The sequence below is a fragment of the Croceitalea sp. MTPC6 genome (genome assembly GCF_036985525.1).
In the GTDB taxonomy this organism is placed as follows: domain Bacteria; phylum Bacteroidota; class Bacteroidia; order Flavobacteriales; family Flavobacteriaceae; genus Croceitalea.
The window spans coordinates 287,649-480,255 of sequence record NZ_BTGR01000003.1 but is presented as its reverse complement, the minus strand read 5'-3'; the positions used below and the strand labels follow the sequence as shown (position 1 = coordinate 480,255).

Genomic DNA, 192,607 nt, shown 5'->3' with positions numbered 1-192,607 from the left:
GGATAGTTCCATTGCACGAATTCTGGATATGGTGCAAAATGCAACTGCCAGAAAATCAAAGACCGAATTGTTCATTAGAAAATTTGCACGAATTTATACGCCTATTGTTGTATTCCTCGCCATCGGACTTACGTTCCTACCTTTCTTTTTTGTAGATGACTACGTGTTTAGGGATTGGCTATATAGAGCATTGATATTCCTCGTGATTTCGTGTCCTTGTGCGTTGGTCATCTCTATTCCTCTCGGCTATTTTGGCGGTTTGGGTGCGGCATCGCGCAATGGTATTCTTTTTAAAGGTGCATCCTTTTTAGATGCAATGACCCAAGTAAACACGGTCGTAATGGACAAAACAGGAACCGTTACCAAAGGGGTTTTTAAAATCAAAGAAATCAATTCCATCACATTTGAGGAAGCCGAATTTATGAAGTACTTGATGGCAATGGAAGAGCAATCTACCCATCCTATTGCAAAAGCGATTCTCGAATACAAAGCAGACGGTTCGGATTATGAAGCGACTGATGTTTCAGAGGTTGCTGGAAAGGGATTGAAGGGAACAGTTAATGGGAAAACGGTGTTGGTAGGCAACAAAGCTTTGATGACTTCAAACAACATAGAAGTTCCTTCAGAAACAGATGGTATTGTAGAATCCATCGTAATGGTATCCATTGATGGAAATTTTGCAGGTTATGTAACCATTGCAGATGAATTGAAGGATGATGCGCACCAAGCCATTAAACAAATTAGAGATGCAGGGATTTCAAAAATCATAATGCTATCAGGCGACAAAGATTCAATTACACAACAGGTTGCAAAAGAGCTGAACATCGATTGGGCAAAAGGTGGGTTGTTACCCGAAGATAAACTGAATGAGGTGGAAGAGCTCAAAAAGCAACCCGAAACCAAAGTTGCATTTATTGGTGATGGTATTAATGATGCACCCGTTTTGGCAGCAAGTGGTGTAGGTATTGCAATGGGTGGTTTGGGTAGCGACGTTGCTATAGAAACAGCCGATGTTATCATACAGACCGACCAACCCAGTAAGATTGCAAGAGCGATTAAAATTGGTCGTTCAACGCGAAGAATTGTCTGGCAGAATATTGGGCTTGCCTTTGGTGTAAAGGTTATAGTCCTCATTCTCGGGGCAGGTGGTCTCGCAACAATGTGGGAAGCCGTTTTTGCAGATGTAGGTGTTGCGCTGCTTGCTATCCTCAATGCCGTCAGATTGCAGAAAATGAAGTGGCAGGATTCTTAGAACGCTTATTACGGCCGAGCAAATGAAAGTAGTTTCAAATAAATTAAAGCTATCTTTATAAGTCAGAATAAGTCTTAATCAATGATTCACATTTTCACAACAGGTGGCACAATCGAGGGGCTGGACTATATTGATGATAGTGGTATAATGTCATCCGACGTAGGGATTGAAGATTTTTTGGATAAAGCAAATATAAATTTTGAATATACCATAGAAGGTGTTTTCAAAAAAGACAGTCGTGCCATAACAGATGATGACAGAAAGTTGTTGGCGAGCAAGATAAAGGAAACTAATGCGACTAAGATACTGATTACCCACGGTACTTTCACAATGGAAGATACTGCAAAATATATAGGAAAACTCAATTTGAACAAAACAATCGTTTTGGTTGGGGCTTTCATATTAGGTTCATCTGCAGAGACAGATGCACCATTTAATTTAGGGTATGCAATTAGCTCTTTACAGCTTCTAAAACCGGATGTTTATATTGCTATGAACGGACAAATTTTTAATTGGAACAATGTTTCCAAGAATTTAGAAACCAACAAATTTGAGCGCAATGAGTAGTAAAATAGATGTTTGGTACTTCGATACATTGGACGACTTTTTTCTATCTATTAATAGATACGTTCATAGTATTGCTTACACTCTACTTTTCCAGAAAGAAAACGCGTAGTAGTCTAAGGCGTTTCCTCTACCTCGGAATCTTGTTTGTTGCTTATAATGCTACTGGTGGTTTTTTACCAATTGACAACTTCCCAGGTCCTTTTATTTTGCAGTATATTATTACCTATGGTGTTGCCATCGCCTTGTGTGTTTATATCGTTTATTATCTCTACAAAGAGTACGATATTGTCGTTTTAAAATTCAACTCATCCATAAGAAACCTTGCTATACTCGCAAGCGTGAGTTTTGTAGTGCTGTTTCTTATCCCTTATTTCCTGACAGATTCACTTAATTCTGCACGTTTTCTATTTACCATTCCTATATCTGCTGTCGCTTTTGTTTTTCTGTTTATTTTCTATCGTCGCATATCGAATCCCAGCAATCCAAATCCTTTCATAGTAAGACGAAACAAACTCTCAATGGTAAGTGTAGCAAGTATTGCCCTGTTACCTATCTGCACAGTCATCGGCGACTATCAATGGATAACATTTACCGTAATGAACTTGGCTTTCTTTGCCATAACCGCCATTGAAGCAGATAGGTATTTGTACTTCATAGAAAACAATAACCGAATGTATGAGGTCTTTGCGTTGAAGAAAAAACAACGTGACGAATCGGTCGAGCGCAAAATCATCTATGAAGATTTGACCCGTAGAGAAGTCGAAGTGGCTTTGTCAATTTTAAGTAATTTAAGCTACAGAAACATCGCCAAAGATTTATTCATTGCAGAAAGTACCGTATCAAAACACGCATCAAATATCTTCAAAAAAACGGGCGTAAAGAATAGGCGTGAATTTTTGAAGCGATTTCGGAAGAAAAAGTAAGTAAATTGAGTTTATATAAAAACCACTATTTGCAGTACCTAACAAATAATCCGTAGAAAAATACGGACTATTCCGTAATTATATACGGCACGTTTTCCTTGTACAATTACAAAGTAAAGCTACTTTACACATAGTTCCCTAAAATACAACAATGAGCCACAAATTTTATGTTCCGTGACTTTCATTTACATCATTTTGTAGGACTATGACAACCACCAATAAATCGTATCAACTAAATCCCATTTCTATGGTTTACAACGTTAAAGTTCCTGCTTATGAATTCGCAATTACAATCAAAAAAATTATTAAAGGATCTGGATGAGTTTAAAATTCAGAATGGAAATATTTTAGAACAGGCATATCTTTCCATCAAAGCCTGTCGCAAACTATTGAGTTCTTACAAAAAGGAAATCATTGACACTAAATTTCAGACGATACAAGATGAAATAAATTTCTTTAAAAAGGTAAAGCAGGTTCCTCTTATAAGGCTCATCTACTTTTCAGAAATACATTCCTTTGAGATTCAACTTCCAAAGGGCGATAAGGATGCCCAACTAAAATCGATTAAAAAGAAAATCAGCAAAATAAATCGCTTTTTCCTGTACAATATCGATTTTGGACGTTATGTAAATTCCGGTGCTACCCATTTTGACAAGGAATACTACACCAGAGATTATCTCGAAACATTCCATATAACAACTTCCAAATTTTACTTTCAAGACCCAGAGTTTTGCACACCAAGGGATATGCTACTTGGCAAATACAAGGCGTATGATTTGTTAGTGATATATTTGGATGAAAAAAAGCATCGAATTCGGAAAGGATTGAACGGCAAATTAAATGGTGCTAAACCAATTGAAAAGATACATTGGCCATTTTCAAATACAGATTATGTTGAACTCGTTTATGCACTCTGCTCAAAGGGATTGGGCAAACAGGATAATCAAGCCATAATGCAGGTTTCCAAAAAAATGCAACAGCTTTTCGATATTGAGCCAAAGGACATCTACAAAACCTATCAGGACATCAAAAACCGCAAGAACAGTAGGACACTATTTCTCGATGAGCTTTCCACCTCGTTACTGATAGAAATGGACAAAAGCGAAGAATAACAAGCTATTTTACTGTTAACAAAAGACCGTACTACGGTTGACCTACGGTCTTTTTATTTTGGAAGGCGTCTTCATATAATTTGATATGATTTAGCACACCGTTTCCACTTTAGAAGCACCATAATACTACAAAACCCATCAAATTTCAAAATGTTAAATTTTGACCGTAGTACGGTCGTACTGGGGAATAAAATCCAATAAACCTATTCAAATTTGTAGAACGAAAGTCAAATCAGGTCAGGGACTATCATTTAAAATCATAAACCCAGATAGTCCCTTTCTTTTAAAACCGTTCTATTATGCCAACAAGTATTATTACCACAGACGACCTTCGGGAATTCAAAATGGAATTGCTCGATGACATTAAACAATTACTTACCAGACAAGCCAGCGGGAAACTCAAAAAATACCTCAAATCTTCTGAGGTTATGGACTTGCTACAAGTAAGTCCAGGCACTTTACAAAATCTTCGTATCAATGGCACATTACCATACACCAAGGTGGGTGGCATTATCTATTACGATACCGAGGAAATTCAAAAAGTTATGGATGCCAACCGTGTGCACCACGGTCTAAATTCTTAAGCGATGAACTATATAAAGCTACTTAATGCGGCTTTTGAAAAGTTCTATTTTGATGACCGCCTTAACCCATCCCATATCAGTTTGTATATGGCGCTATTCCAAGAATGGAACAGTTGCCGCTTTATGGATGAATTTTATGTAAACCGTCGCGATTTGATGCGATGTGCTAAAATAGGTTCTAAGTCTACATATCACAGATGCATCGTCGAGTTAGATTCTTGGCAATACTTAACCTATTTCCCTTCCAACAATCCCTACAAAGGCAGCAAAATAAAGATGGCCATTATTGGGACAAGCGATGAACCGGTTGTGGGACAGTACAATCCCATTTTAGAACAGCTTGCGGAACAGTACCATCCCAGAGGTGTACCGCTTGAGGGACACCACCATCCCAAAAATGGACAGGTTGCGAACCAGCACCGTCCCATAGATGGACAAGCATTGGTATCTAATACAAACAATATCAAACAAGAAAACTATATAAAACAACCAAAGGGCTGGCAGGCCGTTTTTATTTTTTTTGAAGAAAAAGGTTTTGATGCTGATGAAGCTAAAAAATTCTATGAGCATTACCAGACCAGAAATTGGCAAACTGGCGATGGCAAGGAAATCAGAGATTGGCGAGCCGTAGCCATCAACTGGATGGACAGAACCGAAATATTCGACGAGGAAAACAAACCAAACAAAAAACAAGCGTCCCAAATCAAGGACAACTTGCGAACCACTAAAAACAAAGATTATGGACAACCCCTCTAAAATAACCGAAGGTGGCGTGGAATATTCGCTCGGAAAATTTCATGGTAAAAGTGTGATCTATGATTTTCCAAAAATCTTGATTTACCTGAATGCCAAAGGCAAACTTTTGTTTGGCGAAAAGTTTAGGATATATGATGAAGACAAGGATATTTTGCTGAAGCTCTGTTCCTACTTCATCAAGGATAAAGACAACTGTGAGACTTATGGTATTGACATTGACAAAGGCATTCTACTTTCCGGACCCGTTGGCTGCGGCAAAACCAGTTTGATGAAATTGTTGCGCCATTTGGTTCCACTACAAAGACCTTACGAAATGATTCCCTGCCGGAATGTAACCTTCAGTTTCAACCATCTTGGGTTTAAAACGGTTGAAGAGTATGGTAATACCAAATTTTACTGTTTTGATGATTTAGGTGTGGAACCATCTGGTAGATTCTACGGAAAGGATTTGAACGTAATGGGCGAAGTGCTCTTATCCCGATACGAGCTTTACTTACAAACCAAACACAAAATCAAGACGCACGCCACAACCAATCTCAATGCTGAAGAACTGGAAGAACGCTATGGTAATCGTGTGCGTAGCCGAATGCGAGAACTTTTTAATTTGATTGCTTTTGATACTAAAGCTGGGGATAAACGGAAGTGAATTTAAGGTATGGCTTTTTAACAACAATTTTTATTTTCTTGAATCGGCGGACAAGCCACAGTACCATAAGAACAGAATACACAACAATCCCCTTCTTTTGGTTTCAGAACCGTTTTGCAATTCTCACATTCATAAAAGAATTGACAGGCGGTGGTTGGCATTTCTTCAGCCTTTTTGTGGCCGCATTCTGGACAGGTAATCGTAGATTTTAATTGAATCTTCATTATTCTATTATTTTGTACCCCGTGCTTTCTATAGCTTTTCGGATTGTGGGCAAATCGGTTTTGGTCTTGTCAAATTCCACTATGGTATTAGCATTTTCGTAGCTGGCTTTGATAGAAATAATTCCGTCCAATTTATTGACTTCGCTTTCTACGTGTGCCTCACAACCTGCACAGGTCATTCCAGCGACTTCAAAAGTCTGTTTTTTGATATTGGATTGAGAGACATAGACGATATCCTTGGCGGGCTGTGCATAAAATAGATTGGAATAGTACGGGAAGGCCAGCATCAATGCGGCGAATAGTGTTACTATCAATAAGAACCGTTTGGATTGCCAAAACGATGGTTTCGCATCATCTTCACAGGCGCAATCTATTTCTTCCTGTGTTTTCGGTCGTAGTTTCTGGTACCAGGCAAAGACCAAAACAATAATGGTCAAGCCGATAAGATAGGGTCTAAATGGCTCGACCCAAGAGAATGTAGATGCAATTCCGCTTGTTCCAGCAATTAATGCCAAGACAGGGGTTATACAACATATTGATGCTGCAACTGCGGTAAAAATGCCGGTATAGGCCGCGGTATTTGAAGTTTTATTCGGTGCCATAATGTAAACTTTCTAAGCTGTTTTCTTTCTTGCTGAAATTGAATTGAAAACTCCATTCAAAACATTGTCCTCACTCTTTACCAGCGAATAATACAATGTTTGCCCTTCACGTCTCGATGTAATAATTCCCGCATCCTTCATTTTACGGATATGTTGGGATACGGCAGGAACACTCATTTCAAGAATGTCAGCAATATCGCAAGGACACAGTTCATTCTCTATGTTCAATAGAAATAGAATTTTCAGTCGTACCTCGCTTCCCGCAAGAGACAAAATTTTGCTTATTGCTTCTAAGCTACCTGAAGAATTCTCTATGGTTTCCTTACATCTCGATATTTGCTTCTTGTCTGCTTCGTTCCGTGTACAGGTTATTTCCAAGCTCATCTTTTTTGATTTAAAGTGGCCACAAATATATCATTATTATATTATTTAAGCAAATACTTAAATACACTATTGAATAAATTGTTTTTTATAATGTGTAGATAATAAACTTAGGTAATCTAACTTCTAAAGGATTTGTACAGTAAAATAACTTCTGAAACACATTGTAAAACAATGTCCTTCAAGCTCTTCGTTAACTCTAAAAAAATATCTTTCATAATTCTATTGATTTTTGAATGGATAATAATATCGATAGTGCAATGCGTTCAATATTGTTATTATCCAAAATATAGCTGCCTTCATCTTTATTGCTCAAAAAACCCAATTCCAATAGTAATGAGGCGCAATACTCAACAGTTTCCCCAAGTACCTGAAAGTTGGCAAACTTCACACCTCGACTTTCATAAGCAATGGCTTCACAAAGGGCTCGTTCAATTTGATAACCTATAAGAACCGATGCTTTTGAGAATTCCTTTTGTTTTCTTGAAGCATAAACCTCTATACCTCTCGCATCTGGATTATCGGAATGATTGCAATGCAAAGACACAAACAAATCAGCATTCAAGGCTTCGGCCAGCTTTGTTCTGTCTGATAAAGAAATAAGCGTATCACTATACCTGGTCAAATAAATATCCAAAGGCTTATCCATTTCTTTATTCAGCTTTAAAATGGCATTTGCAATGGACAAAACCACATCCTTTTCTTGGATGCCATTTATACCAATTGCACCAGAATCTTTTCCGCCGTGTCCAACGTCAATAACAATTCGTTTTTGAGCATCCGTTTCTTGTCCAAAAATGACACACATTTTTAGAAACAAAATCACAAAACTGACGTTTTTGAGCACTTTTTTCATTTTCAATTTTCGGGTTATCAACAACTTCACTTCAAAAATCCATAGGATTTGATGTCAAATAACAGCAACAGAATTCAATCTATATCAAATAATATTTTATTCACAAATATTTGATTTTCAGTTATTTATATTCAAATATATGTAAATTTCCAATAACGAAAATGAACTAAAAATTTAAACTTTTCCGATATGAAAAAATCACACTATTTAGCATCAATTCTTTCGCTCTTATCCACTTCGCTTTTTGCTCAAATTGGTGGCATTGAAGATTCCGTTAACGATGTAGGCGATACCATCAGGACCATATTTCCAATTTTATTAGGTGTCATCTTCTTGGTAGGCTTCCTTTTTAATGCGGGACACTTCTTTGGCGAAAATGCTGACCTTAAAAAAGGGATTACCAGAGTACTTGTATTTGTTTTGATTGCTGGCGCAGTTGTGGGCATCTTCACATACTTAATAGGAATCGTAGTATAAATGAAACGGTTCGAGGTCTATAAAAACATCAGGAAAAGGGCAGTCATATTTGGGCTGCCAATTTCCCTGTTTGCCTTAATGATGGTTTCCGTTTTGGCTTCGTTGCTCATCATCATCTTCTCTTTCAGCTTTGGGATAATAATAGGTGTATTGGTCTTCAATGCTTCCCTATATGTGGCTTTGACAAGAATAACCCACAATCCGCAACTATTCCAAATGGCTAAGGCTTTTCCAAAAATTATCAGTAACAAAAGAAATTCAGGCTTCGATTATGAACAAGATTAACCTTTCGGCATATCAACCCATCGTAGATATTCAGGACAATATCGTATTTGCCAACAACGGCAATGTTATTCTGTGCTACAAAGGTAATCTACCAGAAATCTATTCCTTATCTGAAAGGGATTTTGAGGATATGCACGGTGCTTGGTTTCAAGCTTTGAAGTCATTGCCTGTCGGAACCGTTGTTCACAAACAAGATATCTACCTGAAGAAATCTTATACTTCAGAACAACTTCCGAATTCCACCTTTTTGGAAAAAGCTACCCACGAGCATTTTAAAGGTCGTGGACATATCGAGCACAGCTGCTATCTGTTCTTCATCTTGACTAAAAATAAGGCGCTCAACAATCCTAAATATGTCAACCCTTTCAGAAAGGTTTCAAAAGGTATCGTACAGGAACTGGATGATAACATAAAGAGCTTCGCAAACTCAGTAAGTGATTCGGTTTCCTTTATCAACAATAGCCGAAAGATGGATTTTGTTTCGCTTAAAGCGGAAGAAATACAACAACTGACTAATTCCTATTTCAACGGCTTTAATGAAGGCTATGATACTGATATTTTACTGGATAAGACAAACGTCAATATTGGCGAAAACCATTTTGATGCCCTTGCCATCAATAGTGAACTGTGCTTTGGCGAAAGTGTACAGAGTAGCAAAACCAATGAGAAATTCACTTCAGACGATTTTGTGTTTCATCAAGGGTTTATTGATGGCATAGGGCTTACGCTTAACGAAAATCATATTGTTAATCAAATTTTGTATTTAGATGACAAACAGAAGTGGCGCAAGCTATTGGATAAGAAAATTGAAGAACTGAACAAAAGTTCAAATTTTGGTTCGCAGAATAAAGTAGTGCTTGGCAAAATCCAGCACATTCTCGACCAAATCAATGCCGATGATAATGCCCGAATTATTCGTGGTCATCTCAATATTGTCTATTGGGCAAAGGAAGCTAAAGAGCTCGATAAAATAACCTCAAAAATCAAAACAGAATTTAAGGAATTGGATATCATCCCGTATTATCCAAGAGGCGAAGAACGTAAGAATTATATCCTAAATAGTTACTGCTGTTTCTCTTCCAATTTCTCAAACAACGATTTATATGTAACCGATTTAAAACACGCGCTCTGTCTGTTTATAAATAACACCAATTACAAAAGTGATAACACCGGAATCATCTTTAATGACCGTGAGCATAACATTCCTGTTTTAAAGGATGTTTGGGATGAAAAGAAGAGACGCATCAAGGCAAGAAACTTCGCCATTTTTGCGCCAACAGGCGAGGGCAAGTCTTTTTTGGCCAATAACATATTGCGCCAATATTTTGAGAACGGCGTTCGCTTGGTCATCATAGACCTCGGTGGATCCTACACCAAATTTGCCAAACTCTATCCTGAAAAATACACCGTGCTTCGCTACGAAAGTGGAAAAAACTTAGGTATCAATCCATTTTATATAAGTGATACTAATGACCTCACACCTGAACGACTGGAAGACCTATCCGTCTTTTTGTTTGAGTTATTTGCTTCGGATTTAAAAGTGACCAAAGCACAATCAGTATCGGTCAAAAAAATACTGCGCCATTATTACGATAGCACTTCAGAAAATCACTCGTTGGATGGTTTTTACAGTTTTATAGAAAGGAATCAGAAAGACCTTCTGGACACCCTAAAAATCCATCCCGACTACTTCAATGTCACGAGCTTTTTGCACGTAATGTCCGAATATGTCGGCGATGGTCTATATAGTTTTCTGTTTGAAGTAAGCGAGGACCAGACTTACAAAATCGAGGACAAACGTTTGATAGTTTTTGAACTGGATGAAGTAAAGGACAACAAGGAAATCCTGTCCGTGATGCTCAAGCTCATTAAGTCCGCAATCCAAAGAACGATTTGGAAAAACAGAGCTGAAAAGGGTATCATCCTATTTGATGAGTTTGCCAAACAACTAAAGTTTGAAAACGTACTGGAAAGTGTAGAATTCTACTATCAAGCCATCCGTAAACAAAATGGTGCGATTGGGATTATTCTGCAATCCATAAATCAGCTTCCGAACAATTCAACTTCTGCGAGTATTCTCGAAAACACGCAAGTCATTTATAGTCTGAACAATGAAAAAGGATATGATGAACTGGTCAAAAGGCTCAACTTATCCAGCCACGACCTTAACCAACTGAAATCAATCAAAAACAATCTTTCCGGTCCACGCAAGTACACCGAAATGTTTATTAAGATAGGTAGAGAAAGCAACATTTTCCGTCTCGAAGTTCCGAAGGAAGTATATGCAGCTTACTTGACCGATGGACAGGAAAATGAAGAAATAATGAAGCTCTACAACGAGCATCACGATATGCAAAAAGCAATAATTCAATTCACATCTAAAACATAATATTATGAAATCGAAGATTCACGAATACCAAAACAGTTTTTTTACAATGAGTAAAACAAAAATTAAAATTTTAGTAATGACTGTAGCCCTGACCTTGTTTATGTCAGGTAATGCTACCGCACAAGGAATGCCCACTTATGACAACACCAATTTTATCAGTTTGGTAAAACAACTTATAGAATCAGGTAAACAGACAGCTCAGATGATTAAGTCTGTAAAATTCCTAAAAGATGCAAAAGAGGCAATAGAGAAAGTATCAAGCGTTGTTGAGCAACTGAGAGCAGTTGAGGAAATTGGACAGAATAATCAGCGTCTTATCAACGTAATGCAAAATGATTTGCAGGATATTTTGAATTCGCCCTACATCAAACCCGATGAAGTTTCAAGGGTTGTGGAATCTTTCGATGCCATAGTTCAAAATTCATTGGACACGGTAGATTTTATCGATGAAGTCCTATCCAGCGATTACCTAAAAATGAGCGATGCCGAACGTGCTGAAATTCTTAAAGCAAAAGAGAAGGAATCCAAACAAATGGTTTCCAACATCACTACAAAAACAAAACGCTATCGTGATATTATTTCCTTCAGAAAAATGCAGGATAAAGTCAATAACCGAGAAACCGAATACTAAAAATGACGGCGACCATTCTCTTAGGAATTGGGCTGGAATATATAGATACCGTTTTCCAGACCATACAGGCCAGCGACTTTTCGCAATATACGATTGCGGGAATGAAAACGCTCGCTGTCCTGTTCTTTCTGGTCAACATTCTCAAAAAATACAATGAAGGCATTGCAGATAAGGATGGTTACACTTGGGGATTGAGTCCAGGCGAACTTGCCAAGAATTTTGCCATTGTCATTTTGGTCATATTCTCGACACAGGTGTTAGGCTTTTTCGATGGAATCTTGGTGGCTATTGAAGGACAATATCGTGGCACAGCACCTGCTTTATTGCCTTTACAGATGCAAGATATTCCCATTGAAGAGGACGTTAGCATAATAGAGGTTGCCCAAGCTGCTATGACACTATTGTATGAAGCCTTGGTCACACCGCTTTACGGATTCAAAATATTTGCATTCATCATTAGCCTGTTCCTCTGGATATTGGATTTGTTCATCTACCCCTTATTCTTGGCAGAACGGTTTTTTCTACTCGGAATAATGCAAACTTTTTTTCCCTTGGTCATTAGCCTTGCAGTCTTTGAAAAGTTCCGTTCGTTAGCTTATACGTTCTTCAAATTATATGCAGCCGTGTATATGCTCGTTCCAGCGTTCTTTTTGGTCAATGTATTTATCAATGCCATTTATACGGAAATCAACACCAATTTTTGGGTCAACCTTTTTGGAACCGATACAGGTCAAGGCTTTTTTGCGCCTGTTGTTCAGTTAGGTTCGGTTGGATTTATCGTTTTCTTGAAATTCAAACTGTATAAACGTGCCACGTCATTCACTCTCAGACTATTTACTGCCTAAGGCAGATTAAAAACAAAAATATGAAAACACCATACAAGAATATTTACAACGTCTTAAAGCTGAATCGATTTATCGTTTTGGCGGTTGTTGTGTGTGCGTTGCTGTCCAGTACATTTTCAGTTTGGATGGTATTCAACACCAATCAAAAAGCGCTCAATAGCGCCTTTGCCATCAATACCGATGGCAGTATCATTCCGCTGAAGCTCGTGACCCAAAAGGAAAATTTTAGGGTTGAAGCTTTAGCACATTTGGATCTGTTCCATAACTACTTCTATAACATCGATGCCAGCAATTACGAACGGAACTTGGAAAAGGCGTTGTGGTTGGGCAATAGTTCCGTGGACAATCTCTACCGCCAGAAAAAAGCCGATGGTGTCTATAACCGATTGTTGCAATATTCATTGGTTCAAAAAGTACTGAGCATCGATTCAAGAATATCTGAAAATGATGGTTCGTATGGTTTTACGACGACTACCATTTTTGAAATCAATAGAGGTTCAATAATCGACACCTACGAGCTGGTTTCTACCGGAAACTTGATTATGGTTGACCGAAACTTTCCCAACAATCCACACGGACTTTTGATTACCAACTATTTCGAAAACACCTTAAAGAAAATATCAGATGAAAACTGAGCCGACCTGCCTACCGTCAGGCAGGTAATCGGCACTTAAAAACTCACTCTTATGAAAGTAGAAAAAAACAAGATTGTATTTGCAGCGGTATTGGCCGTGATTTTCATATTCCTTATTTCCTATTCGGTAATGGTAATGGGCGATGATGAAAGTGAAACGGAAAACCTTAAACAGACATTAGTTCCCGATTTGGAAAAAGACCAAAAAGAGTATGATTCCAAACTGGATGCAATTAACGACTTGAAAAAAGTACGTGAAAACAATGCACCCAGCATCTATGATGAAAAGCTGATTGATTCCTTGGGATTTTACGACCCAGATTTACCAGAACGGGAAAAAGAACGTATCGTAGATAGTATCTATGAAGCTGGCAAAATTCAATATTCCGAAAAGCGATACCAAAATTTGGGACAGAAAAGAACTGCTCGCAAAGTGGTATCAACAATAGATTCTGCTGAAGTAAAGCGGGAACAAAAAATCCAAGCTAAAGAACTGGGCTTGGAACATCAGTTGTTCTTCGCTGCTGCACCGAAACCCAATGAAATTTCAATAATCGGAAATACAGATGAAACTATTTACGTAGTTGTGGATGGCGACCAAGTCGTAAAAGCGAATACCAGATTGCGAATGCGCCTGACCAAAGCTGCTACCATCAATGGTAAGCTGATGCTCAAGAATACACCTGTGTTTGGATTTATCAGCTTTCAGCCTAATCGGGCTTTAATTGAAATTGAAAACATAAAGCACCATCCCACAAAACTCAAAGCTTTTGATTTGTCTGATGGTAGTGAAGGCATCTACGTAGAGAACAATTTTCGGGCAGAAGCCACCACCGAAGTCTTGGACGATATTATTGGCGATATCAACATACCCACAGTACCGCAAGTAGGTGGTGTTACAAAAGTGTTAAGGCGAAGCAACCGAAACGTGAAAGTTACGGTATTGAACAATTACAGATTAATTCTAAAACCTAAATTATGAGAACATTTATCCTAATATTGGCGGTGTTGATTTCCGCTTCCGCGAAAGCACAACAGCAACCCATACCACTCGACACTATTTATGCAAACGATACCAAAAACGTTGCGCTATTTTTTCCTGAGCCAATCCGTCAAGGCATAACTGGTTCAGACAATTTTGTTTTTACATACAACCGTGAAAAAGAACAGTATTTTGGGCTTCTTCAAGCAACACCTGGGAAGGAAAGTAATTTGCTGGTAGTCAATAGAAATGGTTCAATTTTTTCGTATATTGTAAGGTATAAAAAACAGCTTTCTAAGCTCAATTATTTCATTCCGCTATCCAATAGTATCGGTAATGAAAAACCGTTTGTAAAGGATTCGGTTCTTGTTGAATCTTCTGAAGAACTTGTAGATAACAGCACCTATTATTACCAGAAATTCTGCTCATATCTTCTCAATAGAAAACAGCGCATAGCGCGAATCAAGAAACGAAACGAAGGTATTATCTTGACCGTAGAGAACATTGTTTTTGATAAGGATGAACTCTATTTCGTTATCGAGATTGAAAATAATTCTACGTTGGATTACGATTTGAATTTCTTGAACCTGTCTATTGAAACGAGACAAAAAGGGAAAAGAAAATCATTGCAACGACTGTATCAAGAACCGATATATAAACATAGTCTGCCGTCCAAGATTAAGGAAAATGAAATGGCTCGATTTGTTTATGTGTTGCCCAAATTTTCATTATCCGATGACCGTAGGGCAATTTTGGAATTGAATGAAAAAGATGGCGAACGGAACATAGAAATGAAACTATCGCATAGATATATCAATAACCCAAATTAATACTGTTATGAAAAGATTAGTCATTTGCTCGCTTGTATTGTTGTTCCTTTCTTGTTCAGAAAGCACAACAAAATCCCCTTCTGAAACTGCCAAAGTTGTTGCGTCAAGCTTTTTCTCAAAAGATGAATCAGCTTTAAAAAAGCATACCACTTCTGAAGGCTATGCCAGTTTGATTACCTTACAGAATATGATGCCAGATTCTGATAAAGATATCAAGGTAGAAATTTTAGACGAAGCTGTTGATGGCGAAATTGCCTGGGTAAAATACAGCACGACCTATGATGGAAAAACAGGCATTTTTAAACTGACTAAGGAAAACGGTCAATGGAAAGTGACCAGTAAAGGTCCGAGGGAAAAAGGGCCTTTTTAAAAGATTTTTCTTAATTTTTATCGAGATTGATTTCCCAATAACCTCGTGTATCGCCTTGACGCGTTAAAAAGCCTTTATTTTTGATAGCTGTAATATGCTTACCAACAGCAGATTCATTAATACCCAAAGCTTCAGCTATTTCATTATAGGTTATGGAAGGATTAGCCGCAATAAGTTTAAGAACTTCTTTTTGTCTTTTAGTTAGAGCTTCAGTCGCATCAATTACACCACCTATTACACCACCTATTACACCACCTTTTTGACCACCCATTAGACCACCTATTTGACCACCTATTTGACCACCTTCTTCAACAGCAGTTTCTTTAGCGTTAAAAGTCATTCTAAGGAAGTTATCTGAAAAGCCAAAACTCTCTTTGCCATAGTGTTCCAAAATACGAGGGATGCCAGAACCCAATTGTTCCACGAGTTCCAAATCCTTAAAAATCCGCATCAGTTCTTTGTTACGTGGAACTGAAAAGCCCTCGAAAAATTCCTGTTTGCTCAATCCTTCCGGAAGACCGCCTGCCGATGTGATTTCAATTCTATCAGCAAAGATTTCAAACTTTGGGGTAATCTCATTGGTATAATCATTATGTACAAAGGCATTGATGATGGCCTCGCGCAATGCGATGGGATTCCAAAGGCTGGCTTGTTGTCTTTCTTTGGCCGTTATTTTTGTGTTGGTTCGGTTCTCTACGGCAATTTTATCAATGACTTGTTTTGTCGCTTTTACTAAGCATTCGTGACCATATTCGTTGCTTTCTATCAAGTCTGTTCGGGTTTTGCCCGAATACTTGGCTACTTTAATTGAAGTGTTATTCTTATCTGCCAAGAGATAGCCGGCATAATTGAATGCGCCGTTTTCGGTCAATAGTTCCAAGTTCTTTGCAAAAGCTTTACCAAGGGTATGACCCGATTCCTCGTAGTAGATTTTCAACTGGCTAAAGCTTAAATCTTGACGACCCGCTTTAATTTTGCTGATGGAATTTCGGGTGCGCTTGGCAAAGAGCTCGTCAATCATTTTTTGTGGCATCGGTTCAGCTGCTGAACCTAAGCGAATAAAACAACCCTTTTCACTCATCCCATATTTTTTGAGATGATAGGGTTTTTCAGGACCGCTCGCCACAATAACTTTCAGGATGTTTTTACCATCTCGTTCCTCACTCACAATATCAAACAAACCCAAAGCTGAAGGACGGATATTGTTCTTCAATCTATCCTTAATCTTCAATTGGTCGCCATCCGCATCAGCCAGACCGTAAGTGTTCCCTTCCTTATCAATACCGATATAGATAATGCCGCCTTCACGATAGTTCAAAAAAGCAATGACCTCTTTTTCAAGTCCATCGGACAGTTCTCGTTTGTATTCTATGCGGTTTGTTTCGGTCATTATTTAATTAAAATCGGACAGTAAAGATAATGATATTAAATTGTGGGAATAGATATAAACGGTTACAATAAGATTACAGTTATACCGAATGCAGGAAAATGTTTGTTAAAACTAAACTGCTTTGAAATGTTAAAATCCTGAATATGTTAATTACCTTTGGTGGTTGTAAAAACTATATTTTATGGATAAAGGCGCAAAATTTTATAGATGTGATTTTCAAGTACACAGTCCAAGAGATATTAATTGGACAGGTGTTCGTTTTGGTGTAAACGCTGAACAAATAGCAAATTTATCAGAAGCTGAAAAGCAACAAATCGACGAGAATCGCGAACAATTTTGCAAGGAATACTTAGATAAAATCAGTAGTGCTGGAATCAATGCTATCGCAATGACTGACCATCACGATGTGGTCTTCGTCCAGCATTTGAGAAAAGTCGCCAAAGAGCAGAACGAAATACACGAATTAATGGGCGAACCAGAAAAAATTGTAACAGTATTTCCGGGTATTGAACTTAGTCTTTCCAATCCAGCCAGTCAGGTCATAATTATTTTTGATGCTGATTTCGAAGATGCACGTCTTAATTCTGTTCTCAATTTTCTCGGTATTCAGGCTACAGACAAATATGATAAACAGACAGTTCAAACTCAAAGAATTTCTCAAGAAGTCATCAGCAACCTTTCCCAGCTTCACAAAATCTTGGATGAAGTAAATTATTGTAAAGGTAGGTATATCGTTCTTCCAAATGTTGGTAAAGGTGGTCAGCATTCAATCATACGCCAAGGTTTCCAAGAGCATTATATTAAAATGCCCTGTGTTGGCGGTTATGTCGATAAAGAAATATCGTCTGAATCTGGATATCAAAATAAAATTAATGGTGGTGATGTAAATTATGGTAATAAAAGTATAGGTCTTGTATCCACATCTGATAATAGGTATGAAGATGGACGTGAGTTTGGAAAATATTCTACTTGGGTAAAATGGGCAGAACCTACTGCAGAGGCAATTAGACAGGCGTGTTTAGCCAAGGAATCCAGAATATCCCAAGCCGAACCAGAAATGCCACAAATATTTATTGAAGCAATCGATGTTACAAACTCAAAATTTTTGGGAAGTTTTAATATTAGATTCAATCGTCAATATAATGCATTTATAGGTGGAAGAGGAACGGGCAAGTCAACCATATTGGAATACATCAGATGGGGACTATGCGACCAAACCGTAAAAATTGGCAACTACCAAGAGCTGGATATCATTCAGAATCGTCGAGATACTCTGATAAAGAAAACCTTAACCGCTGTTAGCGGTGAGGTAAGAATAACAATGGTCAAAAATGATGTACGGCATATCGTTAAAAGAAATTCTTCAAGCAGGGAAATACTTTTGAAGATTGGGGATGGGGAATTTCAAAAAGTTAGTGAAGAGGATATCCGTAAGGTACTGCCCATCCAATCATACAGTCAGAAACAACTAAGTGATGTAGGTGTTAAGACTGAAGAACTTAAACGATTCATAGAGCAACCTATAAAAAGCAGCTTAGAGCGTATCTCATATAAGTTAGATGAAACAAATCTTAAATTAAAAAATGCTTATAACCAACTGGTGCGCAAGAAAAAGGTACAGAACGAGATTGCCAATTTTAATATTGAAGGTAGTTCTATTAAAGGACAGGTTAAGGGTATTCGTGAATCCTTAAAAGGTATTTCGGAAGACGACCAAAAAACGATTGATAAAAAATCAAAATTTGAGTTAGAAAAGACAATTATAGAAAATACTGAATCTGAACTGACCCTTTTTGATTCCAAAACAGATGAACTTCTTGAACTATTGAAGTTGTACCCAGAACCTATTGAGCCTTTCCTTGAAGATGTCGAAAACAAGGAATTAATAGCTAAACTTGATACCGAAATCAATTCAAAATTCAAGAACATCAACGATGCTGTTCAAAAATTAAAGGATGTCTTTAGTGAAAGTGGATTGAAGGCATACAATGAAATTATTGAAGAATGGGAAAAAAAGGAAGCCGCATTCAATTCTGAATATGAGGCAGCCAAGGGCAAATCTCAATCAAGTCAAGAGCAATTATCAAACATAAAAAAGCTGGAAGACCGTCTGGCTGAAATCAATAGTTTAGTTGCCGAAAGAAAATCTGTTATTAAAAAGCTTGGAAATCCTGAAGTTGATTATAACATCCATAATGAAGAATGGAAAAACTTACACATTGAAAAAGTCGGTGTCTTGAACGACCAAGCAACAAATTTTACGGATTTGTCAAACAACCTTATAAAAGCAATAGTCACTAAGAACATCAATCTTGCAAATTTCAAAGAAAAATTTCGTTCTATTCTTGAAGGAACAAGAATTAGGGAAGAACGAATAGATGCATTGTTGGAAAATATTCGCAGTAAAGCAGACCCTATTACCCAATTTATAGCTGTTTCAGAAGAACTACGACTATTGGCTGAATTCAAGCTGGATGAAGATAATCCAGAAGATTTACCTGCAACACCAATTTTGGATTCAGCAGGATTTTCTGAAGACCATAAGCTAAAAATTCAATCCAAAATTTCTACTGATGATTGGTTGCAATTAACAGCAACGGAATTGGAATTCAATCCAGAATTCTTTTATACAACAAATAATGAGCTTGGGGACGAAATTCCTTTTCGAGATGCATCTGCTGGACAACAAGCTACTGCACTTCTTACAGTTCTACTTAATCAACCAGGAATACCTTTATTGATAGACCAGCCAGAGGATGACATTGATAACCGAGCGATTGATGCAATAATCAAAAACATTTGGAATGCTAAAAAGAAAAGACAGTTGATTTTCACAAGCCATAACGCCAACTTAGTTGTAAATGGTGACGCTGAATTAGTAATATGCTGTGATTATAAAGATGCAAGCTCGCAAACCAGAGGTGTTATAAAAGCTGAAGGCGCAATTGATAGGAAAAAAATAAAAAACGAAATTACTTCAGTAATGGAAGGTGGTGAAAAGGCATTTAGACTTAGAAAGGATAAATACGGCTTTTAATTTAACTAAATATAGACTTCGCCTCATCATAAACCCGCTCAAAATTAGCCGCTAAATCCGCCTGAGAAAATTGCTTGGATTCTTCAGGAAGCTGCCGCTGAATTCTTGACAATTTAAACTGCACTTTCTTATCCTTACCATCAGCATAGGTTATAAATTCGCCCTGTTTTAATCGAAAGAAAACGTCTGCTCTAATTTTCGGGATTTCTTTTTCGCCCGTTGTGATTCGCGTATCAAAATCGAGATTATGGCCTCGGCTGATGCTTTTGGTTGGGTCTTTGATGATTTCAAAAAAGCGCTCATAGTATTTGGCGGTGTCTGGGTCGTTGACTTTGCCAAAGAACTGGTAGGATAGGTTGCTCAAAATCGCTTTGCTTGCCTTGTCGCCGTACATCATATCGTTCTGAATCTTATCCTGCATTACGTAAATGGTGGCAATATCATAACTTCTAAGTGTTGCCGGAATTCGGTGCATATTCAACAGGCGAATCGTTGGTGCTTCTTCCATCAACAGGAATGACGGTTTGGAATTTCTTACACTCATTTGTTTAGTAATGGTGTGAATGATTGTGGCAATTACTGGCGAATAGGATGTTTCATATTTAGGGTTGTTCACTACAGAAATGATTGCAGGATTTTCCTCGCTATTGATATTCAATGGCACTTCATCTGCGGATAGTGCCATAAAAATCCGCTGTGTACTAATTCGTTTTAGCGCATTTGCCAGAGTACTTTTAACACCAGCTGTCTGTCTATCTGAATCCTTACCGCTAATAAATGCATCTGCCATTGCTCTCGATGTGGTGTTGGTTTCCAGAAATTGGATAAGGCTATCGGTATCGAGTATTTGATAAATGGCTATCAAATGTGGAAGCGTACAGTAGTTGGGATAGTCGGTTTTCAGTTTCCAAATCAATCCACCTATCAAGCCTTCAGCGGCATCGTTAAAGAATTTTGTTGTTCCAGTAGTCCCGCTTTCCCTTTGTTCCAAAAGGTTTTCAATCAGCACCCTTGAAACCTCATTTACGCTTTCCTCATTCTCTAAATAGCGTGGCGCAATAGGATTTACCCTATGGATGATTTTATCAAAGGAAATGACCTTAAACGGAATATCGCTATCCTTGAAAAGCGGATACGCCATTTCGGTTAATTCAAAATCCTTGTAGTCGTGAATGATTCCACAAAAGCGCTCTTTCCAGAAATGTTTTAAAAATCCATATACTACACTTTCGGTCTTTCCACTTCCGGCAGAACCGATGATGGATGCGCCCCTTTTGATATTATCTAATTTGAAATTTCCTTTGGTTGTTACAAAATTGACTCGGTACTTGCTATCGCCATTCTGTACGGTTTCAGTTTTATGCAGAAAGACATACAACCCTATATTAATTAGCATTAGCGGGCAGACCAGATACAGCAATATCGATACTAATTCGTTCACTTGGGTTAAATAGATAACCAAGCAAGAAAGCATTGTGAAATTCAAGAATAGTGCGTACTTGCTCACTCGAAACATTGCATAGGAAATGATACTGGCCACAGCAATAATTGAAAGTATCGTTATGAGATTGTCTATTTCCATACCCTAAATTCCTATTGAACTTGATTTGATTGCCACTTCTGCACCACGTCTTAACCGCTTGAAAACCCGAAGTGCAATTTGTGCTTGACTAACTGGAATACTTGGCACTATCGGTAATCCTGATTTGGTAATCATTTTAAACGCTAATGCTTTTTCGTTCGCTGGTAATTTCATCAAGGCGGCGAAATACAAGTTGGGGTTTTTTATAAAATCCTTTCTTGCTTTGTAGGTCTCGGCAAAGTTGCGTTTGTAGCCAAAAGTTTTGTCGAACGTTTTTTCTGCTTTCGCGAAAAAGGCATCTCTATCAAAACCACGCTTTACCTTTTTGCCGTGCATTTCAACTTCGGAAGCTTTGTGTTTACTTCCTGGGGAAAGACTGACCGAATTGGAAGCATCCTTTCTGCTCACGATGATATGGATATGGCTTTGGTTTCCATCCTTTTTCATTCCCTGGACAATCCGTTTGTCATTTTGCTGGTGTGGTGCTTGGCGTTCCAATTTGGCAATTTCCTTTTCCATCCTTTTAATATTCCCTTCAGCTCGCCCTTCTTGAATGTTTCTGATTTCGGTTTTCAGCTGAAGAATTTTTGTAGCAAAAGGTTGGTTTTCTTTAATCTGAAAATCTGTTCCCTTGAATGTTCTTTGGTGTTCAATTTTCGCATAATATTTTATGTCATCGATGGTTATAGGTCGCCCGTTTATTTCCCGATTGAAACCGGCAACATAATCTTTCATCAGCTCACGGGTGTAGGTTTTTAAATCTTGACTATTGTTCTGAAGTTTTCGCAATTCATATTTTGAAGGACTAACCGTAATCGAATAAAACTTGGGTTCTTTCTTTTTTAATTTTGCGGTGTTTCCATCAATTTCTTTGACCACTTCTTCAGCGGAAATCTCATCGCCATAGTGGTTAAAAAAGTGTTCCATATCCCGCTGTTCCAAACCTTGATTTTCCTTTTCCAAATAGCCCACAAAATCAGCTGAACTTTGTGAATAATTGTTGCCTAATTTTTGAGGTGTGATTGTGATATACATAGCTCAAAAAATTAAAGTTGATTACTTGTGTTTTGCTTTTCTCGAAAACGGACTTCCTTCTTTTCTTCCGCATATTTCTTTTCTACAATCAGCGGTTTTTTGGTTGGCTCTTCGGTCTCAAAAAGGGACTGAATCATAGCCACCGTAGGTTTGGTTTGTGTCTTTTCTACATCTCGCATTATGGCAATAACCGCATTGATTCTTTTGAGTAATTTAGCTTCGATGGTTCGCCCTGTTGGTCCTAATTTTTCCTTTGGCGATATTTCGTTGTAGAAGAAAAAATCGAGCATCGTGGACATCGCCTCGGTGTGCGATTTGAAGTATGTGCGTGAGAAAGTTTGGAAACGTTTTGCGGTTTCCTTTTTAAATCTAATTCCAGTAAATGAGTCCATATTTCGCCGATTTGTCGCAAAATCTTCCCTAAAAATGGGCGTTTCCAGCCCGTTTGTCGCAAATCGTTGATTGTCAAGAATTTAAAACATATTCAAATCGCTGGTTATCAGCAATTTGAAAACGAAAAGGAATCCGAAACATCGCGCAGCGTGTTACCCTCTTGCTATTCCTTTTCGTCACGCGCAAGCGTGACAAAAATCCATACAATCCGGCTAAAAAGCCGATTGCCATTTTCAGGGAAAATGATTTTCCGATATGTTATTTTCCGATGTGTACGGTTATCGGCGAAAGTCGAAAAGTGGATAACCTTACGTAAAATTGAATGCTGAATTTCAGCGAAATAAAGATACGTTTTTTTCTTGACTATATATTAATTGCATAGAAAAACACCTCTAAAAATTCAGAGGTGTTCTGATTTAAAAATTGCCAAAATTATATATTGAAAACGTATGTATAGGAATATAAATTCCGAAGAGCTTCTTCCTCAATCATCGTTTCAAAACAACCATAATTTTCTTTTACGTATTTGCGAATGCTATCCCCAAATTTTCGTTTCACATCTTCTTTGGAAGTTTCCAAAAGTCGGTTTTGAGCTTCTTCGCTCAAGTCTGTAAAATTGAGATATACCATAGCTTTAGATTTTACAAAATTCCGTTATCAGAAAAACTATAATAATCCCCATCTGGTGCAAATATCAAATGGTCAAGAATGGTAATGTCGAATAGTTTGGATGCCTTTTTAATCTTGTTCGTTAACCTTTTATCTGCATCGCTTGGTTCTAATTTTCCACTTGGGTGGTTGTGCGTTAAAATTATAGCTACCGATAAGGATTTTAAAATGACGGCAAACAAAATTCGTAGGTCTATCAATGTACCTGTAATTCCACCTTGCGAAAGTTGATATACACCTTTCACTTTATTGCTGTTGTTCAACAGAACAACTTTGAAGGTTTCTTGTATGCCGATTGTATCTTTATCCCAATCCTCAAAGAGCAGTTCTGCCGCATCTTGTGAATTACTTATTTTCTGCCACATTGATGATTTTAACCCGCCTTTGTAGCTAATCTTTATTTCGTTAACTTGTGCTTTCATTGTGCATATATTTAAATGTGTGAATAATGAAAAGAGGGCGCAACTTTCGAGAGGAACGCCCTCTTTGTTTTTGAAGATTACTTGTCGTCTTTGCTTCCAAGTAACAGGATTTCATCGGCTACAACTTCTGTAACGTAGCGTTGGTTGCCATCATCGGTGGTGTAAGTTCGGGTCTTTAGTTTCCCTGTAATTCCAACCTCTTTGCCTTTTTCGACAAACTTTTCCACAATTTCGGCAGTCTTGCCCCAAGCCACTACGGTGTGCCAGTTGGTGTCCGTTTGCTTTTCGCCTTTGCTGTCTTTGTAATACTCGTTTGTAGCGAGTGAGAAGCGGGCTACTTTCTTACCGCTTTCAAGGTTCGTGATTGTTGGCTCTTGTCCAACGTTTCCAATTAACTGTACGTGATTTCTAATAGTACTCATAATAAAATATTTAAGTGATTTATATTTACCCTATTGATTTAAAACAGATTAAATTTTAAGGGGTGTTTGTTCTTTTCTTTCGTGCACCGCACAATGGATAGAGTGGGTTTTGTCAAGACTTTTTGGGAATAAATCAGGTGTGTTTGCGACGTAGTAAATTCCTTGGAATTTCAAGGAAGTAGAAACCTTATTTTTCACTAAAACTTGTACAGTCTTGACAAGTTCCATAAGGGCATTAGCAATTCTTTTAAACGCAGTTGCGTTTGAGCGTACCGACAGTTAAGCGAGATAAGTAGCTGTGGTTAAATTAGAATTGGTTATGTCGTGCCTGTTTTTCGACGCCCCGAAAAACAAGAAAGGCTTTATCCATTATAAACCCCTTAAAATGTGTAAGACAGCGGTTTGGTTTTTAAGGATTTTCGAGTGAGGGCTCAAGAAGACCGTGCCGAAAATCCTGTCAAGAAAATCAAGGCGATGGCTTTCCGATTAGAAAAGCGGACTTAATTCACGATTTTGGCTCAGGAATGTAGTGTTCCTTCCCAGTCCCGAAGTTTCGGGACGGGAAGGGTTAGCGGAATGGAAAGCTGAAATTGGGGATTGTGTCCAAGAGATATGTAGTGAAGCTCTTTCCCGAAGTGAAGTGGTTGCCTGCTTTTTCAGCAGGCGAGCGTGGAATGTAGGGGAATGTGCTGAGGGGTATTTTAGCTAAGATTTATTTATTCAGGGAATAGTGGTGCTGCTTTTTCTAATAATTCTTTTGGTGTTCTCGTGAGATTTAGCTTTTCAACTTTATTGTCCACAAAGAAGGAAAAAGGCTTATACGATGACTTTAACATTGCAATACCTTCCTCTTCAGAACGAGGTTGCGGTTTTGCCTTTGACAACTCAAATCTTAGGTAATCTTCCTGATACTCCAATAGGATATCCCATAAATTCATTTTTTTTGATTGAAGAGCTTCTTTATTGAACATTAGTGTATCAATATCTATGATAACCAAATCTTGGACTCTGGAAATATCTAAACCATTTTCTTCCAATTTGACAAGTTCATCCCGAAACCAACCGTTGAGAATGGCATTTGCTCCTGCTGTGTTAAACATTCGATAATGTACAACCAATATCGGCCTGATAATACCTTTTTTCGAAGGAAACTGTGAGTCATAATCTGCTTTACCTTTGAGTAAAATTTCAATATTTGTTGCCAATTGTCGAACTGCTTTAGGTTTTCCCTTCTCGTTCTCAAACAACTTTAGCCTGAGCTCGGCTTCAAGTACTGTATAATCAGGACTTGTTTTTGATTCTTTAGATATTAATATATCCTTAGACTCAAATAGCATTGCTCGTTTACCATTTCTGATATAATAGTCTGGCGCTCCATCCATCAATTCATCAAGTTCCTTTCCTGATTTTTGAAAATATCGTTTTCCGAATATTTCTCTTAATAATGTATCGAGTGCGTATTGCTCACTATATTCGTATGTTTTAAGGCCATATAAACCTTTAACTTTTTGGTCATTTGGCAACTCATCGTTGATTAGCTTCAACCTAAAATATAGTCCATTGTATATCATTTCTATTACAAATAATGGCGATATAATACGGTATTTTAATTCTTCAATCTTGTACAGAGGCCTACTTCTTAAAGTCACAAAATCCAGCTCTGCAGCTATATCATCTGGGGATAGAATATGCTTGTCTATAAAATCTTCGTGGACAGGGTCTTCGAGATGTATCTCTGTATGAGTTTCCTTATCCTTCATTAAAACTGAATAAGTGATACCTAAAAGGCGACGTAGGTATTCATTGTAATTCTCAACGCCATAATATTTGTAAAAGGCATTTAACAACGGCCCGCATTGCTCAATACCAGAAAGAAATTCAAAATACGACACCGCACGCAGAAACTGGCAGGTAAATACTTTATCGGTTCTAAAGTTTATTAATTCATAATTGTGAAATTGCAACATTAGGATTGCTTGAGCAGCAGTAAACTGTAAGCCTGATTCTTCATCGGCTTTTTTTTGTTCGATTCCCCTATCGGTAAATGAGACCTGATTAAGGTGCAGGTAAGCTCTAAATATGTCACGCTCCATTTCCTCGTTGGTCTTTTCTGTTTCAACATCCTCGGAAATATTGTCAAAGATATATTCAAAGAACAGAAGGCTACTACCTACATACGGAATTTCGTAATCAGATATATCATAGTCTGCTTCTGCTACGTAGCTCAAGAGATTCTGGTATGCTTCATTGGCAAAATTCTGATTACCTTGCGAGAAGAACATATTCATAAAGGCGATTACATCACTATATTTTGATTTTTCTGTATCAAATCCAAGAAAGTGAGAACCTGTTTTCAATAAGGTATCACGACTTATTCCACTCAAATATTCATCAATAGATTTTCGATTCTCTTTTGGAAAGCAAGCTTCAAATGTAACACCAAGTTTAATTTTCATATTTCGTATTTAATCAAACAGTCAATATACTATTTATTTACAGAATCAGATATTGAGAAAAAGAGCCAGCACGAATGCCGACCCTTCTTCAAACAACAAAAGCTAATCGTTGAGTTCCTCAATTTGCTTTTCAAGAACAGTAAGGCGCTCTTTCAAACGTGCTTCACGCTTGTTCCTTTTGTCGGCATATTCCTTTTCTATGCTAACAATCTTGGATTTGTAATATCCCTGCATTGCGTTGTAAAATGAAATGTTCGTCAGATTATTGACGTGATTGCTTTCGCCAAAATGCACTTGCTTTGTGAGCATATACCGTATCAACTTATGGAAGATTTCCTTTTTGAACTTCTTCTTGAAATTCTCTACCATTTCAACTTTGGTCATCTTTGAAGTTTCCCCTAAGAATTTTGAGAAATACTTTTGTTGACTCATATAGTCCACATTGTTCTCAAATAGCGATATTGAGAATGCGACCATTTCATCTTTTGAAAGTGTCTTCTTCGTATCAATGTATTTGGTCTCACGAATCATCTGCACAACTTCTTCAAACTGCTTGTTGTTCTCTATTTGCTTCTTACGGATTTCCCTTTCGTTGATTTTTACGATTTGTTCTTCAGGCGTACAATCTGCCATTTTTCTGTTGGTCAATGGTGCAGAATATTCCGTAGAATCATTTTTGGATTTTTCAACAATCTTAACAAAGATTTCCTTGTGCTGGAATGAATCTGGATGAAACATAATGCCATTCTTATATGCATCTTCTTTTGCTGAATTAAATTTTTCCAATGCTTCTTTATAATCCTGCATAGCTTCATCGAATTCTGCCTTTAATTCATCTTCAGAATAATCATAATGCTGATACTCTTTCTGAATAGCTTCGATTGTTGGCTCAATCGGATTCTCTAAAATTTCAACATCATCCAGTAAATAGACTTTCAATCCGTTCTTTTCCAATTGCGATATAATGAGCTGATTGTTTTCGTCATCTACCCAATACTGTCGTATTTCAGGAATTAATAAGATGTTCTCTTTCTTGGATTTCTCAATCAGGTTCAAGAACGATTTATTTTTCTTCGTTTCAAAACAGGCTGCTTTCGTGCAGACCATTTTACCATCGCCGAACAGATTGCCTTGATTTGCCGCGTTGAAAGGACATTCAACGCAAGACCCAGCTTTCGGAACCAATTTTTTGTCGGCCACATCAAAAGATGCTTTTTCCAAGTCATAGGTCTGGTCTTTAATCATCCTGTTTATCTGATGTGCACTAAAATCCTCGCCCATTGTTTCCAACATCATTAGCTGTTCTTCAGGTTCAAAGAGCGCAACACCGACACCCAATGATATGGTCATTTCGCCATTACGGACAAAGTTCTTAAAACCATCAATCAATCCAACCAGTTTAAGTCGTTGTCTGATAAAGTTATCCGTTCTACCCAACCGCTTTGCGATTTCAGATGCTGAATACTTTTCGCTTAGGTAAGCAATCGCCTCGGCTTCTTCGGTAGGCTCGACATCCTGTCTTTGCAAATTCTCGATAATCTGAACTTCCAGAATATCATTGTTCTCATAAGTCCTAACGATACTGGGTATAGTCTTTTTCCCTGCTAATTTACTTGCACGATATCGGCGTTCGCCCATCACGATGATGTAATGGCCATTTAGTTGCCTGACGGTAATCGGTTGCAACACACCGTGCTTTTCGATACTCTCAGAAAGCTGCTTTAACGCATCCTCGTTAAAGGTCTTTCTCGGCTGTTCAAGGTCAGGCTTGATTTTACCCAATGGTAAGTTCTGAATTTGAAGTGCGGATGATTTCTTTCCGTTTACTTCTTTCTTGACAGTAGATTTCGCTCTACTGCGCTTCTTTGTGGTACTCGCTTTTGTTGTCATAATACTCAAATTTTTGATTAAACAATATTTGAGCAGAAACCAAACGGAAGATAAAATCTTGGCTCAAAAGGAAACGGAATAAATGAGTAGGGGAAGAAGCGTTGGCTTTATGCCGTAGTCTTTTGATGGAAGTATTTTACGAGTTTACCTTGCGTGTATATTGTATGATAATAAACCCCTCTTACGAAGTACAGAGGTTGAGATAACCTAAAATTTATTAATCCTCAATACAGAAAATAGTATTTGGCATCAAATGAAAGGATATAGTATTAAAGCCAATTTGGTTCTGAAAAAAGACAAAATGTTGTACCTATGTTGTACCTGAGCATAAAAAAAGCCGAGATTTTCATCTCAGCTTTTTTCGTACCGAAGGCGGGAATCGAACCCGCACGCCTTGTGAGCAATGGATTTTGAATCCATCGTGTCTACCAATTCCACCACTTCGGCATATTTTATTGCGCCTTTCGAAATTTGGATTTTGAATCCAGCGCGTCTACCAGTTCCGCCACTCGAGCATTAAAATTTTAAACGGACTGCAAAGCTAAAAAATAATTTCATTTCAAAAACCAAAATTCACACAATTATCCTTTAGCAACCCAGATTAATTTTTAAATTTGCACCTCCTTAAAAGAAATAGGCTTTAAAAAGCTCAACATTAATTATTTATAATGTCCTATCAAGTTCCAGAACCAAAGATTTTTGCCTGTACGCAGAGTACCGCTTTAGGAGAAAAAATTGCTGCTTCTTATGGTGCCAAACTTGGTAAGGTGATTTTTTCAAGATATAGCGATGGGGAGTTTCAGCCTTCTTATGAGGAATCTATTCGTGGTGCTAGAATTTTCATTATTGGATCTACAAATCCCAGTTCTGAAAATTTAATGGAAATGCTGTTGATGATTGATGCTGCCAAACGTGCTTCAGCAAGACACATTACTGCTGTTATGCCATACTTTGGTTGGGCAAGACAAGATAGAAAAGACAAACCTAGAGTGCCTATTGCTGCCAAGTTGATTGCCAAAATGTTAGAGTCAGCTGGTGCAACAAGAATTATAACAATGGATTTACATGCAGATCAAATCCAAGGGTTTTTCGAAAAACCAGTTGATCATTTATTTGCATCCACACTCTTTCTTCCTTATCTAAAAAAATTAGGTTTGGACAACCTTTGTGTAGCTTCTCCAGATATGGGCGGTTCTAAAAGAGCATATGCTTACTCGAAAGCCTTGGAAAGCGATGTGGTTATCTGTTACAAACAACGTGCAAAGGCCAATGTTATATCACATATGGAACTGATTGGTGATGTAGAAGGGAAAAATGTAGTTCTAGTAGATGATATGGTCGATACTGCTGGCACATTAACAAAGGCAGCCGATCTTATGATGGAAAGAGGTGCTTTAAGTGTTAGGGCAATTACTACGCATGGCTTACTTTCGGGTAATGCGTATGAAAAAATAGAAAATTCGAAATTGAAGGAATTAATCATAACAGATTCAATTCCAATAGAAATAAAAAGTGATAAAGTAAAGGTATTGAGTTGTGCGGACCTCTTTGCAGATGTAATGCATAGGGTACACCATAATACCTCGATATCGTCAAAGTTTTTAATGTAGCTCCGGCTATGCTTTGCTACCATGGTTGTAAAATAAATTAGGTTGCAGGGTTAAAAAGAATTATTAATTTTTAATATTTATAATGAAGTCAATTACTATCAAAGGATCCCAAAGAGAAAGCGTGGGCAAGGTTTCTACCAAAGCCTTACGTAATGCTGGAAAGGTCCCTTGCGTACTGTACGGAGGGGAAAAACCATTACACTTTTCAGCTGATGAACTGTCGTTCAAAAAATTAGTGTACACCCCTAACGCATATACAGCTGTAATTGAGTTGGAAGGTGGCGAAACGTTTAAAGCCGTTTTACAAGATATTCAGTTTCACCCGGTAACGGACAAAATCTTGCATATTGATTTTTATCAATTGTTTGCAGATAAGGCCGTTACTATGAGAATCCCTGTTCGTTTAGAAGGTAATTCTCCAGGGGTAAGAAACGGTGGTCGTTTATTATTTAGAAAAAGAAAACTTTCTATTAAGGCCTTACCAGATTTATTACCTGATTTTATCACTATTGACATTTCCAAACTTAAAATTGGAGGCACAATAGCTGTTGAAACATTATTAAGCGACGATTACACTATTCTTCACCCAGACAGTACTGCTGTCGTTCAAGTTAAAGCATCTCGTAATGTTGTTGAAGACGAGGAGGATGAAGAAGAAGGAGAAGGAGAAGAGGGTGCAGAAGGTGCAGCTGAAGGTGGTGATGCCCCAGCTGAAGCTACTGCAGCTGAAGGTGGCGCTGAGTAATATAAATCTATAACATAAAAGCATCCCTAATTGAGTTCTAAAACTTGATTTTGGATGCTTTTGTATTTTTGGACAAATACCAAAAGAATGCTAAAGTGGTTAAAATCCATTTTTAAACCAGAAAATCTAATTCTGAGTGAAACTGATTTCATGAAAAAGTTTTTAGTTGTTGGATTAGGGAATATTGGCGATAAGTATAAAAATACACGTCATAATATTGGCTTCAAAATTTTAGATGCACTAGCAGAAAGTGAAAAATTTGTATTTAATGATGCCAAATTAGGTGCGATTTCAACCTTTAAATACAAAGGTAAAAGTGTACTTTGCCTTAAACCATCCACCTATATGAACTTGAGTGGCAAAGCGATCAAATATTGGATGGACAAAGAAAAAATCCCTTTAGAAAATATTCTTGTAATTACGGATGATATTAATCTACCTTTCGGCACTTTACGGCTAAAAACAAAAGGTAGTGATGGTGGCCACAACGGATTAAAAGACACCCAGAATACGCTGCAAACCACAAAATACAACCGTTTTAGGTTTGGAGTAGGTGCCGATTTTGGAAAAGGGAGACAAGTGGATTACGTTCTTGGCGAGTGGGATGATGAGGAAACAAAAAACTTGACAGAACGGCTTGATAAATCCTGTGAGCTAATTAAATCTTTTATCTTTAATGGGGTCCAGAATACCATGAACAAGTATAATGGTACTTAGCTTACAATACCTTAAAATCATATATCCCTGAATCTGAAGTATTTCCGTTACTATCTGTAGTGACAACTCTCCAGAAGTAAGTATTCCCAGATGTTACATCAACTGTCACTTCCATAGTTGCAGCATCATCAATAGTTTGGAGTAAGTTCGGCGGATTTTGTTCAGAAAAATATACCTCAAAGCTTGTTATATCATCTTCTACATCTGCTCCCATCCATCTAAGTACTATTTGATTAGCTTCATTGGCCTGTACCGTACTACCAGAAACGGGAGTGATAATCTGAGCAGGAAACGGAGCATAGTTAATTTGTGGTCCCGCATTGTAAAACAGCCAATTTTCACTGGTTGCGGTAACATCGGTATTTGAATTAAAGGAAGTTACCGTCCAAGAAAAAGGAGCACCTTTTTGTATTGACAAACTTGCTGATGTGCTACTCACCGTAATTGTTTGTGGTGTATTGGTATTCAGATTCACCACACTTAAAACATACGTCTCCGTATTAGCTGAAGGCTGCCATTCAAAAGTTACTTGGCTTAAAGTCTCATTCACACTTATACCTGTAGTACATTCAGAATTTTGTAATGGAAAAACCAATATAGCTCCCTCCGGATTTCTTGGCGGGTCATCTTTTTTGCAAGAAATTATAAACAGCAATAGCAGTATGGCAAAATTCTTCAACTTCATTTTTTCAACACTTTAAATTCTTCTTTAAAGTTCCTTCCTTCTATTTTTAGAAAATATATTCCTATTGGAAAAGTATCAAACTCTAACTCCAACATAGAGCCTTCTACTCTTTCACTTTTCAGGTATACTAAACGTCCATTGGCATCAAAAAGTCTTACAATAACATTATCGACTTCGTTGTTCAATAAGACATTTAAACGTTCTTGAACTGGGTTGGGATAAATCTCAGTGGACGAGGAAATAAAAAACGTTTCTTCAAAACTTCCTTGGCATGGAAGATTTGTAAAAACTTTAAGCTTATTTGTACCTGGCAAAAGATCTATTTTTATTTCAGAATCTTCAGTTTGAGTGACCACACCATTAACCTCAACATTATACAAAGTACCTCCTTGAAGGCTGATAATAGCTTCTGATGAATTCTCTAAAATGACCGAGTCTACCATAAGAATTTCAGGCTCATCTATCTGTATATCAAAACAACTTTCTTCAAACGTGATTGTTCCATTATACCCAGTAATACATAATTGATAAGTGCCTCCCAAAAGGTTTTCAAATTCAAACACATCCGTAAAATCTCCATTGAAACTGCCATTATCACCAACTAAAGTTGCGGAATACGAAATAGAGTCATCTACTGCATCAATTTCAATTAACCCGTCATTGTTATTTCTGCAAGATTCGCTTTGTGCTTTTATGCTGAAATTATCAGCCGCAAATCTATAAATAGGACATCCTGTAACATCTACCTCAACTCCTTTTGGAGTACCCAAACATAAATCATCCCCATCATCAAAAACCCCATCTTCATCTTCATCTGGGCGTAAAATACCTTCAACACAAAGTGCTAGAGAAAAAGAATCCAATGAGCCTCCGTCCCCATTGGCCGTATCTTGAATTTCCAAAACCCAATCCCCTAAAGAAGACTCTCCATTAAAGGAAGCTAAAGAACCCAAGGGCATTATTGTTCCGCTAATTGCCGGAGAAGTATTAGAACAGCTGATAGGAAGACCATCATCATCAAAAATTGCAGTAATATTATTTAGATTACCACAGTTTTTAGACAAAAGTGTAATAGTTGTGCCTGAGGGAGAAGTAAGCTTAATTATTAAATCTTCTAGAAAAGAATGCGAAATATCTAAATTCACATTTAAATCTGAAATGGGCAAATCTTGTAAAACACTTATTGTAGCCGTTATTGTGGATGCATTACCTGTTGAAATCTCAATAGGCAATCCTTGTCCATCTATATTAGTACACGTTATTGGGGAAGTGGTAAAACTAAATGGAGTTCCAAAACTTCCTATTCCACAATCATTTCTAGGCCTAACCCTCCAAAAATAAGTGGTTTCAGAAAGTAAGCTATTAGGCTGATAAAATTCAAAATCGACAGTAGCCGATTCTACTATGTTAGTGAAACCAACATCAGTAGCAATCTCAATATCATATTGTGTACTATTTGGTTCAAATTGCCATTCCAATCGGGGGTTAATACGAGTATTGGTTTCTAAATCGCTGGGAGAAAGCAGTGTAACATCGCCAAAGCTTGTGTTAAATATATTTAGGTCAATTGTATTTTCAACGGTAAGCCCTGTAGCCGCACCTCTAATAGTAATTGGATAACTCCCAATTGCAACACTTCCTGTATTGGAGAAAGTTAAAGTTATAGCTGTATTATTTGACGATGCGCTAGCGGGAGAAAAATCTACCGATAGACCCGGAGGAGTATTAATTGCGCTAAAAGTAACTTCTTCACTAAAACCACCATAGGTTTCAAACGTAAAAGGAATTATTACATCATCGGGTTGACAAGTTTCAAAATCTAAATCCTGAAAATTTAAAACTACTTGTGACTCTTGTATCGTAAAATTTGAGGAATTTACCGCAAAAAATATGTTATTTGCAGCCTTGACCATAATTCTTGCTTGGCTCGTGGCATCCCCAGGAATTTGAATAGCCGCACTACCAGTATTTGGAATATCATCTGCTATCAAAAAAGGAAATGTAAGCCCACCATCTACAGATAATAGCATATCTACTAATTGTGCATTTACTGGAGCATTATTGGTATTGGCAACATCCCAAGTAATTTGTTGAATACTACCAGCCAAATAAGTTTCATTGGTAGTTTGCGAAGTAATTACAAAAGGACCTGCAGCATTTACAGTGGTAACTTTTGTTAATTCTGAAGCTACTTGACCTCCTCCAACAGCATTGTCCCTTGCAGTGAAAGCAAAATTAAACTCTCGTTCAATCGTTGCTACAGTTTCCCAAGCCGAGCTTTCTGCTGGATTCGTTTGTGTTAGGTTTCCCTGCACGATACGTGATAATTTAGGGAAATATCTTTCAGGGCTTGTTGTCGGTTTTTGAGACCTGAAATTTGCTCCACTAACGTTTTCTGGCCCAAAAGTACTGGTGACCACTACCCCATCATCAATTTGTTCCCAAGTATAGGTCAAAACATCGCTTGCATCTGCATCCGTAACATCAGCGTCCAATACAAAGGCGGTCCCTTTGGGAATGATATAATCTGGCAACGGACTTATGACTGGTGGCAAATTTGTTAAAGAGACCGTTTGGCCACAACCTATGGTCTGTAAGTAATTGGTTATTTGTAAAATACTGTTATAGTGAAAATAATCGTCCCCGTTGGGTTCAACATCATTTCCTTCTACAATACCTGCGTAGCCCATGATTGTTGTTCCACTGGCAGGTTCCGCCTGTACTCCTGTATCCTCTGTTTCAAAAGACCAAGTGTGGTTAGCACCAAATTGGTGCCCCAGCTCATGCGAAACAAAATCAATGTCAAACAAATCACCTTGTGGGTCTACCCCAGAAGAGAAGGCACTTCCTTTTCGATTATCGGAACAAACGGAACCAATAAAACCAGCATTCCCATTATTTGGTCCATTTTGAAAAACGTGACCAACATCATAATTGGCCTCTCCTATTGTTGAAGTTAATGTGCTTTGCGCTTGGGCATTTAAGTTTCCTGTATACGGGTCTGTATCTGGGTCGGTAAAAATCACCAAATCATTGTTTGCTATGAGCTGTAAATGAACGCTTAAATCGGTCTCAAAGACTTCATTCACCCTGGTGAGGGTAGCATTTATAGCGGCAAGTGCATCAGCGATAGTGCCTCCATGATATTGTGTGTATTCACCAGTAGCAGAAATCGCAATTCTGTAGGTACGCAGGGTTTGGTCATCTACCAATGCCTTAGAAAAGATTCCCATGGAAATGCTATTTTTTTGAACGTCTTCGGTCTTACAGGTAAAACCATCTTTAGAAACTGCCCTACTCCTACCGCGATAAGCAATATAATTGTTGGATTTTTTTTCTTTCTCAATAAATGTCGCTTTGTTATCATCAGCTACGGAAATAAGCATTCCTTGAATACCATTTTGGGATGAACTAAAACGAATTTTATGTTTTCTATCCCTACTCCAACCCGTATATGATTTTATATTAGGGTATTTTTTTGCTAAGTCTGGATGAAAAATTGGGGTTTCTTTGACCGTGAAACCAATTAAATCTCCAGAGGCTTCGGGGAAATAAACTAATTTTTCTGAGGTTGGTTTTAAATCACTACGTAATTCCTTTTGAAACAACTTTTCTTCAAAAGTAAACATGGAAGATTTTTCAACTTTTGCATTACCTACATCCTGTGCTTTGGGCGCTATAGATTTCCAATAATTATCTTGGGACCATCCGCAAAAGACAACAAAAAATATGGATATTGATAAAACAAGATGTAATTTAGCTCTCATTCAAAAGGGGCGTATCGAATTCATAAATTTAAGTCTTTTTTATTTTTAGCATCCAGTGGAAAAAATCCAAGGAATTTCTAAATTCAAAAGTAAGCTTCCTACCGCGATAACCATAGGCACTTTCGATGGAGTGCACGTTGGTCACCGCCAAATACTCCAACGCCTCATAAATAATGCCAAAGAGGCCAATTACAATTCCGTACTACTCACTTTTTTCCCGCATCCAAGAATGGTATTGCAAAAAGAGAGTAACATTAAACTGCTGAATACCTTAGAAGAAAAGATAAAGATATTAGAAAGTTTAGGTTTGGATTATGTAATTGTACATCCGTTCACCAAAGAGTTTTCAAGGCTTTCAGCAATAGAATTTGTAAGGGATATTTTAGTAAATCAACTAAGTGTAAAAAAAGTGGTTATTGGGTATGACCATCGTTTTGGAAGAAATAGGAACGCAAACATCAATGACCTTATAGCATTTGGAAACACGTTGGATTTTGAGGTAGAAGAAATCTCTGCACAAGAGGTAGATGAGGTTTCTGTGAGTTCCACTAAAATTAGAACAGCACTTGAAGAGGGTAATATTACCACCGCAAATTCCTATCTGGGCTATCCTTTTATGCTTACTGGAAGTGTGGTTAGGGGTAAAGGCTTGGGTAGACAAATAGCATTCCCTACTGCAAACTTAAAAATAGCGGAAAGTTATAAACTCATTCCAAAAAGTGGCGTTTATGTGGCAAAGAGTATTATTGATGGTAATACCATTTATGGGATGATGAATATTGGTTTTAACCCTACTGTAGCCGGGAAAGAAAAAAGTATTGAAGTACACTTTTTTGACTTTAATCAAGACCTTTACGAAAAGAAGCTTAAAGTGGAGCTCTTGCACCATTTAAGGGATGAGCATAAGTTTGATTCCGTTGAGGATTTAAAGACACAGCTTTTAAAGGACAAGCAAACCTCGTTAGTCTTAATTACCAAGTAATGTTGAATCAATTTTTATTTAAGCGAATTGATAATGCACAGCTTATAGTATTCAGGGTTTTTTATGGCTTGTTGGTTTGTGCCGAATGTTTTGGAGCGATACTAACAGGTTGGGTAAAAAAAACATTTATAGAACCCAAATTCACTTTTTCTTTTATTGGTTTTGAATGGTTGCAGCCACTACCCGGAAATGGAATGTATGTCTACTTTTTTATTATGGGGCTTTGCGGGGTACTTATTACCATCGGCTATAAATACCGTTATAGTGCACTTACCTTTGCTTTTATGTGGGCAGGAGTATATTTAATGCAAAAAACCTCCTATAATAATCACTATTACCTATTAATGCTATTGGCATTTATCATGGCATTTCTCCCTGCCAATCGTAGCTTTTCCTTGGATACCAAACTAAACCCTTCTTTGGAAAAGGACAATATGTACAATTATGTCCGATGGATTATTATTTTACAACTTTTCATTGTTTACACATACGCTTCCATTGCAAAACTATATGGGGATTGGCTAGACTATAGTATTATTGAGATTTTGATGGCCAGTAAGAAAGATTATTTTCTGGTTGGTGAATTTTTACAACAAAGATGGGTTCATCAATGTATTGCTGTTTTCGGAATTCTTTTTGACCTTCTAATTATACCTGCTTTACTTTTTAAACCTACCCGTAAGATCGCTTTTGCCTTGTCCATCTTTTTTCATCTGTTTAATAGTTTTGTTTTTAGAATAGGCATTTTTCCATATCTGTCTTTGGCCTTTTGTGTTTTCTTCTTTGATCCTCAGACTATACGAAGCCTATTTCTTAGAAAAAAGAAGGTTTCTGTTCCCAAAACTAATAGTAAACCTCAAGACCATAAATTGGTATTGGTAGCGTTAAGCATTTACTTTTTGGTACAATTGGCACTACCATTACGTCACTATTTCATAAAAGATGATGTCCTATGGACAGAGGAAGGACATCGTTTAAGTTGGCGGATGATGTTGCGGAGCAGGACAGGAAGCATTCGTGTTTTTGTAGAAGATAAGAATACTGGAAAACGAGATCAGATTAAATTAGATGATTACCTAACCAAAAAGCAAAAACGAAAAGTTGGTTGTTACCCAGATTTTATCTGGCAATTTGCCCAACATTTAAAAATGGAAAATGCTGAAAAAGGAAAAGATGTTGGCGTTTATGTAATTAACAAGGTTCGGATCAATAAAGGAAAATACCATGAATTTATAGATCCCAATATTGATTTAGCCAACGTCCCATGGAAGCACTTTTCCCATAATGAGTGGATTTTACCCTCTAAAGAAGAATAAATTTCTTTCTAATCTTTGGTATTACTTTAAATTTGCTTCACCAAAATAAATTTCATGCTTCAGTTGCAAAGAATACGGGAACAAAAAGACGCTATCACTAAAGCGCTAAAAAAGCGAAATATAGATGCAGATGCGATGCTCAACGGTGTTTTACATTTAGATGAGAAACGTAGGGCAGTCCAAACAGAACTCGATAGCACTTTAGCAGAATCCAATAAACTTTCCAAAGAAATTGGAATGCTCTTTAAAAGTGGAAAAGCTGAAGAAGCCAATAAAATGAAGTCTTTGACCGCTAACCTAAAAGAGAATTCAAAAAAACTGGGGGAAGACTTAAATGGTATTGCAGAGGAATTAAAAAACTTATTATATCAAATCCCTAATGTCCCACATGATTCTGTACCAGCTGGGAATACTGATGAAGACAATGAAGAAATTTTTCGCGAAGGTGATATTCCAGAATTAATAGAAAACGCCTTACCACATTGGGAGTTGGCCAAAAAACATGACATCATTGATTTTGAGCTTGGGGTAAAAATTACTGGGGCTGGTTTCCCTGTATATAAAGGCAAAGGTGCCCGGTTACAGCGTGCTTTAATCGCTTATTTTTTGGATAAAAACACCGAAGCTGGTTATACTGAAATCCAAGTTCCACACTTGGTCAATGAAACCTCTGGTTATGGTACTGGACAATTACCGGACAAAGAAGGACAAATGTACCATGTGCAAGCAGATGATTTGTATTTGATTCCTACAGCGGAAGTCCCAGTCACTAATTTATTCCGTGATGAAATTGTAAAAACTGATGATTTCCCCATAACATACACAGGCTACACCCCTTGTTTTAGACGTGAAGCAGGAAGCTATGGCGCCCATGTGCGTGGGTTGAACAGACTGCATCAATTTGATAAAGTTGAAATTGTTCGTGTAGAACATCCAGAAAATTCTTATGCCGCTTTGGACGGGATGGTGGAACATGTAAAAAATATTCTTAGAGAATTAAAACTGCCATATCGTATCCTACGCCTGTGTGGTGGCGATTTAGGTTTTACTGCCGCACTCACTTTTGATTTTGAAGTCTTCTCAACTGCCCAAGACCGTTGGTTGGAAATCAGCTCTGCATCTAATTTTGAAGCCTACCAAGCAAACCGTTTAAAGCTCCGTTTTAAAGATGAAAATGGCAAAAACCAATTGGCACATACGTTGAATGGAAGTTCCTTGGCGCTACCACGTGTTCTTGCAGGAATTTTAGAAAACTACCAAACCGCAGACGCGATTCAAATTCCAGAGGTTTTAGTACCGTATTGTGGGTTTGATAGTATTTGACGCTAATACTGAACATAAGAAAAAAGGGTTTATACGGATTATTTGACCATACGGTTAAATTATTTGGTAAGGCAGAAGGCGTTTAACATTGGGGTCTGCCGGCGTGTAACCTGCAACTAACTTGAAATTCCATTTTTTCTTATCTTGTAAAGACAATCAAAAAACCAAAACATTATGAGTTGGAAAAATTTATTCGACAAAGAAGAATGTCAAGAAACAATTGGCCGTATTAACAAACTAACTCCAGATACACAAAGGCTTTGGGGTAAAATGGACGTAGCACAGATGATGGCACACTGCAATGTGGCTTACGAAATACCGTATACGGACAAACATCCTAAACCTAATGCTTTTGCCAAGGTCATGGTGAAATTATTTGCTAAAAACACGGTCATTGGAGATAAGCCGTATAAAAAGAATATTCCCACTTCACCTATTTTCAAAATTACAACAGAAAAGAATTTTGAAGTAGAGAAAAAACGATTAGTGGACTACCTAAAAAAAACACAGGAATTAGGTGCAGCACACTTTAATGGATTGGAAAATCCTGCTTTTGGAAATTTGACCGACAACCAATGGAACACGCTTTTTTCAAAACATTTGGACCATCATTTAAGGCAGTTTGGGGTTTAAAATACTAAAGAAGCAATTTCCTTATCACTTCTATAAAAACCATAGTCAATCAAATACATTTTAAGAAAAACTTTGAGAACAGATATCTAGTTCCAGAATCACTTAACACCTAAGATCAGTTTTCTGGGTTTTCTAGGTAGTGCGCTACATCATCTTTTTTACTTAGTACTTCAAGCTTTGCTCTAGAAGATTTTCTGATAAAACAATAATCTTTTGCAGACGGCTAGTTTGAAAAAACAGTTACCCTCTAGCTGCGATTTATAGCTAAAAATTCCAAGAATACACTTACTAAAGTAGACTATATCACAAACTGTGAAATAATATTAAGCGCAAGGAGGATTTATTAAATAGTCGATAGATTTTATTATATTTCAATACAAATCGGTCTCATACACTATAACTCCTAAACTACATTTACAAGTATTCTGTTTAATGTTACAAGTGAACACAACATAGAAGATATATGAAGTTAATTTTAAAACTAAAATTAGGTTTTACCATCATTTTTCTTTTTACCTTGTTAGAATCTTGTAAAGAGGAAACGCTAAAAGTGGTCACAGTTGCCGATTTCTCAGAGTTTATATCCAGTACCGAATACGTTACAGATGCAGAAAAATATGGATGGTCTTTTGTTCAACTAACCGTTTATGATTACAAAATAGTGAATGGGGCAAATTGGAGGTTTCCTAATGGGGTTGATAAAGCAAAACCAGATATGCCAGTTACACAGATTAGTTATAAAGATGCTCTTGTTTATTGTGAATGGCTGAGATGTAAAATACCGAGCTATGAAGAGTATTGGACATATGTAAAACAAGACAAAAGAGAAATTATTAAAGATTCGGATCAAATCTACCCAGCTAAAAGTGTAAATGTTGTTGGGAATACATGGGATATCACCAAATCAGGAAACCAAAAGGAAGAAATAAGATTGGCTGGAGGGTCTTACTTATGCAGTAAACATACTTGTGATGGGACCAATCCAAATAGAAAATTATACGTTAGTCGAGACACGGGAAATTCAAATATTGGATTTTCAATAATTCAATAAATTACGCTTATGAAAAAAATAATTCTAGTATTAGCCGGTATTGTGTGCCTATCTTCTGGTGAAATCAGTAAAGAAAAAAAGGAGCCAACTAAAAGACCCAATATTATTTTTATCATGTCTGATGATCATGCTTACCAGGCAATAAGTGCTTATGGAAGCAAATTAATCGAGACGCCCAATATTGATAGATTGGCCAACGAAGGAATGTTATTTTCAAATGCCTGTGTAACTAATTCCATTTGCGCACCCTCAAGAGCTACCATTCTTACAGGAAAACATAATCATATTAATGGTAAAATTGACAACCATTTTCCTTTTGATAGTACTCAGGTGACGTTCCCACAGATTTTCCAACGCAATGGATATAAAACTTCAATGTTTGGAAAACTTCATTTCGGCAACAATCCTAAAGGGTTGGACGAATTTAAGATTCTCCCAGGCCAGGGAAACTATATCAATCCCAAATTCATTACCAAAAATGGAGACACCATAGTAAAAGGCTATGTTACTGATATTGTTACAGATTTTGCTCTAAATTGGTTAAAAGAAGAATCAAATACCCAAGAGCCTTTTATGATGATGTACCTTCATAAAGCTCCTCATAGACCGTGGTGGCCGCGAGCAGATAAATTCAAAGAATTTAGCAAGAAAACTTTTCCGCTTCCCAAATCTTTATTTGATGACTATAAAAATAGAGGGACCGCAGCCAAGACAGCTGAAATGAGCATTTTTAACCATATGATGTATAGTCATGATAGTAAAATTAGGCCTGAAACATTAGTTGAAATGGGAGCCTTAGTTCAACCAAGCGTTAAGGAATATGAAAATGGCTTTTATGGACCATACAATCGAGCTACGGAGAATCAAAAAAGTGAGTATAAACCTACCTTAGATTCTATTAATAATTTTTTCTTAAAAAACTGGCCAAAAATGTCAGATAAGGAAAAAATGGAATGGAAATACCAAAGGTACATGCAAGACTATCTAGGAACTATATCATCAGTTGATGATAATGTTGGCAGATTATTGGATTACCTAGATGAAAGCGGCTTAGCTGAAAATACAATAGTCGTTTATACTTCCGACCAAGGTTTTTTCTTAGGAGAACATGGTTGGTTTGATAAACGATTTATTTATAATGAATCCTTTAAAACGCCCTTACTGGTAAAATGGCCTGGAGTTGTAAAACCAGGGACAGTGGAAAATGAAATGGTGCAAAATCTTGATTTTGCCCAAACAATGTTAGAGGCAGCTCAAATAAACCCTCCTCAAGATATGCAAGGTGAAAGTTTAGTGTCCCTATTGAAAGGTGATAGGGAAAAATGGGATAGAGAAGCAGTTTATTATCATTACTATGAGTATCCTTCAGTGCATATGGTAAAACGTCATTACGGTATTGTTACAAAAGAGTTTAAACTTGCTCATTTTTACTATGATATCGATGAATGGGAATTATACGACCGCTTAAATGACCCTAATGAAATGAACAATGTTTACCATAATCCAAAATATTCTAAAACTGTAAAAAAATTAAAGAAGGAACTGAATATTCTAAGGACCAAATATGGAGATTCAAAAGAACAAGATCAGAAATTCATTGATATGTATGAAGGAAAATAAAACGGCATCAAGAAGAAGTGGCTTTCATCTTTAAGAATTACTGGTCGAAAAATATAGAAGTAATGGTTTAAAGTTTCTTTCTTAAGTAGACAAATAACTCTTGCTTGTTATCATCTTTAATATAGTATATCATTTCTTTGTTAGCTCTATTATTAAAATAAGCTTATGAAAATTCTCACACTTTTATTGCTATTCTATAAAACACTTAATCCCATAATTTCGGAATCACTTAACACGTTAGGTCTGTTTTGTACATTATATTTGGGTAATGCGTTATTTATTTAGCTTCTTATGCTTCTTTTTTATTGTTTCCATCAATGGACAAGAAGATTTTTTGGCCAAACAATACTTCAGTGACGGTGAATTTGAAAAAGCTGTTGTCTTTTATGAAAAACTAGTCGAAAAAAATCCTAGACGTACAGATTATTCCGAAGCTCTTATTGCCTGTTACCAACAATTGGAACGTTATGAGAATGCTGAAGCTTTTCTTTTGGACAAAATAAAACAGGAGTTTACCTTTCCTACGTTTTACATAGAATTAGGATATAATTATACACTTCAAGATCAACCCCAAAAGGCTCAAGAATACTATCAAAAAGCAATAAACACTTTAGGGGAAAATCCGAATTTTGGATATAGTGTGGGCTATCGTTTTCAAAAATATGCCTTGTTGGATGAAGCTGTTGCTGCCTACTCCAAAGCAATGCAGTTAAAACCCGAACTTAATTATGATTTTCAATTAGCTAGGATTTATGGAGAGAAAGGTGATATTGAAAAAATGTTCACCTCGTATCTAAAACTCATTTATGAAGGAAAGTCTTCCCGCTCCAATGTGTTACGAAATGTGGATGATTTTATTACGGAAGACCCCACTAATGAAAACAATGGTATTCTTAGAAAAGTCTTGCTACAAAGTGCCCAAAAGAATCCTGATGTTCTTTGGAACGAGTTATTGAGTTGGCTTTTTGTCCAACAAAAGCAATATAAAAGTGCCTTTGCGCAGGAAAAGGCTATTTTTAAAAGAACAGATGGGCTTTCCTTTGATAGATTGAAAAACTTAGGGGAAATAGCACAGGAAAGTGATGATATAGAAACTGCCAAAACAGTTTTTGAATACATTAAAGACAAGGCTACTGAGCCTGCTATCAAATTAAATGCACAACTTAGTTTAATAGATATTGATTTATTAAATGCTAACGGAAAAAAATTAAATACCATAGAAAAAGAATTTGAGTCCTTAATGGAAGACTATGGCTATCAAGGTAAAACGCTCCAACTACAAATAGCTTATGCCAATTTTTTAACCTTTAAGAAAGAAAAACCAGAGCCAGCCATCGCCATACTTAAAAAAGGATTGGATTTGCCATTGAGCAGGTTTGGAAAAGCATATGTAAAATTAGCGCTGGGAGATATTTTGGTATATGATAAAAAATTCAATGAGGCCTTAATTTACTTCTCACAGATACAAAAAAGCCTAAAAAACGATGTGCTTGGTCAAGACGCACGTTTTAAAGTGGCCCAAACCAGTTTCTACAAAGGGGATTTTGACTGGGCTTTGACCCAGTTGAAAGTGTTGCGTGGCTCAACCTCACAATTGATTGCCAATGATGCTATGCAATTGAGTCTTTTAATTTCAGATAATTCTTTGGAGGATTCTACCCAAACCGCCTTAAAAAAATATGCCAGTGCAGATTTATTGGCTTATCAAAACAAAACGCAACAAGCTATTGATGGCTTAGAAGATATTTTACAAAATCACAAAGGTGAAAAAATTGAAGATGAGGCTTTGTTAAGGCAGGCAGAGCTTTTGGAGTCCCAAAAAAAATACGATGCTGCCAAGTTCAATTATCAAAAGATTGTAGAATTTTATTCCTCGGGAATTTTAGCAGATGATGCCCACTTTGCTTTGGGCCAGTTATATCAAAACATTTTAAATGAGCCAGAAAAAGCAAAGCCTCATTACGAGAAAATCATTTACAATTACCAAGACAGTTATTATTTTCCCCAAGCACGTAAAAATTTCCGAAAGTTACGAGGGGATTTAGTCAATTAATCGGTATTATTGAATAGATACTGCTATTCTGTTTATTCAGTACTAATAAAATCAATAAAATTGGAAGGAATTATTTATAATGTGACCATTAACATTGATGAAAGTGTTCATGAAGAATGGCTTACTTGGATGAAGAAAAAACATATTCCTGATATGTTGGATACCAAAAAATTTAGTACGGCAAAAATGTGCAAAGTACTAATAGAAGAAGAGATGGGTGGTACCACATACTCTGTCCAATATACTACCAAAAATATGACAACCCTTCAAAAATACTATGAGGAAGATGCAGGCCGCATGCGAGCTGAAGGGATGAGGCTTTTTCCAAATAAGTTTGTTGCTTTTAGAACAGAGATGGAAATTATAAACGATAGCTGCTCTTAGCTTAATCTACAGACAGTTACTACAATCAAAATTGCTCATGGCAAAGATGCGAAATCAAAAAAGCACCTATAAAAAGCATAAGTGGGCTGCAAATGAGCAAAACACTACTTCGGTTAAGGCCAAAAAACACTTGGGACAGCATTTTCTTAAGGATGAAAAAATAGCACAACAAATTGCAGACACACTTTCTTTAGAGGGTTATAATAATGTTATTGAAGTAGGTCCGGGAACTGGTGTATTGACCAAATATCTTTTAATGCGAGATATGGATTTGGTCGCTATGGATTTGGATGCTGAATCCATTGTATACCTTAATCACAGTTTTCCATTGGAACACCCAAAAGTTTTGCAACAGAATAGTAGATTAAATGTACTTGAGGCGGACTTTCTAAAATTTGACCTTAAGCAATTGTACGGTGATGAACAGTTTGCCGTTACAGGTAATTTTCCCTACAATATTTCCACTCAAATTGTTTTTAAGATGCTTGAAATGCGCCAGCAGGTTCCAGAATTCTCTGGAATGTTCCAAAAAGAGGTAGCACAGCGTATTTGCGAAAAAGAAGGCAACAAAACCTATGGTATCTTATCTGTTTTGGTTCAAGCCTTTTACGATGCTGAGTATCTGTTTACAGTACATCCACAGGTTTTTGACCCACCGCCCAAAGTACAATCTGGAGTATTAAAACTGACTAGAAAAAAGGATTTCCGCCTGGACTGTGATGAAAAATTACTATTTAAAGTGGTAAAAGCAGCATTCAATCAACGAAGAAAAACATTGCGTAATAGCCTTAAAACCTTTAGTCTCTCTGATAATCTCAAAGAAGATACTATATTTGACCGACGCCCAGAACAGATGGCTGTCAAGGATTTTATTTCATTGACTAAGCGAATAGCAGATGACTCCGTTTAAACTCACAGATGAGCTAATAGCAGACATACAACTACTGATCAAGAATCAGAAGGATGGTGATTTGCGAAAAATGATGAAAGAATTTCATTATGCAGATGTCGCTGAAATTGCAAATGAATTGGAGGAAGAAGAGGCTACTTATCTCATTAAGCTTCTTAATAGTGAGAAAACTTCCGATGTGCTTACCGAGTTGGATGAGGATGTTCGTGAGGCAATTTTAAACAACTTGTCCCCAAAGGAGATTGCTGGTGAGATTGAGGAATTGGATACCGATGACGCTGCAGATATTGTGGGGGAACTTCCCAAGGAAATCATACAAGAGGTCATCTCAGAAATCGAAGATAAGGAACATGCAAAAGATATTGTTGACCTGCTCCGGTATGATGAAGATTCTGCAGGTGGTCTAATGGCAAAAGAGCTGGTAAAAGTCAAAGAGAATTGGACCGTAACCACATGCGTTAAAGAAATGCGTGCCCAGGCAGAAAATGTAACTAGGGTACACTCCATTTATGTGGTAGACGCCGATGATAAATTAAAAGGGAGGCTCTCTCTAAAAGATTTACTAACCACTTCTCCAAAAGCACATATTAGAGACGTTTATATCCCAAAAGTAGATTCGGTCAATGTAAATGAGAAACCTGAAGAAGTTGCTAAAATCATGTCCAAATATGATTTAGAAGCTATCCCGGTTGTTGATGAGATTGGAAGACTAGTTGGTAGAATTACTATTGATGATATTGTAGATGTTATCCGTGAAGAAGCTGATAAAGATTACCAAATGGCAGCGGGTATTTCACAAGATGTTGAAGCAGATGACAGTATTTGGGAATTAACCAGAGCCCGATTGCCTTGGCTAGTCCTAGGTCTTTTTGGTGGTGCTGCAGCTGCTGTAATCATGGGCGGTTTTGAAGAAATGTTCCGCAAATACACGGTCCTTTTCCTATTTACACCATTAATTGCTGCGATGGCAGGTAACGTCGGTGTACAATCAAGTGCCATTATAGTTCAAGGCTTAGCAAATGATGATATTAAAGGTAGTATTGGCAATAGATTGGTAAAAGAAATGCTTTTGGCCCTATTGAACGGCGTAATACTATCCGCATTGTTATTGCTTTTTACTTGGATTTGGAAAGGTGATTTTTACACAGCTCTTGCTATTTCTACCTCACTAATTGCGGTTATTGTGGTAGCTGGTTTTATAGGTACGTTTACGCCGTTATTTCTTCACAAAAGAGGGATTGACCCTGCCATAGCAACCGGTCCATTTATTACCACGAGCAATGATATTTTTGGAATTTTAATTTACTTTATGATTGCCAAAATGATTTTAGGCATTTAAATTTTTCAACTATGAAATCCATCAACCTTAAAGAAAAACACAGTTTGTTTTCCAAACAATGGCATCCACACCAAATTGCTATTGTAGACGATATGCAGGTAATACTGGCAAAAATTAAAGGTGAATTTGTATGGCATGCCCATGAAAATGAGGATGAACTATTTCAAGTTTTAAAAGGCACACTATACATGAAGTTTAGGGATAGAACAGAAATTGTAAATGAGGGTGAGATTATTGTTGTTCCCAAAGGCGTGGAGCATTGTCCATCGACCCAGAATGACGAGGAAGTCCACCTTTTACTTTTTGAGAAACAAAATACAGCACATACCGGAGCAGTTGAACATGAAATGACACAAACCCACTATCCAAAAATATAAGGGTATTGTATATTTGAATTTATGAAAGTCCTCCACCTAGATACCAATCATCCCCTTTTAATAGAACAATTCGCTGAGCTTGGTTTTGAAAATCATGAAGATTATACTTCGTCCAAAGAAGAAGTCGAGAAAAAAATGAAGGATTATGACGGTATTGTTATTCGCAGTCGTTTTCCCATTGATGCCAATTTTTTGGATGCTGCCACCAACTTAAAATTCATAGGTCGTGTTGGGGCTGGTATGGAAAATATAGATGTCCGCTATGCCAAACAAAAAAACATTTTCTTGGCAAATGCTCCAGAAGGAAACAGAAATGCAGTTGCCGAACATAGTTTGGGTATGTTGTTATCCTTAATGAACCAAATGCACAAAGCCCATCGTGAAGTACGGAAGGGCAAATGGGACCGTGAAGGAAATCGCGGAACTGAGCTGGATGGAAAAACTGTGGGGATTATTGGTTATGGAAATACAGGCAAAGCCTTCGCCAAAAAATTACAAGGATTTGATGTGGAAATTATTTGCTACGATATTATTGGCGGTGTTGGTGACGACAATGCCCGCCAAGTAGGCATATTGGAACTTCAGCAAAAGTCAGATGTGATAAGTCTACATGTTCCCCAAACAGAGCTTACCGTGGGAATGGTTAATACCGAATTTATTGAAGCATTCCAAAAGCCATTTTGGCTATTGAACACTGCTCGTGGAAAGTGCGTGGTCACCAAAGATTTGGTAAAAGGCTTAGAGTCTAAAAAAGTTTTAGGTGCTGGATTGGATGTATTGGAATATGAAAAAAAGTCTTTTGACTTTGAGGACTGGTTTTTGAACAAGCCAAAACCATTCAAATATCTTCGTAAAGCCTCCAATGTATTACTTACCCCACATGTTGCAGGTTGGACAATTGAAAGCAAAGAAAAACTGGCACAAACTATAGTGGACAAAATCAAAGCTGAATTTTGCTAAATTTAGCTGTGAAGAAAACTATTTTTGTATTTTCTGGTATTATAATTGCCTTACTTGTGTTGTTTCAATTAAGCAAGTATTCCTATGCAACTGGCGACCTTTCGATTGAAATTATTATTGCAATAATTGCCATTAGCTTCCTGTGTCTCGGAATTTATTTAAACAAAAAAAGCCTTCATAGGACCAGTCCCCAAGTAGACGAAATCAATTTAGAAAAAATAGAAAAACTTGGTATTAGTAAAAGAGAATATGAGGTTTTGGTTGAAATTTCAAAAGGGCTTTCGAACAAAGAGATTGCTGAAAAACTATTTGTAACTGAAAGTACCATCAAGACCCATGTTTCAAATTTATTGGTCAAATTAGATTCAAAAAGACGAACCCAGGCCATACAAAAAGCAAAAGAACTCCATATTATCTCCACTTAACCAACAGTTTACGACTTAAGTATGAATGATTTAGTACTTTAGTATGAATACAGTTTTTAGACTAAAATCTATTTTTGAGGAAAGTATTAAAACTAAAAACTTATGAAAAAAACAGTATTACGATACGGGATTTATGGAGCAATAACCATCTGTATTCTCTTTCTTTTAGGATGGTTCATTGGTGAAAATCTTGATTATTCTTCTCAGGAAATAATAGGTTACGCCTCAATGATAGTGTCATTGAGCTTTGTCTTTTTTGGAATAAAACACTTTAGGGATAAGGAAAACGAAGGTCAAATTAGTTTTAAAAAAGCCTTTATCATTGGCCTACTTATAAGCTTAATTACAGCTATTGCATTTGGTCTTATAGACGTTCTTTACATAAAAGTGCTTAATCCAAATTTTGCCGCTGACTATTATGCCAATGCTGTAGAAACTATGAGGAATTCCGTGCCAGCAGCAGAGTTTGAAGCCAAGTTGGCTGAGCTTGAATCACAAAAGGAAATGTTTTCAGACCCGTTTTTTACCTTTTTCCTAATGGCTTCCACAGTTTTTATAATTGGTTTGATTATTTCACTAATTTCTTCATTGGTTTTACAACGCAAATAAAATTAAGTTATGACTATAGATGCCAAATCAGTAGATGAATATATCTCAAAACTACCCGAAGACCGAATAGCAGCTGTCTCCAAATTACGAGATACAGTTAAAAATAACCTCCCCAAAGGTTTTGAAGAATGTATCAGTTATAAAATGATTGGATATGTGGTACCGCATACGCTATATCCAGCTGGTTATCACTGCGATACTAAACTACCTTTACCATTTATAAATATCGCTTCACAGAAAAATTTTGTTGCACTTTACCATTCTGGTATTTATGCCGACAAAAATTTATTGGACTGGTTCGTTGGTGAATATCCAAAACATGTGAAAACAAAATTGGATATGGGAAAAAGCTGTGTAAGGTTTAAAAAAGTAGAAAATATCCCCTATGAATTAATAGCTAAACTTTGTCAAAAAATCACTGTTCAAGATTGGATTGATCTTTATGAAAAAAATATAGGTAGAAAATAAACATATAAACAGATTCGCATTTTCATGGGAATTAAAAATAAACATTCATGAAGAATAGAGTAACCGGTTTAGGTGGATTTTTCTTTAAAACAAAGAATCCAGATAAGATTAAAGATTGGTATAAAAACCATTTGGGTTTAAACACGGACAGATATGGCTGTACATTTTGGTGGAAAGATAAAGAAGGGAATGATTGCTCTACACAGTGGAGCCCTATGAATGAGGATACTAAATATTTTCAACCAAGTGAGAAGCAATTTATGATGAATTTTCGTGTAGAAAATTTAAAAGAACTTTTAATTGAGCTAGAAAAAGAAGGGGTAACTATTGTAGGTGAAGTTGAGGAATATGAATATGGAAAATTTGGTTGGATTTTAGATCCAGAAGGCAATAAACTGGAGCTTTGGGAACCTGTTGATAAAGCTTTTTTATAACTAAAAAAATATTTGCTACTTTTAAATCTCATTTAACCAACAAATTATAATCATGTCAGAAGAAAACAAAGATTTAGGTGATAAGGCTAAAGAAGCAGCAGGTGATTTTGCCGACGAAGCCAAAAAAACGGCAGATGAATTCAGTGATGGATTGAATAAAGCTGTAGGAGGTAATGATAATAAGAAAATATTAGCAGGGATTCTTGCTATTATTTTAGGTTCCCTCGGAGTTCATAAGTTTATTTTAGGATACCAAAAGGAAGGTTTTATTCTCTTAGGAGTTACTGTAGTAGGTATGGTTTTAAGCTGTGTTGGAATAGGTGTTTTTGTAGTTTGGGCAACAGGATTGATAGGTCTTATTGAAGGCATCATTTACCTTACTAAATCAGATGAAGAATTTTACAACACATATCAGGCAGGCAAAAAGCCTTGGTTCTAAAAAATTTAGGTCAGAAAATTACTTCTGGCCTTTTTTATTTAAATATATCATCGTAATATTGCAATATTAAAATTAGATAATCGTTGGGAGCAACTAAAACACATATATTCTCTATTCCACAAAATGAGCTGGCACAGGCTGCTAAAGTTTTGGCACATCCAGCTCGTATTGCCATTCTGGATTATATAAGCAAACAAGAAAATTGTATTTGCACAGACTTAGTTGATGTAATAGGATTAGCACAGCCAACGATATCCCAACACTTGAACGAAATAAAGAAAATAGGGCTTCTGAAAGGAACTTTTGAAGGCAAAAACTTATGCTACTGCATCAACAAAGAAAAGTGGACAGAACTCCAATTCTTTTTCAATTCCTTTTTTTCAAATATTAATCAAAATTGCTGCTAATCATGCAAACAAATGAATTTTTAAAATTACTTAGCAATCATAAAGACAAAGAACTTCTTTTTGAATATGAACCAGGAGCTTTTGTAGGTGCCAATTATCACATTACAGAAGTAAAAAACACTATTATTGACAGTGTGGATTGTGGTGCTGGAGTCGATTTTTGGAAAGAAACTATAATTCAACTATGGGAAAGCCCTACAGAAAAGAAAAAAACCTCTTTTATGTCTGCTTACAAAGCTTTGGGAATATTAAACAAAGTAAATTCCATAAAGCCAATGATTAAAGATGCAGAAGTTAAGTTTGAATATAGTAATGCTAACTTTCATACAGCACAGTTGTTTGTAGATGATTACGCATGGAACAATGATAAAATTATTTTTAAGCTCTCTGTCAAAAAAACTGACTGTAAGGCTAAAGAGACCTGTGGAGTACCGGTAGAGGCTGAGGTAACAGTTGAATCTAGTTGTGCTCCTGGGAGTGGTTGTTGTTAACAAAGCTATCCGCCGATGACAATTAGGGATATGAATAAGAAGGACTGGTCTGAAGTAGCAAAAATCTACTTGGAAGGAATTTCTACCGGTTATGCAACTTTTGAGACTTCGGTTCCCGATTTTAATAGTTGGGATAGAGCCCATATTACAGCATGTAGACTTATTGCAGAAAAGAACTCCAAAATTTTAGGTTGGGCAGCTCTTTCCCCTGTCTCCAGTAGATGTGTATATGGCGGCATAGGTGAAGTTAGCGTTTACATCGCTTCAGATTCCAGAAGTTTAGGTGTTGGAAGGGCACTATTGCTTAAACTTATTGAAGAAAGTGAGAAAGAAGGATACTGGACCATTCAATCTGGGATATTTCCTGAAAACATAGCAAGTATTAAGTTACATGAAAAAGTAGGTTTTCGTTTTATTGGAAAACGAGAGAAAGTGGGGAAAACCAAAGATGGTATTTGGAAAGACAACCTATTATTTGAAAAACGAAGCAAAACTATAGGAACATAAAATAGAACATGGAAACAAAAAAAGTGACCTTATTTCCTAAAATAACAACAACAATTCAATTGCTCAAAGTTGAAGATATCTCTACTGAGAGAAAGCAAATTTTACAACCACTTATTGATTATTTAAAAGCTAAAATCTCCAATGGGGAACCTATTCTACTTAATTTCATTTGCACACATAACTCCAGACGAAGCCATCTCTCACAAGTTTGGGCACAAACTTTAGCAGATTACTTTGACTTAAAAAATGTGAATTGCTATTCAGGTGGCACAGAGGCAACAGCACTTTTCCCAATGGCTGCTGAAACTTTAAAAAATACTGGTTTTGAGATAAAAAAGCTATCGGAAACCAAGAACCCAATCTACAGCATCAAATACGCTCAAAATAATCATCCGATTATTGGTTTTTCTAAAACCTATGACGATTCTTTTAATCCAAAGTCAGGTTTTGGAGCTATTATGACCTGTGACTCTGCCAATGAGGCATGCCCAATGGTGTTAGGTGCAGAAAAACGATTCCCAATTACTTATAATGACCCTAAAGCTTTTGATGATACTCCTCTACAAGCTGAAAAATACCGAGAAAGAAGCATTCAAATAGCGAGTGAACTGTTCTATGTATTTAGCAAATCAATATTGTAAAATATTATTTTGAGGCCTCAGCATGCTTTCGTTCCAGCTCTGCTTGAAACTCTTCCATTACTGGTTTTACGGTACTTTCTGGCAAGTCTGCTATTCTAATATACATTAATCCATCTACGGAGTTATTAAACAATGGATCAACATTAAAAGCAACAACTTTAGCATTTTGTTTAATGTATTTCTTTATTAAAACCGGCAACCGTAAGCTGCCAGGTTCTACTTCTTCAATTAATTTATCGAACTTATTTAAATCTGCCTGCGTTTCATCAAACACAAACTCTTTGTCTGCATCTTTCAATTTAACTTTAAACTCCTTCTTGGGGTAAATGTATTGAGCAACGTAGGGATCCCAGTAATGGGATTTCATAAACTCAATCATCAAAGACTTAGAAAAATTTGAAAACTGATTGCTTATACTGACCCCACCTATCAAATATTTGTGTTCTGGATAACGTAACGTCGTATGCACAATTCCTTTCCAAAGTAAAAATAATGGCATTGGTTTTTGTTGATACTCCTTTACAATATATGCTCTTCCCATTTCTATGGATTTGGACATCATGCCATACAATTCGGGTTCAAAGCGAAATAAATCTTGCAGGTAAAAACCATCTATTCCATGGTCTTTAAAAATCTGCGAACCCAACCCCATACGATAAGCCCCAACGATTTCTTTATCAGTGTCGTCCCATAGAAAAAGATGGTGATAATAGGAGTCAAACTTGTCCAAATCAATCGCATTATTGGTTCCCTCTCCTATTGCCCTAAACGTAACTTCGCGTTGGCGACCTATCTCTTTTAGTATAAAAGGCATATCATGCTCTTGAGCTAAGAAAACCTCATAATTTTTACTTTGTAGCAAACGGCATTCTTTTTCACGAAGCTTCTCAATCTCTCCTTGAATAACTTCGGTACGCACTGCTGATGCTATCTTTTTAGGTGATTTAGGTATTTTTAATGTACTGGGGACTTTGTCCAATAAACTTTCTTTCTCAAAGGCGTTAGCAAGTAAATATGTTTTTTTTCTAAGTAATTCTATAAAACCTTCCAAAGTCTCTTCCTCTTTCTGCATTTTTACAGAAATTGGCTGCCCTATTCTAACTTTAATGGGCCTTCTATTCTGTGTGGTTACCTCTGAAGGGAGTTTTGCCGTTCTAAAAACATCATTGATTTTTGAAAGACGATAAAACAATCTACTGTTCTTAGCATGAAAATAGATGGGGACTACGGGAACCTCTGCTTTCCTAATTAATTTTAAAGCTGCCTCTTCCCATGGCCTATCCACTACTAATTTACCATCTCGATAAGTGGAAACTTCACCAGCAGGAAAAATACCAAGTGGATGCCCATCACGAATATGCCTTATTGCATTTTTAAAACCGGTAATACTACTTTTGGCATCTTTGTGTTCTTCGAAAGGATTTACTGGCAAAATAAATTGTTTCATCGGTTCTATGCGATGTAACAAAAAATTAGCTATTATTTTAAAATCAGAACGATGCTGAATCATCAGCTTTAAAAGTAGTACGCCATCAATGCCTCCAAGTGGATGATTGGAAATTGTAATAAAAGAACCGTCTTTGGGCAGTCTTTTGAAATCTTCTTCAGGTATCTCAAAATCTATTTCGTAGTGGTCAAGAATTTCTTCTAAAAAACGAGTGCCTTCTAAATCTTTATTGTCGTCATAAAAACGGTTGATGGAACTGATTTTGGTCACAACCATAAGCAACCAACCAATAAAAGTTCCTAAAAAGCCAAGCTTATGTACATTTAAAACTTTTGCAACCTCTTTCGCAGATACCAACCCCATTAATACAAAATTTTGGTATTGGTAAATATAGGAAAATACGGGGATAGGACTGTTATTACCTACTTATTTTACAACTAATTGAATAGTCTCCTTACCGCGTTGCTCTACTAAAATGGAATATCCATTTAATATTTTTTCAACCGAGTTTTCGTCAAAATGTCGTATTGTGTAGAGTGAGACCCCTTCTTCACAGGTCACTTTAAATTTTTTCTTTAATACTGAAAGTATTTCCTTAAGGCCTCCAAACTTATTATCCAAACAGACTGAAAAACTAATTGCCGAATTTTGAATTAGGTCTACCTTAAGTCTATGGTCATGAAACAGTTTAAAGATTTCGCTCATATTCTCCTCCACAATAAAAGAGAAGTCCAGCGAAGACAATTTGAGCAGTACTTGGTCTCGCTTTACTATAAAACATGGTATCTCTGGGGAAATCTTAGTTCCCTTACCCACAGTAGTACCTGTTTCCTTAGGGCTTAAAAAAGATTTTACTTGCAAAGGTATTTCCTTGCCTTGCAATGGCTGTAAGGTTTTGGGATGGATTACTGATGCTCCATAAAATGCCAATTCTATGGCCTCTCTATATGAAATTTCATTTAGCAGTTCCGTCTCCTCAAAATGTCTTGGGTCCGCATTCAAAACTCCGGGAACATCTTTCCAAATAGTGACCGATTCCGCATTTAAACAATATGCAAAAATTGCTGCAGTATAATCTGAACCTTCGCGCCCAAGAGTTGTAGTAAAGTTATTTTCATCACTACCCAAAAATCCTTGGGTGATATTCAATTTACTCCTATCGACCTTGGAGTTTATTTCTTCTTGTGTTCTTTCCCAATTTACCTGTGCATCACGATAACTATTATCCGTTTTAATTAATTCCCTTACATCTATCCATTTATTTTCCAGTTCCATTTCATTCAAATAGGCACTGACAATAGTGGTGGATAATAATTCCCCATAACCAACTACTTGATCATAAACGAAGGAGTATTTTGGGGACTTATTCCACATTAAAAACCCTCTGAACTCTTCAATCAGAGCATTTACCCTGTTGTGTATCTCATGATTTCTAACTTCAAAAAGGTCATTTATTATTACCTTATGACCATCTTTGACTTCATCTATAGCCTCTTCCAGACCTTTTTTATCATCAAAATAGCGGTTCACCACTTTTTCCATCGCGTTGGTTGTTTTACCCATCGCAGAAATCACAACTAAAGTATTTTGGTGCCCTACTTCTTTAAGTACCTTGACTACATTTTTTACTCCATCTGCATCTTTAACGGATGCTCCTCCAAATTTGAATATTTTCATGTATTTTCTATAAATCTTTTTATTCCTTCTGCATTAAGCTGAACCACATCCCAATCACGCATAACATTGGCACCTTTACTTTCATAAAACTTTATCGCAGGCTCATTCCAATCCAATACTTCCCAACTAATTCTTTTAACGCCAAGGCCATAACCATATTTTACAACTTCAGTAAGAAGTGCAGAACCTAAACCACTGCCTCTCATTCTCTCTGTAACTATTAAATCCTCCAAATGTAGCACAGGTCCTTGCCAAGTAGAATATCTTGGATAAACCAATGCCATTCCCACAATTTCTTTATCCGCTTCTGCCACAAAACAGTTATATAATGGTTTTTCTCCAAAACCAGCATCAATCAAATCTTCTAATGTTACTTCAACCGAATTAGGCTCCTTCTCGAATAAGGCCAACTCCTGAATTAACCCATGAACCATTGCCATATCTCTTTTAGTGGCTTCTCTGATAGTAAAATCCATATGTGTTACAAATAAAACACAAAGTTATAAATATCTAAAACTAATCAATAACGAAATCGATGTAGTATCACAAAATGAGCGATATTTGTGGTCAAAATATAATGTAACCTAGATGACCAAAAGAAATCAAACCCTTGGAGAATTTATAATTGAAAATCAGTCTTCATTTCAATACTCCTCGGGAGAACTTTCCAAATTAATCAATGCCATAAGACTAGCGGCAAAAGTGGTAAATCATGAGGTTAATAAAGCTGGGCTTATAGATATTATTGGACAAGCTGGAGACACCAATATTCAAGGTGAGGAACAGCAAAAACTAGATGTTTTTGCCAATGAGAAATTTATCCAAACCCTTACTAACAGAGAAATTGTTTGCGGTATCGCATCTGAAGAAGAGGATTCTTTTATTTCTATAAACAGTAATGATGAAAAGCACCAAAATAAGTATGTTGTTTTGATTGACCCTCTTGATGGCTCTTCAAATATTGATGTTAATGTATCTGTCGGAACAATTTTCTCAATTTATAGACGTGTTACTCCAGTTGGGACTCCTGTCCAGCTTGAAGATTTTTTACAGCCAGGAAACCAACAAGTGGCAGCGGGCTATGTGGTCTATGGAACTTCAACCATGTTGGTCTATACTACCGGTGCAGGTGTAAATGGCTTTACGCTGAACCCAGCACTAGGAACATTTTATTTATCCCACCCCAAGATGCAATTCCCTGAAGATGGCAAAATATATTCAGTCAATGAAGGCAATTATATTCACTTTTTACAGGGAGTGAAAGATTACATTAAATATTGCCAAGAGGAGGAAGGAGACAGACCATATACCTCACGATATATTGGGTCTTTGGTCTCTGACTTTCATAGGAATATGATCAAAGGAGGAATCTATATGTACCCCAAGAGCAGTATTACTCAAGCTGGCAAACTACGATTGTTGTATGAATGCAATCCAATGGCATTTATTGCAGAGCAAGCTAACGGACTAGCAACTGGAGGTAAAAACCGTATTTTGGATATTCAGCCAACAGAGCTCCATCAACGAGTGCCTTTTTTCTGCGGAAGTAAAAATATGGTATTAAAACTACAGGAGTTTTTGGACAAGCACCATTAAGCTACTTATCCATTAAGTATTGATAATCTTCAAAGGCTATTCTACCACAAAAAATATCGTAGGTCTTTTGAATGATTTTTTCAGCTGTATCTGGTGCATAACCTAAGCCTATGGCATAACGCTCTATTAGCTGTTTTTGACCCTCATCAATAGATTGGTCAGCAAACGCCATCTGAAAGAATTCGAAAAGACGCTTTAGTCTCTTTTCCCCGCTATGAGGTGTCTCGATTGGATATCTGTTATCCTTTTTCATCACCTCTTTATATTCAGCATCACTAATATTAAGCTTAAACGCAAATTTATCTAGAACTGCTTTTTCCTCAGGGTTTATCTCACCATCAACTGCGGCCAAACTTGCTAATGTTGCAAAATGGGCTAAATTCTTTTTATGACCTCCGTGTTCGTATAAATCTAAAATTGGCATGTATTAAAATTTGTTGCGCAAATATAATTTTAAAGTATAAAAAATACGGTAATAATCCCCAAAAGAAATTTGTAAATTCACTTTGCTATGAAAGTACCCTTACTTCAATTTACGAGCAAAGGAATTTATTGCCAAGAAGCAGATGTCTATCTAGACCCATGGAAGCCTGTAGACAAAGCCATTATATCACACGGGCATGCCGATCATAGTCGATGGGGTCACAAAAATTATATATCACATCATCGTAATGTTCCTATTGTCAAACATAGACTGGGAGAAGTAAATATTACTGGAAAAGAATGGGGAGAAAATTTTATTGTAAATGGGGTTAAATTTAGTTTGCATCCTGCAGGACATATTATTGGTTCTTCACAAATACGTGTGGAACACAAAGGGGAAGTTTGGGTGTTTACAGGCGATTATAAACTAGAAGATGATGGTGTTGCCACTCCATATAAAAACATCAAATGCCACACCTTCATTACGGAATGCACTTTCGGATTGCCCGCCTTTCTTTGGACACCACAACAGGAAGTTTTTAACGATATTAATACCTGGTGGGCAGAAAATAAAGCTAATGGACAAACCTCTGTACTCTTCGGATATTCTTTGGGTAAAGCACAGCGTCTATTAAAGCATTTAGACCCTTCTATAGGCAAAATATACACCCATGGAGCTGTAGAAAACATGACTGAAGTATTAAGGTCTTTAGTTGATTTTCCCGAAACGGAATTAATCACCAGAGACACCAAAAAGGAAGACATAAAAGGTAATATCGTGATTGCCCCACCTTCTGCACATGGCAGCACCTGGATTAGAAAAATGACCCCCTTTGTTACCGCTTCTGCAAGTGGATGGATGGCTTTTCGCGGTGCTAGGCGAAGACGTGCCATTGATAAGGGTTTTGTATTGAGTGATCATTGTGATTGGCCAGATTTACTTACTGCCATAAAAAATACTGGTGCAGAAAAAATTATTTGCACTCATGGCTATACGGATATCTTTTCCAAGTATTTAAGAGAGCTGGGTTATGATGCCCGAACCGAGCAAACACAATACGAAGGAGAATTAGCAGAACTAAATACTTCTGAAAATTCAAAAGCTGAGGTTGGATGAAGAAATTTGCACAGCTTATAAAAAAACTGGACAGTACTAATAAGACCAATGTCAAAGTAAACGCTCTGTCAGCATACTTCATAGATGCTAACGATGATGATAAAGTTTGGACAATCGCTATTCTCTCCCATCGCAGACCTCCTAGACCGGTAAACACAACATTACTTCGCGAATGGGCTGCTGAACTTTCGAATATTCCTTTATGGTTATTTGAAGAGAGCTACCATATCGTTGGCGATTTAGCTGAAACTATTGCCTTAGTAGTTCCAGCAGGGGAAAAAACTACTACTAAAAGTCTGACTGAATTTTTGCAAGAAATGATTGCTCTTAAACCAAAATCGGAGGCAGATAAAAAGGCATATCTGTTTGAAAATTGGAGTCAACTTAATTATTACGAACGTTTTGTGTTCACCAAATTGATAACCGGTGGATTTCGTATTGGAGTAAGTCAGAAATTAATGACCAGAGCTTTATCAAAAGCTACCGGTATTGATGAAGATGTGCTCGCATATAAATTAATGGGCAATTGGAATCCAAATAAAATTACATTTCAAGAGCTGATTTTAGAAGAAAATGAAAGCGACTACTTATCCAAACCTTACCCATTTTATTTGGCCTATGCCGTAGAAGGTGATGTGAAAGATTTGGGCAATGTAACAGACTGGTCTTTTGAACATAAATGGGATGGTATTCGTTGCCAAGTTATTATTAGAAATGGTGAGCTTTTTGTGTGGAGCCGCGGTGAAGAACTAGTGACCGATAAATATCCAGAATTTCAACAATTCGTTGGTAATATTCCTAATGGAACTGTCTTGGACGGCGAACTACTTCCTTACCCGAATGGCGAAATCGGAACTTTTAACGATTTACAAACCCGTATTGGGCGGAAAACAGTTTCCAAAAATCTATTGGCTAAAACTCCTGTGGTGCTAAAAGCGTATGATGTATTGGAGTGGAAAGGGGAAGACATTCGGGCAAAGCCATTTGTAGAACGAAGGGAAATACTTGAAAGACTATGCTCCAAAGTAATCAGTTCTGACTGTGATCCTGATCCCGTCGAAGGAGAAGGTCAGAAATCTAAAAAAGAACAAACTTCAAAAAAAGATTTCTCACATTCGTTCGAAATGACGAAAACACCATTACTTCTCTCCGATAGGATGCAATTCAATTCTTGGGATGAGGCAGCTAAAGAACGGGAACTTTCAAGAGAAAAAAGGAGTGAAGGACTTATGCTCAAAAAACTGGATTCACCATACCAAGTGGGTCGTAAAAAAGGAGATTGGTGGAAATGGAAAATTGACCCGCTCACCATAGATGCGGTCCTTACTTATGCCATGCGCGGTCATGGTCGCCGAAGCAACTTATTTACGGATTATACTTTTGCCCTTTGGCAAGAAAAAGAAGAGGGTGAAAAAGAACTGGTTACTTTCGCAAAAGCCTATTCTGGACTTACGGATAAAGAATTTAAGGAGGTCGATGCTTGGATAAAGAAAAATACTTTGGAACGTTTTGGCCCAGTACGGAGTGTAACGCCACACCATGTATTTGAAATTGCCTTTGAAGGTATTGCTTTGTCTAAAAGACATAAAAGCGGAGTCGCAACTCGTTTTCCCCGTATTTTAAAGTGGAGAAAAGATAAAAAGATTGAAGAAGCAAATTCTATTGAAGATTTAAAAACACTAATTCCGAGCGGAGCGAAGGAATCTGCCAATCAATCAACCTGAAACCTAATTCTATAGGACAAACCATACCGTATAGAAGCCAAATAGAAAGACGATATATTTATTGTTTAAGAGAGCATTAAATAGAAGACGGATTTTTTTCCCCGCGCTCGAAACTTATTTATGAATGGATATTGCTACATACTGACCAATAAAAACAATACAGTACTCTACGTAGGAGCTACAAATGACATTCAGCGAAGAATTAGGGAACATAAAACTGGAAAATATGCCAAGGCGTTTACCAAAAGGTATAATTGTTATTTGTTAGTTTATTTTGAAGAATTCGAACAAGTAAATGAGGCTTTTGAAAGAGAGAAACAACTAAAAGCTGGTAATCGAAAACGTAAAGAAGAATTAATTAACTCATCCAATCCTAATTGGTTGGACTTATCTTTGGAATGGTAGTAAAAAAGAAGTAAAACTTGAAATCGAAAACGCTTCAACAGATTACTTCGCTTCGCTCGTAATATGAACAGACAACAACTTTTTGATATCGCCCAAAACTGGTTTGCTAAACAAAACTGGAAACCTTTTGCGTTTCAAAAAGAAAGTTGGAAAGCCTTTTTACAGGGGAAACACGGTTTACTGAATGCCCCAACCGGAAGCGGCAAAACCTACGCACTTTGGTTTCCAATTGTATTAAATTACATCAAAAACAATTCCGATTATAAGACCACGCACAAGAAGGGGTTAAAAGCTATTTGGATTACCCCATTAAGAGCACTATCACAAGAAATAAAGCAATCGGCAGAACGAATCACACAAGATTTAGAAACTCAAATGACCGTTGGTATCCGCACTGGTGATACCTCAACCAAGGAACGTACACGGCAAAAAACTACTATGCCTGATTTATTGATCACTACTCCAGAAAGTTTACAATTGCTGCTTTCCTCAAAAGGTTATAATAAAGTATTCAAAGACTGTTCAGCAATTGTGGTAGACGAATGGCATGAACTTTTAGGCACTAAGCGAGGGGTTCAAATGGAATTGGGCTTGTCCCGCTTAAAAAGTATCTGTCCTAATCTTCGAGTTTGGGGAATTTCTGCAACCATCGGAAATCTAGAACAAGCGCGTCAAGTTCTACTTGGCCCTGAAACCCAAGCCTATGAAAATTCTGTATTAATCAAAGCTAAGCTTAACAAAAAGATTACTGTTAAAAGTATTATCCCTAAGGAAATGGAAACTTTCCCATGGCGCGGTCATTTGGGATTACGCTTATTAGAAGACGTTGTTCCTATTATCAATAATAGCAAGACAACACTTCTTTTTACCAATACCCGTAGCCAGTGCGAAATTTGGTTCCAAAAAATTTTGGAAAAGCATCCAGAATATGCCGGTGAAATGGCAATGCACCATGGTAGTGTAAACAAAGAAACTCGTCTTTGGGTAGAGCAGGCCATCCGTAATGAAAGTTTAAAAGCTGTAGTATGTACATCAAGTTTAGATTTAGGGGTTGATTTTGCTCCTGTAGAAACCGTAGTTCAGATTGGAGGCCCAAAAGGGGTAGCACGATTTTTACAACGTGCGGGTCGCAGTGGTCATCAACCAGGTATGGAAAGTGTGATTCATTTTTTACCTACACACGCCATGGAACTTATTGAAGCTTCTGCCATGCAGCAAGCGGTAAAAAACGCTGCTGTTGAGGATAGAATTCCCTATCTGAATAGTTTTGACGTACTGCTTCAGTATCTGACCACACTTGCCGTTTCCGATGGGTTTTATCCTGAAGAAATCTATCAGGAAATCAAACAAACTTTTTGTTATCAAGCGGTAACGGAAGACCAATGGCAATGGCTTCTGAACTTTCTGGTGATGGGTAGCCAAAGCCTAAAAACCTATGACGAGTACCAAAAAGTTGAAGTTGAATCAGATGGGAAATTCAAAGTCAACAATCGTGGAATTGCAATGCGCCATCGTTTTCAAATAGGGACTATTGTTGGAGACGCTTCTATTTCGGTGCGCTATCAAAAAGGAGGTTATATAGGTTCTATTGAGGAGTATTTTATTTCGAAATTGGCTCCAGGTGATGTATTTACATTCGCTGGTAGAAATCTAGAGTTTATCAGAATCAAAGGTATGCAGGCCCATGTTCGTAATTCTAGTAAGCGTACAAGTAAAGTTCCAAGTTGGATGGGTGGGCGATTGAGTTTTTCCGCTCAAATGTCCGAATTGCTGCGGCAAGAATTGTACACAGCAGAACTAGAGTTTTCTAAACAATCCAAAGAGATTAAATCGCTTGCTCCCATGTTTACAAAACAACGAGAAGAAAGTATTGTACCCAAACCCAATGAGTTTTTAATCGAGACCTTTAAAACCAGGGATGGATACCATCATATTTTTTATCCTTTTGAAGGTCGTGGCGTTCATGAAGCTATGAGCAGTCTCCTCGCCTACCGCATTAGCTTGCTTTCGCCTATTACTTGTTCATTGGCTTACAATGATTATGGGTTCGAATTACTTTCAGATAAACCTATAGAAATTCAAGAAGTTTTGGATAATGATCTTTTGACTACGGAATATATGCTATCCGATTTACAGAAGAGTCTGAACAGTAATGAAATGGCAAGAAGAAAGTTTCGTGACATTGCCGTAATTAGCGGAATGGTCTTTACTGGTTATCCTGATAAAGGGATAAAAATGAAACATTTACAAAGTAGCTCCCAACTGCTATTTGATGTTTTTAAAGATTTTGAAGATGATAATTTATTATATCAACAGGCATTTACCGAGACCTTTGAACATCAATTGGAAGAGGGGCGTTTACGAATGGCCTTAGAGCGTATTGCCGAACAGCAAATCGTTTGGAAACAATGTGAAAATCCTACACCTTTCTCATTTCCCATTATTACGGATAGATTACGCGAGAAACTATCCAGTGAGAAATTAGCGGACCGCATCAAAAGAATGACAAAGATTTTGACTAAATGACACAAAGTATTGACTTACAAAACCAAGAATTCATTCTCCATCACCATGGAGGTATTTTCTGGGTTGAAAAATCAATGCTGTTAATCAGTGATGTACATCTTGGAAAGGTAGCTCATTTTAGAAAGTTTGGCGCTGCTGTGCCCCAAAAAGCGATTCACAAAAACTTTATTTTGTTGGATGAAATAGTGAAGCATTTTCAACCTTTTCAAATCTGTTTTTTAGGAGATTTATTTCATTCTTCACTAAACAAAGAATGGCAGCTCTTTGAAAATTGGGTTGAAAAAACACCCTCTGAAATCATGTTGGTAGCAGGCAACCATGATATCATCGCTCCAGAGAAATTTGAGGCTTTGGGCATTCAGATTTTTCAAGAAATACTACTGGACAATTTCCTGCTAACGCATCATCCCGAAGAAAGGGAAAGCTTCTTTAATTTCTGTGGTCATATTCACCCTGCAATTAGATTACAAGGTTATGGTAGACAGCGCTTAAAGCTTTCCTGTTTTTTTAAGAAGAAACAGCAGCTTATCCTTCCGGCATTTGGCAAATTCACTGGCACTTACGTTTTGGAACCCACTAAAGAAGACGAAGTTTATGCCATCGTAGAAAATGAAGTAATTAAAGTTTAGATTGTCAGTTCGAGTGATTTTGAGGCACGATAAAATTGCATCGAGAACAGCTAGTAACTCTGGAATTATTAGTTTCACCAAAATATAGCTATGAAAAAAACTTTAGCAATACTCAACTTTACTTCTATCATACTTGTAATCGCAATCAATTATATATCACAAGTGCTACGTTTGAACGACACAACTATTGGAGAAATTAGTGGTAGATATGATAATCTTTTTACCCCAGCCAGTTATTCTTTTGCAATTTGGGGTATAATTTTTTTAGGACTAATCGTCTACGGTATTTTTCAAATACATAGAGCTTTTTTCAGTACCAAGGAAAGTAACTTTATAGAAAAAACAAGATATTGGTTTATTGTAGCCAATGTTTTGAATTCTGCTTGGGTTTTCGCATTTATTTATGATTACACAGGACTTTCTGTGCTTATTATGCTAGTCATTTTATTCGCTTTGATAAAGATTATTCTAAATACAAATATGGAACTTTGGGATGCTCCTGTTGAAGTTATTGCTTTTGTCTGGTGGCCCATTTGTATCTATAGCGGTTGGATAGCGGTAGCTACCATAGCAAACATCTCTGCTTATCTCACAAAGATTGGCTGGGATGGTAGTTTTCTATCGCAAGAAAGCTGGACGATAACAATGATAGTGGTTGCCACTCTTTTAAATCTACTTATGATTTGGAAACGTAACATGCGTGAGTTTGCTTTAGTAGGTGTTTGGGCACTGTTCGCTATTTATGTTCGACATAAAACCAACTACGAAACTATCGCCTATACTGCACTTATTGGTAGTATTATTCTTTTAGTTAGTACTGCCATTCATGGTTTTATAAATAGAAAAACAAATCCATTACAGAAACTATTGGAAAGAAGGTTAGAAAATTAAAAAAGACATTGCGCTCTTACCATACTGACCCTATATTTGCAGCAAAGTTTAAAGATTGACCAAATCTTCTGTTTTAGCTCTTTTTGAACGGTCTCCCCAATTACGAAAACTGCGGGATATCATATCCAATACCGTCACTTCGAGCGGAGTCGAGAAGTCTTCAAATCAAAAAATCTCTTTAAAAGGGCTTACTGGTTCTTCACTTTCATTTGCGATTTCTGATGTATTTAAGACCAGTGATTTACCGTTTTTGGTATTGCTAAACGACAAAGAAGAAGCCGCGTATTATTTAAATGATTTAGAGCAATTGATTGGTGAAAACGATGTGCTATTCTACCCTGGCAGTTATCGTAGGCCCTACCAAATTGAAGAAACCGACAATGCCAATGTTCTTCTGCGTGCCGAAGTTTTAAATCGTATCAACTCCAGAAAAAAACCTGCGGTCATTGTTACCTATCCAGATGCCCTTTTTGAAAAGGTAGTCACCAGAAAAGAGCTGGATAAAAATACCCTCAAAATAAAATTAGGAGACACACTTTCTCTTGAGTTTTTAAACGAGGTTCTTTTCGAATATCAATTTAAGCGTGTTGATTTTGTTACTGAACCTGGTGAATTTTCTGTTCGTGGGGGTATTGTAGATGTGTTTTCTTTTTCGCATGATGAACCTTATCGGATTGAATTTTTTGGGGATGAAGTGGATAGCATGAGAACCTTTGATGTAGAAACGCAACTGTCTACGGAAAAGGTTAAAAAGATTACGGTTATCCCTAATGTCGCAAACAAGGCAATCCATGAAAATCGAGAGAGCTTTTTAAAATACATTTCACCTAAAACGGTCATATTCTCCAAGAATCTGGATTTGGTTTACGGCAGAATCGATTCCAATTTTGAGAAAGCAAATGAGAGCTTTGGCAAGCTAAGTGAAGAAATAAAACATGCCAAACCGGAGGAGTTATTTTTGAATTCCGAGGTGCTAAAAGAGCAATTACGGGAGTTCAGTTTAGTTGAATTAGGCAACTCTTCTGTCACATTGAGCGCAGTCGAAATGAAGACAGAAGATTCTCAAAAATTTCTCGACTCCGCTCGAAATGACAGTCTAGAACACATTCAATTCAATATCAAACCGCAGCCTTCATTCAATAAAAAGTTTGATTTATTGATTGAAAACCTCAACGATAATCATTCCGCAGGGTATAAAAATTATATCTTTTGCTCCACAGAACAACAAGCCAAACGCTTTCATGATATTTTTGATGAGGCAGAACGCACAGTTCATTACAAAACCATAGTATTTCCACTATATCAAGGATTTATTGACAATGATTTAAAACTGGCCTGTTACACGGACCATCAAATCTTTGAACGTTACCATAAATTCCATCTGAAAAATGGCTACGCTAAAAAGCAGGCCATCACCCTTAAAGAACTCAATAAACTTGAAATTGGAGATTACGTAACCCACATAGATCACGGTATTGGAAAGTTTGGCGGACTCCAAAAAATAGACGTAGAGGGCAAAAAGCAGGAAGCAATAAAGTTAATGTATGGCGAGCGGGATATTCTTTACGTGAGCATACATTCGCTGCACAAAATCTCCAAGTTCAATGGTAAAGATGGAGCGCCACCTAAAATTTACAAACTGGGTTCTGGAGCTTGGAAAAAGATAAAAGACAAGACCAAGAGTCGTGTCAAAAAAATTGCGTTTGACCTCATCAAAATTTATGCAAAACGACGACTTGAAAAAGGATTCCAATATGCTCCTGACAGTTATTTGCAACATGAACTGGAGGCTTCTTTTATCTACGAAGACACACCAGACCAAGAAAAGTCAACTGCCGATGTAAAAAAAGACATGGAGAGCGAACGCCCCATGGACCGCCTTATTTGTGGTGATGTTGGTTTTGGTAAAACGGAAGTTGCCATAAGAGCTGCATTTAAAGCCGTAGATAATGGCAAACAAGTGGCCGTTTTAGTGCCTACGACCATTTTGGCTTTTCAGCATTCGAGAACGTTTAAAGAACGACTTAAAGAAATGCCGGTAACGGTGGATTACCTCAACCGATTCAGAACTGCAAAAGAAAAACGGGAAACCCTTGAACGACTTGCCGAAGGCAAAGTGGATATCATTATTGGCACGCACCAACTGGTCAATAAAAATGTAAAGTTCAAGGATTTAGGATTGTTGATTGTTGATGAAGAACAGAAGTTTGGCGTTGCTGTAAAAGACAAGCTAAAATCCATTAAGGAAAATGTAGATGTCTTGACTTTAACTGCTACGCCCATCCCAAGAACACTTCAGTTTAGTTTAATGGCAGCACGTGACCTTTCGGTGATTACCACACCACCGCCAAACCGATACCCTATTGAAAGTCGTGTGATTCGTTTTAACGAAGAAGTGATTCGTGATGCGGTTTCCTATGAAATTCAACGTGGCGGACAAGTGTTCTTTATTCATAACCGAATAGAGAATATTAAAGAAGTAGCAGGGATGCTACAGCGATTGGTGCCTGATGCTAAAATCGGTATTGGTCATGGCCAAATGGAAGGTAAAAAATTGGAAACCTTAATGCTCGCCTTTATGAACGGTGAGTTTGATGTTTTGGTTTCCACTACGATAGTAGAAAGTGGTTTGGACGTTACCAATGCCAACACCATTTTTATCCACAACGCCAACAATTTTGGCCTGAGTGATTTACACCAAATGCGTGGTCGTGTAGGGCGAAGCAATAAAAAAGCCTTCTGTTATTTTATCACTCCGCCATACGAGGTAATGACCACTGATGCACGTAAACGTATTGAAGCTTTAGAGCAATTCACGGAACTTGGTAGTGGATTTAATATTGCAATGAAGGATTTGGAGATTCGTGGTGCTGGGGATTTACTGGGCGGAGAACAAAGTGGCTTTATTAATGAAATTGGTTTTGAAACCTACCAAAAAATCTTGGCTGAAGCAATTGAAGAACTCAAAGAAAATGAGTTTAAAGAGTTGTATGAAGAGGTTGAAGGTGAAAAACCCAAGGTCTTTGTAAAAGAAACCCAATTGGATACAGATTTTGAGCTCCTCTTCCCAGATGATTATATCAATAATATTACTGAGCGACTTAATTTATACACCCAATTAAATACAGTTAAAGATGAAGAAGGTCTACAGAAATTTGAAACCGAATTGGTAGACCGTTTTGGGGAACTCCCCACCCAAGCAGTGGACTTGTTCAATTCAGTTCGTATTAAGTGGCTCGCCAACAGTATTGGTTTGGAAAAAGTGATTCTAAAGAAGAACAAATTTATTGGCTATTTCTTGTCCGATCAGCAATCGCCTTTTTACCAGACCGCAGCTTTTACCAAAGTTTTGCAGTATGTGCAAAGTCACCCACAGCAATGCCAGTTAAAAGAAAAACAAACCCGAAACGGATTACGTTTGCTATTAACTTTTGATAGGATTACGAGTGTGGAGAAAGCTTTGAGAGTATTAGAACCATTATCATTTCAAAAACTAGCAGAGGTTTAGTTTTTTGTTGAAAATTCGTACATTTCAACTAAACAAGCTAAACCAATCAAATGTTAAAAAAGAAGCTTACCAAATTAGTCGGTATAAAAAAAGAGCTGTTTGACACATTCATTGAAACCTCACAAATAAAAGCCCAGCCCGCCTTTCTTATTCCAACATTAAAAACTGGAGATGAAATGGCTCTGACTTCGATATTTCTATCATCAATTAGGTTAATAGATGAATTCAGAGAGGGAATATTTAAAGATATTAAGCTAAGCCGGTCTGGAAAACTATACTACTTCACAGAGGTAACATTTCCGGAAATCAGCTCAAATCGAATTGATGGGATGATTATTAATGTAACTTCTGGTAAGATTAAAGAAGCTGCTTTTTTTGAAATGAAGAGCAAAAACAATGGAATCGACAAAAATCAAGTTGAAACATATATAAGTGTTGCAAAAAAACTTGGGGTACAAACGATGGTTACTGTATCTAATGAGTTTGTTTCTGACCCATCACATTCACCTGTACAATTAAGAATACCTAAAAGTATATCTCTGTATCACCTCTCTTGGACATATCTGCTTACTAGAGGGCAATTATTATTATTTAAAAATGATTTTAACATTAAAGACGAAGATCAAATTGAAATAATGAGAGAAGTACTTTGTTATTTGGAAAGTCCTTTATCTGGAGTTCTTGGTTTTATGCAAATGAAACCTGGTTGGAAAGAAGTCTGCGAATACGTGAAAGCTGGAAAAAAATTAAGAATTAGTGATACAAATGTTGAAGAGGCAGTACTAAGTTGGCATGAGGAAGAAAAGGATGTCGCATTACTTCTCAGTAGAAAATTAGGTGTTCTTGTAAAATCAAGTTCTAAAAATCCAAATTCTTTAAAAGCAGATATTAAAAGATTAGTAGGTAGTTACACTCTTTTGGGAAGCCTTAGTGTAAAAAATTCTGTTTCAGATATAAAAGTGCGTTTAGATTTTGAGAAAAGAACAGTTTCGATGTCAGTAAAAATTATACCTCCTTTAAATAAAGGAACAGTAGCTAGAAATTCATGGATTGGAAAGCAACTTGAAAATTGTAGTAAAAAGAGTGAATTAGCATTTAATAGAATAAGTAAAAACGTGTGGCTTGAAGGAGATATAAAATTTGCAAGAGATAATATAAAAATTAAACTAACCGAGCTAGACCAACTAAACGAATTAACCAAAGGAAAAGAAGTTCAAGCTTATCATGTAACTTATTTATGTGACTTAGGTGTTTCATTCGCCAGTGTTAAAAAGTTTATCACATTAATGGATAAAATGGCTTTAGATTTTTATGAGGGTATTGTTCAAAATATGACTAATTGGAATAAACCTGCCCCAAAACTAGAACGGAGTTAATTTTTTTTGAGATTTCTCACATACTTTCGAAATGACTAAAACACCTCAAAGTCATTTCGACATGAGTTTCGATAACCATCGGGAACGATTGAGAAATCTAATCCCACAAATGTCAAAATGAGAAGCTGATTCCTTCGTTTCACTCGGAATTACGGCTTCATATATCCATACTTCCCTAAATGCTCAGGTTTATAGTAGTTGTACAATCCAGCAATAGCAGCCGTGTCCAAATCCTCTAGCATTACATCTCCATCTTCTAGAATAGATGACTCTGGTAGTATCAAATGCTCAATTTTACCAATGACCAGTCTGGTGTCATTACATTTTATAAGTTGCTCTTCTTGAAAAGACAGGCCTATTTTAATATGGCTTTCTGCCACAAAAGGAGCGTGAAAATCTTGGTGGTATTCTTCCGTTAATCCAACTGCATCAAACTCTGAAATTTCACGCTCATATTTGGCAGAAGTTTGATGCGCTTTTTTATGAATCGCCGTTGTTATTTGATTAATGGTATAAACTCCTGTTTCTTTAATGTTTTCATAGGTATGGCGCTCCACAGTCGTCGGACGCAAAATAAAACCTAAATACGGCGGGTTGGCCCCAATATGGACCACACTATTAAAAACCGCCAAATTAGTTTGGCCACTTTTTGATTTTGTCCCAATTAAATTAGCGGACTTAAACCCAGAAACCTTACTGATTAAGTTGGCGCGATACCGACTAGGCAATTGCACAATGTCATCGAAAGTGAGCGTCTTTGTCATGCTTCAATTTTCATCAAATATATTGAGATTTAAGATTTCTCACATCTGCTCTTTTACCAGTGTACTAATTTTATAAAGTAAGACCACTTCAAGTATTACTGCTGGAAAAAACAGGAACAAAGCTACTGGAGATAAAAATACTGTTAGTAAACAAAAAGACATTAGTAACTCTAATCCTCCAGCAGCAAAAGCACTAGTTCGTAAAAGTTTTCCAGATTTTAAAATTGAAATTCCAAACAATATTCCTAGCGCTCCAAAACCTATTGCCTCTGCTAAGATTACAACCTCAAAATTGAATGTTTCGTAAAAAATAGAGATGATATCATAGGTATAGAAAGCCACTAGTGCAATGATGATCAATACAGCTGCAATTTTCATTAAATAATTTTTAAGCAGTTTGCCTGAAATAAGGAAACCATAAATAAAAAGGATATTAAAAATGAGCACGAGCATTTTTATTGTAAAATGTCCCCATTGCCCATAGATAAGTTCATCATCATCGAAACGAACATAATCCCCAATCCCTTCAAATACTGCAGCAATTAAAAGTAAAATACCTGAGACTAAAGAAACCGTTAACAATGTATGTATCGACTTCGCTTCTTTTGGTGGAACAGGACTTAGTTTAGTATCTTGAACATTGTCAATTTCTTGTAATGTCTCATAGTCATAATCCAATGCTGAGAGAATGGTTTTTATGGTATAGCTTCTTGGAGAAACTTCACCACTTTCAATACGTTGTAACGTTCTTACATTAATATTACACTGTTCTACAAGCTCTTCTTGGGTAAGCCCCTTTTGCTTTCGTAATTCGGAAATTTTTAATCCCAGTTGTGGTTGTTGCATAACGTTTGATTTTTAAAACTTGAAGCAATGTTACGCTGAAGATAAAACAAGCACAAGAAACTTGCTTGGATTTAACCCGACATTTATACGGCATTTACTATAAACACTGAGTTTGTTGAGATTTCTTACGCTCTTTTAAACATCCTTCGACAGGCTCAGGGTGACAATTCTTAATGATTAAAATCGTTTCTTGTGAAGTAATTCTCCTCCTCTAGTATAATACCTCCACGTACCTACTTGTTCATCTTTACGAAAACGACCTGTTATTTTCTTTTCACCATTGGAATAATATTCAACATAACGACCGTTTTTGAGTCCGTCTTTTAAATCAACCTCAAACCGTGTAATTCCATTACTATATTTTTTGCTGAAGGAGTTTGCATTTAAATCCGTTGGATAAATTGGTTTTAAGTTAAAAATAGCGTCTGTAATTTCTGTGTCCTTAGATACTGCCTTGTTAACAACCTGTATAGTTTGGAATTGTGTATTCGTTTTTACCTCTTCCACGTCTTGGTAATTTACCACCATAGTACTTTCAAACAAGTTATCATCTGGGGTTAATTGAAATCCAACTTGTGGAAAGCAAATGATAAAGTCTTTATTCTTTCGCAACTGCGTCTTAGTTGTTCTGTCCGCTAAAGAATACATATTATCATACAGAACTGGAACATTACTATAGACAAATAGACTGGATGCTGTTTTAAATTTTTTATCAAAAGCAATAAAATCTTCAGAAGTAGCTAATGTTTCTTTTGCTGTATAATTAGAAATTATTGTTTTAAGTGTGTTTGGATTGTCGCTAAAAACCACATAATCTTCTATTTGCGTAAAATATGGTTTGTCAAATTCTTTAAAGCGATTCCCTAATAACATTTTAAAGAATCCTTTTATAGAAAGGAAGTTGATTTCATAGTTCTTATAAGTAACAGTTTTAAATTTTACAGGTGTTTTTTTCTTGATTTGCTTTAGAACGAAATTGAGATTTGATTTTGCGTCATCGGCATCAATTGCTTTTAAAACCAGTGCCAAATCATTCTTTCCTTTTGAAATATCAGATTGTATTTGAAGCAGTGCAATTTCATCGTCTATCCAATCTACAAAGTTTTCTTTTACATCAATCTTTAGGAATTTCTCTACTTTTTCAATCCCCTCCTCGTAGGCTTCGTATTCTTCTGAGCTACCTGCCTTTTGAACCATTTCAAAATTCTTATAAAACTCAGAGAAACTGTCGAAACCATAGCTTACATAAAGAGCTGTTCGTTTTGGGGCTATTTTTGGAATACTTCGCTTTGCAGTACCTGACTTCTGAAGGGCTTCCAAATAATTCTCATTAGCAAAGCTGATATTGGTAAACCCATTTGCTGTAATGGTACTGTTCTTATCCAAATCAAAACTAAAGCCCGAGAATTTGAAGTTTTCACTCACACGGTTCATCCAATCGGGAGGCTCATTGGAAAAACGTTTGTAATATTCATCTAGAAAGTCATATTGTAAGTACAAACGAAACAAATCTTCATAACCAACTTTTTGGTTGATTTCGATAAAATTTAAATCCCGACCCAAAACTGGTTCTTGGTACTGATCAATAGATGCTTCGACCAAAGTGTGGGTATAAGAAGCCACTAACTGATTTTTAATAAAGGCCAAATGCATGGTCTCTTTGCTTTTGCGGTCGTAAATCTCTAAAATTTCATGGTTATGGTAGTTACGTTTGCTCAACACATAACCTTCGTTCAGCAAGGTGTTCAAATAAGTCTTTAGCAGTTTGAGTTTGGCAATACGTTTTAGGTCTAACACATAGAAAATCCCATAGTCTTTTTTGGAAACCATATGGATGGAGATGAACAAAGATCGTCCATCAAAAAACTCAAAAAGCTTTCGCTTGTTATTAAAAATGGTATCTACTTTCTGAATATTTTCTGTAAGCTCGGCGAAATAATCGTTCTTTTGAAGGTGATGCCATGCATCACTTTCACTAATCTTTTTCCAGCTTTCTACTGGCTTTTCAGATTCTATGACAAAAACAGCGTCTTTGGGAATGAGGTATACTGACTGCAGGTTGGTTTTTGGAGAGAGGACAAATATGTAAAGTAGATAGAATAAGTAGAGCGCGAATACTCCTAGAAACCCAAAAAGAATTCTTTTTTTTATCATGATTCATTACCAATACAAAATCTAAACGAAAAAGAAAGGGCTTTAGTTTATCGATACCACTGAAGGGTTTAATAGCCCTCAGTTTAATTTTTTTTGGAAGGGTTTTTATCTAGATGTCTCTTGTAGTTGCTTAGAACTTAGTTACTATAAGGTCTTCAAATCTTTGATAGTTTTAAAAGCAACGTCTACTTGATCATCATTTACTAAAATAGTAAACTCATTTGTGGTAGAAATTACTTCATACAGCACAATCCCTTCCCATGCCAAACGCTGAAAGATGAAGTAATAGATACCTGGAACAGATACATTTTCTGATGGAAGCTTTACCGTCACAGAAGAAAGGTTCTCTGCTTTTTGTGTACACCTTTCGCTTGCAAAAAGTGTCTCTAAGGTTTTATCCAAGCTATTGCTTACAACAATATTAATCTCATTAACACCTCTGGAAGAAGTATAAAAAATATCTTGGTTTTTATTTACTTCTTCTAATAACTTTGCTTGATTGGCCAATATAGTTTCCGAAGAAAGAAAGGTGTAATCAGTAAGATTCGACCGTACCGTTATCTCTCCAATGTTTTTAAGAACCTTTACAATTTTATAGGTTGCACGAAACTCCAAATCATCGGACAAACGTTTTAATGCCATTACTATAGCCCCGTTGCGTACCTCTTTTCCCAATTCCTCTTCAATTTCTGGCTTAACAATTCTAGAAAGTGAGGTAAGATTTATAATCCCTTGGCCAAGGGCACTTTGTAAAAAGGGTTTTTTCTTGATGTAATTTTCAACAACGGCAGATATGGTTTTCATCTCAAATACAAGTTAGAAACAAAAATAACATATTGTTACAAATAAAACAAATGGTTAAAAATGATAGAATGCATCCTTAAGATGCTCTAGCTGAAATTGTTTTCCCTTTTTTAATATGGTAATAATATCAAAACGAACATCAATATCAAGGTCATTTTCCGTGACATAATGATCTGCAGCAGAAACTAATAGGTTTATCTTTTTCTGATTTACGGTTTCCGCTATGTTTTCTAAAAATTCAGAACTACGGGATTTCACCTCAACGATTGCCAAGATATTTCCCTTTTTAGCTATAATATCAATCTCAGCTTTTAGGTATCTGTAGTTTTTATATTTGATTTCATAACCATTTTTGAGAAGAAAATCCAAAGCTTTTTGCTCTCCAAGCTTTCCAAATTCGTTATGTTTTCCCATGTCTGTTGAAAAATATGAAAAATTGTGTGCAGTTCATCGAAAAATTTAGTAGTTAATCGCCATTTCTGCGTTATGGTTGTAAATTTAGTGCTCAATCGAACCACAAACCTACCGTTAAGCACATAGTAACCCCATAAACTATGAACCTATTTAACGCCAAATTTTGCTATGGAATATTTCATTAATTGTAATACTTCTAGTCTAGCACAATACACCACACCTTTAGATAAAACTAGGGTCGAACATTTGTATCGTAGACTAGGTTTCAGTGCGTCTGTACAAACCATTAATGCAGCAGTTGGTCAATCAGCCAATGCTTTAGTGGATACTTTAATTAACGAAGCAATAAATCTTGCTCCAATACCTGCTCCTGCTTGGGCAGACTGGACAGATGCCGATTATCCCGAAGATGATGATTTAAGGAGACAACTAAGAAGGTCTCAAAGAGAAGAGTTTTATACCTCTTATGGTAATTCTCTTCTAGATAACAATTTAAGAGATCGCTTAAGTTTCTTCTGGAGTAACCACTTTGTTACGGAATACGATATTTACGATTGTAATTCTTTTCTTTATTACTATGCAAACTGTTTGCAAAGAAATGCCATTGGCAATTTTAGAACGTTCGTTAGCGAAATTGGTCTTACCAGTGCTATGCTTCGTTATTTAGACGGGGTGTTTAACAGAAGAAATAGACCAAATGAGAATTATGCCCGCGAACTTTATGAGTTATTTACTTTGGGCGAAGGAAACGGATATACAGAGGACGACATTGTAGAAACTTCAAAAGCCCTTACTGGTTATACAGAAAGAGGTGAAGTTGGTTGTACACAAATAACCTTTGACCCTGAGCAATTTAATACAGATGACAAAACCATCTTTGACCAAACTGGAAATTGGGGCTATGATGATGTTATTGATATCCTTTTTACACAAAAAGAGGACTTAATTGCCAATTTCATTTGTATGAAATTGTACGAATTTTTTGTTCATCCAGATTCATCCGATGCAAGTAGTAATGCCCCTCAGATTATTTCAGAGCTGGCAACAACTTTTGTTGCCAACAATTTTGAATTGGCACCGGTATTATCCCAATTATTTAAAAGTCAACACTTTTTTGATGAGACTGCAATTGGAGTAATTATTAAGAGCCCGTTCGATTTATACCTGAATTTTATAAAAGAAACGAATTTTACATATAATGATGGTTTAGTAGTTAATGCTATTGATGCATCTAGAATGATTGGTCAATCACTTTTTGACCCTGTGGACGTTGCAGGTTGGCAACGTGACAGACAGTGGATCAATACCAATTTTATGATTGGAAGATGGCTGAGCATGGAAACATTTGTACAGCTATTTTATCAGGCAGATACGGAGCAGTTTAGAACGTTGGGTATTCAAGCTACGGGGCCAACTGGAGCTACAGAATCTGACCCAGACGTTGTAGCAAGAGCTATAATTGATAAGTTCTTACCAAAGGGCCTATTAACAGAAGAAGATTATGCTGTTGCTATTGCTGCATTCAGGGAACCTTACGAAGACAATAATGTCTACGAGACCGGAACGTGGAATATGATGTTGGATGATGCGGATTCGCAAGTCTACCTATTATTATTACATCTTGTTAAAGAACCTGAATTTCAACTAAAATAAACCTACAATTATGTGCGATACACATCACGATACAACTCCTTATAAAGGCCTTGAACATGAAGGTCACGATATTGAACATAAAAACTGGAGCAGACGTTCCTTTATCCAAGCACTAGGTATTGCTGGTTCTGGATCTATGTTTTTAGGAAGCAACATGCTTACAGCCTCAGCTCCTTCACCATTAACAATGGCAATGGGTGACGCTGAAACTGATAATATATTAATCTTGATACGTCTTTCTGGCGGAAATGATGGCCTTAGTACCGTTATTCCTATTCAGCAATACGACACTTACGCTAATTCGAGACCAAATATTTACATCCCAGAAAGTAAGGTCTTAAAACTAACAGATGATTTTGGAATCCCAAGTTACATGAACTCTTTGGAGTCACTTTGGGGTGATGGTCAGTTTAAGGCCGTTCATGGCGTTGGTTATCAAGGTCAAAGTCAATCTCATTTTACAGGTTCTGACATTTTTGCAAATACCGATTTAACGTCTACTGGTTTTTCAGGTTTGGATACGGGTTGGATGGGAAGACATTTTGAAGAATGTTTTCCAAACTATTTGATAGACCCACCAGCTTCACCAGCTGCTATTCAAATAGGGAATTTAGCCAATCTTGTTTTTCAAGGTGAAGAAACCAATTATGCCTTTGTAACAAATAATGTAGAGCAATTAGAAAGAATTGCGGACGACGGCGAATATTATAGCTTAGATGAAGCACTTTTTGATGGGTGTATGTATGGTGACCAAGTGAAGTTTTTAAGAGGTGTTTCCAATACCACAGAAAAATATGCAGGTCAAATATACGCAGCTGCACAAGCTGGGCAAAACCAAGTGGAATATCAAGACAATAATTTCGCAAGACAGTTAGCACTTTTAGCTCGTTTGATAAAAGGAAACCTAGGCACCAAGGTATATATGATTTCTATGGGTGGTTTTGATACCCACGGTAACCAACCTTTAGCACATGAACGTCTAATGTCGAATCTATCCATAGCCGTTAATAATTTCTATGAAGATTTAGCATTTACACAACAGGATGAGAAAGTTCTAAGTATGACTTTTTCTGAATTTGGACGACGAATTTTTGAAAATGGTTCCAATGGAACCGACCATGGAAAGGCCGCCCCCACCCTTTTCTTTGGTTCTGGATTAAATGGTAGTGCCTTTGTAGGTGACCATCCAGATTTAGTAGAAGGTGATGGTAGAGGTAATCTGGATTACACTATGGATTTCCGTAATCTATATGGTACTGTACTTGCTGAATGGCTTTGCGTTCCAAGAGAAGCTGTAGAAAGACATTTAGATTTTCAATATACCGCAGTAAACCTAGGCTTTAATTGTAGTGGAGAAACTTTTGATGACATTGCCATGAGTGATGACCCTCCAACATTGCCGGATACACCACCAAGTGATGATCCAGATGCAATGGATCCAACAGATCCAGAATTGGCAAACAGAATTATACACAAACCCTATTATCCAACAGATAATGCACCACATATTTATCTAGAAATGCCATTCGCAGCTCATGTAGATATTCAGTTGTATAATATTATTGGACAAAACGTAGGTACTGTATTTAATGAGATGATGCTTGAAGGTTCCGCTGAAATAAATATTAGGGAACGCATGAGAGGTAGTCTTTCTACAGGAAAGTATATCTATCAAATCCAAGTTGGTGACGAAAAGATGAGTAAATCTGTAATGATAGTATAAGCAATACTTGCATTTTCCAGAACCCTCGATAGTGTAACCCCTCACCCCAATTAGGGCTACATGATTCGAGGGTTTCCTTTTTAAACTTTAGTGTAATAATACCCCACTAAAATCAGTATTTTTGAGGCTTAAATTGAATTTTGATGTCTCAAGGGTCACCCTCTCGTTATACCATAACAGCAGCACTACCATATACCAACGGTCCTATACATATTGGTCACTTGGCCGGAGTCTATGTGCCAGCAGATATTTATTCTCGTTATCAACGGCTACAAGGTAAAGATGTAGCTTTTATTTGTGGAAGTGATGAACATGGTGCTGCCATACCCATGAAAGCAAAAAAAGAAGGGGTGTTGCCGCAAGATATTATTGATAAATATCACGGCATCATCAAACAATCATTTAAAGATTTTGGAATCTCTTTTGACAATTATTCTAGAACCTCTGCTCCTATCCATCATGAAACCGCATCTGATTTCTTTAAAAAACTGTATGAGCAAGGTGATTTTGTAGAAGAGACAACAGAGCAATTGTATGATGCGGAAGCAAATCAATTTTTAGCAGATCGATATGTCGTTGGTACCTGTCCCAAATGTGGTAATGAAGAAGCCTATGGGGACCAATGCGAAAACTGTGGTTCATCTTTAAATGCCACCGATTTAATTAATCCAAAATCCACAATTTCTGGAGCAATCCCAACACTTAAAAAGACAAAACATTGGTTTTTACCTCTAGACCGATATGAAGGTTTTTTAAAGGAATGGATTCTAAAAGGTCATAAAAATGATTGGAAACCCAATGTCTATGGGCAATGTAAATCTTGGATTGATGATGGCTTAAAACCAAGAGCAGTTACGCGAGATTTAGATTGGGGTATTCCTGTACCTGTTGAAGGCGGTGAGGGAAAAGTTTTATACGTTTGGTTTGATGCCCCTATCGGCTATATTTCTTCTACTAAAGAGTGGGCAGAAAGAGAAGGTAAAGATTGGGAGCCCTATTGGAAAGATAATAATACTAAAATGCTCCATTTTATTGGTAAGGATAATATTGTTTTTCACTGTATTATTTTTCCAAGTATGCTAAAAGCAAATGGCGATTATATTCTGCCTGAAAATGTGCCTGCAAATGAGTTTTTAAACCTAGAAGGCAACAAATTGTCCACTTCTAAAAATTGGGCGGTATGGCTACATGAATATTTGATTGATTTTCCTGATATGCAAGATGTATTACGTTACACCTTAACAGCTAATGCACCAGAAACCAAGGATAATGATTTTACTTGGAAAGACTTTCAGGCAAGAAATAATAACGAGTTAGTAGCTATTTTTGGAAACTTCATTAATCGAGTTACTGTATTGACCCATAAATATTATGATGGGCAAGTACCAACTCCAGGAGAGCTACAACAAGTTGATATAGATACACAAGAACAATTAAGAAAATTTCCTGAAATCATTTCAAACTCATTGGAACGTTATCGTTTTAGAGAGGCAAGTCAAGAATTATTGAATCTAGCACGCTTAGGGAATAAGTATTTAGCTGATGAAGAACCTTGGAAACTCATAAAAACTGATGAGGAACGAACCAAAACGATAATGTTTGTTGCTTTACAAATTGCAACTGCACTATCGGTTGTAAGCGAACCTTTTTTACCTTTTACTTCCAATAAATTAAAGAATATCCTAAATGTTATTTCGAACGAAGGTGAGAAATCTCTAGAATGGGACTCAATCGCCACTGGAGAAACTCTCCTACTTCCTGGTCACAGAATTCATAAAAGTGAACTGCTGTTCCGTAAAATTGAGGATAAAGAAATTGAAGCGCAGCTAGAGAAACTGGATGCTACCAAAAAACATAATGAGCAAATGAGTAAAGAAGTTGAACCCCAAAAGCCAACTATCACTTTTGAAGATTTTACCAAATTAGATATGCGTATAGGGACTATTCTCGAAGCAGAAAAAATGCCTAAAGCAAATAAATTATTGGTGCTAAAAGTTGATACTGGAATTGACACCCGAACCATAGTCTCTGGTATTTCTGAAAGTTTTAAACCAGAGGATATTGTAGGTAAACAAGTCACTGTTTTGGCAAATCTTGCTCCAAGAAAATTACGTGGCGTTGAAAGTGAAGGCATGATTTTAATGACGGAAAACGCTGAAGGCAAACTAGTTTTTGTAAATCCTGATGAAGCTGGTGTTGCAAATGGTGATACCATTAGCTAATGCTCAAAATAGCTTACCACCCTATTTACAAACACCATCTGCCAGATGGGCATCGGTTTCCAATGCTTAAGTATGAATTGTTACCGCAACAATTGCTTCATGAGGGAACTTGCACAGATGAGAACTTTTTTGAACCCGATGTTGTTGATGAAAAATCAATCTTAGCAGTTCACAATCAAAATTATTATTTAGATTTAGTTAATCTAAATTTAAAACCGAGCGCAGCACGAAAAATAGGTTTTCCACTCTCTAAAGAGTTGGTACTACGCGAGCAAATTATCGCGGATGGCACCATTAAATGCTGTGAATTTGCACTCCAAAACGGAATTGCCATGAATATCGCTGGTGGCACGCATCATGCTTATACCAATAGAGGTGAAGCATTTTGTATGCTTAATGACCAAGCTATTGGAGCTAGGTATCTTCAATATAAAAATCTAGCCAAAAAAATATTGATTGTAGACTTAGATGTGCATCAAGGGAACGGCACCTCAGAAATTTTTCAAAACGATGACTCGGTCTTTACCTTTTCCATGCATGGAGCATCAAACTATCCTTTTAAAAAAGAAAAATCCGACTTAGATATTCCATTGGAAAAAGGAACTGATGATGAAACCTATCTTACTATTTTAAAGGAAGCCCTTCCAAAACTTATAGAAAAGTTTCAACCAGATTTTATATTTTACCTATGTGGGGTAGACATTTTAGCCTCTGACAAATTGGGGACTTTGGGGATGTCCATAGCGGGTTGTTTGGAACGTGATCGTTTTGTACTACAAACTTGTTATGATTTAAAAATTCCTGTACAATGCAGTATGGGCGGTGGATATTCCCCAGATATAAAAATTATTGTTGAGGCACATACCAATACATTTCGTTTAGCCCAGAAAATCTTCTTTTAAGTCCAGTAAATAGATTTCGTAACTTTATCAAAAAATAGCAACTATGTTATCTAAGAAACTGGAAAAAGCACTTAATGAGCAAATACGAATAGAAGCAGAATCTTCACAGACCTACCTTTCCATGGCATCTTGGGCAGAGGTAAAAGGCTTGGAAGGAGTTGCTGGGTTTATGTATGGACATTCGGACGAAGAACGTATGCATATGCTAAAATTGGTCAAATACGTAAATGAACGCGGAGGTCATGCCATAGTTTCTGACTTGAAAGCACCAGAAACAGAATTTGGAACATTAACTAAAATGCTTCAAAAGCTCTATGATCACGAAGTTTTTGTATCGCAAAGTATCAACGAATTGGTACATGTCACTTTAGAGGAAAAAGATTATGCTACCCACAATTTCTTGCAATGGTATGTAGCAGAACAATTGGAAGAAGAAGCATTGGCACGTACTGTTTTGGATAAAATAAATCTGATTGGTGACGACAAGGGAGGGCTTTACCTTTTTGATAGGGACATACAACAACTCACGGTTGAAAGTGCTGCCTCTGATACTTTAGAAGAGTAATTTTAACAATTAATCTTATTTAGATTAATTTAAAATAGTATATTTTTGTCCCATTCTCTTTTGAAAATGGGCAAGAAAAAGAAAAGTTCTTCTAAAAAGAAAAAAGCACAGCTTAAGGAGCTAGTGCCAAACAACTGTAAGACCAAATGCTGTAAAAAGTATAAAAAGTCTGAAAGTAAGCGTTGTAAGCGTTGCCCCTGTTATGATTTACTTAAAAAAGTAGCTTAACCTTATTTATTTTTATTTGTCGAAACCAACGCCTCAATTGAAGTACTGTTTGGGTAGGCTTCAAAATAAATGGAAGTGTTTTTTTCGAACAGCTCACTATGTAGACATTTTGAAGAGCAGACCAGCTTGTGCTGTCTGTAATATTTTGCCTTATATTTTAAATAATACTGGTATGCTTTGCTGTTTTTAAGTGCCAATACCCGCTCAAAAGATTTCTGGTCTTTCCAAAAATCCCGTTCATCTTCTACAGAGGCAAAATTATAGTTTAGCTCGTACCTTGTATCTTTTTCCGCTAGCGAAGCATAAAAAGACTCAGTGTTCGGAAGACCCATTCCTTGCCCCCATAACCCAAAAGGAATGGTCATCAAAACAAGTACTATTGTGCCTAGCTGTTTCACTAATCTACTTTTATAAAAGACGTTTGAAGGTACATTTAGTTGCACCATTTTGTATTAAGTTATTGTTAATACTTGATAAGAAAAAAGAAAGAGGGCAAAATGCCCTCTTTTATCGATAGTTTGTTTTTTTTAATTATTATTTGCCAAGCATCAAAAGTTCATTACATCTAACCTCAGTTACATATCGTTTATCACCTTCTTTAGTTTCATAAGAGCGATGTGTTAGTTTACCCTCTACAGCCACTTGTTTTCCTTTTACTAAATAATTCTCAACAATTTCTGCAGTCTTGCCCCAGGCAATAACATTGTGCCATTGCACATCTTCTACCTTTTCGCCTTGGACATTTTTATAGCTTTCACTTGTGGCTATGGAAAACTTAGCTAATTTGTTTCCATTTTCCATGGTTACAATTTCTGGGTCTTGCCCTAAATTACCAATCAACTGTACTTTGTTTTTTAATGCGTTCATCTTTCTAATTTTATGGATTAACAGTTAATACTATCAAGCCAACTCGACTTGACACTGCAAACCTAGAACGTGATAGAAAGAAGATTCGGTTTGGAAGTATTTATTTTCGTTTGTAGTCGTTTGTAGTCGTTTGAAAATGTATATAATTCCCTTAGCGATGGCAATTCAATCATCTTTAACGATGATTCAACTGAAAGTAATTTTATTTTCAATGTAACAACCACATATTTGATGTATAATTAAGCCAATCAACCTTTTAAAGCAACTAATTATGTCTCCGACCGATGTTTTTTCTTTAGCAAATATGACCGCTATGCCTATGTGGATTCTAATGATTTTCCTTCCTAAATGGAGAGTAACACGGTTCTTAATTGACTATAAAGTTATTCCAATAGCACTAGCACTAGTTTATGCCTTCTATATTATTACTGCAATACAAATAGGTGGTGCAATGGATTTTGGCAGTCTGTCTTCTGTCATGGCATTATTTACTGAAGAGAATGCCGTACTAGCAGGTTGGGTTCACTATCTAGCCTTTGATCTATTGGTGGGTATGTGGATGCTAAACCTAAACAAAGAATTAAAAATTCATCAATTACTAATGGCTCCCTGCCTGTTCGGAACATTTATGTTTGGTCCTATCGGATTTTTAGCCTTTATGATTGTAAAAACCATTAAACAAAACCAGAAATGAAAACTATAAACCAACTATTAAACACTGTAAAACAATCTAGTCCAATACTTTATTGGGTTGTAATAATTCATTTCCTATTTGCCATAATATGTCTAATCGGATTACCATTTGATGAAAGAACCCTTATGGGTGTTAATGTCTGGATAAAGCCATTAAAATTTTCAATCTCGGGTGGCATCTATATTTTAACGCTAGGTTTTCTTACAACACTTTATCCTTTTTCAAGAAGAAAGAAAAACATTATTACCAATACTGTAGCGATAACACTATTGTTAGAGATTGGCATCGTAATCTTCCAAGCAGCAAGAGGTGTCAAATCACATTATAATATCTCTTCTGCATTCGATGGTATGCTCTTTGCCGCTATGGGAATTTTAATTGCAATAAATGTCTTAATAATGGTATTGTTTATCTTCGAGACCATACGATTGAAATTGAACACAACAAAGTCCATCCAATGGGCCATCTTACTAGGTTGGATAATTGTAGTATTTGGGAGTTGGGTAGGTGGTCAAATGATAAGCCAAATGGCACATAATGTTGGTGTTGCAGATGGTGGAGCAGGCCTCCCTTTGGTAAATTGGAGTACAATTGCTGGTGATTTGAGAATAGCACATTTTTTTGGGTTGCATGCCATACAAGTAATACCATTATTCGCCTTGTGGGTATCTAAAAAATGGAATATTAATACTAGAAAGCAACTATTTGCAGTAATAATTTTTGGATTACTCTATGCAGGTTGGATTGGATTCACATTCTACCAAGCAAAAATGGGTATGGCATTAATTAAAATCTAATAAACAGTATGTCCAATGCTAGGGAAAAACGAATAAAATATTTAGGCTTTGATGACTTTTGGTTTACAGTCGTTGGGATTCTAATCCTAAGTTTTATTACAGATTATCTTTTTAGTAAATCTTTCTTCCGTTTTCCTTTTGGTGAAGCTATAATTAGTTGGAGCGTTTCCTTATTTTTTACCATTTGCAACTGGTTTATCGCAAGAAAAGTGATTATTATTTTACGAAAAAAATATACCGAATTTACTGATGTTGGAAAGCGCCTTGCATTACTATTCCTTGCTATTGTATGTACCGTATTATCGGTAGATTTTGTTGGGAATAAAATCTTATCATTAGTATTTGGCAAGGATTATAATGCCTTAAGTCCATCTAAAATTCTTTTACCTGTTATCATCATCAGTACCATGACCATGGCTATATACGAAGCCATTTATTATTATATACGTTTAAAAAAATCCATTCGAGAAGAAGAACAAGCAAAGCAAGCTATGGTACAAGCAGAGTTGGATGCTTTAAAGAATCAGGCACAGCCCCATTTTTTGTTCAATACCTTAAATACTTTACGCGATATCATTGATCAAAACTCTAAAGAAGATGCAAAAGAATTTGTGGACAAGCTGTCCAATGTGTATCGATTTATATTGGAGTCTGGAAACGCAAATCTTACTTCCTTAAAACAAGAATTAAAGTTTGCCCAATCCTATATCCACATACAATCTGAAAGGTTTGGAAAGAATCTTAAAACGAACTGGAACATTCCAGAAATTGCCTTGGACAGGATGCTAGTTCCTATGAGCCTTCAACTTTTATTGGAAAATGCGATAAAACACAACGTTATTTCCAAAGCAAAGCCGCTTTTGATAAATGTAGAAGTAGAAAATGATTATTTAGTTGTAGCCAATAAAATTCAACCAAAATCCACTCAAATACCATCAACAAAAGTGGGTCTAAAGAATATTGAAAAACGGTATCATTTAATCTCTGGTAAATCCATTGAAATAAAAAGTGATAAAGACCATTTTCGTATTGCTATTCCATTGTTAAAATCATCAGATCAAAAAAATTATCATGGAGATACTGATCATTGAAGACGAATCTCGTGCGGCAAATCAATTACAAAGTATGCTACAGCAATGTAGTTTTGATTATCGTTTGTTGGGAATTATTGATACGGTAGAAGATGCCGTTCTTTGGTTTCAAAAAAACAATGCTCCAGACCTGATATTTATGGATATCCAATTGGCAGATGGGTTAAGTTTTGAAATATTTCAAAAAATAGATATTGAAGTCCCTATCATTTTTACAACTGCTTTTGACCAATACGCCATTCAAGCATTTAAAGTAAATAGTGTGGACTATTTATTAAAACCCATTCAAAAAGAGGAATTGGGTATTGCCTTAAATAAATTTATAAAGTCTAATAAACAATCGACAGTAGCACCATTTGTTTTAAAACAACTTCTGAGCAGTATACAAGGAGCTAAAAAAAGAGAAGGCTTACTGGTTAAAGAGGGCGGCGGATTTGTTCAAGTTAAGATTTTGGATTTTTTGTATTTCTATTCCCAAGAAAGTATCACTTTTGGAGTAACCGCCACTAAAAGATATATTATAGACGAATCTATAGACCAACTATTTAGTACACTGGAACAGAATCAATTTTATAAGATCAATCGCGGACAGTTAGTTTCAAAAAAAGCAATTCAGAAGATAAACCCCTATTTTAACCACAGGATCAAACTTTCCATTTTAAACCCTAGAGACCAAGAATTTATAGTTAGCAGACAAAAGACAAGCGATTTTAAAAATTGGATGAATGCATAATTTATTTTTCATGATTTGTATTTCTTTTTGGTAGTGCCTATAGACCGTGGTTGATATAAAAAAATAAAGTAACTTTAAGCAAGTCAATCACTACCCATGGAACATTCACTTTTTGACAATCAAGAAAAGAAACAATACGAATTTCACATAGATGAGCATATCCCAAAAATAGAATACATTAAAACCAAAGATAAAATCTATCTAACCCACACCGAAGTTCCTATAGGATTAGAGGGAAAAGGCATTGGGTCAGCCCTAATTAAAAAAGCATTGGAAGATATTAAGGAAAAGGATTTGACTCTTGTTCCCATGTGCCCTTTTGTAGCCATGTACATTAAAAGATATCCAGAATGGAGGTCTCTAGTTTTAAAAGGAATAAACATTGCCTAAAATGGAAAGAGAAATTATAAAAGAATATACTAACGGAGATTTGACCGTTATTTGGAAACCAAAAAAATGTATCCATTCAGAAATTTGTGTAAAAACCCTTCCAGAAGTTTACGACCCAAATGGCAAACCCTGGATAAAGCCCGAAAACGCTCCGGTTGATGCCTTAAAATCACAAATTGATAAATGCCCGTCCGGTGCATTGACCTATAAAACAAAAGGAGAAACCAAAATGGAAGAAACTAAAGTAACCGAATGCAGTATTGTTGAAAACGGGCCTTTACTGGTCAGCGGTAATCTAAAAGTGGTACTGGCCGATGGCACTGAAGAAATAAAAAAACGCTCAACTGCTTTTTGCCGTTGTGGTGCCTCCAACAACAAACCGTATTGTGATGGCACCCATAAAAAAATAGATTTTAAGGGGTAGAAATAAAACTGAATAGCCAGTCTTATTTAACGTTAAAAGTTTTTGTCAATGTAACTGGAGTCCCATCATTGGCAAATCCTTCCAAAGTGATTTCAAAATCTCCTTCAAGGTCCGATGTGTAAAACTCAACACTAACATCCCTCTTATTTACCTTCAAATTTGGCTCCCACAACAATTGATATCTAAAATCCAGTAACTGATCTGCATTAGTATCAGTTCCATCATACTTTTGTTGGTAATATTTTTTAAAGGGCTCCGGTGGTACAATATCTACAAATAAGCCATGACTTCCCATGTAATAAGGAACGTAGTCATGGTCTATGGTTTCAAAGTTCAAAACACCCTGAAAAATCTTGGGACCAACCACATATTTGTCCCTTAAGAATGATATGTGCTGCACGTCCCTAGCATTATATTCAGCGAGTTGAGCATGATCTTGAATAGGAATACCGTCCATTAATACCAAGGGCGGAAAATCCATTAATTGAAAGTCATATTGATATGGTAAAATTTGAAATAGGGATTGGTTCTGTCCAATCCTTTTCGTCCATACCTGGTCAACAACTTCAACCAGCGTTTCCCTAATTGTAGAAAAGCGTGTATGGTCATCCAGATTGTAGGTTGTCATTATCTCTTTTTTAATGGGGAAAATTGCAGGAAGCGGAGCCAAGGAATCTGGTTTCACCGAAAAGTACCCGTTCTCTATTTGGTTATGGACACTCCTTTCCACAATCATTTCTTCCATACTTGGTGTAATAGTGATGCCCCTATATTCCATTTCGGGATAGTTCAATGGAATGGTTTTGTCCAATGTTACGGAATACTTCGCCCTTTTATCACTCAGGACTTGAACGTGAGCTTTCTCTCCAGTATATTTTTTATCTAGATTGACAATAAAATTTCCAAGGCTATCCGAGGTTGCTACTTTTAATTGAAACCCTTCTTCTTCAGGAATGGAAATGACAACATTCATATCTTTATTTGCAAGGTTTTGCTCATTGGCTAAAACTTTACCAGAAATCAGCTCGCCTCTTAACTCAGGAAGAAACCAGAAATCGCTTGAGGTATCTTTAGAACCAGTTTTGTGTTTAATTCGAGTAAAACCTATAGCAGATACCTTTGAAGGTACAGCAATGGTATCTATTTTTCTAATGGATAAGGAATAATTGCCTTCCAAAGAACCGGCATTCCCTTTCCGTAATCCAAGAACAACCTTTTCCCTCTTGAGATATCGAGTTTTATCAAGAGTCAGCCCAAAAAGTGGTTCACTGTGCTCATTCTGGACAAGTACCTTAGAAGAAACCTGCTTTTCATCATTGTCATTGAAAATAGAATCCAACCCGCGCTTTGGCAATACTTCGCTCTGGGCACTTTGGTAAGGGTTGATAATACTGATATCACCCTGAAAGAAATTTTCTTTATTTCCATTCCTCATCCATTGGGTGTATCCAATTAGTTTGTAATGCCCGGAAGGCATATCCGCAGGAATAAAAAAATCACTTTGGCCAGTACTGTTTTCCAAAAATAGCTTATGCTTAAAAATTGATTCCATTTCTTTATTCACCAATTCTACATAGGCCACTTTACTAAGGGTGCTCAACTTGGTGGCTTTTTCATTGAGGACATAGGCCTTATAGTACAAATACTCCCCAACAAACAAAAGTGAGGTGTTGTAGTGAACATACATCCTTTCTTGCGGCATTGCCGAAAATGTAGAAGATTGCCCGTTTTGGGGATAAAGACCTTGGTGGTCCGTTAAAAGACCATAAATAAGTAATAATATTACAATTGTTGCCCTCATACTACTCAATCCAAAAACTTGGTGGTTCACTTATACCCAATGCCGTACAATCCCCACAGGCTCTGACCACAGTATTATATGGGGTGCCTGGAGGGGCATCTTCGTCATCATTCTCTCCGAAATATTTAATCGTATTGTTCTTAACGCTATTGACCAATTCGGTTATTAAAGGAGCTCTAACAGTACAATCATTAGGATAATCGGGAAGGGGTTGGTCTGGAAAAAGATCACTATAATTAAAAAATATCCTTTCTTCAGAAACAGAGGAAACATCAAAAAAACCTATCACCCTTTCATTTAAATTATTGTCCGCACGGAAATTTCCTTGAATAAAGCCTGGCTGATTTTCAGAAAAGATACTTTCAAGGCCAGATAGCTCACTAAGTGCCTCATAAAAGGCATGGGCTTCCCTTGATATTACGTATTGCCTTACCAGAATACTGTAGCGATGGGAAATGATATAATTGTTCCTTGGAATAAACCGCACGACAAAATCTGTCAATCTATCTTCTGAGAAACCTGTTGTATTTGCCAAAATAAGACCAAGGTTACGCTGGGTATTGTAGCACACCTGCTGTCCTCTAGGCCTTGGTTCAAATTCAAAAACGGGTGGATTCTCTGAAACAACCGCCAAGTCTCGGGGATTCCAAAAAGGTGCGATAATTTTAAAGGTTTCTTCATATTCAAACCTGTAATACCCTGAATTGCCTGTTGGGTCATAAGCATCCAATAAAATACCAACTCCTTCACCATTCAAATCATCAGTTATCACCGTAGCATTCAAATCATCTATACCAACATTTTGGGTTAATGTCACTTCATCAGAGATGTAAGAGCCTCCATCCCGAGTGGTGATGGAGAGTTGATAGTTGACATTTGGCAGTACCGCAAATTCCGTTGTAGAAAGGTAAATCCCAGGCTCGTTTTCCGTAAACGTATGTAGCTCCTGACCATCAGCTGAGACTATTACCGTTGCCCCACTTTCGTTTATCAGCTCTTCCTCAAACCTATATGTCCGACTAAGTTGTACCTTCTGCTGTTTTACTTCATTGGTGATTACCGCATCAATGACCAAAACACTTTCAAAATCCTCAGTAGTGGCATCAAAAGGCTCCACACAGCCAATCATTAAGATAATGCCTAGAATAATGAAATAATATTTAGTGATTGGTAATCTCAAACTCAAGTTTTTTTAAAATTTAAAATTATAAGTTATCGTAGGTATGGGAATGGCAAAGATTGAACTCTTCAAGGCTTTTATCTCTCCCTGTTCCGTAACAAAAAATACTGAATATGGGTTGTTACGCCCCAAGACATTATACACAGAAATGTTCCAAAAACTATGCGCTAACTTCTTTAGTTTATGATTTCCTTCAACGTTGAAGCTAAGGTCCAACCTGTAGAAATCCGGTATTCTGAACTTGTTACGGTCACTGTAAAAGGCATATTCCGTTCCTTGATAGGTGTAAGTTCCTACCGGGTAGGTGACTGGCCTTCCGGTCTGATATACAAAATTGGCAGAAAGACTAAAGCGCCTAGTAAACTTATAATTGGTCACTAGACTAAAATCATGCGGTCTGTCAAAATTGGTTGGAAAATAATCTCCATTATTTACCCTTTCCTCAGCAAATTGACTATCCATTTTTATAAAAGATCTTGCATAAGAATACCCCAACCAACCATTGAACTTACCTTGGTTTTTCCTTACCAAGAGCTCAATACCATATGCCTTGCCCTCTCCTTGAATGACTTCGGTTTCAATAGTCTCATTGAGCAGTAGGTCTGCACCGACCTTAAAATCCAAGTTGTTGTTTGAACGTTTATAGTAGCCCTCCAAACTCAACTCATAGGCATTACCATCTATGTTTTTAAAAAATCCCAAAGCGTATTGGTGCGCTCTTTGTGGTTCAATGTTTATATCTGACAGTTTCCAAGTGTCTATGGGAGACACCGTGGTATTGTTTGACAAAGTGTGTATGTATTGGTAGGTACTGTTATATGCCGCTTTAACCGAAAAATCCTTCCCCAAAAAATAGCGGCCGGAAACCCTTACCTCTGGCCCAGAATAGGTTTGAAAAATCTCATTATTGTCATATTCTCTGTTTTCAACCAGCGTACCTTCGTTTCTTGGGGCGTTTTCTTCATAAATCCGCTGTAAAGAAGGTCCCAATCCAAAGAAAAAGGAATACCTAAGTCCTATATTGAATAAAAGTTTTTCACTGAACTTATAAGTATCAGAAACAAAAACTGCAGATTCAAGGCCCTTCTCCTTTGGGATGTTCAGAGGATTTATAATGGATTCACTACCCCGGGGCTGAATTTCTCCAGGCCTTATGGCATAGAGTTTGGTCGAAATTCCGTAATCAAATTCATGGTTGTTGTTATGGAGGTATTTCATTTTCAGCTTTAAAAGCGTTTCGTTCAACCGATAGCCAAACTTGAAATCCGTATTGGATTCCCCATCAAAGTCTATGTTAAACTCATAGCCGCTATGGGTTGCCAGAAAGGTACCTACATTTTTTTCGTTGAACTTATGGTTCCAATTTGCAGAAAGAAGTTTGTTACTGTATTTGTAAAGGGAGTCCGAGGTAATGCTGAAGGCATCTAGACTGTAATAGCCTGAAACCCTGAGCTCATTGTTTTCATTTATGGTATGCTTGTACTTACCAATAATATCGTAGAACGAGGCCTGACTATTATTAAGTGACTCTTCATCCAAGGACCTAAGAATCCAATCGGAATAAGAACCCCGTCCTCCTAAAAGCAGGGATGATTTTTCTTTGATTAGGGGAATTTCCAATGCAATATTGCTCGTAACCGGACCTATGGAGGCTTCACCAGCAAACTCCTCTGTATTGGCATCTTTATTTGTAATCTCAAAAACAGAAGAAAGGCGACCTCCGTATTCTGCCGGAATGCTTCCTTTATAGATTTTAAGGTCTTCTATAGTAAACGGATTTAATGCCTGAAAAATTCCAAAGAAATGGGTGGGATTATAAATGACCCCACCATCCATAATCACCAAGTTCTGATCTGCGCTGCCACCTCTCACATTAAAACCGGTTGCTCCTTCACCTGCACTTGTGACTCCGGGTAATGTTGTGGCAATTTTTAGAAGATTCCGTTCTCCCAAAACCACTGGTACCGTTTTCGTCTCTTCTGATGAAATTTCTATTGTTCCCATGGTCACCTCTTCTACATTTTTGTCAATTTCCGCACTGACCACTACTTCTTCCAGACGCTCCACACTTTCGTTAAGTTCAAAATTAAATTGTCCGTCATTGTAAATAACAATGTTCTTGAGGACTGTTTGAAAACCTAGTGAACGAGCTTCTACCATATTTAATCCAGGCGAAAGCTCCAGTTCATAATAGCCGTTCTCATCTGTAGTTGTGCCTTTACCGCTACCCCTAATAATTATGGAAAGATCAACTATAGGCGTGCCAGTTACTTTGTTCCTTACATAACCGTTCAATTTAAATTGCATTGTTTCCATGGGATTTTCCTTTCCAATTCTAACCGTCTCTACATTTATGGTGTCCGTCACATCTTGCTTGTCCAAAAAAACAGGATTGGGACTTTGCCTTCTAATCTTAGTCTTGGCAGATGCTACCTCTGCAGTTTTCTGCTGGGCTCCAAAAAAGCCCTCTGGGAGTCTATCGTAGATAATATTATTACGGGTGAGCGCAATTCTATCATCTTTAAAAATGTAAAAATTGATGATTGTTTTATCAAATAACTGCTCCAACAGCTCTTTAATTTCAACATCCTCAAAATTACCTGAAACGGTAAGGCCATGCAACCAATTAGGCACATAGTAAAACCTATATTCGGTTTGTTGTGTTATTTGTTGCAATGCTTCTTCAATGGGAGTTTTGGAAAAGCGAACACTTATTTTTACTGATTCTTTTTGTGCGCTGACAAAAAGGGACATTATTAAAAGTAAAAGAAGGAGCGGTTTTTTCATGGACCAACTTTTAATTTATTGATCAACTCGTCTATCCTTCTTGATATTGTTATAAGATGTGCGTGCCTATTTTCTTTTGGAAACCGCTTTTTAGAGTACCCTTGTATTTCCCGTTTAAATTCTGGAAATACATTTTCAAAATCCTTTCTATCTTTCAGTACATAGTGCTCTCCCTTATAAAAGAGGTAGTTCTTATTCCTACTTTTAAATTCATAATAAAGTGACTTCCTTCCTTTACGCTCAAATCTCTTTTTTGTGTGCTTTTCGTGCAATTGAAGATTGGTGCCTTCGTAAAGAAGTTCATAATAACCCGAAGTCTCCCGAGCTTTCGATATACCATCATTGATATGGATAAAGTACTTCCCATCAATCTCAAACCTTTCTATTTTATCTTGGTTTGGTTGAAGAAGGACTATCCGCTGTCCATTTCTTAAGTTCAATAGTATTAAATCTTCATCCAAATCATATTTCATTTCTAAGTCTGGATATAATTGTCCGTCATAGATTAAAGATCCTTTTAAAAAACCAGTAGATTTAAAAAACTTATGATATTTATTTATCACCTTGTATTTCTCAACATAGCCAATCCCTATGTACAACGGCAGACTCTCTTTTTCAACCTGTTCGTCAAACCAGCTGTAGTAATCCTCCGCTACTTTCCCATAAAATCCTTTTTGCGCCGAGACGGTTGATGTTGTAAATAAAAAATAAAGTAATATTCCAATAGGGCGTCTCAGAAAACACTTTAAAAGACTAAGACAAAACCACATATTGCTCATATATTTAAAAATATGATATTTATGGGCCAATTAGAACCTTTTTATATGAATAGCACTTTTTAAGATATCTTCAACAAACACTCTTCGACTAGTAAGAAACAAAATAGTAATTTTGAGAAAAATGGTATCATGAAAAGAGTACAGGTGTTTCTAATTCTAATAATAAGTACAACGACAATAATGGCGCAATCAACAAATTTTCTAGATGTTTCTTATTTGGAGACCTCAGCTAGGGTAGACACTCTGGTGAATCCAGATAAAATATATTTAAACATTACCATTAAAGAAAAGGATTCCAAGGGCAGAAAATCCGTGGAAGAGCAGGAAAACAAAATGGCTCAAAGTCTAAAGAGTTTAGGAATCGATATTGATAAACAACTGACCATAAAAGATTTAGCAAGCAATTACAAGAAATACTTTTTACGTTCCAAAGAAGTTCTAAAAAGCAAGCAATACTCCTTATTGGTCTATGACGGCTTAACTGCTGGAAAAGTAATGGCTGCTTTAGAAAATATAGATATCGCAAATACCTATCTGGAAAGAACTGAATATTCTAAAATGGATGAGTTGGAGCTTACGCTGAAATCAAGAGCTGTTAAAAAAGCAAAACTAAAAGCAGAGGCACTAACAAAACCACTTGGACAAAAAGTAGGTATGGCCATACACATTGTGGACAACTCTCAGCCTTACTATCCAAGATATAATCAGCCACGAATGGAGATGAAGGCTATGGCTATGGATGCATCTACTCCAGAACCACTCGATATTGGTTTTGAAAAAATAAAAGTAGAATCCACTGTGAATGTAAAATTCAAGATTTCGGAGTAATTAATCCAAAACTGAAAGTCCTAAATTCACCACTTTTTTAAGTTTATTAGGATTGGTGTCTACTTTGGCCAATACCCTAATGCCATTGAACAAAGTAAATAACATAGACCCTATTTCTCTTGCTTCTTTTGTTGAATCTATTTGCCCAGTGCCAATCCCTTTTTGCACATAATCCGCGAATAATGTTTCCGCATTATTTTTATTTTCGAGAAGGATTTTTTGAATTTTATCGTCTCCGGGAATCAGCTCTGTAGTCGTATTTACAACAAAGCAACCTTTTTTACATATATCATTTGTGGACTCTTCAATCGCTTTTTCAAATAAAACTTTGAACCCTTGTTTTACATTTGGTTCGGATTCAAATATTTGCTGAATATGTTTGGTGCTTATTTGTCTATACAATTGAAAGGCAGACTCAAAAAGAGCTTCTTTACCTCCAAAAGTATCATATAAGCTTGCCCTATTAATCCCTAAACTGGTAACCAAATCTTGTATTGAAGTAGCATGGAACCCTTTTTCCCAAAAGAGTTCCATTGCCTTTTCTAATACTTCTTGCTTATCAAATTGTTTGGTGCGTGGCATATTGGAATTATTGTTCCAAATTTATTTAAAAAATTAAACTTGCGCCAATCCACCATCCACAGGAATCTCAGCTCCTGTAATATAGCTGCTATCTGAAGAAGCTAAAAATAATGCCGTAGTTGCAATTTCATCAGCTGTCCCGAAACGCCCTAAGCTCACCAATGACGGTAAGTTGGAAGCCATTTCATTAATATTTTCTTGTGGCGCATTATGCTTTCCATAAATAGGAGTGTCGATGGGTCCTGGCGAGATTGCATTGACACGAATTCCCTTTGGTCCAAATTCAGAAGCCAAAGTTCTAGTTAAAGAGCGTAATGCAGCTTTGCTAGAACCGTAAGTTGCCATTCCGCCAAAACCTTTAACACCGGCTACCGATGTATTGAAAATTATGCTCGCGCCTTCATTCAAATGGTCATAAGCTGATTTAACTGTAAAAAGCGGACCTCTAACATTAATGTTATACACCTCATCAAAAATTTCTTCGGTTAATCTATCTATGGTCTCTACCCTAAAAACTCCTGCATTTAAAAAAAGTACATCTACTTTACCAAAAGCAGCTACAGTTGTTTCAATCAGTTTTTCACTATCTGTAACACTACTTGCCTCTGCCTTAACTAAAAGATAATCACCTTTTAACTCAGATTTTAATGCATCAAGTTTTTCTTGACTTCTTCCTGTTAAAACCACTTTTGCTCCTTCTGCCAAATAAAGCTTTGCTGTTTGTAAGCCCATTCCGCTTGTTGCACCCGTTACTATTGCTACTTTGTTTTCTAATTTTTTCATGATATATGTTTTAATAATATTTTATTTGGAATAATCATTCCAATACAAATATATCAATAACAGAACGATTGTTCCAAATAAAATTAAATTTAACATTTCTTTAGTCTTATCCTCCAGCTTTGTATCTTACTATATCAAATTCCAACCAAATGAAAATTTTAAAATTACTCTTAGTAATAGCGCTAACTATCCCTCTTAGTATTACTGCTCAAAAAAGGAAAAGAAAGACTACAACACCAAGCATTGTTTTAAATGATAGTATGTATTCTGGGCTTAAATGGCGTAACATAGGTCCTTTTCGTGGTGGTCGGAGTGTTACATCAACTGGTGTCGTTGGACAACCAATGACCTATTACATGGGTTCCGTTGGTGGCGGAATTTATAAAACAACTGATGACGGCATTACTTGGAAAAACATTTCTGACGGACAGTTAAACACAGGCACTGTTGGGGCTATTGCCGTATCTGAAAGCAATCCAAATATTGTTATAGCTGGTATGGGTGAGCATGCAGCCCGTGGTGTAATGACTTCTATGGGTGATGGGGTTTACAAATCTACCGATGCCGGAAAAACATGGAAGCACATTGGTTTGGATGAAACAAGGCATATTTCTGACGTTGTCATTGACCCTAACAATCCAGATGTACTATTTGTAGCTGCTCAAGGTGCGCAGTACGGTCCATCCGAGGAAAGGGGTATTTACCGTTCAACCAATGGTGGTGCTAGTTGGGAACGGGTACTGTTTGTAGATTCAACTACTGGTGCTTCTTCCCTTTCCATGGACATGAACAATCCACTGATTCTCTATGCAGCTATGTGGCAGCACAGACGCTATCCATGGCTAATGGAATCTGGTGGTGCCTCCTCGGGTATTTATAAATCTGCAGATGGTGGAACCACTTGGAAGCAGTTAAAGGAGGGACTTCCGGCAGCATTTGGCAAAGCTGGTATTTCGGTTTCCAGGGCGAATTCGGAATTGGTTTTTGCCGTGATTGAAGCGGAAGGTACAAAAGGTGGGGTCTATAGAAGTGATGATGCAGGTAAAAAATGGAAACAAGTAAATAAAGACCGTATAAATATTGCCCGCTCTTGGTACTACATGGAGATTTTTGCTGACCCACAAGACGAGAACGTAGTGTATGTTTTAAATGCGCCAGTAACCAAATCCATCGATGGCGGTAGGTCTTTTAAACCCCTATCTACTCCACATGGCGACAATCATCATTTATGGATTAACCCAAATGACAATTCCAAAATGATCAATTCCAATGATGGTGGAGCAAACATCTCCAACAACGGCGGTAAAAGCTGGAGCACGCAACAAAATCAGGCAACTTCTCAGTTCTACCGCGTAATTACAGATAATCTAGTGCCTTACAATGTGTATGGTGGTCAGCAGGATAATTCCGCTATTGCTATTGCTAGTCGCACCAAGGATGCTGGAATAGATTGGAAAGATTGGTATTCCGTAGCAGGGTGTGAAAGTGCCTACCTTGCTTTTAATCCAGACAACCCTGAGGTTGTTTATGGTGGTTGCTACCAAGGTATTATTGAAAAGTGGGTAAAGGCTTCGCGAGAAGTAAAACCTATAAAAGAATACCCAGAATTGGGATTGGGTAAACTCCCAAAAGATTTTAAGTTTAGATACAATTGGAATGCTCCTATCATAAGCTCTCCACATGACCGAAATACAATATATCATGCAGGAAACGTTGTTTTTAAGACTACTGATGGTGGACAAAGTTGGGATATCATCAGTCCAGATTTAACCCGTAACGAAAAAGACAAACAAGGCCCTGGTGGTGGCCCTTACACCAACGAAGGTGCAGGAGGTGAAAACTATAACACCTTAATGTATTTGGTGGAATCACCTCATGAGCAGGGCGTGCTTTATGCAGGTAGTGATGATGGCCTACTTCATATTACTAAAAATGGTGGTACTAATTGGACGGATATTACACCTCCCAACATTGGCAATGGTATCATCAATAGTATTGAGGTTTCGCCTCATAATCCCGCCACTGCTTATGTAGCTGTAATGCGCTATAAGTCTATGGATTTAAAGCCCTATATCTTTAAGACTATGGATTATGGGCAAACTTGGACCAAAATTACCAATGGTATAACGGACAAACATACTTTTGTGCGTACAGTTCGTGAGGACAAAAAGAAAAAAGGCCTTTTATATGCTGGCACAGAAACTGGGATGTATCTATCCTTAGATGATGGTCAAAACTGGCAAAAATTTCAGTTAAATTTACCGGTAGTACCGATTAATGATTTGACCATACAAGACAACGATTTGGTTGTGGCAACCGCAGGAAGGTCTTTCTGGATTTTAGATGATGTAGGTGCTATCCAAAATAGTTTTGACACTTCAGAAAAACTAAAAATTGTGCAACCAAAACCAAGTTATAGAATCTTTGGTGGCAGTCAAGACAAACCCGTTCCGGGATTGGGGCAAAACCCAAAATCTGGGGTAACTATTGATTATTATCTCCCGAGTAAGTTAGATTCTACAGAACTAAAATTAGAAATTCTTAGTAAAGGGAAAGTAATCCGCAGTTACACAAATCAAAAACCAAAAGACTTTAAATCATGGGCAGGTGGACCATCTAAACCACAAGTCCTACCTAGTAAAAAGGGGTATAATCGCTTCACTTGGGACTTTAGAACAGAAGCATTACCAAGTATAAAAAATGTATTTGTTTTTGGAAACTCAAATGGACATCGTGTAGCTCCAGGCACTTACACACTTCGTTTGATTTTAGAAGATGAAGTTGTTGAAACTGCAGCCACCATTTTATCCAATCCTGCTATTGATGCTACTTCATCGGACTATGCAGAACAAACGCAAGTCTTACAAACAATTGATGGTACCGTAAGAGAAATGCATGAAGCTGTAAATCAAATGCGTTCTGCAAAAACACAATTAAAGAATTATCAGAAATTATTGAAGGATAATGAAGCTGCTAAGGAATTGCTTGAAAAGGGAGAAGTTTTAGAAAAACGAATTACCACTTGGGAAAAAAACCTAATTCAACCAAAGCAAAAAACCTTTCAAGATGTTATTAATTTCAACAATCAACTAAATGCAGATTTGCTTCATCTAAAAGGCTTTGTAGACGTAGCAGAGCCAAAAGTAACTGCTGGTGCAAAAGAACGTTTACAAGATTTATTAGCGGCTTGGCAAAAATTTAATCAAGAAAAAAATGCAATTGTTGGTACAGAAATGACTGCTTACAATGATATGTTTAAATCCCTAAACCTACCTGCCTTAATTTTAACCAAAGAATAATGGATAACCCGTTTGTAACGAATAAGCATTTTAAAAATGAAGATTATTCAAAGACTCGTTTAAGGAGAGCAGAATATCAAGAATGTATTTTTGATACATGTCAATTTCAAAATGGATATTTAGATAATCATCATTTTACGGAATGTGAGTTTTTAGCTTGTGATTTAAGTAACACCAATATCAAACACACTATTTTTAACGATGTCGTTTTTAAAGAATGTAAACTTATTGGTTTGCGGTTTGAAGATTTGAATGATTCTTTACTCTCACTACGGTTTGATAATTGCCAATTAGATTTTGCTTCTTTTTTTCAATTGAGACTAAAAAATACCTTATTCAAAGAATGTAGTCTTTTAGAAACTGATTTTACAGAAGCTGATTTGACTTCTTCTTCATTTCCCAATTGCAATCTTGATAAAACTATTTTTGATAATACTATCCTTACTAAAGTGGATTTTACGAGTGCTTTAAATTTAGTCTTGAATCCTGAAAACAATCAGATTAAAAAAGCTCGTTTTAGTGTTGATAGTGTGATGGGTTTATTGAAAAAGTACGATATTGTTATAGAGTAGTTTACTATGGAGTTAAAAAAATGTTTGGAATGCGGAGAAGAAATTAAAGGTAGAATTGATAAAAAATTCTGCTCTGATTACTGTCGAAACGCATATAACAACAAAATCAACAAAGACAGTAAAAACCTAGTTCGGAACATCAATAACCGCCTTAGAAAGAACTATCGTATTTTGGATAACTTTGAATTAAAAGAAGGAAAAACAAGAACCACCAAGACCCGTTTAATGGATAAAGGGTTCGATTTTGAGTACATCACCAATGTGTACACCACAAAAAAAGGAACCACCTACTTCTTTGTATATGATTTAGGATATCTTCCTTTAGACAATGATTATTATATGATTGTAAAACGGGAGTAACAATTTACTTCCAGTTTTGACCACTTAGTTTCAGTGCAGCTATTACAATATCTTTTCTACTGATTTGCCCTACCAAAATACCATCTTTCATAACCGGAAGTCTTCTTCTATTATGCCTATCAAAAACACCTGCAGCATCAAATATGCTCATATCGTGGGGAATAGTCTCTACGTTTTTGGTCATAAAGCGCTCAACGCTCTTATCTAAAATTGGTTGATTAAAATAGCGACTCTCCGAAATTTGTTTCATACAATCCGCTTCAGAAATAATACCTACTAAAAATCCATTATTATCCATTACAGGCCCACCAGAAATGTGGTGTTTGGCAAAAGCTTCCATAACTTCTAAAATAGATTGTTCTGGCGAAAAGGTCACCAATTTCTTGGTCATGTAGTCGGACACTAAAATAGCAGCATCGTATTCTTTCTTCCCTGTCGTCTTTGCTCTTACCCCTTGAAAACTCTTGATTGCCATACTATTTACATTTTAGGTTGATTACTAAAGTTAGTGATTTTTAACGATTTAAGTGAATTTTTACGTCCAAATACATTAAGCTTACATATTTTCATACATTTATACGACAACTAATCCACTTTATGAAATTTACAAGAACACTTGCCCTATTGCTTCTTGCATTGGCTATTTATTATAGTTTCAAGTCCCTAATGCCTGCATATGATGCTAAAGCATCAGTTTCCGAATCGGGCTTTTCTACTGAGAACGCGCTCAACCATGTAAAACAACTTTCCCTACAACCGCATGCAGTTGGCTTTAAGGGACATTCCAATACCTTGAGCTATGTCATTTCAACCTTAAAAAATATGGGTTTGGAGACTACCACCCAAGAAGGTTATACCGCTGGTGACTGGGCTAACTTAAGTAAGGCTACCAATGTATTGGCCCGTATTAAAGGTTCTGGAGATAGCAAAGCGCTATTGTTATTATCCCATTATGATAGCAATCCACATTCTTCTTTTGGAGCTAGTGATGCCGCAAGTGGAGTCGCTACAATTTTAGAGGGTGTTAGGGCTTTTTTAGCCAAAAATAAAACGCCTAAGAACGATATTATCATATTGATTACCGACGCTGAAGAACTTGGGCTCAATGGAGCGGACTTATTTGTGAACAAGCACCCATGGGCAAAAGATGTAGGGCTTGTTTTAAATTTTGAAGCGAGGGGAAGTGGTGGCCCTAGTTATATGTTAATTGAAACCAATAGGGGAAATGGAAATTTAATTAAGGAGTTTACTAAAGCAAATCCAGAATACCCTGTAGCTAATTCCTTGGCCTATAGTATTTATAAGATGCTGCCCAACGATACAGATTTAACCGTTTTTAGAGAAGATGGTGATATTGAGGGGTTTAATTTTGCGTTTATTGACGACCACTATGATTATCATACCGCACTTGATAATTTTGAGCGGATGGACCGTAATTCACTGGTGCACCAAAGCAGCTATCTAGTGCCATTATTAAATCATTTTAGTGATGCGGACTTAAATAATCTTAAAAGTCTTGATGATTATATCTACTTTAATGTACCTTTTTTTAGGTTGATTTCTTATCCTTTTGAATGGATTTGGCCCATGTTTGGTCTCGCTATTTTACTATTTATAGGGTTATTGATTTTAGGGTTTAAGAATAAGTTGCTTGATGTAAAATCTGTCTTTTTAGGTTTTGTTCCATTGGTACTAGTATTACTTCTCAATGGTTTATTTGGGTACTTAAGCTGGCCAGCACTTAAATGGTGGTACCCAGATTACAAGGACATGCTCCATGGGTTTACCTATAATGGGCATACCTATATCATAGAAATGGCGTTCTTGGCCATGGGTGTTTGTTTTTGGGTTTATAACAGGTTTAAAAAAATTAATACCCCTAACTTATTGGTTGCACCAATAGTAATTTGGCTAATTATTTGTGGTCTGGTTTCCAATTATTTAGAAGGGGCTAGCTTTTTTATCGTTCCTGTCTTTGGTCTGTTAGCTGCATTTATGGTCTGTATCAAACAAGAAAAGCCAAACGCCTTGCTCCTTTTGTTTTTTGCCCTTCCAGGAATTTTTATATATGCCCCTTTTATAAAGATGTTTCCAGTTGGTTTAGGTCTAAAAATGATGGCCGCAGCTACTATTTTTGTAACCCTGCTCTATTTTATAGTATTACCTCTTTTTAAACAGATAAAGAATCCTGTTCGGTTAACTATTTTAGCATTTATCCTTTTTGCCATATTTGGCATTTCAGCACATCTTAATTCAGGTTTTTCAGAGAGCAAACCAAAACCAAGTAGTCTGTTGTACGTTTATGATGCTGATGAAAATACTGCCAAATGGGCTACTTATGACAATAGACCTATTGCTTGGAATGGTCAATTCCTAAAAGAAAAGAAAAAACCAGTTTCTAAAAATGGTTCCAAAATATTAAGTAGTAAATATAGTACAGGATTTACTTTTGTATCCGATACTGAACCTAAAGCCATAGAAGCACCAAAAATTGATGTAGTACATGATTCAATTACTGGTTCTGAAAGGGTAATTTCTCTATGTATTACCCCGCAACGAGATGTTAATAGGCTTGAGGTTTTCACAAATGAGGCAACCTTAAACAGCGCTACAATAAACAATATTCAACTCTCTGACTATTTTTTGGAGAATAGGAGATATGGTAAACTAATTACTCATTATATTTCGGATAATGACTTTACTGAAATAGATCTGCGAATACCAAAAGATGAACTTTTAGAACTCACTTTCTTTGAAGCTTCAAACGATTTACTGACCAACAAACAATTTTCAGTACCTGAACGACCAAAAACCAGTATTCCTATGCCATTTGTTTTAAATGATGCTATTTTGGTCACCAAAACCTTGAGCTTTGACTAGAACAGTTGGCGTAATGGGCTGTGGTTGGCTTGGATTACCATTGGCTAAGAACTTTTTAGCCTTAGGGTATGACGTAAAAGGAACCACAACTTCTGATTCTAAATTAAAAAAGCTGGAAATAGCTGGTATAACAAGTTTTAAAATTCAGCTTAACGAGAATGGTATTTCTGGAAATGTAGCTGATTTTTTATCTGGTTTAAATATATTGATAATTAATGTCCCCCCAGGATTAAGAAGTAGTAACAAAGCTGACTATGTAGCAAAAATGGAGCTACTCTTAGAGGAAATCCTAAAGACTTCCATTACCAATATTGTGTTTGTTAGTAGTACCTCTGTTTATGGAAATGTAGAAGGGGAAGTAACTGAAGAGACTATCCCCCAACCGGAAACCGAATCTGGAAGGCAATTATTACAGAGTGAAAAGTTGTTTTTGGAAAACATGGGCCTCAATGCTACCATTGTCCGTTTTGGGGGCCTAATTGGAGAGGATAGACATCCAGTAAAACATCTTGCTGGAAAAAAAGGGTTGAAAAATGGCGAGGCATTGGTAAATCTTATCCACTTAGATGACTGTATTCAAATGATAACAACAATAGTTAAAAAAGACTATTGGAATACGATATTTAATGGAGTTTACCCGCTACACCCCACAAAAAAGGATTATTATGCTACCGAAGCCACAAAAAGAGGACTTCCCACTCCTGAATTTGAATTTTCTTCTAATAAAATAGTTAAAAAATGTATTATTAGTAAGAATTATCTTAATAAATTAAATTATCTGTACACCTCAATAATCTCTTAATTCACAACATATCGGTAGTTTTTCACAACAATTAAGGGTATTTTAAGTTAATTATAATATTGATTTTCAATTACTTACGTTTTAAACATATACCTTTATGGTAGCAAGCAAAAAAGTATAGTTATGGAAAATTCAAGACTGGGTACTCGGATTTTGATGGAAACAGAAAGATTAATTTTGGATAGCTGTTCAAAATCAGTGATTTCAAAAAAATCGAAGGAATTGCATTCAGCGATTCTTAAAAAATATTACAATGCAGCTGATGTAATAATTGACTATCATAGGCGTAGGGTAAATATGGATGTTGTTATCTGTGATAAAGAATATGACCCAAAGAAAGTCAACTTGGTAATTACCACATTGCCCGTAAATTTATCATTCAAAGATATTTGCCTTTTACTAAAATCCTGTTTGGAAAAAGATGTGAAAAGTTTAGCTTTCTATGCACGCTTATTAAGAGATTACGCCAATAAGGATACTACCTACATGGCCATCTAAAAAAATTGAAATTGCTAATGAAAAAGATGCCATGAGCATCTTTTTTTGTTTTAAAACATAGGGTTTTCTTTAACAACGTATTAGCTAATATTTTTATAGTTTTGCCGCACTATAAAAGAAATCAAATGAAAAAAAATCTTCTACTTCTGGCATTCTTTGCTATTGTTTTAGGGAATGCACAGACAAAAAATGATTTGTTGTCCCATTATAAGGCATTCTACAAAGAGATGAAATTACAAGGTGATGTCAATGGCGTAATTAATGCCCTTACCCACTTAAACGTTCTCGAGCCTTCACAACAACGTAGAGATACACTTGCCTATGTTTACATGAAGAACAACCAAAACCTTCAGGCATTAAATACTATTGGTATTGAAAGCAGTCCTAATGATTCCGACTTAGCTATTCAGATTAAAGCAATTGCACTCAAAGCGTTGAACCAACCCAAAAGAGCTATTGTCCATTTTGAAAGTATGTTCAAACGAAATCCAACAGCTTATGCAGCCTATGAGCTGGCAGATTTAAAAATACAAGTTGGTGATAATGATGGTGCAGCAAGCCATATAGAATACGGATTGACCAATTCCAAGGACGATATGAAATATGCTTTCTATGAGCGCCAACAACCCTATGAAGTACCTCTAAAAGCTGCCTTTACTCATTTAAAAGGATTATGGCAATTCAACAAAGATAAAAATGATATTGATGCAGCCATTGCTTTAATGGATGAAGCCCTAGAAATTGATCCAAATTTCAATTTGGCCAGTTTGAGCAAGCAAGCCTTGGAATCCAGAAAAGAAGCAGCGAAAACTGAAGAGTAAAATATTTCTTTACTTGCTAATAGAAAAAGGGGCTAAAATAGCCCCTTTTTCTATACAACTTATTGAGGTTTAAAGTTTAACACTACATTTTGACTATTGCATAAAATCTTCAATTATCTTTAAACAACAACCAAAAAATAGCAACATGAAACGTATTTTTCTTCTACTATCTTTTCTATTTACAATTAGCACCATAAGTGCCCAAAACTCTGATGCCGAAATTGAAAACGTGAAAGCCGCATGCCTGGATTACATTAACACTTTCTACCAAGCGGATACTACTCTTGCGTACAGAAGTGTACACAAAAGTGTTCGTAAAACAGGATTCTTTTTTAAGGATAAGGAAGAGGTTTATTCCAAGCAACTGGAAATGCCTTTTGACAAGCTTATAAATTTAGCTAAAAGATGGAATAGTGACGGAAGTAGAACAGACGCGAATTCTCCCAAAGAAGTAGTAATTTTTGAAGTTTCCGATAAAACGGCGAGTGCCAAAGTCACAGCTGTTTGGGGTATTGATTATTTGAGCTTAATGAAAGAAAATGGAAAATGGATGATTGTAAACGTATTATGGCAATCTCCCCCCAAGTTTTCAGTTTCAGAAACAAAGTAGCTAGTACTTTTCCTTTAGCTTTTTTGTCAAAATACTGTCGAATTCTTTTTTTATTGAAATTAGTTCCGCTACATTTTCGTTTGGTACGGCAATGGACAAAACATAATGGGCAATTTTCCAGGTATCATCTACCTTTTGCAATACGCCAGAACCCCTACAGAGTTTCATCTGCGTATCCAAAAGCTCATCAAACCACGCAAAATCTTTAGCTTTATTTATATAGATATTGCGTTCCACAGCTGTGAAGCTCCAAGCTTTGCCCTTATCAAAATAAGGTTTGGAAAAATCTTTAAACTCTTGATTTTGCCAATTCTCTGTAGCATCGGTACCTAAAAACACACCATCTTTGGTCATGTTATCAAAATAGGTCTCAAAATCTGCATCAGCCGCTGCTTTGTGCCATGCATCCAATACACTGCTGATAGCTTCTTTTTCAATATCTTGAGCAAAAAGAGCGGTACTACCAAAAAATAGCAGAGTGATTATCAGTCTAATTTTCATCTAGAATTAATTTAGTGTCCAACTTATTGCTGACAATGATATTGAATTGGTCTCGGAATGCGTTTCTGGCAACCAACATTTGTTTTATAGGCTCATCTATAGCAGTTTTTTCTGCTAAACTAGCTCTCATTTTCAGCAGAAATGTCCGCAGTACTTTTTGCCTGCTCTTAATTTGTAATTTATCAAATTCCTCTGGGTATGTACCATCTCTCAAGGCTTTTTCCTTTACCAATAAATCATCTATTGCCAATACTAAGTCTTCATTATTTTGAGCTCGGTACATCACTTCAAAACTATTTTGAAATTCTTGAAATTCAGGCCATTTACTTAAGACTGCTTGGGCTTCTGGATTTAAATTTTGTATTTCAGGCCTATTCGGAAAAGAAACAAACTGTGTCGAAGTATCATCAATAACATCAGGTTTCACTTCTTTTTTACATGCCAAAATGATTAAAGTCAGGAGGAAATAAGTCAACAATTTCTGCATAAAACGAAAGTACAAATTTTAAGATAAGCTATCTTTATTGCGCAATTCAATTAACTCCATTTTAAATGCAGAAATCCATTTTAATTATTGGTGCTTGTGGTCAAATAGGGACGGAACTTACCATTGCACTTCGCGAAAAATACGGTTCAGATTCAATCATAGCAAGTGATATTAGAGAAGGTAGTAAAAACCTAATGGATTCTGGGCCTTTTGAATTATTGGACGCCACTAATTATGAAGCTGTAGAAGATGTGGTGATGCACTACGAGATTGAAGAGGTATATTTAATGGCTGCCATGCTTAGTGCCACTGCTGAAAAATTCCCCATGCGAGCATGGAATTTGAATATGAACTCCTTGTTCAATGTCTTGAATTTGGCAAAAGAGAATAAGATAACTAAGATTTTCTGGCCCTCAAGCATTGCCGTTTTTGGTCCCAATACCCCAAAAGATAATACGCCACAAAATACATTGATGGAACCTAGCACAGTATATGGGATTAGTAAGCAAGCAGGTGAGCGTTGGTGCGAATATTACTTTAAAAAGTTTGGTGTGGATGTACGCAGTGTACGTTACCCTGGACTAATTAGCTGGAAAACGTTACCGGGCGGCGGCACAACAGATTATGCGGTTGAAATATATCATAAAGCTTTAGCAGAAAAAAACTATACTTGTTTTTTAGCTGAAGGAACAAAATTGCCCATGATGTTCATGGACGACGCTATACGAGCAACCATTTCCATAATGGACGCTGATACAGAGTCTTTAAAAATTAGGTCATCCTACAATTTGGCAGCCATGAGCTTTGCTCCCGAAGAAATAGAAGCCAGTATAAAAACCCATATTCCAGATTTTGAGATGATTTACGAGCCAGATTTTAGACAAGCTATTGCCGATTCATGGCCTAGTAGTATTGACGATTCTAAAGCTGCCAAAGATTGGAACTGGCAACCTAAATTTGATTTAGAAAAAACGACCAAAGAGATGTTGGAAAATCTAAAAAACTAATCTTACATATTCTCAAAAATCTTTACCCCTAATTTTATCAAAAGATAAACTACACCTATTAAAAGAATTAGGTGAAAAACAATCGCCTTTTCTAGATATTCTTTTTTATTTTCATTTTCAACTTTCATAATCAAGTATTCTTACCAAGTAATGGATAACTTTTAAACGACAAAGTTGCTTTAAAATTGAGCTATTAGGACAAGATTAACATCAGTGTAAGTCTTTACTTATTAAAGTATTTAAGAATATTGATTGATCTTAATTGGAAAGAAATCAATTGTTTTTTATATCTGACTTACCCCCCGTTTTTTTTAGCAATCTAATGGAAAGAATCTCTATTTTCTTATCAATAGGTTTTAGCATGTCATACATATTAAGTGCAACTACACTTGCGCCATGTATGGCCTCCACTTCAACACCTGTTTTATAAAAGGTTTTTACGGTAACTTCTATAGTAATCTCCAACCCATCTATTTTGTAATCTATTGCGGCATATTCAATGGGTAATGGATGACAATCTGGAAGCAATTCAGGAGTTTTCTTAATACCTAAAAACCCAGCCGCCTTACTCATGGCAAACACATCACCTTTTGGCACCGTTCTATTTTGAATTGCATCAATTGTATCTTGGACACCAACTTTTACAATTGCCTGAGCTATTGCAGTACGATGCGTGTTCTTTTTTTGGGTAATATCGACCATGTGCTAAGTATTTACTTTCCATTGGTAGGAATCATCTTCAAAAAGTTCCTTACCAAAAACAGGAACCTCTTTTTTTATTTCTTCAACTACATGATGTAAAGCGTCAAAGACTTCTTTTCTATGGGGAGAAGAAACAAATACAAAAAGACAAATCTCACCTACTTCAACTTTGCCCAAACTATGATAAATGTGCATGCAAGTAAGTTCGAACTTTTTAAAAGTTGCTTCTCTAATTTCATGAAATTTTAGGTTTGCCATTTCCTCATAAGCAGTATATTCTATAGCTCCTACTTTTTTACCATCAATTACATCTGCACGCACTTGACCCAGAAAAATATCATGAGCCCCAATAGTGGTTTTGGATTGATGCTTGGCAATGGAATTTGCTATAAATTCAGGAGTGACAGCTCCTTGTATAAATACATCTTTGATTTTCTTTTCCATCTAAATAATCTAGATCTTTAAAGGTAATGAAGAATTAAATATTACCTATCCTTTGTCCTGTAAACAAATTTGTGCCCGCTCCAATCCGCATCGATTGCTGCAACTTTTGTATCTACTAGACCAGACTTAAGACCATAATCCATAACTTTAAACTTATCTATTTCTGTAGGGATTTTAGAACTCTTTTTTGGCCAACTTACCCACAATATTCCTGTTTTCTTTAGATTACTTTTTGCGTTGGTAAAGTTAGCTTCCAGTTCTTTCGCTGTTGTACAGAATATATGGGCAAAGTCGATAGGGATTTTTTCATCTTCATTTACTATTTGAACATCTTTGGGAAATGAAAAAAAGAAGTCGATATATCTTTTTGGCGCATTTAATACCTGAATCACATACCTCTCTTTAATACCCAATTTTTTTTCCAGTGGTGTTCCAGAATATCCATGATTATCCATAGCCTATATAACTTCAAAAATTTACTCTGCAAGACAATCAACTAATTGTTATTTCTTAAGATTTCCTTCAAAATCAATTTCCAGTTGAAACGTATCTAATATCTTATCTGTCAATATACTGACTGTCCTTCTATTTAAGCTTAATTTTTTACCATATGGTTGTTCAATATACCATGATTTCCAATTTTTTTGTATTGATGTAATCGGATAATCAGGATTAATTAATTGTACAACCGAAGTGATAAATGATAAAGTGATTCCCGCTCCAGATGCATGAACATTTTTAATTTCAGGATGATATGGCTGTAAGCCTTTTTTCCATTCGTATTCTGAAACAATACGTTTAGGGTAAAACCAAGTTTGATTAGCCCACTTGTAAGGCACACCAAAACCCTTGAAAATACCTGTTGCTCCTACCCTTTGAATAGATGCAAATGCATTATCTTCCTTTTTCACATCTATAAAAGGCATCAAATACGCGTTATTTTTCAAAAGTGCATTTTGAACTTGGCGAATTGAAACTTTTGAAGTTGGCTTATTTTCTTTCACAGAAGTCGCCGCAATTGCACCAGCCGCTTGCCCTATGCCTAAAACAACAGGTTGTAGCCTTGTAGCCCCATTCACAATATTGGAAACACTTATATTCTTTTCCGCAACGAGGAAATTCTCTACCTTCTTGGGAATTAAACTTCCAAGGGGCACATTATAACTTGGTACTTTTATATTAATGAATTCGATTTTGGGTGCATTGGGATTTTTATCGTGATGATGGTCTATTGGGTAGTCCCCAACAGCAATTCCAGTTTTGTAAAGATTGAATTTATATGGGTGTTCTAGATGGTCTACCGTTAAGAAAGTCTTTCCCTTAACTCTTCGCGCTTCTCGGTCATACGGAATCATTGGAAAGTTGTCTTTAGTCGGGAATTCCTCTGCCACTCTTAAATTTTTAAATCCCAGTTCATTTTGAATATAGTAGACAAAACCTTGGGTAAATACCTTGGCTTCCTTTAATTTCTCCTCTCGCTCTTTGGATGACAGTTTGGACCAATCCAGATAAAAATCATTACCACAATTAGGCCAATTCATCATGTACTTATTATTGGGCAGTTTACCATAATTGAGCATTTGTTCACAATTGGAAACTCCACCAAACATTTCTCCATCTTCACGCTTACATGCACATTCATAGTTTTTAGGGTCATAATTTTCTGGTTTTTTAACCATTCCCTTTTTTCCTTTTTTAGTGTCCACATCTTCAAGAATCAGTACATAGGTTAAATCTTGAACAATAGTATTAGCAAGTTTGGGAGCTTCTTTTTCACCAGTATCTGCTTTTGCATCCATTCCTAATCTAAAGTCGGCCCCAACTAGAGGTAAAAGTTCTCCAATTTCTGTGGCATCGATAAGAATCTTAGCCTTTATAGTGTGCGTTCTTCCTTTTTGCCTGTAAGTAACTTGCCATCCTTCTCCTTCTTTTTCAACATCAGTATAAAAAGCATTGAAAGCAATATCTAGATTAGGAATGTCTGCCATTTCTTGAAAGATTTTATTCCCAACGGAAGGTTCAAAAAGCGTATGGCTGACCCACCCTGTAGCTAACGCTTTAGCACCTCCATAATGGTCACGCAATTTTTGCCGGAACTCTCCCCAAATTCCAGATGGCATTTCGTGGTTCCCATCGATAGCAGAAACACCTGCAGAAGTTAGCATGCCACCCAACCAAGGGGTAGCTTCTATAATCTGGACTTTTACCCCCATTCTTGCAGCTTGGATACCTGCCGAAGTTCCGCCTGTCCCACCTCCAACAATAAGAATATCAACTTCTTTTTGACCTTGCAAAACCAGAGTCAGAAAAAAGCAAAACAGAACTGTATATAGTTTGTTCATTTTTATAATTATTCCAATGTTTTCCACACTTCTAATAAAGCTCTTGGGACATGAAAACAGCCCTTCCATTTACCGCCCTTTAGATTTAAATGTACTTGACCTTGTCGGTTGAGATATCCATACCATTCACCTCCATTTTCTTTGTCTCTAAAATGATTCCATGTATAATCGTGAACTTTATTAAACCATTTGGCCGCTTTAGGGTTTTGATTGTAGGCGTAAATTTTAGCCAAGGCCACCAAAGTTTCCAAATGTACCCACCACAACTTTTGGTCATGTTCTAATTGTTGAGGTGGATGCCCTTTACTATCCATAAAATAAAAAATCCCTCCATATTTTTTGTCCCATCCATGTTCCAATTGTTGAAACATGATTTTTTCGGCCTTTTGGATAAGATTAGTATCATTCTTTCGAATGCCCAAATTCATGACAAACCACATGGCTTCAATTGCATGACCGGGATTCAACAATCGTCCTTCAAAACTGTCTACAAAGTCTCCAGTAGTAGAAACATTTTCGAAAACCAGCCCACTTTCCTCATCATAAAAAGTGTTCATGACCAAATCGATAACATTATCTGTGACTTCAGAGACTTTTTCCGAACCTAAAAGAGGTTCCAGTTCTAAAGACAGGTTACAAAGAATCATTGGTAGTGCAAAGTTCTTCAGCTCACGGGTGTTTGGATAAATTTTATTGTATTTCCCTTTTGGGTTATGTTGACGTCGAAGGATATTTTTAAATGTTGATTTTGCAATTTCAGCGTATCTTTCTTCAGGTTCAACTTCATATAATTTTCCAAAAGCCATTGAAGCAAAACAGTCTGAAAAGATGTTATAGGGCTGTACCAAAGGTTGACCTTTTCGGTTTAATGAAAAATACCAATCACCTTTAGAATCCTTCCCATACTTTTCTAGAAAATTTGCACCAAAAATAGCGGTAGTTTTCCAGCCATCATTTTTTTGTACCGTTTGGTATAGCTCTGAAAACATCCATATTTGCCTAGCCTGCAACCAAATAAACTTATCGGTATCATAAATTTTACCCTTTTCTGTCAGACAGGTAAAAAAACCGCCAAATTCTTTATCCAACGAATGTTTTTCCCAGAAAGGAATAACTTCATTATGGAGTTCTTTCTTATATAATTCGGCGTAGTGGTTCATTTTTTAAAATACTCCATATAACGATTATACAAATGGCCAGCTTGGGGATAGGCTGATTGTGGGCTCATAAAATGTGAAAACTCAAAAGTAATTGCTTTTTTGCATCCTGCTCGTTTAGCAGCTTCCAATTTCAACAATAACTTTTCCCATTTAATTGGTAAAAATTTAATGGGCATGTCTCTGTCAAAAGATTCGGAATTAGTCCAAGATACAAGTCCATATTTATCAGCCAAGGACTTATTTAAATGAAGGTAATCTTCCAGTTCATCATATGCGACATGACCGTCTTGAAAGGCAACAATGTCTACGCTGTCCTTGATGCCATTGAAAATCCCATCCCACTCTTTTTCGTGTTCTTGTATAGATATAGTTGAATCTTTTGTGGTTTTATTGGAGGATGCCATCACCGCTTTCTTTCCATCTATCCAAGGAGAAATCAAAACAGGTAGGCTACAACTTACCACCTTACAATGTTTACCAAGTTTAGCGATTGATTCAACCGCACCTTTAGTCTTTCTGCTCAACTCCAAACTTAGGTACCAACCGCCAAAACTCTTGTAATGTCCATAGGTACTATATACTTCTTCGATTACTGGAAGATTTATATCAATTTCAAGGCGCATATCTCCAGTTTCCCAATATTTGCCACTGTCATAGGTGCCAAAATAGAAAGTCATCCCATACTTTTCGGACAATTCTAAATATAGCTCAACCAAATCGATGGGTGGTTTAAACTTTTGGTGCTTTTCAATCAGGTATTTAGAGGGATAGGTCAAAAACTTTTGATAGCCACAACGAATCATGATGACAGTATCGATGCCCATCTTTTTCATATGGGCAAAATCAGCATCCCATTCTTTAGCTCCCCAATTTTGATGGGGAATGTCATGGCTTATTTCATCTAAAAATGTCCCCGTAATTTGCATTTAGTTTTCTAAGTTTTTCAGGTTGTCCCACCAATACTTTTTGAGCAATACACTAGTCAAGATAAGAACTCCACTCCAGATTACCATTTGTGTATTCTGTCTAAGCATAAAATACATAGGAATTACCACCTGTGCCATCTGCCAAATAATACCGATAATGATATTGAAAGTATCACGTTTAAAATCCATATTGGGAACAAAACTGGAATCTTCATCCATAACCTCCTTTTTTATAGGACCCCAAAAACCCCATGGCTTGGTCTGTTTGTAAAATTGTTTTACTTGTTCGCGGTTAGGTAGTGGTTCCAGAAAAGTGCCGATAATACATCCAATGAAAGCAAAGACAAAAATTAAAGGGAATACAAAAATATCTACATAATCGGGGAAGAAGATAAACTTTACGGTAGAAGCAATTAATCCGAAAAGCATTCCCCAGAAATATCCGTTCCCCGAAAAACGCCACCAAATCCATTTTAAAACGTTAGCGGCAACATAGCCTCCATAAAGGGAAGAGCTTAACCAAAGAATCAAAGTATTTAATGAACCTGCATTGAAACCGAAAAAAATACCTACTATGACCAACGCCAAGGAAGAGATGATGCTTAGCTTTACCAGCTTCTTGTCAGGAGCTCCAGGATTGATATATTTTTTATAGATGTCATTTACGATGTAGGCAGGAGCGGAATTTACAAACGCAGCAAAGGTACCCATGAAAGCGGCCAGAAATCCGGCCAACATTAGACCTTTTAATCCCACGGGGAGAAACTTGTTTATAGCCATTGGCAGCACTTGTTCAAAATCGATATTATCTCCCATAGCCATTAATTCAGGACCCAAATATACCAAGGCCAATACAGCAAACCCGATAATCATAAAGTACCTAGGAACATAGAGTACGCATATGGTCAAAAAACTCATTTTAGCAGCTTCGGCAGGGGTTTTGGTTGCTAGAACCCGCTGCATGTCATAGCTTGGTACCGGACCTGCAATAGAAGCAAAAATACCCTTCAAAACCATTAACATAAATAGAATACCGAAAAGGTCAAAGCCGTCTGAAGCAATCTTTTTGTTTACTTGGGGAAAGGCCGAATTGCTCCAATCTAGGTTTAAATTCCAGCCGAAAGCCAATTTATCCCAAGTTTCAGGAACTACTGCTGCAATTTGCTCTGCAGTAACCATATTGTGCGCTACGATTCCTACGCCAATACAAGCGATGGTCATGATAACAAATTGCATGACTTCAGTAGCGACAACACTGTGCATTCCGCCTTTAACGGTATAAAGAGAGGTTAATCCACAAACAATAAGGGCATAGCTTCTTGCCGATGTGACTTTATATCCTAAAAACTCAAAAGCCATATCCCAAGGTAGAATTGAAGTACAGTATTTTCCAATACCTTCAAAGAAATAGGCAATAAATCCAAGAACGCTGATTACGGCAAATATGACAATGATGATATGGGATAGTTTTGCTCCTTTTCCATCACCAAAACGAAAGGTTATCCATTCGGCACCAGTCATTACATTGGAACGACGCATCCAGATGGCGAGATAGACAAAAACAAAAACTTGATTCCATACAGGCCAAAGCCATGGAAGCCAGGCACTTTTTAACCCGTAGACGAAAAGAATACCAACGCTCCACATTGTCCCGGAAATATCGAACATACCTGAGGCATTGCTCAAACCCAAGTAATACCAGGGTAATTCATTTCCTCCCAAAAAGTAGGACTCTAGATTTTTAGACGACTTTTTGGAAAGGTAAAAACCAAGGGCTAGCACACCAACAACGTAAGCGATAACAATAGAAATGTCTATATAAGAAAGAGTCACTTGGTTTTAGTTGGATTCCAGTTACCAAGATACCCAAGAAATGAATAATTTGTTTCAGGATTTCAAATTAGTTTTCTTGGATTTATAGGTGTCTATGAAAAAACTTTATTTTTGCCATCCTTACTGGTGTTTTGGCCCCGTAGTTCAATGGATAGAATAGAAGTTTCCTAAACTTTAGATGCAAGTTCGATTCTTGCCGGGGCCGCTTTTTAACATTTAAAGGCATCCTATAAATGCTTAAATATATTGATTTTCAATGTTTTACGTTTTTTTGACTTTAAATGATATTATTTAAAACCATTCATTTGAGTTCACAAATCGTCAACATTTTTAACCAAATGTTTTCTTTTCTTAAAGATATTGGTTTTAAAGCTGTTAAACAATAGCTTTACTGGTGATTTGACTTTCGTCTAAACTAAGTTTAACTTAAAGATGAACGTCATGCGAACTTCTTCAACGTTTTCTATCCTATTCTGGATATATGCAAAAAGAATTAGGAATAATCAAGCACCTCTATATGCCAGAATAACGGTAGATAGAAAAAAACTCAATATTAGCCTCAAAAGAAGGGTTGATACTAGATATTGGAACCCAAAAATTCAAAGGATTAGAGGAACTAGCGAAGAAGCCAGAACCATCAATCAATATCTTGATGAAGTACATTCTAAATTATTTCAATGCTACCAAGAGCTAAGGGCTGACCATAAACGAATAACACCCCAAGCTATAAAATCGAAGTTTGTGGGTGATGAAAAGATTGACCATTATACTTTGAGAAATATTATTGAGTACCATAACGCCAATATGTTCAGCAAACTTCATTACAATACCTCTAGGTTATACCTTACAAGCCAAAGGTATATTCTACTTTTCCTAAAAAAGAAACACAAAGTAGAAGACATAGAACTTGCTGACCTTGACTATAAATTCATTCTTGATTTTGAAACCTTTCTACGAAACCATAAGCCAAGAAACTATCGAAAGAAAATTGGAAACAATGCAGTGATGAAGCACATTCAAAGATTACGCCGAATGATTACTCTTGCCTATCAATTAGAATGGATTGATAGAGACCCATTCCACAAATTCAAACAAAAGCTACTACCTACACAAAGAGGTTATCTTACCTCTGAAGAGTTGAACGATATAGAGAAATTGAATATAGAATCTATGCGCTTGCAAACAGTTAGAGACTTATTTATATTCAGTTGTTATACAGGCATCAGCTATATTGACTTAGTGCTATTGAATAACCAAAGTTTAGTTCTAGGTATGGACAAAACCACTTGGATAGTTACGCAAAGGCAGAAAACTAGAAATTCTGTCAAGATACCCTTGCTTGCCAAAGCATTGGTATTAATTGAACGGTACAAATGCGATAAACGCTCAAAGATGAATGGCACATTGTTCCCAATGATATCCAATCAAAAAATGAATTTATATTTAAAAGAAATAGCTGTGCTAGCAAAAATTGAAAAAAACTTAACTTTTCATATGGCTAGACATACTTTTGCGACCACAGTTACATTAACAAATGGTGTCCCAATTGAAACTATTTCAAAAATGCTTGGTCATTCCAAATTAACCACTACACAGATATATGCAAAAGTTCTTGAAAGAAAAGTATGTGATGATATGCAAGTACTAAGGCAAAAACTAGAAAATAATGTCAAAACAGGAGCTTAACTCTAACCGAGAAAAGTTCTTTTTTAAGACCAACTATCTTGTTTTTTCTAATATCATAAAAATAATTTTGGGGAAACATGAAGAATTATCTGGAACATTAATCTGCTTATTCCAATTGTAAGATTATAAACTCTGATCTTCTGTTTACATTGTGTCTTTCGTTACTACATTCTGAATTGTTATCACACTCATTGACGAGTTGTTTTTCACCATAGCCAATAGCGCTTTCTATTCTGTGCGCTACTATACCATTTAAAATAATGTAGTCTCTTGTGGCCTTTGCTCTTCTATCCGATAGACTTTCGTTATAAGCATCATTACCTCTTGAATCCGTATGTGATTCAATTTTTATTATCATATTAGGATATTCTTTCATCAAGAAAACAATTTTGTTCAATTCAATTGATGCATCATATCTTATATTGTGCTTATCAAAGTCAAAATAAATCATTCCGATTTTAATTTTTAATACGCTACCTTCTCGGACAATAAGTGGGTTTAATTTGTTAAGGTTTAAAGTAACTTCATTGGAATAATTTGACTCTGTTGTAGTTGCAAATTGTCTGTCGGAACTTTCAAAACCTTCTTTGCTTGCCTTAATTAAAAAAGTTTGTGCACAAGGAAGCTCAATATTAAAATGATATTCACCAAAACTGTCGCTCATAGTTTCAGCTAGTAAATCCCCAGAGCTATCTTCTATAGTTACTATAGAATTAGCTAAAGGTCGCTTACTCTCTTGATTTATTATATTGCCCATGACAGATTGCTTACAAGGTACTTCTATGCGTTGAAATGAATAAATATCATCATCTCCTTTTCCTCCTTCACGGTTCGAAGAAAAATATCCTTGCTGAGTTTCTTCGTTAACTATATAAGCAAAATCATCAAGTTTACCGTTCAGTGGCTTACCTAAGTTCCTTGGTCTAGAGAAAGTCTCATTTTGGTCACTCTCAAAAACATCCAAACCTCCAAGGCCTAAATGACCATCTGACGAAAAGTAAAGTTTACCTTCAGTCGCATATGGAAACATTTCCCTTCCATTTGTATTTATAGTAGGTCCCAAATTCTTAGGATTGCTATAAGAATCTTCATCCAAAATGTCGACTACAAAAATATCTGTAGCACCTATAGAACCGGGCATATCAGATACAAAGTATAGTTTCTTACCATCTGGGCTTAAAGCGGGCTGCCCTGCGGAGTAGTTTTCATCATTAAATGGTAACTCAATTGGAGTATTCCATGTACTATCAACCAATTTCGATTTATACAATTTTAAATGGTTGGTGCCCTCATTGTCCCTTTTAAGCTCTTTGTCTGTGTAATTGTTACGTGTAAAATACATGGTATTACCATCCGGAGTAAAAGCTACAATAGCCTCGTGATATTTACTATTTATGGTTTTTGAGAATGCTGTTACATTTTTTAAATCCAAACCACTACTTATGGTATCCGCACTAAATAAATTTAAATAGGGCTGTTCATTCCATTTATAAATTCGCGTATGAAGATTCATAGTATCCCGACTCGACGCAAAAATAACTTGGTTCTTGTAATAGGCTGTGCCAAAGTCCGCTAGTTTCGTATTTATTGATAAGTTGGATACATAGAACTGTGGCTCCATATTTAGCAGCTTTTCCAATTCGTCTTTGTTACTAGCCAAAGTACTAATATCATATTCTGCTTCTTTTAAAACCTTCTCATATCTTTCCGTTAATAATTTTGCCATGCCGTAATTTCCAACCCCTTTCAAGGCATGTATATATCTGAAAATATAGGTTGGTTCCAAAACTTGCTCATAGTTACCGAATAGTTGTCCGTACCATTTAACCGCATTTTTCATATCGGTATTAAAGTAGTAGGCATCCCCAACTTTTTGAAGGGCCTCTTGAGAATCATCGCCTCTTTGTACTTGAGCTTGAAATTGCTTTGCTGCTCTAACATACCAAAGAGAATTAAAACTTTTTTCTGCTGAGGTATTTGTGTTTTGGGCGAACATAATGTTTGCAACACAAACAACACTGTAAAAGAATATTTTTTTCATGCTTTTATTTTAATAGAATCTTGGGGATTTTACTCTTTTATCTAATGATTTAAGTTCAAATCTTAAAAAGATTTCGTGGGTGCCGTTATTGTAATTTTGTAACTCAGTTGTGGTAAAGTCATAGGCATAGCCCACATGAAATTTTGGAGAAATATCAATACCCAATAACCCTGAAAAGGAATCATCCCATCTATAAGCTGCTCCAAGAGTTAAGGTTTCTTTTATTAAAAAATTAGCGGACAAATCAGCAATTATTGGCGCACCAGGAACCCACTTTACAAAAACAGCTGGTTTAAATAATACATCTTGATTAAGTTGAAAAACTCGTCCTCCGGTTATAAAATAATGTAATCTCTCGGTTGCTATTTTTTGAACCGAGCCATCGTAATGCTCTTCTGAGAAAAAGTTTGGAATCGCTACACCAAAATAACCTTTATTGGTATGATAGTAAATTCCTGCTCCAATGGTCGGAAAGAATTTATTTTCAATATTATTTTGAAAGGCAACATCGGTTTGGTCGTCAAATAACCCTCTGGAAAAATCTACGTTAAATAATCGCCCTCCACCTTTTAATCCAAAGGACAACCTTTTATCATCGCGGTTTAAACGAATAGTATATGCAAAATTGGCATCAAAAAACGTTTCATTAGCTGGGCCAAGTTCATCATTAGTTAAAATCACCCCTAAACCAACGTTGTTTCCAACAGGGCCGTCAATGGCTAACACTTGACTTGTTGGGGCACCATTTAATCCAACCCATTGCGTTCTATACATACCTAGAATGGATAAATGACCTCTTGATCCGGCATATGCTGGATTAACACTAAGCGTGTTATACATGTATTGGGTAAACTGAGGGTCTTGTTGTCCAAACAGGGAAGAACCAAAACCGGTACATATTATTAGTAAAATATATTTTAAATAACTTTTCATTATAGAAGCTTTTATTGAAATTTTATTATCGGTTTATCTATTAATATATAGCCAGTCTGAAACAGGTTCTGAGCCATCTCCTAACTCAAGTATGTAATAATAAGTACCAACAGGCAGAAGTTCTTGTTCACTTATAGTGGCTCTTCCGTTAGAAAGACCATCCCAAGTATTATCATAATTCTTCTGCTCAAAAACAATGTTCCCCCATCTATTATAGACACGTAGCACATTATTAGGATATCTTGAAATACAATCAATTTGAAATAAATCGTTTACGCCGTCATCATTGGGTGAAAACTCATTGTAAATAGTCAAACAGGTAGGATCAATTGTGGCTTGATCTGAATCATTGGATTCATTTAAATCTATTTGATCCACAAATGCTAGGTTAGCTGTGTTGATATAGTCATCTTCTTCTAAAACTTCTACGTTAATGATTAAAGTGGCCGTTTCGGAACTTGCTAATACTGGAATTTCCCAGAATCCATCCACCTGGTCGAATGCGCCCATAGAAGCCTGTGAACTTTGGTAAGCATAACCGTTTGGTAATAACTCTTCAATACCAACGTTCGTGGCATCAGAAATTCCTAAGTTACTAATGGTAATAGTAAATTGAATTTCATCACCAATCTTAGGTCTTTCATTGCTTACTATTTTGTCTACCGAAATATCAACTGATTGCGGAACTACAGTTACACTTGCTTCATCATCATCGGCCAAACCGTCAGCCAAGTCATCAATAGATGAATCTTCATTGATATTACTATCAGGGTCAGCTTGATTACTGGCTGTTATTTCAGCAATATTGGTATACTCTCCATCCGTACCTGTCGGTGCATTTACTTGTAAAAGCACTATTAAGGTTTCAGTAGTACCATTTGGTATTACCCCATTGGTATTCCAAACTCCTGTATTAGGGTCGTATACCCCGGCAGTACTTAAATGGGACTGATAAGTGTATCCACTTGGTACAACATCTGTAACCACAACACCCGTAGCATCACTATCACCACTATTGGTAAGGTTAATAGTAAACTCTATAATGTCACCGACATTTGGGTTTAATTCATCCACCTCTTTAGTTAGGCTCAAATCAGCTAGACCTGTTGGAACAGGGGTAACGGTGTCTTGATCATCTTCAGAGTTAAGATTATTATCTGGTGACGAATCGGGGTCAAAAGTATCAAGTGCAATTAATTCTGCAGTGTTGGAGTAATCACCGTTTGTTAAAACGGTAGCAACAATATCTAAGGTTTCAGAAGCTCCATTTAATAAGCCTGTAATATTCCAAGAACCGATGACTTCATCATAAGTTCCTGAGGATGGTACCGCATTTACAAATTCATAACCAGATGCTAGAATGTCTTCTACAACAAGGCCTGTGGCATCGCTTGGACCATCATTGGTTACAGTAATAGTAAATGTTATTTGAGAACCAACTGAAGGATTTGCATTATCGACTGTTTTTAATACAGAGATATCGGTTATAACTCTTGGTAAAGTCACTTGTTCGTCTTGATCATCTTCATTGATATCATTGTTGTTAGGTGTGGAATTTGGGTCTAATTCGTTAACTGCAATAACTTCTGCAACATTTGCATAACTTCCTGTAGTATTTATACCAACTACAATATTAAGTTCAATTGTGGCATCAGCAGCGAGGCTAGTAACATTCCAAATTCCTGTTCCCGGATTATAAAGACCCCCGCTATCATCAGAAATATAAGTATAACCCGAGGGTAACGTCTCATTAACCTGAATGCCTGTTGCGGCACTAGGCCCAGCATTATTCAGAGTCAATGTGAAGGTTATAGTGTCTGAAACATCAGGAAATTCATTATCCACTGTTTTGACCAGTGAGAGGTCAGCTAGTGGTGTCGGAGTGGTGTCCGCATTATCTTGATCATCTTCCGAAGCAATATCATTCGCTGGTGTGGAATCAATATCATTATTATTAGAACCTGTAATTTCCGCACTATTGCTATAATTTCCAGAAGGATTAACAACTACTACAATATTCAAGGTTTCCGTCGTTCCATTTGGAATTACACCATTCAAAGACCATAAACCTGAAGCTTCATTATAGACCCCAGCTGTGCTATTGTTAGATACATAAGTATAACCGTCTGGAAGTAAATCAACCACTTCAACGCCACTAGCGTCACTTGGACCGTTATTGATTAAACTCAAGGTAAATATGACTTCATTACCCACAAATGGAGATGCGTCATTAACGGTCTTGGTCAATTCGAGATCTGAAACTAGAACCGGAGTTGGCTCGATAGTTTCTTGATCATCTTCGGTGTCATCATTATTTGAAGGTTCTGAATCTATATCAAATTCATTCAAGTCTGTTAGTTCCGCGGTATTAGTATACGTGCCATTTGCCAAAACATTAGCAGTAATGATAATTGTTTCAGTGATACCGTTGTCCAAATCTCCAATAGTCCATGAACCATTTAGATCTTCGTAAATTCCGTTTGTAGGTGTAGCACTTACAAATTCATAGCCAGATTCCAATAAGTCTGTCACAACGATATTTGTAGCATCACTTGGTCCATCATTGGTTACAGTTACAGTAAATTCAACCTCTCCTCCAATGTTGGGGGTCATATCATTAGCAACTTTGGTTACTGAAATGTCAACCAATGGTCTTGGTGAAACAACAACCTCGTCTTGGTCGTCTTCACTAAGAATATCATTATTTGGTGTTGAGTCAATATCTAATTCTGTATGTGAGATGACCTCTGCAATATTTGTGTAGACTCCGATGGTATTTACTGTAGCCACGATATTTAATACTGTTGTATTTCCAATACCTAGATTTCCAATATTCCAATTTCCTGTTGTATCATCGTAAGCCCCTACCGAATCATCTGATACATAAGTGAAGCCGGAAGGTAACTGATCTAAGACTTGAAGGTTAGTAGCTTCGCTTGGTCCTTCATTAGTAACCGTTATAGTGAAGGTAATGTCCGTATTAACATCAGGTGTATCATTGCTAACAGTTTTGTCCAGAGAAATGTCAATAGTGCTTATTGGTGATACCGTAACATCATCTTGATCATCTTCTGTCAAAATATCATTGTTTGGTGTAGAATCTATATCAAAGACATCAGACGCAGTCACTTCTGCAACATTGGTATAATTTCCTGTGGGATTTACTAAAACATCTATTACTAGAGTTTCTGAACCTCCGCTAGAAATATCACCAACCAACCAAACCCCGGTACTTTCATTATAGATTCCGGAAGTTGAACTATATAGTATAAAATCGAAACCGGTAGGAAGTAAATCTTGCACTACTACGTCATTGGCATCTTGTGGACCATCATTGAAAACCGTAATTTCAAAACTAATTTCAGTTCCCACTTGCGGACTAGTATCGCCATCAACAACTATTTTGGTCAATGATAAATCTGCAACGTTCGGTGTAAGGTTTATAGCATCTTCATCATCGTCGTCACCTTGACCATTACCATCTTCATCAATAGCATTACCAGTAGTAGGGTCACTATCTGGGTCAAATTGGTCAGATGCGGTAATACTCGCCACATTTAAGTATTCATCGAATGCCCCTGTAGGTGCATTTACAGTTGCTTCATAAGTTACTGAAGTTGAACCACCATTAGCTAGTACTGTTAGACCCGTCCAGCTTGCGGTATTTACTGCTGACGAACCACCATTATTTACTGTAGTTAAAGTAAATCCTGAAGGTAAAATATCTTCTAAAGCAACATTTGTTGCAATGTTAGGTCCTAAGTTATTAATCGTTAATGTAAACATTACGGTATCTCCAACATTTGGACTTGGGGTACTTGCAGTTTTAGTGAGGCTTAAATCTGCCTGTTGTGGTATGATGGTAATATTATCTTCATCATCTTCACTTTGATCACCATCATCGTTGTTTGGAGCGCTATCTGTATCAAATTGGTCAGCAGCGGTAACTTCAACTCGGTTTTTATACTCATCAACTGCTCCAGTTGGAGCTAAAACTTGTGCATTAAATGTCAAGGATATGCTATTAGAACCCAATGGAATGTTTAATCCAGACCAAGAAACAACTCCGGCTCCAAACGAACCACCATTACTAATACTAGTTACATTGCTATAACCAGAAGGAAGAATATCTTCAACAGCAACCCCGGTGGCAGGTGCATTACCTAAGTTGCTGATTGCTATTGTGAAGGTAACAACGTCACCAACATTTGGATTACTTATACTAACAGATTTGTCAAGATCTAAATCAATAAGCTGTGGTGTTATTTCAAAAAAGTCTTCATCATCTTCATCTTGGTCACCATCATCATTGAAAGGCTCACTATCTGGGTCTGATTGGTCGCTTGCCGCAACCTCCGCAATATTTAAATATTCATCAATATCACCAGAAGGTTCGTTTACTGTAACTTCATAAGATAAGGTAGTGTTGCCAACTGGCAGTGAGGCAATATCCCAACTTAAGAAAATACCTGCAATGGAAGTACCGCCATTGTTGACGGTTCCTAAGGTGTAGCCTCTTGGTACTTCATCTTCAATAACTACATTAGTTGCAGTGTTTGGACCTGCATTGGTTATTGTAAGTTCAAAAACCAAGGTATCACCTATGTTAGGAGTCGCACTGGATCCAGCACTAATATCTTTTACTAAACTAAGGTCGGCGGATTGCAAAGAGAATGGGGAAATTGCCTCATCATCTTCACTTTGGTCTCCATCGTCATTGTTTGGTGTACTGTCGACATCAGGTAAATCAGAGGCCGTAATTTCACCGGTTGTATTGTAATTTCCAGACTCATTTACGGTTACGTCATATGTAAAGTTAGAAGTATCACCATTTGCAACATTAACATTGCTCCAAGTGATTGTCCCGCTACCTGGGTTGTAAACACCGCCACCACTAATGCTGCCTGGAACAATTGTAAACCCAGAAGGAACTACAACCACTATTTCAACTCCAGTAGCATCACCAGTTTCAATGGTATCGTCATTGGTCAACGCTACGGTATAGGTAACGGTATCGCCCGCATTACCCGAAGTTGGTACGCTTGAGATATCTAGTTCAAGATCTACTTGTTCAAGGGTAATACTTGAAGCGCTCTCATCATCTTCACTTTGGTCACCATCGTCGTTCCCAGGGGTACTGTCCGGGTCCAATTGATCGCTCGCCGTGATTTCAGCCGTGTTATTGTACTCTCCGCCCGATCCGGTGGGCATGTTCACTACAGCCTCAAACGAAACCGTGGTAGAACTCCCGCTGGTCACCGATAGGCCGCTCCAGCTTATCTCGTTTCCGGAAACAGACCCACCATTGTTCACCGTTCCTATGGTATAACCACTGGGAACAACATCTGAAACCGCAACCCCACTTGCGTTCGAAGTCCCTGCATTGGATATCTCTAAGGAAAAGGTGACCGTCTCACCAACACTTGCCGTGGTGGGACTCACAGTCTTCAACAAACTTAAATCAGACGATTGAAGGGTAAAAGTGGCGTTTGTCTCGTCATCTTCGCTCTGATCGCCATCATCGTTGTTTGGTAAACTATCGGGATCCAGTAAATCCGATGCCGTAATCTGGGCAATATTGGTGTAGTTTCCGCTCGCATTAACACTTACATCATACGTTAAATTTTGCGTAGCTCCATTGGTTACCGATAGGTTGTCCCATGTTATGGTCAGACTTCCTGGGTTATAGAAACCGCCATTACTTATGGTACCACCAACAATATCAAAACCGTTTGGAAGTGTATCTACGATGGAAACCCCGGTTGCATCTCCTGTCCCATTATTCTCTAAAGAAATGGTAAAGGTTAAAATATCCCCAACATTTCCGTTAGATGAGGATATGGATTTCGTTAGTTCTAAATCCGCAACCTCTAATACAATCGCAGATGCACTCTCATCATCTTCGCTTTGATCCCCATTATCGTTGTTTGGAGTACTATCTGGATCTATTTGATCACTTGCCGTTATTTCGGCTGTGTTGTTGTATTCCCCACTTGCTCCTGTTGGCATGTTCACCACTGCTTCAAAAGAAACTGAGGTAGAACCGCCACTTGTTACGGTAAGGCCCGTCCATGTTATTTCATTCCCAATCCGGGTTCCTCCATTGTTGATGGTGCCAATTGTATAGCCTCCAGGCACAAGGTCGGCAATTGAAACACCTGTAGCATTGCTAGTTCCAGCATTGGAAATAGCGAGTGTAAACGTTACGGTCTCCCCAACACTAGCTGTGGTGGGACTCACAGTTTTTAACAGACTTAAATCCGCTGACTGTAAGGTGAAGGAAGCAAGTGCTTCATCGTCCTCGCTCTGGTCCCCATCATCATTGTTGGGCGTACTGTCCAGGTCGGGCAAGTCCGAAGTCGTAATCTCTCCCGTGGTATCGTAATTGCCACTGGGGTTCACCGTAACATCGTACGTGAAGTCCGTTGTTGTCCCATTGGTAAGGGAAACACCGCTCCAAGTTATCGTCCCGCTCCCAGAGTTGTACACCCCTCCGTTGCTAATACTTCCCGGTACTATGGTAAAGCCCGATGGTACCACAACTACAACATCCACACCGGTGGCGTCCCCCGTTGCAACGGTATCGTCATTGGTCAAGGAAACCGTGTAGGTCACCGTGTCGCCAGCATTGCCAGATGTAGGGGCACTGCTTATGCCAAGTTCCAAATCCACTTGTTCCAAGGTAATCCCCGAAGCGCTCTCGTCATCCTCACTTTGATTCCCATCATCGTTCCCTGGCGTACTGTCCGGGTCCAATTGATCGCTCGCCGTAATCTCAGCCGTGTTCGTGTACTCTCCGGCGGCTCCCGTGGGCATGCTCACCGCAGCTTCAAACGAAACCGTGGTGGAACCCCCGCTGGTCACCGATAGGCCGCTCCAGCTTATCTCGTTTCCGGAAACAGACCCACCATTGTTCACCGTGCCTATGGTATAACCACTGGGAACAACATCCGAAACCGCAATCCCGCTCGCATTGGAAGTACCCGCATTGGAGACCTCCAAACTAAAGGTCACTGTTTCGCCTACACTTGCCGTGGTGGGACTCACCGTCTTCAATAAACTTAAATCCGAAGATTGAAGGGTAATCGCTGTTGTACTTTGATCATCTTCTGCAGGACTGGCATTGTTTACCGTAGAATCTGGATCGGGTTGATCACTTGCCGTTATCTCAGCGGTATTGTCATATACACCTGTCGTATTGACGGTAGCATCGAAAGAAAGGTCTAGGGTAGCTCCAAATACCACAGTCAGATTGGACCATACTATTGATAAATCCCCTGCATTAAAAACACCACCATTACTAACCGTTCCTGGAACTAGGGTATATCCGCTTGGAACAATATCTTCAACAGTAACTCCGGTAGCATCAGAATTGCCAAAAGCAGTACCATCATTGTTAAAAATAGAAATGGTAAAGGTAACCGTGTCACCGGCGTTTACGCTAGTAGGATTTACCGTCTTGGTCAACTCCAAATCAGCCATCCCTAAAATGGTTAGTGTCATGGTATCCGAAACATCGGCACAGATGCCATTAGATACGGTCCATTCAAATACATAGTCTCCCACATCAACACCAAAGACCTCTGTATCTGGGGCAGTGTCATCTACAAAACTTGCTGTAGTGGGTCCAGAAATCTGGGTCCAAAGCCCTGTGCCAACAGTCGTTGGAGTAGCTGCAAGGGCGATGGTAGAAAATTGTTGAATTGTTTGATCCGGCCCAGCATCCGCTATTATCGGCTGGGATAGAATCACAATTTCCATAGTATCTGTAAGTGTACATCCCCCATTGCTTGCAGTCCAGGTGAATTCGTACGTTCCAGCTTCCAAATCAGAAACTGGCGTATTGGGATTGTTTACATCCGTAATTGTGGCAGGAGTTCCAAATTGTGTTATCCCAGGCCCGGCTGTTTGGTTCCATGTTCCTGTTCCTGTAGTTAGTGCTACAGCTGCCAAGTTTGCTGAAGTGGCATCACAAAAATCTTGGTCTGGGCCTGCATCAGCATCTGAAGGTGGGACGTCGGTAAAGGTAATTTCAACCGTATCCACACTAGGTGCACATAAGGATGGGTTAACAAAGGTTGTTCCATTGGTAACCGTCCATGTAAGTTCGTAAGTACCCAAAATTGTGATATTGGATAAGGTTGTAGTGGGAGAATTTGGACTATCAATTACCGCGACACCTCCAGATGGATCGTTGGAAAATGTCCATGTACCAATTCCAGCAGTTGGGGGAACGGCATTCATTTGAGCATCCAATTGGCAAGCATCCGTCTGATCTGCACCAGCGTCTGCGGTGGAAGGTGCTTCAAAAACTTCAATGCGCACAACATCCGCAGTATCCGTACAATTGCCAGATTCAAAGTTCCATTCCAAAATATAAACTCCCGGTACTGATAGGTTTGATATTGTAGATGTTGGACTGTTGGGGGAATCAATGGTAGCTAAACTCCCTGAGGGTTCATTGGCAAAACGCCATTCCGCATTGGAAACATCAACTGGTGGTGAATTTCCGGCTAAAGTGGTCTGAAATGGAGCTCCAATATCTGCGGTACACAAAATCTGGTCTAGTCCCGCATTGGGATCAATAGAAGGCGCCGTACTAGAAACAACGGTCACCACTTTTGTATCCGTACCACACGCATAATCCGTTGTAAAAGTGAACTCGTATGTACTTCCAGCAACAATCTCGATTTCGGCTACATTACTATTTGCCGGATTTTGATTTATGGAAACACCTGTCGTCGGACCTGAGGTTTGTGCCCAAGTACCTGTAGCACCAAAGGTAGCTTCCACCAAAAAATTTGTTATCTCACAAAACTGCAATGTTTCATCATCTCCGGCAGGTGCAAATACTTCTACTTGTAAATCTGCAAATGAGGTTGGGCAATTGCTATCCCCTGCTATGGTCCATCTGAAATTGTAAATTCCCGATACTAAATTGGATACCACTGTGTTTGGATTGTTCACATTGGCAATTGTGGGCGTATTAGGGGCACCGGAAAGCAAGGTCCAAAACCCAGTTTCCACATTGGAATCGAATCCGTTTCCTGACAATACCGTATTATCCGCCAGACAAATAGTCTGATCAGCACCTACAGCAGCAATAGTAGGAGGGATACCAATGTTAAGGGTAATCTGATCGGAATCTGTGGAACAGGTTCCACTGTTGACCGTCCACTCAAATACATATTGACCAGAAAAAGTGAAAGTAAATTGTGCGGTCGGGCTTGTTTCATCATCAATGGTAACACCACCAGGACCAGAAACTTGGGTCCACAAGCCCGTTCCTGTTGAGCTTGTTGCCACCATCGTATACGTAGCTACGCACACACTATCATCTGGACCCGCATTGGCCGATGCCGAGGCATCTACGGTGATCTCTACATCATCGAATGTTGATTGACAACCGGCTTTTGAAATGGTCCAAGTAAGGGTATAACTTTGATCAACTGTAATTGTTGCCGTTGTATTGAACAACGTATTATCCGCAAAACTTATTCCTGTATTGGGTGTTGCGGTCCATTGTCCTGTTTCCCCAGCACCTGGGGCATTTCCATTCAGGTTCACTGTGCCCGTTCCAGCTGCTAAACATTGATCAGTGCCTGCATTTGCTGTGGTTGGACCTGGTGTTGCATTCGTGGTAATGGTTACAGTATCCGTACCCGGCGGTGGGCATGTATTGTCATTGGGGTTGGAAACCGTCCATCTTAAAACATAGGTTTCATTGGCATCATCCAAACCGGAAACCAAAGTATTTGGATCATTGGCGTCTGCAAAGACGATTGTAGCCCCAACCGGAGCGGTATCAACGGTCCATTCTCCAACTAAATTGGGCGCAGGAAGATCTTGGGCAGCTAACAACACTGGCGCTCCAAAACATACCAAAGGCTGATTTGGTCCTGCATCTGTGGTAATCGCTGCATCTGAGGATACGGTAACGCTTACTGTTGACTCCGCAGAAGGAGAACAGGCATTACCCCCGGATATGGCATACTGAAAGATGTATTCACCTGGAATAAGTCCTGAAACCGGGGTGGTCTGATCGAAGGGGTTTGTGATGGTTGCCGTATTTGGACCATTTATTTGCGACCACAATGAGTTCCCCGTACTTACCGCATTACCAGCCAAGGAGGTCGATGTCACATTACAAGCCAAGACCTGCCCAGTGCCTGCATTAGCACTTGTTGGATTCAAGGATATGGTCACATTGATGGCATCCGTACCTACCTCACAACCGGTCTGTACCGACCCACTTACCGCTCTCCGCAATAGTACAGTATAGGTACCCTCTACATCAAAATCAATGGCCAATGGAGTACTTCCAGTATTGTTAAAATCATTGGGATCCACTAAGGTAGAACCAGATGGGCCACTAACTATAGCAAAGGTATTCCCGCCATTGCCCGTTGTCGTAAAGGGAATGTCCACTTCGGACTGCCCACAAACTCCAGTGATATCAGTGCCACCGTTTGCGGTTATAGTGATTGGATTTACGGAATATCTTATGGTAACTGTTTCCGTATCAAAACAACCCGTTACCGAATTGCTTATCGTGTACTCAAAAGTATAGGTATTTGGCGAAACCAAACCTGATATTTGTGTTGTACTATTCGTATCATTGAGGATTGAGGCCGAAGGTCCACCGGTTTGTGTCCATTGAACGGTCTCTCCAGAGAATTGGGGTTGTGACCCTACTAAAGTTGTAGTTGTAATACTTGGGTCGCAAAAGCGAATATTGTTTTCCTGAACTGAAGCATTCGAAATGTCTTGGGTAGCTTCATCTACAGTTATAGTGACCGTATCTTGCCCGGAAACGCAAGGACCTGCAACCGTCCATCTTAATACGTAAGTTCCTTCAATGAGATTAGATACATTACTAGTATTGCTATTTGCATTTGAGAAGTTTGGTGTGCTTGGCCCGCTGACAAAAGACCAGGCACCTTGTTGTCCATTAATATTATTGCCGCCAAAACTTGCATTCAAATTTGTAGACTGCGTTACGGTATAACAATTATCCAAATTTTGATTTGCTCCCGCACTTACTGGCAGCTCCCCACCATAGTTAGTGATGGTGATGGTATCCGATGATTCACAAAATTGACCAGGAGCAAAGTCTGGCCCGGTAATAGTCCAACGAAGTGTTGTGGTACCTGCGCTACTTTCTGCTAAGTCTAAAGTTGTTGTTGCTGAAGTTGGAGAATTTATAGTAACTCCAGCATTGTTGGCGCCGTCTATACTCCAACTCCCTATTTCACCTGGATTAATCGGCGTATTTCCCGTTATGCTTATGGCTCCAGAGGTATCGGGACAAGAGGTCACATCATTTCCAGCATCCGCTATCGTTATAGGTTCCACGCTAATGTTAACATCCTGAAATTGTGTGCTTCCATCCGTACAGTTAGCCGAAAGCCGAAATGTGTAAACGTTCCCCCCAATTAAGCCCGTTATTGAGGAATTAGGGTCATTTGGGTCATCAATGATAACTGATGGACCAGCAACCTGAGACCATACCGGACCACTCTGAATCAAACCAGCGGAAGAACCTGATAAAGTAAACGTACCATCATTAACGCATATTGTCTCATTTATACCTGCATTGACCGAACAATTTTGGCCATAAGAGAACGCAGTGCCGAGCAATAAAAAAGATAGAAGACTAAAGAACCAGTTATTGAGTATAAATCTTTTCATTAAGATTTTATTTAAATATTTGTAAGAAAATTCAAACATATTATATTTTTTTTAACAATCCCCCCGGATGTTGTATTTCATCGATAAGTTGTTGTGAAACAATGAATAATCGATGAATGGTATTATTCAATTAGTTGATTTTCCAAATTTTTTGCTAAATGTTTAGCACGGGTAAATAATAAAAGTAATCGGGGGAACTAATAAGTACTTTTAGATCTACCCGTCCACAAAACACCAAAATGAAAACAACCAGTTTTACATTTTAATTATAAAGCTAGCTCTGCTTTTGTTAATTGTAAGATTCGTAGAGTGAATTAGGGAGAAAAATATCGATTAAAAGTATTTTTTTATCGATGAAATGTATTTTAACAAGTAAAAAGCTTAAAAAATTATGTTAAAATTGAATTACACCTTTTTGAGGGTTAAATAAAGGTATTAATTGCATTAATTAAATCTAATTTTGTAAATGGTTTGGTTAGGACAGTATTAATACCTGAGGAATAACATCTTTCGATATTTTTTTTATAGGCGTCCGCTGTTATGGCTATAATCGGAGTTTTGTTAGTCTTTTTATCAGGAAGATTTCGAATTAGGCTGGCGATTTCATAGCCATTAGTCTCTGGTAGATGAATATCAACAATTATTAAATCTAATGGTTCTTTAGTAATTATAGGACTTAAATCTTCTTTACCCGAAAACGCTTCAATTGAGTATTTTTTTTCTTCTAATAAGTACTTGAATAAGATTAATTGAGTTTGCTCGTCATCTTCAACTATCATGACACGCTTCTTTGCTTTATTTAATGCTGTACCTGTTGTTTTAGAAACACTTTTATTCAAATAAGTCGGGAGATTAATGTAGGATTTTCGAATACATGTTAGACTCAAATCGAAGTAAAATACAGAACCACCTTTTGAGTTTGATGTTACTCTTATATCACTTTTTAGAGCATTCAGTATTTTTTTAACTATTGGCAAACCTAATCCTAAACCTCTATGTTCTTTGGCATTATCTAGGCGATGAAAATATTCAAAAATATTTGGTATACTAGTCTTTTCAATGCCTCCAGCCGAATCGGAAACATGAAAGCTCAAATTAATATTTCTACCCCAGCGTTGATTCAGTATAACCTTTAAGACTATTTCCCCTCTATTTGTAAACTTAATGGCATTATCCAAAAGATTGGTTAATATTTGAAACAAGCATTTTTCGTCAGAGACTAATACCTCAGGTATATTTTTATTAATTTCCATTCTTAAAATAAGACCTTTTTGCTTTGCTTTTAAACCATATACTAGGCGGAGACTCTCAAGAAGATTAACGATGCTAAAAGCTTCTTTTTTTATAATTAATTGTCCTGTATTAATTTTTCCAACCTCTAAAATATCTTCTACCATAGAAGTCAATTTATTACTTGAGCTTTTTATAAAATTGACGTAGTCTTTTTGTTCTTGAGTTAAACCGGTATCAGAAAGAAGGGAAGTAAAAGAGATAATATGCATTAAAGGATTTCGTAATTCATGACTAAAATTCTGAATAAAATTCTCTTTGAATTGCTCTCTTTCTTCAAGAATGAAATTTTTTTCGCTAACTTTTTCTAAGCTGATATTTAATTCGTTCTTTTCTTGGGCAACTAATTGATAATTCTCATAATAAGTTGTCAAATCTTGAATAACAATAGAAAGAATTTTCCCTCTTCTATTAATTTCAATATCAGCAACAATTTCTTGGTCTTCAATACACAAATTGACACAAGTAAATATTAGTCCGTTGTCACTTATTGGTAAAAATTCTATGTTGTAAAAAAAAGGGTGTTTTTCACTAATCAAGCTATTTTTTTGAAAATTATAGATAGCTTGATTGCTGTTAATGATTTTTCCATTTAAATCTGTAATAATATGTTGAATTCTCGGCCCCATTCTATTTACGATTTTGGGAGAATACAATTTTTTACAAGATTTAAAAATGCAGTATTAACATGTTCACCTGTTTTTGCGCTTGTTAGAAAATCATAAGTAAGCTGATTTTTTTTATCAAGTTGGTTTAAGACTTCTTTTTCAATCAAATCTAATTTGTTGCCAATGATTTGTATGCTTGCTTTAGGGCATTTTTGTTTAATAATTTTTAAATCGTCTTGGATATTTTCATAACTCTTAGGCCGGGTTATATCAAAAACATATAGCACACCATCAGTACCCAATAGATAAGCATCTCTGACAGAATTTAAATCTTTGGTTCCTTCTATATCCCATATAATTAGTGAAAGTGGACCTAGTGTTTCGATAATGAGTTCTTTTTTTGAAATATGAACACCAATGGTTACTTTATAAGATTCTGAAAAAGAGCTATTTACAAATTGCCTAATTAAAGAGGTTTTACCAACTCCGAAATGTCCCAGAAGTACAATCTTTTTAGATTTCTGCATTACTGAAATAACTTGCTAATTTTTTATTAAGGTTCTTTGTTTCTATTATACTAGTTTTTGTAAACTCTTCATAAAAGTCAAAAATCATGTTTTGTAATTTGTCTTTCGAAGAAGGATGATAATTACCTGAAATTACAACTGCAATGTAATGAGTCATAAAACTTTGAATATGTATTTTAAATAACTCATATTCAATGAGCTCCAGGTGTTGTTGTTTTTTTAGGTATGCGTCTTCAACAAAAGATTTTATTGCTGTTAGCATTCCTGAAATCATTTCTTCATCAATGGTCTGTTTGTTTGAATAACTTCCAATCAAAATTCCGGACTCCTGCTCAATAAGCAAAACCTGTTCAATTTTAGTGGGGATTAAATGTTTTGTTGAAGCATTATTTTTAGTTCTAATGCTATTCTTAAATCTCTTTTTCCAGTTAAGACGATCATTAATTTTGGCTGAAAGAACTTTTATTTCTTGTGAGATATACTTTTTGATCATTTTCCCTAAAATGGGGTATAGGGCATCAACTACTTCATTACGTGAGTTTTTAATTTCTTTTTTGAGTGTTTCTGTGATTGTACTGCCTAATGTTTCGGGAATACTTCGAGTGTATTCGTTCAAACGCTCAGTAATTATGGGATCGACTTTTTTTGAAAGCTTCTTTTGTTCGTTTATTGTCTTTTCAATTTGATCAATTCTAGTTGAAATTTTTTCTGCAAACTCTCGTTCGTCCGTTAAAAGAATTTCTTTGAATAATGTAAGCTTATCTTTCTCATTCATATAAAAGGGCTTTTATTTTTGGCCCTTGGCTATTTTCTCTCCTAATGATATTAAGAGCTGCCCTAGAGAGTTCTTATCAATCTTGTTGTTGTCCAAATCTTTGAGTTTATCAGAAAAACTATCTTCAATATCTGTTAGTCTTATATTGATGTCTGTACTTAAATTATCGATAGCAGCATCTAATTCATTTTTAATTTCGTTAATTAGATTCTCAAGTTCTACTTTTTTACTTTGTATTTCGCTTTTTATTTTTTCAAATTCGGAATCATATTCTTGAATGTTCTCGCCAAAAATAATATCCTTTAGTTGTTCTATTTTTGAATTGGTGAGCTTACCATTTTCCTGTGCCTTATTCTTTGGGGAACTAATTTGAGTCATTTTTATTCTGAAATTTAATTGTAAGGTAATTAAAATATGTTTCCATGGTAATAAGTTTACAACCTTTATTAATTATTTGTTAATAAAAATTATTTCCGTAGTAATTTTAAATTTTTTTGAGCCGCAAAAAATGATTAAATAACTCAAATTCCATCAATCAAAAATCAAATAGGGCGCATATGCTCATGTTGGTTTCATAGTAGTTTTTTACAAAACACCATATATTCATTTTCAAAATCTCGTTGATTCTTTTCATTCAATGAACTTCTTCTAAAAGAGCTTCTTTTCTCTAGTTAAAACTTGGGCGCTTTTCATTCTCCACTAAGGATAGAGATAATTTGAAGTTGAGAGTTTATTCAAGATGTGTCATTGTCATGACAATCTTGCTTTTTCTCCCGGAGGTCGCAAAAGAAAATAAACACGGCAAAGCTTATCTCAAAATGGTCGTTAATACCCTTTTATCCGTATTAATAAATTGACTTTACATATTGGATATTTAAGTTGTAAGTAGTTCCATTAAAGCGAAAAGTAATTATAATGAAAGAAAAAATGGAACTTCAAATTAAAAGTAGGATGCGCCCTATTCTGATTTTACTCGACGTTTATCTCTCGGAACACTATAAAATCAGAACAGGATCCATGCTTAAAGTTTAAGGGTAAGATTTGGGATAGTTACATATTCTAATTAAGAATAATAGCATTTAAGTTCTTTCGATTACATTTGTATTGACGAAAGAAAAATCACCAAAAAAGTTCACAAATCGTCAACATTAAAAATCATAAAAAGCTGAAAGCCTTTTAAATAAAGGGGGCTGGGAAAAAGGTTCGATTCTTGCCGGGGCTACTATAGATAGGAAAATTCGATACAAATTTTACCTATTATTATACAGTTTAAGAACTATAAAGTGGAAGATTTACTTTTCGCCTTCTTGTCAGTAAAAATTTTATCCAGACTGTTTCTTGAAAGTGGCTTATCTATATAACCTTCAATTGCTGCGTGTTCTTTGGCAATTGCCCTGTCCTTTGAATTTACAAAAGCTGATAATATATATATTTCTGGTAGTTTCTTACCCTTAGAAAGACTTTGTAAGTTTTCTAGAAACTCCCAACCATTCATATCTCCCATTACCAAATCCAGAAAAATAATATCAGGAAGTTCTTTCCCCTCTACTATCAAATTCGATAACATTTCCAGACCTTCTTCCGCATTTGTGCAGGTAGAGATATTATAGTTTTCTCCATACTGCTCAATACAATAGCGAGTGGCGAATTGGGATACTAAATCATCATCAATAATACAGATGTTGCGTTGCATAAAATTTTAGTTCGACGATTTGGGGAACCATCAATTAACCTACAAAGCTAAGACGATGTTTAAACAAGTAACCAAATACTCGTTTTAAGGGTAGAAACTCTCTTTGTGTGGTAAAAATCATAAGCTAATGAGGTAACTTATTCTTTAAAAGACCGTAAACAAAGGTTCCTAAAACAGCTCCAAACAAAACAACTAAAATTGTCCAAAAACCAGCCCCGATTAAAGTATACATTGGTCCAGGACATGCACCGGCCAAACCCCATCCCAGACCAAAAATAGTGCCTCCTATAGCATATCTTAAAAAGGATTTTTTCTTAGGCTCAATTCTTATTTTTTCTCCAAAAAAAGACTCCATTTTTGACTTTTTGACCCATTGTGTGAACGATATACCTAAAAATAAAGCTGAGCCAATAATGCCATACATATGAAAACTATCAAATCGAAACATCTCATAAATACGAAACCATGAGGCTGCTTCTGATTTAAACATTACAATTCCAAAAAATATACCAATAACTAAATAGATAAAGCTTCGCATAACTTAAAAAATTAGTGGAAAAATAAAATGAACCATTAACAACCCCCCAGCAAAGAAGCCAATAACTGCTATCAAAGACGGTAATTGTAGGTTACTTAATCCAGATATGGCATGTCCTGAGGTACATCCGCCAGCGTATCTTGCACCAAAACCTACCAAAAATCCTCCCACTAATAATAATGCTAAGGATTTAACATTTGACAGAGCTTCAAGACCAAACAAAAGAGATGGCATATAGGCATCGCTCCCATCTTGAATCCCGAGTTGCTCTAGGGCTTCAATAGAATTTTGATTTATCAAAACTGATGTGTCTCCACTCAAAAAATTATGGGCCAAATAACCTCCTATTATTGCTCCTAAGGCAACAATTAAATTCCACTTTTGTGCTCTCCAATCAAAACGGAAAAAATCCGATAGCTTACCCGCCCCACCAATACTGCATAGAGTTCTAAGGTTGGAGGACATTCCAAAGCTTTTCCCAACTAGAATTAGAATTGCCATTATAAAGGCAATGAGTGGACCTGAAATGTACCATGGCCATGGTTGCATCATATTTTCCATTTCTAAAATTTAAAAAGAAGTGTTGATTTAATTATTCTGTGACCCAATCATTATAGCCTTCTGAATAGTCAAATATTTTTTCAAATCCTTGTTCTTTCAACAATTTAGCAGCTCTATTGCTCCTACCACCCATCTTACAATACAAATAAACAGGTTGGTTTTTATTTAGTTTTTGAATTTGTATTAAAAAAGTATCTCTATTAATAATGTTATAGTTCACCGCATTATCAATATGACCAGATTCATATTCTTCTAAAGTGCGCACATCGACTAATTGAACATTTTTACCAATAACATTGGATTTTATATCTTCTTTATCTACAATTTTTATCCTTTGCCCTTCTTTATTTTGGCAGGCAAAAAATAGCATACTAAAAAGAACCAGAGTCAGTTTAAATCTATTCATCAAAGACTATTTTAAGGTAGTTGGACATACAAAATCAGTAACTGGAATACCTGCTTTTTTTATAGAAGCCATTCCTCCAGCAATATCAATTAAATTATGAATTCCCCTACTTTTTAAAATAGAAGCCGCTATCATACTTCTGTAACCACCAGCACAATGCACATAAAAAGTTTCTTTTTCTGGAAATTCTGATAAATAATCATTTAGAAAATCCAGTGGCGTCAGTTTTGCATCTTCAACATGTTCCGCGCTAAACTCAGATTCTTTCCTTACATCAAAGACAGGAATATCACTTTCTAATCTAACTTTAAAGGTATCCGCAGAAATACTTTCTACAGCATCAACTTCTTTCCCTGCTTTCTTCCAAGATTCAATCCCGCCATCTAAATAACCCAAAGTGCCATCAAAACCTACTCGAGACAACCTTGTTATTGCTTCCTCTTCTGTTCCTTTATCTGTAACCAAAAGCAAAGGTTGTTTTACGTCTGATATCAATGCGCCTACCCATGGGGCAAAACCTCCTTTTAGACCAATAAAAATGGAACGCGGGATATGTGCTTTGGCAAAATCATCTTGGTGACGAACATCAAGGATTATTGCCCCAGTTTCATTTGCTGCAGTTTCAAAAGCGGCAGGTGAAAGTGCTGTTACACCTCTTTCAATAACTTTATGGATATCTTCATAACCCTCCTTATTCATCTTCACATTTAAAGGAAAATATTGTGGTGGTGGTAAAAGTCCATCTGTAACTTCTTTTACGAACTCTTCTTTGGTCATATCAGCACGTAAAGCATAGTTCATTTGCTTTTGATTACCCAAAGTATCAACTGTTTCTTTCATCATGTTCTTACCACAAGCAGAACCAGCACCATGGGCAGGATAAACTGTTACGTCATCCGCTAAAGGCATAATCTTAGTACGTAAACTATCATAAAGTATGCCTGCCAACTCTTCTTGAGTCATCGTAGCAGCTTTTTGGGCTAAATCTGGTCGGCCTACATCACCCAAAAACAAAGTGTCCCCACTAAAAATTGCATGGTCTTTTCCATTTTCGTCCTTTAAAAGGTATGTAGTGCTCTCCATAGTATGTCCAGGCGTATGTAATGCCGTTATGGTAACCTTACCCAATTTAAATTCTTGGTTATCTGTAGCAATAGTGGCTTCAAAAGAAGGGTTAGCATTAGGTCCATAAATAATTGGTGCCCCAGTTTCTTTTGAAAGGGTAACATGACCACTCACAAAGTCTGCATGAAAGTGGGTCTCAAAAATATACTTAATCTTTGCGTTATCTCTTTTTGCCCGCTCTAAATAAGGTTTTACCTCTCTAAGTGGGTCAATAATGGCAACCTCTCCTTCACTTTCTATGTAATAGGCTCCTTGGGCCAAACATCCTGTGTATATCTGTTCTATATTCATCCTCTCTATTTCTGTACAAATTTATTGAAAGTAACCTTTAAAAATTGTGACTTTCATCATGCAACTATTAATCATCTGTATTGAAGTGAAACTTTCTCTTGAATCTTTGATTTTCCTATTTTCTTTAAACTATCAGAATATGCTTCCGCGGTTCTTACATAAATATTTTCTTTTCCTATGAAACTTACCAATCCACTCTTATGTAGAATATCCCTAGTTGGGCCAATGGCCCCGGCAATTTTAAACGTAATGCCTTTCTCTTTTAATTTCTCCACTATCCGCTTTAGTTGATTTACTGCCGTGTTATCAATATAATTTATAGGTTCAGCATTTAGGATTACATATTTTAAAGTTTCTCCTTTATTATCTACCTCTCTTAACAGCGCCCTTTTAAAATAATGAACGTTGGCAAAAAATAGCTGGGCATCAAACCTGATCATTAAAATCTCACTATCTATTTCAACATCCTCAGGAAAACGTTTTAAGTTTTTAAAATACTCCATCCCCTTTATTTTTCCCAAAATGGCAATGTGAGGTCTTGATGTTCTATTCACTAAGAGTAATAATGAAAATAAGACTCCAAAAATAATTCCTTGCGAAATACCAATTAACAAAGTGGTTAGAAAAGTCACCAAAAACAGATAAAATTCATCTTTACCCTGACTCCAAAGTTGTTTTGGATATTTTAAATCGATAAGCCCATAAACTGCCACCAAAATAATTGCTCCCAGTACAGATTTTGGTAAATAATAGAAAAAAGATGTGAGAAATAATAAAGTAATCCCCACTACTATAACACTTACCACAGAAGCAATTCCTGTTTTGGCACCTTCATCCACATTAACCGCAGTTCTTGATAGTCCAGCATTGGTAGGGAAAGATTGAAATAAAGACCCCATTATGTTTGAAACACCTAACGCCCTTAACTCTTGATTTGCATCTGTATTATACTCATTGCTCTTATCTTCAACCGCTTTTGCTATAGTCATTTCTTCAGCAAATGCAATAAAGGCCAATACCATGGCTGTTGGAAAGGCTTTAATTAGTAAGTCAACGTCTATTTGCGGCATTAAAAAACTAGGCAATCCTTTAGGGACTTCACCTAGAATATGGACGTCAGTCTCATTGACCATAAAAAAGTAAATACCTATGATAGACAATACTACTACGACCATAGCGGCAGGTAACTTTTTGTGTAATCTTTTTAATCCCAAGATTACCAAAATTGCTGCTATTCCGATAGCTAGATCATAAAAATTGATCTTCGAAATTTGAGTGAATATCGCTTTGAGGGTTTTTAGGGTATTGTTGGTCGTAATTTCTAGACCAAAAAAGTGTTTTAGCTGACTAATCCCAATAACTAAAGCAGCAGCCGTAGTAAAACCTCCAACTACAGGTCTTGACAAAAAATTGGATAGAAAGCCCAAACGCATAAAGCCCATTACCAATTGGATTACACCAACAAACAGCGCTAAAAATATTGCCATGCTGATGTAATCATCAATATTTGCCAATTTCATGGCTGCTAAACTCGAGGCTACGATTAAGGAATCCAAAGCAACTGGACCTACGGCTAATTTTCTATTAGAACCCGTGAAAGCATAGATTAAGTTGGGAACCAAAGCTGCATAAAGCCCATAAATTGGAGGCAGACCAGCAATTAGAGCATAGGCCATCCCTTGGGGAATCAACATAATACCAACTGTAATTCCTGCTGAGAAATCTCCAGCCAAATATGCCTTTTTATACTTGGGCAACCATTCTACTATTGGGAAAAATCGCTTTAACATCTGTAAAAATCTCATTGCAAATGTACTATGCATTTGAAGAATCTATTGTAACAGTAGTTACAAAGGCTACAAATCAATGATTTCGATATGGTTTCGGTGCAAACTAATCTTACCCATTTGCTCCAATTTTTTAAGTAACCTTGAAATTACCACTCTGGAACTATGTAAATCGTATGCTATCTCTTGATGGGTATTATTGATGATTTTTGATTGCTTTATTCTTGATTTTTCTTTTAGATATCCAACCAAACGCTCATCCATATTCATAAATGCAATACTATCAACTGTATGCAACAATTCGTTAAGTCTATTGTGGTAGCTGTCGAACATAAAATTTCGCCAAGACCTATATTTACCTATCCATTCCTCCATTTTATTGATAGGTACAATCACAAGTTCAATATCCGTTTCTGCAATAGCTCTAATTTCACTTTTTGTATCACCCAAGCAATACGCCATCGTCATACTACAGGTATCCCCATGTTCTAGATAATATAATAAAAGCTCATCACCATCATTATCTTCTCTAAGAATCTTTATGGCGCCAGAAATAAGAAGGGGCATGCCTTTAACGTAATCACCTATTTCAATTATTTTAGTTCCATATGGGAATTCTTTTAAGCTTCCAGATTCAGCAATCTCTTGAATTAAATCTGGTTCTAAAAATTCACCAAAACTTTTGTTTAATTCATTAACCATAAAACTAAATTATATATTTAGTCCCTAATAATTCCCAAAAGTAGTTTGCAATGGAAAGAAAAGTGGTGGAGAGTCAAAGAGCTTATTTTGAAACTCAAAAAACTAAACATGTTAGGTGCCGCAAGCAGGCTTTAATTCGTTTAAAAAAAGAAATTGTAAAATTCGAAGATGAAATATGCGATGCTCTTAATCAAGATTTTAAGAAGCCAAGGTTTGAAAGTCTCGCTACAGAAACACAGTTTGTGCTTTCAGAACTTCAATATATGCTCGATAAAATAGATTTATGGAGCAAACCTGAGAGAACATCCTCTAATTTGGTAAATTTTCCATCTTCTAGTTATATCCATTCCGAACCTTACGGAAATGTATTGATTATATCCCCATGGAATTATCCTTTTCTACTTTCCATGTCGCCCTTAATTGGCGCTATTGCTGCTGGAAACACAGTAGTGTTAAAACCTTCAGAGTTAACCCCAAAAACATCTAGTGTAATTGCCAAAATAATTAGAAACACATTTGAAGAAGGTTATGTTACCGCTGTGGAAGGCGGAGTTGAAGTATCCCAAGAACTTTTAAAACAAAAATGGAACTATATATTCTTTACAGGAAGCTCAAGAGTTGGTAAAATAGTCTATAAAAGTGCTGCAGAGCACCTGACCCCGATAACTTTAGAATTAAGTGGCAAAAATCCCTGTATTATAGATGCCACTGCAAAAGTAAAACTAGCAGCCAAGCGAATAGTATGGGGGAAGTTTCTTAATGCAGGGCAAACTTGCATTGCTTCAGACTATGTCCTAGTACATAAAGATGTGAAAAATGAATTTATCGATGAATTAAAAAAGAGTATTGTAAAATCGTTTGGAGAGTATGCCCAAAGCTCAAAAGACCTTGCTAGGATTGGTACTCTAGAGCATTATACTAAATTGAAAGAAATGCTCATTGGAGAAAATGTGATTTTTGGAGGAGAGTTCAACGATTCTGAAAGATTCATAAGTCCCACTTTAATTGATTCTCCTAGTATAGATAGCAAAGTAATGGAAGACGAGATTTTTGGTCCAATCTTGCCTGTATTAGCTTACGAAAATGAAAATGACTTGGATAAATATATAACCAACTATGGTAAACCCCTTGGGTTATATATTTTTTCGACTAATAGGAAATTTCAAAAAAAACTACTAAACAAATATAGCTTTGGAGGTGGGGTTATCAACGATACAGTAATGCAAATCACCAATAAAAAAATACCTTTTGGTGGTGTTGGTAATTCTGGTAATGGAGGCTACCATGGTAAACATTCTTTTGATTTGTTTTCACATAAAAAATCAATTCTAAAAAGGGGGAACTGGTTAGATGTACCATTAAGATACCCTCCATATAAAATCCCAACAGGATGGGTGAAAAAAATGAAACATCTGTTTTAAAACCGATAATAGCGAATTTGCTTATGGTGATTCAACTACTTTTTAACCTTACAAGTGTTTAATCCAAAAATGGAATACAATGGACAAAAGCTAACAAAACTTGTAAGCACAAAAATAGCCGATAATGCAAGTAATACATAAGCTATAGTACCACTTATAATATTAAAATAGTATAAGCCTATTACTGCCAAAGCAGCAACTATTCTAATAATGCGATCTGCATTTCCCATATTCTTTTTCATAATTCTTTAGTTTTAATTTTTAACTAATTCTATTAATAGAACCGAAGCCGTTACCAAACCAATACAGATTAAACAGACCAGTAAAAGCTTGGTTCCTTTGGTTAATTTCATGACCAAATGTACTTTACAATACCATCTTACACAGTAACATTGGTTACACATATAAAAAAGTGTTTCGTAGTTTTATAGCTCATTGTAACTTTTGTTACTGATTAAAGATTGAATAAATTATATCTTGAGATACCAATTAGCAACCAATGCATAGAAGAAAGTTTGTAAAAAAAGGGGCGTTAACTGCTCTAACAAGTATTATAGGAGCAGATATTGTATTTGGGAATAACTTACCTGTAGATTATGATCTTCTTGGGTTGCAAGACCCAGACCCTTTTAAAATGTTCAATAAGGACAGTCAAATGGTTGTGTTAAACGACAAACCATGGAATATTGAAGCTCAAGCCCATTTATTGAACGATAAGGTTACGCCCAACAAATACATGTTTATTCGCAACAATGGTAAAATTCCTGAAGCCATAGATGCTACTAATTGGACAATTACCTTTGATGGAGAATCTGTAAAGCAAAAAAAGACCTATACTTTAAATGACTTAAAATCCGAGTTTAAGCAGTATACCTATCAGCTTACTTTAGAATGTGGCGGAAATGGCAGAAGCGAATTTAATCCTCCAGCAAAAGGAAATCAATGGAAAGTTGGCGCTGTTTCCTGTGCCACTTGGACTGGTATTCGCCTTAGAGATGTTTTGGAAGCTATTGGCATAAAAGATGATGCCGTTTACATTGGATATCATGCTGCTGACACACACCTTAGTGGAGATCCAAAAAAAGAACCCATTTCTAGAGGTGTGCCTATGGCTAAAGCACTAAAAGATGAAACTTTATTGGCCTTTAAAATGAATGGAAAAGACATACCTTTAGCACATGGTTATCCATTGCGTTTGGTTGCCGGAGGTTGGCCGGCCTCGGCTTCAGGAAAATGGATAAATGGTATCAGCGTAAGAAATAAAGTCCATGATGGTACTAAAATGACCGGAACTGCGTATCGTGTTCCTTGCAATGCGGTAGCGCCAGGAGAAAAAGTAAAAGATGAAGATATGTGCATCATAGAATCTATGCCTGTAAAGTCGCTCATCACTTCGCCAAAAACAGGTGCAATAATCAGAGAAGGGAAGTCATTAAATATTAGTGGTCATGCTTGGGCTGGGGAGCTTAAAGTCACAAATGTTGAATATTCCATTGATTTTGGCAGTACTTGGAAAAGCTGTTCGCTGGAGGCTCCTACCAATAGATTGGCATGGCAACATTTTAACGCTATCATCCAATTTCCTAAAAAAGGATACTATGAAGTTTGGGCCAAAGCAACTGACTCTAACGGAATTGCACAACCTATGGTGCTCCCTGGATGGAATCCCAAAGGATATTTGAACAATGCTTGTCACAGAATTGCTATAAAAGTCAGTTAATGGAGAACAAGGATAAAATCCAAAATAGTTTTAAGCAAATACGCCATTTAGCTATTGGTGTTTTCTGTGTTTTTATGGCAATGGGCGGTATTCTTTTATACCTTATGGCTGACCCAACACTATCAGCATTTAAATCGAATTCAGGTAAAGAAGTTGCTACCGAATATGTGCCTGTTCCAGAAAATGATGAAGCCGATTTTGATAAAATTGAAAACGGAATCCATGTTCGAACAGGTTTTGTTGAAGGAGAAGGATTAATGCTTGTCGTAAACAACTGTACCAATTGCCATTCGGCAAAATTGGTAACCCAAAACCGTATGAGCAAAGAACGATGGTTGGCAACAATTAGATGGATGCAAGAAACCCAAAACCTCTGGGATTTAGGAGGTAACGAAGAACCCATCGTGAACTATCTAGCTACCTATTATGCTCCCACGGAAGAAGGAAGAAGGAAGAATCTAAATGGTATTGAATGGTATGAATTGGAGGATTAGTGCTTTCTTACTCATTATTATTTTGATGGTTTCCTGTAAACAGCAAGAGAAGCCTCCTCCAGAAAATAGTACAGTCAAACACATTCAAAAATCTCCTTTAGTTGAAGCAGAATTCTTAAAATCCAATCTCGATGATTCAAAGTATACCATTGTAGATTTCAGAAAACCAGAGCAATTTAAAAAAGGCCATATTCCCAATGCGATTAATATATGGAGAAGTGATATTGAAAATCCCAATTTTCCATACAAAGGAATAATGGCTTCAAAAGAACAACTAGAAAAGTTGTTTTCTAAACTTGGTATTAAAAATGAAGATACACTCCTAATCTATGATGACCGAGGTTTATGCGATGCAGCACGATTATGGTGGATTTTAAATACCTATAATTTCAAAAAAGTTCAGTTATTGAATGGTGGTTTACAAGCATGGCAAAATTTGGGTGGACAATTAAGTTCTACAATACAAACCTCAGAACAAAGCAATTTTAAGTTTCCTGCAAAAAATGAAACACCACATTATATTTCAAAAGAAGAATTAAGCAAGGCAATAAAACATAAAGCCGATTGGACTCTTATTGATACTAGAACCCACAATGAGTTTTCAGGAAAACGACAAAAACTAGGTGCTTTTAAGGCGGGTAGGATTCCCAATAGTACGTTTATAGATTGGTCAGAAGTTGTTGATTATGAAGGAACAATGAAGTTTAGGTCATTAGAAGAATTAGAACAGTTATATAAAAGATTAGGTGTCTCCAAACATGATACTCTTGTTACGTATTGTCATACAGGAGTCCGGTCCGCACACACCACTTTTGTATTAACACAGTTGTTAGCCTATAAAAATGTAAAAAATTATGATGGCTCATGGGTAGAATGGAGTTATTATAACGACTTACCCGTAAAAAAAGATAGCAGTACCGTAATTTTGCAATAGCTATGGAAAAATATATTAATGCATTTAGTAATGCCTTTGTAGGTACCGTAAACTGGACATGGAAATCCATCTTGTTTGAAGTCCCTTGGTATAACAATTATTTTTGGGGCTTAATTGTCATTTCATTATTCGTTTGGATTTTAGAAATCATCTTCCCATGGCGAAAGGAGCAATCTATCTTTAGAAAAGATTTTTGGCTGGATGGCTTTTATATGTTTTTCAACTTCTTCCTCTTTGCTATTGCTATAAGTGGCGTTTATAAAATGCTTGCCGTGTTGTTTAATGATATTGGTATTACTGCAAAAAGCTTAGCTTTTGTAGATTCGTCTTCCTGGCCAATGTGGGTACAATTGGTAGTATTTTTTATAGTACTGGATTTTGTGCAGTGGTTTACACACATTTTATTACATAAATATCCGTTTCTCTGGCAGTTTCATAAAGTGCATCATAGCGTAAAAGAAATGGGGTTTGCAGTCCATTTGCGTTACCATTGGATGGAAAATATCTTCTACAAACCTTTAAAAACCTTTGGCGTAATGCTATTAGGCGGTTTTGAGCCTGAACAAGCCTATATTGTCCATTTTGCCGCTATAACTATTGGTCACTTTAACCATTCCAACATAAAGATTACTTGGGGACCTTTAAAGTACCTTATAAACAATCCGGTAATGCATTTGTACCATCATTCTTATAAATTGCCTGAAGGGAAATATGGTGTCAATTTTGGTATAAGCCTTAGCCTTTGGGATTACTTGTTCAAAACAAATTATATTCCCGAGGACAGTGGCAAGTTACAATTAGGCTTTCCTGGGGATGAAAATCTACCAAAGCACTTTTTGGGACAAATACTCCATGGGTTTAGAAAAACCAAAACTTAATTTCTTTTCGCCTGTCTTGTTTTGGAGTACTTATTCGACGGCACATCTGGTGGTAAAATCAATTTATTTTCTTCACTTTTAGCTGTATTCACAGTAGATTTTGTGCTACCACAGCTAGCCAATAAAATACAAGATAACAAAAGAGCTAAAGGTTTCATTACGTACGATTTTTAACATTAAAATACAAAAAATTAAAATTTTTTACAAAGAATCGAAACGTTAGGTGATAAGAAAAGTGGATTAATTTGAAAAAGATAATTCCTTTTTTTCTTTAGAATATGTTCCCATACCTAACTCTGGTATGACCAACAACGGAATCTGAGTATGAAAAGCCAATCGTTTTACCACAGGTTCGCGCGTCATACGTTCCATATAACTGTGCTGATAATGTAACATTGCCAATAGATGAATATCCAACTCATTAGTGAAAACTTCTAGCGTTTTAGACACCGAATTAAGCTCTGTTACAGTATGCACGTAATGTTCAACTTGCCTTAAATATTTACGCAACATACTTAGATTAAACTGCTGTATTTCGGTCAAAGCCTTTATTTCATATTGCACATGAACTATACGTATTGTTGCATTAAAAGTATTTGCCATATCTAGCAGCGGTTGCAATTCAGAAGCAGTGTAGAACCTATTAAAATCTGTGGCAAAAGCAATCTCAGAAGGTTTTTTAAACTCAAAATATTGTGGAATGGCCAAAATAGGACAATCTTTCACAGATTTTATGATACGGACTGTGTTGCTTCCCATGAAAACTTCTTCCAACCCAGATGCGCCTTTAGTTCCCATAACCACAAGGTCTATTCTTTCATCTGCAACCAGTTCTTTTACTTCATCGGCCAAAAGACTAAATGAGGAAATGGTCTTAAAACTATGCCTTGGATTATTATAAGTTTCTTTAATAGTAGAAACTAACTTTTTAAGCCCCGTTTTAGAGTTATATTGAATAGAATCTTCTACACTACCATTTATACTGGTGGCCATAAAACGACTATGTGCAATACTGGGAGTATACGTATTGAGCAAATGAAAAACACACTCTTCATGCTTAAATAATGCTATGGCATATTTTGTGGCATTCCAAGCATTTTCCGAAAAGTCTGTAGGTATTAATATGTTTTTCATGTGTTTAAAATTTTTTAACTGCCTTTAAATAAGATGCCTAAAAATTTAAGAACCCATGCAACCAGTCGTTGCAATCGTTCTCTCATGAATTTATTTTAATAATTCAACTCAGTGTAGTTTTTGATTAAAAAAATTCATATTCGTTTCATCCTATTTTTCTAAAGTACAATAGGGTAAATTTAAAATAGTGGGAGAAGGAGAACTATGACAATTATCAGGTTTTGAAAATCTAATTTTTCTATTAGAAACCGTTCACTAAATTCTGAAGTCCTTTTTCATCAGCGACACCTATCTTCTTTCCTGATGTTTTTAGATATCCTTTCTTTTTAAATTCAGAAATAATACGGATACAAGATTCTGTAGCCGTCCCGACTACATTAGAAATATCTTCTCGAGATAAGGTTAACAAAAGGAAACCATCTGAATCTTCTCCAAAATTGTTTTTTAAATAAAGAAAAGCTTCTGCCACTCGTTGCTTCACCGTTTTTTGGCTCATATTCACGATAACATCATCAGCTTCTTTTAAATCATGGGCCATATGACGCAACACTTCTAAAGTAAAATTGGGGTTTTTGTGCATGGTATTGGCGATAGTCTCTTTAGGTATAAAACAGACCTCCATATCATTCACCGCGGTAGCACTTAAATTGGTATGTTCCTCGGCAATGACAGAGCGTTGACCAATAACTTCCCCCTTGGTTGCCAATTTTACAATTTGGTCTTTTCCATTTGCGCTAAGCTTGGAAAGTTTAGACACTCCATTACGTACACAATAGATACCATCTAGCTTTTCGCCTTCTTCAAAAAGCGATTCGCCTTTTTTAATAGTTTTGTAGGTTTTGGAATCCGATACTTGCTTCAATTCCTCTTTATTCATAGCTCGCAAGGCATTGAACTGTCGGACTATACAATTTTCACATCTACTTTCCATACCCTTTTATTTATACCTGATATTCACAAAGGTAGCTGCAACAAGTTAAACAAAAACTGACATATATCATGTTTTAAAACTAGTAGAGTATTCAACTTTGTCCTAGGTATGTTAGCAATTGTATATGGATACGACAAACTGTTACCACTGTGGTGATGATTGCTCAAAAACAATCATTGAATTTGATGAAAAAAACTTCTGTTGCAATGGATGCAAAACTGTCTATGAAATTTTTTCTAGTAACGACCTATCCTATTATTATGACTTACAATCAGCTGCTGGTGCCACTCCAAAAAAGGTTGAAGGAAAGTACGATTTTCTCGATACTCCTACTATTGTTGAAAGATTAACCGAGTTTAACGACGGTGACTTACAAATTGTAAATCTCTATATTCCTCATATACATTGTAGTTCCTGTATTTGGGTATTGGAAAATCTAAACAAGCTTAATCCGTTTATTAACAATTCCCAGGTAGATTTCCCCAAGAAAACTGTTAGAGTCACCTATCGCGTTTCAGATATTTCTTTAAAAGATTTGATTATTCTTTTAGCTAAAATAGGTTATGAACCGTATATCTCTTTGGATGATTACGATTCTAAAAAGAAAGGTGTTGACCGAAGTCTCATCTACAAAGTAGGCATTGCTGGTTTTGCTTTTGGGAATGTGATGTTTCTTTCTTTTCCGGATTATTTTGATTTAGCGTCTAGCGAATCAGATGGTGGTGAATTCTGGCTCAATAAATACCAAGATGTATTTAGATGGTTGATGTTTGTATTTTCATTACCCGTAGTCTTTTATGCAGGGAAAGATTATTTTATTTCCGCTTTTAAGGGGTTAAAAAGCAAAATATTAAATATTGATGTTCCTATTGCTTTAGGAATATCAGTGTTATTTATTAGAAGTACTTTAGAAATTAGTTTCAATTGGGGTCCCGGTTTTTTTGACTCTTTAACAGGATTGGTTTTCTTTTTGCTATTGGGGAAGTTCTTTCAACAGAAAACCTATTCTTTTTTGTCTTTTGAACGTGACTATAAGTCGTATTTTCCTATTGCAATTACTAGAATTCTTCCTAACAAAAAAGAAGAAACCGCACAGGTTTATGATATTAAAAGAGGCGACCGGCTATTAATACGAAATGAAGAATTAATTCCTGTTGACGGTATTCTAATTAATGGAAATGCCCGAATCGATTACAGTTTTGTAACAGGAGAGTCTGAACCTGTTTACAAAAAATCTGGCGATAAAGTTTTTGCTGGTGGAAAACAATTGAATAGTGCCATTGAAATTGAGGTTTTAAAATCGGTCTCCCAGAGTTATTTAACACAGCTTTGGAGCAATTCAGTTTTTCAAAAAGATACATCCCATACCTTCCAAACTTTGACTGATAATATTGGTAAACGTTTCACCATATCAGTATTAACAATTGCATTTATAGCTACTAGTTATTGGTTGTATTATGACCCTAGCAAAGCGCTAAACGTTTTTACAGCTGTGTTGATCATCGCCTGTCCCTGTGCCATTGCATTGGCATCACCATTCACTTTAGGTAATATGCTTCGCATTTTTGGAAGAAAGAGATTTTATTTAAAGAACACAAAAACCATTGAGCAATTGGCAAAAATCGATACTGCCATTTTCGATAAAACTGGTACTATCACTACTTCAAAAAAGAGTTCTGCAGCGTATAAAGGAGTGCCATTGACATTGGAAGAAGAAGCGCTCTTAAAAAATACATTGCGCATATCTAACCACCAATTAAGCAGAAGTCTTTATGATATGCTTGCTGAGCATAACATAGTAACCTTAGACGAATATAAGGAACATACAGGTGAAGGTATCGAAGGAACAATTAAAGACCAACACATGAAAATAGGGTCTTCCTCTTTTACTGGAAATACTGGAATTAAAAGTGCAGAAAATACTTCGGTTCATATCAGTAGTAACGACACTTACAAGGGATGTTTTATTTTCAACAATAACTATAGAGAAGGTATTTCAGAGCTATTCCAAAACATGTCAGAAACCTTACAGCTTGCGATTTTATCAGGTGATAATTCGGGTGAAAAAACAAACTTGGAAAAACTACTGCCAAAATTGACTCCTCTCTATTTCAATCAAAAACCAGAACATAAACTTGACTTTATAAAATCCCTACAAGAACAGGACCAAAAAGTACTCATGGTTGGTGACGGGTTAAATGATGCGGGAGCTCTTGCACAAGCAAATGTAGGTATTGCTATATCAGAAAATGTGAACATTTTTTCTCCAGCTTGTGATGCTATTTTGGATGCGACGAAATTCCGTCAACTATACCAATATATCTTAGCTTCCAAAAAAGCGATAAAGATTATAAAACTGAGTTTTATACTGTCTCTTTTGTACAATATTATTGGGTTATATTTTGCTGTAACTGGTCAACTACAACCTGTTATCGCGGCTATTTTAATGCCGCTAAGCTCCATTAGTGTGGTAGCATTTGCAACACTAATGACAAACCTCTTGGGAAGAAAACTAAAATAATTCCCAAACCTGACAAATATCATATTTATTGAGTGTACACACTTATATTTTTACACCTTAAATATCAGGTAGGTATGAGTGTTATTTATGTGTTGCTGACCATAAGCATTATTGTGGCAGTAATCTTTTTCACAGCTTTTATTATTTCGGTCAAAAGTGGGCAATATGATGATTCCTATACACCATCCGTGCGCATGCTTTTTGAAGATGAACTAGTTTCAGAAACCTCAACTACCGAACAAGACAAAACCAAAAAAACAAATCCAACTAAATAAGTAATTATGGAAGTACAGCAGTTTTACTATGATAATAAAATTGTGAAGAAATTTCTCTATGCAACAATGCTATGGGGAATTGTAGGAATGGCAGTAGGCCTACTCATCGCTTTTATGTTTATGTTTCCTAATCTTACAGACGGAATCTCGTGGCTTAGTTTTGGGCGTTTGCGACCCTTACACACCAATGCAGTAATCTTTGCATTTGTGGGTAATGCCATTTTTGCTGGAGTCTATTATTCCACACAACGTTTGCTTAAGGCTAGAATGTTTAGTGATGCCCTAAGTAATTTTAACTTTTGGGGATGGCAGGCAATTATTGTGGCAGCAGCAATAACGCTCCCCTTAGGTTATACTACTTCTAAAGAATATGCAGAATTAGAGTGGCCAATAGATATCGCCATTGCGTTGGTTTGGGTAGCCTTTGGTATAAACCTAATTGGCACAATGATTAAACGTAGACAGCGCCACTTGTATGTTGCCATTTGGTTTTACTTAGCAACTTTTGTTACTGTTGCTGTGTTACATATTTTCAACAGTTTGGAGCTTCCTGTAAGTGCTTTAAAAAGTTACTCCGTTTATGCAGGAGTACAAGATGCATTGGTACAATGGTGGTATGGGCATAATGCGGTTGCATTTTTCTTAACTACACCCTTCTTAGGACTTATGTATTATTTTGTTCCTAAAGCTGCCAATAGGCCTATCTATTCATATCGATTATCCATTGTCCACTTCTGGTCATTAATATTTATATATATCTGGGCTGGTCCGCATCACTTATTGTATTCTTCACTTCCAGATTGGGCACAAAATCTTGGTGTCGCCTTTTCCATTATGCTGATTGCTCCTTCTTGGGGTGGTATGATAAATGGATTGTTAACCCTACGTGGCGCTTGGGATAAAGTACGAACAGACCCAACATTAAAATTTATGGTGGTAGCCATTACTGGTTACGGTATGGCCACATTTGAAGGACCCATGTTATCCCTTAAAAACGTGAATGCTATCGCACACTTTAGTGATTGGATTATTGCTCACGTTCATGTTGGAGCATTGGCATGGAACGGTTTCTTGACTTTTGGGATGATTTATTGGTTAATACCAAAAATGACTAAAACCCGACTTTATTCTAAGGGATTGGCAAACCTACATTTCTGGATTGGAACCCTAGGGATTATTCTCTATGCCTTGCCAATGTACGTTGCTGGATTTACCCAAGCTTTAATGTGGAAAGATTTTAACCCAGATGGCACACTTGTTTACGGTAACTTCTTAGAAACCGTAAATGAAATTATGCCAATGTATTGGATGAGAGCCATTGGTGGAAGTATGTTTATTATAGGTGCTTGTGTGATGATTTATAATGTTGTTATGACAATGCGTTCAGGTAGTAAAGTTGATGATGAATTGGCAGAAGCTGCACCTTTGACCAGAGTATCCAAAAAGAGAACTGCTGGAGAAACATTCCATACTTGGCTGGAGCGTAAGCCTATCCAATTGACCATTTTAGCAACAGTTGCTATTTTAATCGGGGGTATTATACAAATTGTTCCCACAATTTTGGTGAAATCAAATATCCCAACCATAACTAGTGTTAAACCGTATACCCCTTTAGAATTAGAGGGGCGTGACCTCTACATAAGAGAAGGTTGTGTAGGCTGTCACTCCCAGATGATACGTCCTTTCCGTAGTGAGGTAGAACGTTATGGAGAATATGCCAAAGCGGGAGAATTTGTATACGACCACCCTTTCTTATGGGGAAGCAAACGTACCGGTCCCGATTTACTAAGAGTTGGAGGTAAGTATTCTGATACTTGGCACTTAAACCATATGTATGACCCTCAGAGCACCTCTTCTGGCTCTATTATGCCCTCTTATTCATGGTTGATTCGTGATGAACATGACCGTAGTGATATACAAGATAAAATGAAAGCTATGGTCTCTTTGGGAGTGCCGTATACCGAGGAAGATATAGCAAATGCAGAAGCATCTATGGAGGAACAAGCTAATAAAATTGTAGAAAGCCTTTATACAAACCCTGATTTTGCCCAAACCTATGAAGCAGATAAAAAGTACGCTGCTGAAAATGGTGAAGATTTCATTGAGATGCGCGACCGTGAGATTATAGCTATGATAGCCTATCTCCAACGCTTGGGCACGGATATCAAAATAAAAGAAACTGAAGAAATAATCTCAAAAAATTAATACATCATGCTAAAGTTTGTAAAAAATCATATGGAAAGTATGGAAGGCATTGCCACATATCCTATGATATCACTGCTAATCTTCTTTCTCTTTTTTGTGATTTTGGGTCTGTGGGTATTTACCGCTACCAAAAGCCATATTAAAGAAATGAGCAACCTACCCTTAGATGATAATAACCAAGAAAATTTTGAACTATGAAATTTAGCTCCATAAGTTGGCTTAGAGTCCTTGTCCTTTTCTTTTTGATTTTTGGGTTGATGGAATACTTTATCGACTCTGGTGATAAACCAGCGTTTATAGAAAACCAAGTAGCACAGTTCTTTTTACTCTTTGTATTGGTGTTGTTGATTGCCATAGAATTAATAGTGCAGGCAATAGAAAATGTCATGTATCAAACGCTTTCGGATGAAGCTAAGGAACGTTACTTGGCTTCAAAATCCAAATCATGGGAATGGTCCTGGGGAAAACGGATGTACAAAAAACTATTAGGCTCCAAACCTATTGAAGAAGAAGGGGAGATTATTCTTGACCATAATTACGATGGTATTAGAGAGCTAGATAATAAACTACCGCCATGGTGGGTCTATATGTTTTATGCAACCATCATCTTTGGGGTAATTTATTTAGCTCGTTTTCATGTATTTAATGACTATGACCAAGACTTGGAATACGAACAAGAAGTAGCTGCTGCCCAAATAGCCATTGAAGAATATAAGAGGACCGCTAAGGATTTAGTCGATGTAAACACTGTTGAGTTATTGACTGATGCATCTGACCTTAATGCGGGAAAAGCAATTTTTGAAACCAACTGTGTGGCCTGTCATATGGCAGATGGCGGTGGCGGAATAGGTCCTAACCTAACTGACCAAAATTGGATTTTAGGGGGCGGAATCAAAAATGTTTTCAATACTATTTCAGAAGGTGGACGAGATGGTAAAGGCATGGTGGCTTGGAAGCAGATCCTAAAACCTGCCGAAATGGCTCAAGTGGCAAGCTATGTGCTCACTTTTCAAGGTACAACAGCAGCCAACCCTAAAGACCCTGAAGGCGATATTTGGATAGATGAAAATGCAGGTCAAGAAGAACAAGTAACACCAGAACAAGTAAAGGATTCTGCTACTGTTGTTGCAGATTCCACCACTGTGGCATTGAAATAGTTCCTAGGATTTTCACTGTCAACTGTAATGCGGTTCTCAATGGTTAGCAATTAAGAAAGATAACATGGCGCAAGACCAAGAAAATTTTAGGGATAGCATAGGAACCATTAATGAAGAGGGAAAACGTGCATGGATCTATCCAAAAAAGCCAAACGGCAAGTGGTATACCTACCGAAAGTATGTTAGTTACTTTCTACTTGCATTTTTGTTTGCTGCACCATTTATAAAAATCGATGGTAACCAATTTTTGATGTTCAATGTTTTAGAACGTCGGTTCAATATATTTGGTTTCCCATTCTGGCCTCAGGATTTCCATTTGTTTGTTATCTCCATGATTATAGGGGTGATTTTTGTAGCCTTATTTACAGTTGCGTTTGGGCGTATTTTCTGTGGATGGATGTGCCCACAAACTATTTTTTTGGAGATGGTATTCCGAAGAATAGAATATTGGATAGATGGTGACCGTGGTGCTCAAATTAAATTAGACCGCCAAGAATGGAATGCTGAGAAAATCAGAAAACGAGTTACCAAATGGATTATCTTTTTCATTATCTCTTTTTTGATAGCCAATGTTTTTCTTGCCTATTTAATAGGTAGCGATAAGTTGATAGCTTATGTAAGTGATGGCCCATTAAAGCACCTTAGCACTATGATTGCGCTATTAATTTTCACTTCAGTTTTTTATTGGGTTTTTGTGTGGTTTAGGGAGCAAGTCTGTATTATCGCTTGTCCTTACGGAAGAATGCAAGGAGTTTTACTGGATAACAAATCTATTGTAGTTGCCTATGACCATAAACGAGGAGAATCAGAAAATGGTAGAAAGAAATTTCGTAAAAATGAAGATAGAGCAGCCTTGGGTCACGGTGATTGTATCGATTGTTTTCAATGTGTAAACGTATGCCCTACCGGGATTGATATTAGAAATGGAACACAGCTAGAGTGTGTTAATTGTACAGCTTGTATTGATGAATGCGACACTATCATGGAAAAGGTAAACCTTCCAAAAGGTTTGATACGCTATGCCAGTGAAAATGAGATAACAAAAAAGGAGAAATTCACATTTACACCTCGGTTAAAAGGATACACTGCGGTCCTAATAATTTTAATTGGGATACTAGTTGGGATGCTTTTCTTGAGAAATGATTTAGAAGCTAATATTCTTAGGCTTCCTGGACAATTGTATGAGCGTAAAGAAGGTAATATTATCAGCAATGTCTACACCTTTAAATTGGTCAATAAGACCACTAACGATATTAAAAATGTGAATTTTAAATTACTCTCCCATAAAGGTACTATTGCTTTAGTTAGAGGTGAAGATTTTAAAGTTCCGTCACAGGATTTAGCAGAAGGAACACTTTTTATTGAGATAAACAATGCAGCTATAAAAAGTGACAAAGAAAAAGTAAAAATTGGAGTGTATAGCGATGGTAAATTAATTGAAACCACAACTACTGCATTTTTAGCACCTAGAAGTTATAAATAGAAAAAATCATGAAAATAAACTGGGGAACAGCAATAGTATTATCATTTATTGGATTCATAAGTTTCATTCTATTTTTTGTTGTTCGAATGAGCATGGACAATCGTGCAAACCACGATTTGGTTACAGAAGAATATTATAAGGCAGAGCTTGAATATCAAAATGAGATTGATGCAGCGACTAACGCTGTTAATAAGGCAAAAATGAGTGTTGAAAAAACTTCACAAGGTTTGCTTTTAAAATTTCCAGACCATTATAATAATGACAAAATAAAGGGAATAGTGTCTCTATACAGGCCATCTAACAAACACTTGGATTTTGACTTATCCATAAGTCTGTCCAATGCACATTTGCTCATACCTGACAAACGTTTGTTGGATGGCCGTTGGGACATTAAAATCTCCTGGGAATATGAAGGAGAAGCTTATTTGTACAAAGAAAGTATAGTCTATTAATATGATTTTATCAGCTATCATACTAGGTTTAATGGGAAGTCTACACTGTGTAGGAATGTGTGGTCCTATTGCTTTTATGCTCCCAGTGGATAGAACAAATAAAACTAAAAAATTCTCTCAGATTCTGATTTATCACTTTGGGAGGTTATTAGCCTATAGTATTGTTGGATTATTATTTGGTTTATTGGGCAAAGGACTTTATGTCTTTGGGATGCAACAAAAGCTATCAATCAGTATTGGAGTTTTAATGATATTGATTGTATTGATTCCCTATAAAACATTTGCAAAATACAATCTGTCCAAACCCATCTACAAAATCATTTCTAAAGTTAAAAATCGATTAGGTCAAGAGTTGAAAAAGAAATCTCCAGATACTTTTCTAACTATCGGTTTTTTAAATGGGTTTCTACCTTGCGGATTGGTATATGTGGCTCTTTTTGGAGCCATAGCTATGGGAAATGCTTTAGAAGGTTCACTATATATGCTACTTTTTGGATTAGGAACTATACCTCTAATGACTATGGCTATTTATTTTAGTGGAATACTTAAAGGTAATCTTCGGAAGAGAGTACAAAACGCAGTTTCTGTTTTTGTGGTGATGATTGGCGCCCTTTTTATTATTAGAGGCCTAGGCTTAGGTATTCCCTATATATCACCAGAACCAGTTGTAGAATTGGTTTCAGCAGAAATACAATGTCATAATTGAGTGCCATAATGTGAAACGAACATGAATTTTTTAATAAAAAAATAGCCATTGGACTGATTAAAATAAATTCATGAGAGAACGAGTGCAACGAGTGGTTGCATGGGTTCTTAAATTTTTAGAAAGCTTATTTACAGGCAGTTAAAAATTTTAGATACATGAAAATAGCATCAAATGATATCGTATTACGTCCTAGGTTTCAGTTAGAATTAGCGGAGACTAAAGAAAACGTATTGGAATCTTTGAGACAGTCTGAGAAAGCCCCCTTTTTAGTAAAACGTATTGATGAACATATTTTTATAAAATTCAACCAAAAAGAGAACCATTTTTGGTCACCGCAACTACATTTAGAGGTAGAAGAAAGAGACAAAAAGAATTGTAAAATCTTTGGTGTTTTTGGTCCAAATCCAACGCTTTGGACATTCTTTATGTTTCTTCATTTTGGGGTTGCCACAAGCTTTATAATTCTAGGTATATGGGCGTACTCCATTGCTTCGTTGAACAAACCTTATGGAATTCAAATAAGTCTTATGATAACTATGGCTGTACTTTGGATTGCCTTTTACATTTTTGGAAGATTGGGGAAACGAAAAGGAAGGCCTCAAATGAGGTTACTACATCAATTTATGATAGATGCCTTAAGATAACTTTAATACAAAAAGAGGAAGTTCCTCCGAACTCCCCCCTTTAAAAACTAACAAAAATATGTTTATGGTTAAATCTTAAATGTTACCACTGGAATTTTAGAATGATTGGCAACATCTTCCCCTATGCTCCCCATAAAAAAGTGTGATAACCCTTTGCGACCGTGTGTTGGGATTCCAATAATATCTGCATTAACAGATTCTGCATAATTAAATATCCCTTTCTCCACAGAATAATCATTATAAATATCCACTTCTAGTCCAAGTTTTGCCTTATCTAGCGTATTGGAAATTTTTCTATAAGCATCTTTATTGCTTAAAAAAGTATCTGCCGGTGTATTGATATATACCAAGTTAAGCTCCATTCCAAGTAATCTTGCAAAATTCATTGCATCTAATATTGCGCTAATACTCTCCTTCTTAAAATCACTGGCGAATACCATCCGTTCATGTTTAAAATTGGTCACCTCTCCTTTAACAACAAGAACGGGGACATCTGAGTTACGAACAACTCTTTCTGTATTTGAGCCAATAAAAATTTCTTTTAGCCCATCTGTGCCATGGGAGCCCATAACCACTAAACCTGCATCGTGTTTTTCTGCTATTTCATTAACTTCACTGAATACCTTATAGTGCTTTATAACAGGAAATACCTTTACATCTTTCAAATAAGGCTTGTCAAGAAAATTTACAAAACGTTTTTCTCCAGTTTTAATAAGGTGGACAATATGCTCTTGGGAAACATAACCTGTATCTGACATAATAACGGGCGAAAGTTCCAACATATGTAGTACGTATAGTTCCGCATCATGTTTTGATGCAATTTTTGCAGCCACTTTTAGGGCAGCTTCGGATTGCTTAGAAAAATCTACAGGCACTATAATACTTTTCATCTTTTTTTAATTTATAGGTTAAACTGTCATTGAGAACAAACGGGTTTCTGGTATTTTACGATGTAATCTACGGTCAAATGCCATACAGACATTCCTAATATATGGTCTTCCATTTTTAGTCACTTCAAGCTTATTTTGAAGAATGGAAATAAGACCATCATTCTGCATGGGCTCCAGCTTCTCCAACACTTGGGGCAATTCTTTAAAATTAGTATCAGGTTCTTGCCAAGAAGTTTCCATATGGCACATCAAATTCAAAATGTGCTTCCTAATAACAATATCTTCTTTTGTTAAAATATGACCTCTATAAATGGGAATGATACCGTTCGCAACTAAATGCGTATACTCTTCTATACTTTTTACGTTTTGTGCGAAACTGTACCAACTATCACTTATACTAGAAGCACCAAGCCCAACCATCAACTGTGTTTTTGATGCCGTATACCCCATAAAATTGCGATGTAGTTTTTCAGCTTCCATCGATTTATATAAGCTATCATTTTTTAGAGCAAAGTGGTCCATCCCTATTTCGGTATAACCAACTTCTGCCAACAGTTTCTTGCCTGTTTCATATTGTTGCCGTTTCTCATCAGCAGTAGGTAAATCGGCATCCTTATAGCCACGTTGTCCATTTCCTTTTAACCATGGAACGTGGGCGTAACTGTAAAATGCCAAACGGTCTGGTTTTAAAACTTTCGTCTTTGCGATGGTATCTACAACATGCTCCAATTTTTGGTGTGGTAAGCCAAAGATAATATCATGCCCAATAGAGGTATAGCCTATTTCACGAGACCATTCCGTTACATTTTTGACACTCTCAAAAGATTGTACTCTATGGATAGCATTTTGAACAGTTTTATTATAGTCTTGTACCCCATAACTAACTCGTCTAAACCCAACATCAAATAAAGCCTGCAAGTGCTCTCGAGTAGTATTATTCGGGTGGCCTTCAAAGCTAAATTCGTAATCTTCAGCTTTTTCTGCCCTCTTGAAGATTCCTTTAATAAGCATTTTTAGATTTTCTGGCGAAAAGAATGTTGGGGTGCCTCCCCCTAAGTGTAATTCTTTTATAATGGGTCGTTCCAAAAATAACCCACAGTACAGTTGCCATTCTTTTAAAACTGAATTAATATAGGGCAGTTCCACATCATGCCTTTTGGTGATACGTTTATGGCAACCGCAAAACGTGCACATACTTTCACAAAATGGTAAATGGATATAAAGACTAATCCCTTCTTTAGTATTACTTTCTTTAAAGCTTTGTTTTAAAGTTGCTTCCCATTTCTTTCCAGAAAAAGTCTCCATATTCCAATAGGGAACAGTAGGATAACTTGTATAACGCGGACCGGGAATATTATACTTGTGGACTAGTGTGCACATATATCTAAATGTTTAGCACAAATCTAGTCCTAGCCTACTTTTAAAAATATGACTTTAATCAGGTTTCAGAATTTCTATCGCATAAAAAACCTCGCAAATTATTACGAGGTTTTCTTTTATTTGAGTTTTAACTTACATTATAATCTTTAATCACTCTTCAACTTTTGTGCAACACTATCATAATATTCTTGGGATAGTACCTCGGTCCATTCTGTGAGTTTTCCTCCTCCATAAATAGCCAAATAAGTAACATCATGTTTTTTTGATGAAGAATGCCAATGCTCAACTTCCTTTTCACACTTGATTACGTCACCAACTTTAATCAAAATAGGGGTTTTTCCACGCTCTTGGTAATATCCTAAACCTTCAATAACTACCAAAACCTGTGGTGTTGCATGTTTATGCCAATCTAAAGTAGAATTGGCTTTAAAAGTGGCTTTGGTAATATTATAGTCTAAATTTTCATCTGCACTCAGTAAACGATTTAGCCAAGCTTCCCCTATGTAGTGGGTATTGGGAGCTTTTGTCCCTTCTTCTTTATAAGAGCTCACATTGTATTCTGAATTCTGAGCGAATCCAATAAATGGTAGGGTTACGATAATCAGTAAGGCTATTCTTTTCATTCTAAAATTTTTAGATAGTCAAAATGTGAAAAACGACTTAGTAATGAAGATAATACATTTTAGGATAATACTTATAATCCATTTAGCCAATGGATTATAAGCAGCTATTTCAGTTGATTTCACCTATAGGGACAGGAGGGGAAATAGGTTCTGCATCGCAAGGTATTTCTTGAGTTCTAGCAGGTGATATTTGCTGACCATTAATAAACGTAGCAGGAATTTCGATTGTTTGAGTACAATCATCATCAGAACATGCTACAAAAAACAAAATAAAAAGTGCTAACCATAGGTGTTTAATCATTAGCAGATTTTTTCCTTTCAATACCAAAATTAGTCTAAAAACCCATAATTTACTGTTCAAACTCATTTTTGTCATACACATATTTGATTACTTATGTTATAGGGGAAAGTTATCTCTTTTTCGCCAGTTCTTAATCAAAAGTGTAAACAATTCCATTGGTCCAGGTGTACTGGGTTTTGGGAACTCCCATTGGTGGAAATGCGTCAAATAGCAAGTTGAAAGTAGATTTAAATCCCAATCCCTTATACACCTCAAAGGCCAAAGAAGTATCATTGGAAATTCTGTAATCCGCAAATTCTTTCAGATTCGGTTGGTAATAAGTGGTACTTACTATGGAAAATTGGTTAGTGGGGTAAAGGCTAAAGGACAGGTAACCACTTCCCAGTAAATCCCTGTTGATATTGGTGCCGAAAGTCTCTGTTGATTTCTCGTACTCATGCATAACCAAGGTCCCCAAATAGAATTTGTACTTGTCTGAATTACCCAATTTGAATCTAGGTCCCAGTCCCGATAGACTTCTCAAAGAAATATTGGAAACAGCATCGTACTGTGATTGAAAAAAGACCTCCAAAGCAGTTTTAGGTTTGAGCTTATAGTTATAACGCAGATGAATGGTACCGCTGTTTACAAACTTGTTGCTGTCCAATTGCTGAAAATTTAAATTGGCGACAATCAAATAAAGGTTTCGCTTGTTCAGGTATTGTAAATGTGCCCTATTGGTGACTTTAAAAATATCGTTCTTGTTCTTTATCAAACTGAGGTTGAGTCCTACATTTCCAGACCATTTGGAGGTGTCGGTCACTTTTCGCAAAGATTCCACATTTACAATTTGCGCTTGGGTGTGAACTGCAACAAAAACGAAAATGAAAATGAAAATGAAAAACAGTTTTAATTTATTCATACTGCAAGAGTTTTAAAGAAAGATTCCCCCAAATGGCGCAGACCAACCAGCTGAGCCTTTATCGGGGGGAATCAAGAAGGATATTCTACATTAAATCTTCAACAACACCTATTCCTTCCTCAACAACTTTAACGGTACTGTTCAAGGTCTGAAATATATACTCATGGCCTTTCCAAGTAAGTCTGATAGGTAGTTCCCGACCTTTTTCGTTTGTACTTGTTTTGATGAAATCGGCATCCTTCAACAGTTGAATGTGATAATCCACTTTTCCTTTGGAATAACCTTTTATGGAAAAATCTGTTGGAACTTGTTCACCTTGGTATTTCATTTTCTCAATCTTACGTATGATTTCCGTAAGACATAACATATCCCTTTTCATCATATCTGATATATCGTTATCGCTTAATGTTAGTCTTCAATTGGAATTGGTTTAGGCGTAGGTATTTCTTCTTTCTGAAAGCCTTTTGCAATCAAATAGCTTCCATAGAACAAGAACTGCATGCCCATAAAAACGGTTACCGATAATGCACCGACCAACGGTTTGAAAATGATGACGCCACCAAACAAAATGGACAACAATCCCATTACCAATAACACCCACCATTTCTTGAACTTAAGCTTCTTAAGACCGAACGACAGACCGGATTCCATTATACCAATGGCCACTGTCCAAGTACCAATGAATATGACTAATAAAGGTGCCGTCATTCCGGGATAGAACATCAACATGGCACCCAATAGTATATCCAAAATACCAAGGGCTAGGGTCCATCCCCATTTGTTATAGAACTTTCTTACAGTGATACTACCTACTATGAAAACCGTTCCCGTAAAAAATGTCAACAATCCAATCGTTGCCGTTAAGCCCACAATTGAGGCCAAAGGGTTTCTAAATACCAGTACGGCCACAACGATGAATAACACTCCTCTCAGGAGGTACATCCACCAATTTTTTCTTTTGAATTTCATTGTACTTTATTTTTTGATGATTTAACTCTTGGGTGGATATTTTGATAATATTGCCTTGACAGCCTCATTAATGGTTTTATCCATGTCGCCCTGTTTTCCAGTAATAATACCGTTCGCCAATCCCCTCCAGACCAATTTATTGGTAGAAACATCCACCAAATCAATTATCAATGTTCCTAGCTCGTACTCCTTTATATAAGTATCCACATGTGCCATGCCCCCATATCGTTGGTTTCGATAAGAGGTATGGGTTATACTCTTGGATTCTTGTGTATCCACAACAAAAAAGTTGATATGTAGGTTTGGTGTTTCAGTTTCTTCCAAGCCTTTCTTTTTTAGTTGATCGTGTATTGCGTTTTCAAATGCTCTTTGATTCTGACTACTATAGTTGTCATGGGTATCTGAATACGACAACTCTTTATCGAACTTATAGCTTTCGTAAGTATTAAAATTGGCCTGCTTATCATATTCCACAGCCGTTTTCAAGTTCTTTATGGAATTACAGCTTCCCAAAATAAAAAGGGCAGACAAAAAAAATCCGATTAAGTAAATGTTATGTGTTTTCATTTTATTGTTTTTTAAGATGATTTAATCACACCCCTGGTATAGCCCAGAGGTGTTTTAACAGTTATTAGGATATTTTTTTCAAAAATTGATCTACTTCTTCAAGGGCTTGAGACCTGGTTTTCCCAAGTTTTTCCTGGAGAAGACCAACCAAACGTGTTCTGCTACCGTTGATTTTATCTGCTTCATTTTCAGTGATCTCTCCCCAATACTTTTGCATTTTTCCTTTCAGCTGGTTCCACTCGCCTAAATAAGTCATGTTGTCGAAGCGGTCCTGTAGCTTACTCACCTCTTTTCTGGCCTCTTCAATGGAGTGACCGTATTTTTGCTGTAGTAGCCCTTCTAATTTTTTGGTATCTCCAGCAATTTGATCTAGTTCATTATGGGTTAGTTTTCCCCATGTTTTTTGAGCCTCTCCTTTAAGCTCGTTCCAGTAACCATTTAAAATTTCACTCATGATTTTTGATTTAATTGATTAATAATTATTGTTCCTATTGTGTTTTTATAGTTTTTGTTCAATCCATGAATTGTCTTAGAAATCTGCTTACCTCATCCATTGCTTTTTCTTTGGACCATCCATATTTTCTCTCTATGGTTCGTAACATTCGTACTCGGCTTCCATTGATATATTTTATATCCTTACTATCTAGTGGAGGCCAGAAATCCAATAAATGGAACTTGATGAAACTCCAATCTGCCAGAAAAAACAGATTATCATATCGATTGATTAGATCCTTAATTTGTTTTTGGATTTGCCATGTGTTATATTGATATTCACGTTGTATTAATTTTTCCAATTCGATGGCGTTTCCATTAACCTGGTTCAGTTCTGATAAATTCAATCTTTGCCATGTGATTAAGGCCTCCCATCTTAGGTCTTCCCAATAATCTTTCAACAAGTGGTTCATTCGCTCCTCAATACTTTTTTACCTTTCAGGAATCCTCAATGGGATTGTAGTATATTTCTCAATTCTTTAAGGCCATGGATTCCCATGGTCATTTGATTTTTGAAGTATCTTATCTCAGGATTTTTTTTGAGGAGTTTTAAGGCAATCAGAACCATGGTGAATTGATCCGATTTTAAGTGCAATCGAAAACCGTTTGGGTTTTTCCAACTCCCAAATAGTGAAAAAATATTTTCATTCTCAACATCTTGATAAATCTCAAATTTTTCACAATAGTGGTCTTCCTTTGTCTTTTGAGCCACCTCTTGCATGATGTTCAGAAATTCACTCCGCTTATTGCTTCTTACTTCTACTAAAGCCATTATTACCGTCATTATTGATTAAAAAATTTTAGGACGGCATACCATATCCAATGGCCGTGCCACAGCGACAATAATTAGTTATATGATTGATAATCAGAATCTTGAAAATATCTGTATCGTGCAGCAGAGAAGAAGTTGCCACGAAATACCACAGCTTCCGCTATATATGACAGAAAATGGGATGGATTATTCCAGGGAAGAAAAGTAAATTTAAGATGAAAGATTTTTTTTAATACCCAGTTTTAACATTCGTGATCGTAAGGTACTTGGGTTGATATCCAGAATCTTACTGGCACCCGTTTGACCCTCAATCTTCCAATTGCACTTATCAAGTACTTGAAGAATATGATTTTTTTCAACGTCTTGTAAAGAACCAACTAGTTGATGTTCTAAAGAGGGTTCTGTTTTGATAAGGGCATCCTTAAGACTCAATACATTGGTTTCCGAAGTAATAACGGCACGCTCGACGATATTCTCCAACTCCCGAATATTGCCGGGCCAATGGTGTTCCCCTAATCTTGAAATAAGAGCTTCTGGGATTGTATCGATGGACTTCCCAATTTTTTTCCCAGTTTTGCTCACAAATTGTCGGACCAAAAGGGACAGGTCTTCCATTCGTTCACGAAGTGGAGGCACCTCTACTGGGAATACATTCAATCTGTAATAAAGATCTTGCCTAAAGTTTCCCTTATCAATCTCTTTCAATAAGTTTCTATTTGTTGCAGCAATGACCCTAACATTCACGTTCATGGTCTTCGGGTTTCCAATACGCTCAAACTCGCCTTCTTGCAATACACGCAGCAATTTTACTTGAAGCTCTAGGGGCATCTCACCAATTTCATCCAAAAAAATAGTCCCCTCATGCGCCATTTCAAAACGTCCTATATGTTGGTTGATAGCACCGGTAAATGCACCTTTTTCGTGACCGAATAGTTCACTTTCGATAAGATATGTAGGCAATGCAGCACAATTCACCTTAATCAAAGGGCGTTGGTTTCTTCTACTATTTTTATGAATTGCGCGGGCAATGAGCTCTTTTCCTGTACCCGTCTCCCCTAAGATTAAAACAGTACTGTCGGTTGGAGCTACTTGTTTAACTTGCTTAAGGGTATTTTTGAGCGAACCACTCTTTCCAATGATTTCTTCAAAATTGAGATTTAACTTTATTTCATCTTGAAGGTATTCGCTCTCTTTTTGGTATTGGTTTTTAAGAGTTTCAACTTGTTCATACGCTTGTTGCAATTCTTCTTGTTTTCTTTTCCGGTTAAGTGCATTTGTAAACATTTCACCTACCAGTCTCAGCCTACTAATATATTTGGCAGACCAATCAATTTTCTTTTCGTAGGAGTCGAAGCCCAAGGAACCTATGATTTTATCATTGATTACCAATGCAGAATACAAGATGGACTGTATGCCGAATTCCTTCATCAACTTCTTGATATTCTTGGCCTCTCTTGGTAAGCAATCCACGTCGCCGACACAGATCATCCCGTTGTTTCGAATTTCACTCATTATATAAGGAAAATCACTCATAGGAATTTCCCTGAAATCATCTTCGGTAATAAAGGATTTCAATGTGGGTTTAGCATAAAAGTGTGTGGTCGAAGCCAGATTGGTCTCTTCCGAATAGCTATTGAGAGAGCTGTAATCAACATCCATGAATTCTGTCAAGGATTTGAGAGAGCTATTAATTTCAGTATCGATTCTCTCGACAGGGATGTTTATGAAACTTGTTGAGAGTTGCGAAATTAGTTTCTCGAACCTCAATTGTTGCTCAAGCCGAGATGCAAGGGAACCGTCATTTAATTTAACCTGTTGCATGGTACATTAAAAGTAGGCAAAAAACATAAAATGCTAGCATTCAGCATTTAAGATTTATTTGGCACTTATCTTCCTGAACACTATAAAATCAAAACAGGATTCGACACTAAGTTCTTAGGTAAGATTTGGAGTTTTTGTTAAATCATCAAACATAATTTCCATCATAAATGTTAAAGTTTGGGTCTAAAATAAATTCTTGATCTGAATGCAAAATGCGTGCAAACAAAAAAGCCCCAGAGATTAAAAATCTCTGAAGCTTTGCTATCTCTACTCCTCACGTCGACAAGCTCAGTGCAGCGCTTGGGCTCCCTTCGACTGCGCTCAGGATAAACTTCTCACCCAAAAAACATAAAAAGAAAAATGGCAACCTTTCAGCTGCCATTTTTCTTTTTGCTCCTCCTCTTGGGCTCGAACCAAGGACCCTCTGATTAACAGTCAGATGCTCTAACCAACTGAGCTAAGGAGGAATATTTCACCTAAAGCGGCTGCAAATATAAATTTTTCTTTAAAACACCACAAACAAAGAAGCTTAATTTTGATTAAATAAATCTTTTAATAATATTCCAGATATCATTACCGAATATTACGAGCATAAGCCCCATCAAAATAATAAAACCTACTATTTGTCCTCTTTCCAGCACTTTTTCGCTCGGTTGTTTTCCACTAATCATCTCATAGAGTAAAAACATCACATGGCCGCCGTCTAAAGCAGGAATAGGTAATATATTTAAAAAAGCAAGCCAAACAGAGAACATGGCCATAAAGGACCAAAAGAAGGTCCAGTTCCAAGAAGTAGGCATCATTTCTACAATACCTATAGGGCCTTTCACCTGTTTATAGGCTCCCGTTTTAGAGTTAAAGATTACTTTAAATTGCCTTACTTGATCAGTTAGTACTTTAATGGTCTTTGTAAATCCTGCAGGAATTGCTTCAAAAAAGCCAAAAGTATCTGTAGTTCGCAAGTCTTCAATATCAAGCTGAATTCCAATAGCCCCCTCTTTGGGCACAGTTAAATTCAAGCTTTTAATTTGACCTTCTCTCCTAATAGAAATATCCAACTCTTCGTTTGCTGAACTTTTTATCGTATTTCTAAATTCGTCCCAATATGCAATCTTACTGTCTCCTACCCCAACAATTTCATCTCCAGCCATTAAACCTGCCTCTTTGGCTACAGAAGAATCTGCAACAACCGCAATTACAGGTTTGGAGCGGTAGGTCATAAAGTTTCTGCCTTGGGTCTGAAAAACTTCTTTTTTGCCTTCATCAGTAATCGGCATAGTAATTTGCTCCCCGTTTCTGTTGACCGTAATATCATCGCCCAAAATTATATCCAATATGGCATCGTTAAAACGTTTGGCTTCCTTACCATCCACCATAAGTATTTTATCTCCTGTACGTAGGCCCAATTTTTCGCCAATAGAATCTACTTCAATTCCATATTTTAAGCTACTGGATGGTATATAGGTATCACCATTATTAAAAAGTAAAAATGTATAAATTATCCAAGCTAACAAGAAGTTTACGATAACCCCACCCAGCATAATAATTAAACGCTGCCAGGCTGGCTTACTACGGAACTCCCATGGTTCTGGGTCTTTTTTCATTTGCTCCGTATCCATGCTCTCGTCTATCATACCGGCAATCTTAACATAGCCTCCCAATGGTAGCCAGCCAATGCCGTATTCCGTCTCTCCTATCTTCTTTTTTAAGAGCGAAAACTTTACATCAAAAAAGAGGTAAAACTTTTCAACTTTGGTTTTAAAATATTTGGCAGGAAGAAAATGTCCTAATTCATGTAATATCACTAAAATAGAAATGATCAGAATGAACATTACTATCTGCGTAAAAAGTCCCATCGGCTACAATCAATTTGTTTTAAGCAGACAAAAGTAAACTTTTAACAAATGTTTGAAAAGGATTACTAAAGCTATTAGACGTATTTAAGGTTTTTTTAGCAAGAAATGATGCTTTATTTTCTTGAAAAAGGTTGTTTTGCGCAGTACTTTTACAATCCATGCGTAAATTCTTTGCCAAATACAAATTCTTCGGTTTTGTTTTACTCTTACTCTCCATTGTAATTATCTACTTGATGTACAATGCGTTAAAACCTAAAGAGCGCTTACCTATTTATCAGCCATCAATGATAAACCCAGAATTGGTGGATAGCACCTTGCATTATAAAAAAAAGTACCACACTGTTGCTGATTTTGAGTTGACCAATCAAAATGGGGAAACCGTTACCTATAAAGATTATAAGGATAAGATTTACGTGGCCGATTTCTTCTTTACCACATGCCCCAGTATTTGCCCTATTATGACCAAAAATATGGCAGAAATACAAAATGCAACATTGGAAGACAAAGAAATTCTACTTCTTTCACATTCCGTTACTCCAGAAATAGATTCTGTTCCGCAGTTAAAGAGATATGCTCTTGAAAAAGGGGTTTTGGACAGCAAGTGGAACTTGGTTACTGGAGATAAGAAGCAAATTTATGAGCTCGCCAGAAAGTCTTACTTTGCTGTATTGAACGATGGCGATGGTGGCCCTTTTGATATGATACATACCGAAAACTTTATTTTAATAGATAAAGAGGGTAGAATTCGTGGAACATACGACGGTACAAATACCGAAGAGGTTGAAAAACTTATAAACGACATCTCTATATTAAAGGCTTCCTATAATGAGTAATCTTGACGGTGGGGTTGGCACAGAATTAGCATTTGTTTTATGATTTTTACCAAGAAGCTTTCGCTTTTTTCCCTTACTTTTGCCTTTACTTATAATCAATCTAAATAAAGATAAGTGGCTACGGTTGCAGAACTTAAAATGGGGCAAAAAGGAGTAATCAAGCAATCTTCGGATACTTTTCTCCCAATTAAGTTATTAGAATTAGGTTGCTTACCAGGCAATGAAGTTGAATTAATACAAGTGGCCCCTCTCAAAGACCCAATCTATATTAATGTTAATGGTTCCCATATTGCAATAAGACGCTCAGTAGCAGCACAAATAGAATTAGATATCATTGAAGATACCCCTGTTTTATGAGTAAAAGCATAAATGTTGCTTTAATTGGCAATCCCAATACAGGAAAAACTTCAGTTTTTAATCAGTTAACTGGTCTTAATCAAAAAGTTGGTAATTACCCTGGCATTACGGTCGAAAAAAAGGAAGGCATCTGCAAATTAGGGAGAGGCGCCAAGGCCCATATTTTAGATTTACCCGGCACCTATAGTCTTAACACTACTTCTCTTGATGAAAGTGTTGTTGTAGAATTATTGCTGAACAAAAATGACAAAGACTATCCCGATGTCGCTGTTGTTATAAGTGATGTTGAAAATCTTAAAAGAAACTTACTCCTTTTTACCCAGATAAAAGATTTAAGGATTCCCACCATATTGGTCATTAATATGGCGGACAGGATGTCCAGAAAAGGTATTTCAATGGATATTGAATTACTGGAAAAGAAACTTGATACCAAGATTGCTTTAGTAAGTACGAGAAAAGGTAGTGGAATAGAGAGGATAAAAGAACTCATCACCAATTATAAACAACTATCCGTAAAACCCAATATAGATACCACCTCGATTGCCCCAAACTATTTTGAAAGCTTACAAAAAACTTTTCCAAAGGAGGATCTGTACAAATTATGGCTGGTTATTACTCAAGATGTAAATTTTATGCCCCTTGAGAAAAAAAGAATTGCAGATGCTACTGCCTTTTCTACCAAATCCAAGGATGAATTAAAAAAACTTCAGCATAAAGAAACGGTAAAACGCTATCAATTCATTAATGGTATTCTTAAGAAAGCCTACAAGGTAGATTTACAAGCTGCCAAAGGAGCCAGAGCTACTTTGGATAAAATACTGACACATCGAATTTTTGGATATGTGATATTCCTAGCAATTCTATTTCTCATTTTTCAGGCTATTTTTGATTGGAGCGGTTACCCATCGGATTTTATAGATGAAAAAATGGCCATGGCTGGAGAGTGGATTAAAAACACCTTACCTTCTGGTGTATTCACAAACTTATTAGCAGAAGGTATTATTGCTGGTATCGCGGGAATACTCGTTTTTATTCCCCAAATAGCATTCTTGTTCCTCTTTATTTCACTTTTAGAAGAATCTGGTTATATGAGCCGCGTGGTTTTTTTAATGGACAAATTAATGCGTCCTTTTGGGTTAAGTGGCAAAAGTGTGGTCCCATTAATTTCTGGAACAGCATGTGCCATCCCAGCTGTAATGGCAACCAGAACAATAGAAAATTGGAAGGAACGTTTAATTACAATTTTGGTTGTCCCTTTTACTACCTGTTCTGCAAGATTGCCCGTTTACCTTATCCTAATTTCATTGGTTATCCCAAAAGGTTACTTTCTAGGGTTAAGCTATCAAGCGTTAACATTGATGCTACTTTACTTACTGGGTTTTGGGATGGCAATATTCTCTTCAATGATTTTAAATAGGGTATTAAAGATTAAAAGTAGATCGCTCTTTATGGTGGAAATGCCAACGTATCGCCTTCCCCTATTTAAAAATGTTTTCTATACTGTGGTGGAGAAGACCAAAAGCTTTGTTTTTGGAGCTGGTAAAATTATATTGGCAATTTCGATAATTCTTTGGTTTTTAGGCTCTAATGGGTTTTCAACCGATTTTAAGAATGCCGAAACTATTGTAAATAAACGTATAAAAGAATATGGCTTAAACGATTATAGCAAAAACTATATTAACAATAACCTTATCGCATATAAAAAATCTCCAGATCCCAAATCATTGGAAATTACAAAGGATTCTTTGCTATTGGTTAAAGAAGTTCTAAATGAAAGAGCCCGTAAACAAGAAATTGCCAGCTACAAATTAGAACATTCATACATTGGTTATGCCGGAAAGGCTATTGAACCACTGGTAAAGCCCCTTGGGTATGATTGGAAAATAGGTATCGCAGTACTGACTTCTTTTGCTGCCCGTGAAGTTTTTGTGGGAACGTTAGCAACCATTTATAGTGTTGGTAACGATGAAGAAGAAACCATTAAAAATAGAATGGCCGCAGAACTGGATGAGACAGGAAAAAAACCATTATTTAATTTAGCTTCAGGTATTTCACTAATGCTCTTTTATGCATTTGCCATGCAATGTATGAGTACCTTGGCTATTGTAAAACGTGAAACAAATAGTTGGAAATGGCCCATGTACCAACTGGCTTTTATGAGCGTTTTTGCATATATTGTAGCATTGACAGCCTATCAAATTTTAAAATAACGGTATGCAAGAAGTTTTAGTTTACATCATATTATTACTTGCTGCTGGGTATCTAGCAAAAAAGTTCTTGCTACCTAAATCATTATTTGCATCCACTAAAAAAACTTCAAAAAACTGTGGGACAGATGGTGATTGTGGCTGTTCCTAATACCACCTGAAACCTTTTTAGCATGTTTTCCTTCTTCTTTTTTGATAAAAATCAAAAAAAATAATCCGTTCGTGTAACCTTTTGTAATTTCCTGACTATATAGAGTGAACACCAACAAAACTGACCATTGTTGAGAACAGAAACAGATGAATTATTAATGGCTGAAGTAGCCCAAGGCAATTTAGACTTGCTAAAAGTGCTTTTTGATAGACATCATGTACACATATTTAATTTCTTATACAAAATGTGTGGTGACAAAATGCTAAGTGAAGACTTAACGCAAGATGTTTTTTACAAAGTCATTAAATACCGTTCTTCTTATAAAAATGGAAAGTTTTTATCGTGGATTTTTACAATAGCAAGAAACAGTTTAAAAACACATTTTAGAAAAAATAAAGAAGAACATAGCGATTTAGAAACCGTAGCATATAGATTGGCTGATGATGCAAAAGAAAACGATGAAGATTATTCGCAATTGCAAAGAGCTTTAGCAAAGCTCGAAAGTTCAGACAGAGAGGTTTTAATTATGCACAGGTTTCATGAAATCAAATACAACGAATTAGCAGAAATTATGGATAGTACCCCAGGTGCTATCAAAACAAAAGTAAGTAGAGCGCTAAAAAAATTAAAAGCAATCTACTTAGAAAGTATATAAGTTATGGACACAAATCATATTACAGATTTACTCCCAGATTACATAGATAATGTGTTATCTGCAACTCAGAAAAACGAAGTTGAAACGCACCTTAAAATATGTGATGAATGTTCCAAGGAATTGGAAGAGTACAAATCTCTTTTCAAAGGATTTGAAGAAGAAAAAATAGCAGAACCATCTGCTCAATTGAGCAAAAACTTTGAGAAAATGCTTTCCAATGAAAAGGATAATGGAGTTAGAGTGGTTTCTATGAACAATCATAGTACAAGCAATACTAAAAACTGGTTTTCTAGCGGTATGAAAGTTGCCGCCAGCATAGCTTTACTTATTGCTGCATTTGTTGGAGGCAGATACTTTCAATCAGAAGAATCCCAAAAAGAAATTGCTTCTATCGAAAATGAGAGTTTACAGTTAAAACAGACCACTATGATTTCATTGATGGAGAATCAATCCGCTAGCAAACGCATACAAGGAGTTCAATTTATCGAAGAGTTTGAAAGTCCAGATGACGCAATAGTAAAAGCATTGGCCAATAGAATGCTTAATGACGAAAATACAAATGTTCGTTTAACAGCTGTTGAGGCATTATCAAAATTTAGCAAATCAGAGTTGGTAAAGTTGGCTTTTATAGAAGCTTTGGAAACAGAAAAAGACCCTAGTGTTCAAATTGCGATTATACAAAACTTAGTAAAAACACAGGAAAAGAAAGCTGTAAAATCTATGCAGAAATTATTGGAGCAAGAAGATACACAACCATTTATTAAAGAAGAAATTAATCAAATATTATCAGAAATTATATAAACATCAAAAAACGAAAATCATGAAATTATTCACAACTATTTTATTTACATGTGTATTTGCGATAAGCATACAAGCACAATCAGATTACACCAAATCATTAAACGGCGTTGAATGGGTTAAGATTGAAACCAAATCTGGAGTAAGTGTCAAAACCCATGACAAAAAAGAGCTTTTAATCAAGGTTTCTGGAATGAAAAAGAAATCTGAAAAAGCGAAAGGATTAAAACTAGTTGGAGCTGGTGGCACGGACAATACCGATGTTGGCTTTTATGTGGTACAAGATGGTAATACTATGCTAGTAAAAAATCTGAGAAAATCTGAAAAAGCCGAAATTTTTCTTCCAAAAACCCAAAATGTATCGGTTACCAATTCTTGGAACGGTGATATTTATATTGAAGGTTTCTCTGGTGAAGTGGAAGCTAATGCCAACTTAAATGGTGGGCTAAAGATGAAAAATCTTTCAGGTCCAGTAACGGCATATTCCCTAAATCAAGGTATAAAAGTAGACTTTGATAAAGTAAGCCAGAGTTCTCCTATTGTAATCCGCACCACCAATGGTGAAATAGATGTAACCTTACCTAGCAGCACAGCTGCAGACCTGGAGCTTAGCTCATGGAATGGTGAAGTCTATACCAATTTTGACCTGCAGAGACCCGAAAAAGATGGTATGAAATCTATATCTGGAAAAAAAGTAACGAGTACAATTAATGGCGGCGGTGTAGGTATAAAATTAAAGTCCACCAATGGCACCATTTATTTAAGAAAAGAGTAATCAATCTAATCAAAGCTGAATTTATTTCAGCATAAAAACGAACAGTTATGAAAAATATAGTAATATTATTCGTAGTCAGTTTTATCACACTGACAACAATTACAGCTCAGAAAGTTATAGAAAAAAACTTCTCTTATAAAGAGCAATTTATTGAGCTAGATGTAAACTTCGCCAGAAATATTGAAGTAAAGACTTGGGACAAAAATACCGTTTACTTTAAAGCGGATATTTATACGGAAGACCCACAGTTTTTAGACTTCTACAAATTGAACCTTAATGAAGGGGCGGGTAAAATTGATATTGAAGAGGAGGCTGAAGGTGTTTTTAAAGCTTACCGTAAAGACTGTATACAAAAGAATCCTAACAAAAAAAGGAATTGTTACAATACAGGAGACTTAGTAGAATTTAATTATGTTCTCTATGTGCCAAAGAATGCAAAGTTTAAGGTGAGCAGTATAAATGGCGACTTAAAATCGGATGTAATCGAGGGTAATTTTATGGTAGACCTTATTAACGGAAACATAGACATTAAAAAATATTCTGGAAATTTAGATTTAAGCACAATAAATGGGGAAATAGACTTAAAAATATCCAATACAAGCTTACTAGCAGAAACCATACATGGTGATATTTATGCCAGTGAAGAATTAGGTTTAATAAGTGAAGATAAACATGTAGGTCAAAAAATTTGGAGCGAAAGTTCCAGTGCTAAAAACAAATTGAAGCTCAATACAATTAATGGCAACATGTATTTGCGATAAGTAATCCCATAATCAATTACTAAAAAGGCGCGAAAGTATTTTCGCGCCTTTTTAGTATTCTTGCTCCTCTTTTTGAACAAAAGATACTTTGGCTTGTTTAGCTAAATAAATCGGAGAGGTTACAAAAAGTTTTTTGACTTGATTGTCCCAATCCCTAGCTACATTAAAATAACTGGCATTATTTACGGCCATAATCTCATCACAATCTGGGCACGTATGTTTGTAATCCAAAAAATGATGGGCAAACTCATGAAAAGCAACTACTTTAAAGATTTCGGGGTCGATTAAAGCAATCCAATTGATTAAAATATTTTCAATATCCCCATTAGCATCTCTAGTAACCATTCCCATTACGGTATTGCCCTCTTCAAGTGGCAAACTATTGGTGACATCAATATTTTTCAATTGAAATAATTTCTCATGATACTCAATTCCATAGGTATCACAATATTCAAAAAACTCGTTTAACAGTGGTTGAAGTCGCCCATCTATATCTACGCTATCTTGAGCATAAAAAGTAAAGGAGCATATAAAAAGACACAATAGTGACAGTTTCTTTTTCATCTTGGTTGTGGTTTGGTGAAAAAATACTTCTGATAGTGTCTACAATAAAAAACGGGGAGAAAACAACTTTATTTCTAATTAGTTGTTTTTTAACATTTTATAGGGTTGAATATGGTGTAAAAGATATGAAAGCCAAAGCTCAGGTTATAAGGAAACATTTATTTTGGTATCCTTATCCAATTTAAAAGCACAATCTTTAAATGCTGGCGGGCCAAATGTTCGCATTTTAGCATTAGAAAAAGCTACTTTTTCTTTAGGAATGCCCAACCAATTAGTGTCTAGTTTGTTATTCCCATTTTCGTCATGGAAAATTGCAAGTGCATACTCGCCTTCTGGCAAGTCTTCAATGGCAATATGTGTTATCCCTTTTTGGGCAACAATACTATCGCATTTGTATACCTTATCAAATTTTAAGAAACCTTCTTTAGTATTGTAGACAGCAACACTTATTTTGCCTTTAGAAGAAGGTACATCATGAACATCAAGAGTAATTTGGTTTTGTGAAAAAACCACTACGGGAAGTAAAAAAAGTAAAAACAAAAATCCTCTCATAGTTTATACCATTACAACAAATATGCTAAACTTATTTTTCTCTTAAAAAGTATACGAACTAAAAATAATTTTAGGTTTTTTATTCTAAAATAACTTGTAATGTTTAATTATAGCTGAAGCAAAAAACACTCCTATTAAAAAGAAAAATATCCATTTGACATATTTGGCATCACTTTCTTTGGGCCACCTACTCATACCTATTATATTCCTTTTTTGTTCCATAGAAGCTATTAATTCTGCCTTATCTTATGAACCATTAAGTCACGTATCATCAAAGCTTTTTGTTTGGCCATGTCAGCATTTTTCCCTTGAAAATTTTTATCAATGGTACTTTCCCATAGATTTATCCATCTATCGAACCGTTCATCGGTCAATTCAATTTTACTGTTTAACGCTATATGTTTGAGCATGGGATTACCTTTGTAAACAGCTGTATGAAAAAGCATGGAATCCCAAAAATTATACATAACGGGAATATGTTTCTCCCAAATAAAGTCTATGGTTTCAGTAAAAATAAAGCTGATCATATCATCTTGGAGCACTTTATTGTAAAAGTCGTCTACCGGTATCTTTACATCTTCTCTATCTAAAATATCTGACTTCATAAAGTAGACTTATTATAATAATGTTAGAGCTACAATACAACTACTTATACTACAAACCTAAACCCATTACTTTGAAAATGATATAATTTTTTGATAAAACTCTTGTGTTTTTAAACTATCAGTGAAGTTTATGTATAGTTTAAGTGAGTCATGGTGTACCAATCTAATCTTTTGTTGCCTTAAATCATCCACAAAAACATAGACCTTGGAATCGGTCAAAGAATCCTTAAAAACGCCTTTCTCTTTAGCCAACCACGAAAACCCATTCTTTCGTTCCATCTCGGGTAACTTTGAAACCAATGAAATGCTGTCCAATTCTGATAACGGAATGGTCTGCCTATATATTCCTGAAGTGATTTTAAATTGTCCATCTTCAATCTTACTCCAATTCTTATAGTGTAGCACAAATGCCAACACACAAGCAATTACAGTAACAATAATTACGATGTTCCAAAACCAGCTCTTCTTCATTGCATAAATTCTGTCATTCCCATGAAGATGGGAATCCATTGATATTGAGATTCCCGCATACGCGGGAACACAAATTTATTTTTTGTACTTATCAAACCAAGCAACGGTATGTGCAATCTTAGTAATTAGATTACTGGGTTTACTGGCAATACCATGGCTCGCTCCTGGTATTTCAACCAGAACGGTTTCAATTTTTCGCAATTTTAAAGCGTGGTACAGTTGTTTGGCTTCGCTTGGGGGAGTCCTTAAATCGTTCATGCCCACCATCACCATTGTTGGGGTCTCTATATTACCAACGAGCGAAATGGGAGAAAACTTCCAATAATGTTCAAAATTTTCCCATGGCTGTCCTTCATAGCGTGAATTTGCATAACCAAAATAATTATCAGCTACCAAAGTCTTACTGATCCAGTTCATCACAGGTTTGGCAACTACCGCAGATTCGAAACGGTTGCTCTTACCAATCATCCAAGCGGTCATAATACCGCCTGCAGAGCCTCCGGTAACAAAAAGTTGATCTTCATGGGCAATTCCCATTTTAATACAATGGTCTACCCCGTCCATGGTATCGTTATAATCTTCTCCAGGATAGTTTCTATAAAGCAAGTTGGCAAATTCCTCCCCATAACTAGTACTTCCGCGAGCATTGGGATAGAAAACAATATATCCTGCGGAAGCATATAATTGCATTTCTATAGAAAAACGGTCTCCATAATTTAAGATTGGTCCTCCGTGATTTTCAACCATAAAAGGATATTTTTTAGAGGCATCGTAATTTGGCGGATAAACTACCCATCCCTGAATATCACGGCTATCAAAAGAAGATTTGTACCAAACCTCTTCTACCTTGCCTAGGGTCTTGTAATCCAATAATGCTTTGTTGAGTGCTGTAACCTTTCTCGGATTCTTTTCTTTTGCCTTGATGATTGCTAACTCTGCAGGATAATCTGGGCGCGAATGCGTATAAGCAATAGAACCATTTTCAGAAACCGAGTAAGAACCACTTCCATAAGGTCTTCCTAAAGTAGTGCCGCCTCTGTTATCTGCAAGTTTAGTCACCTTTCCAGAAAGGGAAACATGACCAATCTTCCCATTGCCTTTATCATCATAGTTAAAATAGAGCCCTTTACTTGAGGTGTCCCATTTAATTCCAGATACTGTTCTATCCAAAGCTTGTGAAATTGGTTTCTGTCCACTTCCATCAGTATTCATAATATGTAAAAACCGAGTCTGATAAGCCTCTCTCTTATCTTCTATACTAATGTAGGCAATGTGTTTACCGTCGGGTGAAAGTTGAGGATTATAGTCAGGGCCATCCCTGTCTGTTAGGGCGATGATTTCTCCATTTTCAACATTCACCGAGTAAACTTCACTGTTCCTAAAACGATATTCCCAATCTTCTACCCTATTTGCCGAAAAGTAAATTTTGGAACCGTCTTTTGCCCAAGAAAGTGTTCCCCGATGATGCCAATCCCCAGAAGTTATTTGGCGTGGGGCACCACCATTTGCGGGCATGGTAAAAATATGGTTAAATCCAGGTTTTATATATCCTCTTCCATCAGCTTCATGATAGACTCTGTCCGTAATCCTAGGAGCGTCTGCCCATTTAGCGCCTTTTGGTTTTTTTGGCATTTTGGCCAATACTGGTGGAGCTTTTGGCACATTCATAGAAAATGCCAGTTGCTTTCCATCTGGTGACCAGGTTAACGAACTTGGTGAAAATGGTAATTGAGAAAGCTTTGCTACTTTCCCTGTATTCACCCAATACAGATAAATTTCGGAGCCTTCATCAGTACTGCTACTAAAGGCAATTCTATTTCCCGAAGGCGACCACCTTGGACTGCTTTCACTCACTTCTCTAGAAGTTAGTTTTTGGTGTTGGCTACCATCCGTTTTTATCATCCAAAGGTTCCCCCAGCTACGGTCTTTCATAACATCAAAACCCATACGACGATATACCACCCAATCCCCATTGGGGGAAATCTGTGGGTCAGATACATATTGCAAATCAAAAACATCTGTGTAAGAGAAGTTTGTTTTTTGGGCTTGCACATTAAATACCAGTAGGCATAGTAATACAAATATTGGAAGCTTGTTCATGGTTATGGAATTAAGAATCTTCTAAAGATAATTAATGTGGAAATACTTAAAACATCTATTCTTTAACTTTATCAATTATCTTTAAAGCAACAACCAAACTTTTAACCATTTTATGAAAACCAAAAAAATTAGCACAGACCGTATTCTGGGCATTTCTGCTATGCTTATTAGTTTACTTACCCTTATTATTTTTATTTACCAAACCAATATAATGAAAGAGCAAAGTAAGCTCTCTGTTAAACCGAGACTGGATTTCACCACCAACTTTGACCAAAAAGACTCAACAATTATTATCAGAGAAGTTATTGAGAACAAAGGGCTTGGTCCTGCTATAATCGATTCTATTTATTTTAAATATAAAGATGGGGCCTATCCTGTTGATATTGAAACTTTGATTAAAAAAGAGATTCCCAAACTTTTAGAATTTGGCTATCTATCTCAACATGCTACTCTTAGTAAGGGCACCACAATTTCCCCAAATGAGGAGCGGTTCATATTCACCTATCATATACCTATGAGTCAGCTTGAAAATTTATATTCCTATCTGGGCATGAGCGATGAAGATGACAACCCTTTTCCAATTGAGGTCATTTACACTTCCATTTATGAAGACAATAAATGGATGATGAACAATGATGATTTGAATCAACCCATAAAAGTGGATTAATGCTAAAAATATTTAGAAGAGCTCGTCAAAATTTAATTGCAGAAGGTAACACAGGTAAATATTTAAAATATGCCATCGGTGAAATTTTGCTAGTAGTCATTGGTATTCTCATTGCATTACAGATTAATAATTGGAATGAGCAGAAAAAGGAAAAAGCAAAAGAACAAGCCTTTTTAAAGGAAATAAATTTAGATTTTAAATCAAATAAGACGCAGTTAGATTCCATAATCAGTTACAATAAGGTGAGCTTACATGCTAGTGCCAGAGTATTGGAAATTATCAAGGGTTTCAATCTAAAAAACCCAAAAGCAAATGTGTCTAATTCCCATCTAACTGATAGTATTGGGTACTATTATCGTTTGATGTGGAGAAATAAATCATTTAATCCGAAAAATGGTAGTGTTGAAGCACTATTGAACTCTTCCTCTTTTGATGTTATAAAAAATGACAGCTTAAGACGAAATTTAATTTCATGGAAAGACGTTCTAAACGATTATCTAGAAGAAGAGGAATTTGCCATAAATTTTTTGTTTAATGAATATGGACCATGGGCAAGGGAAAATTTTGACCCAGATGTAGATGACGACCCAGAATATATTACTGCATTTTTTAGTAAAAGACACAGAAACTTTATGAATCAAAGAGCTGGAGATTTATATAACAATTTAACAACCGTAGAAGAAGAAGGGGTTATCACAATGATTGATGATATTATTAGATTAACCGAAACAAATCATAATGATTAAGTTTTTTCGTAAGATCAGAAAGTCTTTGTTGTCCGAAAACAATTTTTCGAAATACCTCCTCTATGCCATTGGCGAAATAATATTAGTAGTCATTGGTATTCTAATTGCGCTTCAGATCAATAATTACAGTGAACAACAGAAAGGGCGTGAACAAGAAATTATTTTATTACAAAACCTATCCAATAATGTAGCACTGGACATAAAGCAGATTGAATCAAACTCAAAAAAATCATCCGAACGTTTAGACCGCCTAAACCTTACCATGCGACTTATAAAAAGTAAAGACTCGGTTAAGAACGATGAATTTCTAGGTCATTCTTTTGAGTTTCTTGTGGATAATTATTTTAGAAGCAATAGCGGCATATTTGATGAAGCGGTCTCTTCTGGTAAAATGGGTTACATTCAAAATCTTAAGCTTTCACAGTCAATTTTTGACTACTACCGCAATGCTAAAGAAAGTCTTATTGATGGTACCGCGCGTCAGATTACCGATGAAATCATCACACCTTTATTGGTTGAATCGGTACTAATGAACAAGAAAGCATTTGGTCGGTTGGGTATGGAAGTAGAAGATATTGCCAATCTTGAAGAATTAGATATAACAAGTCTAAGAAACAACAAGGATTTTTGGAGAATGTGCCTTCTAAAATTTGGCAGCAATAGCGAACAATTAATGCGCTGGGGTTTTATGAAACAAGATGCCGAGGAACTTAAGTCAAAAATTGATCAAGAATTGGAAAAATTAAAAGACTAATGCAATTCAAAAATAAAAACGTATTAATTACAGGGGCCTCCCGAGGAATAGGCAAAGCTACCGCCCTATCTTTTGCCGAAAAGGGTGCTACTGTCGGAATAAACTTCAAAAGTAACTCTAAAGAAGCTGAAAAGACCCTTAAAGAACTTACGGGAGAAGGACACCGACTTTTTCAAAAAAACATTTCTGAAAAAGAGAATTGCCAAACTTTAATTAATGAGTTTGTAGATACCTACGGTCAATTGGATGTGTTGGTCAATAATGCAGGTATCTCCATCTTTCATGAGATTGACAAAGTAGATTTTGACCATTGGACACATGCTTGGGAAAATACCTTTAAAACCAACCTTTTTGCTGCAGCTAACATAACCTATTGTGCTGCTAAGGCCATGATGAAAACTGGTGGTGGACGAATTGTGAATGTATCCTCCAGAGGGGCTTTTCGGGGCGAACCCACTAAACCTGCTTATGGGGCCAGTAAAGCAGCTTTGAATTCTATGACTCAGTCTTTGGCTAAAAAATTGGCACCAAATAATATCTATTTGGGAGTTGTCGCTCCTGGTTTTACAGAAACTGAAATGGCTACAGTAACACTCACTCCGGCGGAGCGTGAAAATTTACTGCGAGAATCTCCTTTTAAACGCATGGCGCAACCCAAAGAGGTTGCACACGCGATTCTATTTCTGGCTTCCGAAGGTGCAGAATACACTTCAGGAACCATTATTGATGTAAATGGGGCAAGTTACTTAAGGAGTTGATAGGTTGCTTTGTTAGCAAAAGAATTTTCTTTAAAAAGACTTCTCGATACAAAATTCTTTCAGAATTCCACTCGAAGTGACGTACTTTGCCTTCATGAAAGCAGCAACCGTAGTCCAAATCAAGAAAGAACTTCAACACCGTAATCCAGACGAAATCCTACAGTTGTGTTTGCGATTGGCCCGCTTTAAAAAGGAAAATAAGGAACTGCTTACCTATCTTTTATTTGAAGCTGACCATGAGGAAGGGTATATAGAAACTGTGAAAGCTGAAATGGATTTACAGTTTTCAGAAATTAATACCAACAGCTTCTTTTACATTAAAAAGAGTGTGCGTAAGATTCTCAGGACTATTAAAAAATACATCCGCTATTCTGGTAACAAAGAAACGGAAGTAGCATTACTACTATATTTTTGCCTAGAGTTAAAAGATTTCTCCCCATCCATAAAAAGAAATACCACTCTAGTAAATCTTTATGAAAGACAGTTAATCTATATTGAAAAGAAAATTGGTTTACTTCATGAAGATTTGCAGTATGATTATGGACTGTTATTGGAAGAATTAAAACGATTTTAACAATATCGTATTCATCATAGTTCTAACTTGACGGCTATGAAAGTTATCTTAGTTTTTTTAGTTCTAATTCAGTCTTGGACCATCCAAAGTCAAAATAAAGCAGACTATACCAACTATCACAAAAACATTATTGATGCTGAAGCTTTAATTGCATCTGAAAAGTATAACGAAGCCCTAATTGAATTAACCAAAACGATTGAGGGCTATGATTTTGTTTTTCTAAAGGATATTAAGATTGCAACGCAACTGGCAGTGTTTTTAAATAATGATGCCAAAGCCTTTAAGTTTTTAGAATTAGGTATTAAATCTGGCTGGACACTAAAGGAGATAAAAAAGAATAAACTATTAACCTCATTGAGGGGAAAATCGCAATGGTCCGTTATAATCAAATCTTATCCAGAATTTCAGAAAGTATTTGAAAATCGTATTGATAAAAGCTTGAAGTCGAGGGTAAAAGAGATGTATAAGAAGGATCAAAAAATGGCTTGGAGTTACTTATTTAGGATTGGTCAAACAGCAAAAGAAAAGTATGCCAATAAAAAGGTGAAACCACATGCTATTGAACAAATAGATATCTTAAATCGGATTATTGATGACAAAGGATATCCTGGTGAAAAACTAATTGGGGAACCAGTTTGGATGTCCACCATATTATCTCACCACAATTCGGTTTCTGAAGATTTTGTAAAAACCGATACCCTTTACGATAATTTAAGACCCAAACTTTTAACTGCTATAAGAGGAGGGGAACTCAACCCATATGAGTTTGCGTTGATGGAAGATTGGCGAATCACCATAAAGCATGATCGACAAAAACCAGGATTTGGTTATATCGAATCTCTAAAACCAGAACAGGTCAGCGCTTCTAACGAATTACGGAAACAAATAGGGATTCGTTCTGTAGAACTCAGAAACAACCTAGTAGCTATTGAAGAAAAAACTGGAATGGACTTTTATTTGGCCGGTTCTGGCTGGGTCGATGGAAAAATTGGTCTTTAAAACTTAAGCGGTTCTTGTTTTTCAAAATCTTCAGCAGAAATAGCCTTCCCATTAATTATAGAAGTATCCCAATCCTGTGTTATTTTCCATTTCCCATCTATCCTTTTTAAGACGATATGAAACTGCCCATAATTAGAACTGGTTTTACCTTCTTTTGTAGTTGCCCTAATTCTATAAAAACCTACTTCATACGAGGTAGCTTCATTGGTATGTCGGCTATCAAACCAAAATTCTAAGGAAATAGAAATACCATCTGCCTTGTTCTGTTTAAAACGTTCCAAGTTGCCAGCTTTAAAACTATTTTCGGTATCAATCCCATTTGGAGTTACTCTTAAAACCTGTTCTGTATATGTTGCATTGAGTGCTTTACCATCTAGGTTTTCGAATGCCTCTTGGAAAGGCTTCCATACTTCTTGGTCAATTACATCCTGAATTTCTTTTACTTCATTTTGAGCAATTCCAAAAAAACAAATAAAGAACAAATAGAGTGCTACGTATTTTTTCATCTGTGTATTCCTTAATTATCCTAATCCTACATCCAAGGTCATCATCACAATAAATCCTGCGATAAAGCCCATCACTGCAATATCCGAATGTTTATCTTGTTGTGTTTCAGGAATTACTTCTTCCACAACCACAAAAATCATGGCCCCGGCCGCAAAAGCAAGTGCATATGGTAAAATTGGCTGAAATGTAATTACCGCCCATGCCCCAATTACCGCAGCTATGGGTTCAACTATAGCAGACGCCTGACCGTACATAAAACTTTTTCTTCTTGTAAGTCCTTGTCTCCGCAATGGCATTGCTACTGCAAAACCTTCGGGGAAATTCTGTAATCCGATACCAAGTGCCAATGCAACAGCACCACCAATAGTAGCACCATCAAAACCTGCTGCAACGCCACCAAAAAGGACACCTACAGCAAGACCTTCTGGAATATTATGTAAAGTAATTGCCAACGTAAGTAAGGTGGTTCTGTGCCAAGGCGTTTTTACTCCTTCGGCTTCACTCTCTTTAAAATTAATATGTAAATGGGGCAGTACTTTATCCAATCCAAAAAGGAATAATGCTCCCAATAAAAAACCAACAGCAGCTGGAATTACTTTTACAAAACCTTCGCCCGGACTCATTTCAATCCCTGGTGAAAGCAAGCTCCAAAAGCTGGCCGCAACCATTACGCCTCCAGTAAAACCAAGCATACCATCCATAACAGAACGTTTGGGGTTTTTAAAGAAAAAAACTAAGCTGGCACCCAATGCCGTAAGTCCCCATGTAAAAAGAGTAGCGTAGAATGCTGCTAAAATTGGGTTTATAGATTCAAAATAATTAATTATTTCTTCCATTAGATTTCTACTTTAACGTAAAGGTTAATAGCTATTTGGTTTGAAATTTGAAGTTGTTTATCCGCAATTTCAATTCTAAGCGAATCATCAAAAGCCTCTTTTTCCAAAACCGTAATCTCGTCACCCAAGGCAATTTGGTTTTTATCCAGAAACTTTAAAAAAGCTGTTGAAGTATCTTTAACACCAACACAAATTCCATGTTCGCCACTATTTAATTCACTCAACAATTGCTTGTCACGCTCTTGGAATTCTCCATTTTTTGTGGGAATTGGGTCGCCATGTGGGTCATATTTGGGAAAATCCAATAACTCGTCAATTTTATCAATCAACTTTTCGCTTTTAATATGCTCCAATTGCTCAGCAACCTCATGTACCTCATCCCAGGTAAAGTCTAACTTTTTCACCAGAAAAACTTCCCACAGACGATGCTTTCTAATTATAGACAATGCTGTTTTTGTCCCCAAATCGGTCAGAGAAACCCCTTGGTAACGTACGTAGTTAAGAAGGTTCTTTTCAGCCAACTTTTTTGCCATATCCGTAACAGAAGACGGTTTGGTCTCCATTTGTTCGGCTATTGCGTTTGTGGAAATCAATCCAGAATGGTTGCCCCCTAGGTGAAAAATAGTCTTTATATAATTTTCTTCTGCCCGTGTCAAAAAAATACTTTTTCCAAAAATACATTTTTATTTGTAAAAACAAATTTTTAGATTTGTCTAAATTTTAATTTCAACAAATATAAATTGAAATACATACTACTAGTTCTCACCGTTTTATTTCTTTCTTTTGGATGGGGGCAAAATGCTACGGTGCAAGGTGTAGTTTCCTCAGATAGAGAAGGCGTTCCTTATGCCAATGTGTATCTAAAAGGAACTAAAAGTGGTACGGCCACGGATGGGAATGGATCTTATGCCATTTCCAACCTTTCCCCTGGTAAATATGTACTAATAGCATCTGCCATAGGTTATGCCACAAAACGTCTTCCTTTTCTTGTAGGTAAAGAAGAAAGCCTCAATTTAAATATTGAATTGATTCCCTCTGCAGAATCCTTAGATGAAACTGTGGTCACAGGTACGCTAAAACCTGTCAGCAGGTTGGAAAGTGCCGTTCCTGTAGAAGTTTACGCACCCACATTCTTTAAAAAGAACCCCTCTGCAGGACTTTTTGATGCATTACAAAATGTAAATGGTGTACGCCCACAAATAAATTGTAACGTTTGCAATACTGGTGACATTCATATAAATGGTTTGGAAGGTCCATACACACTAATAATGATAGATGGCATGCCAATAGTCAGTGGTTTGGGTACGGTCTATGGCTTATCAGGAATTCCCAACTCTTTAATTGAACAGATTGAAATTGTAAAAGGTCCTGCCTCCACACTTTATGGAAGTGAAGCCGTGGGAGGGCTCATCAATGTCATCACAAAAAATACGCTTTCTGCCCCAGAGTTCTTTGCAGATAGTTTTTTGACTGGCTGGGGCGAGTACAATCTTGATGTAGGCACCAAATTTAATTTGGGCAAAAAGACCGATGTTTTGCTTGGCGTAAATTATTTTAATTACGACCAGCTCATAGACAACAACAATGATAATTTTACGGATTTAACCATCCAAGAACGCTTTTCTCTTTTTCAAAAATGGAATTTTAAACGTGAAAGTGGTAAGCTATTCACCCTAGCAGGGCGGTACTTCTATGAAAATAGATGGGGCGGAGAATTACAGTGGACAGAAGCATTTAGGGGCGGTGAGGAAATCTATGGAGAAAGTATTTTTACACGCCGCTGGGAAGTCATTGGCAAATACCAATTGCCTGTAGAAGAAAATATAACGCTCTCTTTATCTTATAACGACCACAATCAAGATTCCGCCTACGGACCTGAAATTTACCTTGCTGACCAACGTATTGGCTTTGCACAATTACTATGGGATAAGACTTTGGGAAAGAACGACTTGCTTTTTGGTAGCACATTGCGGTATAACTATTATGATGACAATACTACTGCCACGACAAATGGTCTGGGAAACAATCCTGAAGAACTTGCCATCCCAGGCCTTTTTGTGCAGAACGAATATAAATTTTCTAAAAAATATTCTCTTTTAGCTGGTTTGCGGTACGACTATGATAGCCGCCATGGCAACATTTTTACCCCAAGGGCGGCGTTTAAATGGAAAACTTCAGAGAATGGGGTATTGCGATTTAACACAGGTACAGGTTTCCGCGTTGTAAACCTTTTTACCGAAGACCATGCCGCATTGACCGGTTCTCGCGATGTTATTATTGCTGAACAACTGGAACCTGAACGTTCTTGGAACTTTAACATCAACTACTTACAAAAAATATATGCGGATAATGGAACTTTTGCCAGTTTTGATGCATCCGCCTTTTACACAAGATTTAGCAACGCCATTATCCCAGACTACGATACCAATCCCAACCAGATCATTTATGACAATCTTGATGGAAATTCGGTTTCCCAAGGGATAAGCGCCAATATAAATGTGGTATTCCCCAGTGGATTTAGGATTTTGGCAGGGGCCACGCTACAAGATGTAAGCAGTACCGAAAATGGGATTACCCAGCGCCAAATACGTACCGAAGGTTTTACGGGAACCTGGAGTTTGTCCTATACCATCAACAAAATTGATTTAGCAGTGGATTATACAGGGAATATTTACGGCCCAATGCGCCTGCCCATCTTAGGTGAAACGGACCCTAGAAGAGAATTCTCCCCTACCTACAGCATTCAAAACATACAATTCACCTACAAAGGGCTACAGAACTTTGAGTTTTATGGTGGCGTAAAAAACCTGTTGAACTGGACACCAAATCGTGGCAATCCATTTATCATAGCAAGGGCCAATGACCCTTTTGACCGTAATGTAGAGTTTGATGCCAACGGCAATGCAGTAGCCACCACGGACAATCCATTTGGGCTAACTTTTGACCCAGACGGTTATTCCTATGCTTCCAACCAAGGCATTCGTGGGTTCTTTGGTTTAAGATATACTATTTTTTAACGCGACACATCAGGACGCTATGCAATCTGGCACGTCCAATTTTATTCCCAATACAGCAAAATCCAGCAAGGGAACGTCCGCTAACGCCGACTACTTGGCAAACAATGCCATGTGATTAAACGGAAGTCCGATTCACACAGCATTGTTGATAGGATTTTGCTATATTTCCTTAAAATTCGCCGGACTCCACATAGCGCGGCGTTGTAAGCAATTAAGAAGAATATGGACAAGATAACCAGCAAAAATTTCTTTGAATTGGAGTTTTTAAATAATATTTACTCACCGCTGGTGGTTTTCTTTTTGATTGGAGTTTTGATTTTCTTTTTTCTTAGAAATGGACATATTAAATTTTGGGAAACTAAAGGGTTTAAGAAATTGTTCAAATATGTCACGCAAGAAATATCATCAGCAAAGTTGATAATCTTATCTTCATTTAGTGTAATTGCTTTTCTCTTCCTTTTAATAATCTCGGAATCTATTTTAGATTTAACTCTAAGAAACTCATCAAAAACTATTGATTTGTATTTTAGCGAATTAGATTACGACTACTCGTTAGATGAAAAAATGGCAATTGCAAAATTCTCGAAAGACACCTGTATAACAAAAAAGGAACTGATACAACTTGAAAGCAAAATATACTCTTATTATTATTACATGGAGCCTGAGAATACTAGAGAAAATGTAATTTTTAAGAGTGGAAGATATATACGTTTTGTAAGTTTTATAGAATATAGTTTTATCCTGTTAGTATTAATCGTTGGTTACTTGATAATTAATGTCAAAAAAATTAATTGGGAAATTTTTAAAAGATATGTCCTTTCATTGGCTTTATGTTCCTCAATTATGGTTTTATCTATTTACAAGACAAAAGAAAACGATTTTATAGTTAAAATCAGACAATTTGACTACATCCAAAACAGAATTTATTTTGACAAGGAATTAGAACCATTAAATTCAGGAATTGAAGATTTACAAAGAAAAAACTTTATAGAAGAGAATGATTGTGAATAAACTGCTTACAACATTGTATAAAATAATAGCGGTTTAATCGCTAAAACGAAAGTTAAATATAAAAATCAAACGACAGTAATAAACAGAAAAGTAAGTGCATAAAATCCGCTACTATTCTTATACGAGGCCGTTGTACTGCATTTTGGAATACTAATTGCAATTAACCAAAATATTAAAATTAAAGAGAAATTTTCATGAATAAATTACAAATACTTTTGCTTCTGATTCTAATTCCAGCCATAGCAATTGGACAAAGGAAAAAGAATCAAAATCTGGCGGAAATGACATACAGCACAATTCAGAAGAAATTAGATGCTTCAACAAGTGATAAACGAGACGCAACAGTTAAAACACTAAATGGAATTGTGGAAATGTCAAAAAAAGAAGAATTTATTGACAAAGTAAACAATCATAAAAAATATCTCGAAAGTCTAGAATATTTTGAAATTCCAACAGCCAACACTTCTATCATTAATGATAGTTTAGTTACCGCAAAAGGTTTGGTTTTTGAAAAAAGTGAAAATAAATATTATATCGAACCAAATAAGGCTTTTAAAGAAGTAATAGAAAACTATAAATTGGGAATCTATCTTTACCTGTACATTAACGAAAACAGCAAAATGTATTTGGAGTTTGTTAATTATACAAACGGCAAGAAATTACTTTTAATTGAAAAAGCTAAATTAAAATTTGATAACAAAGAATTTGAATACTATTTAAACTGGGTTAAATCAAGAGAAAATGGTTTTGAGTTTTGTACAATAGAAACCAATACTAAAAATTTTATTGACTTATTTGATTCAATATCCAATCATCAAGGTAATATGACAATTGAATTCACTGGAAAAAATGGAAATAGAACAGAAATATTACCTAACGAAATGATTGAGGAAATAAGGAATGTTTTTGACCTATATTCTGAATTAAAAGTAAAAGAATAAAAACGCAGTACAACAATGTATAACCGCAATTACGGCGGATTCGACTACGTCCGAATCCACTCGGAATTGCTAAAGCCTGTGACAAACCGAAAATTAACGCATATTGACCCGTAACTGACGGTTATACGAGACCGATGGCGTAGCGCCACACAATCATTGACCAGTAAAAGTGAAAGGATTTAAAGGCATACATAAATTATATAGGCCAATTCAGCCAACAATAAAGACTGAAAATACCAATATCCTTTACCAAGAAGTACGCCCGAACAGAAAAATAGAAAACCTTATTTATTGTTTCTGGCAGTTAAAAACCAACAAATCTTTAAAAGAACCTTTTGTTTATAGGGTAGTCTCTGACGGATGTATCGACATATTTTTTAACCATAAACAAGTAACCCAAAATTTTATCATGGGATTTTGCAGAAGATATACCGAGTTCCCCATTGGAAAAGAATTTGATTATATCGGAATTCGATTTTTGCCCTCCGTCTTTCTACTCCTATTTGGAATAGACGCCAAAACCTTGAGCAATGAATCTCAAGAATTAAGACAGATTTTACCCGACTTTTCGCAATGGATAACTTCTGAAATTAAACCGTCACAATCCTTTGATCAAATTGTCCTGTTGTTAAATGAAAAATTGCAACAACTGATCAAAAACCAAGAATTTGATTATGA

The 192,607-nt window shown here is 36.6% G+C and carries 187 protein-coding genes and 3 tRNA genes (1 of these 190 running past the window's edge); 107 read left to right on the top strand and 83 right to left on the bottom strand.

Annotated elements, in window-relative coordinates:
* From AACP56_RS08905 to AACP56_RS08875, 7 genes are all read left to right on the top strand, one after another.
* Positions 1–1,252 (top strand): heavy metal translocating P-type ATPase (locus tag AACP56_RS08905; protein ID WP_339339039.1); only part of this gene is annotated, 1,252 nt, incomplete at its 5' end.
* Between the two features lie 81 nt (positions 1,253–1,333).
* A complete protein-coding gene (locus tag AACP56_RS08900; RefSeq protein ID WP_133642529.1) occupies positions 1,334–1,819 on the top strand; it encodes an asparaginase domain-containing protein in 486 nt (161 codons plus the stop codon).
* 8 nt (positions 1,820–1,827) lie between these two features.
* Complete coding sequence (locus AACP56_RS08895) at positions 1,828–2,742, top strand: helix-turn-helix transcriptional regulator (RefSeq protein WP_339339041.1); 915 nt, start codon at positions 1,828–1,830, stop codon at positions 2,740–2,742.
* Between the two features lie 275 nt (positions 2,743–3,017).
* Complete coding sequence (locus tag AACP56_RS08890) at positions 3,018–3,854, top strand: RteC domain-containing protein (RefSeq protein WP_133642531.1); 837 nt, start codon at positions 3,018–3,020, stop codon at positions 3,852–3,854.
* Positions 3,855–4,153: 299 nt separating this feature from the next.
* Positions 4,154–4,438, top strand: coding sequence for a helix-turn-helix domain-containing protein (locus tag AACP56_RS08885; protein WP_047550478.1), 285 nt, complete (start codon positions 4,154–4,156; stop codon positions 4,436–4,438).
* A gap of 3 nt (positions 4,439–4,441) precedes the next feature.
* Positions 4,442–5,194, top strand: coding sequence for a hypothetical protein (locus AACP56_RS08880; RefSeq protein WP_133642532.1), 753 nt, complete (start codon positions 4,442–4,444; stop codon positions 5,192–5,194).
* The gene (locus AACP56_RS08875) at positions 5,178–5,840 is read left to right on the top strand and encodes an ATPase (protein ID WP_339339043.1); all 663 of its coding nucleotides are present in this window, start codon (positions 5,178–5,180) and stop codon (positions 5,838–5,840) included. Before AACP56_RS08880 ends, AACP56_RS08875 begins: the two co-directional genes overlap by 17 nt.
* A 17-nt stretch (positions 5,841–5,857) precedes the next feature.
* Here AACP56_RS08875 and AACP56_RS08870 read toward each other — a convergent pair whose 3' ends face one another.
* The 4 genes from AACP56_RS08870 to AACP56_RS08855 all read right to left on the bottom strand — a co-directional run bounded on the left by AACP56_RS08870 (position 5,858) and on the right by AACP56_RS08855 (position 7,903).
* Entirely contained in the window at positions 5,858–6,064 is a 207-nt protein-coding gene (locus tag AACP56_RS08870; RefSeq protein ID WP_008610941.1) for a GDCCVxC domain-containing (seleno)protein, read from the bottom strand.
* A complete protein-coding gene (merTP, locus tag AACP56_RS08865; protein WP_008610940.1) occupies positions 6,064–6,666 on the bottom strand; it encodes a mercuric transport protein MerTP in 603 nt (200 codons plus the stop codon). Before merTP ends, AACP56_RS08870 begins: the two co-directional genes overlap by 1 nt.
* A 12-nt stretch (positions 6,667–6,678) precedes the next feature.
* Positions 6,679–7,050 carry an ArsR/SmtB family transcription factor gene (locus AACP56_RS08860; protein WP_339339893.1) on the bottom strand — a complete coding sequence of 124 codons (372 nt, stop codon included), beginning with the start codon at positions 7,048–7,050 and terminating at the stop codon, positions 6,679–6,681.
* 211 nt (positions 7,051–7,261) lie between these two features.
* Positions 7,262–7,903 (bottom strand): N-acetylmuramoyl-L-alanine amidase family protein, encoded by a 642-nt coding sequence (locus tag AACP56_RS08855; RefSeq protein WP_133642533.1) that lies wholly within the window; start codon positions 7,901–7,903, stop codon positions 7,262–7,264.
* A 189-nt stretch (positions 7,904–8,092) separates the two neighbouring features.
* On the opposite strand from AACP56_RS08855, the gene AACP56_RS08850 reads away from it, so the two are divergent.
* From AACP56_RS08850 to AACP56_RS08810, 9 genes are all read left to right on the top strand, one after another.
* Positions 8,093–8,380, top strand: coding sequence for a hypothetical protein (locus tag AACP56_RS08850; RefSeq protein WP_008610937.1), 288 nt, complete (start codon positions 8,093–8,095; stop codon positions 8,378–8,380).
* Positions 8,381–8,665 (top strand): hypothetical protein, encoded by a 285-nt coding sequence (locus AACP56_RS08845; RefSeq protein WP_133642534.1) that lies wholly within the window; start codon positions 8,381–8,383, stop codon positions 8,663–8,665.
* Positions 8,652–11,054 carry a TraG family conjugative transposon ATPase gene (locus AACP56_RS08840; RefSeq protein WP_133642535.1) on the top strand — a complete coding sequence of 801 codons (2,403 nt, stop codon included), beginning with the start codon at positions 8,652–8,654 and terminating at the stop codon, positions 11,052–11,054. Before AACP56_RS08845 ends, AACP56_RS08840 begins: the two co-directional genes overlap by 14 nt.
* A gap of 76 nt (positions 11,055–11,130) precedes the next feature.
* A complete protein-coding gene (locus AACP56_RS08835; protein WP_445227710.1) occupies positions 11,131–11,685 on the top strand; it encodes a conjugal transfer protein in 555 nt (184 codons plus the stop codon).
* A gap of 2 nt (positions 11,686–11,687) precedes the next feature.
* Complete coding sequence (locus AACP56_RS08830; RefSeq protein WP_133642537.1) at positions 11,688–12,530, top strand: hypothetical protein; 843 nt, start codon at positions 11,688–11,690, stop codon at positions 12,528–12,530.
* A gap of 20 nt (positions 12,531–12,550) precedes the next feature.
* On the top strand, positions 12,551–13,165 hold the full coding sequence (locus tag AACP56_RS08825; protein WP_133642538.1) for a conjugal transfer protein TraK: 615 nt from the start codon (positions 12,551–12,553) through the stop codon (positions 13,163–13,165).
* A 51-nt stretch (positions 13,166–13,216) separates the two neighbouring features.
* Positions 13,217–14,146, top strand: coding sequence for a conjugative transposon protein TraM (traM, locus tag AACP56_RS08820; protein ID WP_133642539.1), 930 nt, complete (start codon positions 13,217–13,219; stop codon positions 14,144–14,146).
* On the top strand, positions 14,143–14,976 hold the full coding sequence (locus AACP56_RS08815; protein ID WP_133642540.1) for a DUF4138 domain-containing protein: 834 nt from the start codon (positions 14,143–14,145) through the stop codon (positions 14,974–14,976). The genes traM and AACP56_RS08815 overlap by 4 nt, the downstream gene beginning before the upstream one ends.
* A 7-nt stretch (positions 14,977–14,983) precedes the next feature.
* Positions 14,984–15,346 carry a hypothetical protein gene (locus AACP56_RS08810; RefSeq protein WP_133642541.1) on the top strand — a complete coding sequence of 121 codons (363 nt, stop codon included), beginning with the start codon at positions 14,984–14,986 and terminating at the stop codon, positions 15,344–15,346.
* Positions 15,347–15,356: 10 nt separating this feature from the next.
* Here the strand turns inward: AACP56_RS08810 and AACP56_RS08805 are convergent, their stop codons facing one another.
* Positions 15,357–16,736, bottom strand: coding sequence for an RNA-binding domain-containing protein (locus AACP56_RS08805; RefSeq protein WP_133642542.1), 1,380 nt, complete (start codon positions 16,734–16,736; stop codon positions 15,357–15,359).
* 181 nt (positions 16,737–16,917) lie between these two features.
* Between AACP56_RS08805 and AACP56_RS08800 the strand changes: the two genes are divergently transcribed.
* Positions 16,918–19,773, top strand: a complete 2,856-nt coding sequence (locus tag AACP56_RS08800) for a TrlF family AAA-like ATPase (protein WP_133642543.1) — start codon at positions 16,918–16,920, stop codon at positions 19,771–19,773.
* Position 19,774: 1 nt separating this feature from the next.
* Here the strand turns inward: AACP56_RS08800 and AACP56_RS08795 are convergent, their stop codons facing one another.
* From AACP56_RS08795 to AACP56_RS08770, 6 genes are all read right to left on the bottom strand, one after another.
* Positions 19,775–21,355, bottom strand: coding sequence for a type IV secretory system conjugative DNA transfer family protein (locus tag AACP56_RS08795; protein ID WP_133642544.1), 1,581 nt, complete (start codon positions 21,353–21,355; stop codon positions 19,775–19,777).
* 3 nt (positions 21,356–21,358) lie between these two features.
* On the bottom strand, positions 21,359–22,390 hold the full coding sequence (mobB, locus tag AACP56_RS08790; protein WP_133642545.1) for a MobB family relaxase: 1,032 nt from the start codon (positions 22,388–22,390) through the stop codon (positions 21,359–21,361).
* Positions 22,391–22,401: 11 nt separating this feature from the next.
* Positions 22,402–22,782, bottom strand: coding sequence for a BfmA/BtgA family mobilization protein (locus AACP56_RS08785; protein ID WP_062054296.1), 381 nt, complete (start codon positions 22,780–22,782; stop codon positions 22,402–22,404).
* Between the two features lie 433 nt (positions 22,783–23,215).
* A complete protein-coding gene (locus AACP56_RS08780; protein ID WP_072316413.1) occupies positions 23,216–23,413 on the bottom strand; it encodes a hypothetical protein in 198 nt (65 codons plus the stop codon).
* Between the two features lie 11 nt (positions 23,414–23,424).
* The gene (locus tag AACP56_RS08775) at positions 23,425–23,874 is read right to left on the bottom strand and encodes a JAB domain-containing protein (protein ID WP_133642546.1); all 450 of its coding nucleotides are present in this window, start codon (positions 23,872–23,874) and stop codon (positions 23,425–23,427) included.
* 77 nt (positions 23,875–23,951) lie between these two features.
* Positions 23,952–24,296, bottom strand: a complete 345-nt coding sequence (locus tag AACP56_RS08770) for a single-stranded DNA-binding protein (protein WP_133642547.1) — start codon at positions 24,294–24,296, stop codon at positions 23,952–23,954.
* Between the two features lie 529 nt (positions 24,297–24,825).
* Between AACP56_RS08770 and AACP56_RS08765 the strand changes: the two genes are divergently transcribed.
* Positions 24,826–25,005, top strand: a complete 180-nt coding sequence (locus AACP56_RS08765) for a hypothetical protein (RefSeq protein WP_339339891.1) — start codon at positions 24,826–24,828, stop codon at positions 25,003–25,005.
* Positions 25,006–25,012: 7 nt separating this feature from the next.
* Here AACP56_RS08765 and AACP56_RS08760 read toward each other — a convergent pair whose 3' ends face one another.
* The 3 genes from AACP56_RS08760 to AACP56_RS08750 form a co-directional block, all read right to left on the bottom strand.
* Entirely contained in the window at positions 25,013–26,752 is a 1,740-nt protein-coding gene (locus AACP56_RS08760) for a hypothetical protein (RefSeq protein WP_133642548.1), read from the bottom strand.
* Between the two features lie 102 nt (positions 26,753–26,854).
* Positions 26,855–28,642, bottom strand: a complete 1,788-nt coding sequence (locus tag AACP56_RS08755; protein ID WP_339338177.1) for a ParB/RepB/Spo0J family partition protein — start codon at positions 28,640–28,642, stop codon at positions 26,855–26,857.
* Positions 28,643–29,006: 364 nt separating this feature from the next.
* Positions 29,007–29,089 (bottom strand) — tRNA-Leu (locus tag AACP56_RS08750).
* Positions 29,090–29,310: 221 nt separating this feature from the next.
* Here AACP56_RS08750 and AACP56_RS08745 point away from each other — a divergent pair.
* From AACP56_RS08745 to pth, 3 genes are all read left to right on the top strand, one after another.
* Positions 29,311–30,252, top strand: coding sequence for a ribose-phosphate pyrophosphokinase (locus AACP56_RS08745; protein WP_339338179.1), 942 nt, complete (start codon positions 29,311–29,313; stop codon positions 30,250–30,252).
* An 82-nt stretch (positions 30,253–30,334) separates the two neighbouring features.
* Positions 30,335–30,997, top strand: coding sequence for a 50S ribosomal protein L25/general stress protein Ctc (locus AACP56_RS08740; protein WP_339338181.1), 663 nt, complete (start codon positions 30,335–30,337; stop codon positions 30,995–30,997).
* An 87-nt stretch (positions 30,998–31,084) separates the two neighbouring features.
* Complete coding sequence (gene pth, locus AACP56_RS08735; RefSeq protein ID WP_339338183.1) at positions 31,085–31,714, top strand: aminoacyl-tRNA hydrolase; 630 nt, start codon at positions 31,085–31,087, stop codon at positions 31,712–31,714.
* A gap of 1 nt (position 31,715) precedes the next feature.
* Here pth and AACP56_RS08730 read toward each other — a convergent pair whose 3' ends face one another.
* Complete coding sequence (locus tag AACP56_RS08730) at positions 31,716–32,399, bottom strand: hypothetical protein (RefSeq protein ID WP_339338185.1); 684 nt, start codon at positions 32,397–32,399, stop codon at positions 31,716–31,718.
* Positions 32,396–36,166 (bottom strand): reprolysin-like metallopeptidase, encoded by a 3,771-nt coding sequence (locus tag AACP56_RS08725; protein ID WP_339338187.1) that lies wholly within the window; start codon positions 36,164–36,166, stop codon positions 32,396–32,398. Before AACP56_RS08725 ends, AACP56_RS08730 begins: the two co-directional genes overlap by 4 nt.
* Positions 36,167–36,221: 55 nt before the next feature.
* Between AACP56_RS08725 and AACP56_RS08720 the strand changes: the two genes are divergently transcribed.
* From AACP56_RS08720 to AACP56_RS08620, 21 genes are all read left to right on the top strand, one after another.
* Positions 36,222–37,148: a bifunctional riboflavin kinase/FAD synthetase gene (locus AACP56_RS08720; RefSeq protein WP_339338189.1), complete on the top strand. Its 927-nt coding sequence runs from the start codon at positions 36,222–36,224 to the stop codon at positions 37,146–37,148.
* Positions 37,148–38,464: an HTTM domain-containing protein gene (locus AACP56_RS08715; RefSeq protein WP_339338192.1), complete on the top strand. Its 1,317-nt coding sequence runs from the start codon at positions 37,148–37,150 to the stop codon at positions 38,462–38,464. Before AACP56_RS08720 ends, AACP56_RS08715 begins: the two co-directional genes overlap by 1 nt.
* Positions 38,465–38,518: 54 nt before the next feature.
* Positions 38,519–39,787 carry a serine--tRNA ligase gene (gene serS / locus AACP56_RS08710; RefSeq protein ID WP_339338194.1) on the top strand — a complete coding sequence of 423 codons (1,269 nt, stop codon included), beginning with the start codon at positions 38,519–38,521 and terminating at the stop codon, positions 39,785–39,787.
* Between the two features lie 174 nt (positions 39,788–39,961).
* Entirely contained in the window at positions 39,962–40,420 is a 459-nt protein-coding gene (locus AACP56_RS08705) for a DUF1569 domain-containing protein (RefSeq protein WP_339338196.1), read from the top strand.
* 463 nt (positions 40,421–40,883) lie between these two features.
* Positions 40,884–41,471, top strand: a complete 588-nt coding sequence (locus AACP56_RS08700; RefSeq protein WP_339338198.1) for an SUMF1/EgtB/PvdO family nonheme iron enzyme — start codon at positions 40,884–40,886, stop codon at positions 41,469–41,471.
* A gap of 9 nt (positions 41,472–41,480) precedes the next feature.
* On the top strand, positions 41,481–43,091 hold the full coding sequence (locus AACP56_RS08695; protein WP_339338200.1) for a sulfatase family protein: 1,611 nt from the start codon (positions 41,481–41,483) through the stop codon (positions 43,089–43,091).
* Between the two features lie 268 nt (positions 43,092–43,359).
* Positions 43,360–45,144, top strand: coding sequence for a tetratricopeptide repeat protein (locus AACP56_RS08690; protein ID WP_339338202.1), 1,785 nt, complete (start codon positions 43,360–43,362; stop codon positions 45,142–45,144).
* 60 nt (positions 45,145–45,204) lie between these two features.
* Positions 45,205–45,528: a DUF4286 family protein gene (locus AACP56_RS08685; protein ID WP_339338204.1), complete on the top strand. Its 324-nt coding sequence runs from the start codon at positions 45,205–45,207 to the stop codon at positions 45,526–45,528.
* 37 nt (positions 45,529–45,565) lie between these two features.
* Positions 45,566–46,438 carry a 16S rRNA (adenine(1518)-N(6)/adenine(1519)-N(6))-dimethyltransferase RsmA gene (gene rsmA, locus AACP56_RS08680; protein ID WP_339338206.1) on the top strand — a complete coding sequence of 291 codons (873 nt, stop codon included), beginning with the start codon at positions 45,566–45,568 and terminating at the stop codon, positions 46,436–46,438.
* Complete coding sequence (mgtE, locus tag AACP56_RS08675) at positions 46,425–47,777, top strand: magnesium transporter (RefSeq protein WP_339338208.1); 1,353 nt, start codon at positions 46,425–46,427, stop codon at positions 47,775–47,777. The genes rsmA and mgtE overlap by 14 nt, the downstream gene beginning before the upstream one ends.
* Before the next feature lie 11 nt (positions 47,778–47,788).
* A complete protein-coding gene (locus tag AACP56_RS08670; protein ID WP_339338210.1) occupies positions 47,789–48,154 on the top strand; it encodes a cupin domain-containing protein in 366 nt (121 codons plus the stop codon).
* A gap of 21 nt (positions 48,155–48,175) precedes the next feature.
* Complete coding sequence (locus tag AACP56_RS08665; RefSeq protein WP_339338212.1) at positions 48,176–49,114, top strand: 2-hydroxyacid dehydrogenase; 939 nt, start codon at positions 48,176–48,178, stop codon at positions 49,112–49,114.
* An 8-nt stretch (positions 49,115–49,122) separates the two neighbouring features.
* Entirely contained in the window at positions 49,123–49,539 is a 417-nt protein-coding gene (locus AACP56_RS08660) for a response regulator transcription factor (RefSeq protein WP_339338214.1), read from the top strand.
* A gap of 102 nt (positions 49,540–49,641) precedes the next feature.
* Positions 49,642–50,148 carry a DUF4199 domain-containing protein gene (locus AACP56_RS08655; RefSeq protein WP_339338216.1) on the top strand — a complete coding sequence of 169 codons (507 nt, stop codon included), beginning with the start codon at positions 49,642–49,644 and terminating at the stop codon, positions 50,146–50,148.
* A gap of 9 nt (positions 50,149–50,157) precedes the next feature.
* Positions 50,158–50,616, top strand: a complete 459-nt coding sequence (locus AACP56_RS08650; protein WP_339338218.1) for a DUF1801 domain-containing protein — start codon at positions 50,158–50,160, stop codon at positions 50,614–50,616.
* Positions 50,617–50,663: 47 nt separating this feature from the next.
* Entirely contained in the window at positions 50,664–51,050 is a 387-nt protein-coding gene (locus AACP56_RS08645) for a VOC family protein (protein ID WP_339338220.1), read from the top strand.
* A 52-nt stretch (positions 51,051–51,102) separates the two neighbouring features.
* The gene (locus AACP56_RS08640) at positions 51,103–51,489 is read left to right on the top strand and encodes a TM2 domain-containing protein (protein WP_339338222.1); all 387 of its coding nucleotides are present in this window, start codon (positions 51,103–51,105) and stop codon (positions 51,487–51,489) included.
* 83 nt (positions 51,490–51,572) lie between these two features.
* Positions 51,573–51,896: an ArsR/SmtB family transcription factor gene (locus tag AACP56_RS08635; protein ID WP_339338224.1), complete on the top strand. Its 324-nt coding sequence runs from the start codon at positions 51,573–51,575 to the stop codon at positions 51,894–51,896.
* 2 nt (positions 51,897–51,898) lie between these two features.
* Complete coding sequence (locus AACP56_RS08630) at positions 51,899–52,387, top strand: DUF6428 family protein (RefSeq protein ID WP_339338226.1); 489 nt, start codon at positions 51,899–51,901, stop codon at positions 52,385–52,387.
* Between the two features lie 30 nt (positions 52,388–52,417).
* The gene (locus AACP56_RS08625; protein ID WP_339338228.1) at positions 52,418–52,894 is read left to right on the top strand and encodes a GNAT family N-acetyltransferase; all 477 of its coding nucleotides are present in this window, start codon (positions 52,418–52,420) and stop codon (positions 52,892–52,894) included.
* 8 nt (positions 52,895–52,902) lie between these two features.
* The gene (locus AACP56_RS08620) at positions 52,903–53,535 is read left to right on the top strand and encodes a protein-tyrosine-phosphatase (RefSeq protein WP_339338230.1); all 633 of its coding nucleotides are present in this window, start codon (positions 52,903–52,905) and stop codon (positions 53,533–53,535) included.
* A gap of 4 nt (positions 53,536–53,539) precedes the next feature.
* Here AACP56_RS08620 and AACP56_RS08615 read toward each other — a convergent pair whose 3' ends face one another.
* The 3 genes from AACP56_RS08615 to AACP56_RS08605 all read right to left on the bottom strand — a co-directional run bounded on the left by AACP56_RS08615 (position 53,540) and on the right by AACP56_RS08605 (position 57,135).
* Positions 53,540–55,345, bottom strand: coding sequence for a lysophospholipid acyltransferase family protein (locus AACP56_RS08615; protein WP_339338232.1), 1,806 nt, complete (start codon positions 55,343–55,345; stop codon positions 53,540–53,542).
* Positions 55,346–55,408: 63 nt separating this feature from the next.
* On the bottom strand, positions 55,409–56,659 hold the full coding sequence (locus AACP56_RS08610; protein WP_339338234.1) for an aspartate kinase: 1,251 nt from the start codon (positions 56,657–56,659) through the stop codon (positions 55,409–55,411).
* Positions 56,656–57,135 carry a GNAT family N-acetyltransferase gene (locus AACP56_RS08605; protein WP_339338236.1) on the bottom strand — a complete coding sequence of 160 codons (480 nt, stop codon included), beginning with the start codon at positions 57,133–57,135 and terminating at the stop codon, positions 56,656–56,658. Before AACP56_RS08605 ends, AACP56_RS08610 begins: the two co-directional genes overlap by 4 nt.
* A 112-nt stretch (positions 57,136–57,247) precedes the next feature.
* On the opposite strand from AACP56_RS08605, the gene fbp reads away from it, so the two are divergent.
* On the top strand, positions 57,248–58,255 hold the full coding sequence (fbp, locus tag AACP56_RS08600) for a class 1 fructose-bisphosphatase (RefSeq protein ID WP_339338238.1): 1,008 nt from the start codon (positions 57,248–57,250) through the stop codon (positions 58,253–58,255).
* Between the two features lies 1 nt (position 58,256).
* On the opposite strand, the gene AACP56_RS08595 is transcribed toward fbp, so the two are convergent.
* Entirely contained in the window at positions 58,257–58,679 is a 423-nt protein-coding gene (locus tag AACP56_RS08595; RefSeq protein WP_339338240.1) for a TerB family tellurite resistance protein, read from the bottom strand.
* An 87-nt stretch (positions 58,680–58,766) separates the two neighbouring features.
* Between AACP56_RS08595 and AACP56_RS08590 the strand changes: the two genes are divergently transcribed.
* The 8 genes from AACP56_RS08590 (at position 58,767) to AACP56_RS08555 (ending at position 70,854) form a co-directional block, all read left to right on the top strand.
* On the top strand, positions 58,767–59,795 hold the full coding sequence (locus AACP56_RS08590; protein WP_339338242.1) for a ligase-associated DNA damage response exonuclease: 1,029 nt from the start codon (positions 58,767–58,769) through the stop codon (positions 59,793–59,795).
* Positions 59,792–61,519, top strand: a complete 1,728-nt coding sequence (locus AACP56_RS08585; protein ID WP_339338244.1) for an ATP-dependent DNA ligase — start codon at positions 59,792–59,794, stop codon at positions 61,517–61,519. Before AACP56_RS08590 ends, AACP56_RS08585 begins: the two co-directional genes overlap by 4 nt.
* 120 nt (positions 61,520–61,639) lie before the next feature.
* Positions 61,640–61,924, top strand: coding sequence for a GIY-YIG nuclease family protein (locus AACP56_RS08580; protein WP_339338246.1), 285 nt, complete (start codon positions 61,640–61,642; stop codon positions 61,922–61,924).
* A gap of 63 nt (positions 61,925–61,987) precedes the next feature.
* Complete coding sequence (locus AACP56_RS08575; RefSeq protein ID WP_339338248.1) at positions 61,988–64,450, top strand: ligase-associated DNA damage response DEXH box helicase; 2,463 nt, start codon at positions 61,988–61,990, stop codon at positions 64,448–64,450.
* Entirely contained in the window at positions 64,447–65,079 is a 633-nt protein-coding gene (pdeM, locus tag AACP56_RS08570) for a ligase-associated DNA damage response endonuclease PdeM (RefSeq protein WP_339338250.1), read from the top strand. Before AACP56_RS08575 ends, pdeM begins: the two co-directional genes overlap by 4 nt.
* A 90-nt stretch (positions 65,080–65,169) precedes the next feature.
* The gene (locus tag AACP56_RS08565; RefSeq protein WP_339338252.1) at positions 65,170–65,970 is read left to right on the top strand and encodes a tryptophan-rich sensory protein; all 801 of its coding nucleotides are present in this window, start codon (positions 65,170–65,172) and stop codon (positions 65,968–65,970) included.
* Between the two features lie 55 nt (positions 65,971–66,025).
* Positions 66,026–69,478, top strand: a complete 3,453-nt coding sequence (gene mfd / locus AACP56_RS08560; protein WP_339338254.1) for a transcription-repair coupling factor — start codon at positions 66,026–66,028, stop codon at positions 69,476–69,478.
* A 50-nt stretch (positions 69,479–69,528) separates the two neighbouring features.
* Positions 69,529–70,854 (top strand): hypothetical protein, encoded by a 1,326-nt coding sequence (locus AACP56_RS08555; RefSeq protein WP_339338256.1) that lies wholly within the window; start codon positions 69,529–69,531, stop codon positions 70,852–70,854.
* A gap of 149 nt (positions 70,855–71,003) precedes the next feature.
* Here AACP56_RS08555 and AACP56_RS08550 read toward each other — a convergent pair whose 3' ends face one another.
* The 5 genes from AACP56_RS08550 to AACP56_RS08530 form a co-directional block, all read right to left on the bottom strand.
* Entirely contained in the window at positions 71,004–71,618 is a 615-nt protein-coding gene (locus AACP56_RS08550; RefSeq protein ID WP_339338258.1) for a flavin reductase family protein, read from the bottom strand.
* Between the two features lie 39 nt (positions 71,619–71,657).
* A complete protein-coding gene (locus AACP56_RS08545; protein ID WP_339338261.1) occupies positions 71,658–72,464 on the bottom strand; it encodes a helix-turn-helix domain-containing protein in 807 nt (268 codons plus the stop codon).
* 177 nt (positions 72,465–72,641) lie between these two features.
* Positions 72,642–74,618, bottom strand: coding sequence for a DUF3352 domain-containing protein (locus AACP56_RS08540; protein WP_339338263.1), 1,977 nt, complete (start codon positions 74,616–74,618; stop codon positions 72,642–72,644).
* A gap of 144 nt (positions 74,619–74,762) precedes the next feature.
* Positions 74,763–75,422, bottom strand: a complete 660-nt coding sequence (locus AACP56_RS08535; protein WP_339338265.1) for an aspartate kinase — start codon at positions 75,420–75,422, stop codon at positions 74,763–74,765.
* Between the two features lie 54 nt (positions 75,423–75,476).
* Positions 75,477–75,836, bottom strand: coding sequence for a YraN family protein (locus tag AACP56_RS08530; protein WP_339338267.1), 360 nt, complete (start codon positions 75,834–75,836; stop codon positions 75,477–75,479).
* A gap of 168 nt (positions 75,837–76,004) precedes the next feature.
* Between AACP56_RS08530 and AACP56_RS08525 the strand changes: the two genes are divergently transcribed.
* The 5 genes from AACP56_RS08525 to AACP56_RS08505 all read left to right on the top strand — a co-directional run bounded on the left by AACP56_RS08525 (position 76,005) and on the right by AACP56_RS08505 (position 82,901).
* Positions 76,005–77,489, top strand: a complete 1,485-nt coding sequence (locus tag AACP56_RS08525; protein ID WP_339338269.1) for a DUF1800 domain-containing protein — start codon at positions 76,005–76,007, stop codon at positions 77,487–77,489.
* A 10-nt stretch (positions 77,490–77,499) separates the two neighbouring features.
* Positions 77,500–79,212 (top strand): DUF1501 domain-containing protein, encoded by a 1,713-nt coding sequence (locus tag AACP56_RS08520; RefSeq protein WP_339338271.1) that lies wholly within the window; start codon positions 77,500–77,502, stop codon positions 79,210–79,212.
* Between the two features lie 143 nt (positions 79,213–79,355).
* Positions 79,356–81,434, top strand: coding sequence for a methionine--tRNA ligase (gene metG / locus AACP56_RS08515; RefSeq protein WP_339338273.1), 2,079 nt, complete (start codon positions 79,356–79,358; stop codon positions 81,432–81,434).
* Positions 81,434–82,336 (top strand): histone deacetylase family protein, encoded by a 903-nt coding sequence (locus tag AACP56_RS08510; RefSeq protein WP_339338275.1) that lies wholly within the window; start codon positions 81,434–81,436, stop codon positions 82,334–82,336. Before metG ends, AACP56_RS08510 begins: the two co-directional genes overlap by 1 nt.
* A gap of 43 nt (positions 82,337–82,379) precedes the next feature.
* The gene (locus tag AACP56_RS08505; RefSeq protein ID WP_339338277.1) at positions 82,380–82,901 is read left to right on the top strand and encodes a ferritin; all 522 of its coding nucleotides are present in this window, start codon (positions 82,380–82,382) and stop codon (positions 82,899–82,901) included.
* A gap of 230 nt (positions 82,902–83,131) precedes the next feature.
* On the opposite strand, the gene AACP56_RS08500 is transcribed toward AACP56_RS08505, so the two are convergent.
* On the bottom strand, positions 83,132–83,527 hold the full coding sequence (locus tag AACP56_RS08500) for a hypothetical protein (RefSeq protein ID WP_339338279.1): 396 nt from the start codon (positions 83,525–83,527) through the stop codon (positions 83,132–83,134).
* 136 nt (positions 83,528–83,663) lie between these two features.
* Positions 83,664–83,996: a single-stranded DNA-binding protein gene (locus AACP56_RS08495; RefSeq protein WP_339338281.1), complete on the bottom strand. Its 333-nt coding sequence runs from the start codon at positions 83,994–83,996 to the stop codon at positions 83,664–83,666.
* Between the two features lie 271 nt (positions 83,997–84,267).
* On the opposite strand from AACP56_RS08495, the gene AACP56_RS08490 reads away from it, so the two are divergent.
* The 6 genes from AACP56_RS08490 (at position 84,268) to AACP56_RS08465 (ending at position 88,125) form a co-directional block, all read left to right on the top strand.
* Positions 84,268–84,690, top strand: a complete 423-nt coding sequence (locus AACP56_RS08490) for an ABA4-like family protein (protein WP_339338283.1) — start codon at positions 84,268–84,270, stop codon at positions 84,688–84,690.
* Complete coding sequence (locus tag AACP56_RS08485) at positions 84,687–85,487, top strand: hypothetical protein (protein WP_339338285.1); 801 nt, start codon at positions 84,687–84,689, stop codon at positions 85,485–85,487. The genes AACP56_RS08490 and AACP56_RS08485 overlap by 4 nt, the downstream gene beginning before the upstream one ends.
* 8 nt (positions 85,488–85,495) lie before the next feature.
* A complete protein-coding gene (locus tag AACP56_RS08480) occupies positions 85,496–86,578 on the top strand; it encodes a sensor histidine kinase (RefSeq protein ID WP_339338287.1) in 1,083 nt (360 codons plus the stop codon).
* Positions 86,559–87,311, top strand: coding sequence for a LytR/AlgR family response regulator transcription factor (locus AACP56_RS08475; protein ID WP_339338289.1), 753 nt, complete (start codon positions 86,559–86,561; stop codon positions 87,309–87,311). The genes AACP56_RS08480 and AACP56_RS08475 overlap by 20 nt, the downstream gene beginning before the upstream one ends.
* Positions 87,312–87,407: 96 nt before the next feature.
* The gene (locus AACP56_RS08470) at positions 87,408–87,701 is read left to right on the top strand and encodes a GNAT family N-acetyltransferase (protein ID WP_339338291.1); all 294 of its coding nucleotides are present in this window, start codon (positions 87,408–87,410) and stop codon (positions 87,699–87,701) included.
* A 1-nt stretch (position 87,702) separates the two neighbouring features.
* Positions 87,703–88,125 carry a (4Fe-4S)-binding protein gene (locus tag AACP56_RS08465; RefSeq protein ID WP_339338293.1) on the top strand — a complete coding sequence of 141 codons (423 nt, stop codon included), beginning with the start codon at positions 87,703–87,705 and terminating at the stop codon, positions 88,123–88,125.
* Positions 88,126–88,147: 22 nt separating this feature from the next.
* Here AACP56_RS08465 and AACP56_RS08460 read toward each other — a convergent pair whose 3' ends face one another.
* Genes AACP56_RS08460 through AACP56_RS08445 form a run of 4 tightly spaced genes read right to left on the bottom strand, consistent with a single transcriptional unit; the run spans position 88,148 to position 94,702 of the window.
* Entirely contained in the window at positions 88,148–89,926 is a 1,779-nt protein-coding gene (locus AACP56_RS08460) for a hypothetical protein (RefSeq protein WP_339338295.1), read from the bottom strand.
* A 1-nt stretch (position 89,927) separates the two neighbouring features.
* Positions 89,928–91,106 (bottom strand): DUF4249 domain-containing protein, encoded by a 1,179-nt coding sequence (locus AACP56_RS08455; RefSeq protein WP_339338297.1) that lies wholly within the window; start codon positions 91,104–91,106, stop codon positions 89,928–89,930.
* Positions 91,107–91,118: 12 nt separating this feature from the next.
* The gene (locus AACP56_RS08450) at positions 91,119–93,893 is read right to left on the bottom strand and encodes a TonB-dependent receptor (protein ID WP_339338299.1); all 2,775 of its coding nucleotides are present in this window, start codon (positions 93,891–93,893) and stop codon (positions 91,119–91,121) included.
* Positions 93,890–94,702 (bottom strand): hypothetical protein, encoded by an 813-nt coding sequence (locus AACP56_RS08445; protein ID WP_339338301.1) that lies wholly within the window; start codon positions 94,700–94,702, stop codon positions 93,890–93,892. The genes AACP56_RS08450 and AACP56_RS08445 overlap by 4 nt, the downstream gene beginning before the upstream one ends.
* Positions 94,703–94,801: 99 nt before the next feature.
* On the opposite strand from AACP56_RS08445, the gene AACP56_RS08440 reads away from it, so the two are divergent.
* Entirely contained in the window at positions 94,802–95,500 is a 699-nt protein-coding gene (locus AACP56_RS08440; protein ID WP_339338303.1) for an SIMPL domain-containing protein, read from the top strand.
* Here AACP56_RS08440 and AACP56_RS08435 read toward each other — a convergent pair whose 3' ends face one another.
* On the bottom strand, positions 95,501–96,082 hold the full coding sequence (locus tag AACP56_RS08435; RefSeq protein ID WP_339338305.1) for a TetR/AcrR family transcriptional regulator: 582 nt from the start codon (positions 96,080–96,082) through the stop codon (positions 95,501–95,503). It lies immediately after the preceding gene.
* A gap of 33 nt (positions 96,083–96,115) precedes the next feature.
* Positions 96,116–96,865, bottom strand: coding sequence for an SDR family NAD(P)-dependent oxidoreductase (locus AACP56_RS08430; protein WP_339338307.1), 750 nt, complete (start codon positions 96,863–96,865; stop codon positions 96,116–96,118).
* A gap of 149 nt (positions 96,866–97,014) precedes the next feature.
* Between AACP56_RS08430 and AACP56_RS08425 the strand changes: the two genes are divergently transcribed.
* Genes AACP56_RS08425 through AACP56_RS08415 form a run of 3 tightly spaced genes read left to right on the top strand, consistent with a single transcriptional unit; the run spans position 97,015 to position 101,096 of the window.
* Entirely contained in the window at positions 97,015–100,164 is a 3,150-nt protein-coding gene (locus AACP56_RS08425) for a VPS10 domain-containing protein (RefSeq protein ID WP_339338309.1), read from the top strand.
* A complete protein-coding gene (locus AACP56_RS08420; protein WP_339338311.1) occupies positions 100,164–100,736 on the top strand; it encodes a pentapeptide repeat-containing protein in 573 nt (190 codons plus the stop codon). Before AACP56_RS08425 ends, AACP56_RS08420 begins: the two co-directional genes overlap by 1 nt.
* Positions 100,737–100,742: 6 nt before the next feature.
* Positions 100,743–101,096: a hypothetical protein gene (locus AACP56_RS08415; RefSeq protein WP_339338313.1), complete on the top strand. Its 354-nt coding sequence runs from the start codon at positions 100,743–100,745 to the stop codon at positions 101,094–101,096.
* 4 nt (positions 101,097–101,100) lie between these two features.
* On the opposite strand, the gene AACP56_RS08410 is transcribed toward AACP56_RS08415, so the two are convergent.
* A complete protein-coding gene (locus tag AACP56_RS08410) occupies positions 101,101–101,571 on the bottom strand; it encodes a CBS domain-containing protein (protein WP_339338315.1) in 471 nt (156 codons plus the stop codon).
* A gap of 122 nt (positions 101,572–101,693) precedes the next feature.
* Here AACP56_RS08410 and AACP56_RS08405 point away from each other — a divergent pair, with 122 nt between their 5' ends.
* The 5 genes from AACP56_RS08405 (at position 101,694) to AACP56_RS08385 (ending at position 106,707) form a co-directional block, all read left to right on the top strand.
* Complete coding sequence (locus AACP56_RS08405) at positions 101,694–103,976, top strand: M20/M25/M40 family metallo-hydrolase (protein WP_339338317.1); 2,283 nt, start codon at positions 101,694–101,696, stop codon at positions 103,974–103,976.
* Positions 103,969–104,778, top strand: coding sequence for an NAD-dependent epimerase/dehydratase family protein (locus AACP56_RS08400; protein WP_339338319.1), 810 nt, complete (start codon positions 103,969–103,971; stop codon positions 104,776–104,778). The genes AACP56_RS08405 and AACP56_RS08400 overlap by 8 nt, the downstream gene beginning before the upstream one ends.
* A 123-nt stretch (positions 104,779–104,901) precedes the next feature.
* Complete coding sequence (locus AACP56_RS08395) at positions 104,902–105,276, top strand: hypothetical protein (RefSeq protein WP_339338321.1); 375 nt, start codon at positions 104,902–104,904, stop codon at positions 105,274–105,276.
* A gap of 125 nt (positions 105,277–105,401) precedes the next feature.
* Positions 105,402–106,097, top strand: a complete 696-nt coding sequence (locus AACP56_RS08390; RefSeq protein ID WP_339338323.1) for a hypothetical protein — start codon at positions 105,402–105,404, stop codon at positions 106,095–106,097.
* Between the two features lie 145 nt (positions 106,098–106,242).
* Positions 106,243–106,707 (top strand): nuclear transport factor 2 family protein, encoded by a 465-nt coding sequence (locus AACP56_RS08385; RefSeq protein ID WP_339338325.1) that lies wholly within the window; start codon positions 106,243–106,245, stop codon positions 106,705–106,707.
* On the opposite strand, the gene AACP56_RS08380 is transcribed toward AACP56_RS08385, so the two are convergent.
* Together AACP56_RS08380 and AACP56_RS08375 are read right to left on the bottom strand one after the other, a co-directional pair.
* Positions 106,708–107,208 carry a nuclear transport factor 2 family protein gene (locus AACP56_RS08380; protein ID WP_339338327.1) on the bottom strand — a complete coding sequence of 167 codons (501 nt, stop codon included), beginning with the start codon at positions 107,206–107,208 and terminating at the stop codon, positions 106,708–106,710.
* Positions 107,198–107,695, bottom strand: coding sequence for a hypothetical protein (locus AACP56_RS08375; protein ID WP_339338329.1), 498 nt, complete (start codon positions 107,693–107,695; stop codon positions 107,198–107,200). Before AACP56_RS08375 ends, AACP56_RS08380 begins: the two co-directional genes overlap by 11 nt.
* A gap of 65 nt (positions 107,696–107,760) precedes the next feature.
* On the opposite strand from AACP56_RS08375, the gene AACP56_RS08370 reads away from it, so the two are divergent.
* A complete protein-coding gene (locus tag AACP56_RS08370) occupies positions 107,761–108,702 on the top strand; it encodes an NAD-dependent epimerase/dehydratase family protein (RefSeq protein ID WP_339338331.1) in 942 nt (313 codons plus the stop codon).
* Between the two features lie 273 nt (positions 108,703–108,975).
* Here the strand turns inward: AACP56_RS08370 and moaC are convergent, their stop codons facing one another.
* The 7 genes from moaC to AACP56_RS08335 are packed head-to-tail and all read right to left on the bottom strand — an operon-like array spanning position 108,976 to position 116,109.
* The gene (gene moaC, locus AACP56_RS08365) at positions 108,976–109,404 is read right to left on the bottom strand and encodes a cyclic pyranopterin monophosphate synthase MoaC (protein WP_339338333.1); all 429 of its coding nucleotides are present in this window, start codon (positions 109,402–109,404) and stop codon (positions 108,976–108,978) included.
* A 3-nt stretch (positions 109,405–109,407) separates the two neighbouring features.
* The gene (locus AACP56_RS08360) at positions 109,408–109,848 is read right to left on the bottom strand and encodes a molybdenum cofactor biosynthesis protein MoaE (RefSeq protein WP_339338335.1); all 441 of its coding nucleotides are present in this window, start codon (positions 109,846–109,848) and stop codon (positions 109,408–109,410) included.
* A 41-nt stretch (positions 109,849–109,889) separates the two neighbouring features.
* Positions 109,890–110,303 carry a DUF3052 family protein gene (locus AACP56_RS08355; RefSeq protein WP_339338337.1) on the bottom strand — a complete coding sequence of 138 codons (414 nt, stop codon included), beginning with the start codon at positions 110,301–110,303 and terminating at the stop codon, positions 109,890–109,892.
* Positions 110,304–110,351: 48 nt separating this feature from the next.
* On the bottom strand, positions 110,352–112,190 hold the full coding sequence (locus tag AACP56_RS08350; protein WP_339338339.1) for an FAD-dependent oxidoreductase: 1,839 nt from the start codon (positions 112,188–112,190) through the stop codon (positions 110,352–110,354).
* Between the two features lie 8 nt (positions 112,191–112,198).
* The gene (locus AACP56_RS08345; protein ID WP_339338341.1) at positions 112,199–113,350 is read right to left on the bottom strand and encodes an AGE family epimerase/isomerase; all 1,152 of its coding nucleotides are present in this window, start codon (positions 113,348–113,350) and stop codon (positions 112,199–112,201) included.
* Positions 113,347–114,276 (bottom strand): DUF4434 domain-containing protein, encoded by a 930-nt coding sequence (locus AACP56_RS08340; protein WP_339338343.1) that lies wholly within the window; start codon positions 114,274–114,276, stop codon positions 113,347–113,349. Before AACP56_RS08340 ends, AACP56_RS08345 begins: the two co-directional genes overlap by 4 nt.
* Positions 114,277–116,109 (bottom strand): sodium:solute symporter family protein, encoded by a 1,833-nt coding sequence (locus AACP56_RS08335; RefSeq protein ID WP_339338345.1) that lies wholly within the window; start codon positions 116,107–116,109, stop codon positions 114,277–114,279.
* 133 nt (positions 116,110–116,242) lie between these two features.
* Here AACP56_RS08335 and AACP56_RS08330 point away from each other — a divergent pair.
* Together AACP56_RS08330 and AACP56_RS08325 are read left to right on the top strand one after the other, a co-directional pair.
* Positions 116,243–116,314 (top strand) — tRNA-Arg (locus AACP56_RS08330).
* A gap of 236 nt (positions 116,315–116,550) precedes the next feature.
* Positions 116,551–117,795 (top strand): site-specific integrase, encoded by a 1,245-nt coding sequence (locus AACP56_RS08325; RefSeq protein WP_339338347.1) that lies wholly within the window; start codon positions 116,551–116,553, stop codon positions 117,793–117,795.
* 106 nt (positions 117,796–117,901) lie between these two features.
* On the opposite strand, the gene AACP56_RS08320 is transcribed toward AACP56_RS08325, so the two are convergent.
* From AACP56_RS08320 to AACP56_RS08255, 14 genes are all read right to left on the bottom strand, one after another.
* The gene (locus tag AACP56_RS08320; RefSeq protein WP_339339887.1) at positions 117,902–119,836 is read right to left on the bottom strand and encodes an OmpA family protein; all 1,935 of its coding nucleotides are present in this window, start codon (positions 119,834–119,836) and stop codon (positions 117,902–117,904) included.
* 9 nt (positions 119,837–119,845) lie between these two features.
* Complete coding sequence (locus tag AACP56_RS08315; RefSeq protein WP_339335520.1) at positions 119,846–120,769, bottom strand: PorP/SprF family type IX secretion system membrane protein; 924 nt, start codon at positions 120,767–120,769, stop codon at positions 119,846–119,848.
* Between the two features lie 33 nt (positions 120,770–120,802).
* Positions 120,803–132,460 (bottom strand): PKD domain-containing protein, encoded by an 11,658-nt coding sequence (locus AACP56_RS08310; protein ID WP_339335522.1) that lies wholly within the window; start codon positions 132,458–132,460, stop codon positions 120,803–120,805.
* A gap of 422 nt (positions 132,461–132,882) precedes the next feature.
* The gene (locus AACP56_RS08305; RefSeq protein WP_339335524.1) at positions 132,883–134,379 is read right to left on the bottom strand and encodes a hybrid sensor histidine kinase/response regulator; all 1,497 of its coding nucleotides are present in this window, start codon (positions 134,377–134,379) and stop codon (positions 132,883–132,885) included.
* A 5-nt stretch (positions 134,380–134,384) separates the two neighbouring features.
* On the bottom strand, positions 134,385–134,885 hold the full coding sequence (locus AACP56_RS08300) for a Rab family GTPase (RefSeq protein ID WP_339335526.1): 501 nt from the start codon (positions 134,883–134,885) through the stop codon (positions 134,385–134,387).
* Positions 134,872–135,660: a cell envelope biogenesis protein OmpA gene (locus AACP56_RS08295; protein ID WP_339335528.1), complete on the bottom strand. Its 789-nt coding sequence runs from the start codon at positions 135,658–135,660 to the stop codon at positions 134,872–134,874. Before AACP56_RS08295 ends, AACP56_RS08300 begins: the two co-directional genes overlap by 14 nt.
* Positions 135,661–135,672: 12 nt before the next feature.
* A complete protein-coding gene (locus AACP56_RS08290) occupies positions 135,673–136,038 on the bottom strand; it encodes a fructose 1,6-bisphosphatase (protein WP_339335530.1) in 366 nt (121 codons plus the stop codon).
* 898 nt (positions 136,039–136,936) lie between these two features.
* On the bottom strand, positions 136,937–137,353 hold the full coding sequence (locus tag AACP56_RS08285; RefSeq protein ID WP_339335532.1) for a response regulator: 417 nt from the start codon (positions 137,351–137,353) through the stop codon (positions 136,937–136,939).
* A 124-nt stretch (positions 137,354–137,477) separates the two neighbouring features.
* Positions 137,478–137,891, bottom strand: coding sequence for a YeeE/YedE family protein (locus AACP56_RS08280; RefSeq protein ID WP_339335534.1), 414 nt, complete (start codon positions 137,889–137,891; stop codon positions 137,478–137,480).
* Positions 137,892–137,894: 3 nt separating this feature from the next.
* On the bottom strand, positions 137,895–138,452 hold the full coding sequence (locus AACP56_RS08275; RefSeq protein ID WP_339335536.1) for a YeeE/YedE family protein: 558 nt from the start codon (positions 138,450–138,452) through the stop codon (positions 137,895–137,897).
* A gap of 31 nt (positions 138,453–138,483) precedes the next feature.
* On the bottom strand, positions 138,484–138,858 hold the full coding sequence (locus AACP56_RS08270) for a rhodanese-like domain-containing protein (protein WP_339335538.1): 375 nt from the start codon (positions 138,856–138,858) through the stop codon (positions 138,484–138,486).
* Positions 138,859–138,864: 6 nt separating this feature from the next.
* Entirely contained in the window at positions 138,865–140,274 is a 1,410-nt protein-coding gene (locus AACP56_RS08265; RefSeq protein ID WP_339335540.1) for an MBL fold metallo-hydrolase, read from the bottom strand.
* A 71-nt stretch (positions 140,275–140,345) separates the two neighbouring features.
* Entirely contained in the window at positions 140,346–142,079 is a 1,734-nt protein-coding gene (locus AACP56_RS08260; protein WP_339335542.1) for a SulP family inorganic anion transporter, read from the bottom strand.
* 51 nt (positions 142,080–142,130) lie between these two features.
* Positions 142,131–142,763, bottom strand: a complete 633-nt coding sequence (locus AACP56_RS08255; RefSeq protein WP_339335544.1) for a Crp/Fnr family transcriptional regulator — start codon at positions 142,761–142,763, stop codon at positions 142,131–142,133.
* 50 nt (positions 142,764–142,813) lie between these two features.
* Between AACP56_RS08255 and AACP56_RS08250 the strand changes: the two genes are divergently transcribed.
* Positions 142,814–144,184 carry an aldehyde dehydrogenase gene (locus AACP56_RS08250; RefSeq protein ID WP_339335546.1) on the top strand — a complete coding sequence of 457 codons (1,371 nt, stop codon included), beginning with the start codon at positions 142,814–142,816 and terminating at the stop codon, positions 144,182–144,184.
* Positions 144,185–144,219: 35 nt separating this feature from the next.
* Here the strand turns inward: AACP56_RS08250 and AACP56_RS08245 are convergent, their stop codons facing one another.
* Positions 144,220–144,426, bottom strand: coding sequence for a YgaP family membrane protein (locus AACP56_RS08245; RefSeq protein WP_339335548.1), 207 nt, complete (start codon positions 144,424–144,426; stop codon positions 144,220–144,222).
* Positions 144,427–144,683: 257 nt separating this feature from the next.
* Here AACP56_RS08245 and AACP56_RS08240 point away from each other — a divergent pair, with 257 nt between their 5' ends.
* The 4 genes from AACP56_RS08240 to AACP56_RS08225 are packed head-to-tail and all read left to right on the top strand — an operon-like array spanning position 144,684 to position 148,210.
* Positions 144,684–145,904, top strand: coding sequence for a sulfite oxidase (locus AACP56_RS08240; RefSeq protein WP_339335550.1), 1,221 nt, complete (start codon positions 144,684–144,686; stop codon positions 145,902–145,904).
* Positions 145,904–146,398 carry a monoheme cytochrome C gene (locus AACP56_RS08235; RefSeq protein ID WP_339335552.1) on the top strand — a complete coding sequence of 165 codons (495 nt, stop codon included), beginning with the start codon at positions 145,904–145,906 and terminating at the stop codon, positions 146,396–146,398. The genes AACP56_RS08240 and AACP56_RS08235 overlap by 1 nt, the downstream gene beginning before the upstream one ends.
* Entirely contained in the window at positions 146,382–147,332 is a 951-nt protein-coding gene (locus tag AACP56_RS08230; protein WP_339335554.1) for a sulfurtransferase, read from the top strand. The genes AACP56_RS08235 and AACP56_RS08230 overlap by 17 nt, the downstream gene beginning before the upstream one ends.
* Before the next feature lie 2 nt (positions 147,333–147,334).
* Positions 147,335–148,210 (top strand): sterol desaturase family protein, encoded by an 876-nt coding sequence (locus AACP56_RS08225; RefSeq protein ID WP_339335556.1) that lies wholly within the window; start codon positions 147,335–147,337, stop codon positions 148,208–148,210.
* On the opposite strand, the gene AACP56_RS08220 is transcribed toward AACP56_RS08225, so the two are convergent.
* The 3 genes from AACP56_RS08220 to AACP56_RS08210 form a co-directional block, all read right to left on the bottom strand.
* Positions 148,207–148,368, bottom strand: a complete 162-nt coding sequence (locus tag AACP56_RS08220) for a hypothetical protein (protein WP_339335558.1) — start codon at positions 148,366–148,368, stop codon at positions 148,207–148,209. The two genes, AACP56_RS08225 and AACP56_RS08220, sit on opposite strands and share 4 nt — an antisense overlap.
* A gap of 82 nt (positions 148,369–148,450) precedes the next feature.
* Entirely contained in the window at positions 148,451–149,344 is an 894-nt protein-coding gene (locus tag AACP56_RS08215; protein ID WP_339335560.1) for a universal stress protein, read from the bottom strand.
* Positions 149,345–149,585: 241 nt separating this feature from the next.
* Positions 149,586–150,275, bottom strand: a complete 690-nt coding sequence (locus tag AACP56_RS08210) for a Crp/Fnr family transcriptional regulator (protein ID WP_339335562.1) — start codon at positions 150,273–150,275, stop codon at positions 149,586–149,588.
* A 124-nt stretch (positions 150,276–150,399) separates the two neighbouring features.
* Between AACP56_RS08210 and AACP56_RS08205 the strand changes: the two genes are divergently transcribed.
* The 9 genes from AACP56_RS08205 to AACP56_RS08165 all read left to right on the top strand — a co-directional run bounded on the left by AACP56_RS08205 (position 150,400) and on the right by AACP56_RS08165 (position 159,718).
* On the top strand, positions 150,400–152,796 hold the full coding sequence (locus AACP56_RS08205; RefSeq protein ID WP_339335564.1) for a heavy metal translocating P-type ATPase: 2,397 nt from the start codon (positions 150,400–150,402) through the stop codon (positions 152,794–152,796).
* Positions 152,797–152,870: 74 nt separating this feature from the next.
* Positions 152,871–153,071 carry a cbb3-type cytochrome oxidase assembly protein CcoS gene (ccoS, locus tag AACP56_RS08200; RefSeq protein ID WP_339335566.1) on the top strand — a complete coding sequence of 67 codons (201 nt, stop codon included), beginning with the start codon at positions 152,871–152,873 and terminating at the stop codon, positions 153,069–153,071.
* Between the two features lie 6 nt (positions 153,072–153,077).
* Positions 153,078–155,276, top strand: a complete 2,199-nt coding sequence (gene ccoN, locus AACP56_RS08195) for a cytochrome-c oxidase, cbb3-type subunit I (protein ID WP_339335568.1) — start codon at positions 153,078–153,080, stop codon at positions 155,274–155,276.
* A 6-nt stretch (positions 155,277–155,282) separates the two neighbouring features.
* Positions 155,283–155,474 (top strand): CcoQ/FixQ family Cbb3-type cytochrome c oxidase assembly chaperone, encoded by a 192-nt coding sequence (locus tag AACP56_RS08190; RefSeq protein ID WP_339144684.1) that lies wholly within the window; start codon positions 155,283–155,285, stop codon positions 155,472–155,474.
* On the top strand, positions 155,471–156,433 hold the full coding sequence (locus AACP56_RS08185; RefSeq protein ID WP_339335570.1) for a cbb3-type cytochrome c oxidase N-terminal domain-containing protein: 963 nt from the start codon (positions 155,471–155,473) through the stop codon (positions 156,431–156,433). Before AACP56_RS08190 ends, AACP56_RS08185 begins: the two co-directional genes overlap by 4 nt.
* A gap of 64 nt (positions 156,434–156,497) precedes the next feature.
* Positions 156,498–157,916 carry a cytochrome c oxidase accessory protein CcoG gene (gene ccoG / locus AACP56_RS08180; protein ID WP_339335572.1) on the top strand — a complete coding sequence of 473 codons (1,419 nt, stop codon included), beginning with the start codon at positions 156,498–156,500 and terminating at the stop codon, positions 157,914–157,916.
* 8 nt (positions 157,917–157,924) lie between these two features.
* Positions 157,925–158,368, top strand: a complete 444-nt coding sequence (locus AACP56_RS08175) for a FixH family protein (protein WP_339144681.1) — start codon at positions 157,925–157,927, stop codon at positions 158,366–158,368.
* A 1-nt stretch (position 158,369) separates the two neighbouring features.
* Positions 158,370–159,074, top strand: coding sequence for a sulfite exporter TauE/SafE family protein (locus AACP56_RS08170; RefSeq protein WP_339335574.1), 705 nt, complete (start codon positions 158,370–158,372; stop codon positions 159,072–159,074).
* Between the two features lie 155 nt (positions 159,075–159,229).
* Positions 159,230–159,718, top strand: a complete 489-nt coding sequence (locus tag AACP56_RS08165) for a GTP-binding protein (protein ID WP_339335576.1) — start codon at positions 159,230–159,232, stop codon at positions 159,716–159,718.
* 68 nt (positions 159,719–159,786) lie between these two features.
* Here AACP56_RS08165 and AACP56_RS08160 read toward each other — a convergent pair whose 3' ends face one another.
* The 11 genes from AACP56_RS08160 to AACP56_RS08110 form a co-directional block, all read right to left on the bottom strand.
* Positions 159,787–160,608 carry a universal stress protein gene (locus tag AACP56_RS08160; RefSeq protein WP_339335578.1) on the bottom strand — a complete coding sequence of 274 codons (822 nt, stop codon included), beginning with the start codon at positions 160,606–160,608 and terminating at the stop codon, positions 159,787–159,789.
* Between the two features lie 18 nt (positions 160,609–160,626).
* On the bottom strand, positions 160,627–161,988 hold the full coding sequence (gene hemN / locus AACP56_RS08155) for an oxygen-independent coproporphyrinogen III oxidase (RefSeq protein ID WP_339335580.1): 1,362 nt from the start codon (positions 161,986–161,988) through the stop codon (positions 160,627–160,629).
* A gap of 146 nt (positions 161,989–162,134) precedes the next feature.
* Positions 162,135–162,611, bottom strand: a complete 477-nt coding sequence (locus AACP56_RS08150) for a cupin domain-containing protein (RefSeq protein ID WP_339335582.1) — start codon at positions 162,609–162,611, stop codon at positions 162,135–162,137.
* A 109-nt stretch (positions 162,612–162,720) separates the two neighbouring features.
* On the bottom strand, positions 162,721–162,912 hold the full coding sequence (locus tag AACP56_RS08145) for a hypothetical protein (protein ID WP_339335584.1): 192 nt from the start codon (positions 162,910–162,912) through the stop codon (positions 162,721–162,723).
* Positions 162,913–163,042: 130 nt separating this feature from the next.
* Positions 163,043–163,813 carry a DUF481 domain-containing protein gene (locus AACP56_RS08140; RefSeq protein WP_339335586.1) on the bottom strand — a complete coding sequence of 257 codons (771 nt, stop codon included), beginning with the start codon at positions 163,811–163,813 and terminating at the stop codon, positions 163,043–163,045.
* 85 nt (positions 163,814–163,898) lie between these two features.
* Positions 163,899–164,180 (bottom strand): DUF2513 domain-containing protein, encoded by a 282-nt coding sequence (locus AACP56_RS08135; protein ID WP_339339904.1) that lies wholly within the window; start codon positions 164,178–164,180, stop codon positions 163,899–163,901.
* A 41-nt stretch (positions 164,181–164,221) separates the two neighbouring features.
* Positions 164,222–164,782 carry an HdeD family acid-resistance protein gene (locus tag AACP56_RS08130; RefSeq protein ID WP_339335590.1) on the bottom strand — a complete coding sequence of 187 codons (561 nt, stop codon included), beginning with the start codon at positions 164,780–164,782 and terminating at the stop codon, positions 164,222–164,224.
* 21 nt (positions 164,783–164,803) lie between these two features.
* Positions 164,804–165,349, bottom strand: a complete 546-nt coding sequence (locus AACP56_RS08125; protein ID WP_339335592.1) for a DUF4136 domain-containing protein — start codon at positions 165,347–165,349, stop codon at positions 164,804–164,806.
* A 64-nt stretch (positions 165,350–165,413) separates the two neighbouring features.
* Positions 165,414–165,803 carry a CsbD family protein gene (locus AACP56_RS08120; protein WP_339335594.1) on the bottom strand — a complete coding sequence of 130 codons (390 nt, stop codon included), beginning with the start codon at positions 165,801–165,803 and terminating at the stop codon, positions 165,414–165,416.
* Positions 165,804–165,861: 58 nt separating this feature from the next.
* A complete protein-coding gene (locus tag AACP56_RS08115; protein WP_339335596.1) occupies positions 165,862–166,254 on the bottom strand; it encodes a hypothetical protein in 393 nt (130 codons plus the stop codon).
* A 35-nt stretch (positions 166,255–166,289) separates the two neighbouring features.
* Positions 166,290–166,613 carry a putative quinol monooxygenase gene (locus tag AACP56_RS08110; RefSeq protein WP_339335598.1) on the bottom strand — a complete coding sequence of 108 codons (324 nt, stop codon included), beginning with the start codon at positions 166,611–166,613 and terminating at the stop codon, positions 166,290–166,292.
* 82 nt (positions 166,614–166,695) lie between these two features.
* On the opposite strand from AACP56_RS08110, the gene AACP56_RS08105 reads away from it, so the two are divergent.
* Entirely contained in the window at positions 166,696–166,821 is a 126-nt protein-coding gene (locus tag AACP56_RS08105) for a hypothetical protein (RefSeq protein ID WP_339335600.1), read from the top strand.
* Positions 166,822–166,823: 2 nt separating this feature from the next.
* Here the strand turns inward: AACP56_RS08105 and AACP56_RS08100 are convergent, their stop codons facing one another.
* The 3 genes from AACP56_RS08100 to rseP form a co-directional block, all read right to left on the bottom strand.
* Complete coding sequence (locus AACP56_RS08100) at positions 166,824–168,434, bottom strand: sigma-54 interaction domain-containing protein (protein ID WP_339335602.1); 1,611 nt, start codon at positions 168,432–168,434, stop codon at positions 166,824–166,826.
* A 393-nt stretch (positions 168,435–168,827) separates the two neighbouring features.
* Positions 168,828–168,901: transfer RNA gene (locus AACP56_RS08095), tRNA-Asn, on the bottom strand.
* Positions 168,902–168,973: 72 nt separating this feature from the next.
* The gene (gene rseP, locus AACP56_RS08090) at positions 168,974–170,290 is read right to left on the bottom strand and encodes an RIP metalloprotease RseP (protein ID WP_339335604.1); all 1,317 of its coding nucleotides are present in this window, start codon (positions 170,288–170,290) and stop codon (positions 168,974–168,976) included.
* A 158-nt stretch (positions 170,291–170,448) separates the two neighbouring features.
* Between rseP and AACP56_RS08085 the strand changes: the two genes are divergently transcribed.
* The 8 genes from AACP56_RS08085 to AACP56_RS08050 all read left to right on the top strand — a co-directional run bounded on the left by AACP56_RS08085 (position 170,449) and on the right by AACP56_RS08050 (position 176,827).
* The gene (locus AACP56_RS08085; protein ID WP_339335606.1) at positions 170,449–171,123 is read left to right on the top strand and encodes an SCO family protein; all 675 of its coding nucleotides are present in this window, start codon (positions 170,449–170,451) and stop codon (positions 171,121–171,123) included.
* 114 nt (positions 171,124–171,237) lie between these two features.
* The gene (locus AACP56_RS08080) at positions 171,238–171,480 is read left to right on the top strand and encodes a FeoA family protein (RefSeq protein WP_339335608.1); all 243 of its coding nucleotides are present in this window, start codon (positions 171,238–171,240) and stop codon (positions 171,478–171,480) included.
* Positions 171,477–173,690: a ferrous iron transport protein B gene (feoB, locus tag AACP56_RS08075; RefSeq protein WP_339335610.1), complete on the top strand. Its 2,214-nt coding sequence runs from the start codon at positions 171,477–171,479 to the stop codon at positions 173,688–173,690. The genes AACP56_RS08080 and feoB overlap by 4 nt, the downstream gene beginning before the upstream one ends.
* A 4-nt stretch (positions 173,691–173,694) precedes the next feature.
* Complete coding sequence (locus tag AACP56_RS08070; protein WP_339335612.1) at positions 173,695–173,838, top strand: hypothetical protein; 144 nt, start codon at positions 173,695–173,697, stop codon at positions 173,836–173,838.
* A 130-nt stretch (positions 173,839–173,968) separates the two neighbouring features.
* Positions 173,969–174,493 carry an RNA polymerase sigma factor gene (locus AACP56_RS08065; RefSeq protein WP_339335614.1) on the top strand — a complete coding sequence of 175 codons (525 nt, stop codon included), beginning with the start codon at positions 173,969–173,971 and terminating at the stop codon, positions 174,491–174,493.
* Between the two features lie 3 nt (positions 174,494–174,496).
* Positions 174,497–175,294 (top strand): zf-HC2 domain-containing protein, encoded by a 798-nt coding sequence (locus AACP56_RS08060; protein WP_339335616.1) that lies wholly within the window; start codon positions 174,497–174,499, stop codon positions 175,292–175,294.
* Between the two features lie 19 nt (positions 175,295–175,313).
* Positions 175,314–176,066, top strand: coding sequence for a DUF4097 family beta strand repeat-containing protein (locus tag AACP56_RS08055; protein WP_339335617.1), 753 nt, complete (start codon positions 175,314–175,316; stop codon positions 176,064–176,066).
* 47 nt (positions 176,067–176,113) lie between these two features.
* Positions 176,114–176,827 (top strand): hypothetical protein, encoded by a 714-nt coding sequence (locus tag AACP56_RS08050; RefSeq protein WP_339335619.1) that lies wholly within the window; start codon positions 176,114–176,116, stop codon positions 176,825–176,827.
* Between the two features lie 51 nt (positions 176,828–176,878).
* Here the strand turns inward: AACP56_RS08050 and AACP56_RS08045 are convergent, their stop codons facing one another.
* From AACP56_RS08045 to AACP56_RS08025, 5 genes are all read right to left on the bottom strand, one after another.
* A complete protein-coding gene (locus AACP56_RS08045; protein WP_339335621.1) occupies positions 176,879–177,391 on the bottom strand; it encodes a hypothetical protein in 513 nt (170 codons plus the stop codon).
* Between the two features lie 144 nt (positions 177,392–177,535).
* Positions 177,536–177,943 carry a DUF2141 domain-containing protein gene (locus AACP56_RS08040; protein WP_339335623.1) on the bottom strand — a complete coding sequence of 136 codons (408 nt, stop codon included), beginning with the start codon at positions 177,941–177,943 and terminating at the stop codon, positions 177,536–177,538.
* Positions 177,944–178,173: 230 nt separating this feature from the next.
* On the bottom strand, positions 178,174–178,548 hold the full coding sequence (locus AACP56_RS08035) for a group III truncated hemoglobin (RefSeq protein ID WP_339335625.1): 375 nt from the start codon (positions 178,546–178,548) through the stop codon (positions 178,174–178,176).
* 66 nt (positions 178,549–178,614) lie between these two features.
* Positions 178,615–179,019 carry a hypothetical protein gene (locus tag AACP56_RS08030; protein WP_339339884.1) on the bottom strand — a complete coding sequence of 135 codons (405 nt, stop codon included), beginning with the start codon at positions 179,017–179,019 and terminating at the stop codon, positions 178,615–178,617.
* Positions 179,020–179,094: 75 nt separating this feature from the next.
* Positions 179,095–181,119: a S9 family peptidase gene (locus AACP56_RS08025; protein WP_339335629.1), complete on the bottom strand. Its 2,025-nt coding sequence runs from the start codon at positions 181,117–181,119 to the stop codon at positions 179,095–179,097.
* A 112-nt stretch (positions 181,120–181,231) separates the two neighbouring features.
* Between AACP56_RS08025 and AACP56_RS08020 the strand changes: the two genes are divergently transcribed.
* The 6 genes from AACP56_RS08020 (at position 181,232) to AACP56_RS07995 (ending at position 185,617) form a co-directional block, all read left to right on the top strand.
* Positions 181,232–181,786: a hypothetical protein gene (locus AACP56_RS08020; protein WP_339335631.1), complete on the top strand. Its 555-nt coding sequence runs from the start codon at positions 181,232–181,234 to the stop codon at positions 181,784–181,786.
* Positions 181,786–182,532, top strand: coding sequence for a DUF6090 family protein (locus AACP56_RS08015; protein WP_339335633.1), 747 nt, complete (start codon positions 181,786–181,788; stop codon positions 182,530–182,532). Before AACP56_RS08020 ends, AACP56_RS08015 begins: the two co-directional genes overlap by 1 nt.
* Complete coding sequence (locus AACP56_RS08010) at positions 182,525–183,286, top strand: DUF6090 family protein (RefSeq protein ID WP_339335635.1); 762 nt, start codon at positions 182,525–182,527, stop codon at positions 183,284–183,286. Before AACP56_RS08015 ends, AACP56_RS08010 begins: the two co-directional genes overlap by 8 nt.
* A complete protein-coding gene (locus tag AACP56_RS08005; protein WP_339335637.1) occupies positions 183,286–184,044 on the top strand; it encodes an SDR family NAD(P)-dependent oxidoreductase in 759 nt (252 codons plus the stop codon). Before AACP56_RS08010 ends, AACP56_RS08005 begins: the two co-directional genes overlap by 1 nt.
* A 94-nt stretch (positions 184,045–184,138) precedes the next feature.
* Positions 184,139–184,618, top strand: a complete 480-nt coding sequence (locus tag AACP56_RS08000; RefSeq protein ID WP_339335639.1) for a hypothetical protein — start codon at positions 184,139–184,141, stop codon at positions 184,616–184,618.
* A gap of 36 nt (positions 184,619–184,654) precedes the next feature.
* The gene (locus AACP56_RS07995; protein WP_339335642.1) at positions 184,655–185,617 is read left to right on the top strand and encodes a hypothetical protein; all 963 of its coding nucleotides are present in this window, start codon (positions 184,655–184,657) and stop codon (positions 185,615–185,617) included.
* On the opposite strand, the gene AACP56_RS07990 is transcribed toward AACP56_RS07995, so the two are convergent.
* Genes AACP56_RS07990 through AACP56_RS07980 form a run of 3 tightly spaced genes read right to left on the bottom strand, consistent with a single transcriptional unit; the run spans position 185,614 to position 187,616 of the window.
* Positions 185,614–186,123, bottom strand: coding sequence for a YybH family protein (locus AACP56_RS07990; RefSeq protein WP_339335644.1), 510 nt, complete (start codon positions 186,121–186,123; stop codon positions 185,614–185,616). The two genes, AACP56_RS07995 and AACP56_RS07990, sit on opposite strands and share 4 nt — an antisense overlap.
* Before the next feature lie 15 nt (positions 186,124–186,138).
* The gene (locus tag AACP56_RS07985; protein ID WP_339335646.1) at positions 186,139–186,960 is read right to left on the bottom strand and encodes a ZIP family metal transporter; all 822 of its coding nucleotides are present in this window, start codon (positions 186,958–186,960) and stop codon (positions 186,139–186,141) included.
* A complete protein-coding gene (locus AACP56_RS07980; RefSeq protein WP_339335648.1) occupies positions 186,960–187,616 on the bottom strand; it encodes a metal-dependent transcriptional regulator in 657 nt (218 codons plus the stop codon). Before AACP56_RS07980 ends, AACP56_RS07985 begins: the two co-directional genes overlap by 1 nt.
* A gap of 84 nt (positions 187,617–187,700) precedes the next feature.
* Between AACP56_RS07980 and AACP56_RS07975 the strand changes: the two genes are divergently transcribed.
* From AACP56_RS07975 to AACP56_RS07960, 4 genes are all read left to right on the top strand, one after another.
* Positions 187,701–189,977, top strand: coding sequence for a TonB-dependent receptor (locus tag AACP56_RS07975; RefSeq protein ID WP_339335650.1), 2,277 nt, complete (start codon positions 187,701–187,703; stop codon positions 189,975–189,977).
* 222 nt (positions 189,978–190,199) lie between these two features.
* Positions 190,200–190,988: a hypothetical protein gene (locus AACP56_RS07970; RefSeq protein WP_339335652.1), complete on the top strand. Its 789-nt coding sequence runs from the start codon at positions 190,200–190,202 to the stop codon at positions 190,986–190,988.
* A 194-nt stretch (positions 190,989–191,182) separates the two neighbouring features.
* Positions 191,183–191,929: a hypothetical protein gene (locus AACP56_RS07965; protein WP_339335654.1), complete on the top strand. Its 747-nt coding sequence runs from the start codon at positions 191,183–191,185 to the stop codon at positions 191,927–191,929.
* Between the two features lie 169 nt (positions 191,930–192,098).
* A protein-coding gene (locus AACP56_RS07960) for an AraC family transcriptional regulator (protein ID WP_339335656.1) crosses the window boundary here: on the top strand, positions 192,099–192,607 show its 5' portion. It continues 304 nt past the right edge of the window; only the first 509 of its 813 coding nucleotides appear in the window; the start codon lies at positions 192,099–192,101; the stop codon falls past the right edge of the window.

Coding starts and splice junctions, on each gene's coding strand:
- AACP56_RS08185 (WP_339335570.1), top strand. CDS start 155,471: ATGAAATTTAGCTCCATAAGTTGGCTTAGAGTCCTTGTCCTTTTCTTT.
- AACP56_RS08150 (WP_339335582.1), bottom strand. CDS start 162,611: ATGAAAAGAATAGCCTTACTGATTATCGTAACCCTACCATTTATTGGA.
- AACP56_RS08545 (WP_339338261.1), bottom strand. CDS start 72,464: ATGCAACAACCACAACTGGGATTAAAAATTTCCGAATTACGAAAGCAA.
- AACP56_RS08870 (WP_008610941.1), bottom strand. CDS start 6,064: ATGAAGATTCAATTAAAATCTACGATTACCTGTCCAGAATGCGGCCAC.
- AACP56_RS08005 (WP_339335637.1), top strand. CDS start 183,286: ATGCAATTCAAAAATAAAAACGTATTAATTACAGGGGCCTCCCGAGGA.
- AACP56_RS08380 (WP_339338327.1), bottom strand. CDS start 107,208: ATGAAAATTAGACTGATAATCACTCTGCTATTTTTTGGTAGTACCGCT.
- rseP (WP_339335604.1), bottom strand. CDS start 170,290: ATGGGACTTTTTACGCAGATAGTAATGTTCATTCTGATCATTTCTATT.
- AACP56_RS08825 (WP_133642538.1), top strand. CDS start 12,551: ATGAAAACACCATACAAGAATATTTACAACGTCTTAAAGCTGAATCGA.
- AACP56_RS08190 (WP_339144684.1), top strand. CDS start 155,283: ATGCTAAAGTTTGTAAAAAATCATATGGAAAGTATGGAAGGCATTGCC.
- AACP56_RS08100 (WP_339335602.1), bottom strand. CDS start 168,434: ATGCAACAGGTTAAATTAAATGACGGTTCCCTTGCATCTCGGCTTGAG.
- AACP56_RS08440 (WP_339338303.1), top strand. CDS start 94,802: ATGAAAAGAGTACAGGTGTTTCTAATTCTAATAATAAGTACAACGACA.
- AACP56_RS08245 (WP_339335548.1), bottom strand. CDS start 144,426: ATGAAAAAGAATATGGGAAATGCAGATCGCATTATTAGAATAGTTGCT.
- AACP56_RS08385 (WP_339338325.1), top strand. CDS start 106,243: ATGAAACGTATTTTTCTTCTACTATCTTTTCTATTTACAATTAGCACC.
- AACP56_RS08310 (WP_339335522.1), bottom strand. CDS start 132,460: ATGAAAAGATTTATACTCAATAACTGGTTCTTTAGTCTTCTATCTTTT.
- traM (WP_133642539.1), top strand. CDS start 13,217: ATGAAAGTAGAAAAAAACAAGATTGTATTTGCAGCGGTATTGGCCGTG.
- AACP56_RS08355 (WP_339338337.1), bottom strand. CDS start 110,303: ATGGATAATCATGGATATTCTGGAACACCACTGGAAAAAAAATTGGGT.
- AACP56_RS08615 (WP_339338232.1), bottom strand. CDS start 55,345: ATGGGGTTGGTATCTGCGAAAGAGGTTGCAAAAGTTTTAAATGTACAT.
- AACP56_RS08085 (WP_339335606.1), top strand. CDS start 170,449: ATGCGTAAATTCTTTGCCAAATACAAATTCTTCGGTTTTGTTTTACTC.
- fbp (WP_339338238.1), top strand. CDS start 57,248: ATGACCAAAAGAAATCAAACCCTTGGAGAATTTATAATTGAAAATCAG.
- mgtE (WP_339338208.1), top strand. CDS start 46,425: ATGACTCCGTTTAAACTCACAGATGAGCTAATAGCAGACATACAACTA.
- AACP56_RS08425 (WP_339338309.1), top strand. CDS start 97,015: ATGAAAATTTTAAAATTACTCTTAGTAATAGCGCTAACTATCCCTCTT.
- AACP56_RS08395 (WP_339338321.1), top strand. CDS start 104,902: ATGGAAAATTCAAGACTGGGTACTCGGATTTTGATGGAAACAGAAAGA.
- AACP56_RS08305 (WP_339335524.1), bottom strand. CDS start 134,379: ATGGGGCCGAGAATTCAACATATTATTACAGATTTAAATGGAAAAATC.
- AACP56_RS08020 (WP_339335631.1), top strand. CDS start 181,232: ATGAAAACCAAAAAAATTAGCACAGACCGTATTCTGGGCATTTCTGCT.
- AACP56_RS08505 (WP_339338277.1), top strand. CDS start 82,380: ATGTTATCTAAGAAACTGGAAAAAGCACTTAATGAGCAAATACGAATA.
- AACP56_RS08730 (WP_339338185.1), bottom strand. CDS start 32,399: ATGAAGTTGAAGAATTTTGCCATACTGCTATTGCTGTTTATAATTTCT.
- AACP56_RS08135 (WP_339339904.1), bottom strand. CDS start 164,180: ATGTTATGTCTTACGGAAATCATACGTAAGATTGAGAAAATGAAATAC.
- AACP56_RS08370 (WP_339338331.1), top strand. CDS start 107,761: ATGCAGAAATCCATTTTAATTATTGGTGCTTGTGGTCAAATAGGGACG.
- AACP56_RS08110 (WP_339335598.1), bottom strand. CDS start 166,613: ATGGCTTTAGTAGAAGTAAGAAGCAATAAGCGGAGTGAATTTCTGAAC.
- AACP56_RS08415 (WP_339338313.1), top strand. CDS start 100,743: ATGGAGTTAAAAAAATGTTTGGAATGCGGAGAAGAAATTAAAGGTAGA.
- AACP56_RS08695 (WP_339338200.1), top strand. CDS start 41,481: ATGAAAAAAATAATTCTAGTATTAGCCGGTATTGTGTGCCTATCTTCT.
- AACP56_RS08235 (WP_339335552.1), top strand. CDS start 145,904: ATGGAGAACAAGGATAAAATCCAAAATAGTTTTAAGCAAATACGCCAT.
- AACP56_RS08795 (WP_133642544.1), bottom strand. CDS start 21,355: ATGGAAATAGACAATCTCATAACGATACTTTCAATTATTGCTGTGGCC.
- AACP56_RS08340 (WP_339338343.1), bottom strand. CDS start 114,276: ATGCAAATTACGGGGACATTTTTAGATGAAATAAGCCATGACATTCCC.
- AACP56_RS08175 (WP_339144681.1), top strand. CDS start 157,925: ATGAAAATAAACTGGGGAACAGCAATAGTATTATCATTTATTGGATTC.
- AACP56_RS08145 (WP_339335584.1), bottom strand. CDS start 162,912: ATGATTAAACACCTATGGTTAGCACTTTTTATTTTGTTTTTTGTAGCA.
- AACP56_RS08580 (WP_339338246.1), top strand. CDS start 61,640: ATGAATGGATATTGCTACATACTGACCAATAAAAACAATACAGTACTC.
- AACP56_RS08655 (WP_339338216.1), top strand. CDS start 49,642: ATGAAAAAAACAGTATTACGATACGGGATTTATGGAGCAATAACCATC.
- AACP56_RS08315 (WP_339335520.1), bottom strand. CDS start 120,769: ATGAAAAGTTATTTAAAATATATTTTACTAATAATATGTACCGGTTTT.
- AACP56_RS08025 (WP_339335629.1), bottom strand. CDS start 181,119: ATGAACAAGCTTCCAATATTTGTATTACTATGCCTACTGGTATTTAAT.
- AACP56_RS08205 (WP_339335564.1), top strand. CDS start 150,400: ATGGATACGACAAACTGTTACCACTGTGGTGATGATTGCTCAAAAACA.
- AACP56_RS08540 (WP_339338263.1), bottom strand. CDS start 74,618: ATGATAAAAAAAAGAATTCTTTTTGGGTTTCTAGGAGTATTCGCGCTC.
- AACP56_RS08215 (WP_339335560.1), bottom strand. CDS start 149,344: ATGAAAAACATATTAATACCTACAGACTTTTCGGAAAATGCTTGGAAT.
- AACP56_RS08595 (WP_339338240.1), bottom strand. CDS start 58,679: ATGCCAATTTTAGATTTATACGAACACGGAGGTCATAAAAAGAATTTA.
- AACP56_RS08480 (WP_339338287.1), top strand. CDS start 85,496: ATGTCCAATGCTAGGGAAAAACGAATAAAATATTTAGGCTTTGATGAC.
- AACP56_RS08210 (WP_339335562.1), bottom strand. CDS start 150,275: ATGGAAAGTAGATGTGAAAATTGTATAGTCCGACAGTTCAATGCCTTG.
- AACP56_RS08885 (WP_047550478.1), top strand. CDS start 4,154: ATGCCAACAAGTATTATTACCACAGACGACCTTCGGGAATTCAAAATG.
- AACP56_RS08815 (WP_133642540.1), top strand. CDS start 14,143: ATGAGAACATTTATCCTAATATTGGCGGTGTTGATTTCCGCTTCCGCG.
- AACP56_RS08855 (WP_133642533.1), bottom strand. CDS start 7,903: ATGAAAAAAGTGCTCAAAAACGTCAGTTTTGTGATTTTGTTTCTAAAA.
- AACP56_RS08535 (WP_339338265.1), bottom strand. CDS start 75,422: ATGAAAACCATATCTGCCGTTGTTGAAAATTACATCAAGAAAAAACCC.
- rsmA (WP_339338206.1), top strand. CDS start 45,566: ATGGCAAAGATGCGAAATCAAAAAAGCACCTATAAAAAGCATAAGTGG.
- AACP56_RS08760 (WP_133642548.1), bottom strand. CDS start 26,752: ATGAAAATTAAACTTGGTGTTACATTTGAAGCTTGCTTTCCAAAAGAG.
- AACP56_RS08780 (WP_072316413.1), bottom strand. CDS start 23,413: ATGGTATATCTCAATTTTACAGACTTGAGCGAAGAAGCTCAAAACCGA.
- AACP56_RS08875 (WP_339339043.1), top strand. CDS start 5,178: ATGGACAACCCCTCTAAAATAACCGAAGGTGGCGTGGAATATTCGCTC.
- AACP56_RS08665 (WP_339338212.1), top strand. CDS start 48,176: ATGAAAGTCCTCCACCTAGATACCAATCATCCCCTTTTAATAGAACAA.
- AACP56_RS07985 (WP_339335646.1), bottom strand. CDS start 186,960: ATGGAAGAAATAATTAATTATTTTGAATCTATAAACCCAATTTTAGCA.
- AACP56_RS08435 (WP_339338305.1), bottom strand. CDS start 96,082: ATGCCACGCACCAAACAATTTGATAAGCAAGAAGTATTAGAAAAGGCA.
- AACP56_RS07990 (WP_339335644.1), bottom strand. CDS start 186,123: ATGAAAAAATACGTAGCACTCTATTTGTTCTTTATTTGTTTTTTTGGA.
- AACP56_RS07965 (WP_339335654.1), top strand. CDS start 191,183: ATGAATAAATTACAAATACTTTTGCTTCTGATTCTAATTCCAGCCATA.
- merTP (WP_008610940.1), bottom strand. CDS start 6,666: ATGGCACCGAATAAAACTTCAAATACCGCGGCCTATACCGGCATTTTT.
- hemN (WP_339335580.1), bottom strand. CDS start 161,988: ATGTGCACACTAGTCCACAAGTATAATATTCCCGGTCCGCGTTATACA.
- AACP56_RS08300 (WP_339335526.1), bottom strand. CDS start 134,885: ATGCAGAAATCTAAAAAGATTGTACTTCTGGGACATTTCGGAGTTGGT.
- AACP56_RS08265 (WP_339335540.1), bottom strand. CDS start 140,274: ATGAATATAGAACAGATATACACAGGATGTTTGGCCCAAGGAGCCTAT.
- AACP56_RS08350 (WP_339338339.1), bottom strand. CDS start 112,190: ATGAACAAACTATATACAGTTCTGTTTTGCTTTTTTCTGACTCTGGTT.
- AACP56_RS08475 (WP_339338289.1), top strand. CDS start 86,559: ATGGAGATACTGATCATTGAAGACGAATCTCGTGCGGCAAATCAATTA.
- AACP56_RS08670 (WP_339338210.1), top strand. CDS start 47,789: ATGAAATCCATCAACCTTAAAGAAAAACACAGTTTGTTTTCCAAACAA.
- moaC (WP_339338333.1), bottom strand. CDS start 109,404: ATGGTCGATATTACCCAAAAAAAGAACACGCATCGTACTGCAATAGCT.
- AACP56_RS08055 (WP_339335617.1), top strand. CDS start 175,314: ATGAAATTATTCACAACTATTTTATTTACATGTGTATTTGCGATAAGC.
- AACP56_RS08605 (WP_339338236.1), bottom strand. CDS start 57,135: ATGGATTTTACTATCAGAGAAGCCACTAAAAGAGATATGGCAATGGTT.
- AACP56_RS08000 (WP_339335639.1), top strand. CDS start 184,139: ATGAAAGCAGCAACCGTAGTCCAAATCAAGAAAGAACTTCAACACCGT.
- AACP56_RS08255 (WP_339335544.1), bottom strand. CDS start 142,763: ATGGTTAATGAATTAAACAAAAGTTTTGGTGAATTTTTAGAACCAGAT.
- AACP56_RS08275 (WP_339335536.1), bottom strand. CDS start 138,452: ATGGAAAATATGATGCAACCATGGCCATGGTACATTTCAGGTCCACTC.
- AACP56_RS08420 (WP_339338311.1), top strand. CDS start 100,164: ATGGATAACCCGTTTGTAACGAATAAGCATTTTAAAAATGAAGATTAT.
- AACP56_RS08715 (WP_339338192.1), top strand. CDS start 37,148: ATGTTGAATCAATTTTTATTTAAGCGAATTGATAATGCACAGCTTATA.
- AACP56_RS08270 (WP_339335538.1), bottom strand. CDS start 138,858: ATGAATAGATTTAAACTGACTCTGGTTCTTTTTAGTATGCTATTTTTT.
- AACP56_RS08015 (WP_339335633.1), top strand. CDS start 181,786: ATGCTAAAAATATTTAGAAGAGCTCGTCAAAATTTAATTGCAGAAGGT.
- pdeM (WP_339338250.1), top strand. CDS start 64,447: ATGACACAAAGTATTGACTTACAAAACCAAGAATTCATTCTCCATCAC.
- AACP56_RS08550 (WP_339338258.1), bottom strand. CDS start 71,618: ATGACAAAGACGCTCACTTTCGATGACATTGTGCAATTGCCTAGTCGG.
- AACP56_RS08170 (WP_339335574.1), top strand. CDS start 158,370: ATGATTTTATCAGCTATCATACTAGGTTTAATGGGAAGTCTACACTGT.
- AACP56_RS08810 (WP_133642541.1), top strand. CDS start 14,984: ATGAAAAGATTAGTCATTTGCTCGCTTGTATTGTTGTTCCTTTCTTGT.
- AACP56_RS08465 (WP_339338293.1), top strand. CDS start 87,703: ATGGAAAGAGAAATTATAAAAGAATATACTAACGGAGATTTGACCGTT.
- AACP56_RS08070 (WP_339335612.1), top strand. CDS start 173,695: ATGCAAGAAGTTTTAGTTTACATCATATTATTACTTGCTGCTGGGTAT.
- AACP56_RS08225 (WP_339335556.1), top strand. CDS start 147,335: ATGGAAAAATATATTAATGCATTTAGTAATGCCTTTGTAGGTACCGTA.
- AACP56_RS08010 (WP_339335635.1), top strand. CDS start 182,525: ATGATTAAGTTTTTTCGTAAGATCAGAAAGTCTTTGTTGTCCGAAAAC.
- ccoS (WP_339335566.1), top strand. CDS start 152,871: ATGAGTGTTATTTATGTGTTGCTGACCATAAGCATTATTGTGGCAGTA.
- AACP56_RS08040 (WP_339335623.1), bottom strand. CDS start 177,943: ATGAGAGGATTTTTGTTTTTACTTTTTTTACTTCCCGTAGTGGTTTTT.
- AACP56_RS08360 (WP_339338335.1), bottom strand. CDS start 109,848: ATGGAAAAGAAAATCAAAGATGTATTTATACAAGGAGCTGTCACTCCT.
- AACP56_RS08160 (WP_339335578.1), bottom strand. CDS start 160,608: ATGAAAAGTATTATAGTGCCTGTAGATTTTTCTAAGCAATCCGAAGCT.
- metG (WP_339338273.1), top strand. CDS start 79,356: ATGTCTCAAGGGTCACCCTCTCGTTATACCATAACAGCAGCACTACCA.
- AACP56_RS08165 (WP_339335576.1), top strand. CDS start 159,230: ATGAAAATAGCATCAAATGATATCGTATTACGTCCTAGGTTTCAGTTA.
- AACP56_RS08295 (WP_339335528.1), bottom strand. CDS start 135,660: ATGAATGAGAAAGATAAGCTTACATTATTCAAAGAAATTCTTTTAACG.
- AACP56_RS08650 (WP_339338218.1), top strand. CDS start 50,158: ATGACTATAGATGCCAAATCAGTAGATGAATATATCTCAAAACTACCC.
- AACP56_RS08895 (WP_339339041.1), top strand. CDS start 1,828: ATGTTTGGTACTTCGATACATTGGACGACTTTTTTCTATCTATTAATA.
- AACP56_RS08805 (WP_133642542.1), bottom strand. CDS start 16,736: ATGACCGAAACAAACCGCATAGAATACAAACGAGAACTGTCCGATGGA.
- AACP56_RS08555 (WP_339338256.1), top strand. CDS start 69,529: ATGTTAAAAAAGAAGCTTACCAAATTAGTCGGTATAAAAAAAGAGCTG.
- AACP56_RS08850 (WP_008610937.1), top strand. CDS start 8,093: ATGAAAAAATCACACTATTTAGCATCAATTCTTTCGCTCTTATCCACT.
- AACP56_RS08770 (WP_133642547.1), bottom strand. CDS start 24,296: ATGAGTACTATTAGAAATCACGTACAGTTAATTGGAAACGTTGGACAA.
- AACP56_RS08775 (WP_133642546.1), bottom strand. CDS start 23,874: ATGAAAGCACAAGTTAACGAAATAAAGATTAGCTACAAAGGCGGGTTA.
- AACP56_RS08705 (WP_339338196.1), top strand. CDS start 39,962: ATGAGTTGGAAAAATTTATTCGACAAAGAAGAATGTCAAGAAACAATT.
- AACP56_RS08510 (WP_339338275.1), top strand. CDS start 81,434: ATGCTCAAAATAGCTTACCACCCTATTTACAAACACCATCTGCCAGAT.
- AACP56_RS08630 (WP_339338226.1), top strand. CDS start 51,899: ATGCAAACAAATGAATTTTTAAAATTACTTAGCAATCATAAAGACAAA.
- AACP56_RS08890 (WP_133642531.1), top strand. CDS start 3,018: ATGAATTCGCAATTACAATCAAAAAAATTATTAAAGGATCTGGATGAG.
- AACP56_RS08530 (WP_339338267.1), bottom strand. CDS start 75,836: ATGGGAAAACATAACGAATTTGGAAAGCTTGGAGAGCAAAAAGCTTTG.
- AACP56_RS08700 (WP_339338198.1), top strand. CDS start 40,884: ATGAAGTTAATTTTAAAACTAAAATTAGGTTTTACCATCATTTTTCTT.
- AACP56_RS08525 (WP_339338269.1), top strand. CDS start 76,005: ATGGAATATTTCATTAATTGTAATACTTCTAGTCTAGCACAATACACC.
- AACP56_RS08325 (WP_339338347.1), top strand. CDS start 116,551: ATGCGAACTTCTTCAACGTTTTCTATCCTATTCTGGATATATGCAAAA.
- AACP56_RS08460 (WP_339338295.1), bottom strand. CDS start 89,926: ATGAGGGCAACAATTGTAATATTATTACTTATTTATGGTCTTTTAACG.
- AACP56_RS08740 (WP_339338181.1), top strand. CDS start 30,335: ATGAAGTCAATTACTATCAAAGGATCCCAAAGAGAAAGCGTGGGCAAG.
- AACP56_RS08405 (WP_339338317.1), top strand. CDS start 101,694: ATGAAATTTACAAGAACACTTGCCCTATTGCTTCTTGCATTGGCTATT.
- AACP56_RS08120 (WP_339335594.1), bottom strand. CDS start 165,803: ATGAGTGAAATTTTAAATGGTTACTGGAACGAGCTTAAAGGAGAGGCT.
- AACP56_RS08690 (WP_339338202.1), top strand. CDS start 43,360: ATGCGTTATTTATTTAGCTTCTTATGCTTCTTTTTTATTGTTTCCATC.
- AACP56_RS08590 (WP_339338242.1), top strand. CDS start 58,767: ATGAAAGTACCCTTACTTCAATTTACGAGCAAAGGAATTTATTGCCAA.
- AACP56_RS08450 (WP_339338299.1), bottom strand. CDS start 93,893: ATGAAAAAACCGCTCCTTCTTTTACTTTTAATAATGTCCCTTTTTGTC.
- AACP56_RS08520 (WP_339338271.1), top strand. CDS start 77,500: ATGTGCGATACACATCACGATACAACTCCTTATAAAGGCCTTGAACAT.
- AACP56_RS08645 (WP_339338220.1), top strand. CDS start 50,664: ATGAAGAATAGAGTAACCGGTTTAGGTGGATTTTTCTTTAAAACAAAG.
- AACP56_RS08105 (WP_339335600.1), top strand. CDS start 166,696: ATGATTGATAATCAGAATCTTGAAAATATCTGTATCGTGCAGCAGAGA.
- AACP56_RS08495 (WP_339338281.1), bottom strand. CDS start 83,996: ATGAACGCATTAAAAAACAAAGTACAGTTGATTGGTAATTTAGGGCAA.
- AACP56_RS08060 (WP_339335616.1), top strand. CDS start 174,497: ATGGACACAAATCATATTACAGATTTACTCCCAGATTACATAGATAAT.
- ccoG (WP_339335572.1), top strand. CDS start 156,498: ATGGCGCAAGACCAAGAAAATTTTAGGGATAGCATAGGAACCATTAAT.
- AACP56_RS07995 (WP_339335642.1), top strand. CDS start 184,655: ATGAAAGTTATCTTAGTTTTTTTAGTTCTAATTCAGTCTTGGACCATC.
- AACP56_RS08840 (WP_133642535.1), top strand. CDS start 8,652: ATGAACAAGATTAACCTTTCGGCATATCAACCCATCGTAGATATTCAG.
- AACP56_RS08250 (WP_339335546.1), top strand. CDS start 142,814: ATGGAAAGAAAAGTGGTGGAGAGTCAAAGAGCTTATTTTGAAACTCAA.
- AACP56_RS08860 (WP_339339893.1), bottom strand. CDS start 7,050: ATGAGCTTGGAAATAACCTGTACACGGAACGAAGCAGACAAGAAGCAA.
- AACP56_RS08320 (WP_339339887.1), bottom strand. CDS start 119,836: ATGAAAAAAATATTCTTTTACAGTGTTGTTTGTGTTGCAAACATTATG.
- AACP56_RS08220 (WP_339335558.1), bottom strand. CDS start 148,368: ATGAAACCTTTAGCTCTTTTGTTATCTTGTATTTTATTGGCTAGCTGT.
- AACP56_RS08470 (WP_339338291.1), top strand. CDS start 87,408: ATGGAACATTCACTTTTTGACAATCAAGAAAAGAAACAATACGAATTT.
- AACP56_RS08585 (WP_339338244.1), top strand. CDS start 59,792: ATGAAGAAATTTGCACAGCTTATAAAAAAACTGGACAGTACTAATAAG.
- AACP56_RS08625 (WP_339338228.1), top strand. CDS start 52,418: ATGAATAAGAAGGACTGGTCTGAAGTAGCAAAAATCTACTTGGAAGGA.
- AACP56_RS08390 (WP_339338323.1), top strand. CDS start 105,402: ATGAAAAAAAATCTTCTACTTCTGGCATTCTTTGCTATTGTTTTAGGG.
- AACP56_RS08240 (WP_339335550.1), top strand. CDS start 144,684: ATGCATAGAAGAAAGTTTGTAAAAAAAGGGGCGTTAACTGCTCTAACA.
- AACP56_RS08130 (WP_339335590.1), bottom strand. CDS start 164,782: ATGAAATTCAAAAGAAAAAATTGGTGGATGTACCTCCTGAGAGGAGTG.
- AACP56_RS08290 (WP_339335530.1), bottom strand. CDS start 136,038: ATGACTCAAATTAGTTCCCCAAAGAATAAGGCACAGGAAAATGGTAAG.
- AACP56_RS08620 (WP_339338230.1), top strand. CDS start 52,903: ATGGAAACAAAAAAAGTGACCTTATTTCCTAAAATAACAACAACAATT.
- AACP56_RS08430 (WP_339338307.1), bottom strand. CDS start 96,865: ATGAAAAAATTAGAAAACAAAGTAGCAATAGTAACGGGTGCAACAAGC.
- AACP56_RS08115 (WP_339335596.1), bottom strand. CDS start 166,254: ATGAACCACTTGTTGAAAGATTATTGGGAAGACCTAAGATGGGAGGCC.
- AACP56_RS08785 (WP_062054296.1), bottom strand. CDS start 22,782: ATGGACTCATTTACTGGAATTAGATTTAAAAAGGAAACCGCAAAACGT.
- AACP56_RS08725 (WP_339338187.1), bottom strand. CDS start 36,166: ATGAGAGCTAAATTACATCTTGTTTTATCAATATCCATATTTTTTGTT.
- AACP56_RS08845 (WP_133642534.1), top strand. CDS start 8,381: ATGAAACGGTTCGAGGTCTATAAAAACATCAGGAAAAGGGCAGTCATA.
- AACP56_RS08835 (WP_445227710.1), top strand. CDS start 11,131: ATGACTGTAGCCCTGACCTTGTTTATGTCAGGTAATGCTACCGCACAA.
- AACP56_RS08745 (WP_339338179.1), top strand. CDS start 29,311: ATGTCCTATCAAGTTCCAGAACCAAAGATTTTTGCCTGTACGCAGAGT.
- AACP56_RS07970 (WP_339335652.1), top strand. CDS start 190,200: ATGGACAAGATAACCAGCAAAAATTTCTTTGAATTGGAGTTTTTAAAT.
- AACP56_RS08800 (WP_133642543.1), top strand. CDS start 16,918: ATGGATAAAGGCGCAAAATTTTATAGATGTGATTTTCAAGTACACAGT.
- AACP56_RS08575 (WP_339338248.1), top strand. CDS start 61,988: ATGAACAGACAACAACTTTTTGATATCGCCCAAAACTGGTTTGCTAAA.
- mobB (WP_133642545.1), bottom strand. CDS start 22,390: ATGTATATCACAATCACACCTCAAAAATTAGGCAACAATTATTCACAA.
- AACP56_RS08125 (WP_339335592.1), bottom strand. CDS start 165,349: ATGAAAACACATAACATTTACTTAATCGGATTTTTTTTGTCTGCCCTT.
- AACP56_RS08045 (WP_339335621.1), bottom strand. CDS start 177,391: ATGAAAAAGAAACTGTCACTATTGTGTCTTTTTATATGCTCCTTTACT.
- AACP56_RS08140 (WP_339335586.1), bottom strand. CDS start 163,813: ATGAATAAATTAAAACTGTTTTTCATTTTCATTTTCATTTTCGTTTTT.
- AACP56_RS08345 (WP_339338341.1), bottom strand. CDS start 113,350: ATGAACCACTACGCCGAATTATATAAGAAAGAACTCCATAATGAAGTT.
- ccoN (WP_339335568.1), top strand. CDS start 153,078: ATGGAAGTACAGCAGTTTTACTATGATAATAAAATTGTGAAGAAATTT.
- AACP56_RS08375 (WP_339338329.1), bottom strand. CDS start 107,695: ATGCAGAAATTGTTGACTTATTTCCTCCTGACTTTAATCATTTTGGCA.
- AACP56_RS08900 (WP_133642529.1), top strand. CDS start 1,334: ATGATTCACATTTTCACAACAGGTGGCACAATCGAGGGGCTGGACTAT.
- AACP56_RS08230 (WP_339335554.1), top strand. CDS start 146,382: ATGAATTGGAGGATTAGTGCTTTCTTACTCATTATTATTTTGATGGTT.
- AACP56_RS08280 (WP_339335534.1), bottom strand. CDS start 137,891: ATGCGAAGCTTTATCTATTTAGTTATTGGTATATTTTTTGGAATTGTA.
- AACP56_RS08880 (WP_133642532.1), top strand. CDS start 4,442: ATGAACTATATAAAGCTACTTAATGCGGCTTTTGAAAAGTTCTATTTT.
- feoB (WP_339335610.1), top strand. CDS start 171,477: ATGAGTAAAAGCATAAATGTTGCTTTAATTGGCAATCCCAATACAGGA.
- serS (WP_339338194.1), top strand. CDS start 38,519: ATGCTTCAGTTGCAAAGAATACGGGAACAAAAAGACGCTATCACTAAA.
- AACP56_RS08030 (WP_339339884.1), bottom strand. CDS start 179,019: ATGAAGAAGAGCTGGTTTTGGAACATCGTAATTATTGTTACTGTAATT.
- AACP56_RS08050 (WP_339335619.1), top strand. CDS start 176,114: ATGAAAAATATAGTAATATTATTCGTAGTCAGTTTTATCACACTGACA.
- AACP56_RS08565 (WP_339338252.1), top strand. CDS start 65,170: ATGAAAAAAACTTTAGCAATACTCAACTTTACTTCTATCATACTTGTA.
- AACP56_RS08035 (WP_339335625.1), bottom strand. CDS start 178,548: ATGAAGTCAGATATTTTAGATAGAGAAGATGTAAAGATACCGGTAGAC.
- AACP56_RS08410 (WP_339338315.1), bottom strand. CDS start 101,571: ATGGCAATCAAGAGTTTTCAAGGGGTAAGAGCAAAGACGACAGGGAAG.
- AACP56_RS08830 (WP_133642537.1), top strand. CDS start 11,688: ATGACGGCGACCATTCTCTTAGGAATTGGGCTGGAATATATAGATACC.
- AACP56_RS08260 (WP_339335542.1), bottom strand. CDS start 142,079: ATGAGATTTTTACAGATGTTAAAGCGATTTTTCCCAATAGTAGAATGG.
- AACP56_RS08285 (WP_339335532.1), bottom strand. CDS start 137,353: ATGCAACGCAACATCTGTATTATTGATGATGATTTAGTATCCCAATTC.
- pth (WP_339338183.1), top strand. CDS start 31,085: ATGCTAAAGTGGTTAAAATCCATTTTTAAACCAGAAAATCTAATTCTG.
- AACP56_RS08610 (WP_339338234.1), bottom strand. CDS start 56,659: ATGAAAATATTCAAATTTGGAGGAGCATCCGTTAAAGATGCAGATGGA.
- AACP56_RS08490 (WP_339338283.1), top strand. CDS start 84,268: ATGTCTCCGACCGATGTTTTTTCTTTAGCAAATATGACCGCTATGCCT.
- AACP56_RS08640 (WP_339338222.1), top strand. CDS start 51,103: ATGTCAGAAGAAAACAAAGATTTAGGTGATAAGGCTAAAGAAGCAGCA.
- AACP56_RS08755 (WP_339338177.1), bottom strand. CDS start 28,642: ATGACAACAAAAGCGAGTACCACAAAGAAGCGCAGTAGAGCGAAATCT.
- AACP56_RS08485 (WP_339338285.1), top strand. CDS start 84,687: ATGAAAACTATAAACCAACTATTAAACACTGTAAAACAATCTAGTCCA.